Origin of the sequence: Psychrobacter immobilis, from assembly GCF_904846225.1 — a bacterium.
GTDB lineage: Bacteria > Pseudomonadota > Gammaproteobacteria > Pseudomonadales > Moraxellaceae > Psychrobacter > Psychrobacter immobilis_F.
This window is the reverse complement of sequence record NZ_CAJGZJ010000001.1, coordinates 173,015-399,907: the sequence shown is the minus strand read 5'-3', so window position 1 is coordinate 399,907 and position 226,893 is coordinate 173,015. Positions and strand designations below refer to the sequence as shown.

Below are 226,893 nucleotides of genomic sequence, written 5' to 3'. Positions count from 1 at the left end.
CCAATCGCTATGGACAAAGGTCTTCGCTTCGCTATTCGTGAAGGCGGCCGTACTGTAGGCGCTGGTGTTGTTGCTAACGTAAGCAACTAAGATTACCGATATCAGAGTATTCTGATAGACGTGATTGATCAGTGAAAAGCCATCCTCTATTTGAGGGTGGCTTTTTTTTGGATGATGGAAAAGATTGTTTTGATACTTATCACGTAATTATTTATTCAAATAAAAATATTAGTGACTATCCACCACTTGATAGCAAGCTATAGTCGATGAAAAGTTAAATCGATACATCAATCATCAGATACTACTGGTATAAATTTTTCTCGCTTGCTGTGCCGTTACAGACAGAGGCTTCGAAAAATTCATTCCAGTAGTACTGTAGTGATTTTATGGTTTTTTAACTATATGGTTTTTTAACTATATGGTTTTTTAAATATGTCATTGCTATAGATTTATTTTTTCATTCTATTGTAATCTACAGAATAGCTTGTTATATTAACCGTCCTTTTATTATTTGCTTATATCACCAGTATTATTAGAATACTAATTGATAAAAGAGCAATTATACACAATAGAAAGCACGGTAAAAGAAATTTTACCGCTAAAGGCTTGCATTTTATACTAAGTATTGTATAATGCTGTCCTTTACACCCATAGGCGATTGGCTCAATTGGTAGAGCATCGGTCTCCAAAACCGAGGGTTGTAGGTTCGAGTCCTACATCGCCTGCCATCTTTTTATCACATCTTTGTTGTATCCCACCATCTCCGAAGCGAGTTCTTTATGAGCAATAATCAAGATAACCTCGAGACTAAGTTATCTGATGCCAAGGCGGGTACTGGTGGAATGCTGTCTAAAGGTCAGCACATCTCAGCGGGCAATCAAACGACTGCTGTTGAAGTGGCCAAGACTGGCTCAATAAAAGATTTGATCTTGTGGCTACTTGCTGCAATATTTTTGATAGGGGCGACTTTAGTTAATCAGTACTTGCCCGGTTATTGGCAACCAGCCAATGATGTTTGGGTACGTATTAGTATTATTGTCGTCCTTATTATACTTGCTTTGGTATGCTTGGCATTAACGCATCAAGGCCGCGCTTTCAAAATATTATTAAAAGACGCTGCTGTTGAGCTTCGCCGAGTGACATGGCCAGGTAAAGACGAAACCTTTCAATATACATGGCAAGTTATTGTCATGATTATTATTGTTGGGTTTTTTGTTTGGTTGCTAGATAACTTTTTTGTTTGGTTTGTTGGCATATTTATTGGTTAGATATTTTAATGTGAAGCGTTATATCGTGTATTACGAGTCGCTTCGATTTAAATATTCTCACTTAAATTATTGAATAATAACGATTAGGAGCGTGATATGCGTTGGTATATTGTCCAAGCGTTTTCAGGATATGAAAAGCAAGTACAACGTTCATTAACTGATCGTATTAATCGTAGTGACTTTGCTGAGTCATTCGGTGATGTATTGGTTCCTACTGAAGAAGTCGTCGAAATGAAAGATGGCAAAAAGCGTAAAAGCGAGCGCAAGTTCTTTCCAGGATATGTATTGATCCAGATGGAAATGAATGACAATACTTGGCACATCGTCAAAGATTGTCCTCGTATTATGGGTTTCATTGGTGGTACGCCTGAAACGCCAGCACCTATTACGCAAGTAGAAGCTGATCGTATATTAAATCGTCTCAATCAGACTGAAGCTGACCCACGTCCTAAGACATTGTTTGAGCCAGGCGAAGAGTTGTTGGTTATCGATGGTCCATTTACTGACTTTAAAGGGTTGGTAGAAAAAGTAGATTATGAGAAGTCTAAGCTACATTTGACTGTAAACGTATTTAACCGACCGACTCAGGTCGAGCTTGAGTTTAGTAAAGTTGAGAAGCTAGACTAAACCAGAAAAAATTCATCAACCGGGGAGCCGTGAATCAACAACGTATATTATACGATATTGATTTGGCGTTATTACCCATTTAGGAGAAAATCATGGCTAAGAAGATTGATGGTTACATCAAACTGCAAGTGCCTGCAGGCAAAGCAAATCCTTCACCACCGATTGGTCCAGCATTGGGTCAAAAAGGCGTGAACATCATGGCGTTCTGTAAAGAATTTAACGCTGCGACCTCAAACCAAGAGCCGGGTCTACCGATTCCAACTGAGATCACTGTATATAGCGATAAATCTTTTACCTTCATCATGAAATCACCACCAGCTGCGTATTTACTACGTAAAGCTGCTGGTATTGCTAAAGGTTCTGGTACACCAAACACCGCTAAAGTCGGTAAAGTTGACCGTGCACAACTAGAAGACATCGTTAAGACTAAAGATGCAGACTTAACTGCTGCTGATCTTGATGCTGCTGTTCGTACCATCGCTGGTACTGCACGTTCAATGGGTATTACCGTGGAGGGTGTGTAAATGAGTAAACTTACTAAGCGTCAAAAATTAATCGCTGAGCGTGTAGAAAACGAAAAGTTATACACTCTTGAAGAAGCGGTTCAAATCCTAAACGATTTGCCAGCACTAAAATTCAAAGAATCAATTGATATTGCAGTAAACTTGGGCGTTGACCCACGTAAATCTGATCAAGTGGTTCGTGGCGCTACTAACTTACCTGCTGGTACTGGTAAGACTAAACGCGTTGCTGTATTTGCTCAAGGCGCTGCTGCTGAAGCCGCTAAAGAAGCTGGTGCAGATATCGTTGGTTTTGAAGACCTAGCAGAACAAATTAAAGCCGGCAACATGGACTTTGATATCGTTATTGCTGCTCCTGATGCAATGCGTGTCGTTGGTCAGTTAGGTACTATTCTAGGTCCACGTGGCCTGATGCCTAACCCAAAAGTTGGTACGGTAACGCCTAACGTAGCTGAAGCAGTTGCTAATGCTAAAGCTGGTCAAGCACAGTATCGCGTAGACAAAGCAGGTATCATCCACACGACTATCGGTCAAGTTGGTTTTACTGCTGAGCAAGTTATGCAAAACGCTCAAGCGCTATTAGCTGATCTAAAACGTGCGAAACCTGCTACTTCTAAAGGTACTTTCATTAAGAAAATTACCTTGTCTAGCACGATGGGCCCAGGTATCACGATTGATCCTGTTCCTTATCGCGTAGCTAAATAATCTATATAGTATAAAGAATCACTCATTATTCAACAATTTTGAATAAAGAGTATTTATTATCTCAAAGAATTAGGTCAGCGTAGCAACTGCTACGCTGTCTAAGACCGTAGGTAGAAAGCGGTTTAAGCTATCAGTAATAATCTTTAGATTATGATTGATAGCCATGAGCTGTTTTTGTTAATCGACGACAGATGAAAATCTTAGTTGTCCTACGCAGACGGTGACCCACCCAGTTGTTGATAAGAGCCGATAGGGCAACCTATCACTTGATGTCATTCTGATAACGGTGCCGTAATCAGTCGTTATGAGTGAGTTTTTTAAATTTGCTCGTGACGTGTCGTATCAAGTCAGTCTAGGCTAATCGTTTGAGTCATTAAAACTCAGTTTTAAATGTTCAAACAATCAGCTGATTGATAAGATTAAAGGAGTCAACTTATGGCATTAACGCTAGAGCAAAAACAACAAGTTGTGGCTGAAGTGTCTGAAGTTGCTGCTAATGCTTACTCAGCAGTAGCTGCCGAATATCATGGTATTGGTGTTGCAAAGCTTACTAAGCTACGCGAACAAGCCCGTGAGAAAGGCGTAATTTTGAAAGTGGTAAAAAATACCCTAGCAAAACGCGCTTTTGAAGGCACTAAGTTTGAGAGCATGTCAGACCGTATGACTGGCCCATTACTTTTGGCTTTCTCTATGGAAGATTTGGGATCTGCAGCTCGAGTCGTTTTCGACTTTAGCAAAGATAACAAAGCCTTAGAGACCAAATTGGTATCAGTCGGTGGTGAAGTTTATGGTCCTGAAGATTTAGAGCGCGTATCGAAGCTACCAACTCGCGACGAAGCAATCTCTATCTTGATGGCTACTATGAACGCACCAGTGACCAAGCTTGTCCAGACTATGAACGCAGTTCCTAGTAAGCTTGTTCGCACTGTTGCAGCAATCAAAGACGCACAAGAAGCTGCTTAATTGCTTGTTTTAACGTAAATTTTACATCGCTGGTTGCACTTAATTGTCATGCCTATTTTAAAATTTGGCAAGCAATCAAAGCGATTTTAAAATCAATTAATTTTTATCAGATAACGGAGAGTTCTCATGGCACTATCTAAAGATGATGTGTTAAACGCAATCGCTGAAATGTCAGTAATGGATATCGTTGAATTAATCAGCGCTATGGAAGAAAAATTCGGCGTAACAGCTGCTGTTGCTGCTGCACCTGTTGCTGCTGGTCCTGCTGGTCCTGCTGCTGAAGAAAAAGACGAGTTTGACGTAGTTCTTGCCAGCTTTGGCGAGAAGAAAGTTGGCGTAATTAAAGCCGTACGTGAAGCAACTGGTCTTGGCCTGAAAGAAGCGAAAGATTTGGTTGAAAGCGCTCCAGCTCCAATCAAAGAAGGCGTTAACAAAGCTGAAGCTGAAGAGTTGAAAAAGAAACTTGAAGAAGCTGGTGCAACTGTTGAACTAAAATAGTTTAACCGCTGTACGAAAAAAGCTGGTAATGCCTTGCATTATCAGCTTTTTTTTACTATAATTCGTAGCTTGACCTTTTGTGTCTGCCAACATACGTATGCAACATCACGGTGGATACCCATCAAAAGGACAGACGATATACATGCAAGCACACATACCAGTTTTTGAAATCAGTTAAAACAAGCTAAACGTCGGTAGATGTTTGGTATTTTTTCGTGTCTGCATGCTTTCCCATTAACACTATAGTTTATACTGATTCTAAAAGTTATAGTTACCCCAATTATTATTAATTCTGAAAAGCTGCTGATTTTAGGTTATCCATTTAGCATGGTTTGCTGTCAGTATGTAGTCTCGTAGACGGTATATATCAGCGATGATATTAGTTTTAATGACAAGTTATCTAAATATAAGGTGAGTTTTAAGGACAGATTGTCTAATAAATCTCAGTAGAAATTATTTTTTCGCAAATATATTTACATGTTATGCCTTAAGGGCAATAAATTATATGATATTGAATTTTTTGATATGAGTAGTCATATAGATTAACTTAGATACCGATTATAGATTGAATGAAGTGTGCTAAATACACACCGATTAGTAAAGTAGTAGTTGATAAAAAATATGAGTTGCATACGAACACCCGTTTTATATTATCGTTTACGTCGCTAAGCTTGCATCGTATTTATGCATGCTGGCCTCGCTTTTAATTTGTTTCCACGTTTACTGTAAGGACTCTCGATGGCATATTCTTATACTGAAAAAAAGCGTATTCGCAAAAGTTTTGCTGAATTGCCCACTGTGATGGACATTCCCTATCTACTGTCTATTCAAGTAGATTCTTACGAGCAATTTTTGCAAGAGCATAAAAAGCCAAAAGCTCGTGAGAATACTGGTTTGCAAGCTGCGTATTCCTCTATTTTCCCAATTGAGAGTCACTCTGGTAATGCTGAGTTACAATTTGTTGAGTACTATTTAGGTACGCCAGAATTTGACGAGCGTGAGTGTATCTTACGTGGTTCAACGTTTGCTGCACCTATGCGTGTCAAAATCCGTTTGATTATCAAAGACAAAGACAGCAAAGATAAAGACAGCAAAGCGGCTATCAAAGATATCCGTGAGCAAAGCGTTTATATGGGCGAGATGCCATTGATGACGGCTAACGGTACCTTTATTATTAACGGTACTGAGCGTGTTATCGTATCACAGCTACATCGCTCACCTGGTGTCTTCTTTGACCATGACAAAGGTAAGTCACACTCAAGTGGTAAAGTGCTTTATAACGCCCGTATTATCCCTTACCGTGGTTCTTGGTTAGACTTTGAATTTGATGCTAAAGACTTAGTTTTTGCTCGTATTGACCGTCGTCGCAAACTACTTGCTTCTATCATTTTACGTGCATTAGGACTTACTACTTCTGAAATCTTAGATCTTTTCTTTGATAAAGTAGCCGTCTATAAAGGTGAAGAGCAATTCGAAATTGATCTGGTTGCTGATCGCTTACGTGGTGAGATGGCTCAGTTTGATATCGTATCGCCTGAAGGTGATGTGATTGTTGAGCAAGGCAAGCGTATTAATGCACGCCGTATTCGCCAGCTTGAAGAAGCGGGTATGAAAAAGATTTCAGTACCTGATGAATACTTGTATGAGCGTATCTTAGCTGAAGACATCGTTGTTAATGATGAGATTATCGCTAAAGCCAACACGCCAATAGACCATGAATTATTGGTTAAATTGAGTGCGTTTGAAGCTAGTGAATCTATCAAAGAATTTAGTATTCTATTCACTAACGATATCGATCAAGGCAGTTATATTGCTGATACGCTACGTGCTGATAGCACATCAAGCCGCGAAGAAGCATTGATCGAAATCTATAAAGTTATGCGTCCAGGTGAGCCACCAACGGTTGAGACTGCTGAAAAACTGTTTGAAAGCATGTTCTTTAATGCAGACCGTTATGACTTATCAAACGTCGGTCGTATGAAATTCAACCGTCGTCTTGGTTTAGAATTTGATAACACTGACGATCCTGATATCCAACGCGAACGCAGTGTATTGACCAACGATGATATCGTCAACGTTCTAAAAGAGCTTATCGAAATTCGTAATGGTCGCGGTGATGTTGATGATATTGACCATCTAGGTAACCGCCGTATTCGTTCAGTGGGCGAGATGGCAGAAAACCAATTCCGTGTTGGTCTAGTACGTGTTGAGCGTGCGGTTAAGGAGCGTTTAAGCTCAGCGGAATCTGATAACTTGTCACCACAAGATTTGATTAACTCAAAGCCAGTAGCTGCTGCGGTTAAAGAATTCTTTGGTTCAAGCCAGTTGTCACAGTTTATGGATCAGAACAACCCATTATCTGAAGTTACGCATAAACGCCGTGTATCAGCATTGGGACCAGGTGGTCTGACCCGTGAACGTGCAGGCTTTGAAGTACGTGACGTACATGACACCCATTATGGCCGTGTATGCCCGATTGAAACTCCTGAAGGTCCAAACATTGGTCTGATCAACTCACTAGCAACCTTTGCTAAAACCAACAGCTTTGGTTTCTTAGAGACACCTTATCGCCGTGTGGTTGATGGTAAAGTAACAGACGTTATTGAGTATCTATCAGCAATTGAAGAAGTAGGTACGGTCATTGCACAGGCTGATTCACCAGTAACTGCAGAAGGCGCGTTGTCTGATGAAATGGTCAGTGTGCGTAGCTATGGTGAATTTGTTCGTATGCCGCCAGAAAAAGTGACGCATATGGATGTGTCGCCAAGTCAGGTAGTATCGGTCGCCGCAGGTCTAATTCCATTCCTAGAGCATGATGATGCTAACCGTGCCTTGATGGGTTCGAACATGCAGCGTCAGGCTGTTCCTACGCTACGTGCTGATAAGCCGCTAGTAGGTACTGGTATGGAGCGTCACGTTGCTCGTGACTCTGGTGTTTGTGTAATCGCTAAGCGTGGCGGTGTGATTGAAGATGTCGACGCATCACGTATCGTAGTTCGTGTCAACGAAGAAGAGATGATTGCTGGTGAAGCGGGTATTGATATCTATAACTTGATCAAATACACGCGCTCTAACCAAAACACTTGTATCAACCAACGTATCATTGTGAACCAAGGTGACGAGATCGCTTTGGGTGATATCTTGGCTGATGGTCCATCAACGGATCTTGGTGAGCTAGCACTTGGTCAGAACATTCGCATTGCATTTATGCCGTGGAATGGTTACAACTTCGAAGATTCAATCTTGCTATCTGAGAAAGTGGTTAAAGAAGATCGTTTCACCACGATTCATATCCAAGAATTGACGTGTGTGGCACGTGATACCAAGCTAGGTACAGAAGAGATCACTGCTGATATTCCAAACGTTGGTGAAGCAGCGCTATCAAGTCTTGATGAAGCGGGTATCGTTTATATCGGTGCTGAAGTGGATGCTGGTGATATTTTAGTTGGTAAAGTCACGCCAAAAGGTGAGACGCAACTAACGCCAGAAGAGAAGCTACTACGGGCAATCTTTGGTGAAAAAGCGGCTGATGTGAAAGACACCTCACTACGCGTACCGACTTCAAGTAAAGGTACGGTTATTGACGTACAGGTCTTTACTCGTGATGGCGTCGAAAAAGACGCGCGTGCAAGAGCGATTGAAAAATCACAGCTTGACAGCTACCGCAAAGATTTAAAAGAAGAGCTACGTATTTTTGAAGACGCAGCACGTGGCCGTATTGGTAATCTTTTAGATGGTCAAAAAGTCAGTGGTGGTTCTGGTCTAAAAGCTGGTACGGTTATGGCACTGGCTGATATGAAAGACATGAGTCTTGAGACCTTGCTTGATATCCAGCCAGTTGAAGAAGAAATCTCTGAGCGTCTCACGCAAATCGCTGAATATTTGGTTGATAAGCAAAAAGACATCGATGTTAAATTTGCTGAGAAAAAACGTAAGTTAACAGCAGGTGATGACTTACAACATGGCGTACAAAAAATCGTTAAGGTTTATCTTGCGGTTAAGCGTCGTATCCAGCCTGGTGATAAAATGGCGGGCCGCCATGGTAACAAAGGTGTCGTATCGCGCATTATGCCAGTTGAAGATATGCCTTATGATGAGCATGGCAATACCGTTGATATCGTATTGAACCCGCTTGGTGTACCATCGCGTATGAACATCGGTCAGGTTCTAGAGACGCATTTGGGTATGGCAGCGAAAGGCTTGGGCGAGAAGATCGATGGCATGCTCAAAGCGCAAGCAGCGATCAAAGATTTGCGTGATTTCTTGGACCAAATCTATAATAAAGTAGGTGGCGAACAAGTCGATCTTGATAGCTTGAGTGATGATGACATCATGGCGTTGTCAGATAACTTACGTGGTGGTGTGCCAATGGGTACGGCAGTATTTGACGGTGCGAAAGAAAGCCAAGTCAAAGATTTGCTAGAGCTTGCTGGTATGGCACGTGATGGTCAGCAGACATTATATGATGGCCGTACGGGTCAGAAATTTGACCGTCAAGTAACGGTTGGCTACATGTATATGCTCAAGCTTAACCATTTGGTCGATGACAAGATGCATGCGCGTTCTACTGGTTCTTACTCTCTAGTCACGCAGCAACCATTGGGCGGTAAAGCTCAATTTGGTGGTCAGCGCTTCGGTGAAATGGAAGTGTGGGCACTAGAAGCTTACGGTGCGACTTATACGCTGCAAGAGATGCTGACTGTGAAGTCGGATGATGTTGAAGGCCGTACACGTATGTACAAAAACATCGTTGATGGTGAGCAGTATATGGATCCAGGTATGCCTGAATCGTTCAACGTACTGACCAAAGAAATCAAATCATTGGGTATTAATATTGAGCTAAAACAAACCAACTAATCCCAGTGTTTAACTTAGTTGTCAACTAAAGGCAGTCTGCTTTATTGCTACTGCTTTTAGTGATTTGTCTCAACCCTATTCATTGCCTTCATTCATCTTATCTGCGTCAATGGTACGCTGTCAGATGATTATAAAGATAACGGAGAAGCAACTTGAAAGATTTACTCGATATCATGCAAAGCCCTACCGGCAACGGTAACCAAGAGTTTGATAGCATTCAAATTACTTTAGCCTCACCTGACGTCATCAAGTCATGGTCGCATGGCGAAGTAAAAAAGCCTGAAACTATTAACTATCGCACGTTTAAACCTGAGCGTGACGGTCTTTTCTGTGCCAAGATTTTTGGTCCAGTAAAAGATTTTGAATGTTTATGTGGTAAGTACAAGCGCCGTAAGTTCCAAGGCGTTATCTGTGAAAAATGTGGCGTAGAAGTGACTACTGCTAAAGTTCGTCGCGATCGCATGGGTCATATTGACCTAGCTAGCCCAGTTGCGCATATTTGGTTCTTAAAATCATTACCAAGCCGCATCGGTCTGTTATTAGACATGACGCTTCGTGATATTGAGCGTGTGCTATATTTTGAAAGCTACATCGTTACTGAGCCAGGCCTAACTAGCTTAGAAAAATATCAGTTGCTAGATGATGAAGACTATTATAAAGCCCTAGAAGAATTTGGCGACGAATTCACTGCTAAGATGGGTGCAGAAGCGATTCAAGACTTATTAAAAGATATTGATATCGATATCGAAGTTGATGAGCTACGTGAAGCCATTCCGCAAACTGGTTCTGAGACTAAGCTTAAAAAGATGTCTAAGCGTCTTAAATTATTAGAAGCATTCCGTGATTCTAATAATAAGCCTGAGTGGATGGTAATGAATATTTTGCCAGTACTACCGCCAGACTTGCGTCCGCTAGTACCACTAGAAGGCGGTCGTTTTGCGACATCAGATCTAAATGATTTATATCGTCGTGTCATTAACCGTAACAACCGTCTAAAGCGTCTGCTTGAGCTAAGCGCGCCTGATATCATCGTACGTAACGAAAAACGTATGTTGCAAGAATCAGTAGATGCGTTGTTAGATAACGGTCGTCGCGGTCGTGCAATCACTGGTAGTAACAAGCGTCCATTAAAATCTTTGGCTGATATGATCAAAGGTAAGCAAGGTCGTTTCCGTCAAAACTTACTTGGTAAGCGTGTTGATTACTCTGGTCGTTCGGTCATCGTTGTAGGTCCAACGCTGCGTCTACATCAGTGTGGTTTACCTAAGAAAATGGCCCTTGAATTATTCAAGCCATTTACTTATAACAAGCTATTGTCTCATGGTCTAGCGACAACGATTAAAGCTGCCAAAAAGATGGTAGAGCGTGAAGAGCCACAAGTTTGGGACATGCTGGCCATGGTTATCCGTGAGCATCCAGTATTACTTAACCGTGCACCAACGCTTCACCGTTTGGGTTTACAAGCATTTGAGCCAGTATTAATCGAAGGTAAAGCAATCCAATTGCATCCGCTCGTTTGTACTGCTTTCAACGCTGACTTTGATGGTGACCAAATGGCCGTTCACGTGCCATTGACGTTAGAAGCGCAGTTAGAGTCACGTGCGCTCATGATGTCTACCAACAACATCTTGTCACCTGCGAACGGTGAGCCAATCATCGTACCATCACAGGATGTGGTATTGGGCTTGTATTATATCAGTCGTTCATCAATCAATGCCAAAGGCGAAGGCATGATTTTTGCCACCGTTAATGAAGCATTGCGGGCGATTGGCTCAAACGATTTGCATGTAAATGCTAAGATTAAAGTGCGTGCCACAGAGACGCATATTGATGAAGATGGTAACGAGACCAAAGAAGTTAGCATGAAGGAAACGGTCGCTGGCCGTCTACTTATCTGGAACATCATGCCTAAAGGTATGGCGTTTGATGAGTGTAACCAAGAGATGACGAAGAAAAATATTTCACGTCTGATTAACTCTTGCTACCGTAAAGTGGGCGTGAAAGAAAGCGTTATGTTTGCTGATCAATTGATGTATCTTGGTTTTGCTCAAGCAACGTTATCTGGCGTGTCTATCGGTATTGACGACATGGTCATTCCACCACTGAAAAAACAAATTATCGAAGTGGCAGAAGGCGAAGTTCGCGAGATTGAAGATCAATTTGAGCAAGGTTTTGTCACGGCGGGTGAGCGCTATAACAAAGTAGTTGATATTTGGTCACGTACCAATGACAAAGTCGCTAAAGCGATGATGGACAACTTGGCTACCGACAAAGTGATTAATGCAAAAGGTGAAGAAGACGAGCAGAAATCGTTCAACTCTATCTTTATCATGTCAGACTCTGGTGCTCGTGGTAGTGCGGCTCAGATTCGTCAGTTGGCGGGTATGCGTGGTTTGATGGCGAAACCAGATGGTTCAATCATTGAAACTCCGATTAAAGCCAACTTCCGTGAAGGTTTGACAGTACTACAGTACTTTATCTCAACTCACGGTGCACGTAAAGGTCTAGCAGATACGGCACTTAAAACGGCTAACTCAGGTTACCTGACGCGTCGTTTGGTTGATGTGGCACAAGATTTAGTTATTACCACTGACGATTGTGGTACTGATCAAGGCTTGCTCATGAAACCACATATTCAAGGTGGCGAAATCATTGAGAAGTTGGGTGAACTCGTACTTGGTCGTGTAACTGCACGTGATGTCAATTACAACGATGATGCTGATAAAGTATTGATTCCAGCTGGTACATTGATCGATGAGTATTGGGTTGGTGTGCTTGATAACAACGCAATTGATGATATCTGGGTACGCTCAGTTATTACTTGTAATGTCGAACATGGTGTTTGTTCTCAGTGTTATGGTCGTGATCTTGCTCGTGGTCATAAAGTGAACATTGGTGAATCAGTTGGTGTCATGGCAGCACAGTCTATCGGTGAGCCTGGTACTCAGTTAACCATGCGTACTTTCCACGTGGGCGGGGCAGCAAGCTCAGCCTCTGTAGACAACAGCATCTCTGTACGTAATGCTGGTCAAGCGCATTTCGAAAATATGAAAACAGTTCAACATACTGATGGTCATCTAGTTATCGTATCGCGCTCAGCTGAAATTGCGTTGACCGATGAGCTTGGCCGTGAGCGTGAGCGTTATAAAGTGCCTTATGGTTCAAGCGTACTCGTGAAAAATGAAGATCAAGTTGAAGGCGGTCAGACTATCGCTAAATGGGATCCGCACACGCATCCTATCATCACAGAATTTGCTGGTACCGCACGCTTTAGTGACATCACTGATGGTATGACTGCAACTGTGAAAGTTGATGATGCAACTGGTATGAGCTCGTTTGAAATTCTAGCCACTCGTGACCGTTCAAGCTCAGCAAAAGACTTACGTCCTGCGATTATCTTGAACACTGACGAAGGCAAAGAAGTGGTTTACTTCTTACCAGCTGAAACCATCATTCGCGTCAGCGATGGTGAAAAAGTAGCAGCAGGTTCGATCTTAGGCCGCGTACCACAAGCCTCTTCTGGTACTAAAGATATCACCGGTGGTCTACCACGTGTTGCTGACTTGTTTGAAGCACGTCGTCCGAAAGATCACGCCATCATGGCAGAAATGACGGGTGTGGTCAGCTTTGGTAAAGAGACTAAAGGTAAAAACCGTTTCATTATTACCAACGAAGATGGTGAAGTGCACGAAGAGCTGATTCCAAAATGGCGTCAAATCAACGTCTTTGAAAACGAGACAGTAGCACGTGGTGAAGTGATCGCTGATGGTCCACAGAACCCACATGATATTTTACGTCTGAAAGGTCAGACTGCGCTTGCTGATTATATTGTTAACGAAGTGCAGGACGTATATCGCTTGCAGGGTGTAAAAATCAACGATAAGCACATCGAAGTTATTATTCGTCAGATGCTGCGTAAAGTTGAAATTACCGATGGTGGCGATTCAACTCACTTCAAAGGCGATCAGGTAGAATATGCAGATATCAAAGCATTGAATGCGAAGCTAGAAGCGGAAGATAAATTCCCAGTACAGTTTGAGCGTCAATTACTTGGTATCACCAAAGCAAGTTTGGCAACGGAAAGCTTTATCTCAGCCGCTTCTTTCCAGGAAACCACTCGTGTACTAACTGCTGCTGCCGTTACTGGTAAAGTGGATGAGCTACGTGGTTTGAAAGAAAACGTCGTAGTTGGTCGCTTGATTCCTGCAGGTACAGGTCTTGCTTATCACAAGGCACGTAAAGAAAAAGCAGAGCAGAAGCTACAAGACAAAGATCTCAATGCAGCGTTTGATATGACAGCAAGCACTGATAGCAAAGACTTTGCCAGCTTTGATGAAGCCTTCGCGCAAGAGCTGAATCAAGATAATTAATAGTCTGTGATTCACCGTTAATTTAATAAGAAAGCCAGCCTAAGTTGCTGGCTTTTTTATGTCTTGGTAAAAGTAAAGCCATGCAAAAGGTGAGTGTAGAGCCTATCCTCTAGGTTAAGTGATATCATTCTAGCAGCGATTTTTTTTAGCTGATATAATTTCTAACAGTATTTATTGAGTTAGTTCTTCACCAATAGTTATTTATTGCATGTAAATGTGATGGGTTATGATTGTCCCAACTGACGAGCCTTTATTATTAATACAAGGATAAGTAGCAAATGGCAGGTAAAACGCGCGTTGCCAAGTACCAAGCAGATCGCACCAATCAAAAGCTGTATTTTTGTCGTCTGTCCTGTCAAACGGCCGGAAGTACCAATGACAAGCAACTTTATCAAGCACATTGTGAGACAGCTATTTTTCATTTGCATGGTGCTTTTTTAGCCTTTATACAAGAGCTTAGTCATTTTTATAGTTTGAATATGACGGCACCAACTTTGTTGGAGATTGAGCAGACATTGAGTGAGCGTACACAAGTCTCTCCTGAAATTCAGCGTTTGCAGCAACTGCAACAACAAGGATTTATTGCCAATATAGAACGCGCTTACCAGCGTTGTTTATATGCTGTACCGCCAAATACGGTCGTAGATGAAACGCCAAGTAATGATTCTGCATCGCCAGACCTTATTGTTAACGTGGTTACTTTATCAAATCAATGGTTACCAGATGAAGCAACCATACGTGAATGGCGGCAACAGCTTTTAGAACTTATTGAACAATTACGTGCTGGTATGGTCGAGTTTTAGGATTGATAAAGTTTTTAAATAAAAAAAAGGCTTGTTCAGCAATCGCTAAACAAGCCTTTCCTTTATGTGATGTTTTATATTATCAACGATCTGATTTACTCTGGCATTGGTGGCATATCTTCAACAGGTGTCACCGATAGTGGATTTTGCGAGACGCTATCGTTGGTACGATTATTCCTAGGTTTTGCTGGTGATGAATCACTTGTCTCGCTAGTAGGCTCAGCAATTGGTGATTTGCGCTGCTGAGTTTGGGGCTTAACAGGCTTTTTGGACACGTTGACGTCCGTATCTTCATCATCTTTAGTAACAATGCCATCATCAGTCATCTCTATAATTCTTTGCTGTTGCTTTTTAGACTTGGCGCGGTTGTTGATAGATACCCATTGACGAGGTGTGTCTTTGAGCTGGGCTTTCATAAAGTCCATCCAGACGGGGAGAGCTGCCACACCACCATATTCGTGGCGACCCATGGTAGTTGGCTGATCGAAACCCATCCACACTATAGTAGCATTGGTAGGATGGAATCCTGCGAACCAAGCATCTTTAGCATCATTGGTTGTGCCTGTTTTCCCGCCGATATCATCACGTCCTAACGCCTTTGCTTTTACAGCTGTACCACGTTGAATCACATCACGTAAAATATCTGCCATCTCAAAAGCGACTCTAGGCTTTAATATTCGCGGCGCTTGTTTGGCTATTGAGTATTGTACTGCAGGCGCTTTCAAGCGATCTGATTGTGGACTTGCATCATAAACGCTTGTATCGATAGTTTTATCATTTTGTCCGCCATCTGTCTCATTTTTTAAACTTTTTTCTTTGTCAGCTGCTGTATCATTACTCGCACTATTTTCACTTTCAATTGACTGATTATAATCTTCGACCAGCTTTTTGTTACGGTCTTCTAGTTGTTCGTTGAAACATAAGGCACATGCTTGACGTGGATTGGCTTGAAATAGTAAGTCATTTTTATAATTATAAATTTGTTCAATAAAGTAAGGTTGTACGCGATGACCACCATTTGCAAAGGTTGAATAGGCAGTTGCCATCTGTAACGGCGTTGCTTGTCCTGCTCCGAGCGCTAATGATAATGTCGTCGGCAGTTTTTCTTTATCAAGACCGAATTCATCCAAAAGCTCACGCGTATCGGTGATACCAATAGCCTGTAGCAAGCGTATAGAGACCAAGTTGCGAGATAAATACAGACCACGACGTAAAGTGATATCGCCTAAAAAACGTTGATCAGAGTTTTTAGGTTTCCAGTCACCTACTTGGATAGGACGATCCGAGACAATACTATCTGGACGATAGCCTTTCTCTAGAGCAGCTGTATAGACAAGCGGCTTAATCGTTGAACCTGGTTGCCGCCAGCCTTGTAGGGCACGGTTAAACTTACTATAGTTGAAATCAAATCCGCCAACCAAGGCATTCACTGCACCATTCTCTGGGTTCAAGGATACTAGGCTCCCTTGTACTTTAGGTGTTTGTCCTAGCTGCCAATTGCCATTGGCAGTAGGTATCAGACGAACGATATCTTTATTTTTAACAATTTGGCTCGCGTTACTAGGGAAGTAGCCGATACGATTAGCAGAAATGTATTTGCGTGCCCAGCTCATGCCAGACCAGTTGACTGTGACGCTTTCACCAGATTGTAGAGTAGCCTCAAAACTTCTAGAGCCAACTTTGGTGACTTTGGCTGGGGACATATTACTGTAACGGCGGAAGTTTTCTAAAGGTTCATCATTTGCTTCTGCACCGCGCCAGCCATGGCGATGCTCGTAAGCAATCAAGCCTTTTAGGACTGCAGTTTCTGCATCGGTTTGTGCTTTACTATCAACCGTAAGACGCACACGCCAACCACTATGCATCACTTGCTCACCATAACGACCAACTAAGGAAGCACGTGTCATTTCTGCCAAATACGGCATATTAACGTCAAGCTTCTCTTTATAAAGATTGATACCCACTGGTGAAGCAATTGCTTCATCACGCTGCGCCTTACTGATATAACCCAGCTCATGCATACGCCCAATGATCCAGTTACGGCGAGTCAGCGCCCGACTAGGATTAGCCACAGGGTTGTATTTGGATGGGGCTTTTGGCAGGCCTGCTAGCATTGCCATTTCAGCAATGTTTAGGTTTTCTAGTGATTTACTATAGTATTTTTTGGCCGCGGCGCGAACACCATAAGCGCCTTCACCTAAGTAAATTTTATTGACATAAAGCGTCAGGATCTCATTTTTGCTGAGCTCGTCTTCCATTTTACGTGCTAAAAATAATTCTGTTAGTTTACGATTTAACGTACGGTCTGGACTCAAAAAATAGTTTTTGGCAACCTGCATAGTGATGGTAGAACCACCTGTCTGGCTGTCATCATCAGTCACTACCTCGGTAACGGCGCGTCCAAGACCTTTGATACTAATACCACTGTGCTGAAAGAAAGAGGAGTCTTCTGCAGCTAAAAAAGCATGAGTCAGGTCTTCAGGAATATCTTCAAATGTAATCGGTAGCGACAAACGATTGCCATACTGACCAATTAATTTGTCGTCACTGCTATAAATCTGTAATGGCATCTCAAGATTTGCCGTCTTAATCTCTTGAGTGCTAGGTAAAGTGGGTGACAAATACATGGCCATACCGTAGAAACCGATAGGCACAGCAAGGGCTAAAATAACTGCTAGCGCTAAGCAGGCGATAAATAATCCCACCAGAAAATGAATGAGACGAGCGGTAGCAGTTTTTTTGGTCATAGTAAGACTTATCAATTAAAATTTGCAACAGGTAAGGTATTATACCTTGAACCAAATAGGGAGGGCATACTAAATGTGTAAGTTACCCTTAATAGCCAATTTAAACGCTTGAATCTATCTATTAAGTAAAGTATTGTGTTCAAATATTACAAATAACTATCAGAGTGTACACTTAATATAAGGTATAGAGTTTGTGAGGCTATTTACTTCAAAAAGTCGACATTTAATCGGCGTAGATATTTGTGCTACTTCAGTAAAGCTGGTTGACATACAGCGCCAAAATGGCATGTTTCACTTAAAATCTTACGGTATTGAGAGATTGCCTGAAGGGGTCGTCGTCGATAAGCTTTTGGTAGATACTGAAGCCGTTGGTAATATTATTGCGAGCCTAGCTAGGCGTTGTCAAGTCGCTGGTAGTAATGGAGCAACTGCCGTTTCAGGATCAGCAGTGATCACCAAAATTATTGATATGGACTCAGCTTTGAGCGATGTTGAGCGCGAAGCTCAAATACGTTTGGATGCCGATCAATATGTGCCTTACCCATTAGAAGACGTTAATTTGGACTTTGAGGTGTTAGGCCCTTCTTTAGTCAGCGATAATATGGTGCAAGTACTCCTTGCCGCTTCGCGTTCAGAAAACGTCGATCAACGAGTTGATGCGTTAACTTTTGGCGGCTTGCAAACGAAGGTTATGGATATCGAGTCCCATGCGATTGAGCGTGCTTTTGGACTGATGGTAGATAGTCTGCCGAATATACCAGAATTGGTAGCGTTGGTGGATATTGGCCATACTCAAACGACTTTATATATCGCTAAAAATGGTGAGTTTATATATAGTCGCGAACAGTTATTTGGCGGTGCTCAATTGACAGAAGCCATACAGGACCGTTATGGATTATCGGCTGAAGAAGCTGCTATCAGTAAGCGTGAGCGTACCTTACCTGATGATTACTATACTGATATATTGACGCCCTTTATCGAAAGTACGATTCAACAAATTACTCGTTCATTACAATTTTATTTCTCTTCAAGCCAGTATAGTACGATTGATCATATCGTCTTGGCTGGTGGTAGCAGCTCTATTTCTGGTCTTGCAGGTATGGCACAACAAAAACTTGGGGTGACGGTCAGTGTTGCCAATCCGTTTACCAATATGACCATTGCGCCAAATATTGATAATGAGCAACTGATCATCGATGCACCCAGTTTAATGGCTGCATGTGGTCTTGCGTTAAGGAGCTTTGACTGATGGCTCGTATTAACCTCCTACCTTGGCGACAAGAAGAGCGTGAACGTCGCAATAAAGAATTTATGACGTTGGTGGTTGCGATCACTTTACTCGCTTTATTGGCCGCATTTGCTTCGTGGAGCTATTTTAACAACGAGCTTGCCGAACAACTCGATGCAAACGCATTGATTGAACAAGAAAATATTCGGCTAGATACAGCCTTGACTGAAATTGACAGTTTAGAGCAGCGCCGTGAAGACATCATCTCACGTATGCAAGTCATTCAAGACTTGCAGGGTCGGCGTCCTGTACCAGTACGTCTATGGGATGATATTGCCAAAGCCATTCCGCCAGCACTTTATTTGAACAATCTAAAACGTGAAGGCGATACGCTAACGTTGACGGGTCTCGCTGATAATCCAAATATTGTGTCCAGCTTGATTCGTAATCTTGATAATAGCAAATGGATGGACAATTCCGCAGTTAGCAATATTCAACAAAACATCACTGCTTATGAGACAGCACCAGCTTTGAATGAACCAGTAACGGCTGGTGAGCAACCACGCCCTGTTTATCCTGAAGACAGTTATGTTCAGTTTGTGGTGACAACCAAAGTTCAGTCGGAGACGGCCACGCCAGTTGATGCCAGTACTGAGCTTGGAGGTAAGCCATGAAGCTTAGCCGCAAAAAAAGCCTAATCAAAACCAAAAAGACTGCCTTGAAACCAAAGAAACAGTTTGATTTGCAGGAGTTTCGTCGCAGTTTTGAGTCGTTAGATTCTGAAAGTTATGGCAGCTGGCCACTACCGGTAAAAATAACCGTCATTGGATTTGTGATTGCTTTTATAGCAGCATTAGCATGGGCGCTACCGATTAGCAGCAAGATTGACGAGATCAGCGCTGCTGAAAGTCAGCAACAAACCTTATTGGATAGCTACCGTGAGAAGCAATCACGTGCGCGTCACTTAAAAGCCTATCAAGCCCAAGTTCTTCAAATGGAAACTGAGTTCAATACCTTACTTGATCAGCTACCGAAGGATACGCGTGTCTCAGAGCTGGTAGAAGGTATAAACATGACAGGCGTTGGTAGTAACATACGTTTCCAAGACATCTCAGTAGAACCTGAAATTGAAAACGAATTCTTTATTGAGCAGCCTATTCGTATTGCTGCTTTAGGTGACTATCATCAGTTCGGCACCTTTATCAGTGGTCTTGCCGCATTACCACGAATTATTACTATGCACGATTTTGAGGTCAGTAATCCTCAGCCAAGTCTTGATGTTTTACCAGAGCTTAATTTGGTACTACAGACCAAAACTTATCGCTCAAAAGAAGCCACTCCTGAGAGTGATGGAGCTGTTGCTGCTACTGATGCGGCTGCTACCGACGCAGCTACTACTGCAGGAGGCAACTAATGAGCATTCAAAAACTGCCCATGCTGCTGATTTTAAGCGTTGCTGTATTATCAATGGCGGGTTGTACTGACCGGATTGGTATGGCAGAGCAAGCAATGACTGACATACGTAATCAGCCAGCGCAGCCTATTAAGCCACCGCCCAAAGCTGAGCTGGTAGAGGACTTTGTCTATAGTGCGAGTGCGCTGCGTAGCCCATTTCTGCCACCAAGCTTAGTCAATGTTCAAGGTCCTGTAACCTCTATCGATGGTGTACGCCCTGATATCACAAGGGTAAAAGAGCCGCTCGAGCAGTATGAGCTATCACAATTGATCTTTCGTGGTGTAGTGATTTCACCTGAAGGTCAGCAATATGCGTTGATACAGCGTCCTGATGGTTCAGTCGCTAGTGTCAAAGTAGGTGATTATCTTGGATTAAATGACGGCCGTATTGTTGAAATCACGCCGACCCAGATTAATTTGATTGAAATTGTGCCAGACAGCCGTGCCGGGTTTGTTGAAAAACCCCAATCGTTGGTTTCCCCCATAAGTTAAGTCGGCAGATTTTTTGAGGAATAAATAATGACAGTACGCAATAACAAGGTAATGATGATGAGCAACCGCCTATCTTCTGCTTTTGCCATTTCAGCATTGGCAATCAGCATGGTAGCAGTGAATAACAGTGCCCATGCTGCACAGCGTATTAATAGTGTCTCCGTGGTACAGACGGCACCAGCGGTCACGCAAATGCGTTTGGGCTTTGCAGGCGTGCCCATATTACCTGCGGCTTACCAACTTGATGATCCTAGCCGCTTGGTACTAGATTTCGAACAAGTGCAAAATGGGCTTGCGAGTCGCTTTAATGAATATAATATTGGTATGGTCAATGATGTCACTACTTTGAGCAGCGACACTACCACGCGCCTTATTGTTGGACTCAAGCAATCAGGCAACTATACGACAGCCATTGATGGTAATGATTTATTGCTGACAATGACGGATTCTAATCGCCCAGTGATTACTAGTGATCCTATTCAAGACGTACTTAACAACAATGCCGTTATGACTACAGCCATTGTCACCCCTATTGTCGAGACCAGTAGCACCCCTGTTGCTTATGTGAGTAAAACCAGTAAGACCGTGGTCAAAAATCCAGTACCAGCTGATACGATGGTAGTAAGAGTCAATCCATTATTAAATCCACAACTTGCTGCTTCACAGGTGAGTAAGCAGTACAGCTATGATGGCCTGAGTGCGGTGAATTTTTCAGCAGGAAATGACGCTGGTGGCAGTGTCAGTATCGCCCTTGTTAATGAAGCAATTCCAGTTGACGTACAGCGCCAAGGAGATAAATTGGTGGTGCGTTTAACTGGCAGTACCATACCTAGGAATTTGTTACGCCGCTTGAATATTAATAGCGGTCTCGTTGGTAGTATTGATACCAAGAACCAAGGTCAAAATGGCGTGATCACCATCAATATGACGGATGATTACGAATATCAGGCTTATCAATCAGGCAACCAGTTAAATATTAGTATCAATAAACCTGCGCTGCTACGTGAGCCTACGCTTGAAGAAAAAGTGTATAGCGGTGAGCCTCTGTCTATGGAATTCCAAGATGTTGAGATTCGCAGCGTTTTAGATATCCTAGCGCAATTTACTGAAATGAATATTGTGGCAAATGATTCGGTCGCTGGCAATATCACGTTACGCCTTATCAATGTACCGTGGGATCAAGCGCTTGATATTATCTTAAAAAGTAAAAATCTAGGCAAGCGTGAAAATGGTAATGTGATTTTGGTCGCACCTGCTACTGAGCTTGCAGAACAAGAAGCACGTGAACTTGAGGCGCAGCAAGCGGTTGAATCTTTTGCGCCACTGCGTACTGAGTACATTCGCTTAAGTTATGCAAAAGCACAAGACGTACTGACTCTGATCTCTCAAGGTAGTGGCGCATCGAGTGGCAGTAGGAGTGGTCTCTCGAATACCGCTGATGACAATAATACTTTGTTATCCAATCGCGGAACGGTAACCGTTGATGAGCGTACCAATACCCTCATTATTAAAGATGTGGCCAAGAGCATTGAAAATATCCATGACTTGATTGGCAAAATTGACATTCCAGTCCGTCAAGTCATGATTGAAGCTCGCATCGTTAGTGCCACTGACAGTTTCAGTAAAGAAATTGGGGTTCGATGGGGTATCCTGTCGAATGGCGCGGCCACTAATCGAAGCTTACTGGTTGGTGGTAGCAATCAGACACTGGCAGATCTAAAAGACTTTGATATAGAAACGACGACAGTCAATGGTCAAACAGTTTCTTACCCATCATATGACATTAGCCGTCCTGACAACTTAAACGTTGATTTAGGGATTGCCAATCCAGCAGGCAGTATTGCCTTTGGCCTACTGAGCTTGTCTGATGTAATGCTTGATCTTGAATTGTCAGCATTGCAAGCTGACAACCGCGGTGAAGTTATCTCGACCCCGAAAGTTTTGACGGCTGACAAGCAAACGGCGAAAGTCTCTTCTGGTACCCAGATTCCTTATCAGGAAGCTTCGGCTAGCGGCGCAACCACGACCAGCTTTAAAGAAGCGGCATTGAGTCTAGAAGCCACGCCAAATATCACGCCTGATGGTAAGATTGGTTTGCAGTTGCTTATTACCAACGGCACGCCAGTATTTACCAACGGTATCGTTGCTATCAATGAAGACTCTATATCAACCAACGTTACCGTTGAAGATGGTCAAACCGTCGTATTGGGTGGCATCTTTAGGAACCGTACCAATAATGATGTAACCAAAGTACCTTTCTTAGGTGACTTGCCTTATATTGGTCGTGCCTTCCGTAAAGATGTGCGTAATAATAACAAAGAAGAGCTGTTGATATTTATCACACCAAAATTGATCAATGACGGTACTAGCCGTTTGAATTAATCAGCCAGTAATTGATTCGTGCATAAAAAGAGCAAGCATCAATGCTTGCTTTTTTTATGCACGAATTTAAATGCTGCTAACAATAATCACAGCTCATTACTAGCCAGAATATCAATGACGTTGTATCATACCTAATTTAGCTGAGTGAGTGTTATGGTAGAGGAATTACCGTCGGTGTTTTTAGTAGGACCAATGGGAGCAGGGAAGACGACGATCGGTAAATTGCTTGCTAAGCAATTAGGGCGCACCTTTGTAGACAGTGATTGGTATATTGAATCACAAACAGGGGCTGATATTGCTTGGATATTCGCCAAAGAAGGCGAGGCAGGTTTTCGGGAGCGTGAGACGCGAGCCATCGATGAGTTGACCCAAAAACCTCAAATCGTCTTAGCCACGGGTGGTGGTGCGGTCATTTGTGCTGAGAATCGCGCGTTTTTAAATCAGCGCGGCATTGTGGTGTATTTGAATGCACCCGTCGATGTACAGATGGCTCGTACGGCCAAAGACAAATCACGACCTCTATTGCAGCAGCCCAATCCCAAAAAAATCTTGCAAGAGTTATACAGCATACGCGACCCATTATATCGTCAAGTTGCCCATATCATCATGCCTACCGGTCATACGTACCCACGTCATATGGTTAATCAGCTCTTGCAGCAGTTAAGCGCACTTAGCACCTCTACAGAGCCAGAACCTAAAAAAGAGTCATAATAAAGAATGACAAAGCATACCATTATTTAAATTCAGCTACTTTTATATTATTAAAAACGCTTAGGGAGTGTCTAATGTCATTGTTTCAGGATGGCTTAACCGTTCATACGCAAAGTCATGATTATCCCATTGTCATTACTGAAAAGACGGCGACAGAAGATAATAGTATGGCGAAGCAAATCGCCCCCTATATTAGTGGTCGCCAAGTATTGATTGTGACCAATGATATCGTTGCGCCTTTATACTTAAAAGCTTTGGAAGATGAGCTGAAAGAGCAATTTACCGTCAAGGTTTGTGTGCTCCCAGATGGTGAGCAATATAAGAACCAGACCAGTATCAATCAGATTTATGATGCATTGATGGCTGAGCACTTCAATCGTGATGTCACGCTCATCGCTTTGGGTGGCGGGGTGGTTGGCGATATGACGGGCTTTGCTGCGGCAAGCTTTATGCGTGGGGTGAATTTCATTCAGATTCCAACAACGCTGCTCTCTCAGGTGGATTCAAGTGTTGGCGGCAAAACAGGTATCAATCACGCGCAAGGCAAAAACATGATTGGTGCTTTTTGGCAACCGCAGATGGTACTTGCTGATATGAGTACCCTAAAAACATTGCCCGCGCGCGAGCTATCGGCAGGACTTGCTGAAGTTATTAAGTACGCTCTGATTATGGATGAGGCTTTTTTGACATGGCTCGAAGAAAACTTGCCTGCGATGATGGCGCTCGATTTGGCCGTACTTGGCGAGGCGGTCAAACGCTGCTGTCAATACAAAGCCGATGTCGTTGCGCAAGACGAAAGAGAGTCAGGCGTACGTGCATTATTAAACTTTGGTCATACTTTTGGTCATGTGATTGAGACGCATCAAGGCTATGGCAATTGGCTACATGGTGAGGCCGTCGCTGCTGGCATGGTACAAGCCGCTGAATTATCACAAAAAATTGGCTGGTTAACCATCGAGGAAGTAGCTCGGATCAAACGTATTCTGACGTTGGCGAACTTGCCTATTATACCGCCATCTATTGATGTACAAACTGCTTTAAACTTGATGGGTCATGATAAGAAAGTGAAACACGGACAAATCCGTCTTATTTTGTTAAAATCATTAGGTGATGCCGTATTGACCAATGAGTTTGACACCCAACTTTTGGCTGATGTATTGTCGCAACATAGTGCATAGTGCATAGTGCATAGCGCATAGCGCATAGCGCATAGCGCATAGCGTATCAAGATTCGCATCACTGTATTTAAGTTACTGTATTTAAATTACTGTATTTAAATTACCATAAAGGTTCACTGAACTTAAGCATTCAAAGTATACTGGTTAGCCAGAATTTCAGCTAAATACGCATCTATTTTATGCGATTAAATATATTTTTACCAAGGATAATTCCATGGCAGCCTCAAGACCGATGCCTCGTAACGCTCGCCAATCGTATCGCCGTCAAGCGTTGATTTGGTTGATGACGACCTTGCTGTTAGGCGTGATCACGGCACTAGTATGGATGTTTAGTCAAACGCCAGCGATGGGTGCCAAAATCGAGAACGCACCAATATCAGCACCGCAAGCATTAAGCACCGAGCTTGAGCAACCTGTAAAAATTGAGTCGTTACACGAACTGGATACCGATGTGCAGCCGATTAAGTTTGACACCACGGTACGTGATTTGCGTAGTTATCCTGATGAGTTTAAAGACAAGCGTTATTTATTGGCAAATAAAGGTAAGTGGACAGTACAGGTAATGAATGTCGCTGAAAATGAGGTGATTGTCAGTTACCTAGAAGGCCGCGAGGATCGTGAGAAGTTTGCTTACTTCCGTTATCTCGATAATGAGAAGCAAGTGCGTTATATGCTGACTTATGGGATCATGAGCAGCCCACAAGAAGCCGTCGGGGCAGCAAAACTTATAGACTTTAAACTGCCTAGTAATGTGCGGGTGTTACCAGAAGAGATCAATCGCTATGCTGGCATCATTGATAACTATGAACGCCCTGATCCTATAAAAGATTTGAGCGCTAAACGCACACGTTCTGTGAGTTTGAAACCGACTAAGCGCGAAGTGCCAGTGCGTCAGCAAACGCAAGATACTGACAATGACCAAAATGCAAGTAACAATGCTAATGGTAGTGGTCAGGCAGCGGCAAATAATAATGGCGGCGAAAGCATTCGTCAATCGTCTGATACCTCCGCCACTTTCTCCGTGAATGAAGAACGTATCGTTGGTGACGAAAATCAATCGTCATCTGTAACACCGCCTAGAAGTGAAGACGGTACTAGCAAGTCGCAAGGTACATCAAATACTGATAATAGCGCTCCTAAAAAACCGCCAGTGGTGGCAACACCCAAACCACCAAGTAACAGTACAAACTCTGCCAATAACAACTCTTCTAAGAGTAATAGCGATAGCCTAAAAGCGTTGATAGAAGACAAGAGTAATTAATTTTTAGTGATTGCTATGATTGAGCGATCTATAGCATGAATCAATCATGATATTAAACAAGCATGGTGACTATCAAAAACCCGCTAACCAAAATGGTTGGCGGGTTTTTTTATGGGGCTTTATATAGTCAGTGAAAAAATATAGTCAGTGAAAAACATGCATACCAGCAGTACCGTAGCGTTTTAAGGTGTTTTTAGTATTCTATTGATGCTAACAGCAGTATTCTATCAATGCTAAAAACACTCAGTTGGATAGATTAAGAGTCAATGAATCTTAGGCATTAACCCTTATAACCATTACTTTAAGTTAGACTCAGCCTAAAGATTTTATTTGTCCTATAACCAATAGTAATAAATACTCTTACAAAATATGGCTAATGAATCAGTAGAAAAGACTAGATTTTTTGCCCATCATTAACTAATATAACTGTGGGCGACGTTCTGTACAGTTATCGTAATAAACTGTTTATTAACAATTATTTAGTAAGCTTCTATTATTTATAAGACACGTTAATAAAGTTTGTTGTCTCAAGCGCGGCTATTTGTTATTGATATTCAAGCTATTGCAAGTAGCGCAACCTCTCTTATTGTCACTCTTTTTAGAGTTCATAAAGCGCTTGAATACAGAGCGTCAGATATTCAAAATTAGTCAAATATAATGTTACTTAATGCCTATCCAATCAACTTTTAGCGTTAGGTATGACAAAGTAACGATCGACACTCAATTCAAAATAACGACAGCATGTTATTGGTGACTAATTAATTGATATACAGAATTGTATGGCATCCCGTTGTTAGGGACTAGGACTTACTATCTCTTAATACGCTACTTGTCTGTCAAAACATGAGCTCATGATTAGTAAGGTCAAGGATTGCTACTTACTCATAAAGCATAATGTCTCTGAGCGTCATACTATTTATTAATCCGGATATACGAATATTAATTATCAGCCCGTTCTACCTACGGATACCAGCTTATGCTCCGCATTGGATATATAGGCGACCCGTTTACTTAAAAGGACAAGCTATGTCAATGATTTCCTCACATACTCACCTGGCCACGCCGGATGATTTTTCTGATAATTGCGGTTTCGGTTTAATTGCTCATATTGAGGGACAAGCCAGCCATGATTTGGTAAAGACGGCCATTCATAGTCTAAGTTGTATGACCCATCGCGGCGGTGTTGCTGCTGATGGTAGAACGGGTGACGGTTGTGGCCTATTGCTGGCGACGCCTACTGAATTCTTTAAAAAAATCGCCGCTGAGCAACAGTTAGCCATTACCGATAACTTTGCAGTGGGTATGGTATTCGTCAATGTAGATGCTTCTAAAGCCAAGCATAGCCAGCAAGTACTGAGCGATGAGATTACCGCGCAAGGATTAGAGGTGGCTGGTTGGCGCGATGTACCGCTTGATCTGAGTATCGTGGGTGAGATTGGTCGTGAGACATTACCAGATTTTAAGCAAGTGTTTGTCAATGCACCCAATGAGCTGGCGGCGGATGATTTTAACCGTAAACTGTTTGTTGCCCGTAAAAAAGCAGAGCAACGTTTGGTGGATGATGAGCTGTTTTATGTTTGCTCATTAAGTTGCCAGACGATTATTTATAAAGGTTTGGTGATGCCATCAGACTTGCCAGCGTTCTTTTTGGACTTACAAGATGAGCGATTGGCGTCACATATTGTAGTGTTCCATCAACGTTTTTCAACCAATACCTTACCACGCTGGCCATTGGCTCAACCCTTTCGTTACCTTGCCCATAATGGTGAGTTGAATACCATTACCGGTAACCGCAACTGGTCTGAAGCACGTACGCCAAAATTAAAATCAGAAAAACTGCCCAATTTAAATGAATTGACACCGCTGGTGAATAGCACGGGTTCAGATTCATCAAGCTTAGATAATATGCTAGAAGTATTGATGTCAGGCGGTATGAATCTGTTTCATGCGATGTCGATTCTCGTGCCGCCAGCGTGGCAAAACGTCGATAGCATGGATATGGACTTGCGCGCGTTTTATGAGTTTTACTCGCAGCATATGGAAGCGTGGGACGGTCCAGCAGGTTTGGTGATTCAAGATGGACGCTATGCTGTTTGTATGCTTGATCGGAATGGTTTGCGTCCGTCGCGCTGGGTAACCACCAAAAATGGCTATATCACGGTTGCCTCTGAGGTTGGCGTTTGGGATTATTCGCCAAAAGATGTCTTGGCAAAAGGACGTGTTGGCCCTGGTCAGATGTTGGTCATTGATACTTTGAATGGTCAGATTTTAGATACCAATGCGATTGCGACCTTACTAAAAGAAGCCCATCCGTATCGCAAATGGTTACGTGAAGAGGCGACACGTATTCGTGATGATGAGCGTTTAGAAGAGACATTGGCAGCGCAGTCTTGCCGCGGTGATGCGCTAAAAGCACTACAAAAAATGTATCACATCACCAATGAAGAGCGCACAGAGATTATTCGTCCCAATGCTGAAAATGGCCAAGAGCCAGTCGGTTCAATGGGTGACGATACGCCAATGGCAGTGCTGTCGCAGCAAATTCGTCATGTCGGTGATTTTTTCCGTCAGCAGTTTGCACAGGTAACCAATCCACCAATCGATCCATTGCGTGAATCAATTGTGATGTCGCTACAAACTTGCTTGGGTGCTGAAACTAATGTGTTTGCGCCGTCAGCGAGAGACGCTCATCGTATTATTCTATCGTCACCAGTATTGTCAGCCAGCAAAATGCAGCAGCTTGAAACATTGGGTGATCCAGCGTTCAAGATAGCTCGTATTGATCTGAACTATGACCGTAACCTAACATTGTCTGAAGCCATTACCACCATTTGTGAGCAAGTGGCCAGCAGTATTCGTGCGGGTCACACGCTGATTGTATTGTCTGATAAAGCCATCGATGTAGATAAAGTACCTGCCAATGCCATCATGGTGACTGGTGCCGTGCATCATTATCTGATTGCACAAGGTATTCGCACCGATGCCAATTTGATCATTGAGACAGGTCTTGCTCGTGATTCTCATCAAGTGGCGGTATTAATTGGCTTTGGCGCGACCTGTATTTATCCATATTTGGCCTATGATGTGATTGATGATTTAGTCGCTACAGGTGAGTTGCTGGGCGATCCGATTCAAGCGCGAGTTAATTTCCGCAAAGGTTTGGATAAAGGTCTGCTAAAAATATTATCAAAAATGGGCATCTCTACTATTGTTTCTTATCGCGGCGCACAATTATTTGAAGCGGTTGGACTCTCTGAAGAAGTCGTCAGCTTGTGCTTTAAAGGCGTGCAAAGTCGTATCAAAGGCGCAACCTTTGCAGATTTGGCAGCGGATCAGGCACAATTGGCGGCGAATGCCTTCAAACGTCGCGCACCACTGGATCAAGGTGGTCTGCTCAAGTTTGTCTTCAACAAAGAATATCACGCCTTTAATCCAGATGTGATTAACAGCTTACATACGGCAGTACGAACGGGTGATTATGATAATTACCGTCAGTATGCGAATCTGGTTAATAGCCGTCCAGTGGCGACGTTGCGTGACTTATTACAGCTAAAGACTGACAACAGTATCGATGTCAATGACGTTGAAGATATCTCCAAGATTTTGACACGCTTTGACTCTGCTGGCATGTCATTAGGCGCGCTATCTCCTGAAGCCCATGAAGCCATCGCTATGGCGATGAACACGATTGGTGGGCGCTCAAACTCTGGTGAAGGCGGAGAAGATCCAGTACGTTATGGCACGTTACGTAACTCAAAAATTAAGCAAGTTGCCTCTGGTCGTTTTGGCGTGACGCCTGCGTATCTACGCTCAGCGGAAGTGATGCAGATTAAAGTCGCTCAAGGTGCTAAACCGGGTGAAGGCGGTCAGCTGCCGGGCGGTAAGGTTAATGCTCTGATTGCACGTTTGCGCTACTCTGTGCCGGGTGTGACGCTCATTTCTCCACCGCCGCACCATGATATCTACTCTATTGAGGACTTGGCGCAGCTAATTTTTGATTTAAAACAAGTCAATCCAGATGCCTTGGTTTCTGTTAAATTGGTATCACGTCCAGGCGTCGGCACCATCGCCACGGGTGTTGCGAAAGCCTATGCAGATTTAATTACCATCTCAGGCTATGATGGTGGTACAGCGGCATCTCCGCTATCCTCGATCCATCATGCAGGCTCGCCATGGGAGTTAGGTCTTGCTGAGACTCATCAGTCGCTACGCGTCAATGGTCTACGAGACAAAGTACGTATTCAAACCGATGGCGGTCTAAAGACGGGTCTCGATGTGGTAAAAGCGGCTATCCTTGGTGCAGAAAGCTTCGGTTTTGGTACGACGCCGATGATCGCAGTTGGCTGTAAATACTTACGTATTTGCCATTTAAATAACTGTCCCACAGGGGTTGCCACTCAAAAAGCCAAATTACGTGACGGGCATTTCATTGGCGAAGCTGAGATGTTGATTAACTTCTTTAAATTCGTTGCGACTGAAACACGTGAGTGGCTAGCAGCATTGGGTGTGCGGAGTATGGAAGAGCTGGTCGGACGTACTGATTTGCTCGAAGTATTAGAAGGTAATACCGACAAACAGCGTCACCTCGACTTAACGCCTTTGTTGTTTAGCCATCCAGCAAGTGCAGGTAAAGCGCAAACCTGTCAAGTAGAGCGAAATGCACCGTTTGATAAAGGCTTGCTCGCTGAGCGGATGATTAGTGATATGTTATTGAGTATTCGCCAAGGTACAGGTGGCGATTATAGCTATGATGTTGGTAACTGTGATCGCTCTATTGGTGCTCGTATTTCTGGTGAAATTGCGCAGCTGTGGGGCAATCTTGGTATGAGCGATATGCCTATTAGGTTGCGTCTAACGGGTACCGCGGGACAAAGCTTGGGCGTCTGGAATGCAGGCGGTTTAAATATTGAGCTTGAAGGCGATGCCAATGACTATGTGGGTAAAGGCATGGCAGGCGGTGAGATCGTCATTTATCCACCGAAAGATTCGAGCTTTATTGCTCAAGATACGGCCATTATCGGTAACACCTGCCTATATGGTGCAACAGGTGGTAAGTTGAATGCATCTGGTACGGCAGGCGAGCGCTTTGGTGTTCGTAATTCAGGTGCGCATGCTGTCATCGAAGGCACAGGCGATCATTGCTGTGAATATATGACAGGTGGAATGATCACGATTCTTGGACGTACTGGTCTCAACTTTGGCGCAGGTATGACAGGCGGTTTCGCGTATGTGCTCGATATGGAAGGCGACTTCTTTGATCGCTGCAACCACGAGCTCATCGATCTTAACCGTATTTCAAGTGAACAAACCGAAGAACATCGCATCCATTTGCAACAAGTGATTAAAACGCATGTAGATAAAACGGGTAGTGCATGGGGTCAAACGATATTGGATGACTTTGAACACTATGTTCGTAAGTTTTACTTAGTAAAACCAAAAGCGGCGAATATTGCAAGCCTGCTCAAAACCACCATGGCTGATCCACAATAGCTGATCGATAGCAGCTTTGATTGGACTATTCAGCAATAGGTTTTTAGATACGTTTTAACTCACAGGTTTTAAGCAGGTAAGTGACAGCAACGGCCTACCTATCTTAATGTAAGATTAATTGAGCATCGTTGGCTGTCACCGCCCACTATAAAAGAGATTGTTACCATGGCAAAACGCATAGAAAATAGTTTTCAGTTCTTAGATGTACCACGGCTTGAGCCGATCAAAAAAGACATCGCAACACGCTCAACGGAGTTTGTCGAAATTTACACACCGTTTGAGAGCGAGGCCGTTGCGAATCAGTCGCATCGCTGTCTTGAGTGTGGTAACCCGTATTGTGAATGGAAATGTCCTGTACATAATTACATTCCTAATTGGCTGAAATTGGCCACCGAAGGACAGATATTCCAAGCGGCTGAATTGTGCCATCGTACCAATACTTTGCCTGAGGTTTGTGGACGTGTCTGTCCACAAGATCGCTTATGTGAAGGCGCTTGTACGTTAAATGATGGCTTTGGTGCCGTAACGATTGGTAATGTCGAAAAATACATCAATGATACGGCCTTTGCCCTTGGTTGGCGTCCAGATATGTCTGATGTGGTTTGGACAGACAAAAAGGTCGCGATTATCGGTGCAGGGCCAGCAGGACTTGGCTGCGCGGACATCTTAGTCAGAAATGGTGTCAAGCCAGTCGTCTTTGATAAACGTCCTGAAATTGGCGGCTTACTGACTTTTGGTATTCCAGAATTTAAAATGGAAAAAGACGTCATGCGCAATCGCCGTGTCATCTTTGAAGGCATGGGTATGGAATTCCGCCTTGAAACAGAAATTGGCACCGATATTAGCATCGATGAGTTATTGACCGATTATGACGCTGTGTTTATGGGTATGGGCACGTATACTTATATGCGCGGTGGCTTTGCTGGTGAAGCGTTAGAAGGGGTTCATGACGCGCTAGATTACCTGATTGCCAATGTCAATCGCTGTAATGATTGGGAAAAAAATCCCGAAGAATATATCGATTTTAAAGGCAAAAAAATCGTGGTGCTAGGCGGGGGAGATACAGCGATGGACTGTAACCGTACCAGTATTCGTCAGGGCGCTGAAAAAGTGGTCTGTGCCTATCGCCGTGATGAAGAAAATATGCCAGGCTCACGCCGTGAAGTGGTTAATGCTCGTGAGGAGGGCGTTGAGTTCTTATTCAACCGTCAACCAACTGAAATTATTGGCTTGAATGGTAAAGTTAACGGGGTAAAAGTGGTGACTACTCAATTGGGTGCGCCTGATAATCGTGGTCGTCAACGCCCTGAGCCAATCCCCAATTCAGAAGAGATTATCCCTTGTGATGCCGTCATTATGGCGTTTGGCTTTAGACCAAGCCCTGCGGATTGGTTTGAATCTCAGCAAGTGGCGATGGACAGTTCTGGTCGCGTATTAGCGGCAGAGAAGCAAACCTTTAAATTCCAAACCCAAAATCCCAAAATATTTGCTGGTGGCGATATGGTGCGTGGGTCTGACTTGGTGGTGACGGCTATTTGGGAAGGTCGTGAAGCTGCGGAAGGCATACTGGACTTCTTGGAAGTATAGTCAATCCTATATAAATCAGATACGGTGTCAACCTCGCTAACCATACTAATGGTTAGCTTGCACTTGGTTTCCTTGTATCTAAATTATATTGAGTCGACTCTATAATTAAACCTCGTTGCTCTTAGATATTTATCGGTGATTTCAATCTAGAACGTCTTTTGTCTTTTAACAGGCGAACGGCGTTTTTTTTGATAATTGCTTTGTAAATGGAGGCACTACTGCTAGCATGTTAACGGTTAGACTCTAATCTCTATTATTTATTTTTACCATTAACCAAAAAGGGCAGTCTTGCGTGAAGTTAACTATATGGCAACGATTTACCGCACCGTTTGTTGAGCCTTATGTCCGCTACCAATATGCAGATATCTTGCATGCCATACGTTTGGGTATGGCTGTGATTATTGCTTTACTAGTCAATAAAGTCACAAGTCTCCCTCATGGAGAATGGACGACCATTACCGTTTTTATCATTTTGGGTTTATTGCAATATCAAGGCGCAATCTATACCAAAGCCAAAGAGCGTGTGCTTGGTACTTTATTTGGTATCGCTATTGCTCTAGCTGTTTTGTGGTTCAGTCAAAACGCGGGGGCATGGTTGTGGGTAGATTATGCGCTCATTGGACTGCTCAGTGGTATCATTGGCTATTTGGCAGTCAGACGACTTGGGTATACCGGTTTGCTTACGGGTATCACTATGTTGATGATTGTCTCAAATGTCGGTCATAGTACCATCGGTCAAGATGGGATTTACCGCGCTCTGAATATCTTACTCGGAACTGGCATTGCTGTCGCCGTGACACTGATTTTGCCACTGAAGTCGACCTTGATGTGGCGTTTTTTATTAGGCAGTAACCTTGAGGCCTGTAGCAGTCTCTATGCTAGCGTGGGCAATCATATTGATATGGCTGAAGGGACGATGGATGATTCTGTTCAACAGCACAATCCAGCTGCCTTTTCAGTGACTGGAGTGCCTGTTAACAAGCGATTAGTCACTGCCCTACAACAGATAAATAAACGGCTACTAGCGGTACGGCCACATATCGCTGCGACAGCGAGTGAGTCAGGAATCAAAAAAGAGACGTTAGAAACCATTCAGCGTACGCACCGTAATGTCATCGGTACGATTGATTTATTATTAAGTGCCGCACCGCGTTTAGCAAATATTGAAATCGATGATGACAACCATACTTTATTGATACATTATCAGCATGAGCTGACCCAAGCCATGCAGCATATGGCAGCGGTGCTTCGTAGTCCAAGCGACGAAATGTTTCGTCCCATTACTCGCATCGCCGTATCAGAATATCCAAGCGTACAACATTTGGCATTTGAGTGGCAGGGATATTTTTGGTTGACGCAAACCTTACAAACCCAGTTGCAGCAGTTAAGTGACTTATTGCAGACCACCAAGCCGCATTGGTATGCAGCATCTGGCTTAGGTTATCAACGTCGTGAGCAGCGTAAAATAAAGCAGCATGGCGGCGAGACAGATTTGCATTTATAAATAAAAAAACGCTGACTATCTAAAGTCAGCGTTTTATTTTTTGAGTTTTCTTTTCTCGTTACTGTCACGTTTTACATTAACGGCTAGAAATTAACAATTTGCGATTAACGGCCCGTTTTTAGCTTATCCCAATACTGCTGATACACTTGTAGCGCTTCATCGCCCACGTCTTCTTGAAATTCTGCTTTGGCGAGCACGTCTTTGCTAGGATAAATAGTGGGATTGTTACGGACGCTCTCGTCCATCAGCTCACGCGCTGCCAGATTCGGTGAGGCATAGCCAATCTCTTCACTGACAATCTTGGCGTTTTCGGGACGCATCAAGTAATTGATAAATTGATGGGCGGCATCCACATTTTTGGCATTTTTGGGAATAACAAAGTTATCCATCCACAATATGGCACCTTCGGTTGGGTATTTATAAACCAAGCTGGTCAGTCCTTCATCATTGGCCATGACCGCCTCACCGTTCCATGTCATACCCAAATTGGTTTCGCCTTCGATATAAGGCATGCGCGAGGCATCCGAATTAAAGGTTTTCACATTGGGCATGAGGGTAGTGAGCTTGTCATAAGCGGCCTTGATCTCCTCAGGGTTCTTACTGTTGCCAGAGTAACCCAGAGTGAGTAGCGCCATGCCAAATACTTCGCGCACATCATTCATCAGCATCACTTGACCCTTGTACTCAGGTTTCCACAGATCATTCCAACTATTGACGCCAGCAGGATCGACGGCATCGCCATTGATGGCAAGCCCTGTGCTACCCCACATATAAGGGATAGAGTATTTATTGTTGGGGTCAACTTTGGTATTGGTAAATGAGGTGTCTAGATTTTTGAAGTTGCTCAATTTTGACTTATCCAGCTCTTGCAATAGACCTTCTTTTGCCATCTTTTCGACATAATAAGTCGAAGGAATTGCAAGGTCATACTGACTTGAGTCATCTAGCAGTTTGAGCTTGGCGTACATGGCTTCGTTAGAGTCAAAGGTAGTGTAGTTGACATTAATACCAGTCTCTTCCTTAAAGCCATCCAAAATCTCTTGGGGCATATACTCTGACCAGTTATATAGATTAAGCGTCACATCACTCGCGGCAGTGCTACCGTCAGCAGCGGCATTGTCAGAGTTGCTACAGCTGGTAAGTGCTAAGCCCACAGTCATTGCCAATAATGCTTTTGGCAGCATACGACCAATATAAGCGGCAGTACTAGTGGGTAGATGGGACGATGATAATTGGGTCAAAATATCTCTCCTAGATAAAAATGATGCAATTAATAAAAAATAGCAGGTAATAAATGTCTGATACGGGCGATCATACTATTATGGTCATTGTGTCTAAGAATTTAAAGGGGCGTGCCTGATCGTGTTTGTTTGTAATATTTGCTTCGATTTATTGCTTAAAAATTGTGTAATGGTCACTCAAACGGGTATGTTTGGCTTGATCTATAATCGATACTGAATAAAATGGATACACAACACTATACTGCGTGACTAGGACAAATTTTTCTTGCTTGCTGTGCCTTCGCAGACAGAGGCGACAAAAATTCATCCCAGCCCTGTTATATCTTTTTTATATTGACCTGACTATATAGCGAGTCTAGGTAACGACGGTGACAGAGGGCAGTTATGCTATGATAAACGCAGATTTATGTTAAGCCGTACTCTTACCGTAGCATAATAATGGACGAGCTATCATGACTCAGGTCAACGCAGCTATACCAGCATTTTTGATGAATAAAGTGAAGCAACTATAAGTGTCCTATAATAAATGAGACAGTTAATTTTGGATAAGAGAGAGCAAATGAACAATCACAGAATTGCTGGACTTATTGTCACTGTGATCAGCGTAATTACCTTTATAATCCTGTTCAATTCTAGCTCACAGGCCTCTGTCATTGATTGGCCTGTCGAAACCTACATGGCTCTGGTATTTACGATTGGTTGGTTCAGCCATTCACCAATTTGGTTGGCTTATATACTCGCAGCATTATTACTTATCTTGATCATTGTAGGAATTTATAAAGCTGGTAGCTGGGTTTATAGTTTGGTTGAGAGAAGAGCATAAAATCGTTAACTAATTATGAAGACATGCCCTAAAATCACCAAAAAATTTGATAAAAGAGAGATGAAATGGATAATCGTAGACTTGCTGGCATGATCACTATCCTTATAGGTCTGTTCGGTATTATGGCCTATTTTAATGTTGGCACTGGGACTCCAGCAGACAGTTGGCCGTTAGAGGCTTATCTTAGCGTGGCCTCTAGTATTGAGACACTGACAAGCGTATCGAAAACATTTGTTTATGTTCTCACCGTTGGGTTGTTTGTTTTGATTATTATGAGACTTTATAAAACTGGTATGTGGGCTTATGATCAAATGACTGGGCGAGGGTGATTACTAGGGCATGTCATTAATTAGCACACTTAATCATTTAGTGGTCTTAAAATGGCTAAATTTTGCCAAACATCGTCAAACAACTGATTAATATCTCGATATTATCTGCGTTATTTTCCTTGTTTGACTGCAATTTATCTCATTTTAAGCCTCACAATCTAAATGATGACACGCCCTAGATTAAAGAGGTATACAACACCTATCGGGACAGATTTTGTGGAGTGACGCAGGCTGGATCTATAGTTGCGATTAAGACGTTATAGGCTGGGTAAAAACCCAGTCTACAACTGTTAAAAAAACAGTGCATGACATATACCCTACTTAACTATCTTAGGCTTAGACTACATGAAATTGATCAAGCACTGCCTGTATCCCAAACTCTTCAATCGTTCCAGTGACAAAGTCTGCCCGTGCTATTAGCGCTGGTTGCGCATCGCCCATCGCTACAGCAAACCCAACCAAATCAAACATTTCAAGATCATTCAAGCCATCACCAAATGCCATACATTCGCTGACATCTACCGCGTAATACTCGCACACATCTTTGATGCCTCGTGCTTTGGATGCATCTACTGGCAATATATCTGCGCCAATATGATGCCAATGTACCAACTTTAAATCATATTTCGCAAAATCAACGTCCTGCATTTTATCTTGTTGATTGTCAAAGAATACAGAGCACTGATAGACAGGGGTTGATTGATAATAGACTGGGTCAACGATAGAATTTGGCGTCCTCGCATTGTATTCACGCAATCGCTCGTTTTCGCTCGACCATGCGATATGGGTGGCGGAGTCAAACTTATGTATAAGCTCACTCTGTTGACAAAGATGTACAATTTTATCCGTCTGCTCAGCGGACAATGGATAATGACTGATAACACCACTGTGATTAAAACTATATTGTCCATTCATACAAATAATAGCATCCAAGATATCTGCATCAAGTAGCGCTAAAATATCATCGGGTAATATGGCTTTGGATCGCCCAGTTGAAATCACCAGCTTGATATTCGTTTCTGCCAGGCGTTCAAGGGTCGCTTTGTTGTGCTCGGCGATAATACCGTTACGGCTTAAAGTATCATCGATATCAAAGAATATAATTTTAGGCATGGCTATTTTATTAGTCACGTTTTCTTTATTTATATTTTCTTCACGAAGGGCGTCTTTATTAATAGTCTCTTTAGTCGCTTTATCTGTAATAAACATGATTGTCCTTTATGATTTACACCCTGCTAAAGAGGGTTATAGGCAGTTCTAAATAAAATTATTACCTTGATAGTTATAGGCTCAATGGCTTGTTATTATTCGTTTTATCCTACCGTCTAATCAGCCAAAAATGACGGAGTTTTTGACTAAGTTTTGTAACAAGTCGGTTGCTTTGTATTTTTTGTCCTATCTAAAGCATTGTTAAATACGCCGTTGATTTTTTGTTTTCTAACTCTATATATAGCCTACATATTCTATCGATATTTTTTAGTGCAGCTAATTAATTTTTTCTATCATTGTCAATTTTTATATGCTTGATAAAAAATATTTATGAAAATGGCACAAACGCTAATGAATGATAGTGAAGAAGCAATGCTAATTTATAAGGATGATACCATGACCGCCTCTACTCAAAATATGAACCATCAAAATGCCTTATCCCCACGTCACCCTGATAGCAGGCTTGAGGCAGACTGGCTGTTTTTATATGACAAGCTGCCGCCTGATAAATGGCTCGTTGCAGAGTATGTTTATAAAACGTCGGGTTGGCTAAATATCCACGCCGATATACGTAAACGTCAGCATATTATTATGCAAATAAGTGAGTCTTATCATTCTGACAGTATTGAATGGGTGGAGTATCGCTCACAAATACTACCACGGATTAATCAATATATTTTCAAATTGCATCAGCACCATAATATTGAAGATCAAGCCTACTTTCCAACCTTCATCCGTATGTATCCGCAGCTCAAATTAGGTTTTGAGATATTAGACCGAGATCATGCACGTTTGGACGGTCTACTAAATGAATTGCAAGCACTAAACGATAGGCTTGCGATAAGTGAGGTTGAAGATAACGCGCTGGGCGAGCAATTACATAAGATATTAATCAATGTCAGTGAGCTACTCTCACAACATTTGACTGATGAAGAGGATTTGGTGATTCCTATTTTGGGTTTGAACTAGGTTTGTAAAAATATAATCGCTTAGATTGAGGATATATCTTAGATGGAGCAAAATTTCATGATGTTATTTTACGGTCATCAAAATACAAGAAAGTCGTAAAATACAAAAAAATGTCATTGATTATATTTTGCATTAGAGAGTATCTTATAATGAAATCAATTCTTTTATGAATAGGGTTTTCTATGCAAACAGTCACAGATATTATTCCAGAAAATAACAATAGAGATGGTGAACATCTTCTCACAAGACTCACATATATTGGCAAAAATAGCGAAAAAAATACAGGAATGTACTTGGCTCGTACTTTTGAAACATCACGAAGAAATAATGAAAAAAATGATATAACTTCGGCGCTTGTAATTAATGATAATTATTTCATCAAAAGTGTTGAAGGCTCAAGACCTGCTATTAATGAGCTTTTATCAAGGGTGATTAATGAACGTCCACACCTATTACTTCAAGTTATCGATTTTGATGAAATAGAGGTGCGTAGCTGGGATAGTTTTTTAATCAAATATTTGACCATAAGCGCTCAAGATGAAGACTATGCCCTCAAAAGCTTTTCCGCAGGTTCTGACTTTAATCCCTATCTCATGAAAAAAGCTCAAATCACAAGTTTTTTAGAGGCAATATTTGAGGAAAAAGAATCGCAAGTTGATAGTGATGTTTAATTTTGATAGCTATTTTCGTCACGAAGCGCTGGTCTAGCTATGGTATAAGCGCTTTCTTGAAGTGAGTTAATCTCGCAACATATATTTGATAAAGAAGGTTTGAGTATTATATTTCAATTTGAACTACTTTTGAGGTAATGCTGCTGTAAAAAATATTTTAAATTAACTTTCTAATAATTGGATTTTTTATGCAAACAATCACAGAAAGTACTTCAGAAAACAATAATAAGGATGGCGAGCATATTCTTATGCGCCTGACCTATATTGCCAAAAACAACGAAGAAAATTCAGGAATAGAACTGGCTCGTACTCTTGAGCACTGGCGACGATATCTTTCGAAAATGGATATAAGCTCAGCGGTTGTCATTAATGAGGATTATTTCATCCAAAGTATTGAGGGGTCAAGACCTGCTATCAATGAAGTTTTAGTAAAGTTGATTAACGAGTATTCGTCTGTATTACCTAACATCGTTGAGGTTGAAGAGATAGAAGTACGTAAATGGAGTGGCTATTTAATCAAATATTTAACGTTAAGCGCCGAAGATGAAGATCATTCATTAAAAAGCTTCTCAGCAGGTGCTGACTTTAATCCCTATCTAATGAAACAAGCTCAAATTACAGACTTTATGCAATCGATCTTTGAGGAAAAAGAAAGTAATGCGTCCCAAAACGATGATAACAATGAACGTTGATCGTTATGGAAGTCAATAAAAATTATATGAGAGAGAAGTATGCACAGGCTGGTATGAAAACGCATTTCTCCCGTCAAATCAAACAGTCTAATAGTAACGTTATGAATTAATTTAGGGCGAAAAAAGAGAGTGGGGCATTTAGCTAATGATTAGGTCTGCTGACTGTGCGATTGATTAGTGCTTATTCGAAGAGTCAACAAAAATCTTTAAGAATATGATTCACATAACAGTGTTTATTTATTATAAGGTTAGGATTAACTCTCGATATCGGTTAACGAGATAATAGCATCTGTCTTCATCAAGGCATCAACCACCCAAAGGAAGAAGTATGAAAATCTTTACCTTAAACTCAGTCATTGCTTTGACGGCATTGGCAACATTGACACTCTCTGCCAATGCTTTTGCGATGGATGTTAAGTTTAATGATGCCGCTTGGAATGGTAAAAAAATACCAGAAGGGCAGCAGTGTATAAACTATGAGGGCAAAAATCCTGCGACGCCAAGTATGACCGTTTCAAACATTCCGGCAGATGCGGAGAGCTTGGTTTTCGTTTATAACGATGTGAGCAATAAACGTATGCAAGATGGTGGACATGGCATCGTGGAGTTTGCATTACCAAAAGGTGCTACGAGCACTGAGGTGCCACGAGTATTTGGTCATACTTATGAAGTGCCAGTCGGTATTGAAATGGTCGCCGAATACCGTAGCCGTGCAGGCGAGGTGGGAGGAGCGTATAAGCCGCCTTGCTCCGGTGGCAAAAACCATCTGTATACGGTAGACGTGCAGGCATGGCAAGGCGATAGTGTACTTGCTGAGACAACGGTTGAAATGGGTCGATATTGATGCTTTGGTCGTTTTAATTAGCGTAAAAAAGTCGTCTATACAGTGTGTATAGGCGGCTTTATAATGGTTCAGTAAGCTGAAAATTATGCACCAACTCAACGGAGTAAGATTGTTTTGATACGTGAAATACGAACTATATCTGCTAATGTTGGGAATAGTTAATGATACTAATTTCTTTATCTTATACACATGCGGTTATTAATATCTCTCAATACGATGTTTTCAGACCTGGTTATTACAATATGATGTATAACAGGTTACTCGTTTTATTATTAATTATACATCTTATTCTAATTGTGCATTTTCACAAAAAAGGCAAGTATCATTCTAAAAAATTTGCTATCAGACATACCAAATTTGCAATTATATTCCCTGTAATCGGCTTTTTTATAATGCCTTTTAGTTATGATTTCGTATGTTTGAAATACTTTGTAAACTGCTATTACTTTGAGGGGTTTTTGACAGTATTTTTGATTTACGGATTTTTGATATACGTTGCTACTTTGCCATACTGGGTCAATCGTTTTCAATAAGCGTAAGTTGGATTAAAAAACCCAGCTTACGGCTGCTTATCAAGCTTTAGAAGTCATTCATGAGACGTTTATACTGATAATAGATTACATTTACTACTTCTAGACTATCTTTATTAAGGAAAAATAAGTATCGCTGAATGGTCGTCGATGTCAGGAATAGAACACCACATCGCCTCTACTTTTTCAGAAATCGCATCTTCATCAGGTAAAATATATTTACGAACATTGACCCATTCGTTGGGATTCATAGTCAAAAACTGATGCAAATTTGTTTCAAGCTCTTTGAAAGAGACAAGATTTAGACATTGATCTAATTCTTCATCATAAGGTTCATTTATGGCCTCTTCAATCATGTAATGCCCCTATTAATTTATAATTGACTTAATCAAGTTTCTTAAATATTTTTTTGACAAAGTCGCTCATATAATCGTTTATCTACTGCATCCGTAAATTCAAGAGGGCGAGTAGAGCGATCATTTGCTCCCAACTTAAACATATCGAATATGTCAGCGAAAGACCCTGAAGGTTCGGTCTTTGCAAAAATTCTCTGAGAATGAGTAGTAATGGTTTGCGCTTTACAATCGATAATATATGAAGCAGTTACGTAAGGCTCATAAAGTGTAATTGGGTAATTAGAGAAATGACTCTGAGGCCAAGTACTTGTCTTCATGGGTACTTGGTACTTCGAATCACTTAAATGCTCAACTTGATGAAAATCAACATAGATTTCAGCAGGGTCAGTCGGATCATTTTCATTTACCAGTTGCCACTCTGCAAAACTTTCTTGTGATAGCACTAACATAACCAATAATAAAGCTGATTTTTTCATCATCACCCAACCTCAACACTCGTCACATTCTGAAAGCCTCTTGGCAATTGTCCGCCGCGATTACCACGCGTGCCCGTGTAGTTGGCTAAATCATTGGGCTTTAGCGTTACATGACGTTTGCCAGCCGTAATGACGAGGCTGTCTTTTTGATTGAGTGGCGTGATCACTACTACCTCTTCATTCTCTTTTAGTTTAATCAATTTGTTGCCTTTACCGCGAGCCTGCTCAGGCAAATCATCAAGAGCAAACATCAATAAGTATCCCGCATTGGTGACGACAGCGATATGGTCAGGCGCCATACTTGCGTTGCTGTTTTCGCCTTCCGTATTGTTATTAGTGGTCATATCTACTGGTGCATCGATACGTGCAACGGGGAGCAGACGACTATTAGGGGTTAGAGTAATGATGTTTTTTCCCGCTTTTTGATTGCTGTCTAGATTGCCAATCGTATTGATAAAACCATAGCCTGCTGAACTGGCAAGGATGATGCGTTGATCATCGTCACCGGTTAATAATTGCTCGAAGCTGGCACCTGCTGGTGGTTTTATTACACTGGTCAGCGGATCACCTTGACCACGTGCCGAGGCAAGGTTGTGCGCATCGATACTATAGCTGCGTCCGGTACTGTCGAGCACGTAGATTTTTTCATTGGACTTACCGCGCACGTGCGCTTGATAGCTGTCACCTGAGCGATAACTCATACCAGCCGCATCGACGTCATGGCCTTTGGCGGCGCGAATCCAGCCAGCTTTTGATAGGATGGCAGTGACAGGCTCACTCGGGACAAGGTCAGACTCTTTTAACGCTTGCGCTTCTTGACGCTCTGCTAGTAGTGATACGCGCTCGTTGCCGTGTTCTTTCATATCGGCAGTTAGCTCATCAATCATCAGATTGGTTAAGCTCTCTGGATTATCCAGGTATTCCTGAATGATGGCGCGTTCAGCTGCCAACTCATCTTGCTCACGTCTTAGTTCAATCTCTTCTAGTTTTGCTAGCTGACGCAGACGAATATCCAAGATGGCATTGGCTTGAATGTCAGTCAGATCATAACCTTGCATTAGCGCTAATTTTGGATCGTCTTCTTCACGAATGATACGAATGACTTCATCAATATTAAGATAAGCAATCAACAAACCTGCGAGGATGTGCAAGCGTTTATCGATTTTATCAAGGCGATATTGCAAGCGGCGGGTGACCACTGAGCGACGACACACTAGCCATTCCTCTAAGATTTCTTTGAGGTTTTTGACTTGCGGCTTACCGTTCAGCCCAATCATATTCATATTAACGCGGTAATTACTCTCAAGGTCAGTAGTGGCAAACAGATGACTCATGACACGATCGACATCGACCCGCGTTGAGCGCAGTTCAAGCACGATACGGCAGGCGTTTTCGTGGTCTGATTCATCATGGATATCGGTAATCCAAGGCAGTTTTTTATCGGTCATGAGGCGAGCGATTTGCTCTTGGATTTTGTTTCCAGATACTTGATAAGGGAGCGCGTCAATGATGACGAGGTTCTTTTCTTTGGCATCGATATGGAATGTCGCGCGCATCTTATAGCTGCCGCGTCCAGTCTCGTACATCGCTTGCAAGTCTTTTTTACTGGTGATGATTTCAGCTGGCGTTGGCAAGTCAGGCGCTGGGATCGATTGGGTTAATTGCTTAACAGAAAGCTCAGGGTTTTTGAGCAAGCGAATGGCCGCGCGTACCACTTCATTCAGATTGTGCGGCGGTATATCAGTTGCCATGCCGACAGCGATACCTGTCGTACCATTTAACAAGATATTGGGCAGGCGGGCAGGTAGGGTGGTTGGTTCCTGCATCGTACCATCGAAATTGTCTTGCCAATCGACGGTGCCTTGTCCGAGCTCAGCCAGCAGCGTATTGGCATAAGCAGACATTTTGGCTTCGGTATAACGCATCGCCGCAAACGATTTTGGATCATCGGGGCTGCCCCAGTTGCCTTGACCTGTAATGAGCGGATAGCGATAGCTAAACGGCTGCGCCATTAGCACCATCGCCTCATAACAAGCACTGTCGCCATGCGGATGGTATTTACCCAAAACGTCACCGACCGTACGTGCTGATTTTTTTGCTTTGGCTGTGGATTTTAACCCCAACTCGCTCATGGCATAGACGATGCGGCGCTGGACAGGTTTTAGACCGTCGGCGATATTGGGCAGTGCTCGATCCATGATGACGTACATGGCATAGTTGAGATAGGCTTGCTCAGTGAACTCCGCGACTGAGCGCGTATCCATTGGTTCATTGGGAATAATAGGGGCAATCGTATGATCAATAACATCGGACATAAAATAGGATTCACTTATGAGTTTTAATAGGTATTAATAATTGGTGCAATCGGGCAAATAGAGTAGTGCTATCGTAAAGGATATTGGCACAATTAAAAAGGTTTAAGTCAGAATAGACGACAGTACATGACGTGCCCACAGTGCTTTGAGCAATGCTTTCACTAATAGCTTTTATTAAATAAGTTAAGTATAGTTAATCTAAATATTTTTTATCATTTTACTTATAAAATTAAGATTCAATAAATATAAATATTTGATAATTATCAAGGCCTAAATGAGCCTATTTAAAACTGATTTAAAGGCAGGATATTTATCATAATTTAGCCGTACAATTATGATAAGTCGCTTAATACAGACCAGTTATCATCAATCTATTTACCCTATGGAGTACTCGCTATGTCATCCGCTTGTCTATCACGAAAACAAGCTCATTATCTCACTAGACATGCGTTATTAGCTGGTGCTGTCGTCAGTATGGGACTGAGCGCTTGTAGCTCATCACAAATGCGCCAGCCGATATCAGAACCAAGCAGCAGTACGATTAGCCAAGATGCTGTTAATCAAAGCAGCCCTAATCAAAGCAGCCCCAATCAAAGTACGGTTAACGTATCAGAATTGGTCATGGCAACGCCAAGTGCGCTATATTCTGAGAACAATAATATATTACTGACACGTTCCGCCCCTCAGATGAGTATTCGCCCATTATCTAAGATGAGTGTAGCGCCGCAAGTACTCGATAACTATCAAAAAAACGATGCCAATCCGGTACATCGCACGGCAGATATGGCAGTTTCTACCTTATCTATTGATACCGATACGGGCAGTTATGCCAATGTGCGCCGCTATCTAAATGAAGGTCGGCTGCCACCTGTCGATGCCGTGCGAGTGGAGGAGCTGATTAATTATTTTAATTATCAATTCGATGATGGCAAGCGCATCGATAATGCACCATTTGTTATCGCGACTGAAGTGGTCGATTCGCCGTGGGATAAGGCAGATCAGAATAATAAAATTGTCAAAGTCGGTATCAAAGCCGTTGATAATAATTGGTCTAAAAATAGTAGTAATCAGACCATGCCAGCTGCCAATTTAGTGTTCTTAGTCGATGTTTCAGGCTCTATGTCATCACGCGACAAGCTGCCATTGGCACAGTCTTCTCTTAAATTGTTAACTGAGCAGATGCGCCCTCAAGATAGCATTAGTATCGTGACGTATTCGGGCAGTACCAGCGTGGCATTACCTGCGACCAATGGTGATCAAAAGGCCAAAATACTTGCGGCGATCGAAACGCTAAGCGCGGCAGGCTCGACCAATGGCGAAGATGCCTTAAAACTGGCTTACAGCCAAGCTGAGCAAGCCATGAAAAAGAATGGTATCAATCGTATTATGATGCTGACTGATGGCGATTTCAATGTGGGGATTAGCGATGTCGATGACATGCTTGAGTTGGTTAAGGCCAATCGTGATCGCGGTATATCCTTGTCGACAGTCGGTTTTGGACGCGGCAACTTAAACGATTACATGATGGAGCAAATGGCGGACAACGGTAATGGCAACTACAGTTATATCGACAGTCTGAGTGAAGCCAAAAAAGTCTTTGGCGATGAGTTGGCCGCGACTTTCAATACCATCGCTAAAGATATAAAAGTACAAGTTGAGTTTAACCCAGAGGTGGTCAGCGAGTGGCGCTTGATTGGCTATGAAAATCGCGTCCTGAACGAACAAGATTTTAACAATGATAAAGTGGATGCAGGCGAATTAGGCGCAGGCAAAGCGGTCATCGCTTTATTTGAGGTGACGCCGAAAGGGCAAAAGGGTCTGTATAGCGATCGCCGTTACGATAATGGTGTTGCCAAATCTAGTACCAAAAAAAGTCAAAATTTAAATGAGTTGGCCTATCTAAAAATTCGCTACAAAGCACCAGCAGGTGGCAGCTCGAAGCTCATCAGTCAACCGATTAATAAAAACAGTCATGCGTTGAGTAGCGCCAATATCGACACCCAATTTGCCGTGGCAGTGGCAGGCTTTGGTCAACGCTTGGCGCAAAGTGACTACATCAATGACTGGCAGTATGCTGATAGTACTAAACTGGTGACAAACGTTCTTGCTCGTCAGCCCAACAGCGACAAAGACGGTACTCGTCGCAACTTTGTTACTTTGACTGAGCTTGCTAATGTCCTTGACAGTAAACGACAGTAAACGACAGTAAACGACAGTAAGTAGATATAAGATCAAAATAAGTGGTATTTATACATAAACATTTGTCTAAATAGCTCTGATATTCATTGAGTGATTAAAGGCAAATAACGGCTCTATATATAAGATTGTGAATCGTCAACTTAGTTTGCGAACTCAGGCAACAATCTTTTATATTGAGTAGTCTGTATAAAGTGTGTATGTTAATTAATAAAGGGCTATTTACCATTATATTGTTTGCTCATCACCATGCGATGACCTATCTATTTAGGTTTGTCATAGAATGGCAAACCTGAACGCTGAGTGATCGTATTTTTATCACACTGTTTTTTATCACACTGTGATTTGTATGAGTTGACAGCAGCAGACTATTACTAGGAGAAAAAAGATTATGGAAAATCAAGGTAAACAAACTCGTCGCAATGATAAGGTATGGCTCAAAACTTATGAAAAACTTGGCATTCAATATGATATTGACATGCCAGCTGCCGATACCTCTTTGATAGAAGTCCTTGAGCAAAATTTTATTAACCATGCGGGTAAAACAGCCTTTGTGTGCATGGATGCCAAACTTTCCTATGAAGAATTAGACCGCTATAGCAAACAAATCGCGGCGTATTTACAGTCACTTGGGCTAAAAAAGGGTGATAAAGTGGGCGTTATGATGCCCAATATTTTACAGCTGCCTATTGCCGTATTAGGCGTACTACGTGCTGGTATGACTTTGGTCAATGTTAATCCGCTGTATACTACAAAGGAGCTGGCGCATCAATTAGAAGATTCTGATGCCAAAGCGCTAATTTTGCTAGAGAATTTTGCCAAGACTTATGAAGATATTGGTAAAGAGTTGGTTGATCATGTGATAGTGACCTCAATGGGCGATCTAATGAGCCCACTAAAAGGCTTTATCGTGAATGCCGTTGTTCGTCATGTCAAAAAAATGGTACCTGATTATCATATTAGGGGCAGCGTTAATTTCAAAAAAGCACTGAACCGCTCCTCTGCCGAAAACTATAAGCGTCCCAACAACATCGGTCTCGATGATGTGGCTGTCCTTCAATATACTGGTGGTACAACAGGTGTGGCCAAAGGCGCAATGCTAACGCATGGTAACTTGGTTGCAAACCTTATCCAGTGTGATACGTATTTGGGCGATGCTTTTGATAAGTTTGATAATAGCCCTGAGCAGCCTGTCATTATGACCGCGCTGCCGTTGTATCATATTTTCTCATTTACCGTCTGTGGCATGTTTGGCTTGTACCGTGGTTGTATTGGCTTGCTTGTGCCCAACCCGCGTGATTTTGACAGCCTAATCAAAGCTTATAAAGCGTATCCACCCGCATTTTTCCCAGCGGTTAATACGCTATTCAACGCACTTGCTAATAGTGAGGTATTCCAAGCGTTGGATCATAGTAAGCTTGAGATGTCCATGGGCGGTGGTATGGCGGTACTTAAAGACACTGCCACCAAATGGGAAAAGCTGACTGGCAATGTGATCTCGCAAGGTTATGGTCTGTCAGAGACGTCTCCCGTTGCCTCGGCAAATCCACAAGGTGTGAGTGAGTTCTCAGGTAATATTGGTTTACCAATGCCTGCGACTGATATGGTTATTTTGGATGAAGAAAGCAATGAGGTGGCCATTGGGGAACGCGGCGAAATTTGTGTGCGTGGTCCACAGGTGATGAAAGGCTACTGGAAACGCGAAGATGCCACGGCTGAGGCCATGACGGATGACGGATATTTCCGAACGGGGGATATTGGCGTGATGGACGAAGACGGTTACTTTAAGATTGTCGATCGCAAAAAAGACATGATCTTGGTATCTGGTTTTAACGTTTATCCGAACGAAGTAGAAGATGCCATGTCAGGTCACCCAAAAATTTTGGAGTGCGGTGTCATTGGTATCGATGATGAAAAGAGTGGCGAAGTACCGAAAATTTACGTCGTGCGTAGTGATGACAGCTTGACGGCTGAAGAAGTCATCGCTTACGGTAAAGAAAATCTAACCGGTTATAAGCGTCCTCGTTATGTTGAGTTTATTGATGAGTTGCCAAAATCTAACGTTGGTAAAATCCTACGTAAAGATCTACGAGCGCTTGAAGAAAAAAACCACGGCTAATTAATCAGTGCTCACATTCAGGTGCTTTATGAGGTGCGCTTATAACTGATAGATATCTATAAAAATATCTTGAGACGACGTGCGATTATAATCATAAATGATAAGGCTACCGAAAGGTTGTCTTATCATTTTTATTACCATTTTTTAAGTGAGGATATGCCCTAGTATAGATAGAGAATTTTCAGCAAAACTGCTATAGTGCTCATCGATACCCATTTATATCTGTCTAAAAAAGGGCGTCATTTTTGCTTTATATGTTTGGTAAAAATAGGCTAGCGAAAATGATTTTTAATTCGGCTTTGCTGTATTATTGCATTACTTATCATTGACTTAATATTGTGCTTTGATTGACAAAGCTTATGAATAATAAATCCTATTGTGTTACCACGGTTCTTATTCACAAGCTTTTACTGTCACTGATCACTCATAAAGAACTGGTATTTTATTAAATTATTCTACGTTTTTAACGGTAACGTTTAGGGAAAGTTATGACTGACAATATCAATAAAGAGATAAAAAACGATAAAGCTGAGGCGAGTAATAAAGACACTACGTCTGACAATGCTCATCAAAATAGCACTCACCGAAATAGCGTTCATCAAAACAGTATTTATCAAGACAATGCCTTTCCTACCATGCCAACGATACCTAGCGATAGCCCATGGCTGAATGCTTACGAGCGCTATAACATTGCTGCTACGATTGACATGCCGGATGACAGTACCTCTTTACTGGATGTGTTTGAGCGTAATTTTAGCCGTTATGGACAAAAACCTGCTTATATCTGTATGGGGTCATCGATCAGCTTTAAGCAATTAGATCTATACAGCCGTCAAATTGCCAGCTATTTACAGTCGTTAGGATTGGTCAAAGGCGATAAAGTTGGGGTGATGATGCCCAATATTTTGCAATATCCAGTGGTTGCGTTGGGTATCATCCGCGCTGGTATGGTATTGGTCAACGTCAATCCTTTATACACCAGCCGAGAGTTGTCGCATCAGCTACATGACAGCGGCGCTAAAGCTTTATTCGTCGTAGAAAATTTTGCAAAAACGTATCAAGAAGCAGAAGATAAAGGTCAGGTCGAGCACGTCATTGTCTGTAATATCGGCGATATGTTAGGAATGGTCAAAGGGACAATAGTCAATCTCGTTGCTCGCCATATCAAAAAAATGATTCCTGCCTATAGCTTGCCAAATAGCGTGAGCTTTAAACATGCGTTAAGCGCAGTATCGGCCAGCCATTATAAACGTCCTGATTTGAATTTAAGCGATGTGGCTTTATTGCAATATACGGGTGGCACCACGGGTGTGGCCAAAGGCGCAATGCTGTCTCATGGCAACTTGGTCGCCAATATGCTGCAGATTAGTGCTCTTATGAATAGTGCATTTGAAGATGATGTGGATGCGAGTGATGTTATCTTGACCGCATTACCGCTATATCACGTATTCTCATTTATGGTTTGCGGTATGTACGGTATGTACCAAGGTTATGCTGGTTTGCTCATTCCAAACCCACGCGATCTTGATGGGCTGATTAAAGAAATGGGCAAATATAAACCGTCTTTTATCCCGGCGGTCAACACCTTGTTCAATGGTTTGGTCAATAAAAAAGGCTTTGCAGATTTAGATTTTTCTAACTTAAAAGCCTCTATTGGCGGTGGTATGTCAGTATTGCCTAGCGTGGCCAAAAAATGGCACAAAATCACAGGTTTGCCTATTGTAGAAGGGTATGGTTTATCTGAAACATCACCAGTCGTGGCTTTTAACCCAATGACCATCGCTGAATTCACCAACAAGATTGGTATTCCTGCGTCTAGTACGGACGTAATTTTGATCGATGACGACGAAAACCAAGTTGCTCTAGGCGATCGCGGTGAGATATGTGTCAAAGGCCCGCAGGTCATGATCGGTTATCAAAACCGTCCAGAAGAAACGGCTGAGACATTTACCGCCGAGGGTTATTTAAAAACGGGCGATATCGGTATTATGGACGAAAAAGGCTTTATCAAAATTGTCGACCGTAAAAAAGACATGATTTTGGTATCAGGTTTCAATGTGTATCCAAATGAGATCGAAGAAGCCATGAGTGAGCATCCGGCAGTGGCAGAGTGCGGTGCAATTGGTGTGCCAAATGATGAGCGCGGCGAAGAACCCAAACTGTTTGTGGTCAAAAACGGCGAGGTCACAGAACAAGAATTGCTCGATTTTGGCAAAAAGCAATTGACTGGTTATAAGCGTCCACGCCATATCCAGTTCGTCGATGAATTACCAAAATCAAACGTTGGTAAAATCCTCCGTAAAGAATTGCGTAAGATGGAAGGGTTAGAATAATTTTACAGCTATTCTTTTTTAAGCCAGCGTCTTGGCTAAGCAGCGGCGTGGTAGCTCGATCGAATCTTGCTATTGCGCCGCTGTCACGTTAGGATACCTCAATATTTAAGGTTGCTAAGGCGTGTGATTCTCATTTATTTTAGTTTGCACAATTATTTTGGTTTGCATAATCATTTTGGTTTGCACAATCAAAAAAAATAAAAGCGCTACAGTACTGCTGGAATAAATTTTTTAAAGCCTCTGTCTGCAACGGCACAGCAAGCGAGGAAAATTTATACCAGTAGTACATGACTATTGATGTATCTTTTTTATATTGACCTGACTATACATACTTTGCTAAATATAGATTGCTCAGCCCAACGGCAACAAACCTCTTATTTTTATGACATTGCTTTTAAAACATCGTACTAGGAATTTTTATGCGTATTGATAATCGTGAGCTTGACCAACTTCGCTCGATCAGCTTTGAGCGCCATTATACTAAGCATGCTGAAGGATCAGTATTGGTGAGCTTTGGCGATACCAAAGTACTATGTACTGCTAGTGTCGAGTCTGGCGTACCGCGCTGGCTAAAAGGTAAAGGCAAAGGTTGGATCACTGCCGAATATGGCATGCTGCCGCGGGCGACCAATACCCGTAATCAACGTGAAGCGGCACGTGGCAAGCAGTCAGGCCGTACACAAGAAATCCAGCGCTTAATTGGTCGTAGCTTACGTGCCATGATTGACTTGAGTAAGCTGGGTGAAAATACCATTTATCTTGATTGTGACGTGTTGCAAGCAGATGGTGGTACTCGTACCGCTAGTGTGACTGGTGCCGCGATTGCTCTTATTGATGCGCTAGAAAGCATCCAAAAAACCAAAAAATTGAAAGCCGATCCGTTGATTGGTTTGGTTGCTGCCGTTTCTGTCGGTATGAAAGATGGCGAAGCGTACCTCGATCTGAACTACGAAGAAGACGCTAGCTGTGATACTGATTTGAACGTCGTTATGACACAAAAAGGTGAGTTTATTGAGCTACAAGGTACGGCGGAAGAAAAGCCATTTACTCGTGCTCAAGCCGACGATATGCTGATTCTTGCCGAAAAAGGTATCGCTGAGCTTATTGCTATGCAAAAAACAGCACTGGGCTGGTAGTTGATTGATACCGTTTGCTCCTAGCTTCTTAACCTCCCTTTAACTGCTCTTTGATAGGTAATAATGCATGCTCAAACTGACCGATGATGGCGCCAAAATCACTTTACAAGGTCAGTCGCAAACGGCTGACAATGGGCTGTTTTGGTTTGGGTCTGCATTATTGATAGGAGCCGTTGCGGTCGCTTTGGCCATGAGTCTATTGTCTGAGCGTTTCGCTATCGGGGCGCTGGCCTTGCTTATCATTGGTAGTTTTATTTTTAATCGTCAACGCCAACAACGCAAAAAAACCATGACAGGTATGATTAATAGCGGCGTATTATGGGTGCGAGCTGGCGAGCTGGTACACGATAATCAAGGTAAGCGTGAGCGTATTCATCTGACTGATGGTGATAAAGTCAATCTTATCGATGAACAGCTACAGATTGTCGATTGTAACGATATCCATAAATACCGTATTAGTGGCTTTGATAGTATCCAAGAAGCAACGGCGGCTAAAGCTATTCTGCAAGGTCAGGCATTGACTAAACGTCATGTAAATATCAAGATGAGCGAAGAGCAAAACCATTCTTAGCGGTCAACCTATTAAATGACAACCTTTTAAAAATGCTTATTTTATCTCAAGGTAATTTAACGCAGTCTTTTTTATTCTATCCTTATCCTGCTTAAACTCTTTTTTGGCTTAATAATTTATCTGATTTTTTATACGGTCTATCAGCTATAATCGCTCCACTGTAAAACGAACACATTACTAGTGGGATAAGTTTTGCGTCGCCTCTGTCTGCGCAGGCACAGCAAGCCAGCAAGGCAAATTTATCCCAGTAGCGCGTCACAATATTTGACCTTATTTTATTGTCGATTGACTATATCTGAGTTGAATAGTGCTTGCAGACCCTTGTCTAAATAGTTTATAAGTAGGATTGAAAAATCCCCTTTGATGCTATTGTTCATTTTGTCATTTGTCTCTTATTGACAAGGAGTTAGTCATGTCGCGTTTGCCCGTGTCGTTGGTTACAGCGTCGTGCAGTTTGTTGTTATTTACTTTTGGTCCAATCACTCAAGCCAATGCAGATAGCATGAGTGCGCTGATCGCCCAAAAAGCGGCTCAGCCTGATTACAATAATCGCTATACACCGTCTTACTCAGCAGCACCTTCTGCCAAAATAAGTACTCGCTCTACCATTCAACGTGCTAGCCCATTTCGTGTCAGTTCTGCAAATATTCAACCATTTACTAATGCCAATTATTCAAACACCAACGCGTCAAATATCAACAGTTATGGCCGTCAGCCAGCGACTGTGGCGACTTATCGTTATCCTGCGGTAGCGTCTCAAACACCAGCAGTGCTCCCTGCGTTTTTATCCGGTAACTATGACAATGTTGATAGTGAATATTTACCGCTACTCAGTAGTGCTGAAACGCAAAGCAGTATGGCTGCGCGTGAAGTGGTCAGTATGGCTCGAAAAATGGCGCTAAATGAGCGTACGATTATTAAAGGCGGCTGCTGGGACTATCTGAATGCGGTGTTCAATCGAGCAGGGGTGACGCGCGATACCATTCATAAAGGCACTTATAGTCAAGGTCCTTATGCCCGTAGTGACGAGATTGAAGTCGGCGATTGGCTCTACTATATCAATCACGGTTACAATCGTGTCGAGCACAGTGGATTGTTTGTGGGCTGGGTTGATGAATCGGCTAAGCAAGCTTTGATACTGAGCTATGCGGGTGAAAACCGCCGTGAACCTGCTCGCTATAAAGTTTATGATTTGAGCAATGTTTATCAAATCATGCGTCCTAGCGTTTAAAGCTAATGTTTAGCAAACTCTAAAAACAAAAAGCGTCCGTTACTTCTTGAAGTAGCGGACGTTTTTTTTAGGGTTGTGGCTACTCTAATTTATATATAAAGGTTTTTTTACGAGTCATTGACCGAAGTTCTAAAAAGGTTTTACCACGACCAAAATCACGATAATGACCAAAGCAAAGACAGGTACTTCATTGAACCAACGCCAAAATTTATGCGACTTATAATGTGGATTGTCTATGAGCTTTTTACGATAAAAGCCGCAGGCACCATGATAACCAGATAGCAGCACGACTAATAATAGCTTGACGTGCAACCAGCCTTGGGTTTTATAAACCTCCCAGCCCATACTTACCATCCATAAACCAAAAACCCATGTCGCTATCATCGCTGGCGTCATTATACCTCGATACAGCTTGCGCTCCATAATGATAAAGCGCTCTTGACTAATGCTATCGTCACTCATCGCATGATAAACAAACAGGCGCGGCAAATAAAATATCGCCGCAAACCAGCAAACCATTGAGATAATGTGTGCCGCTTTAATCCAATTAAAATAATCTGGCATCGTAGCCTCTCTTATAGTTACCCTAGCGTATTTGGGGCGTAAATCGTGCTGGCAAGCTTAGCGCAGATTGTCCAATAATGGTAGCGTTATAGCAAGTCTGCCAATACGACTTGAGACTGATGACCATTCATCGCATCTAGAACGGGTAATATCTTAGGTGCTCGTGGTGCGGCAAATTGTTTGGTTAAACCCAGCTCGCGCATCAATCTGTCATCGCCTGATTGACTGGCATTACCAGTCGTCAGCAATTTATCACCATAAAAGAACGAATTAGCACCACCCATAAACGCCAATGCTTGCTCAGAATCAGACAAGCTTTCGCGACCAGCAGACAGACGTACATAGCTCGTTGGACAGCAAATACGCGTCACAGCAATGGTACGAATCCATTCAAGTACAGGCAATTGACCTTCTGCCAATACCTTGTCACCAATCGGTGTGCCTGCAATAGGAACCAATAAGTTAACGGGAATGGACTCTGGTGCTTTAGGCATTTTGAGTAGCTCATGTACCCAGTCGATGCGATCGTCGCGACTTTCGCCCATACCGACGATATTACCGCTACAGACATTGATGCCTGAGTTGCGCACGTTGGTGATTGTATCCAGACGTTCATCATAGCTGCGGGTACTGACCACTTGCTCATAGTAGCTGCGTGACGTATCCAAATTATGATTGTAATAGTCCAATCCTGCATCGGCTAACTGTGTTGCTTGGTTGGTATCGAGCATACCAAGAGTCATACAAGTTTCAAGCCCTAACGCTTTTACTTCTTTGACCAGCTCAACCACATAAGGCATGTCTTTTGCGCTGGGATGTTTCCAAGCCGCGCCCATACAGAATCGTGATGAACCACTGGCTTTGGCGCGTTTGGCAGCAGCAATCACTTTATCAACTTCTATGCGTTTTTCTGCTTGTAATTTCGTCGTGTCGCGATGATGACCTGATTGTGAGCAATAACCGCAATCTTCAGGGCAGTTACCAGTTTTGATGGAGAGCAACGTACTGATTTGTACTTCATTGGCAGTGAAATGCTGACGATGAATCGTTTGCGCTTGTAGCAATAAATCCATCAAAGGCAAATCGAACAGTTGGGCGATGTCTTCACGGTTGTACTTATTGGTGACTGATGAGCCAGATTCGGTCGCGTCTGTTGCTAGGCTAGCCAAAAAGTCATTGCTGGTACTGTTTGGATAATTAGATGAGTCAGTGGGGTTACTGGCGTTAGGTTCTGCGATGCTAAGTAATCCTGCCATAAGATAAATCCTTTTATAATAATATTAAATCAGTTCAGTCTAAACAGTTTTATAGGGGAATGACTATAGAGTCGTTTTTAAGACAATAAAAAAGGCTGCGGTATAGTATAACGCAACCTTTTTAGAAAATCAGAACACTGCCAAATAGAATGTATAATTAACACAGTGAAGTATAAAATTAGTAACTATTTTTAGTGGCTATTTTCTGTATATGTCAGCTATCTGATTACTTGCCTAACTTATGCTTTGCGACACCAATCCAATGAGTGGCAAGACTTTGCGCTTTATAGGCATAAGGTTTGGCTTTTTGGATGTAGGGTTTGTATTCTTCTGGAATGGTTGGCACGATATGTTTAGCAAGCTTATTGAACCACATCATTAGGCTGTAGTCGCCCTCAATGCTCAAATTGCCTTCTTGAACGGCAGTCATAAAGGCAGGAAGGTCGCCTTTGGTCAAAAGCTTAACGCCCGTCATCGAATCTTTAAAGTTGATCGTAAGGTCGGCTTTTTCTGCATGGCCACTACGTTGGCTAAACTGGCCATTATCAAATCTAAAATAACGCGCAACATCAGATTCATCACTGGCAAGCTCAATCGTTACCTGACGATCAGCAAATAACTTTTTAACTGCTTCATCATCGCTATCGGCAAGCATAGACAAACGGTAACCAATCACGGCCAATAACACGTCTAATGGATCCGACTTAATATCCAATACGGGAATAGTAAACATAAATAAACTCCTAAAGAATGAGACGCAAAATAATGCGTACTTTATAACAATTTTTGGGACAAATATATAAGTACATTATAAATGATTAGTAGGCTTCAATTCTTTAGGAGTTACGTAGAGAGCGTTAAGTATCTTGTAACATTCGATAAGGCGAGCAAAATCAGAAAACGTTTAATGAAAGCGCGGCTGGTAATCATCATCATAGACAGGCGTATGTTCGATATAGCGTGCCGCTTCCAATTCGCGCTGCTGCTGCACTGATTGACTCACGTCTTCATAACGTAGCGCCCGATATACGACCCAGCCAACTAAAGGTATCCAACTAATACCCATGGCTATCACGTAGCTGTGCCATTCCGATAGCTCTGAGAGCACAGGGCGACTTGATAGCCCGCTTTGGATGATCTCAACGACTAGCCAATATGCCATACCGCCGAACAAATACCACAGCAGCCAGCGTTGGGGCGATAAAGCGAGTGCCGTTACCGATCCTGCTAGGACGCTATAGCCAAGCACTTCACCACTGCTCCAGGTGTTTGTTCCAATAAAAGAAAATATAGTCAGTAACATCATTCATCTCGCTATTCATAAGGTGAATTCCAATAAAGCTATTATGAGAGTTTGGGGAACAAAGCTAAAGAGGGTAAAGGCGACTTTGCGACAACCGTTGACGTTTGGTTTTTTAGCGGATTTTGAGGGTTTTTTATTGCAGAATTCAAAAATAAGCGCCGCTAAAATGGGCGCTTATTTCTGAGAATATAAAGGGTTTGTTTGCTGGTTTTTTAACAAAAACGCTAGGGCGTGTCCTCAATCTGAAAATGGTGATAAAAATAAGATAAATGGCAGCCAAACAAGGAAAATAGTGCAGGTAATATCGAGATATTGACTAGCTATTTGACGTAGTTTGGCAAGATTTAGCTATTTTTAACCCATTTAATAGCTTTTGTTCAGATTGAGGACACGCCCTAGTCAAAGCGTGATTCTTTTATTTTGGGCTGACGGTATCTTTTAGACGTTATTGCGACGGTTGCCCCACCAAGATAGTAATGATACTAAAAATGCACCCAGTAACATGAGTCCCAATGTAGTGAGCCAATGTGGGCCAGTAGGGTAGTGCCACGGCATTACATTGTTAATGGCATCGCTGTTTAGTGTTCCTAAGACATCTGTTTTCCACGGCCATACTTTTACCAAAGAGCCTGCAATAAAGCCTGTGAGCAAAGCCAACGTTGCTTGATAGTATCGTGATAACAACCATTTAAGGGCACGAGTAAATAACAAAAGTCCTGTGACCATACCAGCCATAACGGTAAAAATAATAGCAAAATTAAGCGTGTGTACAGCTTCTAATACCGTGTCATAAGCACCCAACAACAATAAAATAAATGATCCTGATATACCCGGCAATATCATGGCACAAATAGCGATTGCGCCTGCAATAAAGAGATAAGGCAAACTTGGTGTCGCGGTGAGTAAGGGCAAACTACTGATGACCACAGCGGCGATAAGTCCAATTGCAAACAATGCCACCCGTCCTATGTTCCAGCGTTTAATTTCACTTAATAGTATAAATACCGTTGCAATGACCAGCCCAAAAAAGAATGACCAAATATATAGTGGCTGATTGTCTAATAAGTTCTTGATAATACCCGCTAACGTGGCAAAGCTGGTGGCGATACCAAGTATCAAAAACAACAAAAATGTCGCATCGACTTGTCGCCAAACCGCAAGCAATCCTTTGACGCCACCTTCCTGCTGAAATGTTTGCCAGAGATTGGGGCCAATACTACCAAGCGCATTAATCAAGCGCTCATAAATTCCAGCAATCAGTGCAATAGTACCGCCAGAAACACCCGGTACGATATCTGCCGCGCCCATGCACATGCCTCTGATATAAATCCCTAATAACTGCTTTGGGGTATCAGTGGCTGTAGGGATGGCATGCTTATCCAATGGTTGTGGGGCTGACGACTCGTTTGGCCGTGGTGATTGTGGTGCCGTCATGGACAATCCTTCATTATTTAACAAAAAGCGTTGAGAGTTAAGGGTTTTGCGTGCTCATGATCGCGCTAAAACGGCAACGCGAAAAATAACAGTATTAAAATGGCAACGTTATAGTTGATCCACTATAAAGCAGACACAGTGCTACTGGTATAAATTTTGCGCTGCCTCTGTCTGCGCAGGCATAGCAAGCAAGGAAAATTTATAAAAGTCACGCGTGATAATATTTGTATCTCTTTTATCTAGGACTGACTATAAAAGCCGTCACATTAGAAATGCACTACGGCATAAAAGCCAAATTAATGATAAAGACATTAATCTGGCTTAGTGTATCGTTTTGAGAATATAACCATTATTTAGTAGGAGCGAGCGCCGGATAACCAAGGGCATAAAGAACGCCTTCAAGCCCAGTCACATTGATAGCGGCATCGGCACGTGCTTGGACAATGGGTTTGGCACGGTAAGCGACACCCAAATCAGCAATCGCCATCATCGGCAAATCATTGGCACCATCACCAACGCAAACGACTTGTGACATATCAATACCCAACCGCTCAGCGGTATGCGCGACGATAGCGGCTTTTTTGTCACCATTTAGGATGGGCAGCTGCACATGACCCGTGACTTCACCTTCGTCGATGTCTAGCGCGTTGGCATGAACCTCGTCAATACCCAATTGCTCGGCGATATAGCGCGCAAAATAGGTAAAGCCGCCTGATACGAGTACGGTGTGATAGCCTAAAGCCTTTAACGCACTGATCGTGGTGCGAGCGCCTATTGATAGCGTTAGGCGACTGCATATTTCATCGAGTACATCAGTTGAGATGCCCTTTAGCAGCGCCACACGTTGGGCAAAAGAATCGTCAAACTCTATTTCGCCACGCATTGCGGATTCAGTGATAGCGGCAACTTGTTCGCCAATCCCTGCTGTTTTGGCCAGCTCGACGATAACTTCTTGATCAATTAAGGTCGAATCCATATCAAAGCAAGCAAGCTTGTGAGTACGCAGCATATGACCGACCGATAAAATATGGCAATCGACGATATCTAAATGATCCGTACTATTTTCACGAGACGTATTTTTATATTCTTCGGTCAAATCATGACGCAATCGTGTCGTAAGCTGGTCATCAATGATATGAGCGGCAGCGGTTTTTTTGGCTGGGTGCATGAGCGTATCGGTCACTGGCACCAGCAAATATCGGAATACTTGTGATTGTGTAAAGGGTAGACGTTGCGCGTTTCCTACTGTCGGTTCTGTATCAGCAACGCTGATATCGACAAAACTTGCGTCCTTATCTTCTGCTACGTTGACCAAATGCCAGCTCGGTTGCTCATCGACCCACGATTGCACGTATTGATGAATATCTAGCGTTGTTACTTTATTGGGAAGTACAACGATTAAAGCAAAAACGGGTAGAGATTGTAGCGCATCAAAATCTTGCAAATTGGTATCGTCAGGTAGTAATGACGCAATAGAATCGACGGCTTGTTGCCATGCTTTGCTGTCTTTTGGTAACGAATAAGATGTATTGTTTGGCATGGCTCAATTGTCCCTTGTATGCTCATATAAGATTAGGAATAATACCAGCTTTACTGAGCAGCGCCTATAGATGACACGCAAAGTATCAGGGTTGACCAAAAACGATTGTGGTTGCTTTAACCGCAGATAAAATTGAATCGCATTATTGTGATAAATTTATAAAGTTGCTAACGCCATAAGGTTTATTATGGTGATATAGTAGGCGGAATAAGCGGACGATATCAATAATATGATCAGTCGCTGCTCATCCAAAGTGTGATAGTTTACGTCAAGTACTTTGTTTTGAGTCATTGTTCTTTAAATAGCTGTTTTTTAAATAGCTATTTTTTAAGTAAGCGTTTATAAAAAACCACGTAATACGATTTTTTCAACTTAGCCAAAAAATGAGCAATAGCCTTGTTTTTTAATTTCTTTTATCCAAAAAAGTTTAACATATCATGACGTATTTAGCGCCGCGGCAAGGGTTGTTTGCCATTATTCTTCTGGTTAGTTTTTGTTTGCAAACTCTGTTATTGGTCATTAGTACGGACCAACAGCTGAGCAACAGTCGTGCGTTAAAAGGCGAGCAGATGGTCGCCCAGCTGATTGATGAAGCAAGGCTGTCTTTAGAAAACAAAGACCGTGTCAGTCTCAGTGTCATTGCCAATCGCTATACCAGCGAGCAAGATGTGACACGTATTCTGATTAAAGACAATAACGACGATATTTTGGTGCCTGTTGGTAATGCGCCTATGCAGCAAGGGGACACGATTAGTCAAATCGCCACCAAAGGTGATGCGGTGATTGGTAGCGTAGCATTGACCTTGAAGGATGTGAGTAAAGGCGAAATCATCACCATGCAGTGGCCATTTGTCATTGGTACCATGCTGCTGCATTTATTACTGTGGTTCATTTACGGTTATCTTGCCCGCCCAACCAAAGAACAAATCAACGCCCTCAGCCGTGATATTCAAGATTTGCATCGTGAACAGTATATGCAAATCGATTCGCGGAGCCATGATCGTGATTTCGAACGTCGCTCAACAGACAGAGAGGCAACAGGCAGTTCTGCTGAGATCTCAAAAGACGGCAATACAACCAAAGCGCACAAACTTGATGTGCATAGTGAAGTGAATCAATATCTAAGAACGCAGCAGAACCAAGGCGCCGCGAGTAATGTCGGTTCTATGGCCAGTACGCTCTCTAATGACGTTGAAGAACGCACAGGTCGTCAAGATAATGATACGCAAGAGAGTATAACCACCTCTGAGAGCAGCTCTCATAAGGCCAGTCAGACCTCTCGATTATCTGCCACTCGCTCGTTCGATAAAGTGAGAGTGCAGATTGCCTTTCATGACGAGTTTAATATGCTTGAGCGTCTTGCACCTGCCCAGCGTTTGCCTTATTTAGCATTATGTACGCAGTTACTGAATCAAGCGGTGACTGAGCTACTCAAGCAGCCGTTATTGCTGGGTGTGAGTCTAATGAATGAGCCACGTTTTGAGGACAATAGTGCTAGTGTGTTGCTAAAAGCAGATAACAGTCATGCAAAAGTCGCGCTAGCAGGGGTGATGCTTGGCAAATTATATTTAATGCTCAACAAGATTATCCATGACAAGCATATTGAGCTTAGCCGTTTTGCGTTATCGGCCAAAGCAGGCGTTAGTGATGATGCTCAATCAGAGGTAATGACTCAGTTACTGCATAGCGTTGGCAAAAAAGAGCAAATGTTGATCTTGTTACCTAATGCAGGTCTGAAACAAATCAGTCACCATATACAAGTACAAAGCATCATGCGCCCAACAACTGTTTATGAGCGTGAGTGTGCGATATTCGATGGTGGTAATGACGCGATGATTCAGCGCCTAGCAGATGTCCGTAATGCAGTATTAATGATTGAAAATGAAGATGAGTCACCGACTCAATTGTAATTAGCTTCATTATTTTATATACAAATGTTTATTATATCGTTGTCTTGGTACTGAATACAAAATACGCCATAGCGATAAAAAGGATTGACAACCTTCGATAGAGACTTTATAAGGCATATATATATTAATGTATTCTTAATAACCTTGCTTAAAATGATAGGAGTTTGTCATGAGTGACAATGATATTGACGACGATTTTGATGATGATTTTGTTGACGATGATGATGCAAAGATGGTGGAAGAAGCCGAAACGAGTGTGCGTACACGGTTAAGCAGTCTAGAGAAGCGTCGATTAATCGATAACTTGCTAGAAGAAAAGCGTTTGGCCAAAGAGTTAAAAGATGATCTAGACGACATAGATAATTTTGATGAAGATGGCGACGACTGGGATGATGAAGATCTGTAATTTATATGCCGATTAACTTTATACGGAAGCGGCGGCCTAAATTCAGAAAACCTTGTTGTTTAAGCCGACTAAAGCCTTCTAATGAACGATAACTATTCGGCGATACTGGGCTAATGATATCCTGTTTTTGCTCTTGTCGTTTTCGTTCTATTGCTTGTATTGTTCGCATAGGGTTACTAGCCATTCGCTCCATTCAACCATTCTTATTTTATAATGGTTGTTTGGTTTTTTTATCCAAGCGACCTTTTTCTCAGATTATTCGCTATTCTGCATTTAACCAATCATTTATTGCGACTGACGCAATCTATCTTTAAAGGACAATGACATCATGAGTAACCCACTAAGTTTCGATGAATTATTAGACTATTTGGACAATCAAGAGAGCCAATTTGTGCTGGATAGCGTTGCTGCGCATGGTTTCTTGACGGCGACCGTCATTGGACGTCCACTACCAAATTGGATAGATGCCTTGTTTGAAGGTCATACCAGTGAAATTCCAGAAAACGTCATCGACGGTATCCAGCGCTGGCGTGCCGCGATCATGGCTGAGCTAAAAAACGAGACACCTATTGAGCTGCCGTTTGGCGAAGATGCGGGTAACGAAGAAGTTGCCGTTGATTTTTCAGACGAGTCAGATATCGTTGCTTGGTCGATTGGTTTTGTAGATGCCATGTATGGTGATGAAGCAAGCGATTGGTTTGAGAATGAAGAAACCGCAGAAGATGTAGCAGTACTGACGTTGCCGATGATTGTATTAAGCGGTATCGATGATGAAGATCCAGAGCTTGCTGAGATGCGTAAAGATGAAGACAAATTGGCGCAAATGGCCAATAGCATCGAAGGCAACTTGACCGAGTTATTCTTATTGTTCCATACCAACGATTAACCATTGCTATCAGCAGCATTGATTGCTAGTTTCAATCGTTTCTAGTTTTTATAGTCAGTCCTAGATAAAAGAGATACAAATATTATCACGCGCTACTGGTATTAATTTTCCTTGCTTACTGTGCCTGCGCAGACAGAGGCAGCGCAAAATTTACACCAGTAGCACTGTGTTTGTTTTATAGTGGATCAACTATAGTTTCTAGCGCCAATAGGGTTTGTTATTAGCCATATTTTGTGCGATTGTCTATTGTCAATGCTGCTTAACGCTTTATGAAGACCCTCCATTAAGCCACCGATAAGGCCGTACTATGACTGTGCAACTCTCTAACCTCGAGCACTTGCCTAATTATCAAATCACCGAGCGCCTAGACGTGGTGTACGGCAGTACGGTACGCTCAAAGCATGTCGGCAAAGATTTGTTTGCTGGACTAAAAAACATCGTCGGTGGTGAGTTGACGGCTTATACCGAGTTACTAGAAGAGTCACGCCAAGAGGCGATAGATCGTATGATCGTCAAGGCAGAAGCCTTGGGCGCGGATGCGGTGGTCGGTCTGCGTTTTTCGACGTCTAGTATCGCGCAAGGAGCGTCTGAGCTATTCGTTTATGGCACCGCTGTCAAGGCCGTTCCGATGCAACAGCAGCCCCACCAAAATCCGCCCAGCGACTTTCATAATCAATCTCATAATCAGTCGGGTCAAACGCCCAATACATCAAACCCAGCGCCGACTGATGATTTGCCACGTTTCAATCCTTTTGGCTAGCTAGGGCGTGTCCTCAATTCAAGCGATTGTATCTAAATGGGCTAAAAATGGCTAAATTTTGCCAAACATCGTCAAATAGCTGATTAATATCCCGATATTATTTGCGTTATTTTCCTTGTTTGACGGCAATTTATCTCATTTTCGTGACCATTTTTAAAATGAGGACACGCCCTAATTAAGTTTTAGAACTTTTTTATGATAAGAGACGTGCCATGAATAACTCTATGACTCAATTCCTTATTAACTATGCACCGCTTATTGTATTATTCGTGGTGGGCTGGTTCTTTGGATCGCGTCACGAGCGCCAGCATTTGGCACAATTGAGCATTGCAGAACAATCGCTTAGTCATATTATTGTCTCAAGTGAGCGTTTTTATCGGCCTCAGCTTGCCGCTGGTAGTGAAGGCGCATTGGTACTTGGCAGCGTGGTCATCGCTCAAGATTACTTCAAAATGATTATCACTCGTGTCTTAAGTATATTTGGCAAAAACCTGACGACCTATGAGACGTTGCTAGATCGTGCGCGCCGTGAGGCCATCGTACGTATGCGTACGGAAGCAAAGGCCAAAGGCTATAACCATATTTATGGATTACGCCTTGAAGTCAGCAATATCAATCAATTGGGCAGCATGGTAGAAGCCATTGCCTATGGTACGGCAGTCATTAGTATCGATACTGCCAGTCGTGTGACTACTGCTCCTCAATCCTCTATATAAACAACACCTGTCACCCCATTGTTTATTCCATAATCTGCTTAAATACTCTCCAATTCGATAGTATTTGACAAAAGCTAAAATCGACGACCGTTTATTTTGGTTCTGGCATCTGCTCTGTCGTTGGCCGTTTGTTCTTTTACTTTTTCAATATCAAATAAAAACGTACGGTTTTTTAGTACCGCGACAAACACCACGCCACCGACTGTATTTCCTACTAATACCAGTGCCAAAAATAGCAAATAGCGCCATAAGCCGACGGTATTGCCATATAACAAGGCAGAAAATACTTCGATATTGCCAACGATACTGTGATGCAAACCCAAAAATCCGATACTACCCGTGATAATGGAGACCAAGACAATACGGCTAAGTGTGTCGCGTGCTGAGGTCACAAGCCATGCGGTCATTCCCATCATCCAGCCTGCCAATATCGCGCTACCAAATATCACCCACCAGTCAAAACCCAAAATATGCTCGGCATAAGCGTCGATATTACTCACGCTAAAAAGCTGCATATGAATGCCCAAACCAATCATCAAGGCGGCGAACAAACAACCGCCAACGACGTTGCCAGCGATAACAATCCCCCAAAGGCGTAGCAGTTTGGTTAAAGGTTGCATACCATTGAGGACAGGTAGGCTCAAAAGAGAGGTTTGCTCGGTAAACAACAGCGACTGACCAATGACCACGATAATAAAACCGATTGGGTAAAGCAGGGAAGCGAGCACGAGCGCATAGTGATTTGGTAATACTTCACTGAGCAGCGCGAAGGCGGATAAAATCATAAAAAAACTGATGCCAATTTCAAGCCCAGCGGTAAAAGCACTGGTAAATAACGAACCAAGTGAGCGCTCAAAAGTTTCTTTGGCATCCATTGCCTGCTCTACTAAAATACTGGCATGGCTTTTTGCCTGACTCAAGTTATCATCGTTGGCGACTTTTTTGATGGTTTCTTTGTCTTCTTTGCTAATTTCCTCAGAAAAATCCTCGTCTTCTAAATTCTCAGTGGTGTCGACAGCCTCACCATTACCATCGCTATCACTATTGTCATCGTCATTGTCTTGCTGGTTCTCAGCTTTATGATCATAGTCAGCAGTCTCACCGATGACTTTCTTATCATCGACGTTATTGGCTTGAGGATTGGTTTTATGCTCGGTATCTTGGGACACGGTCAGCTCGCTATTTAGCCAATATTAATTTTAATATGATGTCTATTCTATAGTAGAACGATAATTTATTATGTTCACTATTTAGCTAATTGCTGTTGTTTACTGTTATTAATGGGATAAAGTCATTCTTCAAGTCTGATAAATTACCTTACCATCTAACAAAATCTGCCTATCTGCGTTAAAATCACTCTATTACTTACTTTGCCTATTTTTCGACGACTTTGTTTGACCACTTTCATTTTTAATAAAAGAACATTCTATTATGAGCAATCCTAATACCGGCACCAACACTAAGACCAACCTAACCCAATCTATCCAAGCGGCGCTAAGCCAGTTAGAGAACGCGTACAATCCCGCGGAAGTCGAAGCAGGTATGTACCAAGGCTGGGAAGAAAGCGGTTATTTTAAGCCAAGCTTTGATAAAGACGAGTCGTTCTCTATCGCTCTGCCACCGCCAAATGTCACTGGCTCACTGCATATGGGACATGGTTTTAATAACGCCATTATGGATGCGCTCACCCGTTATCACCGCATGGATGGTGACAATACGCTTTGGCAACCAGGTACAGATCATGCCGGTATCGCGACCCAAATGGTCGTTGAGCGTCGTTTAGAAGCGCAAGGGTTGAAGCGCCGTGATATGACTCGCGAAGATTTCGTCGATAAAGTGTGGGAATGGAAAGAAGAGTCGGGCGGCAATATCACCAGTCAAATCCGTCGTTTGGGCAGCTCGGTGGATTGGTCGCGTGAGCGCTTTACGATGGATGATGGATTGTCCAATGCGGTCAAAGAAGTGTTTGTGCGTTTATTTGACGATGGACTTATTTATCGCGGTAAGCGTTTGGTCAATTGGGATCCAAAATTCCAAACCGCGCTATCGGATTTAGAAGTTGAAAACGTTGATGAAAAGGGCAGCTTGTGGCATTTTCGCTACCATTTCACTGACAAAGATTTGATGACTCAAGACGGCAAAAATTATCTGGTCGTGGCAACCACACGCCCTGAGACCTTGCTTGGTGACACGGCTGTCGCGGTCAATCCGAGCGATGAACGTTATACGCATTTAATCGGCAAAACCATTACCTTGCCGATTACTGGTCGTGTCGTGCCTATCGTTGCTGATGATTATGTCGAAAAAGACTTTGGTACAGGCTGCGTGAAAATCACGCCTGCTCATGATTTTAACGATTATGAATTAGGCCGCCGCCATGACTTGCCATTGATTAATATCCTTGATGAGCGCGCCAATATCTTGACCGCGATGGAAGTTTATCCTGACTTGCAAACCCGCGAGCCAATGTTGGAAACCACGCCTAGCGAGTATGCTGGACTTGAGCGTTTTGCCGCTCGTAAGCTCCTCGTTGAGCAAGCAGTCGAGCAGGGCTGGTTAGAAGACATCGAGGACTATGCCCTAAAAGCACCGCGTGCTGAGCGTGGCGGTACGATCGTTGAGCCGTGGTTGACCGATCAGTGGTATGTCGCGGTCAAAGAGCTGGCTAAGCCTGCGATTGATGCAGTAGAAGACGGCAGTATCGAGTTTGTCCCTGCTCAGTACAAAAACATGTATATGTCGTGGATGACTGATCTACAAGACTGGTGTATTAGCCGTCAGCTGTGGTGGGGTCATCGTATTCCCGCTTGGTATGACGATGCGACAGGTGAAATATATGTGGCACGTGACGAGACTGAAGTACGCACCAAGTATAATCTTAGCGACGATGTCATCTTGCGCCAAGATGATGACGTGCTCGATACGTGGTTCAGCTCGGGTCTATGGACGTTTAGTACGCTTGACTGGGCAGATGTGAATGCTGATCCGCGCGTGCTAGATACCTTCCATCCAACCAGCGTGTTGGTCACAGGCTTCGACATCATCTTCTTTTGGGTTGCCCGCATGATCATGATGACCATGCATTTCGTGAAAAACGAAGATGGCACGCCGCAAGTACCGTTTAAGACCGTCTATGTGCATGGTTTGGTACGTGATGGCAATGGTCAAAAAATGTCAAAATCGAAAGGTAACGTTTTAGATCCAATTGACTTGATCGATGGTATTGAGCTTGAAGCACTGGTAGAAAAACGCACCAGCAATATGATGAATCCCAAAGACGCCGCCAAAATTGAAAAACAAACGCGTAAAGAGTTCCCAGAAGGTATTCCAGCCTTTGGTACGGATGCGCTGCGCTTTACCTTTACATCCTTAGCTAGTACGGGTCGCGATATCAACTTTGACCTAAAGCGTGTCGAGGGCTACCGTAACTTCTGTAATAAAATCTGGAATGCTAGCCGTTTTGTCCTCATGAATTGCGTCGATAGCGAAGGCAGTGCTAAGCCTATCGATCAAGCGGCAAACCCTGATGTGTGGGAATTACCAGAAAAATGGATCATGAGTCGTTTGAACTCTAGTGTTAAAGACATTCACCAGCATTTTGCTCAGTATCGTCTCGATATGGTCAGCCAAGATATCTATGAGTTTATCTGGAATGAATATTGTGATTGGTACGTTGAGCTTGCTAAGGCCAGTCTCAATGATGACTCAGTGTCAGATGAGCGCAAAGCGCAAATCCGTTATGTATTGCTGCATGTGCTAGAGACGGCACTACGCTTTACCCATCCGATTATGCCGTATCTAACCGAGCAAATTTGGCAAACGATTGCCCCACTATTAGATCGCAAAAACACCGACAGTATCGTAATCGCTGACTATCCACAAACGGATGAGGCACAAATCAGTGAGCAAGTTGAGGCCGATATGGCGTGGCTACAACAGCTAATCGCTAGCGTCCGTAATATCCGTGGCGAGATGAAACTGGGCAATGCCGTACGTCTGCCTGTACTGCTACAGAATATCTCGCAAGCTGAAGATGCGCGATTATCTCGTATCTCCAATCAGTTCAAAGCGCTTGCCAAAGTCGAGAGTTTAGAGATCGTCAAAGAAGGTGACGAGGTGCCGCTATCGTCATCAAGTATGATCGGTCAGCTGCGGGTACTTGTACCGATGAAAGGTCTGATTGATCCAACAGCTGAGCTGGCGCGTTTAGATAAGTCATATGATAAGCTAAAAGGTCAAGCTGAAGGTATCGCTCGTAAGCTAGGTAATGAAGGCTTTGTCAGTAAAGCACCTGCGGAAGTGGTCGATGCTGAGAAGGCGAAACTGGCTGAGCTAGAAGGGCAGTTGACAGCGATGACCGCACAGATGGAAGAGTTAAAGGCGTTGTAACTTAGTAACTATAATGGCTATAACTTTAATACTTGCGTTTTTAATCATGGCGATTCTATATTTCTATTGGAATCGCCATGAGCCGTTAGATAGGCATGCTATTTTCGCCACTGTATTTATGGTGGTGTATGTGCTTGTTTATCTGTTTTTAGATCCTCCATACTTCTCACCGAATCGGCATATTGATACCCTGCTGATTATATTACCTCTAGTATCGTATGGCGCTATTCTGTTTCCTGAAATAAACACGACAATGCCTGTACAAGCGACCAAAGGCTTTGGCTGGCTGGGATTGGTTGTAACTGTGATGGTTTTAGTTGGGTTTAAATGGCTTTTCTAAGTAAGCCGAAGGCATCGCGCGCAAGCTGGGTAATGAAGGCTTTGTGAGTAAAGCACCTGCGGAAGTGGTCGATGCTGAGAAATTGAAACTGGCTGAGCTAGAAGGTCAGTTGACCGCGATGACGGCGCAGATGGAGGAGTTGAGGGCGTTGTAAGTTAATAGATATACTCGTATCTGTCATTATGTCTAAAAAGTATCATCATAAAACTAAGTATCATCATAAAATTATGGTGATACTTTTTTATTGTCGGTATGATTCTATGTTTATTACCCATTAATATTCAGATTTTGAGCACATTTAATACAGCCAAATTATTTGACATAACACTTTAAGGAACATTATGTTATCTGTTTATCGTCAGGATACTTTTTTTCTTAACCGCGCGTTGCCTGTACTAGCTGGTATGGCCGCTATTTATGGATTACTATGGTTGCTCGCTATCCCAATTAATGCGGTAGTACTGGCGATTGTGCTCATGGTTGTGTTTTGTCTTATCAAAATCCCTGTGGCTGTTTCTTTGGTTTCGGCCGCTTTGCTCGGTGGTCTGCATGCCAAAATGGCCTTTCCTGATATCTTGCAAGTATTGAATGATAACTTGCTCAGTGGCGCACAAGTGGGTATGACATACATTATGGTTGGCGCATTTGCCGTGGCGCTGGCGAGAAGTGGGATTCTGGATTGGGTCGCGCAAAAGATGGCGAATAGCCTCAATCGTGAGGGCGCTCATGTCCGTCAACAAGTCAAATGGATGCTGTTTGCGCTGTTTATAGTGGCATCATTACTCTCGCAAAACTTGATTCCTGTACACATCGCGTTTATTCCAGTACTCATTCCGCCATTGCTTGGGCTGATGAACCGTTTACGAATCGATCGTCGTGCTGTTGCTTGTATTCTTGCTTGTGGTATTAGCGCTTCTTATCTGCTGCTACCGTTTGGGTTCGGTGCGATTTATCTCAATGAGATTTTGTTAGAGAATTTTAATAGCGTTGGCGCAGCGTCAGGGTATGCGGCGACCGCTAGCATGGCACCGAAAGCGATGTTCTTTCCAGTGATGGGAATACTCGCAGGTATGCTGTTTGCGGTATTCATCACGTATCGTAAACCACGTGACTATGCGCAAACTGACTATGTGCAAACTGACCATGTACAAGGTGGTTCTTTGCAAACTGACATGGTTGCTACCGAACAAAAAATTAAGATTGGTTTGCAGCCGTTACTATTTACTGCGTTGGCAGTCGGCGCAGTTTTATTGTTTCAGCTCTATTTTGATTCGCTGTTTATTGGGGCGATGATTGGCTTTATGATTCTTGGATTTTCTGGTATTTACAGCTGGCAAGCGCAAGATGATGTGTTCACGCAGGGCGTGCGCTTAATGGCAGAAATTGCCGTTATCATTACTATTGCGTCGAGCTTTGGCGCGTTATTGACGGCCACTGGCGATATCGACCCACTCGTGGCGTCAGCGACTCAGTTCTTTGGCGATAATAAATTGTTTGGTGCTGCGGTCATGTTGATCGTCGGTTTGTTTATTACCATTGGGTTTGGTGATTCGTTTGCGTCTGTACCTATCTTAGCGCCAATTTATATCCCGCTTGCGTTTGCACTTGGGTTCTCTCCATTGGCAGCGTTAGCCATGCTTGGCGCAGCGGCGGCGTTAGGCGATGCGGGTTCGCCAGCGTCTACGATTACGCTTGGTGCCACTGCTGGTCTGAATGCTGATGGACAGCATGACCATATTAAAGACAGTGTGATTCCAACTTTTTTTCACGCCAATATTGGTATGTTGCTATTTACGTGGGTGGCAGTGGTGTGGTTGTTGGGGTAGGTTGTTAGTTGAGCTAGAAGGGCAGTTGACCGTGATGACGGCGCAGATGAAAGAGTTGAAGGTGTTGTAAATAAAACTTAGATATCTATATTAAAAATAACGCTTTCAGATTTATGATGGCGTTTTTCTTTCTCGATTAGTGTCTAATTTTTCTGTTTCTATGATATAACTAGTTACTAGGAAATTAGCTTGTAACTCATTGTACTATGCGCTCTTACATTAACTGAAAAATACTGATACACGTCTGATTTTCATAAATAATTTAAGTTTAGATTCAACTTTTTTGGAGATGTCTGCATGGAAAATATCAAAATTAGACCTAATACCAAAATAGGTCAGCTTGATGCAGAAAACGATGCCTCATTCTTAACGGAGTGTTTTATCGATAATGGGTTAGTTAATACTCTATGTGACAGTATGCAAAGTGAAGCTATAATTTTAGGCCGTACTGGTGCAGGAAAAACAGCTACCTTGATGCATATCAATGAAATTGTCGATAAAGACAATTCAAAGTTGATTGACTTAGAAGATATCTTTCTAAATTATCTTGATAACTCTAATGTAATAAAATTCTTGCGTGAAAGTGGAGTTAATTTGGAGATATTTTACAAATATTTGTGGAGACATATAATTACTGTAGAATTCATCAAGTTAAAATATCCACAATGGAACAGTAATAACAAACTATCTAATTTCATAAATGAGTTGGCAAATATAATCAAAAAACCTCAAGAGAGAGTAGCCTTTGATTACCTAAAGAAGTGGTCAGATAAGTATTGGATAGAAACAGATGAAAATATCAAAGAAATAGTTAGAACTTTAACTACAGACATTAAAGCAGGATTTGAGAGCGAGAATCCAATAGTCAATATTACATTAGAAGGCGCAAAGGAGCTGAGTGAGGAAAAGAAAATTGAAGTTCAAAATAGGGCACAGAAAATAATTAATAGTATTCAGTTATCTGACTTGTCTAATGTTATTAAGCTGATGAATGATTACATCTTTAGTGATAGTAAAAACATTTATTTTCTTCTTATCGATAAAATGGACGAAAATTGGGCATCTATAGATATAAAGTATGACTTAATTAAAGCATTAATCGAAGAAATAAGACATTTTAGAAATATCAATAATGTAAAGATAATCGTTTCACTAAGAGTAGATTTATATCAGTTAACTTTAGAAAAGACTAGATCTAACGGCTTTCAAGAAGATAAATTACAATCTTTAATCTATAAACTTCGATGGGAAGAAGATGATTTGAAAGAGATTGTCGATAAGAGAATACAGTTTTTGTACCAAAAAAAATATACTAAGGACAGTGTTGTATTTGAAGATATATTTCCAGCAAACAATAAAAAGGGAGATGCTTGGTCATACTTGATACAACGAACTTTCTTGCGTCCAAGAGATATTCTTCAGTTGGTGAACTATTGTTTATCTAATTCAGTAAATAAGGTTTCAGTAGATTGGGGTGCTATTGTGAATGCAGAAAAGGAATACTCTCGTGATAGGCTAAAAGCTTTATATGAAGAATGGTACGATATTTTTCCTTCACTTGAATACTTAGTGCCTATACTTCTAGATATACCAAATGAGCAGATGTCAGCTGATGAGTTAAGAGAACGCATTAATGATGAAGCGATCATAAAAACATATCAAGACTTAGAAAAAAATAACATCAAAGATTCTATATTTTCTTCTTTACAACAGTATTGGGAACAAGATAGTAGTGATATAACTGATTTTAGAAATGAGGTTATTAGTTGTTTCTATAGAACTGGTCTGATAGGGCTATCTGAGGATTATCCTGATAGTTTTGATTGGTCGTTTAAAGATGTCTCATACAAATCAAATATGGATTGTAGAAAAGCAAAGTGGGCTAAAGTACATAAGATGTTTCATCACGCTTTACATATAAAAGAATAGAGAATCACGCTTAGTATACTAACACGATATTTTGTATGAATAATTTTTTCTAATTGAGTATTCCATGAACCATCTCACCGTCGGACACCGCATACCTCTAAGCAATCTCAACATTGATTACACCGCAGCAATCACGCTGAAGTTCACTCGCCAAAGTCTAATAGAGCTGGACATCAGTTGCTTTGCCTTAGACGCAGCGGGCAAATTAAACCTACGCATTACGAGTTGCAGCCGACAGCAGATAAAAACCTAAATTATCAGGTCAATTTTTTTTGCGTTGTTTGTGTTGCAGCGGATATGTTAACTGCGCCACAAAGCCTTCTGGTATTTTTGTATTGGCTGTCGTACCGTATTTTTTGGGTAAATGGTCTGGCAGATGCGCGGTTTTAAATATCACATCATAAATGGGTAAAAAGGCGGCAAAGTTTTTGTCCCATGCTTCTTTTTCTGAGGAATGATGCCAATGATGAAACTCTGGCGTTGCGAGCAGCCAGCGAAAATACGGAAAACGGAAACGTACGTTGGCATGAATAAAGATGGCATGAAAAGAGATAAACACCAAGTAAGCATAAGTTGCCGCCGGAGAGAAGCCCATAAACAATAAGGGAATATACCCGACAAAACGATTCACAATCAGCTCAAAAACATGCACCCGACTTGCCGCCAGCCAGTCCATATGATGCGAAGAATGATGTACAGCATGTATGCGCCATAGAGACGGGACTTTGTGCATAGTGCGATGAATCCAGTAACTAAAAAAGTCCACCACGATCAAAATCTCTATAAATTGCAGCACTAAAGGCTGACCACTTACCATCTGATGCCATGTGGGATTGAGCAATTGGTTAAATAAAATCTGTGCAGGAATAATGGTAAAAAAGCTCAGTAACTGAATACCCAAATGGCTAAACATGAAGTATTTAATGTCGGTTACCCAGCCAGATCGCAACAGTTTTTGTTCTTTATATTTGGCATAAAACCGCTCCATAGGAATGAACACCAGCGCGGAAATTAACAGCGTTAAAATAAAATAATCCAAGCCTGCATACATACTACGGTCATAGTAATTGGGCTCGATCTGTCCGGATGCGAGCAGCGCTGCAAAGCCATTGAGTAACATACCCGCCATTCCCCACCGCTTAGACGGATTGCGTAGTAGGCTAATCACACCAGACACAAAGCCAATGACAATGCTGGCAAACAACACGCCTCGTAAGATATTTGCATTATATAAGGGTCTAAAATCTGGCGTGGTGAGCAGATTAGGGAATAAAAAACACAAAGCAGCAAGCGTGGTCAGTATGCCCAAAGATACCGCGATAAAGGCGGACACTTGCCCTAAGCCTTTTTTTATTTCACGGTCTTCTAAGTGTTTTCGGAGTAATTTGCTCATAGTTTTAATTTGTTAAAGCGATTTGAGTGTAATTTAGCATTGTTTAGCACAAATCACTATATTATTTACTCAACATTATTAGATAAATATTGTGGATTGTGATGAGATTATGAGTCGTCTTGAATATTAGGGTAGCACCTTCTATGAAATAGAGGCTGGTTCACAAATCAGTCTTAATATAGATAGTTAATTAATTATATTTTGGTTAAGGTTATTAAACTAATTTTAAAACCGCTCCATCTCTCGCTTTGAGCGGTTTTTTAATATCAAAAATTAGTCTATTATCCTTAAAGGAATAACACTTTAACGTGAGGAACACCATGAACCATCTCACCGTCGGACAACGCGCACCTTTGGGTAATCTTGCTATTGATGACACCGTACCAATCACGTTGAAATTCACTCGCCAAAGCTCGATAGAGATGGACATCAGCTGCTTTGCCTTAGATAACGCGGGCAAGCTTATTAACGATGATTACATGGTGTTTTATAATCAGCCAACCTCACCTTGCGGGCAAATCAAGCTCACACATTATGAGTCACAGCCAAGTACTAATGAAGGCGTCCAAGCCGAGTTTGAAATTAACTTATTCAAACTTTCTGCCAACGTCGATAGCTTGTTTTTTGTGTTATCAGCCGATACGCCGCTGAATCAAATTCAATCATTAGAGATTGGCATTTGGCAGCAATCGCAAAAAGTACAGGCAGAGTATCAAGCAGCAGACTTTGCCCAGCAGCAAGCCAGCATGCTGATGCAGCTTTACCGTAAAAGTGGCGTTTGGCGCTTAGCGAATGTTGCACAAGGATTTAATGGTGGTTTAGCAGCAATCGTGCAGCATTTTGGTGGCGATGTATCAGAGGATAATAGTGACGCTGCCTCTTCACAATCTGCTTCACCAGTCAAAATAAACACCTCAAAAGTTCCTTTAGAAAAGGTCATGTTAGAGAAAGCGCCCAAGCTCGTTAATCTAGCCAAAAAAGCTACCATTTCGCTTGAGAAACGTCAATTGCAGCAATTGACTGCAAAAGTGGCGCTAGTGCTCGATGCCTCAGGCTCGATGAATCGGCAATATAAAGAAGGTCGCGTACAAGAAGTGGTCAATCGCTTATTACCATTAGCGGTAAGCTTCGATGATGACCAAGCATTAGATTGTTGGGCATTTGGTGAGCATTGCGCTTATCTGGGTGAGGTCGGACTTAACAATTACGCCGACTTTATCGATACGGTACAAGGCGGCTGGCGTAAATGGGCGCTGGGCGCACGCACCAATAATGAAGCAGGCGTGATGAAAACGGTCACCGAATTTTATCAAAATGACGGTCTTGACGTTCCGGTTTATGTTTTATTCATCAGTGATGGCGGGGTGAGCAATAATCGTGGCATCACTAAAATCATGACAGAGGCAGCAAAGCTACCTATGTTTTGGCAGTTTGTCGGATTAGGCGGTCGTGGTTATGGCATCCTAAAAAAGTTAGACGATATGACAGGGCGCGTGATAGACAATTGCAGCTTTTTTGAGTTGGACGATTTAGATGATATCAGCGAAGAAGCGTTATATGAGAATATGCTAGAAGAGTTCCCAAGCTGGTTAAAGGAAGCAGGCGAGATAGGATTGATACAGAAATAAATGCCTCAAAGTGATAGTCTTTCAATACAAAAACCGCTCACAATTTAATGATGAGCGGTTTTTTATTACTCAAAAAATTCTGCTAGCTTTTGCTGCCAGTCTGCTTTACTAAATTGCCTTAAATCTATTGCTTTTTCTGCTTTAAACAAGCTTTTCATCCACTCTTTGAGCCAGTAGCTTATGATGAACTTTTCGTTGCTAACAGCTTTAAGGTATAGTTCGTATATCGTATTTTTTAGCGAAAGTACACCAAACAGTATACCTAGGTAATGCATATACGTATTAACACATTCTATTTCACCATCGTGGAAACGCTCAAAAAAATAAGGATAGCTGTCAAATTCTGTAGGTGTAAAATGAAAGTTATCATCATCAATTTTTTGCACCCATAGGCTAACGTTTTTATAGTTTTGGACATCACAATAGATAGGGTGAACCATTGCTGCATCTAGATTGTCTAGAACGACACGAAAGTATCCATACTCTATTCCAATGACTTCATAGCTTTGTTCAGGATTTAAAAACGCAACATTATAGTCTTCGTTGTCTAATTTTTCATTTACATTACTTCTAGCAATAATTAGCATCTTGACCTCTGTTGCGCCTATGATTTATTTACTATTAATTAATAATTAAAAAGTCGATTTGATACGAATAAGTAAAAACTGCTACAGCAAACGCGGTAGCAGTTTTTACTTATTCTTATATTATTGACTCTTAATTTCGATAGAAGCGTCCGTCTTGAGCTTTTTGAGCTGGTCAAGCAGTATACGTCGGTCATAACCACGAAACTCTTCATCGCCACTTTGGCGTACTTCAAAGCCTTTGATGGCACTGGTAGATACCATGTTGCTTGCGTATTTACCATTACTATCTAGCGCTACAATAAAGGGATAGTAATAAATATTTGCAGGATCAAAACCAGTCATTTCGATCGCTTCGTTACCATTAGCATATGAGTTATCGATATGTGTTATCACAAAGTTATTGGCAACATATTCATTTAGAAGTTTTGCATCTTTGATTTCATTTCGAGAGATTTGCTCACGCATCGCCCACGTTTGAATGTCACCATCATCATCGCGCCATTCATAATCAAAAGCTCTAAATTTACCTTTAAAATAATTATCTAAAACATGACACCAGATACACCACTCACCGCCATAGACAATCAGTACTTTTTTGTTCTCTGTACGTGCAGCACTGATAGCATCCTTTAGAATGCTGACTTGATCAGCGCATTCGTCATAGAGCTTTGCCGCGCCGTCATTACAGTCTTTGGGCAGTGAGGCAGGGAAGTGAGTAATAGGAAGTGTATGCGTAGTAGTTGGCTGGTTTTTAGTAGTCGCAACCAAATCTATGGCATTGTTTTTGATTGGTTTATCAAGACTCACGCAGCTCACTATCAATGGAGTAAGCGCACTTAGCGTTAGTAAAATTATAGATCTGGATTTCATGACATGCATCGCTATTGTCCCAATGTGATAGATTATTTAAGTAACTTATAAAGTATAAATACGAAATTATGTTAACTCTTTATATTAGCATATGGGATAAAAAAACTGCTTACAATCTGGACTGTAAGTGGGCTTTTTGTGTCGATAACTACTCTATATTATCTCTAAAAGAATTCTACTCTAACGTAAGGAATCCCATGAAGCATCTCACCATCGGATAATGCTTACCGTTAAGCAACCTTACTGTTGATGACATCGCGCGCATTACGCTTAAGTTCACTTACCAAAATCTAATCGAGATGGATATCAGCTGCTTTATATTCGCTTAATTTGACTCAAAGAAAACCGCCACAGTAAACACTATGGCGGTTTTTTATTATTCAAAACTGCTTAACCTCTATAACGCCCAAAGCGACTGATACTGTTTATCCGTTAAGGTTACGATATCAATCTCTGCCAGCATCTCACGTAACGCTTGCCACTTATCCGAACTCGGTTTGATTGGTGTGATCAATCTGCCCAGCGTATTATCAATAATGGCGTCCATCAGCGCATCCGCCTCGGTTTTGCTATAGTCATAATACATACGGTGGGCTGTGTTTGGATCATTTTTACACAGCTCCGTCATCTGGTTGGTCACTTGGATAAGGGTATCTATCGCGGCTTTCTTTTCAGTATAAATCTCATCAGTTGTGAGAATTTCTAACGCCGAAAAGTTAGGATAGGGCGATAAATGCTGATCGATAAAAATAAAGTCCAACCCTTCATGGGTCGCTTCAACGCCCTCAAAGTTATAAAAGCATAACCATGCGCCATCGAGACTGGGGTCTTGTTGCAGGTTTTTTATATGATAAAAGTCTTTTTGGACAAAGGTCACATTATCACGGCTGATACTAAAGCCGTTTTTCTTCGCATAACGCGCTAAAATCTCAAAGCCAATGCGATTGGTTTTTTCTTCGGCAGCAGGCGTACAAATGCGGATAGGTTGATTGTTTTTTAATTTATCCATACTGGCGCGTTGCATCAATATGCCGCCATCGGTCTCAAAAAAGCAGCCCAGCGCACGCAAGTTAGGCACGTAATGTTCAAACAAATGAATTGGCTCGTTCACATGGAGATCGATCGTTTGCTTTTGCAATTCGGCAAAGCCATCATAATGGTCATCAGGCTCAATAATAGTGATATCAAGTCCTGCTTTTGTATAAGCGCCCGTGGTCACACCAGCGATAAAAGGCAGGTGATCAGGGTTCAAAAACCATTCGAGGGTCAGCGTAAGCTGGTTGGTTGGCGGCATTGTTGTTTCCTTTTTGATTATGGGGAAACAATCAGACTGATACTGTTTAGATAAAACAAGAAAGGCAAAACCTCAAGGTCAGATGCATAACCACATGAACGCATCGCTTAGAGATTTATTAAAACATGTCACGCTTGTTTCCTACGTCAGTGCTAACTGCTTCAGGTTCACGGGTGTTTCTCAGCGATGATTTTGACTGTGTCAACAGTATAGAATCAAAGCACCCCGACAAGATTGAGTGGTAACGAGCTAACATCATAAATGACTTGTAAGCCGTGATGCAAATGTATTTCGAGTAGTTGTTAATTTGACAATACTATAGGCAAAAGAGGCACGTGAGATAAATGCGTCAGACTTATTGTGACTCAATCAAACTGGATATAAATTAGCGAGATTTATGTTTTAGTACTTACTCAATCCCCAACCAAAGATACCTAGCAATAGCAAAAAGCTTATAAAAATAGCCTTGTACCGCTTTCAACGATATTGCATGCTTATTTAACTATAATAGGCAGTCCACCCTTTTAAAGGTGCAGAACTGCCTCATTTCTATTATTCATATTGCTAACGACACCAATTTTATGAGCCAAAACAAAAAAGCCTTTTATTATCGACCAAAAACCAACCAACATAATAATCCGACAGTACGCTGGGCATTTTTAATACTTGGCTGGGTGTTCTTTGTATTAGGAATTATTGGCGCTGTGTTGCCTGTCATGCCGACCGCGCCATTCATACTATTAGCAGCAGGATGTTGGGCGCGTAGTTCACGGCGCTTCCATTTTTGGCTAATTAACCAAAAATATTTTGGCAAATTCGTCCGTGATTGGGAAAAAAATCATGCAGTACCGCTGTATGCCAAGTGGTTGGCCACAATAATGATGACCTTATCAACGAGTATGTTGTTTTATCGGTTGCCTGCCGACATGATGTGGATGGCATGGCTGGTAGCAGCCGTCTGTAGTGGGGTAGCGGTATATCTGTTCCGTTTGCCAAATGCCTAAAATCGTTGCAATTATGCCCAAAAACAGTGAAAAACTGACTTCAGTTACATGAAATATCAGATAAGACTTGCGATAAGCGGATGTTGCCCTTATAATACGCTCAAGCTTAAGAGCAGTTCTGCACCAAATCATTACCTCGTAGTATTAGTTATAATCCTTCGTTTTAATATTTATCGTTCAGTAGCTATTTGCAAGCGTTACCGGTCACTAGGCCATTAATAAATTAAAAAGTAGGATTATCAATATGTCAGATACTCAAAAAGGTACAGTTAAGTGGTTCAACGAAGCTAAAGGCTTTGGTTTTATCGCTCCAGAAACTGGCGCAGACGTTTTTGCTCATTACAGCGAAATCACTGGTTCAGGTTTCAAAACTTTGGCTGAAGGCCAAGAAGTTGAGTTCACTGTAACTCAAGGCCAAAAAGGCCCACAAGCACATAACATCGTTGCTATCTAATTCGTCTTTTTATAGATGAATGCTAGATAAATAGATGTTTAAAAAGCGAACCTTCGGGTTCGTTTTTTTTCGTCTGCGATTTAGTATCAGCTTTTGTATATCAGTAAAAATCTACTATTTTAATAATTGTGAAGACTTACAGTTTAAGCCAAGTATTACTGGTATCAGTTTCTAGAGCAGACATAACTACGAACTATATTCAAAATGGCCTAAAAACGCTACGCTACTGCTGATATCAATTTTTTGCAGCCTCTGTCTGCGCAGGCACAGCAAGCAAAAAAAATTGATATCAGCAGTACGTGATGTGTCGATATTACTTTTTATTGACTAATATGGTGATAGTTGTAGGTCTTTTTGATTATATATAATGTGAAGCAAGCTAAAGCGTGTCCTCATTTTTAACTCATTTAGATACACTCGCTTGAATTGAGGACACGCTCTAATGTGAAGTGGATTAGATAGGTTGATCTACTAAATCAAACCAATCCCAATATTAATTAACCCGCCGCCAACGATAAGCCAAGTAAACATAATCGCACCCAAAATGAGTGGTTTGACGCCAGCTTGTTTAATGGCACTCAGATGGGTGGTCAAGCCAAGCGCAAACATGGCCATCGTTAGCAATAGATCATCGAGCCTGACCATGCTACGCTCAAATCCTTCACTCATCGGTATCCAAGTGTGTAATATTACGATAGCAATAAAGATAAAAGCGAACCAAGGGACTTTGACCTGTTGAATGCGATTCATTAATGAGTGTTTTTTGCCATTGTCGTTATCGCCTTTGGTTAAAGCGAAAGACAATATCAGTAAAAAAGGGGCGAGCATCATGACCCGTATCATCTTGGTGACGACTGCCGTATCACCAACCTCGTTACCAATGGCATTACCAGCGACCACCACTTGTGCCACTTCATGAATGGTCGAGCCAGTATAAATGCCATACTGTTCGGCATTCAGCCAAGGTTGCAACCAGCCCAAATGATACAAAAAGGGATAGAGGAGCATGGCGATAGTACCAAAAACCACCACCGTCGCCACGGCGATAGTCACCTTATGCGCTTCCGCTTTGACGACTGGCTCTGCGGCAATCACCGCCGCTGCTCCGCAAATACTTGCGCCCGAACCAATCAACAGCGTCGTCTGTTTATCAACTTTTAGCCACCGTGTTCCTATCCAATACGTGAGTAAAAAGGTCGATGTCAATACGAGGGCATCGGTCATAACTGCAGGCATACCCACGCTGGATACTTGGGTCAATGTCAGCTTAAAGCCATAAAACATGATGGCAAGTCGTAAAATCTCACCTTTGGCAAAAGCCACGCCTGCATCTAAGCGGTCAGCAACATTGGGGTAAACGGTATTGCCCAGTACCATACCAAGCAAAATAGCCAACGTTAACGCAGACAGTCCAACAATACGTCCACCTGTCCAAGTATCGAGGCTCATATTAAGCCATAAACAAAACAAGCTGCCTATAAATACCACCATTAGTCCTACTAGATGGCGATTCTTCGGGCAGTAGTTGGTAACGGTTTGGGTCAAGGTATGCATGACTGGCTGTCCTATCATTTATAATCGAGATAAGCATAAGCTTATGATTAGACAGTATAAGACAGGTTGATCTATAATAAAAACAGATTGATAAGATAGAAACTATCAGTTTTTTAGGTTAATGATGTATATATGATTAAAATACATTAAGGCAGGATCAAAAAAATGAAGAAAGCTGTGCAGACACTACCGAAAATTACGCTTAAACAGTTATCTGTCTTTGTCAGTATTTACCAGACGGGTAGCACCAGTCGAGCCAGCGAGGCGTTGCACTTATCGCAATCGGCGGTTAGTAGCGCCTTGACTGAGTTGGAATCTAGACTACAAATGCCATTGTTTGAGCGCGTCGGGCGCAGGCTCAATCAACATCCCAATGCCCATCCTATCTATGTGCAGGCGCAAGCGATTTTGGGTCAAGCGTTGACGCTGGAGCATTATCACAAGCACCAAGCAGGGCAAATTACTATTGGTGCAAGCACCACTATTGGCAATTATGTACTGCCGCCGCTGCTCGCTAAGCTATATAAAGTATTACCAGATGCCAATGTGGATATGTATATTGCCAATACTCAAGAAGTGGTCAGTGAGGTTGAGCAGTTAAATATTGATATTGCGTTAGTAGAAGGGATGCCGCGTCCGACAGATATGAAAGCGATTGAGCAACGGGCTTGGCGAACCGATACTTTGATGATTTTTGCCAAGCGTGATAGTCAGTGGCTGACAAATATGGCAGCGTATAACGACGCTGATAACTGCTATGAGCTTAATGTTGAACAACTGGCGCAGCTGCCGCTATTGGTTCGTGAAGCGGGATCGGGTACTCGGCAGATTATCGACGAGCAATTGCTCAAGTATTTACCCAACGCAGAAGTGGTGATGGCGATTCAACAATCAGAGGCGATCAAGCACATGGTAATGGCAGATATCGGTCTTGGCTGCCTATCGCAGCATGTTATCGAGACAGAGCTGGCATCAGAAAAATTACTACAAGTAAAGGTGGTGGGTATCGATCTATCGCGGACATGGTGGTTGGTCTGGCATAAGGCTCGTCATCAAAATGCCATTTGGCAGACTTTCATTGATATTTTGACAGAAGAATAATGATTAAGGACATATAATAAAAAGCGTCCTATAGCAACTTGCTATAGGACGCTTTTTAAAGGTACCATTTTGATTAAATGACTAAGCTACTTTTCGACTGATTTATCGAGTCTAACCACTAAGCTATCACAAGGTACATTTGGCAGGATATTGTCTGCAGTAGCGCCGCTTAGCCATGCTGCAATGCCATGACGGTTATGACGACCGATGACCAATAAATCAACCTCATGCTTGTGGCAATAATTGACGATACCTTCGCTGCTAGAGATGGCAGTAGTCACTTCGGAGTTAACCGCTTGTAACTCGTTACGCTCCAAAAACTGCGCCAGCTTAGCACGTGCTTCTTGGCAACGTTCATCATCAATCTGATCGTACAAGCTCGAGGCTGGCACCAGCTCATAGCCGAAACCAACCATGGTATCTTTTACAATATGCAATACCGATAGTTTGGAGTTAGGACGGTTTTCGACGATACGTTTGGCTTTTTGGGCGACTATATCGGCATCGGACATTAGGTCGGTAACCAATAAAATATGTTGATAACTCATGAGCGGCTCCTTGTGACAGATGATTATAACTATAGCATTACTAATGCCTGCTGTTAAGTAACATATAGTCGAATCCGAATAATTTCGATACAAGGAAGCCACGCACAGATAGTATAAGTAGTACATCAAGCGGAGGTGACGATGTAGCGGATTTATAGGGGTTTGATTATAATTAGGGCGTGTTTGATCCTTCAACCATGGCACTGACAGAGACTATTTTTTGGGCGATTCGACGTTAAAAATCGTAAGTTTAGTCATTCTAAGCGTCTTTTTTTAACAATGAAGCGGCAAAAAAGAGTTCTGTCCTCACTGCGAGCATAGCTCTTGTCTTGCGGACGGGCAAAGCAGTACTTTGCTTACTCCGTCCTCAGGGCTGATGCTAAAATTGCCCCATACTACGTTACAAGTCTCGCTAAGGTATTAACATTATCGTCGACTTGCTCCTTGTCTGGCGCTATTTTAGCCATCAGCAGTGCCTATTTGTGAATACTCAAACATGCCCTAAACTAAGTTCATTGAGTGTAAGCACCTTGATTTAAAGGTGTGGCTAGTTTGGGATTGAGTCTTTATGTCTTATCTTTTATAGTGCATCTTGACTTATCGAACGCTTAGCCCCATCTAATATCGTTAGGCAAATTCCTATTGATTGATGAAGCACTGCCATAAAATAGGTAGCCATTGAATACGAATTCTACCCAAAATTACCCAAACCAAAAATTATCCAAAAGGTCTGTCTGCATCGATTGCTATCGATGACTGATAACACGGCTTATTTTATACTTACTATTTTTATTCATTATTGGTTTTGATCCAAGTAAGCCACACGACGTGCGATTTTTAATGCAGCGTCACACTAATATTTACTGGGTTAAAACGCTTTATAAGGAAGACTATGACTGACACGCTATTTACTGCTGACTTAACCTTGCATCCAGCGTTTGAGCTGATTGAGCATCGCCATATTGACGCGCTTTCGATGGATGTGTTGATCAGTCAGCATGTCAAAACGGGCGCGATGCATTACCATTTGGCACACCCAAGTGACGAAAATGCTTTTTTGGTGGGCTTTCGTACTCAGCCTATGGATTCAAAAGGCGAGGCGCATATTTTAGAGCACGTGGCCTTGTGTGGTTCTGAGAAGTTTCCAGTACGTGATCCGTTTTTTTCGATGATTAAGCGCTCGCTCAATACTTTTATGAATGCGATGACCGCCGCTGATTGGACGGCATATCCGTATGCGACACAAAACAAAAACGATTACTTTAATCTATTGGCGGTTTATCTTGACGCGTCATTTTTCCCCAATATTCATCCGCTTGATTTTGCCCAAGAAGGCATCCGTGTTGAGCTGGATAGCGACGACAAGCCACAGTTTAAAGGGATTGTATTTAATGAGATGAAAGGCGCGATGAGTGGCGAAATTGATCAGCTATATCATGCCGTTGCCCATCATTTATTTCCAACGACCACTTATCATTATAATTCAGGTGGCGATCCTGCTCAGATTCCAGACTTAACGCACACCGAGTTGGTTGACTTTCACCAAAGCCATTACCATCCGTCGAACAGCGTTATTATGAGTTTTGGTAATATCCCAGTTGCCCAAACGCAGGTGAAAATTCATGAAGATGCCTTAATCCAATTTGAAGCAGGTAAAAAGCACGTATCGCGTCCAGAGCAGCGCTTCTCTGCGCCGATTAGCGCAACTGACACTTATACCGCCGACGAAGCGGGTCCAGATCAAACGCACCATGTGGTTGCTTGGTTGTTGCCGTCTATCACCGATCCAAAACAGCGCTTGGCGTTGCGTTTGTTAGAAGGTGTACTGGTCGAACATGCCGGTTCGCCGCTGCGCGCTTATCTTGACAGTCATCCGTTAGGTAAAGCACCAAGCCCACTATTGGGGCTTGATGATAGCCATTATGAAATGGTGTTTTATACCGGCTTGCGTGGCTCAAACCCTGAGCATGCTGAAGCGGTCGAGCAGGGTATTATAGATTTGCTGACTGAAGTGGCGAGCAAACCTGTCGATGATGAGACCATCGAAACTATTTTGCATCAGATAGAAATTGATCAACGTCATATCGGTGGCGACAGCATGCCTTATGGTTTGAACTTGATGCTAGAGGGCTTTAGTACTGCTATTCATGATGGCAATCCTATCGATGTGTGGGAAGTTGATGAGCACTTGCAATGGTTACGTGAACAAGTTCAGGATAAGCAGTGGCTGCCCAATTTAATCAAAAAACACTTGATTGAAAATAACCACCGTGTACGCGTTACCTTGACACCAGACAGTGAAAAATCAGCGCTTCTTGCCGCAGCAGAGCAAATTCGTCTGGACACTATCGCGATGGATTTGACGGCTGATGATAAAGATATTTTACATAAGCAAGCGTTGGACTTGGCCGCGCGCCAAGCTGCACCTGATGATTTAAGCTTATTGCCAAAAGTTGGTTTAGAAGATGTACCAACGGACATTAGCTTTAAACAAGGCACGCAAAAAACGGTACGCTTAAGTGGACAAGACAGCACCTTATTTGAATATGAAGCAGGCACCAATGGTATCTATTATTATCAAGTAATCGTACCATTGACCGATGCGATTGGTGGAAACAAAAATGACCAGTTACCCGTTAACGACGTCATTAATCATCCATTACTGCCAATCTATCTGAGCCTGCTATCAGAGTTGGGTACCGATTCGCTGAGCGCTCACGAAATGCAAGCCAAGCAAGCGGCGCATTCATCAGGTGTGACGGCGCGTATCAGCCAACGTACCAATATCGATGATAGCCAGTCTATTAGCAGCTACTTTGTGGTGGCAACGCGCGCGCTTAACCGTAAGCCTGAAGCGATTGATTTGCTCAAAGAAGTCATGGAGCACAGTATCTTCACTGAGCATGACCGCATTAAAGAGATTTTGCAGCAGCGCCAAGCTGGCTGGCAATCAAACCTAGCGGGTTCTGGGCATTCATATGCGATGCAAACCGCCAGTCGCGGCATGAGTCGTCAAGCGCAGCTAGAATATGTACGTAGCGGTCTGCCTGCACTCAATGCACTAAAAGACTTTTTAACCTATGCTAGCACGGATGATACGCAATGGGATCAGCTGGCAACTGGCTTGATGGACTTACATCAACGTCTGGTTAGCTTGCCTAAACATGCCGTTATTATCTGTGAAGCTGAGCAAACTGAGCGTCTCAGCAACTTAATTGTGGACAACTGGAAAGACAGTCGTGCGCCAGCGCTTGCTGAAAAGCTAACTAACTCTAATAGTGATATTGATGCCAATATCCCGCGTGAGTTTGTAGATCTACAGCTTGATTTGGCTCTCAACGGCGAAAAAGAGGCTGCAAAAGCAGAAGAGAATGACACTGATATTAAAAATGTGACAATCGATGTTGAAGATTTAGCATGGCTGGTTCCGACCAACGTTTATCACAACGCCAGCGCTTATACCGTGCCTGCCGCTGACCATCCTGATACTGCTGCGTTGATGGTGCTAGCGCCCTATCTGCGTAATGGTTATTTACATAGTGCCATTCGTGAGCGCGGCGGTGCTTATGGCGGCGGTGCAGGTTATGATGCCAATGCTTGTGCGTTCAAGTTCTTTAGCTACCGTGATCCACAATGTACAGAAACCTTTGCTCACTTTGATGCCAGTATTGAGTGGCTATTAAATGAGCCGCAAACGGATGAGCAGCTAGAAGAAGCCATTCTAGGTATCGTTTCAGGTATGGATAAGCCAGGCTCTCCAGCGGGCGAGGCAATCAAAGCCTGCTTTGCTAACTTGCATCATCGCGGTGTTGATTGGCAGCGTAAAATGCGAGCGGCAATTTTAGCCGTGACGGTTGCAGACTTACAGCGTGTGGCGAAACAGTACTTGCAAGGTCAAAAACACGTGCGTGCGGTCTTAGCGCCGTATGATAAAGAAAGCAAGGTGAAAGAGCTTGGCTTTAAAGTTTGTAAAATTAAGAGCTAATCAATGAAAGTTTAATAACTTAACTGCGATATAAAAAACCGCCGCTTTCATTATTCGAAATGAAAGCGGCGGTTTTATTTTTGATAGTCATTCTTGATAGCTACAGTTATTGAAAAGTAAGATCGATACATCACGCACTGCTGATATCAATTTTTTGCAGCCTCTGTCTGCGCAGGCACAGCAAGCAAGAAAAATTGATATCAGCAGTGCCGTAGTGTTTTTAGGGTGTTTTGATAATAGTGTTGCAAAGCGTTTTTTTAGTCGTATTTAATCATTTTAGTAGCGTTTAATACTTTGGTCTTTGCCGATATAATCTTGATGAATCGGAAATTGATCATGACTGCCGAGATGCTGACGGTCTTCAAAATAGCTTTTTAAGGTACGACGCACCGCTTCAAAAGCAATTTTATCCCATGGAATATCCTCTTCAGCAAATAAAGCACAGTCAAGACTTTCAGAGCCAATACCATAAGCGCCGTCTTTTAACTCTGCTATGTAGATACTATAGATTTGACTGATATCAGGAATGTCATATAGGCAATATAACTGAGGATTGATCACGACAGCTTCTGCCTCTTCATAGCTCTCACGCGCCGCACCTTCAGCCATCGTTTCGCCATTTTCCATAAAACCGGCTGGCAGAGTCCATAGCCCGTACTGCGGTTCAATAGCACGGCGACAGAGCAGCACTCGGTTTTCATGAATGACGAGTGAACCACAAATCACCTTTGGGTTTTCATAGTGAATATAATGACAATTTGGGCACACCAAACGTGGCGCATTATCCGTGGGTGGTATTTTACGTTCTACTTCATGACCGCATTGTAGACAATAGCTCATATAAGCTGCCTTATGTAATGACAAATGAGAATGGGGTTATTTTGAGAATAATCGTTTTCGTTCTATAGTAATAGTATGACGACAGCCTATTGGTCTTTTATCTAACAATAGGTTTTAATCTTAAGATAACACAAATTCTGAGCGTACTGACATAGATGACAAAAACAGCACATTTTTGCGATATTAGTGATTTATGTTTTACAGTGCAATGGTGAGAGCAACTTATAGAGCAGCTCAGTCACATAAAGTGTAGGCAGTCGTCGCCAGTTTGCGCTAGGCTTGACTATCAACACATACTAAATAAAATTTGATAAATTTAGATATTTGACTCACGATACGTTTTATTTTTTGAGATTTTATTTATGCAAAGCCTATCGTGTTGAGATGGAACACTGATAAAAATACAGGGCAATTATAATGTTACTTCCCACACAGTCTATAATTTTTGATGAATTGTCAGTCGCTGTGCCAACGTTTATTCGTTATCCAACGCTCAGAAAATTGGCTGAGCGGATACAATGTGAGACGTTAAATGCAGTTACCAGTCCAGCGTTATATAACGCTTATGATACCTCTCATAGTGCGCGAATTTTAGATAGCCTATATCAGACACCGATTGCAGATGCATCAATACTGGTGGCTATCACTCATGAACGCCATCCTAAACTACTACTGACACGCCGCGCCGCACATATGAATAGCCATGCTGGTGAAGTGTCCTGTGCAGGTGGTAAGTATGAAGTAAGCGATGGTAATAATGTCGTTACTGCCTTACGCGAAGCTTGCGAGGAGACAGCGCTGCCACCTAATAAAGTCCAATTGCTCGGTCAACTGCCTATACAAACGTCAAAAAGTGGCATGAGTGTACGCCCAATTGTGGCGCTCATTGCACCAGATTTGGTACTTGTGCCCGAACCAGGAGAAATCTCACGCATATTTTGGGCAGATTTTGAGTCGTTACTTACTCAGCCTACGGTCGAGTATGCGGTAGAGTACACAATGCAAGATCAAACCGCGACCATGCTCACCCCCAGCTGGCAAGTTGATGGTGAGACAGTCTGGGGTCTGACTGGGCGAGTCATTGCCAGTTTGCTAGAAACAGGCTTTGATCGGCAGCTTGAATGGTATTACCGCATACAGAATACCCGTCTTTAGAGGGTCTTAACTAGGCGTGTCTTCATTTAAATACAATCGCTTGAATTGATTCTTTATTGCTTAATGGTCGCCTCTCGGAAGGTTTTGTTGGTAACTTTGATGGGCTATTTCTTAGGTTCTGTATCTATCTATATCGGTACTTATTTATACCGATAATTATTTATAGTAGTCATCATTTTTCTTTAGCCACCAGTTCATATTGTCTTGGCGTTTGGCACGGAATGCTTCTAATTTTTTATCAACAGTTTGATTGTGCTGGCGTGCTGTATCAAGTGCAAACAAGATGGGCACGGAGGACAGTACGCCAAAACGTATCTTTGATTTTGGTAAATCCAATCCATCGCCAATATCATCGCCGACTAAGGTACGCGTCACGCTGGCATTGACCATCTCCACAAAGCGACCTCGGCGATTGTCCTCACCCATAAGCTGACGCGGTAAGTCATGTAAGGCTTTTGCCAATGGTTGTCCCATTTTAAAATCAAGCTGCTGAATGGATAAATACGTATATAACCACTCCCAAGATGCCGCCTCATTCTTTGGTAGGCGCTGTAGATCAACTCCCATCCAATAGCTGGCAAGGTTCCATAGATGCAAAATACCTTCGGCTTCCTCCTTGCTAATGCGTGCGCCAAGCAGCCGTAGTCCGCGCATAATCAACAATGAAAACTGCAAATGGGTGGCAATCATATCGGTCTGATTAATCGGCACACCCCAATAGGCCGTATTCCAGCTACCATCAGGATTGTGATGCTGATCGATCTCCGCTATGACGCCTTTAGCAGCATTGCCTTTTCCGTTGAGTAGGTTTCGACGGACTAAGGTATGAATTTGACGTACCTTGATAGATTGCCGCCATCCTTCAGAGCCAATGGCCAATACTTGCTCAATAGGCTTGCGATCATGACGCGCACTCATATTCGATTGTGGGTGCTCAGAGACGGCTAGGATATAAGCATAGGTACGCATCAGGCGTGGTAGAGCATCGTGCATCAGTGCGCCAGTCTGAATCAGTGGCAGCGAGAGCGCAGGAATACTATAACCTGCCATCAGCGCGACATTACGCAAGAGCCAAATCAACATCAGTGGGTAGCGTCGATAGGCGACTGCACCAATTTGTGCAAGCTTGGGATCGAACCAGTCAGGGTGGCTACTAAACTGCTCGGTTAACGCGCTAAAAGACGAATTGTTTTTGAGATCGTCCTTGGTATTATTGCTGATATTGGTATTATTACTGATGCTAGTAATGATATGTTGCTGCAAAGGATTGGCAAAACGAATACCATCGGCAGCTAAAGCATCTGCTAATGGGTCGCCAATATCGTAACCGGCGACCATCTCATTGAGTGAATCTTGTGAGATAGCAAAGTCTTTTGGCAATAAATAACGCTTAATCCGCCTTAAAACTTGCAGATCACTATGGTCATCGACAGCAGTGGTACGTCCATGACGCTGATAAGAGTCTGCTAGCGGTTGTTTGTTTAACGTATTCGCAGACTCTTTATTCGTCATATTAATTGAATCCATATTTATCAATTGCTCTTATGATTAGGCCTTGCCTCAATGCGGACGAGTCAAATCTACCGATGTGCCGCTGACATTGTCTTTTAGGCTCACCTTGAGCATGATATAACCTGCGATACCAGAGACAATCGAGCCCATGATAATACCTAGGCGCTCATCGAACATTGGGGTGTCACCAGCAAATGCCAAGCCACCGATGAACAAGCTCATGGTAAAGCCCACGCCGCATAATAGAGCAGCACCGTAGATTTGCTTGTAATTCATACCTTTTGGCATGGTTGAGAGGCCAAGCTTAAATATCAACCAGCACATAATCATCACGCCTAGTTGCTTACCGATGAATAAACCAGCCGCAATACCAAGTGGCACAGAATGGAATAATTCAGCGAAGCCTGCGCCTTTGAGAGAGATACCCGCGTTGGCAAACGCGAACAATGGCAAGATACCGAAGGCCACCGTGTTGTGTAAATCATGCTCCAGCTCTTCAACTGGGGAATGCTCAGGATCGGTACGATCAAACATCGGAATAAATAAAGCTAAGACTACCCCTGCCAAGGTGGCATGGATACCAGATTTGAGCACTGCAATCCACATGATGACACCGATGAGTAGATACGGCGTGATATTGGTAACGTTGCGGCGATTAAGAAGATACAAGAACGGCAGACATAGGCCCGCCACTGCCAATGACCCTAACGACAAATCACTGGTATAAAATAAGGCAATAATTAAAATTGCACCAATATCATCAAAAATAGCGATGGATACCAAAAACACTTTTAGGGAGTTAGGGACGCGGTTACCGAGTAGGCTCAATATACCGAGGGCAAACGCAATATCAGTCGCTGCAGGAATGGCCCACCCTTTCCAAAACTCAGGCTCATTATAATTAAAGAGCAGGTAAACCACTGCTGGCATAATCATGCCGCCCAGTGCTGCACCCGCTGGCAAAATGATTTGTTTGACGTTAGAGAGTTCACCGATCAAAACTTCACGCTTGAGCTCAAGACCAACTAAGAAAAAGAAAATCGCCATCAGACCGTCATTGATCCAGTGATGAGCATCTTTGGCAATCGCGAATTCGCCGATTTGAATGGCGACAGGTGCGTGGATAAAGCTTTCGTACCATACATTGAGAGGGGAGTTGGCAACGATCATTGCAGCAACGGCGGCCAATGCTAAAACAATGCCGCCTGCTGCCTCAAATTGAAAAAACGCCTTAATCCTTCGTATTGCCATATCATCCTCATTTGCTAAATACAATTTATTAAAATAATTTCAAGTATCTATGCCACCGCTTATAACGAGGTGGCAGACAGATAGGAACAGTTTCTCATACTCTTATTCATATAGACAACAAAATACACTAACCAAAAGTTATCAGTACGTCAGAATATATTCGTGATAGCGATATTATAAAGGGGATATAACCGACAAAGTAGTTGCAAGTCGTTAAAATTTTTTAGGTCAACGCCGCCTAGGTCGAATATTGAACATGCCCTAAACAAATTTAGCAGAATTTGCTGGGTTTTTGGATTTTTTTACGGTTTTATCTTTATAATGAGCGACGTGACATAAAGCTCAGTGAGCGCTTTAATACAAGTTAGCAATGCTACTGCCCAACCAATAGCGACATTTCCGTTTGGCTTTTTAAAGCTTTTTCTTTTTTATTATAAATTTTGAAGGTCAGTGTCATGGACGTCTCGCTCTCTTTAGAGATTATTTTAATGCTCACCGCTGTGGCAGCGTTGGCAGGCTTTATCGACGCTATCGCTGGTGGTGGCGGTTTGTTGACCATACCCGCCTTGCTGCTTGCCAATGTGCCACCTGTCTTGACGCTAGGCACCAATAAATTACAAGCGGCTGCGGGTGCATTAGCAGCGTCCGTTACGATGATTAGAAAAGGCGTCATCAAACCTCAGCGCATCAAGGTTGCTATTATTGCCGCTTTTATTGGTTCGGTCATCGGGACGATTGCGGTGCAAATGTCACCGCCGGATCTGCTTGAAAAGCTGATTCCTTTTTTGATTGCGGCTATTGGTATTTATACGTTGTTTGCTCCTAAACTTGGCGAGGTAGAGGCGACACCGCGTATTTCAGAAAGTACATGGCAAAAAGTCGCTGCGCCATTAATTGGTTTTTATGATGGTTATATCGGCCCAGGAACCGGAATGTTCTTTGCGCTGGGTAATGTGGCTTTGCGTGGTCGTCAGATTATCGAAGCGACAGGCGCTGCAAAAGTGTTGAATCTCTCTACCAATATTGGCTCGCTGATATTTTTTATCTTGGGCGGCAACGTTTTGTGGAAAGTGGGACTGGCGATGATGGTTGGGCAAGCCGTAGGGGCATATTTCGGTTCTCATATGGTGGTCAAAGGCGGTAGTAAGCTGATTCGACCATTGATTGTACTGGTGTGTTTGGCGATGATAACCAAATACGTGATGGGGTGATAAGTCACTACATCAAACCTGAAAAGTATAATAAGCAGCGCCAAAATCGTTTAGCCGACATAGTCGTACATAAAAAAACCTCAGCCAATGTGACTGAGGTTTTTTCTTATTAATATTTATTCAATTTGAATCATTATCGACGATCCACATCATTGTACTCACTACCCATGATCCCATCATTAAAGACTTCAGAGAATTCACGCTCATTGTCCTCATCGATATGACCATCGAATACGTCTTTGGCACCAGCATCAGGATCATTATAAATAGCCAGATCCATTTTGTTTTCTGACTTTGCCACAATAGCCGTCACTGCTGCATCACCACCGACGTTCACTGCGGTACGCAACATATCAAGAATACGATCCACACCTAAAATAAGACCAATACCTTCAATAGGTAAGCCGACTTGAGCAAATACCATGGACAACATAATTAGACCAACACCTGGCACGCCAGCAGTACCAACAGATGCCAAGACGGACATAAGGATAACAATCAGATAGTCGGTCACGCCCAAATCAATACCATAAATATTGGCAATGAAAATGGTCGCCGTACCTTGCATGATGGCCGTACCATCCATATTGATGGTCGCGCCAAAAGGAACGGTAAATGACGCGACTGAGTTATCAACCCCCATACGTTTGGTGACGGTACGCAAGGTAATAGGGATCGTCGCATTCGAGCTTGACGTACTAAAGGCAAAAATTTGAACTTCACGCATTTTTGTCAAGAAAGTCTTGATCGATAAGCCTGAAAAAAGCTTGAGCACAATCATCATGGTGATAAAGAAGTGGAAAGCCAATGAGCCAATCAGTACGGCAACATAACCAAGTAACGACCAAATAAGGTCTAAACCAAGCTCAGCCATCGCTTTAGTCAATAGTGCAAATACACCGTATGGTGCAAGGTTCATAATGATTGTCACCATTTTTAGGATGACTTCATTGATAAGCTCCAAGCTTTGTACCAAGCCCTTAGCAGGCTTACCAACCATCAAAATACTGATACCGATTAGGATAGCAAAGAAAATAATCGATAGCATATCGCCATTCGCCATCGCACTGATGGGGTTTGATGGAATAATATTAGAAAATACATCTAATAATGGTGGTGCTGACTGAGCTTCAAACGCGGCGTCAGTACCGATGTCCATACCTTTACCGATACCGAACACAATACCAAGCCCAATCGCAGTGGCAATTGCTAATGCCGTTGTCGTCATATAAATGAAAAACGTCTTACCACCAATACGACCAAGTAAGCGAATATCACCAATGCCGCAAACACCGCAAATCAGTGAAATAAGTACTAAAGGTACGACCAACATTTTTAGTGAATTAACAAAGAGCTTGCCAACAATCGCGAGAAAACCGTTTGTAATATACGTATTAACGAAACTGCCTTCAGCGTTTAGTCCTGAATAGTTTATAAATAAACCCAGTATAATACCGAGTATCATTGCAACAATAATCTTACCTGTCAGCCCCAAATTTTTCCACATACCCTCGATCCTTGATGTTTATAGTGTTAAGTCGTGCAATATTTTATATACAACTGTGCTATCTCTTATCTTTCCATTGATTTGGCTTTTTATATATTAGTCTCTTACAATCATGTTTTTGTCAACGGAACGCAGCGCAACTCACTCCTATAAGTTTTTAAATATAAATTAAATTCAGTCAGTTTTATTCATCAAACATCAGAAATTGTGCTGTCTCATTGGTGTAGAAATAGTAATGAAAAGAGCAGGGCCAATAAGAGGTATTGAAACTATCAATACCTCTTTAGTTAGAGAATGCGTTTTTTGATGCGAACGGCTTTCATATCGTATAGAAAAATGACAAGACGATTAGTTCATAAATTTTTTTCATTATTTCTAAATAAGGTAGCATCATCGTAACCGAGAATATCATGTAAGAAAAACGTAAATATTCTGTGCTCAGCCCCAAAAATTTTGGTGCTCAACAAGAAACTATAGATAAGATAACCCTGTTAAAGAGAGGTGGGGATTTTTGAGAGAGGCTTTCTAAAGGGAAATTTACTTGATAAGGACAAATTTTATAAACAAAAAAGACTGCCCAAGCTGGACAGTCTTTTTAAGAATAAAGGATTAAAAGATATTATTTAAGAGTTTAAGCAGGCTAATGGTCTTAACCCTTTTAAACCTCTCTAAACCTTGTCACTAAAATTTGTCACTAAACCTTGTCACTTTCATCGCGACGTAGGCCGTCTTGCAATTTCTTGTTATTAGCATCAATGGTAGAAGGATTCTCTACCTTGTCTTTTGCGACTTCTACATTTTCAGGCTTTTCAGCATTGTCTACCTGTTCGGGATGACCCGTACTGTATCTATTCTGACTGTGGTTGTTACTCATGCGCTCACTCAAATGTGACTCTGCGTCACGGTAGCGATGGTCAAGCGCTTCGGCATCAGGATTAGAATCACTAAAGTTAGTCTGAGTCCGCACTTCTTGAGCCGTGTCTTGCTCTGCCACCATTTCCACATCACCATCACTCTCATAACCATGATTTGGATTGGCATCACCAGTCTTATCATCAGTACTCGTAGGTGCTGTCAAGTTATCAGACGCGACATCACTGTCAGTCACAATACCATTTCTGGCCTGCGCCTCATTTTTTAATTGGGCATAGTCAGTTAGCTGCTGTACCGCATTATCAAGACTGTGTGGATTGCCACGTTGTAGTGCTTGCGCGAGATGCTCGTCAAATACATCAGTCAATAACGAATCAAAGCGTAAGGCATTATACTGAATGAGGACTTCCGCTTCTTCTTGAGTAATATCCTCGTTTTGACTGGCGTAAACCACATGATCTTCAAAGGTCAGTCCTTCATAGCTGTCTTTATGCTCTGCTTTTTTGAATTTCTGCCATAAAGGTTCTATGGCGATCAGCGTTTGATAAGCATGTTCCATGCGCCCAGTGACATCGTCTGCATCAGTATTATAGTAAACCATCGTTTTGAGATAATCACGAAATGGATTGGCCTCAAAATCGTCCATAAAGACATCACCCAACTGACGCTTTAGCTCATCGCTTGGTGGCGTAAAGATACGACCACTCGGGAACGTCACAAAACTAACCACACTGGCTGCCATGCGATTTGGGAAATTGGCAAAGAGTGATAAAAAGGCTTCTTGAATTGTATAAAAGCTGTTTTGAAGCGCCACTTCGGCATGCAAGCGTTCAGACTCTGATTTGGTACCATGCTCATAAAATTGCAAAATAGCTGTGGTGATAAATAAATGACCATGAATATCAGCTAAGCGCCCCGAGAGCATCTCTTTACGTTTTAAATCGCCAGCGAGTATTCCCAACGCCATATCAGCCGTCAAAGCAAAACTCGCACTCAAGCGATTGATATGCTTATAGTAAGGGCGAGTGAAGTTGTCAGCGAAACTTGGTGCATTATTACTACCACCGACGTAGCCTGCGATAAATGCTTTTGCTCCGCGATTAAAAGTGTAGCCCAAATGGCGGAAGAAAAGGGTGTCGAATTTTTTAATTGCGCCTTCTTTATCATCGCTTTGAAGCAATTGTAGCTCATCAAATAAGTAAGGATGGCAACGCATGGCACCTTGACCAAAGATCATCAGTGAGCGCGTCAAAATATTGGCACCCTCAACCGTGATGGATACGGGAATCGCTTGATAAGGCGTCGCCAAAAAGTTACGTGGCCCCATTTGTACAGCACGACCACCAACGACATCCATCCCGTCATTGACGACATTACGCATGGTTTCAGTCGCATAGTACTTTGCCATTGCCGTCATCACTGATGGCGTGCCACCTTGATTCAGTCCGCAAGTGACTAAATGACGAAACGCTTCTAGCATATAGGTATTGCTTGCCATGCGGCTAGTTGCGTCCTGTACACCTTCAAATTTACCGACTGAGATTTTAAACTGTTCGCGAACTTTAGCAAACGCGCCGACAGATAAATAAGTCATTTCACTCGCTGAAGTTGATAGAGCAGGCAAAGAGATGCCACGGCCAACACCCAAGCACTCCATCAGCATGCGCCAACCGCGACCAGCATTTTCAACACCACCGATGATGTAATCTAATGGGATAAAGACGTCTTTACCATCAACCGTACCATTCATAAATGGCGAGCCGATTGGGTTGTGACGTGGGCCCGTTACTACCCCTTTATGGCTAGCAGGAATCAGCGCACAAGTAATGCCGTAATCAGTTTTTTGCGGGTCACCAAGCAGGCCTTCAGGATCGTGCATCTTAAATGCTAAGCCCACGACAGTAGCGATAGGCGCTAGCGTAATCCAACGCTTCGAGAAGTTCATACGCAGACCGAGCACTTGCTCGCCCTCATGCATGCCATAACAAACCACGCCGGTATCAGGAATAGCGCCTGCGTCGGAACCTGCCTCGGGGCCCGTCAAACCAAAGCAAGGCACTTCATCACCTTTTGCAAGGCCGGGTAGCCAACGCTGCTTTTGTTCATCCGTACCATAATGCATCAACAGCTCACCAGGGCCGAGCGAGTTTGGTACCATACAAGTCACCGCAGCAGTCGGTGAGCGAGAAGCAATCTTACTCATTATACGGCTTTGCGCATAAGAGCTGAATGCTAGACCACCAAATTCTTTTGGAATAATCAAGCCTAAAAAGCCATTGCTTTTGATAAATTGCCACGCTTCCGGTGATAGATCTTTATCTTCATGCTGAATTTTCCATTCATCAAGCATGGCACAGAGCGTTTCTACTTCGTTATCAATAAAGCTTTGCTCTGCCTCTGACAACTCTGGGTAAGGGTAATTGGCAAAAGTATCCCAGTTAGGCGCACCCATAAACAGCTCTTTTTCCCACCAGCTAGTACCCGCATCGAGCGCTTCACGCTCCGTATCGCTCATACTAGGCATCGCGCCGCTCAATGCTTTATAGGCGGGCTTGGTCATTAAAGACTGGCGAAGCGGGGCAATGAGTAAAACCAAGCAAAGTAGCGCTATCGGTATGCCTAGTATGAGCGACCAAGGACTGATGATGGCGGTTATAATGACGGTAATAAGAGCGACAACGCTACCAGTGACACGTGATAGGGACAACAAAAAGATGGCCAAAACCATGGCTAATTGAATGATGACTGCCAAAATAAATAAGCCAATTGCCATGACTATCTCCTTTATAACGCTGAACTAAAAGCGTAAAAAATATGTGAATAAGAAAATTTTGAATAAATATAATTGTTATTTTTTCTGATGTTTGCTTGTTCTATGATTAACTCAAAGTAGATATCGATAATTGATTTTATAGCGAATTACCACACTTATTTAAAAAGTGAATTTCTTCTTGGTAGTTACATCAATTAAAACTCACTGAGTAAAAGATAAAGTTATCTAACAATATGAAACAGTCGTGAATCACTATCAATAGTTAAAATGCTACGCTGTGTCTATAATATGTATCGGGATTCGATAGTTTATGGACTCAAATGTCTCCTAAAGTTAGAAACTAATCAAATAAAAATTAGTCAAATAAAAACTAGTCAAATAGAAACTAGTCAAATAGAAACTAGTCAAAGGGCGTAAGACAGCTTTCGGCATAAGACAATGTGTCATTACGACCGACGATAATATGATCCACAAGCGATATGTCCAATAAATCACAGGCTTTTTTTAGCTCATAGGTGAGCAAGTTGTCTGCAATTGATGGCTGAGCATCGGTATGAGGATGATTGTGCGCAACAATTAGCTGGCTGGCTGCATGATTTAAAGCATGGCGTAATACGTGCTTAATACAGACTGAGCACGATGAAATGCCGCCCGTAAATAAGATCTCAAAGTTTAAAAGATTGAGTGCGTTGTCCAAACAAAGTACCGCAAAAACCTCTCGATGCTCCCCGCGCAGCTGCGTACTGATATAATCTTTGACCACTTGTGAGCGCCCGAGTGCTTGGCCTGTTTTGAGCTGACTGTCCAAATACCGTGTACCCATCTCAAGCGATGCCAATATCTGTGAGTATTTAGCAGGGCCGATACCGTGACAAGCAAGAACGGTTTCTTGAGGGGCCGCCAAAAGTTCTGCCAAGCTACCGAAATGCGCAATGAGATGACGAGCCAGCTCAAGTGCCGATTGCGACTTGGTTCCAGTACGTAAAAATATCGCCAAAATTTCTGCATCGGTAAGATGGGCTGCGCCAAATTTCAGCATTTTTTCGCGTGGTCTGTCTTCTTCATGCCAATCTTTGATTGCCATTATTTCTCCTTAAATATCAGTTAGTCGCAAATAGCTCAGTTAAATATAGAAAATCTTACCTAACTTATCTCATAATTGTTACTATAAGCGCAATTTTAACTTTCCACTTTTTATATCGATGCCATGCTTATGTCAAATATCGTGCTTGCTATCACTGGCGGTATCGCCGCTTATAAATCTGCTATATTTGCCCGCTTATTGATTAAGGCGGGCTTTGATGTGCGTGTCATTATGACCACAGGTGCACAGGCATTTATCACGCCTTTAACGCTGCAAGCCTTGACGGGTAATGAGGTGCATGTCTCACTACTTGACGAGAAAGCAGAAGCAGGAATGGGGCATATTGAGCTGGCTAAATGGGCTGATTTAATCGTCATTGCCCCAGCATCTGCCAATACACTCGCGCGCCTCGCAATGGGTATGGCAGATGATTTGTTGACGACCGTATGTCTTGCAACGACGGCGCCAGTCATGATTGCGCCAGCGATGAACCAGCAAATGTGGGCGCATCCGGCTGTGCATCTTAACGTACAAACACTGCGCGATATGAATTATTACATTATTCAGCCTGCAAGTGGTGAGCAAGCGTGTGGCGATGTGGGCGCAGGTCGACTGCCTGAGCCTGAACAGCTATTGGCTGAAGTGCTGTTATTCACTGCAATGCAAACAACGCCGCAGTTGTTGACAGGTAAAAGGGTCGTGATTACCGCAGGCCCAACGGTTGAAGCCATTGATCCAGTACGCTATTTGTCCAATCATTCTACTGGCAAAATGGGCTTCGCTTTAGCACGCGCTTGTGTGGCTGCTGGAGCCGAGGTGGTTTTAATTGCTGGTGGTAAAGTGGCGTTACCGACACCGCTTAATGTCACGCGTATTGATGTGTTGTCCGCTAAAGAGATGTTGCTTGCGGCCCAGCAATGTGTGGCGGGTACGCATAGCGAGTTAGCGTTTTTATCTGAAGAAGAGCACGATCATTCTCATGAACATGAACATGAACACGACCATCATGACGGCTGTGATTGCGATGACGCACATAGCGAAGAGCATATGCATGCGACTTCTGTCGATGAGGATTTTGTCGATGAAAGTAATGTGAGAGTCGCTGATATCTTTATTGCGACGGCAGCTGTGGCCGATTATCGCACCGAGCAGGCGGCTCCGCAAAAAATTAAAAAAACACAAGATACGATGGCGCTCAGTTTGGTCAAAAACCCTGATATTTTAGCGACTATTTCGCTTGCCCATCCAGCGCTATTCGTAGTGGGTTTTGCGGCAGAAACGCAGGATGTTGAGCATTATGCTCGCGGTAAGCTTGTGTCTAAAAACTTAGATTTGATCGCTTGTAATGATGTCTCACGCGCCGATATTGGTTTTGCCAGTGATGACAATGCGATGCAGGTTTTTTTCTCTGAGCGCTATGAGCGTGATGCACTGATACTTGAGAAAGCAAGCAAAGATGAGATTGCTGAGCAGTTAGCGGGTATTATTGGTGAGACAATCTGGCAGCGTCAGAATGGTTCGTTATGTGGTCATAATTAGAGATATGAAACTTTGAGTGATATGACGAGTATGGCTGGTGACGATAACATGCAGATGTTATTGCTGATAGCAATCTTTGCGCTGGCATCCTTGCTGCATGGTATTAGTGGGCTGGGTGCAACCTTGGTTACCACCACTGCGCTTGCTAGTATTTATCCGCTGCCACATGCCATTGTCTTGGTAATTTTTCCATCCTTAGTTGTCAATGCGATGACGTGGCTGGCTGGTGGCGGTCGCACGATTTGGCAAAACTTTATTTATTACGGCAGACGCTATTGGTTGCTTGCTTTAACCAGCTTGATTGGCAGTATCTTAGGCGCAAAATTACTACTGTGGGTAGACAGCGCTTATATCCTATTAGTACTGGCAGCTGTCATTGGGTTCTACGTAATAAGTAGCCTACTTGGTAAGCAATTTCGGTTACCTGATACCAAACCCGTACTCATCATTGTTGGGTTTAGCGCAGGCGTCATTGGCGGGGCAACCAATGCCATGTCTACCGTGCTAATGATGTATTTACTGTCTGCAAGTGACGATAAAAACACCATCGCCAAAGTCGGTAACATGTGCTATTTCTTGGGTAAAATAGCCCAAATCATTGTCCTACGTGAGCCTATCATGGCACTGAGTAATGGAGAGTGGCAGCTTATTACGCTGCTGAGTGTCATGTCGATTGTCGCACTTTTAGTCGGTATTCGCTTGCGTCGGTATTTACCACAAGCTCGCTTTCGCCAGCTTATTTTATTGATTTTAACGGTGCTTGGTATTCGAGTAGCATGGCAAGGTATTGCAGCATTTCTCTAAAGTTATATCGAGATTGGTTGTGGTGTAAAGGACAATTTGCATTTTATAAGTGATCTAATATTATTCGATTCGTCAGCTTTACTTTGTAGCAACCAATCAAACCAAGCCACACATTCGCTCTTTAGATAGCCTCACCAAAATAAATCTGTTGTGCCAAACGAAAGGTATTACAGTGTGCTTCCACCACATCTTCGATATCTTCTGAATAGCCGCCGCCCATCACGATCGCGACGGGAATATTGGCATTTTTTGCTTGACGTAATACATATTCATCACGCGCTTTGCAGCCCTCTATGGTCAGTCCCAGTTTTCCTAATTTATCCGTCGCAAGCACATCGACAGCAGATTGGTAAAACATCATGTCTGGCGCAAAATCATTTATTAAACCTGGTAACGTTGCTTCTAAAATCTGCAAATATTCTTCATCACCAGTCTCGTTATCTAGTTCAATATCCAAATCGGATTGTTGCTTACGAAATGGGTAGTTTTTGGCGCCATGCATACTAAAAACAAAAACGCGAGACTCATCGGCCATGATACTGGCGTTGCCGTTGCCTTGATGCACATCCAAATCAACAATCAAAATCTTTTGCACTTGACCACGATTGAGTAATAAGTTACTGGCAATACACACATCATTTAGGACACAAAACCCCTCACCATGATCGGCAAACGCATGATGTGTGCCGCCTGCAACATTCATCGCCACGCCATATTGCTGAGCATATAACGCACATTCATAAGTTGCATGAGCAATATAACGACCACGCTCTACCAGCGCTGGCGTCATCTCAAAACCGATGGCTCGTGCCTCCTTTCTTGGTAGCGTTTGGGCTTTCAGGTTATCCCAATACTCTTGCGTATGAGTGGTCAAGATCTCTTCTTCACTCAATTGTGTCGGTGCAAAAAAGTTGTCGGTACTAATCGTTCCTTCAGCCAATAGACGTTCAGGAATCATAGTATATTTTTGCATTGGAAAGCGATGTTTTTCAGGCACCGAATAACGAAAAATATCAGAGTAAGCGATTTTTAGCATAATGTTAAATGAGTTCTTTTTAAAGTGAATTAATTATATTTAAATCAGGGATTTATTGAACAAACTGCGTAGGCAAAAAGAACGTACGCGCGTCTGCTTGTTGCCGTAGATTCAGCATCAGTGTTTGTAAATCTTCGGTAGGATTTGGATTGTTGACCAAATCAAAAAACAACTCATGAGCGACCGTGGTCATGGCGATCACGCTTTGCAGTAAATGTTCAATAGTATCGTCATTAATACCAACCACTTCGACATCGATAGCGTTTTTGTAGCGTATCTCGCCATCATTGACATCCATTTCTAGATTGCCAATCAGCATGTCATAATTGAGCTGAGTGATTAATAGCATTGCTGCATTTTGATGATTCTCTGGTATCAAAAATGGCAAGATTCCATAGACGGCGAGCAGCTTGGTTTTTTCTTGAACTCGGAATAGGTAACCACAGTTTAGTTGCTTATGGCGCATTCTTAGCGACAAATGATGCGATAAGTGGCTGTCATTGGTTTTGGGCTGATAGTGAGTATAGTGCCATTGTTTGCTATCAAAGTATTGTTTCAGCACATCGATAATAGGGGTGTTATTAGACGCTTGTTGTTCTGAGTTCAGGTTAGCGGAAACCGTTTGCCCATACTTATGATCATTTTTAGCATCAGATTCAGAGCCAAGATCAGTACTATCAATATCAATATCAATATCAATATTGGCATTGGCATTGGCGTCGCTGTTAGGATGACTCCGACGTTCACTACCGATATCACTGTTCAGTGCATGATGGGTTTCTGAGTAGAGCGTATTAGCGTCATCTGGCGACAACGGCGATGGCTTTTTTGTACCATTGACAATAGACGGCGGTGCAGAAGCCGTCAGGAATCGTCTAATTTTTTGCCATAAGCTGAGTTTGTTACGTTGGCTCATAATCTTTTTCTGACAAATAGGTTCTGACAAATAGGTTCTGATAAATAAATAGTCTCAAAGACTGATAAATACCCTTAAACGCCAAATTACCCGTTATTAAGTGTCAAGTTGTCTTTGATCGTTGGCTGATTATAAAACGCCTGTAGCATTTCACGAATATGTGCCGTGAACCAAGGACTTTCAAGGGCATCGTTTACAACAGGCAATAGCGCCGTGCTAAATTGTGTCATGGCCTGCTCATCGATGTACAAGCTTGCGGCGACGGTAGCAATAGTATCTGCTTGATGATTACCATACCAAGTATCGATGCTGGCTGCCACGAGGCTATGCAAGTAAGGCGACAGTCGAAGGCGGTTATAGCTTTGCTGGATACTGGCTTCAATATGATCGATACTACTATTGTCAGGCTCATCTCGCAAATAAGTTTGTAGATGGCTGACAGGTTGGTCTTTGATCCGCGCCCAACCTGTGACTAATAATCGCGCGACTTCTTCATTTGATAGATGCTCTTGCGCATTGGTTTCTGCTCGGCGTGCCAAATCTTTAATGTTACGATGCAAATATGCTTGCAACTTTTCGTCAAGATTTCTGTTGGTCGCCTTTTCAAAAGAGCTGCGCCCAAGCTTCATCAGTTTACCGACACCACCTGCTTTATCTAGCGTGGTTTCCATAAAGTCATTGATCGCGTGATATAGCGTTTGCGTCAGCAAATCTGCAAAGGTGTCATTGCCGATCAGCGTATGAATTAGGCCATTGCGCTGTTGTTCATGACTACCGACATAATTGGCAAGTGTCTCAACCTGCGTGTCATCTACCAATTCAGACAAAGGCACATTGTCATTGACCGGATGATAAATAACGGTATGCAAGATATCGCGAATATCAGTACGCATTGCCTCGCTTATTGGTTGATTGAGCAGCCAGTCATTCACTAAATGTTGTAAATGGTCGCGGCTGAGATATTTATTTAAGGGTTGCTCACCAAACCACTGCCAAGCTTCTATACTCAGAGGCTCAGCTTGTTTGCGTAACCACTGCTGCATAAAATCAACTTGGGCATCGATTAAGCTGTCTATGGTTAGGCTGGTGCTACTTAAGCTTGCCTGAGAGTGGCTATTTTCAGTATCTACCGTATATTCAGTATCTACTTGAGGCGTCTGGTTTAGGCTATCTTTTGAAGTCTGCATAGGTTTTGAGGTCATAGTAATCGACAATTTGTTATACTGTGTATTTGTAGTAAGCATAAAGTATTATGCCATGAACAGCGTATTTGTTTGTGATGAATATTGACTGCCGCTTGATAAATAATGAGAGGTTTTGATGACGGCTTTGGATACACACTTACTTGTGCTTGATGAGCTGACCGTTCAGCGTGGTGAAATTCCGTTATGTGAAGCGGTGACACTTCATCTATCTGCTGGTAGTATTTGTCATCTCATTGGTGCGAATGGTACCGGTAAGACGACGCTACTGATGCAGCTGGCTGGATTATTGCCGGTGCTTACTGGTGAGATTATCTATCAAGGAACAGTAAGATTGCCCATTCAGCCCTTGTATGTGTCGCACCAATTGGGTATCCATCCAAATCTCACCGTCGCACAAAATTTGACGTTTTTGCTCAATTTATATGGTATTACACCAAGTGCAACAGACATTGATGATGCGCTTACTTGGGTGGGGCTGCAAGGGTTTGAAACCATCAGCTCAAGCCATTTATCCGCTGGGCAAACACGCCGTATCACCCTTGCACGGCTCTATTTATTGACGCCTAATGTGACCCCTTTGTGGTTGCTTGACGAGCCCTTCACGGCCCTTGATACTGATATGGTGGCACGGATGGAAGACAGGTTACGCGATTTTGCTAATGCGGGCGGCGCGATATTAACGACCAGTCACCAAGCAGTCGGTGTGGCCAATCAAGTGCTCGACTTGTCAGACTATATGGTTTAGGTAGCGCGCTGATACTAACGTATCGATCTTATGTCGTGCCGACTATAGTATAAGTACGATAAATAGTATAAGTACAATCGAAAGAGCAAATAAATGTCACAAACAGACAGTACGACACAAGCGATGAATAACAGCTCAATGACTATCGTGCCGACTTTGCGTGGTATTAGCTTTAGGCAATTATGGGCGCGCGAATGGCAAGTAAAACAGCAAGGGGCAGTGCAGTGGCTATATCCTTTGGTCTTGTTTTTGGTAATTATTACTTTGTTTCCATTAGCCGTTGGTAGTGAGCCTGCGCTATTACAGCGATTGGGGGTGTCGGCTGTGTGGATTGCTGCTTTGCTATCGCTTGTGATGGGAGTGGATGGTTTGTTTAAACCGGCCCTTGATAATGGCACGCTGGCACAATTGGTCGTCGCCAACGCTTCATTACCATTATGGGTGCTGATCCGCTTAGCGATTCATTGGGTATTTAGCAGTGGCATCGTGGCAGCATTGAGTTTACTCGCTGTGCCTTTATTTCAGCTTAGCTGGTTCGAGGCGTGGATACTGATGGCGTCTATTGTCGCTGGTAGCCCAATGCTATTAATGCTATCAGCGATTGCTAGTAGTTTGACATTGTCATTGAAGAATGGCGCGGTGCTCGTGCCTTTGATTGCACTGCCTATGCAATTGCCTGTATTGATTTTTGCGACAGGCGCGGTCGATTTATATGCGACTGGTCTTAATGGGTTGCCTATCTTAGCCTTATTATTGGCAGGTAGTATTATTTCAGTCTTAGTCATGCCATGGGTGATTGCGCTAACCTTAAAAATGGCTTGGTTGAATTAAATAATAGACCATTTATCTTGTAGTCTGTTCAATATAAAGTTGATACGTTAATAGTGACACGCCCTAGTATAAATTTTTCTTGCTTGCTGTTATCACAGAGGCTACGAAAAATTGATCTTAGTCGCACTGTATCGGTTTTAAAATGAATTCACTATATCAAAACCCTTTTTACTAACATCATGATGAAAACGGGCAACTTTGCTATAATAGCCAATTAAGTAGGTAAACCGTTCTTTGTAGATTCTATCCAGTGTTTAACGCCAGCAGGCTAGCAGATCGTAGCGCCCATAATGGGCAATATCTGTCCCACCCAGTAAGCTGAGTAATAGGTTTATTCCCATGCCCAACCTGAATAACGTCTCATCTCCCAGCCTGTGGCAACGCATTTGGCAAGGTTTCTTGACGACTGTGGGTACCAAGCAGTTTTTTCATACTTTTACACCTTGGGTTAAATGGTTGGCGATATTAGCCAGTATCTGTCTACTCATCGGTAGTATTTGGGGACTTGCTTTTGCACCACCTGATTATTTGCAAGGCAATAGTTACCGTATTATTTTTATCCACGTACCAGCAGCCAGTCTCGCCATTTCTATCTATTTTTCCCTTGCCGTGCTGGGTGTAATTTATTTGGTGTGGAAAATTAAGACGGCCAGTTTAGTCGCGCAAGCAATTGCGCCGATAGGGTTTTTGCTATGTGTGATTAGTTTGCTAACCGGTTCTATTTGGGCAAAACCCACGTGGGGAACTTACTGGGTATGGGATGCGCGTTTGACGTCTATGCTGATTCTGGCGTTTTTATATGCAGGCGTTATGGCATTGTTTGCCGCTTTTGAACACACAGCCAATCGTGGTAAGGCTGCGGCTATTTTATCTATTGTCGGCGCGGTAAACTTACCCATTATCAAATACTCAGTACAATGGTGGAATACCCTGCATCAAGGCTCGACCTTTACCTTAACCGCCGCACCAAAAATGTCGGCAGATATGTGGATGCCATTGTTACTCATGATTATCGGCAGTTATTTATTGGTCGCAACATTGGCAATTTATCGTACCAATACCTTGATTTTATCTCGTGACCAAGGTAAAGCTTGGGTGAAAGAATACATCCGTGGTCAACACAAATAACGGCTAGGAAAATATTATGCAGCCCTATTTTTATAGCATGTCTGAGTTTTTCGCCATGGGTAAACATGGCGTTTTTGTGTGGTCATGCTGGGCTATCGCGGTTGGCGTGATGCTGGTTTTCATTATTTATAGTCGCCGGCAACGACAAGCACTGATCAAGCAATTGACTATTCAACAAGCACGTCAAGCGCAGCGCACTGCCAAGATACCAATGCCTGTAACCAAGCAATCTAGTTAAGAAAATTGTCATAATATTATGGCGTTAACACATAACATTGGTATGTCTCATTTATAAATATATGACATTATGAGTAACGATACCGCTTGTTGATGCGGCTTATTGATTTGTCCGAAAAATGCTATTATATAGCCATTAGAAAAGTACGATTAGAAAGACATTCCTAAAATTTTTTCTAATGGTAGTTTCTTTAATGTTTTTTGTTTTATAGGTTGATCGTTTGTAAAACAGCAAGTCATCAATGAGGTAGTGGTATGAACGCAGTTCGTCGCAAAAAACTGATGTGGGTTATGTTTACACTTGCAGGAACAGCGATAGCTGTGGTGCTGATTCTCTATGCCATTGGGCAACAAACCGACTACTACTTTGATGCTACCGCCATTGCTCAAGGTGAAGCGCCACAAGATAAGCGTATTCGTGCTGGCGGTATGGTCGTTGCAGGTAGCGTGAAGCGGGCATCAGACAATCCACTGAACGTTGAGTTTGCTATTACCGACTTTAAATCTACAGTTCCAGTCACTTATCAAGGTATCTTGCCTGATTTGTTTGCTGAAAATTCAGGCGTCGTCGCCACAGGTAAGATGCAGGGTGATACCTTTGTCGCTGGGGAAGTATTGGCCAAGCATGACGAAAACTATATGCCACCTGAAGTCGCCAAATCGATGAAAGAAAATAACCGTAGTGGGGCGGCTCCTTCTTCTGAACAATACAATCCTGCCGAAAAAGTTCACGAGACAAAGACGCTGCAACAATAGTATGAGATTATTGACTTTCTAATCTTCATAAGAAAAGGCCACCGATATTATCGGTGGCCTTTTTGATGGCTAATTTTTAATAGCAATTAGCAATTAGTCATCCCATACAGGGCTATAATCAGGATGTTCAATTTTTCGGCCGCCAGAGCTGGCCAATCCACCAATTTTTTCTAATTCTTCTGTACTCAACTCTATACGGGTTGCGTCTAGATTTCCTTGTAAGTGATCAGGATTAGAGGTTTTTGGAATGGCAACACGGTGTTTGTCTGATAAAATCCAAGCCAACGATATCTGTGCTGGCGTCACATTATGCTTATCAGCAATTTCCTTAATAATGTCATTATCGAACACATCGCCACGTGCTAGTGGTGAATAGGCTTCGAGTAAAATATGATGATTATTCAAGAACGTTTGCAATGTATCTTGCTTGATAAATGGATGAAACTCTACTTGGTTTACGACAATCGGTACGTCAGCGTATTTTTTTGCTTCAATGATATCCGCGATATTGAAGTTAGAAACACCAATATGTCGCGTTAATCCTTGTTTTTGTAGCTCACACAATGCAGGAATCGTTTCAGATAGTGGCACGCGATCGTCTGGCCAATGTAAAAGCAGCAGATCAACATAATCAGTATCTAAATCCTCTAACGAACGCTTAGCAGCTTCAACAAGCTTTTCTGGCTGAAATTTCATGTCATCAGGAAAGATTTTCGTGGTCAAAAAGAACTTATCACGAGCCACGCCTGATTGTTTAATACCTTGACCCACTTCTTTTTCATTGCCATAAGCTTGAGCGGTGTCAATGTGTTCATAGCCCATCTCCAACGCTTTTTTGACGACGTCTACGCAGTCCTGACCGGTGGACTGCCAAGTGCCTAGTCCTAATACGGGAATATTTGCTTGTCCAGCAGTACGGATATTATAATTTTTAGAAGTCATATGATTAGCCTTATATTTTATAATTTGTTTTGAACTAAAAACTTAGTGTCAGCGATAGCAGAAATCAGTTTGATTGAGCAACTGTTTAGCCGGACTACTATATTAGCTCGCTTACTATAGAAAAAATTCACAAAAATTGGAAGGGTAAGTGACGGTTTCCTACAAAGGACAAACAAGTTGTAACGTCATTTTTAGGAATGGTTAGGCTATGCAAGGGTCGTTTAAAAGGGTCACAGTCATAAAAACCACGCCATAAAAGCCACGCCATAAAAAACGCCCAAAGCAGTTAAGCATTGAGCGTCTATAACCAGCATTGAGCGTTTATGACTATCATGATACCCATGTTTCAGGGCATTTTGGACATTTACTCTTACTGAGCAGGTGCTTCTACAGGTGCTGTTTTTGCAGCAGTATCTGTGTTTGTACTTTGGGCAGTGCCCCAGATTTTTGGATATTTATAACCTGGGAAAGTTTCATGCGCATACTTTTTAAAGGCTTCTGAGTTATAGGCGTTAGTCACGTCTTCAACCCATTTTTTGCCAGCATCGGCAGACTTAATGGCTGACCAGTTAACGTAAGCAAAACTTGGCTCCTGGAATAGAGCATCCGTTAAATTGATACCAGCGTCCGTTGCATAGTTACCATTGATAACCGCGAAGTCCACTTCATCACGAGCACGTGGTAGCTGAGCCGCTTCTAATTCAACGATTTTGATGTCATATTTGCTGTTATCAGCGATATCTGTTTTTGATGCAGTCAATGGATCAATATTGTCTTTTAGGGTAATCCAACCAAGATCACTCATCATCACCAATGCACGGGCAAAGTTACTTGGATCGTTTGGTGCAGAGACGCTCATACCTTTATAAGCTTCTGTTAATTTGGTCTTTTTGCCTGAATATATGCCAAGTGGCGCGGTCGGTACTTGGAACGCTTCAACCAAATCAAGGTTATTTTCTTTCTTGAAGTTATCAAGGTAAGGCTTATGCTGGAAGATATTAATATCCAAATCACCTTCCGCCAATGCAAGGTTCGGACGAACATAATCAGTGAAGGCAACCAGCTCTACTTCATAACCTTGAGCTTCAAGTGAGCTTTTAACTTGATTACGTACCATATCAGCAAAATCGCCTTCGGTAGTACCAATGACGATTTTTGTATGATCAGGATCGATATCACTAGCAGCGGTCTCTGCCGTTGCGCCTTCAGTAACGGGTTCTTTCGTCGCTTCTGGTGCTGATGAATTGTTGCAACCAACCAATACCAAGCTTGATACACCAACAGCCGCAAATGCAGTCGCTAATTGACGACTGATATCTGTTAATTTCATGGAACTTCCTTAATAATAGAGATTGAATATAGGGCAAAGTGGGATCGCTAAAAAAGCAACATTGGGGATAACAATGCTGCTAGGGTGTTAATTTAGTAACAAAACTAAAGGGTCTCAGTAACAAAGTCAAGTATTTTGCTTAGGATGAATCGGCATTAGACCTTGAGCGTTATGACTATTAGCGCTCACTGATTTTGTTTTGACATTATCTCCAATCAGCTCTTAGCGTTTATCCAAACGAGTAGCTAACCAATTACCAGTGGCTTGAATCGAAATCACCATGATTGATAGTACAATCACGATAAAAATCATCACTTCAGTTTGATAACGATAATAGCCGTAACGAATGGCCAAATCACCCAAACCACCACCGCCAATCATACCAGCCGCCGCTGAATAAGATAACAGACTGATACACAGAATCGTCACTGACAATATCAGACCTGAGCGTGCTTCATTAAGTAACACTTTGATAATTGTCAAAGGACGCGCGCCCATCGATTCGGTTGCTTCGATAATACCGCGCGGTACTTCACGTAAGTTTTGTTCGACCAAGCGGGCAAAATAAAATGAACCTGCGATTGCCAATACTAGTGAGGCAGCAATAGGGCCAATACCGGTACCAACAATGGCTTTGGTAAAAGGACTCATGGCAATCATTAGAATGACAAAAGGAAAGGCACGCATAAAGTTGGTGATGCTGCCAAGCACGCCATACAGTGTCTTGTTTTGCAAAAACTGGCGATCACTGGATAAAAATAAGAATATGCCAAACAGCCCGCCGATCACAATGGCGACTGTCGTTGAAATACCAAGCATGATGAACGTATCAATAAACGCATTCACAATCTCTTTGCGCAGTACAAATAGCTTGTCTATTGAGGCGGATAATTCAGTACCAGTTAACATATGTATTTCTCCTGCCTCATTAATCTTCGTGTACTAAGCCTTTGCCAATCGGGGTAGTTGCTTGAATCAGACCGTCTCTTACTTCTGCAACTTCTAGTAGTTTTCCTTGATGCAGTAATGCCGCACGATCACAGAGTCTACGAATGACGCTCATCTCATGTGTCACAATCACAATGGTCACGCCCAGTTGTTCATTAATATCACGTAAACAGGTTAGCAAGCTGCGAGTCGTCGCAGGATCAAGGGCACTAGTCGGCTCATCGGCCAATAGGACTTTTGGACTTGGAGCGATTGCTCGAGCAATCCCCACGCGCTGTTTCTGTCCACCTGATAGCTGAGCAGGATAATGGCCAGCACGATCAATCAGATCTACGATTTCAAGACAGTCCATGACTCGTTTATGAATATCGCGGCTAGGGTAGCCTGAAACCGTTAAGTTAAAAGCCACATTGTCAAAGACGGTACGATTGGACATCAAGTTAAACTGCTGAAAAATCATACCAATATTATGACGAGCAATACGCAGCTCGCTCGCAGACAGCGTGGTTAAGTCAGTGCCATCGATAATGACGTTGCCAGAATCTGGGCGCTCAAGCATATTAATCAGACGTAATAACGTCGATTTACCCGCACCTGAATAGCCCATTAAACCAAAAATTTCGCCTTGCTGGACAGAGAGAGATGTTGGCTCAACGGCCGTAAACCAATGCGGTTTGCCATCTTCGTTTTTGATTGATCGGTCGCTCAAAAAACTTTTGGTCACATCGTTTAAGACAATCATGTCATTCATGGAGGGCTCAAAATTCAATAATTTTTAATAGTTATGAACGCGTTGTCATGCCTCTACTATAATGTGAGAAGCCAATGCAAAAACAACCGTCAATAACCTTATGAGAAGGGGCGCTAATATAGCATATTATCAAGCACTTTGGATATGCAGATCCGTGACCCGCTTATGACTAATAGCTATTAGAGAAAATGATTATATTGAATGGAAATTGCGAGGATAACTAAAAGGATACGCCTTAGAACATAGCTTTTTAATCGTACTGATTATAATGAGGGTCGTGTTTGATGGGTATAACGACTAAAAATCTAGTATGACCATTTATAGTATCGGTGCTGATGCGGCCTTGATGAGCGGTGACAATTTGTGAAACCAAAGATAAACCCAAACCAGAGCCTTTGTTCTTTTGCTGCAAACGTACAAATGGGCTAAAGACTTCTTCGCGTTTGTCTTCAGGAATTCCTGTGCCTTCATCGATCACTGCTAACACTGCATATTTTGGCAGTGGGCGTACGGGTTCGGCTTTGGATTTTTTTAGATGTTTGGAAAATAAGCTTTCTTTGCGCGGTGTACCAGTCGTCTCACTGTCATTTTGAACACCGTTTTTACTATCCTTTTTGATGACAGTTGAACCAACATCTGCTTTATCAGCAGTGTGCGTCTCGTTATCGATACTGCTACTCTTTTCTACATCTTTGGAAGTCGCATTCGCCTTGCTATCAGTCGCCTTGCTGTTAGCAGCGACCTTATTAGGGTCAATGGCTTCAGAAACCGATTTAGACTCAGGGACGGCCTTCCAAATGACCTTTTTAATTCTGTCAGTCAAATCATTGGTAAAGCTATAATAGTTAGCAAGCAATGATGAGTCAGTAGTGGTTTTAGGTATGTCGCTACTGTTTGTTGAGCTTGTCACAGTGCCTAAATTGATTTGAGCGGTAGATTCTGTCGCAGGCACACTGGTTTCAATGCTATCGACATCAGTATCTATATTTGTATCGGGATTGGCATCGCTATCGACAGTAATATTTTCGCCGTTTTGATAGATATCGGGGGCTGGCAATATGACCATCGTATCAACTGTTTCAGATTTAACCTTATCAGTAGTGATGGATGAATCGTTTAGATTTGAGGTGCTCTGCATTGTTTCTTCGTTGACATCAATCAGCTCATCATAAGACTCAAAATCAGAACTATTATAATCAATAAAGCTGCTACAGAGCACCGTTTGTAACAGATAGTCAGGTACGGCATCTGCTTCCTCAACAGTCTGAACGCCATACAACAATACGGTCACTGGGGGTTTACCGTGCAGCATAGCATTGGTCAATAAGTTACGAATTAAATGGGTCAGCATCGCTGACTGCCCATCAATCACGAGGTGCTCACCAATCAATGTGGCTTCAGGATAATGTTGACGTTCTTGATTGACTAGATCATACAAGTCTAAGCTCTCAATTTGCTGTAAAGCATGACCCGCATCTAGACGGCTGACCAATAAGATGCTCTCTACCAAATCATTGAGCCCTGATAAGTCGCGATTAATGGCGTGCGCGCGTTTATCAAATTTTGCTTTGGTATCAGATGGCAGAGCGCCAGTTAGCATATCCATCATCTCAATCTGTAAGCGAATACGAGTGATGGGCGTGCGTAGCTCATGAGACGCATGTGCCAGTAATAAATTATTGGCATCAATCAGGTGTTCGATTTTTTGTGCTGCTTGGTTAAAGCCACGGGCTAATGAGGCAATCTCATCATTACCATGAGCATTCACGCGTACCGTAAAGTCGCCATCACCCAATTGCGTCATTTGCTGGCTCATCTGATTGATACGCCAAGTAATGGTACGAGCAATCCACCACAGTACACCCGCCATAATAAGTAGGAGTAGTAGCGTACCTGTAAATAAATTGAGTGCGGCAGAGAGTACAGGTTTTTTGGGAGGCAAGCGCGACTCATACAAGAGTGTGTAGCCAGTGCTACTATATACTTGGGCTTGCTTGGTAGGGGAGGTGTCTGCAAATGAAGGAAAAACGCGTGAAAATAGAGAAGGAGGTGCTGGTAGTACTAAGGGTAAGTCACTATTGTCAGTTTGCATGAGTAAATGACCTTCGCTGTCATATAATCCCATTTTTGCCTGTAATGATTCATCAAAGATATCAAAACTTTTCTTGACCACTGCTAGCATAAAGCGTGACTGTAAACGACTGTCTTTACTAATAGAGATATTAAGCTCATGCAAAAATGGGTCTATTTGACCCAAAATCTGTGTGGCTAATACTTCTGAGCGAATACCCGCATCTTTATCATGCACAAGTTGCGTCAGTAGTACCATAGCGACGGCAAATAAGATAAGTGCCAGCATGACGCTGGCAAATAGCTTGGCAAAGACGGAACGAAATCCTAACTGCTGCATTAAACCATCTCTATTATCAGACGCTTATACCTGATCGGTTGCAAATTGATAGCCAACGCCGCGCACGGTAATAATACGTTTTGGCTGGCGTGGATTGTCTTCGATCAAAGCACGTAAACGTGAAATATGAACGTCAATCGCGCGATCGATGTTGTCGGAGCTGTCGTCGTTTGGCATGGCTTGCCAAAGTTGCTCGCGGTTCAGTACTTTACCAGAATGAGTGGCAAAATAATGCAATAGTTGAAACTGATGCGTCGTCAAACGTACTGCTTCATCATCGATAGTCACTTCATGGCTATCAGGGAATACGCTCAAACGACCGAAAGTCAAGCTGTCTGATTGGCTGTCCGCTTGATTGGGTTGCTCGTGTCGACGAATAACCGCACGGATGCGAGCGAGAAGCTCACGTGGCTCAAAAGGTTTAGAGATATAGTCATCAGCACCCATCTCAAGACCCAATACGCGATCCGTTGTGTCGCCTTTCGCGGTTAGCATGATGATCGGCACTTTATTGGTCATGTTATTTTTGTTGCCGCGAATTTTTTGACATACTTGCATACCGTCCATGTCAGGCAGCATCAAATCAAGCACGACCAAATCAATATCACGCTCTTTGGTGTCCAATAAGTCAAGCCCTTCCTGACCAAGTCCTGCATGATGTACATCATAATAATTCATCGTCAGGTAGTCGCTGATTAACTCAGCTAAATCTGGATCATCTTCAATCAATAGAATTTGCTTGCTCATGGTTTTGTCCTTTAGTTGTTGTTATGGTTTAAAAAAAATCTCATGTGTGTTGATATTTCAATCATGATAACTACATTAATGACCTTAGCTTCTCAAATATTTAAGATATCAAGCCTCTGAGCCTTAAAGTGCTCGCTAAAAGTTTTTAAGCTATTTAGCGATTTAAGGTCAAATGATACAAGTACTCGGTTACCGCTATATATGATATAGACATATTGCCTAATTAGGCTGTTACAAAGCAAGATAACCTTTGTTAATGTTTCTACGCAATGTAACTGTCATCGCTGATTACTATGAAACAATAACTTTTTTGCCTTTAGAATCAACAGGTAAATCAGCCAAACAAATCAAGGTATCATTACTGATACCCGCAATTAAATATTGCTGCGTCGTTGGATTGTATTCAACTACCTCAATCGGTCGCTCTTTCAAACGCTGATCTTGCCCAATAATCCATACATTGGCGGTCAAAGGTCTGAGCGGCTTATATGGTGGCATTCTTAATTCTGTTAAGTCAACATCATGGAGCGCGCGCTCGGGCACAATAGTACCCACATCTATTTGACCGTAGTTGACGCGTCCCGTCACCTTCGTATCTGACAATAATTTGCCGCGATTTACCTTATTGTCAATCACCTCTACATAGACTAAGAGTTTTTTAGGCTGACGGGTTACGGTGAGTTTACTGACCTGACCCGTAAAGTTGTCTGATATACCTTGAGCCGTAAAATTAACCGTTTGGCCAATCGAAAGCTGAGGTTTCGCTTGAATAGGCAGCGTGGCGATAAAGTACAGTTTAGACTCATCGCTAAGATGTAATAACCGCGTCTGAGCCGCTAGCTTTTGTCCTGCTGCTACTTCTATATTTTCTACTCGCCCTGAAAAACTGGCCCGCACTGTCGCCAAGTTATATAGTGGTTTTGAGTCTGCTGCGCTATCGGTACTAGTTGCCACATTACTGTTAGTTGCCACATTACTGCTAGGATCGACGTTAGCATTTTCTACAGATGGCTTTGCTTTTGATAGCTCTTTGCTATCCGATGTGGATTGAGCGGAGTTTGGGCTGGTGTCTGGTTGATCTTTCTGTTTGGCATCAACCGTCAACTCACTCTCTTGGGTAGAACTTCCTGATTGTGGAGATACGCTGTCTTCTGTATCCAAACGTCGAACAATGAGTAAAGGCATCCCTTTTTCTACCCATTGACCCTCACTGACCAGTATTTTTTCGACAGTAATAGGATGTGCTGAAATGAGCTCAGTTTTTTTAACAGGTTCGATACTACCCTGCAAGCCAAGGCTTGGCTGATAACGTGAAGGCTTTATGCTCAATATATGATCAGGTGCCATGGTTACACTATCATTAGTAATGATAAGTGGCGTCTCTGCGGCTGCGCTGTTTTCAGCCTCTATGGGCTCATCGGTAGGCGGGGATGGCTGACAGGCAACAAGTAGCAAAGCACTTAGCAAATAGGTGCTGTTTTTTAAAAATTTAGAAAGAGTCATAGCAGGCACCATAGTAATCGTTGTTTTATTATATAGTGAATTATAACGAGGTGGAACGACTGCCTATTACTTACTATTCCTACCTATTCCTACAAAAATAAAGTTTTAATAGGAATGATTGGTAGCAAACATAGCCAAGCGTGATTAGTAATATTACTAGACAGTACAAATATTGATAGGTTAATCGCTGGAAAAGAATCGATAACTGTGCTAAAACACACATAATTATACACTTTTATTACAAAGTAGAATTATTCAGTAATGTGCGCTTTGTTTCTATATAATGCAGAAATATCATAAATTTAATGACATTTCTGAGTTGAGTTTTTGGCGGATACTTTCATGATCCATGGCAGAACGTACTAAAACAAATAATATTACCGTTAGCGGTAATAAAAACGTAAGCGTTCGTCCAAAAAGCCCTAAAAATCAGGTTCAATTTAGTAAGCTTATGAATAATAAAGTGCGTATAGTAACTTATGTTGACGCCGTGTTTGATAGGTAGATACTGACAGATGATCCGTTCGCTGTCATCACTTATGGCAATGCAAGCTTAGCCGTTGGTATCAATCACATAATAAGTGATATGACAGGTTGAAGTGACAGTTAAAATTTTGTATTGATGGATAGTATTACGAACAAATAGTCGTTTATAGGACAATATAATGGAAAATAATTTTGATGGCTTAAAAGTGATGGTGATTGACGACTCAAAAACCATCCGCCGTACTGCAGAAACTTTGTTGCAAAAAGCAGGTTGTGAAGTAGTAACTGCGATTGACGGTTTTGATGCGTTAGCAAAAATCGTCGATAACAACCCAGATATTATTTTTGTTGACGTCATGATGCCACGTTTAGATGGCTATCAGACTTGTGCGCTGATAAAAAACAACCCTGATTATGCCAATAAGCCAGTGATTATGCTGTCGTCTAAAGATGGTTTGTTTGACAAAGCAAGAGGTCGCATTGTTGGTTCTGATGAGTATTTGACAAAACCGTTCAGTAAAGATGAGCTATTTGATGCCATTAATCAGTATCGCTAGCAGGAATATCTGTAAAAGTATGGCTAAACTCAAACTTGCAAGCTTAGGTAGTTGATGCGTATTTATACAGATTAGCGTACAAGGTAAATGTCATCATTCGGTAAGATTGCTAATTTCAGTAACATTACTGACAATGGCCTAGTATTTAAGCATAACTGTGAATAAAGTCACGCTACCATTGCTTTTGGACGTGTCGTTTTCATACGGTTTTTCTCAACTATCTATCAATATGCTCTCATTGATATTTTCAAAATAAAGGAAATTCTTATGACTACTGTCTTAGTCATTGATGATTCGCCATCTGAAATGGCAAAGTTTCGCGACATGCTTGCTCGACATAACTTTAAAGTATTAGAGGCGATGAATGGCGAGCAAGGCTGTCAGATGGCAGCTGATCACTTACCCGATGTTATCCTAATGGATATAGTCATGCCTGAAATGAATGGCTTTCAAGCCACTCGAAAAATAACGCGCGGCAAAACCACCGCCCATATTCCTGTGATCATGATCAGTACCAAGAACCAAGAAACAGATAAAGTATGGGGTAAGCGTCAAGGTGCTAAAGAATATATGACTAAGCCAATTAATGAAAATGAATTGGTCAACATTATTCAAAAAGTAATGGGGTAGCTTGTGGCTTCTAAAGGGTTCATTGAGCTGCTGCGTTTGGCAGATTTGGCACGCGCGCGCAAAAGTGGCCGCCGCGGTGGAAAAGAGTACGATTGGCAAGGTGTGGTATTTGAGATTGGTGGCCAACGATTGGTTGCGCCTATGGGTCAGGTATCAGAAGTGCTCGCCATGCCAGAATATACAAGCTTACCTTTAGTAAAGCCTTGGATGTTAGGTATCGCCAATATCCGTGGACGCTTATTGCCCATTACAGATTTGTCTCAGTTTTTACAGGTTCCTAGCCGCTTAGCACAACTGAGTCAGCGTAAAGTTATGGTCATTGATCATGGCAATTTCTTTTCAGGATTGCTAGTCGATCAAGTGATTGGTATTGAACAATTCACTCACGATCAATACCGCGCAGAAGCTATCGAGCCTAATTCGCCTTTTGCCCCTTATAATCACGGTAAGTTTTTAAAAAATGAGCAGGAGTGGTATGTTTTTATGCCAAGCTTACTCACGCAAGATCTACAGTATATAGATGCTGCGATATAGTTTTTGGTAATAAATACTGGTTTGTGAAGTAACGACAGACTAGTAACGACAGCATAATAGCGACTGACACAGTACGGTTGGATGTCAGCATTCATACAGGCTTTGCTAATCATTGTTTCGATAACAATAAGATTGTCAAAGTCAGTCACGAGAAGACTTTGATGATTGTTTGGAAGGAATACGCAAGATGAGTGATGTTATAAAAAAACCGGTAGCTGCTATGACAAAAAAAACAGATGACAAAAATCTTAACAAAACATGGAATTTGTTATTAGGATTTTTTGTTTTATTAAGTGTGGCGTGTGCGGTTTGGCTGATTAACTCAGTATCATCGGTGAGCCAAGACTTCGCCAACTTCAATGAATCGATTGTTCTACCAGCAGTTATATTTGTAGTCGCTACACTCGGTATTATTTTTGCTTTGTACCAGCTACTGAAACAGAAGGGTGGCTCAGAGCGATTCATTATTGAGAAAGAAACCCTACGTCGTCGCCAAGAAGCAGAAACAGAATCTGAGCGTGCGCGTCAAATTCAAGAAGAAAACGAGCGTAACCAGATTGCTATTCTACGTTTGCTTGATGAGTTAGGGGATTTGGCAGAAGGTGATTTGACGGTGAATGCAACTGTATCAGAAGATTTTACTGGGGCGATTGCTGACTCAGTGAACTTTGCAATTGACCAACTGCGTCAGTTGGTATTGGTTATTAACAACACGGCCGACCGCGTTTCGCAATCATCAGAGCAAACACAGATGAATGCTATTGAACTTGCTGAAGCATCTGAGCATCAAGCGCAGGAAATCGCTGGTGTGTCAGCAGCTATCAATGAGATGACGATGTCGATCGACCAAGTTTCAAACAACGCTTCAGAGTCGGCGACAGTTGCCCAGCGTTCAGTGGCTATTTCTTACAATGGAGCAGAGGTTGTACAGCGCTCTATTGAGGGCATGAACGTTATTCGTGATCAAATTCAAGAGACCTCCAAGCGTATCAAACGCCTTGGCGAGTCATCGCAAGAAATTGGAGATATCGTTGGTTTGATTAATGATATTGCTGATCAGACTAACGTGTTGGCATTGAACGCTGCTATTCAAGCATCGATGGCTGGTGAAGCGGGGCGAGGTTTTGCGGTTGTTGCCGATGAGGTTCAACGCCTTGCTGAGCGCTCTGCTAATGCGACCAAACAGATTGAAACATTGGTAAAAACGATTCAGGCAGATACCAACGAAGCGGTCATGTCGATGGAGTCTACAACCTCGGAAGTTATACGTGGTGCGCGTTTGGCGAAAGATGCTGGTGAAGCACTAGAAGAGGTACAGAATGTTTCTAATACGTTGGCTGATTTGATTCAAAACATCTCAAACGCAGCAATGCAGCAGGCTGAATCTGCTGGACACATCTCTCATACCATGAATATTATTCAAGACATTACTTCACAAACATCATCCGGTACGATGGCCACAGCACGCTCTATTGGCGAGCTAAGCGAAATGGCCGCAGCACTACAAGAATCAGTGACTGGTTTTAAAGTAACGGATGATGAGCTATTAGATAATGGCATGCTAAATAATGATAAATTATTGTCAGAAAGCGCTTATTAATAAATCTCAGCGCTCCTTAAATAATGAATCGCTTATAACCTCTCATTAATACGCGAATAAAAATACGGTACGAGTAGTGATGATGTGCTGCAATCATAATAGCAGGTGACGTGAATAATTTTACTCAACTAGGGCATGTCATCAATTAGCACACTTAATCATTTAGTGGTCTTGAAATGGCTAAATTTTGCTAAACATCGTCAAATAACTGGTGAATATCTCGATATTACCTGCATTATTTTCCTTGTTTAACTGCCATTTATCTCATTTTAAGCCTCACAATCTAAATGATGACACGCCCTAGATGGCAATCCAGTTAAGACAATCAAAACTCCTTTGGTTACAGATTTTATGCAAGAAGACAATATTGATGTGCAGCACTGGCAACGGTATATAGAGCAAGAGACTGGTTTTGTTCTACCAAATATCCAGCTGCAGTGGTTGAGAAATGCAATTTATCATACAGCCTTATCGCATGGGATAACCGCTAAAAGTTTATGGCATCAGCTACCAAGTAATGAGGATTTACGTCAGCAATTGTTAGATAACATACTCATTCATGAAAGTCGTTTCTTTCGCCACATGCCGTCTGTAGATTTTGTCACAAAGTACGCGCAGCAGCATCAGCTAACAGCCAATACTGACATGAGTAATGACAATATTGCTAATAACAGTATTGCTAATGACATTAGTAACGATGGCGTTAATGACGATGGTGCTAATAAGTTATTTCGTATTTGGAGCGTTGGTTGCGCAAGTGGGCAGGAGCCTTGGTCACTGGCGATGAGCTTGTCATCGGAGCAACTGACAAATTATACGATATTGGCTACAGATGTCAGCCAACAAGCCATTTTAAAAGCACGACTAGGACAGTATGATAAGCGCCAGCAGCTATTCATGCCACAACGTTATCAGCAGTTTGTTCGGCCACTAAAAGCTGAAAGTGTGATCGATAAATCGAATCTTTATGATTCATATACGGCAAAAGAAGCGGTCACTGGTACTCAGGTTCATTGGCAAATTGCGCCAATCTTGCGGCCATATGTTCGCTTCGCTTTACATAATATTATTGAAAAAAGACCACCCACTTCGCATCTTCAGCATGTGATTATCTGTCAAAATATGCTGCTATATTTTCGTAAGTTTGATCAACGCGATATTTTAGCGCGGCTATCAGAACAGTGCATGTTGGGTGGGTATATTATATTGGCTCCAGGTGAGGCGTTATTTTGGCGTCCTTCGAATATGCGCCGTATTGCGCACCCACAGGTTAATGTGTGGCAAAAAATAAATGCCTAAATTAGTGCCTAGACGAGTTAGGATAAATCTATGAAAAACCAGCCCAATGACATAGTGCCGCTTGAGTGGTTATTACCACTGTTTAATCAGCAATTATCACAGGTATCTGATGGCTGGCAATTAGATGCTGATAGCACTAATTATGAGCAGATGATGCAGAGTTACCATCAAGTTAGCGGCGCACTCACCATGATCCGCCTTCCGTTGCTAGCAAGCCTTACCAATAATCTGAGCTTGCTGGCAGAAGCAGGTAGCCGTGATGGCGTTTCTACTTATCACCGCCGTATCGGGCAGTTTTCTCATCGTTTGCTACAACGTGAGCTAAATCAATACGCGCTTACAAATAGCTGTCATACTTCTTTGATTCGTAAAGCGACTGACGAGCTTACTCACCTATTGTCAAGACTGGGTGCAGCGGCACAATTATCTGCAAGTTCTATCGGTAGTCAGCATGAGCACTCATACAGTAACGATATCGATGACGGTACTATCAGCGACAGTATTATCGATAATATCGAGGTAATAATACCAACAAATAGAGTTGCCACTCATTTGACGGATCATCACTATCGACAGTTATTACTGGTTTGGCGACAGAAAGTACAAGAGCTACTGATTGCCAATACTAATCAATCTTCTTTACTGAAAGTATTAGATAGGGTCAGCCAATACTTGTGGCAAACCACTCAGGATGATGATTTACAACGCCTTTGGTACTTAACCGAATTGTGGCTAAAAGACATCCCTCATAACGACACACCCCTTCCTGAACATTATGCAGCACTTTTGAGTCAGCTTGAGCAAGTAATAGAGTCTTGTGTTCAACAATCTGGGCTGCCATCAAATTTTATTAGATACTTAACTATAAGGGTCTACATCGATTTAGAGGGTCTGGCAAAACATAGCGAACGCACTCAATCTATACTGCATGATTTATCGCCCACGATGACAGCTCGTTTCTTGCCGCGCATGCTGAGTGAGCTCGAAACAGTTATTTTTAATCTAGATAAGCCCGATACACTTTTAAACCCTTTACAGAAAATAAAACGTCAACTTGAAGGGCGAGGCTGGACATATTATGTGTCGCAAGTCGAGTCAATCGTGACGGATATAGAATATGCTTTATCATCAAGCGAAGGCTTTATACCAGAGCAGAGGCAGATTGAGCACAAACTGCAAGAGCTATATAGCGCTATTTATAATACCGAGCAGGCAATATCTCTTAAGATAGGAGAGTCCGGATTTTTTGCTACATTGTCTGAAGCGCTCGATAATGTTGGTGCGCCACTGGATGACAATCATGCGACTGCCTCTACGGTTAAAGATTGGCGTGAGTTGCGTATTGCGGTAGAAGAAGTAAAGCAAAGTTTCAACGATTATATACAGCGCCAAGACATTCATCTGTTACCAACGGCTGCAGATTTTACCAAAATTAGTAATAATTTTGCGGATATGGGTTTGTCAGAAGTTAGTCAAACCATAAACGATATGGCCAGCGTATTTACGCAATTGGTAACTCATAAGGTTGAAGCACTCAGCTGGAATATCACTCAAGCAGTGGCTGAAGCATTAACCTCTCTTGAGTTGTTATTAGATTGTCTTGCGCAGCAGGTTTTTGATCAAAAATTATTAACACAGGCAAATGAATACACTGCTAAAGCCGCACAGCTTCTTACTACTTATATCGAAGCACCAGAGACGATTAACGATACTTTTTTGGCGCAAAAGCCAGCAGCAAATGTAGTTCGTTACGATGATAGTGGTGAAATTGCACCTGCTAGTGACCAGCCTTTTAACGCTCAAGTTTCAACCGATGCAAATGTAGATAATGAGACGACGTCGGAGCAAAATATTGCTGACATGAGTAGCCACACTATTGATAATGTTACAGAAAGTGCGGTGTTAACACGCGCTCGTGAACAAGTTAAGCCTGATAGTTTTGAGATGGATGCAGATATTCGTGAGATCTTTATTGACGAGGTGACGGATGTAATCGGTGATCTAGAAGACTTCTTGCCTATTTGGCAGCAGGATTCTCAGGATTTAACCCCGCTAACAGAAGTGCGCCGAAATTTTCATACCCTAAAAGGCTCAGGCCGTATGGTCAGTGCTTTTAGCATTAGCGAGATGGCGTGGGCAATCGAAAACTTACTGAATCGTCTCTTAGATAAGACCTTACCTGTTACAGATGATGTGGTAAATTTAGTAATAGAAACAACCAAACGTTTACCAGTAATGATTACGGATTTTGAAGCGCAACGACCCCCAAGTTTGGATCCTGCGATAACCATTGTACAAAGTCAGAACTTAATGACGAATCAGCCTATCAATGCTGGGCTAACCCAACCTGAGCCTACAACAACCAAAACTGCAACAGTGTTTGAGATAGATGGTTTTGACGTAGAAAGCAGCACAGAATTAGAAACAACAAACGCAATGCTTGACGACGCTGAGTCATTAGACGGTCTCGACACTATTAATTATGAGTCCAACGAGACAAGTGATAATAGTGAAAAGAAAGAGATATCGGTATTGTCATTTAGTTTAGAGATTCCAGCGGTACTTATTCCTTTTATGGCGGAGACCGAGCAACTACCTGCTGATGCAGACGATGCAGACCCTGATATTAAAGAGATATTTATAGAAGAGGCCAATGAGGTATTGGCTGAAATCGTCCCTTTATATGAGGTTTGGCGACTGTCATCAACCGATTTAAGTGAACTGAAGGATATTCGTCGTGGGTTTCATACCTTAAAAGGCTCAGGTCGTATGGTAGGCGCTCATTATACGGCTGAGTTGGCGTGGTCTATAGAAGACATGCTGAATCGCATTTTGGATCATAGTATTACTGCCTCAGCAGATATCTGTCGGCTCATTACCGATGTATTGGCTGCTTATCCTGCGATGCTAACGGTATTTGAAAATAACCGTCAAAATTATCCAGCTATGGTGCCATTATGGATTACCTGTGCTAAGGGATATAGTAAGCAGCAAGGTGATAAATTTAGCTACATCGCCTTGTATACGCAAGCAGTAAATAGGTCTGAGTATGAGTCAAATCATGGTTTAGTAACGTCTTCCGATTCAAGTGAGACGACTAATTTTGATGATAGTCACGAAGAGGTCGACATTACGCTGCAGCTCATTAACTCTGTCAATGACATGATAGCAGAAGCTCCGATTCTCTTAGCGCCTCAAACCGAACAAGAAAAAGAATTTTTTGAGATTTTTATCGAAGAAGCAGAAGGCTTGTTACAAGATATTGATCAGTTTGTTGATGAGCATCAAGACCAGCTTCATGTTGAAGTAACCGATGAGATTGTGCGGGCTTTTCATACGTTGAGAGGGGCATCTGGTTCTAGTGCTTTGGTTGCTATCAGCGAAGTCAGCGCAACCATAGAGCATAGCTTGGAGGTGCTACAACAACAAGACACTACCATGAATGCTCAACATTTAGAGGCATTAGCCACGTCTGCTACGCTGATAGATGGTTATCTGAATAATTACAAACAAAACATTCAGCCACAAGACCTATCAATGGAAGAGACGCAAAGCCAACAAGATGTAGCATCGTTGCAAGCCATGCTGGGTGAGCAATCTATTACTAGTGATGGTCATATAATAGCTGATAGCAAACCGACGATAGAACAGTTATTAGATAATAATATTGATGAATTACTGGATGCCGAATGGGAATTGGATGATGCGCTTAATAGCACTGAGGCAGGGCGTGTTAAGAGCTATATAGCGCAGCAAATTTTACAAATACAATATTTGGCCAATAAAGCACAAAAATTTCCGAAATTCACTGCCATTCTCAATGAGTTGGGCAATGCTTATAAGTACTTGCAGGGCAATCCTAGTAAGGCGAGGGATACAGATGTTCAAGCCGTATTGCATGCTGGCCATGCTCAACTCGTTGGTTTGTTTGATGCATTGGCTGGTAGTACCTCATTAAAAATAGACAAACAAGTTCTCGAAGATTTGCAAAGTATTTATCAAGAGGATGATGGTCGCAATGAGAAAGGCTTTATCGTTCGAGCTGTGCCAGCCGCTAAGCTGCAATTTGAGTCTATCGACACGGATGCTGAGCTATTAGAAATATTTTTAGAAGAAGCTCAAGAGCTTGATGCTGCGTTAGACGAGAGTTTTAATAAATGGCGTGCTGATATAACCAATATTAATGCGTTGAAAGTCTTGCAGCGTCATCTGCATACTATTAAAGGTGGCGCGCGGATGGCTGGTATTCGTAGTATTGGCGATCTGACTCACGAAGCCGAAAGCGTCTATGAAGCATTTGTAGATAACAAAAGAGTGCCGACAGCGCAGTGGTTAGAGATTATGCAGATGGTGCAAGACACAATGTCATTGCAAATCATGCATATCGTGAATTATAAAAAATCGTTTTTTACCTCAGAGCTTATTGAGCAGCTACAACAGCTTGAAAAGGCAAAATCGTTACCAGAAACGGTAGAGCTGGTCATACCAGTGCCGAGCAAATATTTCGAACCTGATACTCAAAGCATTGCGACTGAAAACAGGTCTAATGAAAATACTGATAGTAGCGATGAAGTAACAGATTCCTTAAGCTTAAGCACGATGATTAAACAATCATGGGCGGATAGTTTACCTGACTCTGATATCTTAGCCGTGTTTTTAGAAGAAGCAGAAGAGCTTACCCATCGTAATAAATATCTGCCTGTATTCTTAAAAGACACGAGTAATATCACCGTGCTACAAGCGCTTCAGCATGATTTGCATACCATCAAAGGTGGTGCGCGAATGGTTGCGGCCACGGGTGTCGCCGATCTGGCTCATGAGATGGAGTCCGTTTATGGTGACTTTGTGGCTGGCCGCCGTCCTGTTACCAAAAAAGTCTTAGAGCTACTAGTAGTAAGTCATGACTGGCTTGCTGACGCAGTATCTATCCTTAGACAGAATATCAATCCGCCCACACCTACATTATTAATTGAGGCGTTACAACAATTTGGCAAAAATCCTGAGAGCTTAAAACACGTACCCAAAGAGTCGCTACAAGCCGAGCGTGAGGCGATCCTTGTTGCAAAAGAACAGCAAGACTCACAATATCTGGCAAAAGATATTAGTGAAATGCCTTCTATGCTTAGCAGTATGGCTGAAGAAGATCAGAGTGCCAGTAACAATGAGATGATTCGTATTTCAGGGGGTGTGATTGAACATATGATCAACTTATCTGGCGAATCAGCCATTAACCGTGCTCGCATAGATATGGGTATCAGTAGCTTGACTAGTAGTATCGAAGATATGGGAACGACGGTACAGCGATTGGCCGATCAGTTACGCCGTATGGAAATCGAGCTTGAAGCGCAGATTTTATCGCAAATAGATGATGAGTTGATTACTAATGAAGATTTTGACCCTCTAGAAATGGATCAATACTCTTCTTTAAATCAGCTATCAAAATCTTTGACAGAATCGGCATCAGATTTGGTAGATATTAACCATACATTGTTAGAAAAAACACGTGATAGTGAAAGTCTTTTATTGCAGCTATCGCGAACGCAAACAGAATTGCAAGACGGTCTGATGAATTCGCGTATGGTACCATTTACGCGTTTGACCCCGCGTCTTGAGCGTATCGTGCGTCAGACTGCCAATGAACTTAACAAGTCTGTTGAACTAAAGATTATCAACGCTGATGATGAGATGGATAGAACCATCCTAGAGCGCATTACGTCACCACTTGAGCATATGCTTCGTAACGCGGTCGATCACGGTATCGAAAACACGTCAACACGTCTAAAAGCAGGCAAGGAGCGTAGTGGCCATATTACTCTCGAAGTAAACCGTGAGGGTAGTGAGATTGTCATTGAGCTGATAGATGATGGACGCGGAATCGATGTAGAGGCAGTACGTCACAAAGCCATCTCACAAGGTCTTATTGACGCAGATGATACGAGTCTAACCGATCTAGATATCATGCAATACATCTTTAATGCTGGATTAAGTACCAGTAAACAAGTGACGCAGATTTCTGGACGCGGCGTGGGCATGGACGTGGTTATTAGCGAGATTCGTCAATTAGGTGGCGTTGTATCGGTTGTCTCAGAGCTAGGTAAGGGATCGCACTTTACAATGCGCCTGCCACTGACTGTGGCGGTATCTGATGCGTTGGTTGTGCGTGCAGCAGATCGTTATTATGCTATACCATTGGTACAAATCGAGCGTGTGGTTCGTGTTAATCCAGAAAAGCTGTATGACTATTATCAGTCAGATGAGGCAACATTAAGCTTTGAAGACGTTGATTATCGGGTGCGTTATTTAAATGAGATTCTATCAGGCAATAAACTGAACGAGCTTGTCGTCAACACCAATACCAGCTTACCGCTCATTCTTATTAAGAATCGTACTGGACACAATATTGCTTTACAGGTAGATCAAATTGCAGGATCGCGCATCGAAGTGGTTGTAAAACCCTTAGGTCAACAGCTATCACATATTCCTGGTATTTCTGCAGCGACTATCATGGGTGATGGTTCGGTCATGCTTATCCTAGATTTGATTGCTTTAATGCGTAATGCACAGCTAGGCAAAAATTTATCCAAGTCGGTTGATGTTAAACGAGGACGTATAGAGTCGAAAGCCACTATATTGGTCGTCGATGACTCAGTCACTGTACGTAAAGTGACGTCACGTTTCTTGGAGCGCCAAGGGTTTAAGGTGGCTGTTGCAAAAGATGGGATCGATGCGATTGAGGTATTACAAGACATGACACCAGACATGATCTTGTTAGATATTGAAATGCCACGTATGGATGGTTTTGAGGTAGCTACTCAAGTTAGGTACAATAAGCGCTTGAAGCATATTCCAATCATCATGATTACGTCACGTACTGGAGAGAAGCATCGTGAGCGTGCGCTAGAGATTGGCGTGAACGACTATATGGGTAAGCCATTCCAAGAACAAGAGTTGCTGAACAAAATCCAGAGCATACTGGGTAAAGAGGTCAGCCTCACTCATGAAGGATAATGCACGCATTTTAGCATTGAAAGCAAAAAACAAAGACGATATTAAGGTGATGGTCATTGCAGAAGATCATCATCAGCGTATGGCTTTTTCGGATACGGTACGTAGTTGTGGGTTTACCCTTGTTGGCTGTATGTCACGAGCACAATTGCAAAGAAAAACTGATTTGGCTGATGCAGTGATTGATATCTGGCTGATAGACAGTGACTATGATGATGACATGATTGCCGCGACGACTACTTCTAAACCAGCCGCCGTGTTGATAGGTTTTAGTCAAGCACCTTATCTCAATGAAGCATGGCAATACGCCAAATGGCAGCGTAAATTGACACGTAAATTTGCGGACATATTTGCGTTGCCGATCTTAATAGATACTCCCGCTCAAAACAATGATAAAAATGAGACGAATTGGCGCTACGTGGTATTTTTAGGCGCTTCTATGGGTGGACCTAGCGCCATAAAAGAATTTTTGGATAACTTATCGCCCACGCTACCAGTTTGTATCTTATTGGCTCATCATTTTAACCAAACCATGATTGGCACGTTGCCGCGCATACTTAACCGTCATAATGATTGGCATTGTCAGGTTATTACCTATTCGCAGCGATTACGTGTCGGTCAGTGTCTCATAGCACCCATCGATAAACAGATTGTCTGTGATTCGACAGGTCGGATAATATTATTAGAGCAAGCTTGGAGTGGTGAATATAAGCCCTCTATTGGTCAGATCCTCAAAAATACCAGCGATGTTTATGGTAATGAGTTGATCAATATTATATTTTCAGGTATGGGTCATGATGGTTCACAACACTTGGACCTCATTCAAGGTAATAACAGTCAACTGTGGGCGCAAGATCCAAGCTTGAGTGCTTGCTCGAGCCAGCCTCAGGCTATCATTGATTCAGGCTATTGCAGTTTTATCGGTAGTCCAGTGGATCTAGCAAAAAAACTGACGGATTATATTGGTGAAAGGGCAAAGGCAGCCTCTTCACATTAACTTATTGTGAGCAATGTATGAAACAAATTTTGAAACATTCGTTTGAGGCAGTAAGCTTACTGACTACGAACAAAGGTATGCTTGATGTGACTATTGTTCCAGCATTTAATCAACCCGATTGGATCATTCCAAGCAGCCTGATTTTGAGTGTGGATAACTACGAGGAGCGTACGTCCACTTATCATTGGCAGCAACATGAGGTGGTGGTATTCCATCTACTGCAAGAGGATGAGCTGCCTGATAAGATAATTGTGTTAGAAGGTAATACCTCAGATCACCGTTTGGCATTGCAAACGGCAGGCGAGCTAAGGCAATTACAAGTTCGTATTTCTGAGGTCAAAGATATTGAACTTACTGAGCAAGTAAATAATACAGAAATCGATGAAACAGTAATACCTATTAACGAAAACGTTATGCTATCCTATCTTTTTCAGACAGTTATGATCAATAATACCGCTTATTTAGTGCCGGATTTAGATAAAATCGCGCATCAGTTAATTGACTTGGACAGCTAGATTCTCGCCTACGTTTGGGTTTTTCTATAAAGATGTTGGCCCGTAAATTCGATTATTTTTAATCGCTGAATGAGTCGCCGTTTTGTTCATAACATTGATTATATATGACTAATATTGATATTTAATAAGGCAGCGAATGAGTAATATAGATTCAAACATATCAAAGTGGCCCGTCAGTAGCCGCATATTTCACTGGATTAGCGCGCTTTTATTACTGATCACGTGGATAATGATGTTGTTGCATGAAAATCTTGATAGCAACCTTTATATCGGACTGCATAAATCGTTTGGTATCAGCTTGCTGTGCTGGATGATAGCACGGGTGATTAACCGCGTAGTGACTAAAGCGCCGCCATCGGTAACCATGCCGAAGTGGCAACAGTTATTATCACAATTGTCGCATTTTGGGCTATATGCTCTATTAATTGCAATGCCAATGGCGGGCTTGTTGATGTCGGTCTACGGCGGTCGACCTGTTGATATTTTTGGCTTGTTCCAAATTCCTGTTTTTGTCACGCCAGATCGGGGTTTGGCACGCTTTTATAATAATTTGCATACCAATATTATTTGGCCAACCATTATTGCGTTTACGCTTATTCATATTGGCGCGGCTTTATACCATCAGTTTGTCAAAAAAGACAATTTAATAGCACGGATGAAATAATTAGTTTTACTTGCTTGCTGTGCCGTTGCTGTTTGATGCGGCGCAAAACTTATTTCAGTAGCACTTTTTTATAGTGAATCGATTATATCCGATAAGAAAAGTGTGACGACTTCAATAATGGCAGGCTAGAGCAAACCACAAAAAAGCCTTAAGTAGGATACTTAAGGCTTTTTAGATGAGCGACAAAAGAGTTAATCGATAGAATGGCTTTTATCACATTACTTTTTGTGCTCAGGTAAACTGATATTCATCTCTAATACATCTAGGCTATCCTCAGAACGATGATTGATATTGACATCATCTATCTGCACACCATTGACGTATTTATTGACCACTTCTAATATTTCACGTTTCATCTTTTCGATACGGTCAGCAGTTAAGCGATTGTTTAAGCGATTTTCGCTAGCCACAATTACTTTAAGCCGTTCAGTAGCCAAATTGGCGCTACCTGAACTACTACTGTCATCAGTACCAAATAGGCTACTCCAAAATCCTTTTTTCTTAGTCATCATTAACCCCCAAACCAGCGCTGTAATAAACTCTTTTTCTTCACGTCAATATGACGTAGCGGACGCTCTTCGCCTAAGAAACGGGCGACGATGTCATCGTAACATTGACCAGCAACAGAGTCGGTATAGTGAATGACTGGCTCGCCATGGTTAGATGCTTCAAGAACCGAATGGCTTTCAGGAACAACACCAAGTAGTGGAACTTTCAAGATATCGTTAGAGATCGTATCGATATCCATCATCTCATTAGCCGCAGCACGTTCAGCATTATAACGAGTAATAATCAAATGCTCGCGAACAGAGCCTTGACCTTCTTCGACCTTCTTAGTTTGGCTCTGTAAAATACCAATAATACGATCAGAGTCACGTACTGAAGAAATCTCAGGATTGGTGACGATAATCGCCTCATCAGCGTGATACATGGCCAACTGTGCGCCGCGCTCGATACCTGCTGGTGAGTCACAGATAATATAATCGAACTGCTTGGACAGCTCATCCATTACCTCTGCCACACCGTCATCCGTCAATGCGTCTTTATCGCGTGTTTGACTGGCAGGTAAGATGTACAAGTTTTCAAGCTGTTTGTCTTTGACAAGTGCTTGCGACAAGCGTGCATTACCGGTGATGACATCAACAAAATCATAAACGATTCGGTTCTCACAGCCCATGATTAAGTCTAGATTACGTAGACCCACATCAAAATCGATAACGACTGTCTTATAGCCACGCAACGCCAAACCAGCAGCAAAAGAGGCACTTGTCGTGGTTTTACCCACACCGCCTTTACCTGAAGTGATCACAACTATCTTCGCCACAATGGCACACTCCTATGAATCAATGGGATATCTTTTAATATGAATAATGAATAGCGCAAACGTATATTATCCACCTACTGTACATGCACTACCTGCGAAGGTAGCCTAGCATAAATAAATAAAAATTTATAGCAAGTCTATACTAGGGCGTGTCCTCATTTTAAAAATGGTCATAAAAATGAGATAAATTGCCGTCAAACGAGGAAAGTAGCGCAAATAATATCGAGATATTAATCAGCTATTTGACAATGTTTGGCAAAATTTAACCATTTTTAGCCCATTTAGATACAATCGCTTGAATTGAGGATACATCCTAAAGCAGAAAAACAGCCTATATATGGGTGATAAGGCTTTACGATATAAAATTTATTTACTAATACTGCCTTTTTGAATAATAAAATAGACGCTAATGCATAAGGTGAATAGTGGCAGAGCCATGGATTCATCATAGAGCATTTTTGTTAAATAAACTTACTATAGTAATGAATGAAGTCATTTAATCAGCCTTCAGCGCAGTCTTTCTATTTTTCTAAAAACCACTTGAACGTTTATGGCTGTTAATACGATAGCAGTCTATGCGTTATCCATCACAGTAAATACCAAGCCTTCGCCTTCTATAAATCTTACTTGTACCGATTTATCAATCACATGCTCGGGTAAGTTATCTCGCAAGCAATAAGTGCCAGCGACTGAAACCAATGAAGGATTGAAAACCTGACAAAAAATACGGGCGTCTTTGTCACCCGTTGCACCAGCAACCAAGCGACCTTGGGCACGACCATAAACATGCAAGCTATTGTCAGTAATAGCTTCGGCTCCGCTATTGACACTGTTGGTCAGGATTAAGTCGCCACCTACGTGGTTAAGGCTTTGTCCTGAGCGTAACATTTGATCATAAAATAGGCTAGTAATATGCTCAGCGCTTATCAATGTCTCTGCAGTGACCGTAGATATCGTCGTTTCAGTCGCTGTCTCGCTGATAGCAGTGGCATTATTATGGTCATCATTGCTGGCAGAGTCTGTGCCATTAGTATTTACTGCTTTGCTGACTTGAGCCGCCGTTTTTTTGCTGGGTAAAATACGCTCGATACGTTTGCCGTCAGCAGGAAATATAGCCAAGCGCTGTGCACGTGCTTGCACATCTAGTGTCCCTGTTACCACGCCGATAGGCTGTAAACCCCATGACCATAACAATTCTATCAGGGCTGGTAGGTCTTGCTCCACTTCGCTATCGATGAGGATAGGAATGTTGCTCGATTTGTTACTCAGCGTTTCAGCAAGCTGGGCTTCAATAGCACCCAAATCATCTGTGCTGAACTGTACTCGTGAAAAGGTCAGCATTTTGCCATAAAATGCTAACGCTGGTGCGGCGCTTGCAGTCTGGTTGTCTTTATCTGAAACTGTCATATATAAATCCTCAAAAGATAATCTTGTCGCTGTATAGGCTGTTCTAAATAAAGTCGATATATTAATAGTCACGTGCGACTGGTATAAATTTTCCTTGCTTGCTGCTAATACAGAGGCTGCGAAAAATTCATACCAGTCTCACTGTATCGCTTCCAGAGTGAATTGACTGTATTAACGGTGCCGCTTTTATTATTGAGTTCTATAATTTGTTCTATTTTTAATTATTATTAGAAATATAGGTTATAAATTAAGCATGTCTTGATGTTTCCAATGCTGTACTTTTACTTGGGCTTCAAATTCAGTCAAACTGTCCTCAATGATACTGGAAATCAAAATATCCAGCGCTGTATTGTCAGTATTGATGGTTGCAACGCCACTGGCAATAGCAACCATCAATACATCGAGACGCTCAGGATCAAGAAGACGTTTATTCAATGCGTTGACAACGTTCTCGCCTATATTATGACCGACATGTTGCAGTTGCGACTCAATCAAGCTGCCAGCGATAGGTATCATGCGTAGATATCGGCGTAACTCAGGGGTATTGGCCAAACCTTCTTCAATAGCGTTGCCCATCTCACTCGCTAATATACTACCGCCACCTGATGATGCCGTCAGCTCTTGTAATTTGGGCGCAAGCTCGGTGCGTAGTACAGACAATAATGCTGCCTCAATCTCATTACGATTGCGAGCTATAGTGGACTCAATAAATGATTTGTGGGTCTCAGGATCAGTCAGTTGCTGCCGAAAATTTTGGATAGTGGTTAGTATGACACGGTCGGATAATTCTTCTAACAGTAAATTGATATAGAATTTAATTCGATTGATCCATAGCTCGGGAAGCACTTGGTAGCCGAGTTGATAGAGGCGTCTGCCAATGACCACCACGCGAAACAAACGCAAGGCTCGCAGCTGCGGAAAACATCCTAATACTTCGTACCAATGTACAAAAGGAAAAAAGAACCAGCGATAATAGGATTTTTGTTTGATTGCAACGGCCCAACGTAGCAGGAGCTCAAGGATTAAAAATAGAGTAAAAAACCCGCCAACCGTACGTAGAGGGTCATGCAAGGTATTTTGATACCAGCTGAGCGTATCACTAACAGCCAGCCATTCTGCGGCACTATGAATGAAATCACTCATCAAAATCGCGTCAATACTAATTACTAATAGATCAATACTGATGGCGATAATCATCACAATATCATAAGTCAGCTTCAAGCGACTGGGCTTCGGACGATCTGCTCGTGGTGGCTTATCATCTGATAGGCGAGATGACTGATTCGGCATTGGCGCTGAGTTTAGATGCGAGCTAGAAGAAGAGGCGGTCACAGACAAACCTTATAAATGATAAAGGACAAAAAATAGCGGCGTAGATAGAATGCATGACTATTGAGTAATTGATGGTCAAAAAGCTAGGTAATTATGGTCAAATCAGTAATTGACCGTCAAAAAGTAACAGCCATATAACTACTCACATTATCAATGAATAGGGCTAAAAAACAACCCATCTTTCATTATAATTGTGCATGACCACTTATCATTTAAAATTAACGTTCTAAACAATCCCTGCAAACTTGTAGGCTAAATATCTTCAAGTTGAGGGTTTGCTGCAAAGTCTGCCAGCATATCGGTAATCAGTTGGTCTTTTTCGCGCCATATTTGCTCAATCCACTCAAACATTTGTGCTTTGACGACCGCATCGTTTTCGTAGCCACCATTTTGAATGCCCGCGAATAATGATTCAGGTATGTTGATATGTCTAACGTTAACGCCTAAGCGTGCAATGTTTCCTTTCCACAGGTCACTATAAGTTGGTACACCATCAGGATAAACAATGGTCATGTCTAATATGCCATCGATATCTGCACCGAGCGCATTAATGGCTAGTGACAGACCGCCAGCGCGTGGCTGTAGCAAGTGCGTATAAGGTGACTGTTGTTGATCGCGCTTGGTTTTGGTGAAGCGTGTGCCTTCTAAGTAATTTAGCAACGTAAACGGCTTATCTTTTAATAGCGCGCAGGCACGCTTCGCCTCATTGATATCTTTGCCCTTTAAGGCAGGATTTTTCGCAATGGCTTCTTTTGAGTATCGCCGCATCATTGGGAAATCTAAAAAGTAAAAAGCTTGACCAACAATAGGAATATAAATCAGCTCAAATTTGGTAAAAAAACGTGTTAACGGTAGGCGTTTTTCACTAATGTACTGGACGATACTGGTGTCTACCCAAGATTGATGGTTGCTGACGAGCAAGTATTTACCATCAATGTGAACGTCGTCCGGTAAGCTGATGCGCCAATCTTTACGCGGTAGTATGTTGTCGATCAAAGCATTGTTACTACCGATCCAGTGATTGGTGATTTTGATGACTGTTTTATCAGCAATAGCCGCACCTGTAAAAATTTTACCAACGCCCATCAGCCATAAAGGAATGCTACAACTGAAGCTGTTAGCCGCGATGACTCCAGTTGCCGCCGCTAATGAAACAGCTTTTCCTAACTTGGGCGCGCGTTTATGTATTTTTTGAATAGTGGGCGCTAATAGCATGCTAAATCCTTGTCAGTCAATCATACTAGTTTATGAGTTATCCATCGCTGGAGGCGTTTTTTTGAATATATTAATGCTGTCATATAATGTTGGGATTTTAGCAGAAACGCGCTCTCGTGTACGAGGGTAAACGTGACTTGCAATAACAAATGCTAAGTTTAATACGTCAAATTGGTGGCAAGCTATCTGCACTTTTTATACATAGATGTGACAAAATATTACACACGATTGAATCGTAGTTGCCATAATAATCACGAATACATATATACATCTAGAAACAATTAACAGTAATTATTTATAAAAAGCACAATTTATTTATAACTTTTTTAGTTTAAGAGGAATCATCATGCGTAATAAATTAATAGTTGCAGCAGTAGTATCAGGCTTGGCTCTTAGCGGTTGTGCTACTGATCCAAACACTGGACAACAACGCTTGAACAAAACGGCTATCGGTACCTTGGCAGGCGCTTTAGGTGGCGGTGCGATCTCAAAAGCAACAGGTGGCGATAACACAGGCCGTGATGCTGCTATCGGTGCCGCTTTAGGTGCTGGTGTTGGTTATTACATGGAGCGTCAAGCCAAGCAGCTTGAGCAACAAATGGCTGGTACTGGTGTGTCAGTTGAACAGAATCCAACCACTGGTAATATTGATTTGGTTATGCCAGGTAGCATCACTTTCTCATTCGATGATGCAACGCTGAACTCATCGTTCAAGCCAACGCTTGATAAATTGGCTTCAACCATGAACCAATATAACAAAACCACGGTAAACATCGCAGGTCATACTGATAGCCAAGGTTCTGCCTCTTATAACATGGGCTTGTCACGTGATCGCGCTTACTCAGTTGCCAATTATCTAACCGCTCGCGGTGTTTCTTCTAACCGTGTTAACGTTGTTGCTTATGGCGAATCGCGTCCAATCGCTAATAACAACACAGATGCGGGTCGTCAGCAAAACCGCCGTGTTGAGTTGACTATCAACTCACCACAGAGCGTTAACTAATCAGTCGTTTTAAACGAATCAATCGTTTTAAATAGCCACTGTTACGATACGTTTTAGTCATACTTATAAAAAAGATCAGCTGATTGCTGGTCTTTTTTTATGGTTTAAATTTAGCCGTTTGAATATTTAGCCATTTTAAGACCACTAAATGATTAAGTGTGCTAATTGATGACCTGCCCTAGTTCGATACATCATGCACTGCTGATATCAATTTTTCTTGCTTACTGTGCCTGCGCAGACAGAGGCTGCAAAAAATTGATATCAGCAGTACTGTGGCGTTTTTTAGGGTGCTTTGACTATAGGTTGAATTAAATACAGCCGTTGTAAGGATAACTCAATCAGTTGTAGCGGCAATGGAATGAAAAGTATGAGGAATACCTAAAGAATAACAGCAAGATGAAATTATATATTGATAATGATTATCAATAACCTTATAATTTATAGGGATTTTCTATTACTCCAATAATAAACATTATTTCATGTATGATAAATAATCAAGACGCTTAGCTAAGATATATTGCTGTCATGTGGTCTAAGTGATTAATATAATGGATGCTATTCAATCAAAACCAATTTTCTTTTGCTATCTTTTTTGAGGATGTGTATGACGATGACCACAGTAACGCGCCGTAAGATTTTGCCAACTACTTTAGCTGCTGCGCTTGCAGGGTTATTAATGGTGTCGGGTTGTACCAAGCAAACCACAGAAGACACGTCCACTAATACTGACACGCAAACAGAGGTACAAAATACAGAGTCGGCTGATAGCACAAAGTTGTCAGCTGCGGATAAAGCCCATATTGATAGACTCATAATCAGCTATGCAAATATGGCGCACGCCGCTTATAAAGACTCACTAGATACCGCAAAAACGTTGCAGACAGCGGTGAATACATACGTCGATGCACCAACTGATAAAAATCTTGAAGCGGCAAAAGCTGCCTATAAAATAGCGCGTCAGCCTTACTCGCAAACGGAAGTTTTTCGTTTTGATGAAGCGTTTGTGACCGCTGATGACAAGCGTGTGATTGGCAGTGTTGATGGCTGGGAAGGACAGATTAATGCATGGCCGCTTGATGAGGCGCTCATCGATTACGTCAGCGACGAGTATGAGGGCGAATACAACAGTCAAGATAATATCATCAATAGTGATAGCATCGCCGTCGGTAGTACCAAGCAAGATACCAGCAAAATTACGCCGCAACTGTTAGCAGACATGAATGAAATCGGGGGCAGCGAAGCCAACGTGACGACCGGCTATCATGCGATTGAGTTTATGCTATGGGGACAAGATACCAATGGCGTCGGCGAGGGCGCAGGCGACCGTCCGGTTACCGACTATAATACGACTGATGGTAAATGTACCAGTGGTGAGAATACCAATGCAGATGCGAGCATTTGTGAGCGTCGCGGCGAGTACTTAAAAGCGGCTACGCAATTACTGGTTGATGACTTGACGGCAATGGAAGCGCAGTGGCAGCCTAACAGTGAACATACCTTGCGCAGTGATATGGTGGCACGCAAAGACAATAACGGTCTGCGCCAAATTATGTATCAAATGGGCAGCTTGGCACTTGGTGAGCTGGCTTCTCAGCGTATGCAGGTCGCCTTTGTCACTGGTTCTACCGAAGATGAACATGAGTGCTTTAGTGATTTGACTCACTTAAGCTATGCCAATAATGCTCGCGGTATTCAGAACGTCTTTAATGGTAGCTACCAGACCGTTGCTGGTAAAAACATTGGTGGCTATGGCCTTAAAAACTACCTGATTGATACTGGTCATCAGGACGTTGCTGATAAGCTGACTACTGACTTTAGCAAGGTAGAAAGTGACTTCAATATCATCGTAGAGAAAGGCGAAAAAGAAGGTATAAAGATTGATCAAATGATTGCGACCGTTGGTCAAGCCAGCAAACAAGGCGTCTCTGCTGAAGAGCAAAATACGCGTCGTGGTTGGATTGAGAGTGCCATTACCAGCTTACAGGAGTTGACAACTGGTATCGAAGGCGCGGCAAAAGCGGTTGGTATTGACAATCTGGATGCAGATGCAGGCTCACAGTTTTAAATCAGCCTTATACGCTTATTCGCAGCAGTTGTATTTATTTATAGTACCTGATAAGTTGCTATAAGCTAATGAGAATTATTTTTATAGAAAAATAATCTAGGTATAATACACACGTTGTCGACCGCTGTTGGCAACGTGTTTTTTATACCGTATTAAAATAGCACGCGATTTTAATGGTTCTATGCTAGAGCTAAGGTACTTTTTATGAACGCCTCGAATGTCTTAAAATTCAAAAAATCTGCCTCGTTTTTTTATTCTTGCACCCCCAAACATACGCCATTAAAACTGACGCTTGGCATTCTGTGTGCACTGTCATTGACGGCTTGTCAGCCAAATGATGGCTCAGCCGCTAGTAAGGATGACGCCAATTCTGATAAGCAAGATAAGGCATTGTCTGCTAAACGCAGTCAAGATATCGAAGCGCTGGCTGGGGTGCCAATGCAGCAGCTTGTCTCCTTTGACCCACAAGAAATCAAACAAGGCGGTGACACGGGTATTAGTATTACCAGTGCGGAGAGTTACTCAAAACCCTCATCAAATCTCCCCGCCTCCCGCAAAGGCTCTTTTTTTATTGGTAATGCATTCTTTCAGCAGCCGTGGGTGGTTGCGCCTGCTAGCACGGATAGCCGTGATGGTCTTGGCGCGTTATTCAATGTTGCTGCCTGCCAATCATGCCACATAAAAGATGGTCGTGGTCATGCACCGATGAGCAGCGAGGATGATGCCGACAGCTTGCTCATTCGCCTTGCTATGCCAGCGACGAGCGATGAGCAGCGTCAGCAATTGCAAAATTCTCTGATCGAAAAGGTTGTGCATCCCATGTATGGTGGTCAGCTACAAGATCGTGGTATTCAAGGCGTTCCTGCCGAAGCGCGAATTGCAGTGCAGTGGACAGCCAAACCAGTGACGTTTGCTGACGGTCATGTCGAGACATTGCGTGCGCCCACTTTTACATTAACCAATCCAGGTTATGGTGCGTTTGATAATGAGCTCATGGTGTCACCGCGTATTGCTTTGCCCATGATTGGGCTTGGGCTGCTAGAGCAGATTCCAGATGAGGATATTAAGAAACAAGCCGTTCGCAATAATAAAAACAGTACAAGCAAAGAAAATAGCGGTATCAGTGGTAAGTTTAATTGGGTGATGGATCCACAAACGGGCAAGCATGCACTCGGTCGTTTTGGCTGGAAAGCAGGTCAAACCAAACTGATCACCCAAAACCAAAGCGCTTTTAATGAAGACATGGGATTGACCTCAAATATCCGTCCCCATGAATCCTGTATGCCGAGCCAAACTGCTTGTATTAAAGCGACTACAGGCGCTGACGAGCAAGGTAACGGTAAGCCGCCCGTCGAAGTAAATGATGACGTGGTTAAGTTCGTAGAGTTTTATACCCGCAATTTAGCCGTGCCACATCGCCGCAATGCTGATGATAAACTGGTGCTGGCTGGTAAAAAACGTTTTTATGATATGGGTTGCCAAAGTTGTCATACGCCAAGATATCAGTTGCCAAAAACCGATGACGATCATCTTGAGCAGCATGGACAAGTGATTTATCCTTATACGGATTTGCTGCTGCATGATATGGGCAATGATCTTGCTGATCGCACGATAGCGGGCAAGCTACCGTCAAAAGACGCGCAAGTCGAGTTTTTGGCCAACTCATATGAGTGGCGAACTCCGGCATTGTGGGGTATTGGTCTGGCTCAAACTGTCGATCCCCAAGCGACTTTTTTACATGATGGTCGCGCGCGCACACTGATGGAAGCGGTGCTATGGCATGGCGGTGAAGCAGAAAAACAACGGCAAAAAGTATTGATGTTAGACAAGCAAGGACGCGCTGAATTAAACGCTTTCTTAAAATCATTGTAAGGATGAGATGATGGATTGATTCCCAGTGACTTATATTGGAAATGATTTATATTAAAAGTGACTGATATTGGAAATGACTGATATTAAAAGTGATTCGTATTGAAAATGACTTGTATTAGAAATGACTGATATTATGAGTTACAAAGTAGCGGTTTAAGCAAGAGATGTTGATAAGTTTATCCACCTTATCAAGTGATAAGCAATCAAGTGCCAGATAGAATAATTTAAAAATTACTTAGCCCATTACCGAGAAATTTATGAAAATAAACCATGCATTAGCGATGGCCTTATCGGCACTCAGTGCTGGATTGCTCATCAGTTGTGTCAAGCCTGCCGACGAAAATAAAGCCGCAGAGGTGGACAGCCAAGCCATCGCGCCAGATAGCGCTGCCTCAAACAGTACAGCCGCTACCGATAGTGCTAGTGCCGAACAGATTGTCGCCATAGATATCAGCGCTGATACCGAAAAAACGTATCTGACTCATGTGGCAAAAGACATTGTCATTCCCGCGTATGCCGATGCCGTAAAGCAAAGTGATTTGTTACATGATTTGGCGCAGAAGCATTGTCAGCAAGCGCCTGTCAGTGGTGATGAGTTACAAGCGTTGCGTGCTCAGTGGCTGGTATTGGCGCAAGCGTGGGCAAGTGCTGAGATGATCAACTTCGGTCCCGCGACTGCTAGTATGAGTAATTTATATATTAATTATTATCCTGATGAGCGTGGACTGGTGCACAGTGGCGTCGCAGAGTTAATCGCTGCCAATCCCTCATTGACCGCAGAGCAGTTGGCTGATGAAAGTGCCATTGTACAAGGCGTACCAGGGCTGGAAGAGGCGTTATTTGTCAATGACAGCTTGAATGCTGCTCAATGTGCTTACATGGTTAGCGCTAGCGCCGCACTAAGCACGCGCTTAAAAGCTATCGAAAGTAACTGGCAGGAGAACGCCACGACTTTATTAGCCATTGATAAAACAGCTGATAGCGATCAAGGGTTAAATCAGTGGTTTAATTCTCTACTCTCATTGCTTGAGACGATGAAGACTAACGCCATTGCTGAACCATTAGGGCTCGTAGGCAAAGCCAAAGGTCATCTGCCAGCCGCTACCGCTGGACAAAGCCGCGCTATTATCAATGCTAAGCTGGCGACCCTCAATAAAACGCTGACTGACCCTGTATTGATTGCCATTCTTGGTAGCAATAACGAAAACGCCATCGCTGATAGCCTATCAAGCGAGCTTGCGGATACCACCACGCTATTGGCGCAAATGCCAGAAGATTTAGCGACCGCTGATAAAGCCAAACAGCAAGAATTGTTTGATCATTTTACGACCATTACTCGCCTGATGAAACGCCAGTTGATTCCGACACTTGGTGTCCGTGTTGGCTTTAACAGCAACGATGGCGATTAAGTCATGCAAACCACAGACGCCCGTACAGCCGCCACAATAGCTAAAAATAATAGCGCATCGTCTACACCAGCAGACAAGCACTCAAATCATGAGCTTCTGGTGGCGTCGGCTTTGACCCTGTTTGGTAGCGTTTTGGGTACGGCGACACTGATCGGTTTGCATCATCACCATCGCAAACGACATCAGCCTGAGGCAAGGTTGCAAGATTATGTGATGGGTGTGCGTTCTCAGCTACAGGTATTGCAATCGTCGCCCAAACCGCAGCTAGCGCGTTTTTGCTATGCTTATCAGCAAGCGTCTGCGGCGTGGCAACAGGCTTATCATGATCCTATCGAGAATAAAAACGATTATAGTAAAAATACCGCAGCGGATTTTACGGCAATGCATAGCACCACTATGCTGGCGCGCTCAGTATGCTGGGTCAGTGGCGTAGCGTCGATGCCAAAAGACATCTCGTTGACCAATGACCATGATAGTCATAATGAAAATGGTTTTGGAGTGGTCGGCATTGACACAGACCGACAGATCGTTTGGCAAACGACCATGCCTGAGCGTGTCCACGATATCGTTGTTCAGCCAATAGCCGATACTAAAAACCCAATAGCCAAAACTGACAATGCACTTAATAATAACGGTTATCGCCATGTCGTGGTAATGGGTCGTCGCCCCAGTGAAAGTTTTTGGGTATTAGATACGGCGACAGGACAAGTACAATTTGCTATTACAGCAGCCGATAATCGCCATTTTTATGGGCATGCTTGCTACAGCCTCGATGGCTCAAAGCTATACGTCACTGAGAATGATACGATAAACTTAACGGGTAAAATTGGTATTTATGATGCTCTTCATAATTATCAAAAAATAACCGAGTTTGACTCACAAGGTATTGGGCCGCATGAGCTAATTATGCATCCAGATGGCGAGACGTTGATCATCGCTAACGGCGGTATCAAAACCGAACAAGCCTCTCGCGAGGAGCTGAATCTAGATACCATGCGCCCATCGTTAGCTTATCTTAACCGTCATGACGGGACGCTGCTTGAGCAAATCATCCCTGAACACAATCAGATGAGTGTGCGTCATTTGGCCATACATGACGATGGTACTGTCATGATTGGCATTCAATTCCAAGGCGAAAAGCATATCAATGTGCCGTTAGTATTGACCCATAATCGCGGTGATTTTGACTTTAAACCATTGATTATGCCCGGCAATCAATGGCAACGCTTCCACCAATACATTGCGAGTGTCGCGGTTGATAGTGAGCATAATCTATTGTGTGTAGCCACACCGATTGGCGACTGTGCGGCTATTTATGATTTGAATACGCGTATGCTGATTGATGAGGTGCGTTTGCCAGATTGTGCGGGCGTTTCTTTATCACTATCCAGTCAGGTCTCTAGTCAGGTAGCTTCTTGTACTGCACGCAAGGATAGAATATCAGGTTTTATCGTCAGCGATGGACTGGGGCAGCTAACGAGATTGCAAGTCAATCATATATCAGTAGAAAAAATGGGTTTGAAAGGGATTGGCTCAGAAACGACAGATTTAGCGGAGTTAGATTCAAGGGAGTTAGATTCCAGGGAGCTAGATTCCAGGGAGCTAGATTTGAAGGACAAAAGCTACGCCATTGTGCAAGACAGTCAATTACATAACATGTCCTTTGACAACCATTTACAGGCAGTTTTAGCATAAGCGGTATAAGGGAGAAGTCATGATGCCGCAACAGAGTAAGTCGTTAGTATCAGATATGGCAAGACATCAGCTGGCACAAGCGGGTATTGAACTACATGTGACCAAAAAGCGCGTCAAAAATATCAATTTTCGCCTAAAGCCTTATGCGCTCATGGTTTCTGTACCGATGTCTATCAGCGCTAGCCAAATTGCCCAAGCTGTCGATAAGCGCGTGTCATGGGCGATAGATAACCATCCGCAAGTGTTGGCGCGTCACCACCGCAAACAAACCCCAAAACCTGAAGATTCAACCGCAGACCGTTCCGTTAGCTTGTGGGGTATCACTCAATCGTTTACTTTAAATTTTGATGAAAAAATAACTTATTATCGGCAGCAACTTGATGAGGTAACGCCCTCATTATTTGCAAAGTGGCAGCCAGTGGTTGGGGCGACAGCCAATGAGATACGCCTAAAAAAAATGCACACGCGCTGGGGCAGTTGCAATACTCGTGCACGCCGAATTTGGTTGTCTGTTTATCTGCCCGCTTATCCGATTGAATGCACCGAATACGTCATTGTCCATGAGCTGTGTCATTTGCATCATGCCAATCACAGTCCTGCTTTTTGGCAAACGGTAGCGACAGCGATGCCAGACTATCAGCGCTGGCATAATATGCTGGCGGGCAAAACAGGTCAGCTTGATTAGAATTCTCACGTAAACAATATAAAAAATTTCAGTAAGCCTGATAAGATACGTCGTGACAATACACACGATGTTATTTCGATAATACAGTTAGATAGACAAGGATGTCATATGGAACAAGTCAATCAAGCCGAATTTTGGCAGCAGCGTTATGAACAAGACAGTATCGGTTGGGATATGGGTGCGGTGTCGCCACCACTCAAAGCCTATATCGACCAACTACCTGAGTCGGCTAAAGATCAGGCCATTTTAGTACCGGGTGCTGGTAATGCTTATGAAGTCGGCTACTTACATGAGCAAGGGTTTACCAATGTGACGTTGGTTGATTTTGCACTTGCGCCGATTGAGGCTTTTACTGAGCGTTATCCAGATTTTCCCTCTACGCATTTAATTTGCGCTGATTTTTTTAGTTTATCACTTGAGCAATACCAGTTTGATTGGGTACTTGAACAGACGTTTTTTTGTGCGATAAATCCGTCACGCCGTGATGAGTATGTTAAGCAGATGGCGGCGTTGATTAAGCCTAAAGGCAAACTCATTGGCTTGCTATTTGATAAAGATTTTGGTCGAGATGAACCACCGTTTGGTGGGACAAAAGATGAATATCAGCAGCGTTTTGAGACCAATTTTGATATCGAAATCATGGAGCCTAGTTATAACTCACATCCAGCACGGCAGGGCAGTGAGTTGTTTATTAAGATGCGCGTAAAAGAGTAATCTCATGCGCCATATTTTCTCGAGCCTGTCGTTCTAACCGTTTATAGTAGTATTGAGTCAGATATATTTTTGGGTGCGTTAGTAGCTTTTTTAATACAGCTATTCGTCCGACTCGGTAATCTATGTCTGAAACATGGGCATACTCTTGGCGCACGGCTTGTGCATAGCGTTCATACTGAGGCCAAGGCGTACCTAAAATACTTAAGTCCATATCCAATAAATACGCCGCATCGCTGCATTTATCGCTGTCTGTCAACCCATCAAGTTGATGAGTGGCTGTCATTATGATAAGCGCGTAGACAGTGTGACGTTGGTCATCGCTCAGATAGCACTTTAATTTATCCACCATATACTCTGCGCTTTTTAGCTCATTGTCTGAGCGCATCGGATCATATATGACATCATGATAATATAGCGCTAAAGCGATAAGATGTGGCTCGTAAAGATATGCCATAATCTGGTCGAACTGGGCAAATAACTGCTGAATGTGATCTAAGCTATGATAAGCGCGCTGAGTGTCGTTGTAACGAGCAGCGACATCCAGCCAAAGCGTTTTTGCTTTTGCTGGCGTGACATCAGAGTTAATAGCAAATAAATACCGTGCAAAACGATTGCCTAGCTCAGTATTTATTTGCGAAAGCTCGTCCATATTTATCCTGCCTTTTTAAAAACACTTACCGCTCATCATAATTTTTAACTTTCAAATGAACCTTCAAATCAGCTGTTGTCAGCCGCCTCTTCAAAAGCTTGTTTAAATACCTTACCGAGTAAATTGACATCATCGACACGGGCATAATTTAGACGGGTGACAAAGGCGATATGACGATGTGGCCCTTGTTCCGCCAGTGGTACCGCGACCGCATTTTGATTTTGCAAATGTAATTGATTCAACGCCATCTCAGGCACTAATGTCGTACCCATGTTGGCAAGTGCCATCTGGATAAGCGTGTTCAAGCTGGCATCAGAAAAACTGGATTTCATTTGTGCACGGTCAAAATGACAGACAGACAGCGTTTGGTCAGTCAAGCAATGGCCTTCACCCAATAACATGAGATTGGCAGTGGCCAACTCATCAGCGTTAATGGTTTCAAGATTGGCATGTACATCGTTTTTTGGAAAAACGGCAAAGAAATCCTCACTCCAAAACTCAAAACTATGCAATCCATCTACTGGATAAGGTAGCGCAATGATAGCCGTGTCAATATGACCGTAACGAACTTGTTCGAGCAAGCGCTCCGTTTGCTGCTCAACGATGCTCATACGAAACTCCGGATAGTGCTCTCGTAGGGCAGGCAATACTTTAGGCAGTAAGTACGGGGCAATCGTGGGAATAATGCCAACCGTCATCGGATAAGCAAGTGGTGATTGATGGCTGTGCGCGCGCGTGGTCAAATCGTTCACTTCAGAAAATACCCGCTGCGCCCGCGTTAAAATGTCCTCACCAATAGGGGTGATCAAAACTTGCTTGTTGTTACGTTCAAAAATCTGAGTATCCAGTTGCTTTTCTAGCTCTGCGATACCCAAGCTCAGCGCAGACTGAGAGATATTACAATCTTCTGCCGCACGTTTAAAATGACGGTGTTTGGCAACGGCTAAGGCAAACTCAAGCTGACGTAAAGTAATCATAAGATCTCTCTGTTAATGGGCTTTTAACGCAAATTTTTATGCTGCTTCGTTTGATGTAATTATTCAATACGACTTAATAGCGAGGTTTCTAATAGATAGTCACTGACGCATCGGTTATTGATGATAAAAAGTAGAGATAATAGTTTAACAAGTTTAATAAAACAAAACATCACATTAAAAACTTTTAACTGGATTAACCATAGAATTCGCGTATAGTTTGTCGAGTAGGCCAAAGTACTAAAGGTCTAATTAAGGCTAAAGGCATAATTAATGCTAAAGGTCATAATTAAGATAAATATATAAATAAAGTTTCAATCAACTTAACTATAAAGGAGCCAATCATGGCGTCTATTATCAATCAAGAAATCCCAGAATTTTCAGCAGATGCGTATGTAAACGGTGAGTTCAAAACCATCACATCAGAAGACGTAAAAGGCAACTGGGCGATTTTCTTATTCTATCCAGCTGATTTTACTTTTGTTTGCCCAACTGAGCTTGAAGACATGGCAAACCATTATGAAGAGCTACAAGGTTTGGGCGTAGAAGTTTACTCAGTATCAACTGACACACATTTCACGCACAAAGCATGGCATGACTCTTCAGACGCTATCGGCAAAGTAAACTACCCAATGATCGGCGATCCTACTGGTAAACTTACTCGTGGCTTCAACGTCATGATTGAAGAAGCTGGTTTGGCTGAGCGCGGTACATTCTTAGTAGATCCAGATGGCTTGATTCAAGTTGCTGAGATTCATGCTGGCGGTATTGGCCGTAGTGCGAAAGACATGCTACGTAAAGTAAAAGCAGCCCAATACGTTCGTGAAAACGATGGTGAAGTTTGCCCAGCAGCTTGGGAACAAGGCGGCGATACATTAAAGCCAAGTCTTGACCTTGTTGGCAAAATCTAAGCCGTTGATTCATGAATCTGCTTAGCAATCTAACGACTTATAGGTTATTTGTAATACAGTAAGTTAGATTGTCGCTAAAAATAAAGACCCCATCAGCCTAAGTTGATGGGGTCTTTTTATATCATTTTTTAATCAGTGCTGTTAGTTATGTCTATTAGGGCATATCCTCAATTCAAACGATAATATCTAAATGGGCTAAAAATGGCTAAATTTTGCCAAACATCGTTAAATAGCTGATTAATATCCCGATATTATTTGCGCTATTTTCCTCGTTTGACGGCAATTTATCTCATTTTTATGACCATTTTTAAAATGAGGACACGCCCTAGTAATAAATGAAGCATTAAGCGTGAGATTGAATTTTGTTTTTATCAATTATCTTATAAATCTCATCTTTAAGATGCAGTTTTCGACGCTTCATTTGTTCTATTTCATCATCACGGCTAGCATGTTTAATCAAATCTTTTTCAAGATAATTGATTTTTTCATCGAGCTGAGTATGTTCATCAAAAATACTCGCAAAATGACTGTCTTTTTGCTTAAGTTCGGCAATAATCTCTTTGTTATCTAGCCTTGTATCAGTCTTTCTCATCTGGTCATCCTTGTTATGAAGCGCAAGCTTGCGATCAGCATCGGCGCATTGTCGTTAAGATTTATGATTGTGAGACTTGATTATTATTGAACCAAACCGCTATTACGCTCAATAGTGATAAGGCTTACTATAAGCAGAGATTGGCTTTGATAATGACGCATAAAAGCCAATCTTCTGCTAGGCAAACAGGAATTATTCCTATTGGTCTTATTTGATTGTAGCGAAAAAATCATCTCGATACTATGATAATAATCTTCTTATAAGTTTAAATTTAATAATAAAAATCAATTAATGATTTATTTTATAAAACATAAGGTTTGAGTTTCTCAGCTTGCTCAAATCTATCAAACCTATGATAATAGGGACATCAAAAGGCATAAGCCTTATTCAAATAACATTTTAAACAATATTACTGACTCCAAATTTTCCATCTTTAAACGTGCAATCGCTTAGTTGCCGTTACATATTGAATAATAATGAGGAACAAACATGATAGATCAAAGTTTATTAGATGCGGTAAAAACCTATAGCGAAAATATGACCCGTCCTATTACCTTTGTATTGGGTAGTGGTGAACATAGCAAGCGCGCCGAATTGATCGATTTTTTGAGTAAAATCGCGGGTACGACTGATAAAATTAATTTTGATAGCACAGCCACTGAAAACAGCTTGCCAAGCCCGATCAGCTTTGCGGTTCGCAGTCATATTGATGGTGCTTTGACCGATACTGGTATCGTTTTTAGTGGTATTCCAGGTGGGCACGAGTTTACCTCATTGATTTTGGCAATTTTGCAAGCGGGTGGCCACACCTTGAAGCTGGACGAAGGCGTTCAAAAGCTGGTGAAGCGTTTTAATAAGCCGCTACAGTTTCAGACTTATGTGTCACTGTCTTGCCACAGCTGCCCTGAAGTAGTACAAGCGTTGAACCAATTTGCGCTGCTAAATGACGGCGTCAGTAATGAGATGATCGATGGTGCCTTGTTCCAAGAACAAGTTGATGCCAATAATATCCAAGGTGTCCCAGCGGTATTTTTGAACGGGAAACCTTTTGCGAATGGTAAAATTGACACAGCCAAGTTGATCGAAAAGCTACAAGATCAATATCCTGACTTGTTAAATGATGCCAGCGAAGAAGATACTGAGCAGTTAGAGCAACAAGATGTGACCATCATTGGTGCTGGCCCTGCAGGAGTCGCGGCGGCTATTTATACCGCTCGTAAAGGTCTAAAAGTGACCATGGTCGCTGATCGTATCGGTGGTCAAGTCAAAGACACACAGGATATCGAGAATTTAATCTCTGTGCCTTTAACCAATGGTAGCGACTTATCGACCAATTTTATCAAGCACTTAGAAGAGTACAACATCACGCTAAAAGAGCATGTGAGTGTCAAAGAAATCGGCGAGACGTCAGAAGAAAATTACAGTATTCATTTAAATACAGGTGAGGTTTTTGAAAGTCGCAGTATTATCCTAGCGACTGGTGCGCAGTGGCGTAAGCTGGGTGTGCCGGGTGAAGAAGAGAATATCGGCAAAGGCGTGGCTTACTGCGCGCACTGTGATGGTCCGTTCTTTAAAGGCAAAGAAGTGGCTGTCGTGGGTGGTGGTAACTCGGGTATCGAAGCCGCGTTAGATCTAGCAGGTATTGTCAAACACGTCACCGTGCTTGAGTTCGCTGATGACCTAAAAGCCGATCAGGTATTGATTAATAAAGCCAAAGAAAAGGCCAATATTGCGTTCATCACGGGTGCTGCGACTCAAGAAATCAAAGCGACTGACGGCAAAGTCAGCTCAATTTCCTATCAAGATCGTAGTACGAGCGAAACTAAAGAGATTGATTTGGCAGGCGTATTTGTTCAAATCGGTCTCGTGCCTAATACTGGATTTATCAAAGGCTTTGTCGATTTGAATCGTTTTGGCGAGATTGAGATTGATGAGCGTTGCCGTACAGATCGCAAAGGTATCTTTGCTTGTGGTGACGTAACGACCGTTCCATTCAAGCAGATTAATATCGCGATGGGTGAAGGTTCAAAAGCAGCATTATCAGCGTTTGAATATTTGGTTATGCAGTAAATCCTATACCCAGACAGTTTTAACGTTTCATCCAAAAAACATCTCATTATTGAGATGTTTTTTTATGGAAGATATTATCCACTTTTATTTCTAATGAGAGCAATAACAGGTAGTGCAACCACGTACATCAACACACCATACACGGCAGCAGGTAGGGCGATGGCAGGCAGACCAGCTGCCGTGCCCATAATGATGGGCGCTAAAGTAATGGCCGTTGTACTGTTCTGAATACTGGTCTCTATTGAAATCGTTTTGGTATCAAACCAGCTCAGCTTTACAGCCTTAGATGTCAAAATGCTGACTACAAATAAGGACATAATAATCAGGACAAGCTCTAAGCCAATATTGGCTAATTGCGACTTTAATAACTGAAAATTGGACGCAATAGCGGCAAAAACGATTAGGACAAAGAAAATACTGGCGAGGCTGTTTAGAATACCGCTTCTACGTACCATAAAGTCAGTGAATTTATAACGCGCGAGCATACCGAGCGTTACAGGTAAAGTCGTCAATAAGAACATCACAACGCCAATTTTTATGGCACTGATAGAGCCTGCTTGGTCTTGCATAAAGTGATTAAACGCTAAGGTAATCAAGATCGGCAAGGTGATGACTGATAACAGACTGACCACGCCAGTGAGCGCGACTGACAGCGCCACATTGCCCTTAGCATAATAGGTCAGCATATTACTAGTAACGCCGCCGGGGCAAAAACTAATTAACATGATACCAAATGCCATGGCTGGCGGCGGTGCCATCACTAAGACCACCGCTAAAGCCACTAAAGGGACAAAAATAACTTGATTTATTAACCCCACAAAAAACGCTTTGGGGTGACTGGCGATTACCTTAAAGTCGCTAAGTTTTAGACCTGTGCCTAAAGTAAACATAATGTAGGCAAGCGCCAATGGAAGTAGGGCCAGCGCAGTATTGTCCATAAAACGTTCCTTGTAAAATGACAGTCATATTAAAATAGGTCTGTAAATCGCTCACATTCCTTGTGGCGTTATTTTTTGAAGAGTATTGAAGACGATAACATAAGATGAAGCGGTTCTTCTAATGCAAAGAGTAGCGCGTGAGTCTATTTTGCCACCCCATACACTGCTGCATGATATCGCTAACCAGCCAGTATGCCAGCGACTGAAATAATCTCACCCGACTCATCTTCTTTAATAATCCGCGTCTCTTTCAAGGCGGCTTTAACCCAAGCCTCCATATGCAGGTTGTTTCTCATTGTCTGACAATACTGCTGAGTGGTTGGTTGTAAAATCAAACCAGAGGCATCGGCATAGGTATGTAGCCGCATGACCACGGGTGCAAAAAAAGCATCGGCAACGGTAAATGGTCCGAATAAGTAACTGTCCGCTGGGCGGCCTTTTAAACAATCCGCGAAGATCGCTTCAATACGGGCAATATCTGCTAAGCAAGCGCTACTTGGTTGTATCTTAGCCGCCGCTCTAATATTCATTGGCATGTCACTGCGAATACCCATCAGCCCCGAGTGCATTTCTGCCACGATACTTTGACAGTAGGCGCTGTTTTTTTTATGGCTATCATCGTTATCTTTCACATCAGATTTACGCTTTCCTGTCCAAATATCTTTGTCTGTCAGAAAACTATTGGCATAAATAGCAATCGCCAACGTATCCCAAACCGTTACTTTCTGCTCACCTTTGCCGCACACAAGCACAGGGACTTTACCCGTTGGTGCATGCTCGTTAAGTATTGGTAATGCCGACGCATCAAGCAGCTCAATAAGCTGCTCATCGAAATCGATGTCAAATGCTTTTAAGAGTAACCAAGCTCGCAATGACCAAGATGAGTAATTCTTATTGCCGATGATAAGTAAAGGTTTTGGCATGATAATGACCTGTTAAAAAAAATGATGAATAGAGGTTTAGTATGTCGATAGTTTTGATTAATCACCAATGTAAGAGTTTAATAACACCTATGTGATATTCAATGATTTACGCTTATTTGTAAAGCAAACATTGTTTTAATCTTAATAAGTAGACTTACAAGGTATCGTTTGCAAAATTAGGATAAATATTTGAGATAACAAAAGATATTAGGTTTTTGGTTAGATAGACGTAGCACATTATTACTTTATCCAAAAAAGCCATCTCAATTTTTAGGTAATTTTTTTAGATAAAAGGAATTTGTAGCTTGTTAAATTTTATAAATTAACTTATGTTTATTAATAGATATTACGAGAAAATTAAAAGAATGGAAAATGAAGAGGGGTGCCTTAATATCAAAAAAAATAACTTGATCAAATATTTAGTTTTTATATTTCTAACACTCAGTGTAACGAGTGTTTATGCGGCGCAAACTGTTGATGAGATTCTAGATAAATACTATCCTGTTTATAATGAGGCTCAGCAGTGCCAAGGTATTATTGCTAATAATGGCTCTACAATTGATGAAGGCGTCTACCTAAAAAGCGGCTACTGCATTGAAGTGGATAGGCAATTACAAGTTCAAACGAAGCAAGGCAAACGTTTGTATATATTGGTTATTGGAGATGTATCGTTTGATAAAGAAGGCGGAAACGATTCTGGCTCTCATGCCGATACTGGACTGGTCGGCATGTTTGTTCTAAAGCCACAAGGTTCAGGTTGGGAGGTGGAATACGCCAATCCAGCGATGAATGCAGGCAGCTTTGGTAAAGGACTAAAAGACTGGAAGCTGATACAAGTTGCGCCTGATAAATGGGGGTTTGTTAATATTCATAGTGACTCACACTACAATCAATCTTTTTCTGAATACGTATTACTAGCGCCAGACTCTAAATCAAGAAAAATTATAGATAGTCACATAGGAGCGGAAGTTGAGTACTATAATGAATCGACCGCACCATCAGGATGTAGTAAAGATAGAGGCATAAAATATTGCACATTATTGAAAGCCAAACTCAACATCGATAAGACGACGCTGATAAATGGTTATTACCCGCTAGAGATTACAGTTAATGGTCATGAGTATAGCTATGATGCCTCAAAAAAGAATACCTATAACAATCAGATCTATAAAATAAAATACGAGCCAAAAAAAGGCTACCAAAAGCCTAAAGATTATCCACTGTAGTGATGTCATTTAATTAGTCAGTTGAGGTAGGTATGATGTACGCCAAATTACATGGATCAATAACCACTTTAAGATTGTTTTTTAGTTTTGGATTATTAGGATTTGCCACAAACGTTTCTGCTGCTGATAGCGTGATGGATATCCTCAAGCCATACTATCCGCTTTATAATGAATCGTTACAGTGTCATGGTGCGATTGCGCCTTCTGGGTCAGTCAATGGTTTAACCAATGAGCCATATATGGCGGGCTATTGCATCGATATCGATAGGCAGAAAGTTATAGATACCAATAACGGAAAGCGCTTATATATATTGATTAAAGGTGATGTCAGCTTTGATGAGAGTGGTGAAAAAGTCTTACACGGTCATGCTAGTAGTGGCTTAGTCGGTATGTTTGTTCTAAAGCCTAAAGGTGAAGGTTGGCAAGTAGAGTCGGCCAATCCTTATATGAATGCAGGAAGTTCTGGTTATGGGTTAGGTGGCTGGGATTTAGAGCAGTTCGCCCCTAATACGTGGGGCTTTATGAATGAGCATGGTGATACGCATCAAGGTTATACCAACACAAGCTTTGTCATATTAACGCCAAAAGGTCGCGGTATAATGGAGAACTGGATTGGCGCAGGTTTTAATAGCGATGGCTCAGACAGTTGCGGCGGTCAAGGGCAGCGTCGTTGTAATGATAGGAGTGCAGACTTAGCAATTGATACCAGTAAAACAGTTAACGGGTTTTACCCTCTAAGGCTAACTGTTAGCGGTTATAATCAAGGTAAAACCTATAAAAATAGTATCTTTTACCTCAACTATCAAAAAGATAAGGGCTATGTAGAGCCCAATAACTATCCATTAAAAGATAATTATTGATAGAAGAATATACTACTATTTCAAATATAACAAAAAACGCCCATCCAAAATCTGGACGGGCGTTTTTTTAAGCGTTCGTAATTTTCTTAGATCAGTATTAGTCGTCCAACAAATCCATACGTTTTGCTGCTTCATAGATACCTGTTGAGCGATTGCCTGTACGGCAAAAAATCAACATTGGCTGCTCAGCTTGATTAAAAAAGTCAGCAAATTCTTCGACATGGTTTTGATTGAGCTCACTACCTGCAAAAGACACTTCTTTATAGGCAAGACCTGCTTTTTCAGCAGCAGCAGCAATATCAGCGCTGGTTGGCTGATTGGGTTCTTCGCCATCTGGACGGTTATTGATAATGGTTTTAAACCCATTTTCTGCAATCATCGGTACTTGGTCAGGAGTGATTTGTCCAGTAATGCTCACTTGATGGCTCATAAGAGCTCCTTTTTATTTTATCTATCAAAAAATGAAATATTGCTGTGGAAACATAGCGTCTAAGCGTAAGCTGAATGAGCGACTTTCTAAAGATGAGGTATGTAAACGTTGCCACTGTCTTTGTAGTCGGCTTTACAGCAATCCCTGCATCAATGCGCTTTGATACAGCAGTTTGGCGCGCGCGCCTGTACCACAAAACATGAGGATGGGTTTTGGCATCGTACGATAAAAGTCAGCAAACTGCTCGACAGTCACCATGCTCAAACGCTCATCATCGAAGGGCAGATGCTGATAGGCCAAATTGGCTTTTGCAGTGGCACTCGCCAAATCGCAGCTATTGGGCTGCGTCTCTGTCTCAGCGTCTGGACGTATATTGAGGACAGAACGATAGCCCAGCTCAGCGATTTTGACACATTGGCTTGGATAAATTTGCTTGTAAATCGTTAAATTATCGGTCATAAGTAAATTCAGTCGCGTATATTAAAAGGCGTTTGGATGTAGAGTATTATAACTAAGTGCTGTTGTCTAAAGCCTACGCTTAGGTATTATTCTCTAAAGTCTATACTTTCTTAAGGTTATAACAATTTAGCATAACACAGCTTTTATCATATCTGTATTTTGTCACAGACGATAATTATTATTCACTGAACAATAGAGAGTATTAGACATCTTTCAAGGCATTTACCGCGTCCATCGTGCTTAAATATACGTGCCCTGAGAGGTCAGTGATGATGGGTGTGTATTCAATGATGTCCATCACTGGGCCTTTGATAAAGCTAAAGTTTAAGTGTTTAGTTTGGCTCAAAAGCTCTTTATTGAGATTAATGAGCATCTCTTGTCCTGTCAAATCGATGTGATTAACCGCTGACATTATAAGGACAATCTCATGAGCGTCTGGATATTGGCGAGTGGCTTGTACGACACGGTGATGGACGGATTCGCTATTACCAAAAAATATGCTCTCATCGATACGTAACATCAATAAATTGGTAAAGGTCACCACGTCGTGACGATTGATATTTCGAAAGTGTCCGGTACCGCCCATTTGCCCAACGATCGCCACATGCGGCTTACTCGATTGCCAAATCAAACTGGCAAATGACACCATCAGGCCGATGACCAATCCTGTATTCAGTCCAAATATTAGCACGCCTATAAATGCTGCCATAAAGCTGGCCGCATCAAGGCGGTCACGCTGCCACGCTGCCTGTAAGGTCGCTATGTCAATCAGGCTGATGATGGATGCCATGATAGTCGCGCCCAATAATGCATAGGGCAGTGGCGACAGCGTATTGCCAAAGGCTATTAGCGCTGCAATCATGACCAGCACTGTCATCAGACTGGCGACAGGCGTTTTGGCACCTGAGTCTGAATTGATGGCGGTGCGCGAAAATCCACCCGCGATGGTGAAGCTTTGAAAGAAGCCGCCCGCCATATTGGCAAGCCCCAATCCCGTCAGCTCGCGATTAGCGTCAAAAGTTTCACCGCGAAGACGTGAATAATTGCTCGCGACTGAGCTGCTTGAGACAAAGATAATCAGCGCCATTAACCCAGCACTTGGTAACAAGTCTAGGGCTTCATCGAAGTCTGGCACATAAGGTAAGGTAAAGCTTGGTAGCCCTTGCGGAATACTACCGATCGTTGCCACGCCATTCGCGGTCCAATGCAAACTGGCGCTCAGAATAATGGCGACAACAAGCAAAATAAGTGGAAACAAGCGCTCAGCCCATTTAGCATAAGAAGCGGATAGCCAAGATTGCCATACCCATTTATTACCATAACGATTGGCAACCAACAGCGCAAAGGCGATCACGCCGATAAGTAATGTCAGCGGATGCAGCTGCCAGGCATACATTTGCATGCTGGATAAATAACCGATCAAGCCATTTCCTGCGATGGGAATACCCGTCAGATACTTAAGCTGACTGATAAAAATCAGCACTGCCGCACCACTGATAAACCCTGCTGATACGCCGCGACTGATAAATTGCATAATCCAGCCAAGCTTGAGCCGACCAGCCGACCATAATAGAATGCCGACCATCAATGACAGTAAGCTTGCCATTAGGACGTACTGCTGAATACCTTGCGAGGCATAAGGATGTAGGCTACTGGCCGTCATAATAGCAGTGATAGCGACAGGGCCTACTGCTTGAACATTGCTTGAGCCTATCCACGCATAAACCATAACTGGGACGATTGCTGCATAAAGTCCATAGACGGGCGGCAAACCTGCCAGTACCGCGTAACCTAAGCTTTGTGGAATAACCAACACGCCAACGACTAGACCCGCGATAACGTCAGTCGGCAAGGCAGATAGCTGGTATTGACGCAACCAAGCAGGAATCAGACGAGTAGAGATAGAGGGCATAATACTATGTCATCACAATAAAGAAAGTTAATTACGGCCAAGCATCAAGCTCGTGAGCTATCTATCCGTTTTGGCACAAAAGCGTTCATACAATAACTGTAGCATCGCTAAAGCATCATCACTTGCGATGCGATAGTAAATTTGCTTGCCTTCGCGGCGAGTCTTGACCAGCGCATCTTTGCGTAAAATACCCAGTTGCTGCGACAAACTTGGTTGACCAATACCGACCAAGTCCTCAAGTTCACTCACGCAGTACTCACCTTGAGTCAGCTGACATAGCAATAATAGGCGATCAGGGTGCGACAGCGACTTCAATAATTGGCTGGCTTGCCTCGATGCTTGTTGCATTTTTTCGGCAAGGTCTTTGGGCGCAAAATCGGTCATGCTAGATGACATATTATCACTAGTGCTATCCGTGGATGTGCTCAATGCTGAAATAGAAGTAGCCAGAGCAAGCTCCTTATATAAAATATAAATAAAAAGTATAGTGTTGATAGATAAGCTGTCATTAATTATCAATGATATCATCAGTAACAGCAAATTATTATTATTTACATTATATAAATTGATAAAACGTTTGTCACTGATTATATTGGTACGCATCTTTTATGAGTGGGTACATGAAATCGTAATAAAAACCCCCATACTGTAGTCAGGTCAATACAAAAAAGAGACAACGGGGCTGGGATAAATTTTTTGTCGCCTCTGTCTGCGTAGGCACAGCAAGCAAGAAAAATTTGTCCCAGTCACGCAGGATATTGTCATGTATACATCTTATTCAGTATCGACTATACACTTAACAATCTACTGAATCTTAGCAATCTATTGAAAGTTAAAACATTCGTTTAAAAGCAAAGAGGGTCCCATGCAAGTTCATTCATTCTTACATAGCGACACGCAAACCTACACTCACGTACTCGTGGACGTTCAACAGCAAGTCTGTGCCATCATCGATCCAGTATTGGACTTCGATGCAAAATCAGGCCGTGCTAGTACCACGAGCGTCGACGAGGTTATTGAGTTCGTGCGTGAGCATGATTGGGCGTTGGTCTACATTATCGAGACTCATGCACATGCAGACCATATATCAGCGGCTATACATACAAAAGAAAATCTTGGTGGACAGTTGGTAATTGGTCGACATATTACCGAGGTACAGAAGGTATTTAAGCAAATTTTTAATTTCGATACCAGTTTTCGCACCGATGCCAGCCAGTTTGATGTGTTGACGGATGATGGCGATACATTGGCACTCGGCGATATTGTTATTACGGTCATGTATGTGCCAGGTCATACGCAAGCTGACATGGCTTATGTGGCGATTGACAAAGAAAAAGCCGCAGTATTCGTGGGCGATACGATATTTGCGCCTGACGTGGGAACGGCTCGCTGTGATTTTCCAGGAGGCGATGCCAAAACCCTCTATCAGTCAATCCAAAAGCTGTTGGCGCTGCCAGAAGACACCATAATTTACCTGTGTCACGATTATCCAAGCAAAGGCCGTCAGCATTGTCCAACGACCACAGTGTCTGCGCAAAAGCTGGGCAATATTCATGTGAAAGATGGTATTAGTGAAGCAGAGTTTGTGCAAATGCGTGAGCGCCGTGATGCGACTTTAGAGATGCCACGCCTGATAATTCCAGCGGTACAAGTCAATATCGATGCGGGTCACTTTCCAAAGCCAGAGGACAATGGTGTTCGTTATTTAAAAGTGCCGATCAATGCCCTTGGTTAAAACGTTTGGAAGATATCCCTATTATATTTGCAAAGGAGTCCTGTAATGAGTGAACAAAGCGCGCATCTAGTATGCCCACATTGCCAAGCCACCAATCGCTTACCCGCGGCAAAGCTCAACGCTGCGCCAAATTGTGGCAAATGTGGCCAGCCGTTATTGACGGGTAGTCCTCATGAGTTGAATGCGCAGACGGTCCGTAAAGTCATTCAAAAAAATGAGGTGTTGACCATCGTTGATTTTTGGGCGAGCTGGTGTCAACCGTGTCTTATGATGGCGCCGCAGTTTAAAGCAGCTGCCAGTCAGCTACCGCAAGTGGTTTTTGCAAAAATACAAACAGATAAATATGAGCAAGCAGCTGCACCTTATAACATTCGCAGTTTGCCAACCATGGTTGCTTTTAAAAATGGTAGAGAAGTCGCGCGGCAGTCAGGCGCTTTGCCTAGTGATCAGATTGTCCAGTGGGTACAACGCTTAAAATGACATTTGAGTTTTTATATTTAATAAACACAATAAGCCATTAAAAAGCCAATACGCGATCAGCGTATTGGCTTTTTTTAATGACTATGTTCAAAAACAATACTGTCATTTATTGAAACGTTAGATGCTTAAAACTCTAAATCATCGAACAGGATTTATTGCGTGTTATTCGCCATAAATCTTGACACCATTGACGAAGCTACAACGCTGAATACGGGCAGATTGGACAATGGCATCACGCTCGCCATAAAGCCGTGATAATTTGGCATCACGCGCTTTGGTGTCGTTGCTTTTACCAACGCCAAAGCTGATGTTAGGTGAGATGCCCCAGCGTCCTGCAGAAACCCCCAAACCCACACCTGATGAGGACAACGTCGACTGTTCATTACGAGCGGCATCGACATAACGGTTCACACGAACATACTCTTGATTAAGGGCTTGGCAGTCATACTGTTGATACGTACTGGGTGCAACATATTGCGGCGTGATATTGCCCATAGAGGCGCAGCCTGAGAGACCAAAAACGCCAGCTGTTGCCAGTAGTGTCGCTGCTGTAAGGGTTTTCATAGTGGCTCCATTAGGCTAAATTGTTTTATGGGACTGATGTAAGATAGTAAATTTAAGATAGCAAAAATAACGTCATTAAGATATTGATAATATATCAATTATTCACTATTTTTCTATCCTATTATATAACTATTTGTACCGACCTAATATCAATCAACGATTAAAACAGATTGGCGGGCTTAGCAAAGGCAAGTATCACGATACCAATATACGCTACAGCAGCAATAAGAATGCCTGTTTTTCTTTGTACGGGTGTCGCATGCGGGTTAAAGGCTTTGATACTCGAACTAATGGCAGCGATGAGTAAAATGATTTTGGCAAATACCCATTGTATGGGAGCGTTGGCATTCATCAGTTGCATGAGCATGACCGCCCCTGACACGATAATGAGAGCATAGATAATATGATTGGCTATTTTAATCGCACGTGGCGCTTGTCTATTGGCGCTTAGAGCCAAATAACTTTGGTATAAAAACAACACAATGACCAGTACCGCCATTAGCATATGGAAATGTTTCATTAAAGATTACTTCCTCTAAAAGTACAGTTTGCAAGCTTGTTTATAGTATTTCATTATCGTATGAAAAAAGAATATTCAAATAATAATGATCTAAATTTTGCTCTCTAAGCTTTATTTTGTCCGGCACATAATGGGCTATCAGGGCTTTGACCTTGCCATTCTATTGGGGTGTAAGCATGAATGGCTAAGGCGTGCACTTGACCGCCTTGTGAGGTCAATAAGGCATTGACCAGTCCATAAACTAACTGATGGCGAGCGACCAATCGTTTGCCTTCGAAAGCGTCACTGACAATAACCAGCTTAAAATGGCTTTCTTTGCCTTCAAAATAACCAGCATGATTCATCGACTCATTTGTGAGCGCCAAGTGTTGTGGTTGCAACGCTTGTAGTTCAGCCTCAAGGGCATCGGCGGTAGGTGTGATACTCATAGCAATCCTTCAATAAAATATTTTGCTTCAATGTATTCTGTTCAATAGCATAATCAACGAACAGTTAAATCGATACATCCATAGTCAGATACTACTGGTATAAATTTTTCTCGCTTGCTGTGTCGTTACTGACAGAGGCTTCGAAAATTCATTCCAGTAGTACTGTAGTGATTTTATTATTCTCTATCTATACCTAGAAATCACAGCACCTAGAAATCACAGTACTTAGGCACATATTGCTTAAAGATATGGCACTTAGCAATGATATATGATGTTTATTATAGCAGACACGATTGGCTTTAACTCGTGCTGTAAAATCTGGCATATTTCTCAGCAATCACATAAAAACCAAAAAAGCAGAGCGCAACATGTCATTTGCACTCTGCTCTTATAATTTATCAAAATTTATTTAAAAGTTAATAACCAAAAACACACTATTAACGACGCGATTTTTGATACAGCGGGGTCACCTTAGGCATCAACGATTGTAGCTGGGTAATTCGATTGCTACTGCTTGGGTGAGTGCTTAAGAACTGTGGTGGCTCGCCTTGGCTGGCGCGTTGCATTTTTTGCCACAAGGTAATCGCGGCTTGTGGATTGTAGCCTGCGCGTGCCATCAGCTCTAGACCAATTTGATCGGCTTCTGCTTCTTGTGTACGACTGTGAGGACGGCTCAAGCCTAGATCACCAGCCACGTTTGCTAGATCAGCCTGACCTTGTGATAGACCAAAAATGCTAGCAGCAACACCGATACCAGTTTGCGTGGCATACTCGCGTGAGAGGCGCTCACGTGAATGTTCGCGTAACGCATGCGACATCTCATGACCCATGATCGCTGCAATTTCATCATCCGTTAAATTCAAGCGATCAATAATGCCTGAGTAAAACATGATTTTGCCACCGGGCAAGACGAAAGCATTCAGCTCATTAGATTTGATCGTATGCACTTCCCAGTTCCATTTCGCTGCATCTGGGCGATAGACACCAACTTGACCGACCAAACGGTTAGCAATATTTTTTAGGCGATTAAGCTGAGCAGCATTGGTGTCAAGCACGCGATTTGCTTTGGCGTCCTGTATGGTCTTAGCATAACTTTGTGCTGATAATTGCAAAACTTGCTCGCTAGAGACTAATAGCAGCTGCTGACGGTCAACGCCAATAGCGCCAGCACCAGTGGTACTCGTACAACCGGTCAGGGTCAATACCGACAATGACGCGGTCATCATAGTGGTGGTCAGTAACTTTTTCATAATAAATATCCTCGCTATAAATAATAAAAAGTAAAGTTGAACAAAATGGTTCTCTATACGATCGGTAAAAAGGCAGGATCTTATTGCTGTTCTATCAATGCTTGCTGATCTGCCTAGACAATGAAATTTTACCCGAACTGTGATTAGACATAAGTATCATAATGTTAACAAGTCAAAACCAATACAGGAATAGTAGCAATACAAGGTTTCACTATGAGCGAAGAAGAGAGAGACAAAAAGTAGGTGAGTATTTTACTTTCAACGGCTACAAGAACGATGCATAAAGTAGACAGCAGGCGAGGAATGTATACCGAGACCAGATAAAAGAGATATTTCTATTATTTTAATAAAATAAATAAAAGAGGGGTAGAAGATAATAGATATCGTTAAATCAATAACTTATACTGGATTATTATATAAATGCAGATTTAAAGAGAGCTTATTGGAAATAAACTTTAAAAAATACATTGACACGCGCAAAATATTTGCTAAAATAGCCAGCCTATCGAGACGTAGTAGTTATTAACTAATATTACAATTTGATTTATGCGGGAATAGCTCAGTGGTAGAGCATAACCTTGCCAAGGTTGGGGTCGAGAGTTCGAATCTCTTTTCCCGCTCCAAATATGGCTTGCAAAAGCACTAAAGCCTCACTTCTTTTATCAAGAAGTGAGGCTTTTTTTATGCCTAAAATTTAAGGAAACGGTCTTATCGTTAGTTGTAGATAAAAGAGATACAACTATTATCATGCGCTACTGAGATGAATTTCCCTTGCTTGCTGTGCCGTTACTGACAGAGGCTACACAAAATTTACCCCAGTAGCACTGTATCTACTTTACGGCAAATCGACTATATATCAGTGTTACAAAATATGGATGATTTGACACATTCATCTGATTTTAACCATGCATACTTATCAATTATTTAAATATAATGAGCAGCACTTTATATCATAAATACAAAATGCTTATCACTGATGCATTAATGACTGCCACATTAATAAACTTATAAGCTGCTAAATTAATAATTATAAGGATTCGATATGCAAACCTTTCAACATAAATCATTTAACGAATTGTTCGACCTCTCGGGTAAAACAGCCATTGTCACGGGCGGCGCGAACGGAATTGGTAAAGCAACGGCACTAAGATTGGCGCAAGCAGGTGCCAATATTGTGATTGCTGATCTCAAATTAGAAGATGCTAATGCAGCGGCTCGAGAAATCGAAAGTTATGGTGTCAAAGCATTGGCGGTTGAGTGTAATATTTTAAAAGACGATGATTTGGTCGCTATGGTAGATAAAGTCGTTGCTGCATTTGGGACTATAAATATATTAATTAATAATGCTGGCGGTGGTGGCGGTGGTCGTGAAAACCCTTCTAAAATATCGGTTGATGATATCCGTCGTGATTTTGAATTGAACGTTTTTAGCGGCTGGCGCTTATGTCAATTATGTGTACCGCACATGAAAAAGTCTGGCTATGGTTCGATTGTATTTACCACCTCGATGTCGAGTCTCAATAAAGATCCCAACATGAGCGGCTATGCGGGTTCAAAAGCAGCGGTCAATCATATGGTTGCTAATTTAGCGCATGATTTCGGTCCTGAAGTGCGTATTAATGCAGTTGGTCCGGGCGCTACTCGTACTGATGCACTAAAAACAGTATTGACACCTGACATCGAGAAAAAAATGCTCGCGCATACGCCTATTAAGCGTCTGGGCGAAGCTGATGACATTGCTGGTGCGATGTTATATTTTGCCTCACCAATCTCAACATGGGTTAGTGGTCAAACTATCTTTGTTAATGGCGGTGGCGTACAAACCTTAGAGTAATGCTGCTTATATAAGCCATTCACTAAAATAAGCCATTCACTAAAATAAGCCATTCAATAAGAAAGTAAGAAAGTTATGATAAAAAAGCGTCCACTTATTTACAATTAGTGGACGCTAGAATTCGCTATTAAATAACGATAGAGGAGCGGTTTTTCATGAAACGCTCCTTTTATTTATTGCTCTAAAAAACAAATACGCGCGGATTTGTTGATAAAGGTTTGCTTACCACTTTTGAAACTAGCCAACGCTTGTGAATTGGTGCGTATAGCTTCTATAGCATTTTTAGCTTCTAACACAACGAACGTAGCTGGCGCGCCCACGGTAATCTCTGCCTGATGAGACAATAATCTAGCAGCGTTCTTCGTAATCATATCAAAGACGTCTGAGATATCCTCATCCTTTGCTAATTGAGTAATGTTGGCATACATATTTGCCATTCTAATCAGTGAGGCATCACCATAAGGGGTAAATGCGTTTAAAATGTTGTTACTAGCAATAGTTGTATTGATACCTATGGCTAGCAGCTCATTGGCATTGACCATACCTCTAGGAATCAGCGCATCATAATCGCGCCCATTCAAAAAAATATCGGTGGCTGGCAAGACTGTCAATGTGATATTAGCGAGCTTTAATAATGCCGCCATCTCTATGCGTTTGGCTTTGTCCATCGCAGACAATTTGGTCACATGTCCAATGGAGACGCGACCTTGATAATCGCGTTTGATGGTTTCTTCAACCAGTTTGGGAATACTCGATCCTGCTGGATCCAAGTCGAAATCTAGATGAAAATCAACATCGACATCAAATTGTTCAGCCAAATCAAATATCATCTCAATGTGTCGGTTAGGATTGTCATCTTTATAAGGACATCCACCAACCAAATCCGCACCTTGTGATAAGGCTAATTTTAATAGTTCATGAGTATGTGGATCATTGGTTAGCCCTGATTGTGCAAAGGCGCAAATCTCTATATCAATGGCAAATGCATATGTATCCCGCGCTTTTTTTATGGCCTCAAAACTACGCAACTCTGTTTTTTGATCCGTTTCTACAAAGGTACGCATGCCTACTGTACCTTTTTTTATGGCCATCTCAATCACTTTCGAGGCACGTTCAAACACGTCGGCTTCGCTAAAGTCTGTTTTGGCTTTACCCGTCTCTTCAACGGCTTCATCTAAGTCGCCTTGCTCGATAGTACAGCGCTCAAGAATGCAGGCTTTATCAAGGTGAATATGGCTCTCGAAAAATCCTGAGCAAACAAAATTACCTTTCGCATCGTAAATATTGGTGTCATAAATATTGGAATCGTGAATGTTTTTCGAATGATCGGCATCCTCTTTAGCGCTTGCTACAATGTCATCGATACCCTCAATATAAGCACCATTTATAATAATATTAACCAAGTTTTCGCGATCAGTCAGTTGAGCATTTTTAATGATTAGAGTTGTCATCGCTATATATTCCGTTCGTGTGTATATCTAATCAAATATCGCGCGTCAAATATCACTTGATTTTTGAAGTGATTATTCGATGTGCTTAAAGATATGATTAGATTAATGTGCTCAAAATATTAAGTTATCTGCACCATAATCTTTATAGATTCTTGTGTTTTTTCAGTGCGTTTTATGTAGACACACGCTAGTCTGTTTTACTGTGTATTAGCGTTGGAGCTTTTCAAAAAAGCGTAAGTAATATGTATAGCTTTCTTTTTACGAGTAATTTATAAATCGCTTTTTCCTAGGGCGTGTCATCATTTAGATTGTGAGGCTTAAAATGAGATAAATTGCAGTCAAACAAGGAAAATAACGCAGATAATATCAAGATATTAACCAGTCATTTGACGATGTTTGGCAAAATTTAGCCATTTTAAGACCACTAAATGATTAAGTGTGCTAATTGATGACATGCCCTACATCATCAAAAGTTATCCCAGTATGGATCGTCACCAAACCGCTTGGCGATAGAGTCAATTAAATGACGACAACGCTGTGATAAGAAACGATTCTTCGGATAAACAGCGTAGGCATTGAGTGTTGGCAGTTGATACTGTTTTAAAACAGGCACAAGCTCGCCACGTGCCAATCTTTGATAAGCAATAAAAGTTGGTACAAAAGTGATGCCATGTCCCTTTACGGCCAAATCCACTAAAAACTCACCATTGGTCGCTTTAATTTTGGCATCGATGGCATGATAATGTTTTTTCCCTTGGGCATCTATTAGCTGTATATTGTTCGTCTGAACCAGACTGTATTGTAGAAACTCATGGCCTTCTAAATCGTCTACTGTTTCAGGCACACCCATTTTATCTAGATAGTCGGGACTTGCACAAATGATGCAACGAATTGGTGCCAGCCGCTTTGCCTGATAGCTAGAATCACTCAGCTCTCCAATTCGAATAGCCAACTCGTATCCTTCCTCTAGTAAATCGATATACCGATCAGAAAAGTCCAGCTCAAACTTCAGATTAGGATGCTGACTGGCGTATTCACCAATCACATCGTTCAGATGCATGAGGCCAAATGATAACGGGGCGGTTATCTTGAGCGTCCCCTCAATACGCGTAGGTGCACCACTGGTCTGCTCGTTCAGAGCGTCAACGGCGCTCAAGATATTGTTCACTTGTTGATAATATTGCTCACCCGCTTGGGTCAAGTGTGATTGGCGCGTGGTTCTGCTGATCAATTGACTACCCAAACGTGTTTCTAACTCTTTGAGACGGCGACTGATGGCGGATTTGGCAATATTCAACTGCTCAGCGGCTTTTGTAATACTGCCTGCTTCAACGATGCGTACAAACATCGCCATATCTTCTAGTTGTCCCATCTTTATTACCTCATGATTGTTCTGAAATTAAGAACTTACATTTGTAATTATTACTATTTATCCTTTTTTAGTCAACGCCTATACTGACATTATCCTTTGTAAACAAATCCTGTCACACGTATTTTAGAGAATGATGATGAATAAGTTACAACAGTTTAGTGCTCCAATAGGTCGTCTATTGCTATCGATGACTTTTATCATATCAGGCTCTAATATGATTATGGGTTATGCGGCAACTCAAGAGCACATGGAGTCAGCGGGTGTACCGGGTATACTGCTACCGTTCGTAATTGCGCTTGAATTATTGGGAAGTATTGCCATTGTGCTTGGTTTTAAAGCTCGTTTGATTGCTTTACTATTCGTTGGCTTTAGCATCTTATCAGGGCTCCTATTCCATCAATTTTGGATTGATGCCTCACAGATGAATACTTTTATGAAAAATGTTGCGATAGCGGGGGGCTTTTTACTTATTTTCGCTCATGGTCCAGGTGCTTACTCGATCGATAATGGTCATGCTCAAAAAAGTCTAATATAGTAAATAAAGAGGGTATCGTTACTGAACGCATCCAGAAATACTTACAAAAATTCGTTGATGAGTTGGTAGTATTTGCAGGTAGTATTGGTATCTAAACAAATTAAAGCATGTCATCCTACAATCAATAATTATAATAGATCCATCTTTCAGGTAAACTTATTAATAAGCAGCTCTATATAAAATTAAATGGCTTATAAGTAAGGATATATAATGAAAACGATTTATCATGCAGCAAACTCTCGAGGCGATGCCAACCATGGCTGGCTCAAAAGTAAGCATACCTTCAGTTTTGCTAGTTATCACAATCCTGAGCGTATGGGTTTCGGTGCCTTACGTGTCATCAACGATGATTTTGTGATTGGCGGTCAAGGCTTTGGCAAACACTCGCACCGTAATATGGAAATTATCAGTATTCCATTGTCTGGTAAACTCGCTCATGGCGATAATATTGGTAATGAAGGGATTATCGAAACAGGTGAAATTCAAGTCATGTCGGCGGGAACTGGTATCACTCATAGCGAAATGAATGGCGATGCGAATGAGCCTGCTAAGTTTTTACAAATTTGGATCATTCCGAATAAAATGAACGTCGATCCTCGTTATCAGCAAGTACGCATGGATGACATCATGCAAGCGAACACGTTTAATCAAGTACTGTCACCAAATGCTGACGATGTTGGCGTGTGGATTCATCAAAACGCTTGGTTTAGCATGGGTGATTTTGACAAAGGTTTGACGCAGACTTATCAGTTAAAAGATGCTCATAACGGGGTCTATATTTTCGTTCTCAGCGGTAAGGTAATCGTAAACGATAATACTTTGAATACTCGTGATGGTCTTGGCATTTGGGATACTAACGATTTCACTGTAGAGATAGAAGAAGAGGCAAGGGTATTGGTCATGGAAGTGCCTGTGTAGTGACTTGTTAATTAAACTTTTCCAATTTCGTATTCGGTTAAGTTTTTATTACAAAACTAAAATATGGATTTAATTTAATTACTACCATAATGAAGCCAATTAAATGTAAAGCGTTAAAATAATTTGTTAATCGTGTTGATTAATAATTGATCGTCACAACTTTAAATAATTCTTATCAATAATACGGAGACACACTATGTCGGATTTGAAAGCACTACAGCAGCTAGCAGAGAAACGCCGTTCTATCTATGCGTTAAACGCTCAATTGCCAGTCGCTAATGATGAAATAATTAAGTTAGTTGAGCATGCTATCTTGCATACGCCATCATCGTTTAACTCACAATCAACGCGTATCGTTGTGTTGTTCGGTGAAGACCATCAAAAACTTTGGGACATAACCGAAGCTGCCCTACGTGATATCGTGAGTGATGAGCAAGATTTTGAACCAACCAAGCAAAAAATTGGTGGTTTTAAAGCCGGCGCCGGTACGATTTTGTTCTTTGAAGATCAAACGTCGGTAAGAAATTTGCAAGAAGCAGCACCATTGTATGCTGATAAATTCCCTGTGTGGGCCGAGCATACCAATGCCATGCATCAATATGTCATCTGGACAGCACTTGCTAGCATCGACGTTGGTGCTAACTTGCAGCATTATAATCCAGTGATCGATAATAAAGTAGCGAGTACTTGGAACATTAATGACCATTGGGATTTGACCGCACAGATGGTATTCGGTGGCATTGAGCAACCAGCAGGCGACAAAGAATTTAAGCCACTTGAAGAGCGCATGAAAGTGTTTGGCGCATAATCAAAAAGATTGAATGAGAAAGATAAAAGCGCCACTCAGCTATCTGTTGAGTGGCGCTTTTTTATTATGTCCAAAAGTGCGTGTTTAGCATTTTTGACTATAGCCTTAATGCTTACGTCGCATCAGACTATTGGCGACCCATGCTGGACCAATCAATAAGAATTGTAAATCTTCAAAAAATGAAGGCTTTTTCCCTTCAATTTTATGACCAATGAATTGTCCAATCCAAGCAACAATAAAGACAGCCGCCCAGATTTTAAAGCCCAATGGCAATGCTGCCATCACTGATAGACAGATTAAAATGAACAGTCCCATCGCCAAAAACAACGGTGTAGATAGACGTACATAAAACAATAATACTAAGGCGCTAAGTACGAGGGTAAACCAAACAGACAATGACATGCCCATGCCAAGCAAACTAACAAAGATAGTCGGGACACAGAGCCAATGGATTTTTTTATTAATTAGGTTTTGATGACTGACCGCATATTCACTGAGCCATTGCTCAAGTGTGCGTTTAGACATCCGTTTTTGACGAGTACGAGACATGCTAACCTCCTTATTAGTCATTGAAATGATGAACTGATATTCGTGACCTATTTGGATAAGAATATCGTTCTTAATATCAGTTGTAGCACTAATTGAGTCAATCTGCCATTTTATCTAATAGACGGTACAGTCAAATCCTACTATTTTGCTAAATTTATCGCAGCCCATTGTCTCTTTTTTATGTTGACCTGACTATATCAGTCCAGTTTGCCTCTCAGGCCTAACCTTGTTCACTGCGCTGCCATTCATAAAGCCCAATAAAGGCGTTTATCTGATAAATCATGGTTTGAATGGCAAAGATATAATTGCCTGACATCAGATTGACAATGAGCCAAACGAAATTGACGACAATCCATAACCACCAGTTAAATGAGTAGCGCAAAATCATGGCAGCTTGTGCGGTGATTGAGAGTACAAAGGCGATTACATTGATCCAAAAGAAAGAGATAAATCCTAAGAATTTACTATTATCATCCTCTACCACGGCGTAACCGTAACTCGCTAATAAATTATTTACCGTTGGGAAGAGCGCAAGACCGATAATAATAAACACGGCAGTAATCAACCAAACCGCTTTATTTGCAGCCTTCGGTATCATGTCACCATCAGAATCAGTATGCTTTGACCAATAAAAAATGCCATAAACGTGGGTAAAAAAGTTAAAGAGTGGTGCGAGCATCAAACCGACTGCACCCGAGGTGGCTTGTACGACGACTTCGCCAGCAGTCGCTGCCATTCCAAGACCATTGCCCATAACGTTTTTGCGAAATGATAGCGACACCACGCAGACCAGACCGACGAAAGAGACGCCCAAATAAAACATATCGAGTGTTGTGTGTTCTGTGGTGAGCCAAAAAACCGTGGACAAGGCGGCTACCCCGCAAATGAACCAAATGACAATCCATTGCATCGCCCACTTTCCGGTTATATTGTCTAATAGCTGAATACGCATAGCTTTTTTCCCTAAAATAAATACTGATTCCGACAAGATAGTGACTGTAACGCGCTGGCTCAATGAATTATTGTAAATATAATTTGGCGCATCTTATTGTTTTTTGCCATAGATATATTGATCGATAAATAGCACTGCTTGCTGATAGCGAGCTTCATAGTCTGGCTTGTCAATCAAGTAAGGCTGGATATCATGACGGGCAAAAATATCTACTAGCCGCTGCTCAAAACGTCCCCTTGCTTCAGGCGTGCCCAAAGAACGCATGCCATCATCAATCCATGGCGTATTATTGTCCAGCATAATCGTATGATCTAAGCGAAACTCATCGATACAAGCTGCTACAAAAGGATGCGTACGGCCTTCGTACTCTTCACAGAATGCCTGTGTGGTCACAAAGTCGGTATCAACGATGGTGATAGGTGCAGTCGCCTTGGCTTTTGCCTCTCGCATCGCTTGCGCATGATTGAGCACAATGGGGCCATAATCACTATATTGTAGCCCAACCTCGCTACCGCCCAAGTCTGTGCCAACATATAAACGTCCCATCTCAAGTGCAAAGCTGGCCCCATAATAATTGGCAAGCTTATGTACCAATGTGGTTTTGCCTGAGCTTTCACCGCCGACGATGGCGACGGTCTTGGTATAGTTAACGCGCGCTTGTGGATGAATCGCTGACCAATGCGCTATTGGATTTTGGGCAATGGCATAAGAGTCAAATTCAGACTGTAGTGGGGTAGTCACCACGGGCAGAAATAGATGCTCTTGAACCTGATTCTGTGCCAGCGGATGGTTGTCAGCCATAAACAATACCGTCTCTGATGATAGTGATAAGGCCTCTACCAAACGTCGCAATTTAGCATTACTGGCAGCCACATCAATACTGACGTTATCGAAATGCTCGTGTAGCGGTAGCTCGATCTCGTGGGTGGTGTGAATATGAATGAACGGCAAATCCGCACATGCCATCTGTAGCCAGCGCGCCTTGTCTTGTAAGGTGATCGTAAAATTTGGATGCGGAGATGGGTGTGCCATAATCACGATGTGTAAGGCTTTCGCTTGTCCTGCTGCCGCTAATATACTGCGCATTTGTCCCAAATGTAGCGGTTCGAAATGGCCAATCATCAATCCTGTCTCATACATATTTTTTCTCACTTTTGAGTTATTTGCGCTCAGTCATATTTGTGGATGACTTAGTTTATGAATGACTGAATAGGTGAGTCATTTATCAGCATGGTATAAAGGTTTGAGATGATTTACAGGTAGGTTATTGTAAATAGGATATTTATTTTAAATTTTTTAAATTTGGTCTTTATTATGAGATAAGTGCTTCTTATAGTCAGTCCTAGATAAAAGAGATACAAATATTATCACGCGCTACTGGTATAAATTTTCCTTGCTTGCTGTGCTTGCGTAGACAGAGGCAGCGCAAAATTTATACCAGTAGCACTGTGTCTGTTTTATAGAAGATCAACTATATCTGTTTGACTAAATTCATAAATAATAGAATCTGCATAATAGCACTGTAATATTGTAGCAATAAAGTCAGCTCTGAAACATCTTGAAATAATTATTTAAAATCAGGGGTTTATCGTACCTTATGATAGGTTAGGGCAAGCTTAAGTAGCATAAACTCACAAAGCACTTCTACATTTTCAACAGATATAGAGTTAATAGTTGCTATAATTATTCGTAAGTCAAGAAGACTAAATATCTTTAAGACTTATTATAAAAATAAGTAGGCAAAAGCAAAAAAAGAAACAAATAAAATAATAGATAGAGAGGTATTTGGTTTGGCTAAGTTAGCAAAGTTACATCGCTCACAGAACAGTCGGATGATAGCAGGCGTGATGGGCGGCATTGCAGAATATGCAGGTTGGTCACCCACTTGGGTCAGAGTATTGTTCGTCATTATTTCATCGTTAAGTGCAGCCGTACCCGGTATTTTAATCTATATTATCTTATGGATAGTTATGCCAAAAGCTACTGGCCAGTCTTATCAGTAAGATAGATTTGATAGTAAAAACCATAAAAGAAGCGTAGTAAGAAAAAGCTTAGATTCTACGAGTTCCATCAAAAACAAAAAGCCTGACTAATCAGGATACCCAAGACATACTTTTCCTCCTGCCCAAATGTTAACGCATTTGGGTATTTTTTTATCTGTTGCTTTGGCTTTATCAATGTAATCGATTGGTGAGAAATAAGAGACATAACGGGCTATTTACGACCATAATGCAAATTTAGTTAAGGTAAACATAGATAAAATAGCCAATTTTTAGTAAGGTGAGCAGTCAATAGAGTCGTTGCCAATTAGGCACAACGACTGCTATTAGAATTCTATTTAATCACATTCATTCCACAGTGGCTTTATTATGATGCCCAAACTATGACAATCCAAACTATGACATCAGAAGCGAACAATCCCCAACCGATGACTTTTCAAGATTTAATTTTAACCCTACAGAATTATTGGGCCGATAAGGGCTGCGTTATCTTGCAGCCTTATGATATGGAAGTTGGCGCTGGCACCTTTCATACCGCAACGTTTTTGCGTTCGTTAGGTCCTGAGCGTTGGAATGCGGCGTATGTGCAGCCTTCACGTCGTCCAACCGATGGGCGCTATGGTGACAACCCGAATCGCTTGCAACACTACTATCAGTTTCAAGTCGTGCTAAAGCCGAATCCACCCAATATCCAAGAGCTGTATTTAGACTCGCTAAGAGCCATTGGTATTGATCCATTGGTGCATGATGTGCGTTTCGTTGAAGACAACTGGGAGTCGCCCACGCTTGGCGCATGGGGATTGGGCTGGGAGATTTGGCTCAACGGTATGGAAGTGACGCAGTTTACGTATTTCCAGCAAGTAGGCGGTATTGAGTGCTTTCCAGTGACTGGCGAGATTACTTACGGTCTTGAGCGTTTGGCTATGTATGTACAAGGCGTCGATAGCGTTTATGACTTGGTCTGGGCAGATGGTGAATTTGGCCGTGTCACTTATGGCGATGTTTTTCATCAAAACGAGGTGGAGCAGTCGACTTATAATTTCGAACACGCTGATGTGCCGATGATGGGTCAGATGTTTGATTTTTATGAGCAGCAAGCGGATAAATTGGTCGAAGCAGGATTGCCGTTGCCAGCGTATGAGATGGTACTAAAAGCTTCTCATGCTTTCAACTTACTCGATGCTCGCGGTGCAATTTCGGTTACTGAACGCCAGCGTTTTATCCTACGTGTGCGTACACTGGCTCGTAAGGTCGCTTTCGGTTACGTTGAGGCACGTGCCAAACTGGGCTTCCCATTAGCAGATGAGGCACATCGTCAAGCAGCGCTCGATAAGTATTTACCAAAAGAAGATGCTGTTGAAAATACAGACAACAATCAAACCATTGACGACAATAAATAGGAGCATCCCATGAGTACTATTCTATTTGAACTGGGGTGTGAAGAATTACCGCCAAAGAGTTTAAAATCATTGCGTGATGCACTGCAAGCGAGTGTCACTGAACAGTTGAATGAAGCAGAAATCAGTTTTGAGAGTATCAAAGCTTATGCAGCACCGCGCCGTTTAGCGATTCAAATTCAAGGTATCAGCAACAAGCAGCCTGATCGCACTGAGCAAAAACGTGGACCCGCGATTAAAGCGGCGTTCGATAGCGATGGCAACCCAACACGTGCTGCAATGGGTTTTGCCAAAGGTTTGGGTATTGAAGCCAGCGAGCTTATGACCATTAAAACCGATAAAGGTGATTATGTGGGCTTTGAGCAAACCATTCATGGTCAAGCGACCACTGAGCTACTGCCTACAATTTTCCAAACCGCGCTTGATAATCTGCCAATTGCCAAACGTATGCGTTCAGGCGCGAGCCGCAATGAATTCGTCCGTCCCGTACAATGGGCGGTATTGATGCAGGATGATGTGGTCATTAACGCCATTATCCAAGGACATCAAACAGGCACGCAAACTCGTGGTCATCGCTTTCATAGCCCTGACTATCATGAGATTGCACATGCCAACGATTATGAGCAGTTGCTAGATGGCTTAAAAGTCGTGGTAGATTTTGATAAGCGTCAAATGCTGATTAAAAACCAAGTCAAAGCCTTGGCCGATGAGGTTAATGCTGATCCAATCGTCCCGCAGGATTTGCTCGACGAAGTGACCGCATTGGTTGATTTCCCCATTGCACTACGGGCAAGCTTTGAGGTACGTTTTTTACAAGTGCCGCAAGAAGCGCTGATCTCAACCATGCAGGCGGATCAAAAGTATTTTTGTTTAACGGACAAAGCAGGCAAGTTGCAGCCGTACTTTATCTTTATCACCAATATCGAATCCAAAGACCCGAATCAGATTATTGAAGGCAACGAAAAGGTCGTGCGTCCGCGTTTGGCAGATGCAGAGTTTTTCTTTTTACAAGATCAAAAACAGCCCTTATTTGCGCTCACAGAAAGTCTAAAAACACGCGTATTCCAAGATAAGCTGGGTACGATTTGGGAAAAATCTGAGCGTATTGCCAAGCTTGCGGCATTTATTGCCACTTTAATGCAGCAGCAAGGTCAAGACATTAGTGTTGATGAGACAGCGCGTGCGGGTATTTTGTCCAAGGCTGATTTGGCAAGCTCGCTCGTGGGTGAATATCCTGAATTACAAGGGATCGCTGGTACCTATTATGCTCGTCTAGATGGTGAGACTGAGGCTGTGGCGGCAAGTTTAGAAGAGCAATATCTGCCCAAATTTAGCGGCGATGTCTTACCGCAGACGCCGATTGGTATTTGCTTAGCATTGGCCGACCGTTTGGACACGCTCGTTGGTATTTTTGCGATTGACCAAGCGCCAACGGGTTCAAAAGATCCGTTTAGTTTGCGTCGTTCGGCCATTGGTATTTTGCGTATTTTAATCGAAAAGCAATTACCGATTAACCTCGTCGCGTTAGTCGAACAAGCGATTAAAGGCTATAGCACTGCCGACGGTAGCAAGATTACCAAAATGGGCGACACTTTTACCCAAGTAATGGCGTTCCTAAACTCGCGTTATCGAGCGATGTATACGGAGCAAGGCGTCAGCGTTGATACCATTCAAGCGGTGCAAGCGATTAATCCGCATATGCCACTTGATTTCGATCAGCGTATTCGTGCGGTGCAAGCGTTTAGCGCATTGCCACAAGCGTCGATGTTGGCGGATTCAAACAAACGCGTTGCCAATATATTGGCCAAGTCAGAAGCGGTTGTCGCTGATACGGTTGATGAATCGCTATTATCTGAGCCTGCTGAACAAAACTTACATAGTAACGTTCGTCAAGCGCAAACAGCAGTGAAACCATTACTTGAACAAGCCGATTATACTCAAGTATTGCAAACGCTTGCTAGCTTGGATGAGCCGTTGACTCAGTTCTTTGATGGTGTCATGGTCAATAGTGAAGATGACGCACTCAAAAACAATCGCTTAGCATTGCTCAAGCAGGTTCGTGCCTTATTCTTGACCGTGGCTGATATCAGCGAATTACAGTTATAGTAATACTCATTTATAGTAATACTCATTTTGGAATCTAAATTTTAATATGAAGAACTGGCTCGATGTAGCCAGTTTTTTAGATTATGGCATTGCACAATTCGTTGTCACAGAAGCTGCGCAAAATCCATTCCAGTAGCGCTGTGTTCTTTTATAGTCGATCGACTCTATATGAGTCATTAAACGGTAAAAACATTGTGCAATCGCTATTATTGACGGTAAAATTTATGCTATAAAAATGTGTTGGATAATACTTGGCTGCGAGCTTCGGATTATTCATCGCGTTTACTTATAATCGAAGGAGCACTGCCGTGTTTGCCGTTATTATTATAATCATCATTATCTGGGTGTCGATGTGGGGATTTTACAAGTTTATGTACCCGCGTGCGCCCAAAAGCATGATGCCAAAAAAAGGTGATGTGATCACACCGCGTCAGTGCAACTTTTGCGGAAACAGTTTGGCTGAATATCGCGGCGTCCTCGAAACCAGTCCTGACCTGATGACAGACAATCAAAACACCAGCAACCCTGATATTAATAAAGCGTTATTTTTTTGCAATTATGAGCATCAAGCAGACTTTCATGCCGGTAAAATTTATAAAGTTGACGTATAAATAAATGAGATTTAGGCACAAAAAAAGCGCTTAGCTCTGATTAGCTAGGCGCTTATGTGTTTGATGAAACTCAATCGGCTTACAGGATAGATTGGGCATCCTTCATGATTTTATTGAGCAAAAGGTCAGATTTTTGATCTTGCTGTTGACGATCTTCATCACTTCTTTGATTGGCATGAATCTTTTCGTACAAGTTTAAGCAGCATAATACCAACAGGCTTTCTTGACTGAGACTTGGCGCGTCTTTCTTAAGATCTAGTGCATAGTTATTGATATAAGAAACCGCTGAGAGCAGCTCTTCTTGCTCATGTACGGGACAATAAATGGGATAAGTGACGCCAGCAATCGCAACATCGACTTTTTTGATTTGTGGCTCAGCCGCTTTATTAACTTTGCTGCTAGGCTGAGATGATACGCTTGACGTTATTGAACCAGCTGGCGCGGTTTTCTGCGACTTTAGTCCAATGGGCTGTGCTTGGTTACTGGTGAGCTGTTTTTCCGGAGATTTAGTGTGGTTATCGGTCATGATAAATCCTACAATGTTTGTTCAATAAATTAAGTAATATAAGATATTACCAATATGAGTTGAGCGCTGTAATAGGCAATGTATTGTGTAAAATAAGCTATTGAATAAAGACGCTGTTCAATTAAAACGCTACGCTTAGATTACTGTCCATTGCAGCTTAACCTTCTGCTTGATCGATACGAGTTAAGCGTTTTAATACAACCTGTGTACGCTCAGCTGCCAGTTGATTCTTCTTTTGTAATTCATTATTTTGCTGTTTGATATCGAGGTATTGCTGCTTTAATTCATTATTATGCTGCTGAATATCGCTATTTTGTTGTTGTAATTGTCCGATCTGTTTTTGCAGTTTGTCTTGTTCTTCACCAATCATATGATGCGCTTCTGCAAGATTTTGATAGCGTTTATCGAGGTCGCTTAATTGTTTTCTGGCACCGTCACGTTCTGTATAGCTGCTATCAAGCTTGGTCTGGAGTGCAGTAATCTCTTTTGGATCGGTAACGGGATGTTGTTTGAGGCTGCTAAGTTCAGCACTGACAAGCTGATACTGCTTTTTGATGTCGAGTATCATTTTTTCTAATATTCTAAGTTGGTCATACATAGTCAGTTTTTATCCTTAACAAGTAAGCGTGAATGAATTTTGTTCTCTACGTTTAATAATGCCATAGGTGACCGCATAATATCTATATCAACAAAGTAATTACACGTATTAGGCGTGGCCTTTTTATTTCTATTAGCGGCGGCGTTGTCAATGATAACAAGCTGCTTCTGTTTTTATTCAATACTACCAATCAATCACTAGGACATCTATTATGAATGATAATATCTCAGGCTGGAATACTTGGCTGACCGCTTTTGACGACTGGACGGACGTGTCTATCAGCGAGGTACATGGCTTGATGACAGGGCTGATGACAGCTTGTAATGCTCCTGATGAAACAGTATGGGCTAAGGTATTTGAGGAGTTGAGTTTTGCGTCATTGCCAGAGCCTGCCTTGACATTATTGACTGAAGAAGCCGAAGATACGGTCTTTCAGCTCAAAGATAAAGACGATGCTTATTCTTATACGCCGCTAATACCTGATGATGAACACGATTTATACGAGCGCGTGATGGCATTGAAACAGTGGGCAAATGGCTTTATGACAGGCTTTGGGATTACCGATTGCCGTCTCACTAGCGAAGAAAATGAGATGCTCACAGACTTGGCAAAGATTGGGGCGATTCGCCTCGAAGATGACGAGGACTTCGAAGGTGGCGAAGAGTCTTATCTTCATATTTATGAGTTTGCGCGTATGGTGCCAGTGAGTTTTGCCACCCGTAAACGTAAAGCAGTCAAAGACATCGCGCTCATCTCTGGACTTGCTATCGATGCCAAAACGACTAAAGAGCTACAAACTGAAGGGAAGCGACCAAAACCAATGCCACCAGTCGTTGATATTATGAACCAAAATAATCCGTCGTAAATGATGCGATGTCGTCATTAATACGATATACCATTAATAGGGCGATTTGCGATATAGTCGATCTACTATAAAATGGATATAGTATTACTGGGATAAATTTTGCGTCGCCTCTGTCAGCAACGTCACAGCAAGCAAAATTTGTCCCAGTAACACGTAATAATATTAGGAACTTTTTTATTTGGGACTGGCTATAGAACAATAATAAGGAGCATAAGATGACAACTGATAATGAGATGATTTATTTGCGTCGCTGCGTGGAGCTGGCAACTGAAGCGTTAGAGGCGGGCGATGAGCCATTTGGTAGTGTGCTGGTTGCTGCCGATGGACAAGTGCTACGAGAAGATCGTAACCGTGTCAATTCAGTCGATGCCACTTATCATCCTGAGATTGCCGTTGCAAAATGGGCCGCAGAAAATATGACAGCGGATGCACGCGCCAAAGCCGTGGTTTATACCTCAGGCGAACATTGTGCCATGTGTTCAGCGGCGCATGCGTGGGCGGGTCTTGATCGCATTGTTTATATCAGCTCATCGAAACAGCTTAGCGAATGGATGGATGAGATGGGCGTGACATCAACATCGCCCATTAATTCATTAAGTATTCAAGAAGTTGCGCCAAACGTACCAGTAAAAGGTCCAATTGCTGGATTAGATGAAGAAGTCAAAGCGTTACAGCGCCGCTCATTTAAAAAAGGATAAGTTTTTTATCTTATATATTGATAAGGATGTTTTATGACTATAAATAATAGTAATGATGATAACCGCCAAGCGTTGGCTACTGCTGCTTATCCTACCCAAAGTCTCGATTGGCTAACGCGCTTGATTGGCTTTGATACCGTTAGTCGGCACTCAAATTTGGCGCTTATTGAAGACGTAAAAGCGTACTGTGAGCAATTAGGCCTTACGGTCGATTTAACCTTTAATGAGATCAAAAATAAAGCCAATCTATTCGTAACGGTAGCAGCAGGCGAAAATGCTGATAAAGTAAATAATGGTCTTGTGCTATCTGGTCATACGGACGTGGTGCCAGTCGACGGTCAAGAGTGGACGTCTGAGCCTTTTACAGCGACCATTCGTGGTGACAAGCTATACGGACGCGGTGCTTGTGATATGAAAGGCTTTATCGCTTGTGCATTGACGTTATTGCCGAAGGCTGTACAGCTATCTAATGCAGGTCAGCTGCATCGTCCATTGCATTTGGCATTGTCATTTGATGAAGAGGTTGGCTGTTTGGGCGCGCCATTGATATTGGCAGACCTAAAAGCTCGCGGCATTACGCCTGATTATTGTATCGTTGGTGAGCCGACGAATATGGCAATGGTGGTGGCGCATAAAGGCATTGCTGTGTATCGTTGCCGCGTCCATGGCAAATCTGCGCACTCGTCATTGACAGCGCAAGGGGTTAACGCCATTAGCTATGCCAGCCGTTTAATTGGTTATGTCGATACGTTAGCTGAAGAATTAAGCCATCGTGATGATGTGGATGAAGTATTCACTGTACCTTATTCAACCTTGTCTGTTGGCACCATACAAGGCGGCACAGCAACCAATATTGTGCCAAATCTATGCGAGTTTACCTTTGACTATCGTAACTTGCCGCATATGACGCAAGAGGATATTGTCGTGCCGATTCAAGCAAAAGTTGCAGAATTGAGCGCTCAGATGCAAGCACGCGCTGCCGATACCGGCATTGAGCTGATGCAAGAAGAAAGCGTACCGGCCATGACCGACGATGATAGTGCCGAGCTACAAGCATTAATAGCCGCGCTGACAGGAGACGATGAACGTCATAAAGTGGCTTATGCAACTGAGGGCGGTCAATTTACCAATAGCGGTATTCCTACGATCATCTGCGGTCCTGGCAGCATTGAGCAGGCGCATAAGGCCGATGAATATGTTGAGCTTAAAGAAATTGAACGCTGTGATGGATTTTTACAGAAATTGCTGACGAGCTGTACGGTCAATTGATCTATAAAAAACCAGACATCTGTGTATAATATGAGTGAGTATAAATGAGTATAAATGAGTATAAATGAGTATAAAGGATACCGTCTTAATGGCGGTATTCATTTTTTTGTATTTTAATTTGATTCTAAATAAACAATAAGGGATTAGTTGATGTCTTGGAATCTGTTCGCCGTGTTTTTTGCCAGTACGTTTTTGATCTCGGCAACGCCTGGTCCCAATATGCTGCTAGCGTTTCAATATGGTATGAACTATGGCGTCAAGCGAACTCTCTGGACGCTGGCAGGTTTGAGCCTTGGGCTGGGTATTTTGCTGCTATCAGCGTTGCTCGGTCTGGATGCGATCAGTCGCCAGTCTCCTTGGCTGCTCACTATTATCAAAGCACTTGGCGCGTTTTATTTAATCTATTTGGGTATCAGCTCATGGCGCGATGCCGGTGACGGTAGCTTGATGCGCGATGCTCGTGAGATGAGCGAGGAGGTGGCTGTTGACTATCCTGCCACGCTGCAAACCACACCGGATACGCCGATGCCATCAAGTGCGAGTGCGGCACTCAAAGCTTCTCCTAGTGACATGACATTGTTCCGTACTGGCGTTTGGGTGTCGCTATCCAATCCAAAAGCCATCTTGTTTTTTGCGGCTTTTTTCCCCAAGTTTATTAGTTTCAGTGCGCCGTTATGGCCACAATATTTAGTACTGACGTTGGGATTCTTTTTAAGTGAGACTATTTGGCAAATAATTTATACGGTGGGCGGCAAAAAGCTTGCAAGCTGGCTGGATGTTGGTCACCGCTTAATGTGGTTGAATCGCAGTTGCGGCGTCATCTTTATAATCATTGCTGCGGCTTTATTGGCTGATGTTATAAATAGTTTTATCGCATAAAAATTTCTTAGTTGTTATTCAAAAGAATTGTTTTGTGCGATGACGATATTTATAAAATATATTATTTTGGATGTATTTTAAATAAGTAGTTGACATTAATTTTTAAATCATTATTATAAGCTCATTGATTTATAGCTTTTAACTAAAAATAAATCATTTCAATTAACTTGCTATTGTCTCCCTGACATTGGCCACAACCTATGGAGGAATCATCATGTCCTATATAAATATCAAGACGTTTTTAAAGTTTGAATGTGTGAGAAGTATGACAGCAATGACGACTTCGAAAAGGTTTGGCTGAATTTATATGTCAGCTATTTATTGACACTTGGTTTATGACTGTCAACGAATAGCCTTCTGTATTGACTCACTTTATCCTTCTCTTAAGTCTCTTATATCCAAAAGCGTTATACACTTTTTTATAGTTAAACTCCTATAAATACGTTACATTGTTACCCACTTGATGTACTACTCGTACTATCTGTGCGCGACTTCCTTGTATCGCAATTATTTGGCTTCAACTATAAGACGATTGTGCTAAACAATTTTGTGCTTGCTGCTATCAATTTTTCTAACATTTGATTTTACTGTATTTATCAAATCATATGGCTCAAGCTGTTATTTAGCTATGGTTATTCTATGCGTATAATTTTATGCGTTAGTTTTTGGTAGCGTAAAACCTTTCTTTAAAACGTCCATAATAAATGAGCCGTCATTTCTATTAATTTATAATTTAATAGAAGCGCGTATTTTATTGCCTAAAATTTTTGATTCAAATATTTATTCCCTTATTAAACGCTTCGTTTAATTGAGTGGGATAAGTGATATCTGAAAATTATAAAAAGGTTATTTAAAAATACTCTGTATGGTTTAAAAATAAAAAAATGGAAGTAATAAATAATGAGCATTCAATTAGTATTAAACCAAAATGGTAAACATGGCGTACCTGTCAAGATTTATACCACCGATATCGAGCAAGGCGCAGTGCAGCAATTACGTAATATGGCTCAGCTAGAGTTTGTACACTCGCATATTGCTGTCATGCCAGATGTGCACGTCGGCAAAGGTGCTACTGTCGGCAGTGTCATTCCGACCAAATCAGCGATCATTCCTGCGGCAGTCGGTGTGGATATTGGTTGTGGTATGAATGCGGTGCGTCTGTCTCTGACGGCAAACGATCTGCCTAATAGCTTAAAAGTATTGCGCTCAGTAGTAGAGCAGCAAGTGCCTGTTGGTTTCAACATGCACAAGCAAATCCAAGCCAAAAACTCAACGCTTGACCCATTGGGAAAACGCCTCAAACCCATTACCGACAAGCATCCGGGTTTACTCAAAATGCTTAAAGGCTTTGAGCGTACTTGGGCAAAACAATTAGGCACACTTGGCGGTGGCAATCATTTCATTGAGCTGTGCTTGGATGAAAATAATGATGTGTGGGTCATGCTACATTCTGGTAGTCGCGGTATTGGTAATTGTATCGGCCAGTATTTTATTAGCCTTGCCAAAAAAGAACGCCAGTCACGCTTCGGTCATGTGCCAGATCGAGACTTATCTTACTTCGCTGAAGGATCTAATAGTTTTGCCGATTACGTCGAAGCCGTCAGCTGGGCACAGGATTATGCGTTAGAGAACCGACGAGAGATGATGCGCTTAGTGATTAAATCACTACAATCGCCACAAGCAGGATTGCCACGATTTCAGCTGACTAAAGAAGCCATTAATTGTCATCATAATTATGTCAATGAAGAGGTGCATTTTGGCGAGCAAGTTTATGTGACGCGTAAAGGCGCGATCAGTGCCTATGCAGGTGAGCTTGGTATTATTCCGGGTTCTATGGGCGCAAAGTCTTTTATCGTGCGTGGTTTGGGCGAGGCTGAGTCATTTTGTTCCTGCTCACATGGCGCAGGGCGACAGATGAGCCGAGGTAAAGCCATGCGCGCCTTCACAATTGACGAGCTAAAAGCGCAGACTGACGGTGTTGAATGTCGCAAAGACAAAGGCGTCATCGACGAGATACCCGGCGCGTACAAAGACATTGATGAAGTGATGGCCAATCAAATGGATTTGGTTGAAGTGGTGCATACGCTGAAGCAAGTCATGTGTATTAAAGGTTAATACCAAACCTGCAAATAACATTAGCTATGTCAGACTCGCTAAATGTACTAGACGTACAATTTGCACTCGTCTTCCTTGCCAAGGTAATTTTCGCAATTGGTATTATCATAAATTGATTAAAAAATTAAAAGATAGGTAAAATATGAGCTTAAAAGAAACCTTAAAAAAGGCCAAACAGATTGAGCGGCAGTTAGAACAGCAAGAGGCGACAGGTGCTCAGCAAACGCTCGGCGCAGTGAAGCCACGTAACTATTTGGCGCTTGACCCATTATTAAGAAAGGGTGGTATTCATGAAAAAGAAGACATCGATATCGTTCGCAAAAAACGTCGCCGTGAGACCAAACAGCAGCTAAGAAAGACGGATTGGCTCTCAGAATAATGATGATTCATTCTTAGTTTAATACGATCAAGATTTAACAGACATAAAGGAGTGTTTTATGAGATTACTTAATAAAGTTGCATTGATCACGGGTTCGGCACAAGGCATTGGTAAAGCGATTGCTGAGCTTTTTGTAAAAGAAGGAGCAACCGTCATATTCAGTGATATCAATGATGTAAAAGGGCGGGGTGCTTGTCATGATATTAATATAAAGCGCCAACAATGGAGCGAGTCAAACCCAGCAGAATATATGCATTTGGATGTCTCAAGCGAGAGCGATTGGCAAAAAGCTGAGCAGTATATTCAACAGTGTTATCACGGGTTAGATATTATCGTAAACAATGCCGGTATTACTGGATTTTTAGAGACGACAGGCGCTCATGACCCTGAATACCTAGATATGGCAAGTTGGCACAAGGTACATCAAGTCAACCTAGATGGCGTGGCTTTGGGTTGTAAAACTGCGATAGCGTTGATGAAAAATCGTCCAACAGATGAAAATCGCAAGTCAAGTATCATTAATATATCCTCTCGCTCTGGTCTCGTTGGTATTCCTTTAGCAGCCGCTTACGCCTCAAGTAAGGCTGGCGTCAGAAATCATAGTAAATCCGTTGCCTTATATTGTGCGCAAAATGGCTATGATATTCGCTGTAATTCCATTCATCCCGCCGCTATCTATACACCTATGTGGGATGCGATGTTAGGAGAAGGTAATGAGCGAGAAGACGCTATTAAGGCAATTAGCAAAGACATCCCGCTAGGTTACATGGGTGATGTCATGGATGTGGCTTATGCAGCACTCTATTTGGCAAGCGATGAGTCAAAATATGTTACTGGCACTGAGCTGACGATAGATGGTGGCATTTTAGCAGGGAGCACGGCTACCCCTAATAGCTAAGATTAATGAAACTCTAAAAGTGATTCCGTGCTATTGGACGGTTATGGAAGAGCTTCTTAGAAATAACCATTAAGTAATGAGCTATCTTCTTATGACCTGTCATCCTCAAACTTTCACAAAAAAAGCCGTTCCCTATTGATAGAGAACGGCTTTTTTACTTACGCTAAATCATGTTCTAATAAATCATGTTCTAAAAAATCATGTTCTAAAGATTTAAGCCAAAACCTCAACCAACTCACCTTTGACCATATGCGGGCTGACAAAGTCAGTGATACGGACACTAACGATTTTACCTAACATCTCGTCCATTGTGTCAACATCATAAGGGAACATGACCGTACGCGTATTGTCTGCTGTACCGATTAAGCAGTCAGGATGACGATTGGCGATTTGCTCAACCAATACACGAGTCGTCGTGCCGACCATCTCATGGGTTTTCGCGAGTGTTGAATCGATAATGACTTTTTGGAATTCAGCTAATCGCTCTTTTTTAGTCTTGAAACTGACGTCATCAGGCAATTCTGCCGCTGGCGTACCCGGACGCTTAGAGTAGATAAAGCTGTAAGAGTGATCGAAGTTCAACTCTTTGGCCAAGTTCAACGTATCTTGGAAGTCTTGATCGGTCTCACCGGGGAAGCCAATGATAAAGTCACTAGACAAGTGAATATCAGGACGAATGACTTTAAGCTTATTGATCTGATTGATATAAACATCGATGGTATGATTGCGTTTCATCGCCGCCAAGATCGCGTTCGAGCCACTTTGTACTGGTAGATGCAAATGCGACACCAGCTCTGGTAATTGCGCATAGGCGTCAATGATATCATCAGTAAATTCTAGTGGATGGCTGGTTGTATAACGGATACGCTCAACGCCATCGACGTGTGAGACATAATGCAATAGCTCTGCAAAGCGGCAAATGCTGCCATCGTCTTTTTCGCCGCGATAGCCGTTTACGTTCTGACCCAACAAGTTGATTTCACGAATACCTTGCGCGGCGAGGCTGTCAATCTCAGCCAACACGTCATCCAGTGGACGCGATAATTCTTCACCGCGAGTATAAGGCACGACGCAGAATGAGCAATACTTTGAGCAACCTTCCATAATGGAAACAAAGGCTTTATAACCTTCGACTCTTGGTTCTGGTAAAAAATCAAACTTTTCAATACTGGGAAATGAGACGTCAACTGTGCCAATACGGTTCTTCGGAGCAATTTCACGTTGCTCGTTTGATTGGTCATACAATTCTGGTAGACGGTGCAAGGTTTGCGGGCCAAATACCATGTCCACGTAAGGCGCACGCTTTTGAATATTATCGCCTTCTTGTGACGCCACGCAGCCACCAACGCCGATGACGAGATCAGGACGCTTTTCTTTTAATTTGCGCCAGCGGCCCAATTCCGAGAATACTTTTTCTTGAGCTTTTTCACGGATTGAGCAAGTATTCATTAGTAGCACATCGGCTTCATCGATATCGTGCGTCACTTCCATGCCGTGTGAGTCGCCTAGCACATCAAGCATTTTGCCAGAGTCATAGACATTCATCTGACAGCCTTGGGTGGTGACAAAGACTTTTTTGGGCGCTGTTCTAGTGACTGGTGATTGTGCTGAACTTGGTTCTTTGAGTGCAGTGACAGCAGGCGCAGTAGCCGTTGTTTCAGCAACAGCAGCGTCATTTATGCGGGGATTAAATACAGTAACACTCATAAGGGAAAGTCCATGATTGACCAAAATATAGCGGGGTAGCCGATTAACAAGTGGCGTATTTTATCACAACCCTTTGCCAATGTGAAAAATTAGCGCTGGCAATTGATGGTAATTATTATACATTATTTATAACAGTATCAATTGTTTACTGGTGTCGTCAGCGCTTTCAAAAAAATAGCTAGCCAATATCACTTCTATGTTACACCGCGCTATCCTATTATTAACGAAAGGTAAAGGTGATGGGCGAAAGTGCAACGAGTATAGTATGATAAGTGCTATAACCTTGGCGGTACTTGGCAAATCGCTGTTCAAACATTGGTAGAGATATAATAAAGAGAGACAGTATGACAAAGTTGCGCATTGTTCATAGCATCAAGGATAGAGAATTGGCCAATCAAAACGATTATTCAAAGCGCCTCAACGCAAGAACGCTACGAGTCAGTGCGTTGAGCTTGGCGACGGCAATGAGTGCGCTCGGATTGTCGCAAGTTGCTTGTGCGGAGCTTACGTGGGGCGAGGATAAAGAGAGCTATCCGCAAGAAAGCAGCTATCAATCAGAAAGCTATCAGCAAAACAGCGGCTATCAGCAAGATAGCAGTTATCAACAAAATAACGGTTATCAACAAGACAGTGGTGCAAGCTCATTTACGGCGGCGGCAATTGCAGCAGATCGCGGAGATGTCAATGCCCTTTATAATTATGAACAAGCGATGAGTGGCGGTTTGTTTGCCATGTATCCGACTTATTGGCGGATGAATTTAGACCTTAATTCGCAAAGCTCGGCGGCTGTCTCACAGTTTGTGCGCCAATATCCAGATACGGTTATGGCTGAGAAATTGGTTGCTGATTTTGCTGAGACTAAAGCGGGCGCCAATGACTACGCCTCAGTACGCCAAGTAGCCAATTTAATTACCAATGCAGATGCTAGTGAGCGCTGTGCAGTGGGCCTTGGGTTTAATAATGGTGGTGATACCATGCGTGCCATGGCAGCGAAATCCGATGTTTGGCTAACGACAGATAAGCAGCCAGCTCTGTGTGATCAATTGGCTTTGGAGATGAATAATAATCCACTCATCACCAATCAAGATCGGGCAGCGCGTCTAAAACGTATGCTACGTAAAGGCAAAACGGGTGACATTATGGCATTGTCATCACGCCTTGGTACACCGATTGATTATTCAGCGTTAAGTGAGATTCAACTCAATCCATCCGCGTACTTTAGTCGTTTTGGTCGGGAGCCTGCCAGCCAAGCCAATCAATATCTGTATCTATATGCGATGGGGCGTGTGGCTGACAAGTCTTATCGTGAAGCCGCATTACAGTTAGATTTTGATATCAAACAAGACAACCAGCGTTCAGTCAAACTGTTGAACGATGAGACCCGCCGCTATGCGTATCGCACCATTGGTGTGAAGCGTATGAACCACAACACCGATGATGGCTTTAATGCTGAGGCAGTTGATTGGTTCCGTAACAGCTTAGACGAAGATTTCAACTTTGAAGAAGCGGAAGACTATGCGATGGCGGCGATTCGTTTTGGTCGCTGGAATGATGTGGTGGAAGCCATCTCAAAAATGGACAGTGAAATCCAAAAAGGCAATCAATGGCAGTATTGGCTGGCACGCGCTTACGAGCAATCAAGCGATAGCAATAAGCGCAATACATCTAAAAAAATGTATCAGAATCTTGCAAAAATTAATGATTACTACGGTCTAATGGCAAAAGATAAAATTGGTCAGCGTTTTGATGCCAGTCGTTTGGGTGGTAGTAACTTGCCGAATGTCAGCACTGCGGATCGTGCTCGTGTCATGCAAGATGGAAGCTTTGCTCGTGCGTTTGCCTTATATAATGCCGACGCCAGCCGTGCCTATGCCAATCGTGAATGGAACTGGGCTGTAAAAAAGGCGCGTGACAATAACGATGACAAATTACTGATTGCAGCCGCTCGTCAAGCGTATGATATGGGCTGGCTCGACCGTGCGATTTATGCGATCGATAATACAGATAGTGTCAATAGCTTAGCGCTGTCGCATCCAATGCCGCATCAAGATGCCGTGGTACGTTATAGTGGATCTGCGGGTATTGATCCAGCATGGGCATATGGCATTATGCGCCAAGAGAGTCGCTTTGTAACCTCCGCGCGCTCGAACGTTGGCGCTAGTGGCCTCATGCAAGTGATGCCCGACACAGCAAAATACATTGCGCGTAATTTGGGTGAGACTTATAGCGCGAGCCGTGCCAACAGTGGTGATACCAATATCCGTTATGGTACTTGGTATATGGGTGATATTTTGGGTAAGCTGAATTATCAACCAGTACTAGCAACCGCAGGCTACAATGCAGGGCCTAACAATGCCAAGCGTTGGCAGCCGGTCAATGGTTCACTCGCTGCTGACCAATATGTTGAGTCCATTGCTTTTCCTGAAACGCGCAATTACGTCAAGCATGTCATGGAAAATGCCACTATCTATAGTAGTTTGCTAGGTCGTAATCAACCGATTAGTGAGCGCATGGGAAGTGTACCTGCCTCATTTTAATCTGCGCAGCGCTACACTCGATAGCCCACTAACAATCACTCGTTAGTGGGCTGTTTTTTATGTGATATGGTCAGGTAAATATGAAAAATATACAACGGGGATGAATCAATATTACGCTAATATTGCTAGTGCTTTTTGATGATAATGATAATGCTTACGTTTTTGCTATAGATTAAAAAAAACGGTTTGCTACCATTGCATTAATTAGTGCCTTTAAATGGGTCGCCATATTTTTTGTTAGCGCTATGCTTAGCTTGATGCGTGTTTATCATTTAAATGCGACGACCTAAGCCATAGTCCATGTTTTATCATTGCTAGATGCCTTCAGCCCTTATGATCAAAAAATATTTTACTCTGTTCACGTTATCGAAAGTTGAAAGTCAGTCATCTACTCAGGTGCAGATGCGCTCGTTAGTAAACCTGACGCCAAACGTAAGCCAATCACACAAAAAATCAAAAAGTAACCGCTTAGGTCGGTGTCGCGTACGTTTGATAGATAAGACCTCTATTAGCAAAATTAATACGACGATGAGTATTGGTGCTTTATTGATGTTACAAGGCGTTATGTTGATGCCAGCACAGGCCGCCAATGCGGTCAAAACAGGGCAGCGCGTGTTAATGATAGAGATGACGCCTGCTTTGTGTAGTATCCAGCCAACACGAGCGCGTATGCGCCAATGCCTAGAAGGCTATTCATTAACCGTATCAGGGCTAGATTTGGGGTATGGAGAGCGTTGTGGACGTGGCAGTGAGCCAAGTTTGACGCCATTACAATTAAAAGTCGTCAATCGTGTCATGCCAGATACCACCGTCAGGAGCCAAGCATGGCAGCGTTATGGTATTTGTAGTCCACTTAGTGCCACCAGTTATTTTCGTCAGATCACCAATTATGCGGGTTCGTTGAAATTACCAGCTGAGTTGAATAGTGGTAATAGCTATACGGTGTCTAAATCCCGTTTTATCAATCAAATGACACGGTTAAATAGTGGCATGTCGCCTGCCAGTATCAACCTAATTTGCCAAGCAGGCAGTCGGCGTCAGCAAACACTAACGGATATACATGTTTGCTATGATGGTAATGACTTTGGTACTTGTAGTGACGCTGTAGATAACTGTGGCAGTAAGTTTGTCATTTCTGGCGGTAAATAACCCTTCCTTTATGAATGGGTTTTAAATATTTATCTAAATAAGTTTTTTTTGATGTAGTCGGTTTTAGATAAAAGAGATGCCAATATTATCGCGCGCTACTGATGGCTTTTCTGATAGTTCTAACCAAAAGCTTAATATATATAATGCATCTTTGACGCTTCATAGCTATAAGTCTCTGATTGGTCTAAAATTTCCTTCGTATAAAATGTAACAATATAATCAGTAGCAGTCATCTCATTGTCTCTAGACGATTTACCAAACGAAGTGCTACACTACCTCTCGGTTTATGGCTGCGACCATGCAGCAAACAAGTCGATATCTGAAACGATAATCGTGAATTATATAATCATAATTAGGGAGTATTCAATGTCAATGAAACAGCCTTTACGTGTTGCCGTTACTGGTGCCGCTGGCAATATCAGCTACGCGATGCTATTTCGTATTGCCTCTGGTGAGATGCTAGGTAAAGATCAGCCAGTTATTTTGCAATTGCTTGAAATCGCCCCAGCGCTTGACGCTTTAAAGGGTGTGGTCATGGAACTAGAAGACTGTGCATTCCCTTTATTAGCAGGTATTGTGCAGACTGATGATGCGACTGTTGCATTTAAAGATGTCGATTATGCTTTGTTAGTAGGCTCACGTCCTCGTGGCCCAGGTATGGAACGTAAAGATTTGCTAGAAGCCAACGCGGCGATTTTCTCAGCGCAAGGTAAAGCATTGAACGATGTTGCTAGCCGTGATGTAAAAGTATTGGTTGTGGGTAACCCTGCCAACACTAACGCGGTTATTGCTCAGCGTAATGCACCAGATCTAGATCCACGCAACTTTACGGCCATGACTCGTTTAGACCATAACCGCGCAATGGCGCAGTTGGCTGGCAAAACAGACAGCACCGTTAATGACGTGAAAAAAATGATCATCTGGGGCAATCACTCATCAACTCAGTATCCAGATCTAACTGCTTGCACCGTTAATGGCAAGCCAGCTTTGGACTTGGTTGATCGTGACTGGTATGAAGGTACTTACATCCCAGAAGTACAACAACGCGGTGCCGCCATTATTAAAGCTCGTGGCGCTTCATCTGCTGCTTCTGCCGCCAATGCCGCTATTGCACATGTGCGTACATGGGTACTTGGCACTGATGAGAACGATTGGGTATCAATGGGCGTTTACTCAAACGGCGAATATGGTATCGCTAAAGGCTTGATCTACTCATTCCCTTGCACTTGTAGCAATGGCGACTGGTCTATCGTAGAAGGCGTTGATGTATCATCAGATTTCTCAAAAGAGAAAATAAAAGCGACTGAGCAAGAGCTTAGCGAAGAGCGTGAAGCGGTATCTCACCTATTACCGTAAGTAAATAATTTGCCAAAGCTCTGTTAGTATAAAGAGCAATGTCAAAAAAGCCCTCATACTAGCTATTACTAGTGTGAGGGCTTTTTTATGTCTGTGAGATGCTTTCTGTAAATCAGCATCTTTTTTAACCAAGATGATAGTCTATAATCAACGAAAAGTTAAATCGATACATCCCTAGTCAAATACTACTGGTATAAATTTTTCTCGCTTGCTGTGTCGTTGCTGACAGAGGCTTCGAAAATTCATTCCAGTAGTAATGTAGTGATTTTATTGTTCTCTACCTATATTAGCCGTTAACACAATTGATAACCTTAAGTGAACGTTGGTTAACAGCTTTTAAAATAAAGCTTGCTACAATCAATAGGGTAATTTAAATAATAAGTACAATTAAACCTGTACCATCTAAGGAGAAACAGCATGTTGGGTGAACCTGAATATAGTATGACTGAATTATTCGCACAGTTGGGACTGGACAGCTCTGACGAAGCGATTGACAGTTTTATCGAAAAAAACCCATTAGCAAAAGAAGAAAAATTAACCGAATCTGATATTTGGAATGACAATCAACGGGCTTTCTTGCAAGAAGAATGGGACAAAGATGCGGCATGGGTAGAGACGATTGATGAGTTAAATGTACGCATGCATCCAGACGCTTAAATACAAAATTAGTATTCATTAAAAAACCCACAAACATGACTGTTTGTGGGTTTTTTCGCTAACAATGATATGTGTTCACTCGCTCGTTTTTTGTGTTGATCGCCATTCAATCAAATCTGCGACATCTTGATGGATGCCTGCTTTTAGGGCTTCTAAGCCGTCATAATGTCGTTCGCCATGCAAATAATGTAAAAAGCGTACCTGTAAAGTCAATCCATATAAATCTGCGTGTAACGCTGGAAAGTGTACTTCTAAGCGCCAGTTATGCCCTTTGTCAACAGAGGGTCTAGTACCGATATTGGCCGTACCAAATAAGCTATCGGCACGTAACCCTGCAATGCCTGTTTTGCCAGTGGTTGCATTTACCAATAAGCCATTAGGAATTACTTGACCTTGGTCATCAAGGCTGACGACATCTACTGCAAAGATACCGTGGAGGGTAGGCTTTATGCGGTCCAAGTCTATATTGGCAGTAGGGAAGTCCAGCGTACGACCAATTTTATCCCCATCAACGACCAATCCTGTCATCGTATAATCGCGCCCAAGTAGCGTCCTGGCAGCCTCAATATCACCCGCTAACAATAAATCACGAATGCGCGTTGAGCTAATACGGGCGGCTTTGTCGCTGGTATCTGTGACGGTATGCAGATTGGTCACATCTAAGCCATAATTACGTAAAAACTGACTATCGCCTGTCCGATCATGACCGAAGCGAAAATCATCACCCAGCACCAATGCTTTAACGTTCAAACGCATGGCCAAAATATCTGCAAATGCTTGGGCGGATAGCGAGCGAAATTCAGTATCAAATCCCGCTACAATCAATGTCTCCACGCCAAATTCTGCTAGCAATGCTTGCTTTTCTGCGAGATTGGTGAGGCGAGCAGGCGCTGTTTCTGGCGCAAAAAACTCACGAGGTTGCGGCTCAAATATCATGACTGCTGAGCCAAGATTTTGTGCGTGCGCAATATCACGGACTTGAGTTAACATTGCTTGATGGCCAAGATGGACGCCATCGAAATTGCCAATAGTGAGCACGCAGGGCGCTAACTCTACTGGGCTGATATTTGCAGGCAAAGCACTTGGCGACGCCATCAGTTGCTCAAGAAAATAGGTGTTCATAAATTTTCAGCTATGATAGATAAGACCAGATAAAAAAGAAAAAACACGCCCTAAAAATCGATGTGTCTAAAAGCAGCCATTATAAAGTAAAATGACCATACTAACATCCTATAGTCTGCTTATCAGACAAGTATGATGCTGTCCGTCTCGTTGTCTTAAAGTCTCGCTTTCTCAAAATGATGCGGATACTTGTGCTCATTTTGTTTTAGTGATGATGAAAAGCTGACAGCACAGATTATATTTTTATTAATTATGCCACTCCCACTATTGTCACAATCACAATCACCATCGCCTCTGGAGGTTCTATGTCCGATGTTGCCACAAATGCCTCATCACTCCGATTGTCAGTAGACATGCTAAACGACCAATTTATGGTTCAGCGTGCAGATAAAGATGATTTGCCAGAAATCTTGGCCATTTACAACCAAAGCATTGCAGGTAAGCAAGCAACTGCCAACCTCGTTCCAGTCACTTGTGAAGAACGGGCAGATTGGTTTGATGAGCATTTAAACAGTCCAACGCGTCCTATTTATATTGTTAAAGCAGTGATAAAAGATATTAAAAATATAGAATCCGCGCCCATAGTAGCATGGGGCAGTTTTAGTGATCTTTATGCACGTATGGCGTATCACATCAGCACTGAGATCAGTATTTACCTGCATAAAGATTACCATGGTCAAGGGCTGGGTAGCTTATTGACACGCTGGATGCTCACGCAAGCGCCAAGTCTGGGGATTTATAATGTGGTTGCGCTTATCTTCGCTCACAATCAGCCAAGCTTAGGGTTATTTCGTAAGCTTGGTTTTGAGCAATGGGGATATATGCCAAAGGTTTGTGATATGCAAGGTTTTATCGCCGATGTGGTCATGCTTGGTAAGGCGGTCACGTCTGATAATGTGACATTAAACAACGTGCTAGTAGATAAATCGATTTCACAGAATAACAATGAGCGGTCTTAACCTAAAATTTTCCATTGGCCTGCTATCTTTTGAAGCTCGTAAGTCAAAGGTGCAGGCTTACTTTGTCCTTTTAACATCAGCTCGCCTGTGATAGTCGCATGGGTTTTATCCTCATTATATTTGGTATCAGTGATAGTGACACCATCCACGGTTTGCGCAAATGCTGATTGGGTCTTGGCAAGCTCTTGCTCAAAGTTTGCCATATCTACTTTGTAGTATCCGGCTGATTTTTTTACGTCACCTTGATATAAGCTATCTAATGCTTGCTTGACCGTATCTTCTGGCGTACCAGATTGAGTTGGATTAGTGACGAGGCTTTTTTGCTTGCTAGAGTCTTGTTTATCAGGGTTCGCCATTGGACTGACACCATCAGTCGCCATCGCATTGTCATCTTGAGCGCCATCTACTATTGGTGCATCCGCAGCAGAGTTATTGGTATCAACCGCTGCCGTCTCTTCAGTATCGCTGGCTGTGTTGGCGCTATCTGCTTCTACCTTATCATTATTGCTACAACCACTTAAAAGTAATCCTGTGCTTAAAAGACCAGTGGCAAATATCATTGGTAAGCGCTGTAATGTGAGCGGCTTGATTGTCATATAGAACCTCAAAATGTCGTTATTTATTAATCAACAATTATGACAATGATTGGCGTCATAAGTTGTCAATTCTCATACCAAGCTTGTTTTGGTTTCGTAAGCCAAGCCTTCTCTAACGGTTTTACCCATGCTTGAGCTGGCGTGGACGAAAGCCAGTTGCTAGTAATACGACGCCATAAACCAATGCGCCTACCGCACACATGATAAGCAGAGCGGCTATACGTCGCCACTGAGCATCGTCAGCTGGGAAGTAGGGCAGCATGATATAAAGCACACCAATCATAGCACTCGTCGCAATCGCAAATTGGGTAAATAACTTTTTCCAATGGCTACCAAAGCGGAAGATGTCACGTTTGTGCAAGAAATAATATAACAAGCCTGCGTTCACAAAGGCCGCCCCTGTGGTCGCCAACGCCAAGCCGCCATGCAGTGGTATTTTTAAAAAGTAAAATATACCGATAAAAATGACACTAAAAATCATATTGGCAAAGACGGAAGCAATACCAATTTTTACAGGGGTTCTGGTGTCTTGACGCGCAAAAAACGCTGGTGCAAAGATTTTAATGAGCATAAACCCCAAGATGCCACCAGCCATACTGCGTAACGCCAGCGAGCTCATTTGCGCATCGCGTAGGGTAAATTCACCGCGCAAAAATAGCGCTTGCATCAGCACGTCTGCCAGTATAAATAATGCAGCTGATGAAGGAACACCCACTAAGATAATTAAGCGCGCGGCCCAATCAATGGTCTTTTTAAAGTTGACATCGTCTTTTTGCGCTTCGCTTTTCGATAAGCTTGGCAAAATAACGGTGCCGATTGCCACGCCAATCAATCCTAATGGTAACTCGCTCATACGCTCTGCGGCATATAGCCAAGACACCGAGCCACCAATCATCAATGAGGCAAAAATCGTGTTTAATAATAAATTAATCTGAGTGACAGAGACGCCAAAAATAGCAGGAAGCATGAGTTTTAAAATGCGGCGAACGCCTTCGTGCTGAAAGTCGAGTTTTGGCGCGACCAGCAGTTTTTGTTGCCATAGCTGCGGCAGTTGTAATAAGAGCTGCAGCACGCCTGCAATGGCAACCGCATAACCGAGCGCCATGATTGGTGTATCAAACATCGGCGCAAAAATCAGCGCGCCACCAATCATACATAAGTTTAACAACACGGGAGCAAAGGCTGGAGCGGCAAAACGTCCGTAGCTTTGCAAGATACCGCTAGCAAAAGCGGTCATGGAAATAAATAATAAGTATGGAAAGGTCAGACGTAGTAATTCAGCGGTAATCGCGAATTTACCAGGTTGGTCCGCAAACCCTGGCGCAAACAACGTCACCACCCACGGTGCCATCAAAATGACAACCACGGTGAGCATGGACAAAATCAGTAATAATGCGCCTGAGGTGCGACTGACTAAAATCTGAACCTGCTGTAAGCTATATTTTTCTTTATATTCAGACAGTACTGGCACGAAAGCTTGGCTAAAGGCGCCTTCTGCAAACAAACGCCGTAAAAAGTTGGGTATCTTAAAGGCCACCAAAAAGGCATCCATCAGACCACCAGCACCAAAAACACCTAACAATACGACATCGCGTACCAAACCCAAAATACGAGACAGCATGGTCATACTGCTGACCACCATGGTTGAACGAAATAACCGACTTTTTGCCATGAGAACCTATTATGCTAAATTGTTGACTGATGGTTGTGTGCTTATTTGCTGGTGAAAAAAAACTGGCAAATTATAGCACTTTCATAGCGGAGATAAATGGATTGGATGTGGAAATGATAGGTATGGTTAGTCAGCGTTAATTCTCAAGGTTTTTGGCGACCATTTCACGCAACGTGACCCATTCAAAATAATCACCGGGGTCCGTTTTGCGTCCCGGCGCGATATCACTATGTCCAGTCAGATGCCGCCGCGTTTTAGGATAAGCTTCATATATAGCGGTAATAACTTGCGCAAGCGTCTCATATTGTACAGCGGTAAAGGACAAAAAATCTGACCCTTCAAGCTCAATGCCAATGCTATAATCATTACATTCAGGTCGGCCAAGATAGCTTGATCTACCTGCGTGCCACGCGCGTTCGTCGAAGTTTACAAACTGAGTGATTGCTCCATCACGTTCGATAAAAAGGTGCGCTGATACTTCTGCCCCTTTAATAGTCTCAAAGTAAGGATGGGCACTCCAGTCCAATTGATTGGTAAATAATGCCTTTACATAGTGAACACCATCGGTATCGCACGCGCCGAATTCATTGGGTGGTAAGCTGATATTATGAATAACAATAGTGTCAATGCTGGTGTCTGCCGGTCGCATATTGCTGTTCGGTGACGTAAGCCATGTCGCCGTTGATAATCGGCCAGCGCTAATGGTCATTGGTGATGTTGTAGCCATAATATTCTCTTTTAACCAGTTAGGGCGTGTTTGATATTAACAAAGATGCAGCTAACGCCTGTATTTGATAGCTTTTTATAAAGCAATAATAAATATTTTTTAGAGTATGTAAGTTGACGATCCAGCAGACACTATTCATCAGCCCATCATAGCGCAATCAGCGTATGAACCATAACGTGCGAGGTGTAACCGCCATGTCTATAAAGTCTATTTCTCCGTCTGACGATTGTACCCTAACCACCATTAGTCAGCGAGCCTGTTTGCCACTCGCTATTGCAGGCTTGCTACTCTCTAGCCAAGCGCAGGCTTTGTTACCAACACCGCTATCAGTAGTGGCAACAGGGGAGTTAGCATCGTCGCCACAAAATACTGAGATAGATGAGGCTGCTAGTACCGCGCCATACAATAATAGTGTCAAAACAGATATTAATAGTGTCAAAACAGATATTCAAGGGTCAGAAAACGTTCAATCCATACAAAACAGTAAGTCGGAGGCATTATTAGCCAACTGGCGCGAACAGGTCAAAACAAAAAATCTCGCCCAGCATACAACATGGCGACGTCTATTGTATTTTTTGGATGATAAAAAAGGTTTATTGGGTAAAAATAAAAACGTCAGCGTCGTTGAGGATCCCAGCTTTTTTTTGAGTAAGAATGGTCAGCGAGATTCAGGCGCAGAGCTTGATATGACATTGGTCGCACTCGTTAACGAAATGACTATGACGGTTAAAGATAATACGGCGAAAACGCGTGATAGCACCTCGGTACTGTGCCGCTTTCCCGCGCGCGTTCGATGGTTGAGTGAGACTTTAAATATTGATGCGACAGATCTGCAAGCTGACTGTCCTGAGCTTGATGAGTGGATTGAGAAGATTGCACCAGAGCAGCTATCGATTATGTTTGCGCAAGAGTATTTAGACAATCCTACCTCTGCCTTTGCTCATACTTTATTGCGTATTGACTCAAAAGCAAGCGTAGCCGATCCAAGCCAAATTCATCATGCTTATGCGCTCAATTATACGGTGGACGGTAATCCAGCGGATAGCTTCCCAGTATATGCGGTAAAATCTATGATTGGCAGCTATGATAATGCGATAGAGATTGATCCTTATCCAGAAAAGCTCGCTACCTATCTACAAGACGACGAACGTGATGCATGGACATATCAGCTGGATTTGACACCCAGTGAGGTGCAACAAATCATGCTGCACGTTTGGGAAACCAAAGATTTAAAAATGCCCTATTATTTTGCCACTGATAATTGTGCCTCCGAGATTTTACGTTTGATTGATGTGGTACGCCCGCAGCAACATCTATTGAGTCAGCTGCCTTATGTCGTTATTCCATCAGACGTCGTAAGGTTACTCAATAGTGAGAATCTACTCGCCAGTACCAATTATACGCCTGCTGATAGTACCTTACGCCAAGCCCAGCTCAATAAGGTTAAACAGCAGCGTGAGCAACTCGGTTATCACAATAGTACAAAACAGACTTTTAATGACATTAAGTCTGCACAGCTCAATCCTGTGTCGAGTATGTCAAGTGATAGTCAGACCTTACTTCAGCGTCGTATTGCGGTGTCGGACAATAATCCGATAGATAGACATCCATTACAAATGGCTCAAATTGGTATTGGACAACGCGGCGATGATAATTATGTCGACCTCGGGCTACGTGCAGGCTTTCATGATACGCTTGATCGCCCATCAGGTTTTGCGCAGTTCTTTAACTTAGAAGGTGCCGCTGCAACCTTGCGTCTATATGACAAAGAGGACAACAACGGCAGTGGTAACCGTAATCACCAGCCAAAAAGTGTGGTCTTGCAGAATCTTACTTTGGTGCGTGGACGCTCTTTTAATCCCGTCAATTCTGCCAAAAAAGGCAAAACGTGGGGCGCGACGATAGAGGCAACGCGCGTTAATGATGGCTCGCAACGAGATGGGACTGATCATCTAGTGGGCAGTCTGGGTTACGAGAGTGGCTGGTCGTGGGCATTTGGCACACCGAAAGCTAACGCAGGTGAGATGCCGCCCCAGCTATGCTACACATTACTATCAGGAACGACGCAAGGTGGACGAGGTCTTAATAATGGCTTTCGCGTAGGTGCTGGGGTAAATGTAGGCTGTCGTTACCAGATTAACAATCAGTTACGCGCGCAGGCTGAATTGCAACTGCCATATTGGTATCATGGCAGCAGCGATGAGCCTGATGTACGTGGTCATTATTGGCAACCGATATCGACTGTAGGCTTGCAGTACGATATTGACAAAAAACAAGCATTGCGGATTAATGCCAATTATGACTGGCAAGAACGCGTTGATGCCAATGACGATGTACAGCTATCTTATAGACGATACTTCTAACAATTTAGCTTTCAGATATTTAGCTTTTCGGCATTTAGCTTTTGGACGTTTGGTAAAGATAAGGATAGATGATGAGTACTCAAAATTTCCTGATTATTGGACAAGGTGATATCGGTTTACCAGTGACGAATAAGCTGGCACAGGATGGTTGGAACGTCACAGGGCTGGCACGTGGCGCGCGCCATGATTATGCTTTGGATGATCAAGCGACTTTTATGCAAGCCGATGCGTTGACACTGACCGCTGCTCAACTGCAAGACTTTACGCATATTGCGATTATTGTGACTCCTGATGAGTATTCGACCAGCGGTTATAACCATAGTTATTTGGCCATTAATCAGCATTTTGCAGCATTTGCCGCTAAATTAACCAATCTTGAGCGCGTTGTTTTTATTTCCTCAACAGGGGTTTATGGGCAAGATAATGGCGAATGGATTGATGAAAATACCGTGCCTATGACACCTGAGCGCGACGCGTCAAAAGTCATACTACAAGCAGAACAAGCATTGCAACATGGTCTTGGTGACAGAGCCGTTATTATTCGTCCCAGCGGAATTTATGGACGCGAGCGCCTCATGCGTCTGCGTAAAGTCCAAGAGCCAGACAAAGAGCCAGTAGCAGCCGAGCATTGGAGTAATCGTATTATGGATCGTGATTTGGTCAATATTATTGCCAACGTACTGACCTGCGATGCACCAAAACCTATGTATCTGGCTACTGATTATCTGCCAGTAACGACGTTTGAGCTGACTACATGGCTCAGTAAGCAGGTTGGTGAAAATCCTCCTGCTATTGATAACGAAAAAACAGAAGTGACAGGAAAGCGCTTACACAGCAACATTCCATTAGCTTGGCTGGATTATCCTGATTGGCAATTAGGTTACACTGATATTTTGCGCCATCAAGCCTAAATTGTAACTAGTATAATTGCTCGATTTAATTTTTTATATCTGATAGCTTACGGAGATTTCATGACCCAGCCTTCTACTTCTGACAATCGCTTACCCAGTGCTGGCTTTACAGAAGTAGGCGGTAAGCTTATAGAAGGCAACAGTAAGCAGTCGTCTATTTCACCCGATAATAATCAACCTGCGATTGTACATCCTAATTTCGATCCCAATCAGTCGCTAATAGACCCAGCTAGGCCTTTGACGGATATTCCAGAACCAAAGCGACCGCCAAATAGCCAATTGCGTCGGCTTTATGGTCAGTCGGTGCGGTTTTATCAGCCCATTGAGGCCAGCTTGTCAAAATGGGCGCTGATTGCTTCAGAGCCTTTGGCCGAGCATTTGTCATTATTAAAAGCGGCACAGCTCATCGATTTGCCAGACAGTTTTTATCAAAATCACAGCGAGCAATTATTAATATCGTCGTTGAGTGACCTGAATTTGTTGGATATGTCGGACATACAACGGGCGATTCGTGCTTATCCCAAACTGCATCGTTATGGCTTTACCTTTATTGATAGTCCGGTAGAGGCGGTCAACAGTGCTAGCAAGTTTACTAAAAAGACCAATGCCTCTTTGCACGCGTTGACCAAACGCTATAATCCGGATGAGCTGCTTAATAGTCTGTATGCTGAGGACTGGCAAGTGGTTTTACAGCCGCAGCAGTTTGAGACAGGCGAGGGCAGTTTGGCTACGGATATTATGGCGTGTAGCGTCGCAGTTCATGCTTTAAAACATTGTCATACGCGTAAAAGTATCAATCAACGCTATAGCGCAGTGCAAATTTGTCAGCATGTACGCAGCTATTTACTCAGTCAGATTGGTCTTGAACCATCACAGCGTCATGCGTATCGTCAAATGCGGGTTTTTGCAGGACATATTATTGTTGCCGCTTATCATTTGGGCTGGGACATACAAGTGGCTGCTGATGGGCAATGTTATTTTAATGTGTCATCACGCAGCGGATTATTGACTCGTTATCCCAATATGCAAGATTATGACATCAATGGTTGGTCAAGCTGACTCGTAATGCGTACAATAATGCAAATTTTTTGCCCTTCTTTTTGCCAATAGGAATGCCATAATGTCCAACGTTCAAAACACTTCTTTCTCATCTCATGAATTTATTCAGCTAGCTTTAGACAATCAAGTCCTTAAATTTGGCGCGTTTGTGCTCAAATCTGGCCGTATCAGTCCGTACTTTTTTAATGCAGGTTTGCTTGCGACTGGTGAGATGTTATCGTTATTAGCACGTGGTTATGCCGATGCCTTAGCTGAGCAAATGAATGCTTCAAATGATGGTATAACAGAGCAAGAGCTGGTGATCTTTGGGGCAGCCTATAAAGGCATTCCATTTGTAGCAGCAACCGCGCAGGCACTATGGACTCATCATGGCATCAATGCCAAATGGGGTTATAACCGCAAAGAAGCCAAAACCCATGGTGAAGGTGGGAATCTGGTGGGTGCTGATGTCAGTGGTAAAGCGGTCTGGGTGCTTGATGATGTCATTACGGCGGGTACCGCCATGCGCGAAGTGGTTGAGATTTTAGAGCAAGCGGGTGCGAGCGTTGCGGGTATTATCGTGGCCCTTGACCGCAAAGAAAAAGGTCAAGCTGAGCATTCTGCGATTCAAGAGCTTGCCGCGACGCTACAAGTACCGGTGCGAGCGCTTATCGATATCGATGATTTAATTGGTTATTTGGCAGATGACCATGGCGGACAAAGCGGCCAGTACAAAGATGCGACCCAACTTGCAAAAATGCAGCATTATCGCGAGCAGTACGGCGTATAGTGCGTTGTAGAATGTCGTTATAAGCGATTTTTTATGCTGAATAAACTATAAATTTGACTGAGTCGTCTATATCTGTTTATTTATAATAAAACATAAGTGAGCCCTGCTATGAGCCAAGAAAATATTATGAGCCAAGAAAATCAAAAAAAATCCTTAAAAATTCTCATCATTATGGACCCAATTGAGCGGGTCAATTATAAGAAAGACACCAGCTTAGCAATGATGTGGGCAGCCCAAGATCGTGGACACAGTCTAGGCTATTGTCAGATTCACGACTTGTGGTTGGATCGTGGTCAATTGATGGTCGATACGCAGCCAGTTACGGTCAAACGTGATCCTAAAGATTTTTATACATTAGGCGATAAGACCACGAGTCCGGTCAGCGATTATAATGTCATTTTAATGCGTAAAGACCCGCCGTTCGACATGCGTTTTATTTATGCCACTTATATGCTGGACCATGCCAAAGCGGCAGGTGTATTGGTCGTCAATGACCCGCAAGCGATTCGCGACTGTAATGAGAAACTATTTGCTACTTGGTTTAGCGATTATATGAGCCCAACGATAGTGACCAGTAAGCAGGCACACATTCGAAAATTTATCGCTGAGCAGCAAGATGTCATCGTAAAGCCATTAGATGGTATGGGCGGAACTGGTATCTTCCGTTTGACGGCTGATAGCCCAAATATCGGTGTGACACTTGAGATTTTAACTGAGCTTGAGACTTTGCCGATTATGGCGCAGCGTTATTTACCAGAGATTAAAGAAGGCGATAAACGTGTATTAATCGTCGATGGCGTAGTAATCGATTATAGCTTGGCTCGTATTCCAAGCAAAGGCGAGACACGTGGCAATCTTGCCGCTGGCGGTAGTGGTGTAGCTATGCCGCTGACCGATATCGAACGCCAAGTGGCAGAAGTGGTGGCACCCATTGTCAAAGAAAAAGGTCTGATGTTCGTTGGTTTAGATTTAATCGGTGGGCGAATTACTGAGATTAATGTCACGAGTCCTACTTGCGTACGTGAGATCGATGATCAGTGTGGTACAGACATTGCGACAGACTTTATTGTCGCTATTGAAAATAAACTGACACTTTGAGCCAAGCAGCAATGATAGCGTAATTTATCATTAAAAGTTGTGCACAATGATCAAAAATAGCTGTGCTAAGATATTTTGATAACACATGGTTAAAGATGCCTTTTCTATAGTTTTTTAGCAGTGTTTATTAAAGCGAAGCCAAAATTGCTCACGGCTTGGATTTTTGTTGTTTACGATGCATAAAGTGCTGTATATCAGCCAACGATTTACACTATACTATGCGGGCTTTTATAGGGTCCTGATTTGTCGATGGCTGGAATGGCCGTGGGATAATAAGTCCTTCATATAAATAAAGAAAAGATAGGCAGGCGTTCATGAAAACACCGCATATACTAATGATGGCTGCTGGTACAGGCGGGCACGTGTTTCCAGCGTTGGCCGTTAGCGATGAATTGACGCAGCGCGGTGCTGTCATTCACTGGCTCGGAACGCCAAATGGCATGGAAAACGGCTTGGTCGAACCGACTGGTTATCAGTTTCATGCGATCGATATGCAAGGTCTGCGCGGTAAAGGGGTAAAACGCTTGCTAAAGTTGCCGGTGACATTGTTGTCATCGACGATGGCGGCTATGAAAATTATCCGTAGCAATCAGATTGATGTTGTCGTCGGCTTTGGTGGTTATGTGACAGCACCGGGTGGCATTGCTGCTCGTCTGACGAAAACGCCACTTATTATTCATGAGCAAAATGCCATTGCGGGTATGAGTAATCGCTATCTGTCCAAGATTGCGACCAAGGTATTGCAAGCATTTGAGCATACCTTTAATAATAGTGAGCTTGATGCAAAGCTCGAGACCGTGGGCAACCCAGTACGTAACGCTATTACGGGCGTTGCTGAACCCACTATGCGCTACGATATTCAAGATGACTCACCTCTTAAATTGCTGGTGGTTGGTGGGTCACTTGGTGCGCAAGTATTAAATGAGACTGTACCAAAGGCGTTGGCATTGATAGCGTGTCCTTTTGAAGTCCGTCATCAGTGTGGACGCAATAACGAAACCGCGACGCAAGCCGCCTATGACGAGCAAGATTTGAGCATTCACCAGTATGTGGTACAGCCTTTTATCGACGATATGGCGGCTGCTTATAATTGGGCGGATATCATTGTTTGCCGAGCAGGGGCACTGACGGTTACCGAAATTCAAAACGTCGGCATTGCCGCTATTTTTGTACCACTACCGCACGCAGTGGATGACCATCAAACCGCTAATGCGCGCACTTTGACGATGCACGATGCGGCCATTTTATTACCACAGTCTGAGCTAACACCGCAGCGTTTGAGTGATGAGCTTGATACTCTTGACCGCCGTACTTGTTTAGAGATGGCCAAAAAAGGTCACGCCCTTGCCAATCGTAGTGCGAGTAAGCAAGTTGCCGAACTTATTTGGCAAACCTTGTAGGTCATGTTCTCTATAGCCGATTTTTATAGCTGATGGACTTTACGACCCAATTATTTTGATTCACTACATTTTATTTGCCTTTAATAAAGAGAAATACTTATGCCTACTTCTGCGAAAGCCTTACCCAAGCGTTTGATTGAAATACCAGAAATGCGCCGTATTCAGCATTTGCATTTTATTGGTATTGGTGGCTCGGGGATGTGCGGTATCGCGGAAGTAATGAATAATCAAGGCTATCAAGTAAGCGGTTCTGATATCGCTGATAGCTTGGTTACTCAACGTCTAGAGCAGATTGGTATTAAGATATCGATTGGTCATGACTCTAAGAACATCGCCAATGCGGATGTCATCGTCGTATCGTCAGCGATTGATCGTAGCAATCCAGAAGTGAAAGCGGCACTTGAAGCACGCCTGCCAGTGGTGCGTCGTGCTGATATGCTGGGTGAATTGATGCGTTATCGTCATGGTATTGCTGTTGCTGGCGCGCATGGTAAGACCACAACGACCAGTTTATTGACCACGATGATGGCAGAAGGGCAGCTTGATCCGACGTACGTGATTGGTGGGAAGTTAAATGCTTCTGGCAAAAATGCGGCACTTGGTAGTAGTCGTTTTTTGGTGGCAGAAGCCGATGAATCTGATGCATCCTTTTTATCATTGCGTCCGATGGCAGCGATTGTGACCAACATCGATCAAGACCACATGGAAACTTATGGCAACAGCTTTGAGAAATTAAAAGCGGCTTATATTCAGTTTTTACACAATATGCCATTCTATGGTTTGGCCGTGGTGTGCGGTGATGATCCAGAATTATATGCGATGATTGATGACATTGGCCGCCCAGTACTTACTTTTGGTCTTGAGCCATTCAACGATGTACAGGCAGTCGATTTGGTCACTGAAGGCACCAAAACTCATTTTACCGTATTGCGCCGTGACCGTGAGCCATTACGCCTGACACTAAATATTCCGGGTACTCATAATATCTATAATGCCTTGGCTGCTATCACTATGGCGACCGATGAAGGCGTAGACGATGAAGCGATTAAACGGGCCCTGCAGAAATTTGAAGGAGTAGGCCGCCGCTTTGAACAACACGCGTCCGTAGATATCGGTGATGGCAATGTTTTATTAATTGATGATTATGGCCATCATCCAAAAGAAGTTGACGCCACCATCAAAGCCGCTCGCCAGAGTTTCCCTGATCGTCGTTTAGTGATGTTATTTCAGCCACATCGTTACAGCCGTACACGTGACTGCTATGATGATTTTGTCGAAGTCCTCTCTAGTGTTGATGAGCTATTACTATTAGAGGTCTATTCAGCAGGCGAGAGCCCGATTGTAGGCGCTGATACCAAGTCATTGGCACGTAGTATTCGATTGCGCGGTGAGGTTGAGCCGACGATTATTGATAAAAATAATCTAGAATCTGTAATGCAGCGCTTGTTGCAAGCCAATGACATGCTTATTACTCAAGGTGCTGGTAATGTGGGGCAGATAGCTGTCGATTTGGCCGCTAACAATCTTTATATTCAGTAAGCTAAAAGACTTTTAGGAGCTATCTTTATGACGATAAATAATAATCAAGAAACCACTAATACCTTTAATAAAAGCATTAATGATACTGAAGCTAATACAGGTCATGATGCCGCTTTAGATATTGCAACCAGTAAGGTAAAGGATGCTGGTCAATTTGGCAAAGTAGCTGTCGTCTATGGCGGCAGTAGCAATGAGCGCAGCGTGTCATTAGACAGTGGTGCTGCTGTATTGCAGGCGTTACAAAACAATGGCGTTGATGCCGCACATTTCGATCCTAAGCATCAAGACATTACTGAGCTACGTGAATATGATCGCGTGTTCAATGTATTGCATGGTCGTGGCGGCGAAGATGGCCTATTGCAAGGCGTACTGCAATGGTTTGATATCCCGCAGACAGGCTCAGGTATTTTGGCATCAGCACTCGGCATGGACAAAGTTCGTACCAAGCAGTTGTGGCAAGGTTGTGGCTTATCAACAGCACCATTTTCATTACTAACGGCTAATACTGACTGGCAACAAATAGTCAATACGCTTGGGCTACCGCTGATTATTAAACCTGTTCATGAAGGTTCAAGTATTGGCATGACGAAGGTCAATCATCTAGACGAGCTTCCTGCTGCCTATGCGACTGCGGTACAGTGTGGAGATGTCGTGATGGCGGAGCGCTGGATAACGGGTCGTGAGTTTACGATTGTTATCATCGACGATGAAGCTTATCCAGTCATTCGTCTTGAACCTGCTGATATCACGAATTTCTATGATTTTGATGCTAAATACAATCGTAATGATACTAGCTACTATATTCCGTGTGGCTTGAGTCAAGCTGATGAAACGCATTTACAGGCGCTGAGTCTTGCAGCCTTCCGTGCTGTTGATGCAAAAGGCTGGGGACGTATTGATGCCATGCAAGATGAAGCGGGTAATTTCTGGTTACTTGAGATTAATACCGTACCAGGTATGACCAGTCATAGCTTGGTGCCTATGGCAGCTAAAGCGCGTGGTATGGACTTTGATACGCTGTGCTGGCACATTTTATCGCAGACATTATAGGTATAGTTAGGTCAATATAAAAAATAGACAACGGGGCTGGGATAAATTTTTTGCCGCCTCTGTCGGGGCAGGCACAGCAAGCAAGAAAAATTTGTCCCAGTCACGCAGTATAGTACCGTGTACCCATTTTACTCAGTATCGACTATATTTATAGCCAGCCAATAAAATGAATAACATTAAGTAAATGTATCACTAGAGCTGCTCTACCACAACTTCATGTAAACTTGTGTAAATTCGCTGTCACTATGTGGGGTTAGGCTATTGTTTGATCATAAAATACGTTAATATTGTAATCATAGGTCTGTTTTAGTGATATTTATGTCTTTTATGAATACCATTGATAGGTTATTTATGAGTTGAGAAAAATGTTACGTTTAAATGACCGTAAAAGCATCATATAAACCGATTTAGCCAAAGACTTTGATAACATATCCATTAGATAGCTCTCTGCAAAACATACGCAGATTTACATTAACACATAGCATGATCCGTTTTATGCAAATACAGAGACAAAGGTCATTATGGCTCAAACTGTCAACGAGGTAACTGACTTAATGAGTGATAAAGCCCGTCGCCCACATTCCAAATTCCAGCTACCGACTTCGGTCAAATATTGTTTTATGGTATTGGTTTTGGGATTGCTAGTGCTGATATTGATAATGGGTGTCAAAGCATTACGTGATGCGCCTCCAGCTGCCATTTATGTCAGCAATCAAGGTTTAACTGTCACTCAATATCACTCATTACAGCAGGTTATGAATCAGCAAAAGGTCAGCAGTTTTTTTACCTCTGATCTACAAGCATTGAGAGACATTACTACTAGTTTGGCTTGGGTTGATCAAGTTAGCGTCTCGCGCGATTGGCAACGCGGTATCGTCATTACTGCTCTGCCAAAGCAGGCAGTGGCTAATTTTGGTACAGAGCGTTTGGTCGATGCAAAAGGGGTTGTTTTTATCCCTGCTGATAGTAAAGATCTAACGCAAGAAAAATTTGCTACTTTACAAGGCGAGTTAACACAAGCGCCTGTCATTATGCAGCAAATGCAGCAAGTCAATGATTGGTATGCGCCGCTTGGTCTGCAAGTAGCAGATATTATTTTATCGCCAAGAATGACTTGGCTGATTCGTTTTGATAATGGGCTACGTGTTATTGTTGATAATGAAAATACCGCGCAAAAGCTGCTGAATTTGAGCCAACTGCTCGGTAATCAGTTAAGTAAACGCCGAGATGAGATACAGTCTGTAGATTTGCGCTACAAGAACGGCTTTACGATTGCTTGGAATATACCAGAACCAGCTAGTGATGAATCCCCATAGTTACCGATCATCGTGCAAAAAAATTAATGAACAGTGAGCATTTTAGTTTGAACGGTTTTAATTAAACGTAGCAATAAATATACAACATCATAGCGTAGTGATAGCGCTTTTTTTAATGATCTAATGGGAACGTCATTTGTTTTCCTGTTTAGCAATAATTTGTCTGGTACCATGAAAAATACTGAAAATCTAGTTGTTGTCCATTTGAGTGCCACGGCAGTTTATGTCGTTATTGGTAACGTTGTGTCTGTAAAAGACATTCGTATTTTGGGTGTAGGGCAAGTTAAAAACAGCGATTTTTATCAAGGTCAAATAAAGCATCGTGAGCGTTTGCAAGGCGCTATCAAGCAAGCGATTCAAGAAGCAGAAGATACCGCCAATTGCCGCGTCCATAGTGTATGGCTGACGCTAGCAGCGCCTGAGCTGTCTAGTAAAAATAGTGCAGGTGAGGTACGAGTAGAAGATGAAGTCGTACGTGCCAAAGATATGGTACAGGCATTGTCCAATGCTAAATCTCGTGACCTCTCATCAGATTATTATTTGATGCATTGTTGTCAGCAAGGTATCTACGTTGATGATCAAGACTTCATGGTTGATGATGCGATCGAAATGATGGCGCATAATATTACGGTGATGTATCACCTGATGATGATGCCAGTCTCTAGCCGCCAGAATATTCAAAAATTACTGCAAAGTTGTGATGTTGGTATTGACCATATCGTATTTGATGCAGTGACTAGTGCTGAATACAGTTTAATGAGTGATGAGCGACAACAAGGTGTTTGCTTAGTAGATATTGGTGCTAGTACGACCAGTATGTGTGTTTATAAAGAAAACAAGCTGATTTTTACCCATTGTATTGCGACGGGTAGCCATGAAGTAACGATGGATATCTCAGCTGACTTTGGTATCTCAATGATTGAAGCAGAAAAGCTCAAAAAGACCCATGGTACGGTTGATGTCAATAGTGTTGATCCAAGCTCATTTTTTATCTTTAAGCCGCAAGGATCAAATGATGAGATTAATATTGGCGTTTATAACCTAGCACGTATCATCGAAGCTCGTTACGTTCAGATATTTACGGAAGTTGCTCGTCAATTACATGAGGCGGGCCTCATAGGCTATATTGATAAAGGTATTGTACTTACTGGTGGTGGCAGTGCGATTAAAGGAATGATTCCTTTTGCCAAAAAACTGCTGAAAATGCCAGTGGTATTGACCAATACTCACCCTGCGATCAGTGCTTATAATCATTTTGATAATGATGAATCATTTAAGCAGCTTAATACTCAAGTGAATGATCGGGCTTATCAAACGGCATTTGGCACACTACTATATAGTCAAAGTGAGCAGTTCCGCCGTAGTGAAAAAAGTGAATCTAACGCGATTCAAAAAAATCGAGTAACCGGGGTTTTTCAAAGTGCAGGACAACGTTTTGCGAGCGTACTAAAAAAAATCTTATAGCGTTATGTTAAAAGATGCTTATTTATTCAAAAAGTATCTATTTATAAAGCACCTATTTATAAGATTTAAAAATTATAAGATTTAAAGAAGACCTAAATTTTTAAAAGGTCAACACTTTATAAAATGCACCAAATAATTTGATTTAAAAATGATGTAGTATTAAAAGTAATACCCTGATCGGCGATGACATATTTTGTCCAAACTGAACGGTTTAATCCATAGCCCTATTTTATTTAAATACATTTATATATAGTGTGTCGATAGCGCGTTCCATGAGTGCGCTACCACGTATCGAACACTACGCTATCTGCAACTGGAGAATCTTTTTTATGTCAAAATACACCATGCCAGATGATAATCAGCCTCAAAATAACGGCCAAGCAAGCTTCACTGTATTCGGTGTGGGTGGTGGTGGCGGTAATGCGGTTGAACATATGGTACAACAAGGAATTAGGGGTGTAACGTTCGTCTGTGCTAACACGGATAAACAAGCGCTTGACCGTTTAACTGCTCCGCATAAGTTACAACTTGGCGCAAAAACAAATCGTGGTCTAGGCGCAGGTGCGAATCCAGAAGTTGGACGTGAAGCAGCAGAAAGCGAAGAAGATGCAATCCGTGCATTACTTGAACATGCAGATATGGTATTCATCACTGCTGGCATGGGCGGCGGTACTGGTACAGGTGCAGCGCCAGTGATTGCCCGTATTGCTAAAGAAATGGAAGTGTTGACAGTCGCTGTTGTGACCACGCCATTCAAGTTTGAAGGTGGTAAACGTGTCAAAGCCGCCAAAGCTGGTATCGAGCAGCTGACTAACTTCGTCGACTCTATCATTACTATTCCAAATGATAAATTAATGAGTGTCTACGGCAACATCTCTATGCAAGATGCTTTCAAAAAAGCGGATGATGTTTTATTGCATGCGGTTCAAGGTATTGCTGAGACCATCGCTAGCGAAGGTATAATCAATATTGACTTTAACGATATCCGTACAGCGATGACTGCTAAAGGTCATGCAATGATGGGTATTGGCCGCGCAAGTGGCGATGATCGTGCACGTCAAGCGACAGAAAAAGCCATCAGATCGCCATTACTTGATGACCTACGCCTAGAAAATGCAAAAGGTCTACTGGTCAACGTGATTTCTTCTGAGTCATTATCATTGGATGAGCTGAGCAAAATCAGTGTAATCGTTGAAGAAATTACAGATATCGACGATGCTCACATTTTCTATGGTTCTGTGATTGATGAAAAAATGGGTGATGACTTGCATGTAACGGTTATCGCCACTGGTTTGACGCTAGATGAGAATGCAGGTCAAGAGCCTGAAGCAGTGGAGCAGCCAGTTCCTTCTGTAAACAGCACACAGCCTGTTGATCCTAACGTGCATACCAGTGCTCTAAACAGCCAAAAGCAATCGCAAGCTCAGATGTATCAAGACAGTACGGCACGCTCAAACGCACCTCAAGAGCAGCCTAAAACCAAAACCAACAGCATTCAAGACTATCTAAAGCGCCAACAAAACAAATAGTCTTTATAGTGATTACGAATGAGAAAAAGCCAGCGTCGAATCGCTGGCTTTTTTGTGCCGATAGATATTTTTTGCTTATATATCGTCAGTGAAAAGTAATATTGATACATCATGCACTGTTGCTATTAATTTTGCTTGCTTGCTTGCGTAGACAAAGGCTATAAAAAATTGATAGCAGCAGTACCGTCGCGTGCTTAGAGTGTTTTGGCTATCGCTTTTTAATTTTATGCGCTATTCGTTTGTGTTAGGGCAGTCATTAATAAATAGCAGTAGATCACAATCCTCAATTGTAAGAATTTATTTGGCTTCTATCATTTACTTCAAGAAATTTAGATCAATAAAGTACCAAAATACTCATAATTTAATGACGATAAGTGTTATCAATCAAGGACATAAACAAAATAGCAGATTTTAACTCTAGCGAACTAGGGGCGGGTAATGATACACTATGGCAATTGTAACAAAATATGTGAGAAAGCAGCCATGAACCAAAGAACCCTAAAAACTGCGATAGCTGTTACAGGTATTGGTCTCCATAGTGGTCAGCCTGTTGACTTAGAGTTTCATCCGCAGCCAGTTGATACTGGTATTGTTTTCGAGCGCTCTGATATCGAAGGCAGCCAACCCATTCCTGCCAGTGCCTTTTTAGTACAAGATACGATGATGTCATCAAATCTAGTATTTGGTGGTACCCGTGTTGGTACGGTTGAGCACTTGCTAAGTGCCATTGCTGGACTTGGAGTGGACAACCTGTTAGTTCGTGTCTCTGCCTCAGAGATACCGATTATGGATGGAAGCGCTGCACCTTTCGTTAGAATGTTACTTGACGCAGGGTTTTGTGAACAAGATGCTTTAAAGAAGTTTATTAAAATTATACGACCAGTCCGTGTAAAAGTAGAGGACAAGTGGGCAGAATTGCGTCCTTACGAAGGGTTCGAGCTAAATTTCGAAATTGACTTTGATCACCCTGCTTTTGATAAAAACTTTCAGCATGCACAGTTGCAGTTTTCTACGAAAAACTTCGTGGAGCAATTAAGTTCAGCACGTACTTTCGGTTTTTTACGCGATATCGAAGCTTTGCGTCAGAACAATTTAGCGCTGGGTGGCAGTATGGAAAATGCTATCGTCATTGATGAGGCCAATATCCTTAATGCAGAAGGTTTGCGTTTTCATGATGAGTTCGTACGCCATAAGATTTTAGATGCTTTGGGAGACTTATATCTGATTGGTTATCCAATTTTGGGTCGCTTTAATGCGTATAAATCTGGTCATGCCCTAAATAATTTATTGGTGCGCGAAATACTATCTGACCGTGATAACTTTGAAATTGTAACTTTTGATGACAATGTAACATGCCCTATCGAGTATTTACCTCTAACAGATTTAGCCGTTGAAGGATGAATACACGAACATACACGAAGTATCGAAACATTTACGCAATATTACAAGATCAGCCTATAATTACATTCTTATAATATTCTAATTTTTGAATATAAGCATTAGATTGCTTTTATAATTATGCGTTAAGGTAGATAGTATAAAAGGTGTGGATGATTTAAAAATCATCTGTTGGTGACATTCATGATATGGATGGAGCTGACAGATGATTTTTTTTATTTAAGTCATTACAAAAACCCAGCGCGGAAAGCCAAATTTCACGTTTTTATTTACATAACTTTACATAGTAACGGTGAGCTTTTCAATGATTTGCGAGGCGCAAAAGTGCTTTTTTGAGATTTTCATCAGTGGTGACATGCTCTGCGGCCTGTGATATAGTCCGCTTTGTGTTCTGGCTAAGCACCTGATTTCCATCGATTTCAAGAGATTTTGATAAAGTTCCTGATAATGATGAAGATCGTTTGGCTAGATGATTATTAGCAGATGTATTGGCTACTACGACGCGAATTTGCTTGAGTTGTTTAAATGTAATCGACTGCTCCGTCAAAATTCGCAAGTAAGCACTCTGTAAATAGCGGATATGGTTAGCAGCAGTTACGGATCCTACACTGAGTGTCAATTGCTCAGAGGTAAAGCCTACGACCCAACAGGTACTAAGGATTTCCTCAGGTAGACAATCTATCAATAACTCTTTTACTTCATTGGTTGTTTTTATATATAACCGCATGTTGCCAGCAAGAGTTTGAGGTAGCGCACTACCAGCAAAAGCTTGATGATCGATAAGTTTGGCGAGCCGATTGGGCTGTTTTTTTGACATCGTAATGACTCATCTAGTAGTAGGTGACAAAGCCGATATTGATAACAGACATGCTAAAAGCGATGCATAGCAAACGATCTAAGAGATATTTGACTACTCTAATAATGATATGAGTATTAGTCACTTTAGAAAAAAGAGTGGGCTGTTGTAATAAGGATTTTATCATGTTTGTTTCATGATTATATCTTCTAAATTAATTGATGCTTTGTCACGGATGACGAGCGGTCTTGTATTAACAATAGGTAGTAAATTTATGAAACAAGCTTTATTGATTTTGTCAGTAATGGGAATGGGTATAGCACAGGCGAGTGGTGCTGTCGAAACGACCTTTCAACCAAATAATACCTTGAGTCATACCATCACAAATATTTCTACTTCTGCGAACTACGGTTCTAGTCGCAATATCTATAGCACTAACAGTGGTGCTCATGTATATAGCAACGATGAGATCAGTCAAGCAATCGATAACTTAAGTGCTCATGCCAAGCAGAAAGAATATAAGCTTGCTTCACTGACCAGTCGTTTGTCTTACGAACAACGTCAGCAGCAAGCCAGTAAAATCCCAGATCGTTATTCTGCTCCGGCTATTGCAGCGGCTCGTGCTTCAAGCGTGGCTCTATCAAGAAGCTCTGGCTACTGTGCCCGCTACGTGCGTAAAGCGCTACAATTAGCTGGATATGAATTTACGCCCAATCCTTCAGCGTATCAGTATGCCTCTCGTGGCACACTCAGCAATGCAGGCTTTAGTAAAATCAGTAATGATATGCCGCCACAAGTCGGTGATGTTGTAGTATATGACGGTAGCTCAAAGCATCCGCATGGTCATATTCAGATTTTTGATGGTAATGATTGGATATCTGATTTCCGCCAAAACAGCATCAGCCCATATAGCGGCGTCTATAACTATACAACGTGGCGTGATTCACAATATGTTGACGATGCCTCAGATCGTGGTATCTACCTTGCTATGGCTGACAAATAACAGGCTACCAAGCACTTTTAGTCATTGTTAAGTTGTAATGATTGTTATGTTGACCGTTTTCTTTAAACTCAGTAATGTCCTTTTTGACGTACTGAGTTTTTTTGTGTTTAAGATATTTGTGCTTAAGATAATAGTGATTATTATTAAACGTAATTAAAACTGATTCTATTCCGCAGATTATTGGACGCGGGTGTTTTCTCAATTCAAGCAATTATATCTAAATGGGCTAAAGATTAAATTTTAACCAATAATCTTGATTGTGAAAGTCAGGCGGGGAGGCGTGGCTCGGTGCAAAATACAAGGCAGTCTTGCCTAACTGTAGGATCACGCAAGGATGTATGTGCTCAATAGTCATACCGTTGATGGCATATCGCTCATTGGGTAATTGCAGTAAAGGCACACCGAAGCGCCGCTCGTATTTATAAATTTTGGATGCTGTCGAGTCATCATTAAATGATTTCTGCGCCAAGTTGTCCGTCCAATTGATATGAGCACGAGTGTGTCCATCCGCTTGATACAGAGGCATGGGCGGCAAAGTAGCAGGATGACGATAATGCTCAAACTGATAGAGCGCGTAACGCCCATCCGGACTAGCGTTAACTTCAATATAGGACTCTGTAGCATCAGCGTTAGCAATATATTTGTCATTCGCCAGACGTCCCGTGATAAAGCATTCAAGACAAGTTTCTTCCCACAGGTAATCAGAAAAACTGACTTGCGCTGATTGCCACGTCGGCCAGTTAAGTTGCGTTGTCAAAGATTCGGTTGGTAAGGTAACTTGATAGGTTAGCTGTAAATGCAACGCTGGCTTTTGAACAATGCTGGCACTGACACGAACGCAAATACGAGTTAAGTCTTCTACGGTCACGCCAATTTGGAGTGCATCATTCGCTATCGTGTCAGTGGCTAGGTATAGGCTAAAAGTTTGGCTCATAATCTGATAGCACTCGAAATAATAATAAGAAAAAATGACATCTGCTTTTTGGTATATAGTAGATGCACTATAAAACAAACACAGTACTACTGGGATAAGTTTTGCGTCGCCTCTGTCTGCGCAGACACAGTAAGCAAAGAAAATTTATAACAGCAGCGTGTGATAATATTTGACCTTATTTTATTTAGAATTAACCATATAAAAGACGGTCAAACTTATAATAAGCAGATAATGTAAAAGCCGCGAGCAATTTGCGCGCGGCTTTTAGGTTTCATTGTCACTACATCGCATTGTCACTACATCGCATCGTCACTATATTGTAATGACGAATCAGCGATATAAGCTATGACAGTATGTTATTTAAACTAAGCGCACCATTACGAGCTACTGTGCGTGACGTGCTAGGTTAGATAGTTTCGGATTGGCATTTGGGTTTTGACGTAGTAATAGTGCCATACGACCAATTGAATGAATCAAAGAAGCCTTAGCAGCAGTAGCAATCTCAGCACCAATCACATCACGCTCTTCTTTGGTGCCTGCCGGTAGTTTGATCTTGATAAGTTCATGATCGGATAAGGCACGATCAATCTCTTCTGTGATAGTCGGAGTAATGCCTTTGTTGCCAATCATGACAATAGGTTTAAGCTCGTGACCAATGCCTTTCAGACGTTTAATTGTAGCGTTATCGAGTTGCATAAAATTCCTAGATGTTGGTAAAAATAAAAGAGTGTGCTAATAAGCGCAGTTAATGGCTATTATAGATAACCTATGGTCATCTTGCATGAGATGAGTAGGATTTTGCACGATTTTACGTGATGAAAATGTTAAACTGAATATTTGGTCACATTATAAACGCTACTGTCTTATAAATCAGTGTTTTAACCAATAGAATTTGGCTTTCTAAGGTTATAAAATAAAAGAACAGACTGATAGATGAGATATTTAGCGTAATTAAACCCATATTTAAAGTGTTTTATAAAGAAAACCGCTATTTGACAAGTATGTAATAGTCTTTGCAAAGTAATAGGAGCAGGTATTTTGGCCACGCGTATTGAAAATAAAAAATTGTCAAAAAGTAGCAGTGCTTGGATGAAAGAGCATATTGACGATCATTATGTGCAAAAGGCTCAAAAAGATGGCTACCGTGCTCGTGCGGCCTATAAGTTACTAGAAATCAATGAAAAGACCAATCTGATCAAAAAGGGCATGACAGTAGTAGACTTGGGCAGCGCACCTGGCAGCTGGTCGCAAGTCGCCAGTCAGCTGGTGGGCGAAAAAGGCGTATTGATTGCTTCTGATATTTTACCAATGGATGCGCTTGCTGACGTGACCTTTATCAAAGGTGACTTTCGCGAAGCAGACGTGTTTGATTCCATTATGGCAGAGGTTGGTGATAGACAAGTCGATGTGGTATTGTCGGATATGGCGCCCAATACCGCTGGCAATAGTGCGATAGATCAGCCGCGTATGATGTACTTATGTGAGCTTGCCGTGGAATTTGCATTAGCAACCTTACCACAAGGTGGCGCACTTATTATGAAAGTGTTTCAGGGCGAAGGTATACAAGAATTACGCAAGCAGATGCAGAATGATTTTAGTAAAATTCGTAGTATCAAACCGGGCGCTTCTCGACCACGTTCAAAAGAGATGTTTTGGATAGCTATCAAATAAATGGTTTTGATTTCAATACGTTGTTTTGATCAAACACGGTTTAACTGGTAAAAATGTCGCTTGATTGTCTACCGTATTAAAATAGCTACAATCGTTAACTGAATAAAAGTGAAACCTGCTTGAATTATGCAGGAAAATACCACATATCATGATATATTAACTTTGCCTTCAGCAAAGTCGTCTAATAATAACTGCTTTATAAGTTTATTTATTGCCAATAAAGATATGAATCATATCTATGACTTGTTGAAAATCTAATTGTACTGGGTGTAGATAGAACAAACTGGTGCAATACGTTTAAGATACTGGGCAAATAATAAGTAATACGTTTATAGACGTCACGTGTTTAGTAAACACACCAATAAGTAAGGGATGGGAATAACTAGTGAGCGACATGGTAAAAAATACCTTATTGTGGCTGGTGGTAATCGGCGTTTTAGTACTGGTGTTTAGCGGCTTTGACAAATCGTCTGAGCCTGATAACCTCAACTACTCTGAATTTGTGACCGCTGTGTCAGAAAATCAGGTGGCCAGTGTTGAAATTGATGGCGAACAGATCACCGGCGAAAAGAAAAACGGCTCATCATTTGAGACCGTGAGACCAGCGGTGGCTGACGAGCAGTTAATGCCAATATTACGCGAGAACAAAGTTGAGGTTCAGGGAACTGCACCGAAACGTCAAAGTGTGTTGATGCAATTGCTGATAGCCAGTTTCCCAATTTTGCTAATTATTGGTCTATTCTTATTCTTTATGCGTAATATGCAGGGCGGTGCTGGCGGTAAAGGCGGCGGTCCAATGAGCTTTGGTAAGTCAAAAGCCAAAATGCTGACCGAAGACCAAATTAAGGTCAATTTTGATGACGTTGCTGGTTGTGAAGAAGCCAAAGAAGAAGTCGTTGAAGTTGTCGAGTTCCTACGTGATCCTGATAAATTTACCAAACTTGGTGCGACGATTCCTCGTGGTATTTTGATGGTAGGTCCACCTGGTACTGGTAAAACGCTATTAGCGAGAGCCATTGCTGGCGAAGCTAAGGTGCCATTCTTCTCAATTTCAGGTTCTGATTTTGTTGAGATGTTCGTTGGTGTTGGTGCGTCGCGTGTCCGTGACATGTTTGAACAAGCCAAAAAAAGCGCGCCTTGTATCATCTTTATTGATGAGATTGATGCGGTCGGCCGTCATCGTGGTTCCGGCATGGGCGGCGGTAATGATGAGCGTGAGCAAACCCTTAACCAATTGCTAGTTGAAATGGACGGTTTTGAAGGTAATGAAGGCGTTATCGTCATCGCTGCTACTAACCGTGCTGATGTTTTGGATAAAGCACTGTTGCGTCCAGGCCGTTTTGACCGTCAAGTGCAGGTTGGCTTGCCAGATATCAAAGGTCGTGAGCAAATACTAAAAGTGCATTTGAAAAAACTGCCAAATACGACCAGTGTCAATGCCAACTCATTGGCTCGTGGTACACCCGGATTTACGGGCGCGCAGCTTGCAAACCTTGTAAACGAGGCAGCGTTATTTGCTGCCCGTCGTAGCAAGAGAAGCGTCGATATGAATGACTTCGAAGACGCTAAAGACAAGCTATACATGGGTCCTGAACGTAAATCTATGGTGATACGTGAAGAAGAACGCCGTGCGACTGCTTATCATGAGTCGGGTCATGCTTTAGTGGCTGAATTGCTTCCGGGTACAGACCCTGTGCATAAAGTCACTATTATGCCACGTGGTTTTGCACTTGGTGTCACTTGGCAGTTGCCTGAACATGACCAAACCAGTATGTATAAATCAAAAATGCTGAGTGATATTGCTATTTTATTTGGTGGTCGTATCGCAGAAGAGGTTTTCATCAATCAGATGTCAACCGGTGCTTCTAATGACTTTGAACGTGCGACTAAGATGGCACGAGCGATGGTGACTAAATACGGTATGTCAGACGCGCTGGGCATCATGGTCTATGAAGATGATGACAACTCACAAGGTTACTTTGGTGGTGGCGGTCGTACAATTTCTGAGGCCACGCAGCAAAAAGTGGATGACGAAGTTCGTCGTATGTTAGAGGAGCAGTATGATATCGCTCGCGAACTGATCGAAGGCAATCAAGAAAAAATGCATGCAATGGTTGATGCTTTGATGAAATGGGAAACCATTGATCGTGATCAGTTGCAAGACATCCTAGCAGGTGAAGACCCACGTCCGCCTAGAGTGTATCAGCATAGCGAAGTAAATTTAGCAAAAAGCGATGTAAAAACAACGGGAGCAACACCGCCTCCGCTACCAGCGATGTAGTCTTTCGCTCATTGTTAGTTACCAGAAAAAGCCCTTTTTTATAAAGGGCTTTTTTGTTGGCGTCATTTCAGGAAGGATTTAGGACAGAATAAGATTTACTGTTATCATAAGCATAGAAAATAATAACTAAAATGTTTTTGTAACACTTACTTATGATGGATTGATTATGTCACTATTTCAGCCTTTACCCAGTTACAAGATATCAAGTCGGGGTAAAACTTTAGATTTATCCCAACCACATATCATGGGAATTCTGAATGTCACGCCAGATTCGTTTTCAGATGGGGGACAGTTCAATGCTGTGGACAAAGCCGTGGCACATTGTCAGGAGATGATAGAGGATGGAGCGACCATCATCGATATTGGTGGTGAATCTACTCGTCCAAATGCAGATATTGTGGCCACTAGCGATGAGATACAGCGTGTTGTGCCAGTGGTTCGAGCAATCAGGCAGCATTGTGGAGATGATATTTGGTTGTCTATTGATACCAGTAATCCAAACGTTATGCAGGCCGCTTTTGAGGCGGGGGCTGATATCTGGAATGATGTTCGAGCGCTTAAACGAGAGGGCGCAATAGCGTTAGCGGCTGAACTTGATATACCAGTTATGCTCATGCATATGCGAGGTGAGCCGACCACGATGAATAATCTCGCACATTATGACGATGTGGTTAGTGAAGTAAGTGCAGAGCTGGTAGCGCGCATTCAGGAAGTCACAAGTCTTGGAGTCAAGCACGAGAAAATAATTATTGACCCCGGATTTGGCTTCGCTAAAAATTATCAACATCATTGCGCTCTGTTGAGCCAACTTGAAAAGTTACAGTCGCTTGGATTACCAATGATGTTTGGTATTTCGCGTAAGCGTTTTTTAGCGGAAGTACTCACCAATAGTGGCGTTGCGTCGATGGCTACGACCCAAGCGATAGAGCGTGATCCAGCAGGAACGATTGCTGGTATTTTTGCGCTACAGCAAGGAGCAAGTATCATTCGAACTCATAATGTGGCTATGATGCAGCAAGCAGTGACGTTATGGAGCCAATTGTCTGAGTATACGTATAGTCAATCCTAAATAAAATCAGTACAAATACTATCACGCGCTATTGGTATAAATTTTCCTTGTTTGCTGCGCCTTTGCAGACAGAAGCGGCGCAAAATTTAGCCATTTTAAGACCATTAAATGATTAAGTGTGCTAATTGATGACATGCTTTAGTATTATTTGATACATTTGACGCTATTGTTTAACGTTATAAATGTTTTTATCTGCTATTTAATCACGAAAGATAAATTCTCAAACCCATTGTAAACACATTATCAAAAACTATTTAAATAAATGAGATCATCACTATGACAATGACAGCTCAACCAGAACCAACCAATGAACAGCGCCGTATTATCTATCAGGCACGCCGTGGACTAAAAGAATTGGATTTTTATATCGACCTTTATGTTAAAGAGCGGTATCTAATAGCAGACCCTGCTGAGCAAGTAACCTTTGCCCAAATGCTGACTCATGAAGACCCTGATTTATTAGATTATTTTACCAATCAAAATCGTCCCGAAGACGATGACATATGGGCGTTAGTTAATAAAATTAAGACATGGCGTCATACTAGAGATTTGACTTAATTATTATCTCCTAGTTCAAGATAAGGGCTTTGAGCTTCTGATTGCCTATCAGTTTAATATTCTCTTTGGCGCTTACATATGATCTCAGTAACCTCCTTGCGTATTGACACTGCTATTCAGCCTACCAGCCATTTACGCTTGTTACTGTATATTGGGTTGACCTCTGCTATGGTTTTATTGACATGGCTTGCTTCCTTGGCGTTATGGCAGTATGTTTTTATTTTGATCATTGCGGCCGCTATTACCGCTTATTTAGCATTATCACGGCCAATACTGCTGCATCTTAGCCAGCCACCGATTAGCCAGCGTATCGATAAACAATGGCAACTATTGATTCGTACAGGTCGCGGTGATGAATTATGGCAGGCGAAATTAATCGCTGTCCATGGCTATCAGTGGGTAATGAACATTGAATTCTATATTTTAGAACCTTATCAGCGCTCTTTATCAGTGACCATATTTCGTGATCAAGTAAACGCGAAGCAATGGCGAGAGTTGAGTATTCTAACCAATGTGTGTTCTGAAAAAATCTAACAATTAATTTAACGGTTCTTTACTACTCTACATTTGAGTCTTTCCTCTACGTGCTTACGAACGCCTACATGTCATAACAAAACACCTATCTCGATGGTAAAAAATATTTGTTATATTCTAGGGCAACAATAGAATATATAAGCCAGCGATTCTCTTCAAGAATGTTCTAATTGCTAAAGGTTAACACTTATCAAATATTATGGCGTTCAAAATATTTGGAACGAAGTCTTGGCTTATTGATAATAAATAATGGAAAAGGAGCAAATCATGAGTTTATTAGGAAGTTTGGTTAGTCAAGTGGCACGTAGTGCGATGAATCCAGAAGATTCGCAATGTAATCCAGTCAACCAGCGTACCACCCCGCGTCGTACTGGTGGTCTTGGTGACATATTGGGTAGTGTATTAGGTGGTGGCAGTCAAGCAGAGGGTTACAATCCAAAGCAGTACGATCGTCAGTCAGATAATGGTTTTGGTTTGGACGATATCATAGGTGGGCTTACTGGTGGCAATCAGCGGAGTGGCACCAGTTCAGGTACTGGCGGCTTAGGCGACATTTTAGGAAGCGTTTTGGGTGGTCAAAGCAATAAAGGCGGCTTCGGCGGTAAAGGTATGCTCGTTGCTATGTTGATGCCAATGGTACTAAGCTGGATCAAAAATAATGGCGGTGTAAGCGGTGCATTATCCAAAATTACTGGTATGGGCTATGAAAACCAAGCGCGCTCTTGGATGAGTAATCAAGAAGACAACGACAATCTTGATCCAAATGAAATCCGTCGTTTATTTGATGAAAATGAGATTCAACAAGTTGCTGCTCACACAGGTGCCAATGACGCAGAAGTACGTCAAGGTCTCTCAGAGCTATTGCCAGAAGTTATGAACCAGTTAACACCGAATGGCAACTTGGATAATGAAACGGAAGCTAATACAGAGATTGATGAGATTATGGGTCGATTGTCTAGCCGACTGAGTAATTTAAAATAAGCTTTCAATTTACAATAAAATTCTATTTTAAAATAGTTATATAGTTCAAAAATTAATCAAAAAAGAGTGCATCTAGTGATGCAATCTTTTTTTGTGTTTAGTACATGATTTCTGTTTGAAGCAACGTTAATTTTACCTATCGATACTATAATCTAAAGAGATATGTTAAAAATGGTAAACAATAGTAAAATGATTACATAAACCTTATAAGATGGTTATTAGATTGATTCAAATTCTCTTGCAGTATTTATTATTTTAGGGATGCTTTGTAAGAGACAGCTTTCTGATGGTAAAAGCACTTTACAAGGATACTTCTTCATGCCCTTTAAACCAGTCCAAGCGGCTATAGCCATCTCAGTTGGTTTAATAATTTGGTTTGTCATTCCCGTCCCTGATGGCGTTACAGTGGATGCGTGGCACATGTTGGCACTGTTCATTGCCACTATTGTCGCGATCATTGGTAAAGTATTACCCATTGGCGCGATTGCTATCATTGCCATTACTTTGGTAGCGCTGACAGGCGTGACAAGCAATAGCCCGAAACAAGCCATTAGCGATGCATTATCAAGCTATTCAAGCCCTTTGATTTGGCTAATTGGTATCGCAGTAATGATATCGCGTGGATTGATAAAAACTGGCTTGGGTCGGCGTATTGCTTATTACTTTATCTCTATTTTTGGTAAAAAAACCATTGGCGTGGCTTACTCTTTAGCAGCGGCAGAGCTGATGATAGCACCTATTACGCCCTCCAATACCGCACGTGGTGGGGGAATTATTCATCCTATTATGAACTCAATTGCCCATAGCTTTCATTCAACGCCAGAAGATGGTACTCAAAATAAGATGGGTCGCTATTTGGCGATGGTCAACTACCACGCAAATCCCATCACTTCTGGTATGTTTATTACTGCCACTGCTCCAAACCCTTTAGTCGTAGACCTCGTAAATAAAGCGACAGGTGGTGACATTCAGTTGTCATGGACGACGTGGGCAGTAGCGATGTTTTTGCCAGGTATGCTTTGTTTGTTAATCATGCCATTGGTCATTTATATGATTTATCCACCTGAGGTTAAAGTAACACCTGATGCAAAGGGCTTTGCAAAGGATAATCTGGCAGAAATGGGGCAAATCAGTAATCAAGAAAAAATCATGCTCGGTGTATTTGGCATTATGCTGTTATTGTGGGCGAATATTCCTGCACTAATTTTAGGTAAACAGTATAGCGTTGATGCTACTACGACCGCTTTTATTGGCTTGACGACATTGATATTAACTGGGGTGCTGACTTGGGATGACATTTTAAAAGAGAAGTCTGCATGGGATACCATTATTTGGTTCGGTGCTCTGATTATGATGGCAGGTTACCTTAATGAGCTTGGTTTGATTGCCTGGTTTTCAGGCAGTATCGAATCTCTAATTGGTACAACTGGAGTAGGCTGGGTAGGCGCAGTGACTATTTTGACTTTAGTATACTTATATATACATTATTTCTTCGCCAGTACTACGGCTCATATTACAGCGTTATTTGCAGCATTTTATGCGGTAGGGCTAACATTAGGAGCACCGCCAATGCTATATGCCTTAATTTTGGCAGCAGCGG

At 42.4% G+C, this 226,893-nt stretch carries 184 protein-coding genes, 2 tRNA genes, 4 pseudogenes and 1 riboswitch (1 of these 191 running past the window's edge); of the genes and pseudogenes, 122 read left to right on the top strand and 68 right to left on the bottom strand.

The genetic code is table 11. From position 1 onward, the window contains the following. From JMX48_RS01700 to JMX48_RS01650, 11 genes and pseudogenes are all read left to right on the top strand, one after another. Positions 1–90, top strand: a pseudogene (locus JMX48_RS01700) (elongation factor Tu); the annotation flags it as partial. 562 nt (positions 91–652) lie between these two features. After that, a tRNA-Trp gene (locus JMX48_RS01695) sits at positions 653–728 on the top strand. Between the two features lie 51 nt (positions 729–779). Beyond that, positions 780–1,268, top strand: coding sequence for a preprotein translocase subunit SecE (secE, locus tag JMX48_RS01690; protein WP_201533544.1), 489 nt, complete (start codon positions 780–782; stop codon positions 1,266–1,268). A gap of 96 nt (positions 1,269–1,364) precedes the next feature. After that, entirely contained in the window at positions 1,365–1,895 is a 531-nt protein-coding gene (gene nusG, locus JMX48_RS01685) for a transcription termination/antitermination protein NusG (protein WP_021813160.1), read from the top strand. Positions 1,896–1,987: 92 nt separating this feature from the next. Then, positions 1,988–2,419, top strand: a complete 432-nt coding sequence (gene rplK / locus JMX48_RS01680; RefSeq protein WP_010201717.1) for a 50S ribosomal protein L11 — start codon at positions 1,988–1,990, stop codon at positions 2,417–2,419. Then, complete coding sequence (gene rplA, locus JMX48_RS01675; RefSeq protein ID WP_201533542.1) at positions 2,420–3,121, top strand: 50S ribosomal protein L1; 702 nt, start codon at positions 2,420–2,422, stop codon at positions 3,119–3,121. A 435-nt stretch (positions 3,122–3,556) separates the two neighbouring features. Further along, on the top strand, positions 3,557–4,084 hold the full coding sequence (rplJ, locus tag JMX48_RS01670) for a 50S ribosomal protein L10 (protein ID WP_201533540.1): 528 nt from the start codon (positions 3,557–3,559) through the stop codon (positions 4,082–4,084). A gap of 126 nt (positions 4,085–4,210) precedes the next feature. Continuing rightward, complete coding sequence (gene rplL / locus JMX48_RS01665) at positions 4,211–4,582, top strand: 50S ribosomal protein L7/L12 (RefSeq protein ID WP_201533538.1); 372 nt, start codon at positions 4,211–4,213, stop codon at positions 4,580–4,582. A gap of 738 nt (positions 4,583–5,320) precedes the next feature. After that, positions 5,321–9,439, top strand: coding sequence for a DNA-directed RNA polymerase subunit beta (rpoB, locus tag JMX48_RS01660; RefSeq protein ID WP_201533536.1), 4,119 nt, complete (start codon positions 5,321–5,323; stop codon positions 9,437–9,439). 152 nt (positions 9,440–9,591) lie between these two features. Next, positions 9,592–13,690, top strand: a pseudogene (gene rpoC / locus JMX48_RS01655) (DNA-directed RNA polymerase subunit beta'); the annotation flags it as partial. Positions 13,691–14,087: 397 nt separating this feature from the next. After that, complete coding sequence (locus JMX48_RS01650; RefSeq protein ID WP_201533532.1) at positions 14,088–14,612, top strand: DUF6586 family protein; 525 nt, start codon at positions 14,088–14,090, stop codon at positions 14,610–14,612. Between the two features lie 95 nt (positions 14,613–14,707). Here the strand turns inward: JMX48_RS01650 and JMX48_RS01645 are convergent, their stop codons facing one another. Continuing rightward, the gene (locus JMX48_RS01645) at positions 14,708–17,359 is read right to left on the bottom strand and encodes a penicillin-binding protein 1A (protein ID WP_201533530.1); all 2,652 of its coding nucleotides are present in this window, start codon (positions 17,357–17,359) and stop codon (positions 14,708–14,710) included. A gap of 193 nt (positions 17,360–17,552) precedes the next feature. Between JMX48_RS01645 and JMX48_RS01640 the strand changes: the two genes are divergently transcribed. The 11 genes from JMX48_RS01640 to JMX48_RS01590 all read left to right on the top strand — a co-directional run bounded on the left by JMX48_RS01640 (position 17,553) and on the right by JMX48_RS01590 (position 34,647). Next, positions 17,553–18,608 carry a pilus assembly protein PilM gene (locus JMX48_RS01640; protein ID WP_201533528.1) on the top strand — a complete coding sequence of 352 codons (1,056 nt, stop codon included), beginning with the start codon at positions 17,553–17,555 and terminating at the stop codon, positions 18,606–18,608. Continuing rightward, positions 18,608–19,261, top strand: coding sequence for a PilN domain-containing protein (locus tag JMX48_RS01635; RefSeq protein WP_201533526.1), 654 nt, complete (start codon positions 18,608–18,610; stop codon positions 19,259–19,261). The genes JMX48_RS01640 and JMX48_RS01635 overlap by 1 nt, the downstream gene beginning before the upstream one ends. After that, a complete protein-coding gene (locus JMX48_RS01630) occupies positions 19,258–20,001 on the top strand; it encodes a type 4a pilus biogenesis protein PilO (RefSeq protein ID WP_201533524.1) in 744 nt (247 codons plus the stop codon). The genes JMX48_RS01635 and JMX48_RS01630 overlap by 4 nt, the downstream gene beginning before the upstream one ends. After that, positions 20,001–20,534, top strand: a complete 534-nt coding sequence (locus JMX48_RS01625) for a pilus assembly protein PilP (protein ID WP_201533522.1) — start codon at positions 20,001–20,003, stop codon at positions 20,532–20,534. Before JMX48_RS01630 ends, JMX48_RS01625 begins: the two co-directional genes overlap by 1 nt. Before the next feature lie 27 nt (positions 20,535–20,561). After that, positions 20,562–22,916 (top strand): type IV pilus secretin PilQ family protein, encoded by a 2,355-nt coding sequence (pilQ, locus tag JMX48_RS01620; RefSeq protein WP_201533520.1) that lies wholly within the window; start codon positions 20,562–20,564, stop codon positions 22,914–22,916. Between the two features lie 153 nt (positions 22,917–23,069). After that, entirely contained in the window at positions 23,070–23,627 is a 558-nt protein-coding gene (gene aroK / locus JMX48_RS01615; RefSeq protein WP_201533518.1) for a shikimate kinase AroK, read from the top strand. A gap of 74 nt (positions 23,628–23,701) precedes the next feature. After that, on the top strand, positions 23,702–24,805 hold the full coding sequence (gene aroB / locus JMX48_RS01610; RefSeq protein WP_201533516.1) for a 3-dehydroquinate synthase: 1,104 nt from the start codon (positions 23,702–23,704) through the stop codon (positions 24,803–24,805). A 214-nt stretch (positions 24,806–25,019) separates the two neighbouring features. Then, positions 25,020–26,066, top strand: a complete 1,047-nt coding sequence (locus JMX48_RS01605; RefSeq protein WP_201533514.1) for a hypothetical protein — start codon at positions 25,020–25,022, stop codon at positions 26,064–26,066. Positions 26,067–27,092: 1,026 nt separating this feature from the next. Beyond that, complete coding sequence (gene gltB / locus JMX48_RS01600) at positions 27,093–31,556, top strand: glutamate synthase large subunit (RefSeq protein ID WP_201533512.1); 4,464 nt, start codon at positions 27,093–27,095, stop codon at positions 31,554–31,556. A gap of 165 nt (positions 31,557–31,721) precedes the next feature. After that, on the top strand, positions 31,722–33,143 hold the full coding sequence (locus tag JMX48_RS01595; RefSeq protein ID WP_201533510.1) for an FAD-dependent oxidoreductase: 1,422 nt from the start codon (positions 31,722–31,724) through the stop codon (positions 33,141–33,143). A 292-nt stretch (positions 33,144–33,435) separates the two neighbouring features. Continuing rightward, positions 33,436–34,647 (top strand): FUSC family protein, encoded by a 1,212-nt coding sequence (locus tag JMX48_RS01590; protein WP_201533508.1) that lies wholly within the window; start codon positions 33,436–33,438, stop codon positions 34,645–34,647. Between the two features lie 104 nt (positions 34,648–34,751). Here the strand turns inward: JMX48_RS01590 and JMX48_RS01585 are convergent, their stop codons facing one another. After that, positions 34,752–35,888: an ABC transporter substrate-binding protein gene (locus tag JMX48_RS01585; RefSeq protein WP_201533507.1), complete on the bottom strand. Its 1,137-nt coding sequence runs from the start codon at positions 35,886–35,888 to the stop codon at positions 34,752–34,754. A gap of 559 nt (positions 35,889–36,447) precedes the next feature. On the opposite strand from JMX48_RS01585, the gene JMX48_RS01580 reads away from it, so the two are divergent. After that, positions 36,448–36,711 (top strand): hypothetical protein, encoded by a 264-nt coding sequence (locus tag JMX48_RS01580; protein ID WP_201533506.1) that lies wholly within the window; start codon positions 36,448–36,450, stop codon positions 36,709–36,711. Positions 36,712–36,776: 65 nt separating this feature from the next. Then, positions 36,777–37,040 carry a hypothetical protein gene (locus JMX48_RS01575; protein WP_201533505.1) on the top strand — a complete coding sequence of 88 codons (264 nt, stop codon included), beginning with the start codon at positions 36,777–36,779 and terminating at the stop codon, positions 37,038–37,040. A 336-nt stretch (positions 37,041–37,376) separates the two neighbouring features. Here the strand turns inward: JMX48_RS01575 and JMX48_RS01570 are convergent, their stop codons facing one another. Further along, the gene (locus JMX48_RS01570; protein WP_201533592.1) at positions 37,377–38,153 is read right to left on the bottom strand and encodes a Cof-type HAD-IIB family hydrolase; all 777 of its coding nucleotides are present in this window, start codon (positions 38,151–38,153) and stop codon (positions 37,377–37,379) included. A 492-nt stretch (positions 38,154–38,645) separates the two neighbouring features. On the opposite strand from JMX48_RS01570, the gene JMX48_RS01565 reads away from it, so the two are divergent. The 4 genes from JMX48_RS01565 to JMX48_RS01550 all read left to right on the top strand — a co-directional run bounded on the left by JMX48_RS01565 (position 38,646) and on the right by JMX48_RS01550 (position 41,425). After that, positions 38,646–39,218, top strand: coding sequence for a hemerythrin domain-containing protein (locus JMX48_RS01565; protein ID WP_227687842.1), 573 nt, complete (start codon positions 38,646–38,648; stop codon positions 39,216–39,218). A 182-nt stretch (positions 39,219–39,400) separates the two neighbouring features. Further along, positions 39,401–39,889: a BLUF domain-containing protein gene (locus JMX48_RS01560; RefSeq protein WP_201533504.1), complete on the top strand. Its 489-nt coding sequence runs from the start codon at positions 39,401–39,403 to the stop codon at positions 39,887–39,889. Positions 39,890–40,077: 188 nt separating this feature from the next. Further along, entirely contained in the window at positions 40,078–40,581 is a 504-nt protein-coding gene (locus JMX48_RS01555) for a BLUF domain-containing protein (protein WP_201533503.1), read from the top strand. A 328-nt stretch (positions 40,582–40,909) separates the two neighbouring features. After that, on the top strand, positions 40,910–41,425 hold the full coding sequence (locus JMX48_RS01550; protein WP_201533502.1) for a hypothetical protein: 516 nt from the start codon (positions 40,910–40,912) through the stop codon (positions 41,423–41,425). A 646-nt stretch (positions 41,426–42,071) separates the two neighbouring features. Here JMX48_RS01550 and JMX48_RS01545 read toward each other — a convergent pair. Genes JMX48_RS01545 through parC form a run of 3 tightly spaced genes read right to left on the bottom strand, consistent with a single transcriptional unit; the run spans position 42,072 to position 45,102 of the window. Further along, complete coding sequence (locus JMX48_RS01545; RefSeq protein WP_201533500.1) at positions 42,072–42,311, bottom strand: hypothetical protein; 240 nt, start codon at positions 42,309–42,311, stop codon at positions 42,072–42,074. Positions 42,312–42,352: 41 nt separating this feature from the next. Next, complete coding sequence (locus JMX48_RS01540) at positions 42,353–42,787, bottom strand: hypothetical protein (protein WP_227687841.1); 435 nt, start codon at positions 42,785–42,787, stop codon at positions 42,353–42,355. Positions 42,788–42,789: 2 nt separating this feature from the next. Next, on the bottom strand, positions 42,790–45,102 hold the full coding sequence (gene parC / locus JMX48_RS01535; protein ID WP_201533496.1) for a DNA topoisomerase IV subunit A: 2,313 nt from the start codon (positions 45,100–45,102) through the stop codon (positions 42,790–42,792). 396 nt (positions 45,103–45,498) lie between these two features. On the opposite strand from parC, the gene JMX48_RS01530 reads away from it, so the two are divergent. The 6 genes from JMX48_RS01530 to JMX48_RS01505 all read left to right on the top strand — a co-directional run bounded on the left by JMX48_RS01530 (position 45,499) and on the right by JMX48_RS01505 (position 54,688). After that, positions 45,499–47,301, top strand: a complete 1,803-nt coding sequence (locus JMX48_RS01530) for a vWA domain-containing protein (RefSeq protein ID WP_227687840.1) — start codon at positions 45,499–45,501, stop codon at positions 47,299–47,301. A 388-nt stretch (positions 47,302–47,689) separates the two neighbouring features. Next, a complete protein-coding gene (locus JMX48_RS01525) occupies positions 47,690–49,417 on the top strand; it encodes an AMP-binding protein (RefSeq protein WP_201533494.1) in 1,728 nt (575 codons plus the stop codon). Between the two features lie 488 nt (positions 49,418–49,905). Further along, the gene (locus JMX48_RS01520) at positions 49,906–51,750 is read left to right on the top strand and encodes an AMP-binding protein (protein ID WP_201533492.1); all 1,845 of its coding nucleotides are present in this window, start codon (positions 49,906–49,908) and stop codon (positions 51,748–51,750) included. A 419-nt stretch (positions 51,751–52,169) separates the two neighbouring features. After that, complete coding sequence (gene rph, locus JMX48_RS01515) at positions 52,170–52,886, top strand: ribonuclease PH (RefSeq protein WP_201533490.1); 717 nt, start codon at positions 52,170–52,172, stop codon at positions 52,884–52,886. Between the two features lie 67 nt (positions 52,887–52,953). Next, a complete protein-coding gene (locus tag JMX48_RS01510) occupies positions 52,954–53,457 on the top strand; it encodes a hypothetical protein (protein ID WP_201533488.1) in 504 nt (167 codons plus the stop codon). A 412-nt stretch (positions 53,458–53,869) separates the two neighbouring features. Beyond that, positions 53,870–54,688 carry a hypothetical protein gene (locus JMX48_RS01505; protein WP_201533486.1) on the top strand — a complete coding sequence of 273 codons (819 nt, stop codon included), beginning with the start codon at positions 53,870–53,872 and terminating at the stop codon, positions 54,686–54,688. 129 nt (positions 54,689–54,817) lie between these two features. On the opposite strand, the gene hemJ is transcribed toward JMX48_RS01505, so the two are convergent. From hemJ to serB, 6 genes are all read right to left on the bottom strand, one after another. Further along, positions 54,818–55,252 (bottom strand): protoporphyrinogen oxidase HemJ, encoded by a 435-nt coding sequence (hemJ, locus tag JMX48_RS01500; RefSeq protein WP_201533484.1) that lies wholly within the window; start codon positions 55,250–55,252, stop codon positions 54,818–54,820. An 86-nt stretch (positions 55,253–55,338) separates the two neighbouring features. Beyond that, the gene (bioB, locus tag JMX48_RS01495; RefSeq protein WP_201533482.1) at positions 55,339–56,508 is read right to left on the bottom strand and encodes a biotin synthase BioB; all 1,170 of its coding nucleotides are present in this window, start codon (positions 56,506–56,508) and stop codon (positions 55,339–55,341) included. 226 nt (positions 56,509–56,734) lie between these two features. Continuing rightward, entirely contained in the window at positions 56,735–57,241 is a 507-nt protein-coding gene (locus JMX48_RS01490) for an SCP2 sterol-binding domain-containing protein (protein WP_201533480.1), read from the bottom strand. A 171-nt stretch (positions 57,242–57,412) separates the two neighbouring features. Further along, complete coding sequence (gene aciT, locus JMX48_RS01485) at positions 57,413–57,814, bottom strand: AciT family ciprofloxacin tolerance protein (RefSeq protein WP_227687839.1); 402 nt, start codon at positions 57,812–57,814, stop codon at positions 57,413–57,415. Positions 57,815–58,249: 435 nt separating this feature from the next. Continuing rightward, positions 58,250–59,245, bottom strand: a complete 996-nt coding sequence (locus JMX48_RS01480; protein WP_201533478.1) for a DUF368 domain-containing protein — start codon at positions 59,243–59,245, stop codon at positions 58,250–58,252. A 349-nt stretch (positions 59,246–59,594) separates the two neighbouring features. Next, positions 59,595–60,785, bottom strand: a complete 1,191-nt coding sequence (serB, locus tag JMX48_RS01475; protein ID WP_201533476.1) for a phosphoserine phosphatase SerB — start codon at positions 60,783–60,785, stop codon at positions 59,595–59,597. Positions 60,786–61,222: 437 nt separating this feature from the next. On the opposite strand from serB, the gene JMX48_RS01470 reads away from it, so the two are divergent. The 5 genes from JMX48_RS01470 (at position 61,223) to JMX48_RS01450 (ending at position 65,463) form a co-directional block, all read left to right on the top strand. Beyond that, a complete protein-coding gene (locus JMX48_RS01470; protein ID WP_201533474.1) occupies positions 61,223–62,695 on the top strand; it encodes a hypothetical protein in 1,473 nt (490 codons plus the stop codon). 169 nt (positions 62,696–62,864) lie between these two features. Next, positions 62,865–63,101 (top strand): PA3496 family putative envelope integrity protein, encoded by a 237-nt coding sequence (locus JMX48_RS01465; protein WP_201533472.1) that lies wholly within the window; start codon positions 62,865–62,867, stop codon positions 63,099–63,101. Between the two features lie 328 nt (positions 63,102–63,429). Beyond that, positions 63,430–63,987, top strand: a complete 558-nt coding sequence (locus JMX48_RS01460; RefSeq protein ID WP_201533470.1) for a YecA family protein — start codon at positions 63,430–63,432, stop codon at positions 63,985–63,987. A 307-nt stretch (positions 63,988–64,294) separates the two neighbouring features. Beyond that, positions 64,295–64,747: a YbjQ family protein gene (locus JMX48_RS01455; protein WP_201533468.1), complete on the top strand. Its 453-nt coding sequence runs from the start codon at positions 64,295–64,297 to the stop codon at positions 64,745–64,747. Positions 64,748–64,959: 212 nt separating this feature from the next. Continuing rightward, the gene (locus JMX48_RS01450) at positions 64,960–65,463 is read left to right on the top strand and encodes a YbjQ family protein (RefSeq protein ID WP_201533466.1); all 504 of its coding nucleotides are present in this window, start codon (positions 64,960–64,962) and stop codon (positions 65,461–65,463) included. A 74-nt stretch (positions 65,464–65,537) separates the two neighbouring features. Here the strand turns inward: JMX48_RS01450 and JMX48_RS01445 are convergent, their stop codons facing one another. After that, on the bottom strand, positions 65,538–66,632 hold the full coding sequence (locus JMX48_RS01445; RefSeq protein WP_201533464.1) for a formate/nitrite transporter family protein: 1,095 nt from the start codon (positions 66,630–66,632) through the stop codon (positions 65,538–65,540). A gap of 262 nt (positions 66,633–66,894) precedes the next feature. Here JMX48_RS01445 and JMX48_RS01440 point away from each other — a divergent pair, with 262 nt between their 5' ends. The 5 genes from JMX48_RS01440 (at position 66,895) to JMX48_RS01420 (ending at position 73,947) form a co-directional block, all read left to right on the top strand. Beyond that, a complete protein-coding gene (locus tag JMX48_RS01440; protein WP_201533462.1) occupies positions 66,895–69,852 on the top strand; it encodes a valine--tRNA ligase in 2,958 nt (985 codons plus the stop codon). Between the two features lie 13 nt (positions 69,853–69,865). After that, on the top strand, positions 69,866–70,192 hold the full coding sequence (locus JMX48_RS01435; protein WP_201533460.1) for a hypothetical protein: 327 nt from the start codon (positions 69,866–69,868) through the stop codon (positions 70,190–70,192). A 13-nt stretch (positions 70,193–70,205) separates the two neighbouring features. Continuing rightward, positions 70,206–70,346: a hypothetical protein gene (locus JMX48_RS01430; RefSeq protein ID WP_227687849.1), complete on the top strand. Its 141-nt coding sequence runs from the start codon at positions 70,206–70,208 to the stop codon at positions 70,344–70,346. Positions 70,347–70,533: 187 nt separating this feature from the next. Beyond that, positions 70,534–72,018: a Na+/H+ antiporter NhaC family protein gene (locus JMX48_RS01425; RefSeq protein WP_227687838.1), complete on the top strand. Its 1,485-nt coding sequence runs from the start codon at positions 70,534–70,536 to the stop codon at positions 72,016–72,018. A 297-nt stretch (positions 72,019–72,315) separates the two neighbouring features. Continuing rightward, a complete protein-coding gene (locus JMX48_RS01420; RefSeq protein ID WP_201533456.1) occupies positions 72,316–73,947 on the top strand; it encodes a P-loop ATPase, Sll1717 family in 1,632 nt (543 codons plus the stop codon). Positions 73,948–74,209: 262 nt separating this feature from the next. Here JMX48_RS01420 and JMX48_RS01415 read toward each other — a convergent pair whose 3' ends face one another. Further along, complete coding sequence (locus JMX48_RS01415) at positions 74,210–75,340, bottom strand: sterol desaturase family protein (protein WP_201533453.1); 1,131 nt, start codon at positions 75,338–75,340, stop codon at positions 74,210–74,212. A 320-nt stretch (positions 75,341–75,660) separates the two neighbouring features. On the opposite strand from JMX48_RS01415, the gene JMX48_RS01410 reads away from it, so the two are divergent. Further along, a complete protein-coding gene (locus tag JMX48_RS01410) occupies positions 75,661–76,968 on the top strand; it encodes a VWA domain-containing protein (RefSeq protein ID WP_201533451.1) in 1,308 nt (435 codons plus the stop codon). Positions 76,969–77,033: 65 nt separating this feature from the next. Here the strand turns inward: JMX48_RS01410 and JMX48_RS01405 are convergent, their stop codons facing one another. From JMX48_RS01405 to JMX48_RS01395, 3 genes are all read right to left on the bottom strand, one after another. After that, the gene (locus JMX48_RS01405; protein ID WP_201533449.1) at positions 77,034–77,555 is read right to left on the bottom strand and encodes a hypothetical protein; all 522 of its coding nucleotides are present in this window, start codon (positions 77,553–77,555) and stop codon (positions 77,034–77,036) included. Positions 77,556–77,675: 120 nt separating this feature from the next. Next, positions 77,676–78,362: a DUF255 domain-containing protein gene (locus JMX48_RS01400; protein WP_201533447.1), complete on the bottom strand. Its 687-nt coding sequence runs from the start codon at positions 78,360–78,362 to the stop codon at positions 77,676–77,678. A gap of 460 nt (positions 78,363–78,822) precedes the next feature. After that, a complete protein-coding gene (locus JMX48_RS01395; RefSeq protein ID WP_201533445.1) occupies positions 78,823–79,719 on the bottom strand; it encodes an ABC transporter substrate-binding protein in 897 nt (298 codons plus the stop codon). 121 nt (positions 79,720–79,840) lie between these two features. Next, a riboswitch (TPP riboswitch) is annotated at positions 79,841–79,957 on the bottom strand. A 343-nt stretch (positions 79,958–80,300) separates the two neighbouring features. Here JMX48_RS01395 and JMX48_RS01390 point away from each other — a divergent pair. Further along, positions 80,301–80,723, top strand: a complete 423-nt coding sequence (locus JMX48_RS01390) for a YbaN family protein (protein WP_201533444.1) — start codon at positions 80,301–80,303, stop codon at positions 80,721–80,723. A 244-nt stretch (positions 80,724–80,967) separates the two neighbouring features. Then, positions 80,968–81,177 carry a cold-shock protein gene (locus JMX48_RS01385; RefSeq protein ID WP_010201661.1) on the top strand — a complete coding sequence of 70 codons (210 nt, stop codon included), beginning with the start codon at positions 80,968–80,970 and terminating at the stop codon, positions 81,175–81,177. Between the two features lie 471 nt (positions 81,178–81,648). Here the strand turns inward: JMX48_RS01385 and JMX48_RS01380 are convergent, their stop codons facing one another. Further along, complete coding sequence (locus tag JMX48_RS01380; RefSeq protein WP_201533443.1) at positions 81,649–82,731, bottom strand: YeiH family protein; 1,083 nt, start codon at positions 82,729–82,731, stop codon at positions 81,649–81,651. Positions 82,732–82,896: 165 nt separating this feature from the next. Here JMX48_RS01380 and JMX48_RS01375 point away from each other — a divergent pair, with 165 nt between their 5' ends. After that, positions 82,897–83,832, top strand: coding sequence for a LysR substrate-binding domain-containing protein (locus tag JMX48_RS01375; RefSeq protein WP_201533442.1), 936 nt, complete (start codon positions 82,897–82,899; stop codon positions 83,830–83,832). An 86-nt stretch (positions 83,833–83,918) separates the two neighbouring features. Here JMX48_RS01375 and JMX48_RS01370 read toward each other — a convergent pair whose 3' ends face one another. Next, positions 83,919–84,380, bottom strand: a complete 462-nt coding sequence (locus JMX48_RS01370; protein WP_201533441.1) for a universal stress protein — start codon at positions 84,378–84,380, stop codon at positions 83,919–83,921. A gap of 892 nt (positions 84,381–85,272) precedes the next feature. Between JMX48_RS01370 and JMX48_RS01365 the strand changes: the two genes are divergently transcribed. Continuing rightward, the gene (locus JMX48_RS01365; protein ID WP_201533440.1) at positions 85,273–88,365 is read left to right on the top strand and encodes an insulinase family protein; all 3,093 of its coding nucleotides are present in this window, start codon (positions 85,273–85,275) and stop codon (positions 88,363–88,365) included. A 276-nt stretch (positions 88,366–88,641) separates the two neighbouring features. On the opposite strand, the gene JMX48_RS01360 is transcribed toward JMX48_RS01365, so the two are convergent. Continuing rightward, positions 88,642–89,205 carry an NUDIX hydrolase gene (locus tag JMX48_RS01360; protein ID WP_201533439.1) on the bottom strand — a complete coding sequence of 188 codons (564 nt, stop codon included), beginning with the start codon at positions 89,203–89,205 and terminating at the stop codon, positions 88,642–88,644. 417 nt (positions 89,206–89,622) lie between these two features. Between JMX48_RS01360 and JMX48_RS01355 the strand changes: the two genes are divergently transcribed. Next, on the top strand, positions 89,623–90,360 hold the full coding sequence (locus JMX48_RS01355; protein WP_201533437.1) for an NUDIX hydrolase: 738 nt from the start codon (positions 89,623–89,625) through the stop codon (positions 90,358–90,360). Positions 90,361–90,516: 156 nt separating this feature from the next. On the opposite strand, the gene JMX48_RS01350 is transcribed toward JMX48_RS01355, so the two are convergent. Continuing rightward, positions 90,517–91,872, bottom strand: coding sequence for an oxygenase MpaB family protein (locus JMX48_RS01350; RefSeq protein WP_265088755.1), 1,356 nt, complete (start codon positions 91,870–91,872; stop codon positions 90,517–90,519). 48 nt (positions 91,873–91,920) lie between these two features. Continuing rightward, positions 91,921–93,123, bottom strand: a complete 1,203-nt coding sequence (gene nhaA, locus JMX48_RS01345; protein ID WP_201533433.1) for a Na+/H+ antiporter NhaA — start codon at positions 93,121–93,123, stop codon at positions 91,921–91,923. Positions 93,124–93,578: 455 nt separating this feature from the next. Here nhaA and JMX48_RS01340 point away from each other — a divergent pair, with 455 nt between their 5' ends. Next, the gene (locus JMX48_RS01340; protein ID WP_201533431.1) at positions 93,579–94,334 is read left to right on the top strand and encodes a TSUP family transporter; all 756 of its coding nucleotides are present in this window, start codon (positions 93,579–93,581) and stop codon (positions 94,332–94,334) included. 133 nt (positions 94,335–94,467) lie between these two features. Here the strand turns inward: JMX48_RS01340 and JMX48_RS01335 are convergent, their stop codons facing one another. The 3 genes from JMX48_RS01335 to radC all read right to left on the bottom strand — a co-directional run bounded on the left by JMX48_RS01335 (position 94,468) and on the right by radC (position 100,571). After that, positions 94,468–95,841 (bottom strand): dicarboxylate/amino acid:cation symporter, encoded by a 1,374-nt coding sequence (locus JMX48_RS01335; protein ID WP_201533429.1) that lies wholly within the window; start codon positions 95,839–95,841, stop codon positions 94,468–94,470. 694 nt (positions 95,842–96,535) lie between these two features. Further along, a complete protein-coding gene (locus JMX48_RS01330; protein WP_201533427.1) occupies positions 96,536–99,487 on the bottom strand; it encodes an acyl-CoA dehydrogenase in 2,952 nt (983 codons plus the stop codon). Between the two features lie 400 nt (positions 99,488–99,887). Next, positions 99,888–100,571, bottom strand: coding sequence for a RadC family protein (gene radC / locus JMX48_RS01325; RefSeq protein WP_201533424.1), 684 nt, complete (start codon positions 100,569–100,571; stop codon positions 99,888–99,890). A gap of 129 nt (positions 100,572–100,700) precedes the next feature. On the opposite strand from radC, the gene coaBC reads away from it, so the two are divergent. Next, positions 100,701–102,110: a bifunctional phosphopantothenoylcysteine decarboxylase/phosphopantothenate--cysteine ligase CoaBC gene (gene coaBC / locus JMX48_RS01320; protein ID WP_201533422.1), complete on the top strand. Its 1,410-nt coding sequence runs from the start codon at positions 100,701–100,703 to the stop codon at positions 102,108–102,110. A gap of 21 nt (positions 102,111–102,131) precedes the next feature. Next, on the top strand, positions 102,132–102,914 hold the full coding sequence (locus tag JMX48_RS01315; RefSeq protein WP_227687848.1) for a sulfite exporter TauE/SafE family protein: 783 nt from the start codon (positions 102,132–102,134) through the stop codon (positions 102,912–102,914). Between the two features lie 121 nt (positions 102,915–103,035). Here JMX48_RS01315 and JMX48_RS01310 read toward each other — a convergent pair whose 3' ends face one another. The 3 genes from JMX48_RS01310 to JMX48_RS01300 form a co-directional block, all read right to left on the bottom strand. Next, the gene (locus tag JMX48_RS01310) at positions 103,036–103,950 is read right to left on the bottom strand and encodes a histone deacetylase (RefSeq protein ID WP_201533420.1); all 915 of its coding nucleotides are present in this window, start codon (positions 103,948–103,950) and stop codon (positions 103,036–103,038) included. 52 nt (positions 103,951–104,002) lie between these two features. Further along, positions 104,003–104,866, bottom strand: coding sequence for a YbjN domain-containing protein (locus JMX48_RS01305; RefSeq protein WP_201533418.1), 864 nt, complete (start codon positions 104,864–104,866; stop codon positions 104,003–104,005). A gap of 86 nt (positions 104,867–104,952) precedes the next feature. Further along, positions 104,953–106,053 (bottom strand): hypothetical protein, encoded by a 1,101-nt coding sequence (locus JMX48_RS01300; RefSeq protein ID WP_227687837.1) that lies wholly within the window; start codon positions 106,051–106,053, stop codon positions 104,953–104,955. Positions 106,054–106,186: 133 nt separating this feature from the next. Between JMX48_RS01300 and ccmA the strand changes: the two genes are divergently transcribed. From ccmA to ccmE, 5 genes are all read left to right on the top strand, one after another. Next, positions 106,187–106,816: a heme ABC exporter ATP-binding protein CcmA gene (gene ccmA / locus JMX48_RS01295; RefSeq protein ID WP_201533414.1), complete on the top strand. Its 630-nt coding sequence runs from the start codon at positions 106,187–106,189 to the stop codon at positions 106,814–106,816. A 138-nt stretch (positions 106,817–106,954) separates the two neighbouring features. After that, a complete protein-coding gene (locus JMX48_RS01290) occupies positions 106,955–107,647 on the top strand; it encodes a heme exporter protein CcmB (protein WP_201533586.1) in 693 nt (230 codons plus the stop codon). A 339-nt stretch (positions 107,648–107,986) separates the two neighbouring features. Further along, complete coding sequence (ccmC, locus tag JMX48_RS01285) at positions 107,987–108,775, top strand: heme ABC transporter permease CcmC (RefSeq protein ID WP_201533412.1); 789 nt, start codon at positions 107,987–107,989, stop codon at positions 108,773–108,775. 16 nt (positions 108,776–108,791) lie between these two features. Further along, positions 108,792–109,013, top strand: a complete 222-nt coding sequence (ccmD, locus tag JMX48_RS01280) for a heme exporter protein CcmD (protein WP_201533410.1) — start codon at positions 108,792–108,794, stop codon at positions 109,011–109,013. A 254-nt stretch (positions 109,014–109,267) separates the two neighbouring features. Further along, positions 109,268–109,768 carry a cytochrome c maturation protein CcmE gene (gene ccmE, locus JMX48_RS01275; RefSeq protein WP_201533408.1) on the top strand — a complete coding sequence of 167 codons (501 nt, stop codon included), beginning with the start codon at positions 109,268–109,270 and terminating at the stop codon, positions 109,766–109,768. Between the two features lie 93 nt (positions 109,769–109,861). Here ccmE and JMX48_RS01270 read toward each other — a convergent pair whose 3' ends face one another. The 7 genes from JMX48_RS01270 to JMX48_RS01240 all read right to left on the bottom strand — a co-directional run bounded on the left by JMX48_RS01270 (position 109,862) and on the right by JMX48_RS01240 (position 118,399). Continuing rightward, a complete protein-coding gene (locus tag JMX48_RS01270) occupies positions 109,862–110,710 on the bottom strand; it encodes an aldo/keto reductase (protein WP_201533406.1) in 849 nt (282 codons plus the stop codon). 370 nt (positions 110,711–111,080) lie between these two features. Next, complete coding sequence (locus JMX48_RS01265) at positions 111,081–112,040, bottom strand: MetQ/NlpA family ABC transporter substrate-binding protein (protein WP_201533404.1); 960 nt, start codon at positions 112,038–112,040, stop codon at positions 111,081–111,083. 222 nt (positions 112,041–112,262) lie between these two features. Further along, a complete protein-coding gene (locus JMX48_RS01260; RefSeq protein ID WP_201533402.1) occupies positions 112,263–112,949 on the bottom strand; it encodes a methionine ABC transporter permease in 687 nt (228 codons plus the stop codon). Between the two features lie 19 nt (positions 112,950–112,968). Continuing rightward, on the bottom strand, positions 112,969–113,739 hold the full coding sequence (locus tag JMX48_RS01255) for a methionine ABC transporter ATP-binding protein (protein ID WP_201533400.1): 771 nt from the start codon (positions 113,737–113,739) through the stop codon (positions 112,969–112,971). A 250-nt stretch (positions 113,740–113,989) separates the two neighbouring features. After that, positions 113,990–116,149 carry a sensor histidine kinase gene (locus tag JMX48_RS01250; RefSeq protein ID WP_201533398.1) on the bottom strand — a complete coding sequence of 720 codons (2,160 nt, stop codon included), beginning with the start codon at positions 116,147–116,149 and terminating at the stop codon, positions 113,990–113,992. A gap of 24 nt (positions 116,150–116,173) precedes the next feature. Beyond that, a complete protein-coding gene (locus tag JMX48_RS01245; RefSeq protein ID WP_201533396.1) occupies positions 116,174–116,896 on the bottom strand; it encodes a response regulator transcription factor in 723 nt (240 codons plus the stop codon). A 291-nt stretch (positions 116,897–117,187) separates the two neighbouring features. Next, a complete protein-coding gene (locus tag JMX48_RS01240; RefSeq protein ID WP_201533394.1) occupies positions 117,188–118,399 on the bottom strand; it encodes an efflux RND transporter periplasmic adaptor subunit in 1,212 nt (403 codons plus the stop codon). Between the two features lie 665 nt (positions 118,400–119,064). Here JMX48_RS01240 and pilG point away from each other — a divergent pair. From pilG to JMX48_RS01195, 9 genes and pseudogenes are all read left to right on the top strand, one after another. Continuing rightward, positions 119,065–119,442, top strand: a complete 378-nt coding sequence (gene pilG / locus JMX48_RS01235; protein WP_201533392.1) for a twitching motility response regulator PilG — start codon at positions 119,065–119,067, stop codon at positions 119,440–119,442. A gap of 267 nt (positions 119,443–119,709) precedes the next feature. After that, the gene (locus JMX48_RS01230; protein ID WP_201533391.1) at positions 119,710–120,072 is read left to right on the top strand and encodes a response regulator; all 363 of its coding nucleotides are present in this window, start codon (positions 119,710–119,712) and stop codon (positions 120,070–120,072) included. Positions 120,073–120,075: 3 nt separating this feature from the next. Next, positions 120,076–120,606 (top strand): chemotaxis protein CheW, encoded by a 531-nt coding sequence (locus tag JMX48_RS01225; RefSeq protein WP_201533390.1) that lies wholly within the window; start codon positions 120,076–120,078, stop codon positions 120,604–120,606. Positions 120,607–121,132: 526 nt separating this feature from the next. Beyond that, positions 121,133–122,206: pseudogene (locus JMX48_RS01220) on the top strand (methyl-accepting chemotaxis protein); the annotation flags it as partial. Between the two features lie 351 nt (positions 122,207–122,557). Next, positions 122,558–123,505 (top strand): CheR family methyltransferase, encoded by a 948-nt coding sequence (locus JMX48_RS01215; RefSeq protein ID WP_201533388.1) that lies wholly within the window; start codon positions 122,558–122,560, stop codon positions 123,503–123,505. 30 nt (positions 123,506–123,535) lie between these two features. Next, the gene (locus JMX48_RS01210; RefSeq protein WP_201533387.1) at positions 123,536–130,513 is read left to right on the top strand and encodes an Hpt domain-containing protein; all 6,978 of its coding nucleotides are present in this window, start codon (positions 123,536–123,538) and stop codon (positions 130,511–130,513) included. Next, positions 130,503–131,507: a chemotaxis protein CheB gene (locus tag JMX48_RS01205; protein WP_201533386.1), complete on the top strand. Its 1,005-nt coding sequence runs from the start codon at positions 130,503–130,505 to the stop codon at positions 131,505–131,507. Before JMX48_RS01210 ends, JMX48_RS01205 begins: the two co-directional genes overlap by 11 nt. Positions 131,508–131,524: 17 nt before the next feature. Continuing rightward, positions 131,525–132,022: a hypothetical protein gene (locus JMX48_RS01200; protein WP_201533384.1), complete on the top strand. Its 498-nt coding sequence runs from the start codon at positions 131,525–131,527 to the stop codon at positions 132,020–132,022. Between the two features lie 136 nt (positions 132,023–132,158). Next, complete coding sequence (locus tag JMX48_RS01195) at positions 132,159–132,686, top strand: cytochrome b (protein WP_201533382.1); 528 nt, start codon at positions 132,159–132,161, stop codon at positions 132,684–132,686. A gap of 218 nt (positions 132,687–132,904) precedes the next feature. On the opposite strand, the gene minE is transcribed toward JMX48_RS01195, so the two are convergent. The 5 genes from minE to JMX48_RS01170 form a co-directional block, all read right to left on the bottom strand. Continuing rightward, on the bottom strand, positions 132,905–133,195 hold the full coding sequence (gene minE / locus JMX48_RS01190) for a cell division topological specificity factor MinE (RefSeq protein ID WP_201533380.1): 291 nt from the start codon (positions 133,193–133,195) through the stop codon (positions 132,905–132,907). A gap of 2 nt (positions 133,196–133,197) precedes the next feature. Further along, positions 133,198–134,010, bottom strand: a complete 813-nt coding sequence (gene minD / locus JMX48_RS01185; RefSeq protein ID WP_201533378.1) for a septum site-determining protein MinD — start codon at positions 134,008–134,010, stop codon at positions 133,198–133,200. Between the two features lie 573 nt (positions 134,011–134,583). Next, positions 134,584–135,417 (bottom strand): septum site-determining protein MinC, encoded by an 834-nt coding sequence (minC, locus tag JMX48_RS01180; RefSeq protein ID WP_201533376.1) that lies wholly within the window; start codon positions 135,415–135,417, stop codon positions 134,584–134,586. Between the two features lie 240 nt (positions 135,418–135,657). Further along, positions 135,658–136,749, bottom strand: coding sequence for a hypothetical protein (locus tag JMX48_RS01175; RefSeq protein ID WP_227687836.1), 1,092 nt, complete (start codon positions 136,747–136,749; stop codon positions 135,658–135,660). Positions 136,750–137,001: 252 nt separating this feature from the next. After that, positions 137,002–137,964, bottom strand: a complete 963-nt coding sequence (locus JMX48_RS01170; RefSeq protein WP_201533374.1) for an acyltransferase — start codon at positions 137,962–137,964, stop codon at positions 137,002–137,004. Between the two features lie 346 nt (positions 137,965–138,310). Between JMX48_RS01170 and JMX48_RS01165 the strand changes: the two genes are divergently transcribed. From JMX48_RS01165 to JMX48_RS01135, 8 genes and pseudogenes are all read left to right on the top strand, one after another. Beyond that, on the top strand, positions 138,311–138,967 hold the full coding sequence (locus tag JMX48_RS01165) for an OmpA family protein (protein ID WP_201533372.1): 657 nt from the start codon (positions 138,311–138,313) through the stop codon (positions 138,965–138,967). Between the two features lie 604 nt (positions 138,968–139,571). Then, positions 139,572–141,032 carry an imelysin family protein gene (locus tag JMX48_RS01160; protein WP_201533370.1) on the top strand — a complete coding sequence of 487 codons (1,461 nt, stop codon included), beginning with the start codon at positions 139,572–139,574 and terminating at the stop codon, positions 141,030–141,032. Positions 141,033–141,236: 204 nt separating this feature from the next. Beyond that, positions 141,237–142,904: a di-heme oxidoredictase family protein gene (locus JMX48_RS01155; RefSeq protein WP_201533368.1), complete on the top strand. Its 1,668-nt coding sequence runs from the start codon at positions 141,237–141,239 to the stop codon at positions 142,902–142,904. 257 nt (positions 142,905–143,161) lie between these two features. Next, a complete protein-coding gene (locus JMX48_RS01150) occupies positions 143,162–144,313 on the top strand; it encodes an imelysin family protein (RefSeq protein WP_201533366.1) in 1,152 nt (383 codons plus the stop codon). Between the two features lie 3 nt (positions 144,314–144,316). Continuing rightward, positions 144,317–145,708: pseudogene (locus JMX48_RS14150) on the top strand (DUF1513 domain-containing protein); the annotation flags it as partial. A gap of 44 nt (positions 145,709–145,752) precedes the next feature. After that, positions 145,753–145,968, top strand: coding sequence for a pentapeptide repeat-containing protein (locus JMX48_RS14215; protein WP_413786331.1), 216 nt, complete (start codon positions 145,753–145,755; stop codon positions 145,966–145,968). A gap of 59 nt (positions 145,969–146,027) precedes the next feature. Further along, positions 146,028–146,693, top strand: coding sequence for a M48 family metallopeptidase (locus tag JMX48_RS01140; protein ID WP_227687835.1), 666 nt, complete (start codon positions 146,028–146,030; stop codon positions 146,691–146,693). A gap of 108 nt (positions 146,694–146,801) precedes the next feature. Then, positions 146,802–147,407: a methyltransferase domain-containing protein gene (locus tag JMX48_RS01135; RefSeq protein ID WP_201533362.1), complete on the top strand. Its 606-nt coding sequence runs from the start codon at positions 146,802–146,804 to the stop codon at positions 147,405–147,407. Here the strand turns inward: JMX48_RS01135 and JMX48_RS01130 are convergent. Together JMX48_RS01130 and JMX48_RS01125 are read right to left on the bottom strand one after the other, a co-directional pair. Further along, positions 147,385–148,056 carry a hypothetical protein gene (locus JMX48_RS01130; protein WP_201533360.1) on the bottom strand — a complete coding sequence of 224 codons (672 nt, stop codon included), beginning with the start codon at positions 148,054–148,056 and terminating at the stop codon, positions 147,385–147,387. The two genes, JMX48_RS01135 and JMX48_RS01130, sit on opposite strands and share 23 nt — an antisense overlap. 68 nt (positions 148,057–148,124) lie before the next feature. Further along, the gene (locus JMX48_RS01125) at positions 148,125–149,033 is read right to left on the bottom strand and encodes a hydrogen peroxide-inducible genes activator (RefSeq protein ID WP_201533358.1); all 909 of its coding nucleotides are present in this window, start codon (positions 149,031–149,033) and stop codon (positions 148,125–148,127) included. A 341-nt stretch (positions 149,034–149,374) separates the two neighbouring features. Here JMX48_RS01125 and ahpC point away from each other — a divergent pair, with 341 nt between their 5' ends. After that, complete coding sequence (gene ahpC, locus JMX48_RS01120) at positions 149,375–149,941, top strand: alkyl hydroperoxide reductase subunit C (protein ID WP_201533356.1); 567 nt, start codon at positions 149,375–149,377, stop codon at positions 149,939–149,941. Positions 149,942–150,284: 343 nt separating this feature from the next. Here the strand turns inward: ahpC and JMX48_RS01115 are convergent, their stop codons facing one another. Then, positions 150,285–150,533, bottom strand: a complete 249-nt coding sequence (locus JMX48_RS01115) for a YdcH family protein (RefSeq protein WP_201533354.1) — start codon at positions 150,531–150,533, stop codon at positions 150,285–150,287. Positions 150,534–151,022: 489 nt separating this feature from the next. Between JMX48_RS01115 and ahpF the strand changes: the two genes are divergently transcribed. Further along, complete coding sequence (gene ahpF, locus JMX48_RS01110; protein ID WP_201533352.1) at positions 151,023–152,603, top strand: alkyl hydroperoxide reductase subunit F; 1,581 nt, start codon at positions 151,023–151,025, stop codon at positions 152,601–152,603. 74 nt (positions 152,604–152,677) lie between these two features. Here ahpF and JMX48_RS01105 read toward each other — a convergent pair whose 3' ends face one another. Both JMX48_RS01105 and JMX48_RS01100 read right to left on the bottom strand, forming a co-directional pair. Further along, entirely contained in the window at positions 152,678–153,541 is an 864-nt protein-coding gene (locus tag JMX48_RS01105) for a bile acid:sodium symporter family protein (RefSeq protein ID WP_201533350.1), read from the bottom strand. A 179-nt stretch (positions 153,542–153,720) separates the two neighbouring features. Beyond that, positions 153,721–154,464 (bottom strand): glutathione S-transferase family protein, encoded by a 744-nt coding sequence (locus tag JMX48_RS01100; RefSeq protein WP_201533348.1) that lies wholly within the window; start codon positions 154,462–154,464, stop codon positions 153,721–153,723. Between the two features lie 329 nt (positions 154,465–154,793). Here JMX48_RS01100 and JMX48_RS01095 point away from each other — a divergent pair, with 329 nt between their 5' ends. Further along, positions 154,794–155,690, top strand: coding sequence for a hypothetical protein (locus JMX48_RS01095; protein WP_201533346.1), 897 nt, complete (start codon positions 154,794–154,796; stop codon positions 155,688–155,690). Positions 155,691–155,722: 32 nt separating this feature from the next. After that, positions 155,723–156,550, top strand: coding sequence for a hypothetical protein (locus tag JMX48_RS01090; RefSeq protein WP_201533344.1), 828 nt, complete (start codon positions 155,723–155,725; stop codon positions 156,548–156,550). Between the two features lie 97 nt (positions 156,551–156,647). On the opposite strand, the gene JMX48_RS01085 is transcribed toward JMX48_RS01090, so the two are convergent. From JMX48_RS01085 to JMX48_RS01070, 4 genes are all read right to left on the bottom strand, one after another. Then, entirely contained in the window at positions 156,648–156,980 is a 333-nt protein-coding gene (locus JMX48_RS01085; protein ID WP_201533342.1) for a TIGR01244 family sulfur transferase, read from the bottom strand. Between the two features lie 132 nt (positions 156,981–157,112). Continuing rightward, entirely contained in the window at positions 157,113–157,439 is a 327-nt protein-coding gene (locus tag JMX48_RS01080; RefSeq protein WP_201533340.1) for a beta-lactamase hydrolase domain-containing protein, read from the bottom strand. 202 nt (positions 157,440–157,641) lie between these two features. Continuing rightward, positions 157,642–159,351: a SulP family inorganic anion transporter gene (locus tag JMX48_RS01075; RefSeq protein ID WP_201533338.1), complete on the bottom strand. Its 1,710-nt coding sequence runs from the start codon at positions 159,349–159,351 to the stop codon at positions 157,642–157,644. A 57-nt stretch (positions 159,352–159,408) separates the two neighbouring features. Continuing rightward, positions 159,409–159,735 (bottom strand): ArsR/SmtB family transcription factor, encoded by a 327-nt coding sequence (locus JMX48_RS01070; protein ID WP_413786328.1) that lies wholly within the window; start codon positions 159,733–159,735, stop codon positions 159,409–159,411. Positions 159,736–160,216: 481 nt separating this feature from the next. Between JMX48_RS01070 and JMX48_RS01065 the strand changes: the two genes are divergently transcribed. Together JMX48_RS01065 and trxC are read left to right on the top strand one after the other, a co-directional pair. Then, complete coding sequence (locus JMX48_RS01065; RefSeq protein ID WP_201533336.1) at positions 160,217–161,086, top strand: MBL fold metallo-hydrolase; 870 nt, start codon at positions 160,217–160,219, stop codon at positions 161,084–161,086. A gap of 45 nt (positions 161,087–161,131) precedes the next feature. Next, positions 161,132–161,566 carry a thioredoxin TrxC gene (gene trxC, locus JMX48_RS01060; protein WP_201533334.1) on the top strand — a complete coding sequence of 145 codons (435 nt, stop codon included), beginning with the start codon at positions 161,132–161,134 and terminating at the stop codon, positions 161,564–161,566. Between the two features lie 162 nt (positions 161,567–161,728). On the opposite strand, the gene JMX48_RS01055 is transcribed toward trxC, so the two are convergent. From JMX48_RS01055 to JMX48_RS01040, 4 genes are all read right to left on the bottom strand, one after another. Further along, the gene (locus JMX48_RS01055; protein ID WP_201533332.1) at positions 161,729–162,130 is read right to left on the bottom strand and encodes a hypothetical protein; all 402 of its coding nucleotides are present in this window, start codon (positions 162,128–162,130) and stop codon (positions 161,729–161,731) included. 160 nt (positions 162,131–162,290) lie between these two features. Beyond that, positions 162,291–162,650, bottom strand: a complete 360-nt coding sequence (locus tag JMX48_RS01050; RefSeq protein WP_201533330.1) for a SirB2 family protein — start codon at positions 162,648–162,650, stop codon at positions 162,291–162,293. Between the two features lie 104 nt (positions 162,651–162,754). Next, positions 162,755–163,078, bottom strand: coding sequence for a BolA family protein (locus JMX48_RS01045; RefSeq protein WP_201533328.1), 324 nt, complete (start codon positions 163,076–163,078; stop codon positions 162,755–162,757). A gap of 437 nt (positions 163,079–163,515) precedes the next feature. After that, positions 163,516–164,328, bottom strand: coding sequence for a M48 family metallopeptidase (locus JMX48_RS01040; RefSeq protein WP_201533326.1), 813 nt, complete (start codon positions 164,326–164,328; stop codon positions 163,516–163,518). A gap of 548 nt (positions 164,329–164,876) precedes the next feature. Between JMX48_RS01040 and JMX48_RS01035 the strand changes: the two genes are divergently transcribed. Both JMX48_RS01035 and JMX48_RS01030 read left to right on the top strand, forming a co-directional pair. After that, a tRNA-Gly gene (locus tag JMX48_RS01035) sits at positions 164,877–164,951 on the top strand. Positions 164,952–165,370: 419 nt separating this feature from the next. Further along, the gene (locus tag JMX48_RS01030; RefSeq protein ID WP_201533324.1) at positions 165,371–166,162 is read left to right on the top strand and encodes a glucose 1-dehydrogenase; all 792 of its coding nucleotides are present in this window, start codon (positions 165,371–165,373) and stop codon (positions 166,160–166,162) included. Positions 166,163–166,335: 173 nt separating this feature from the next. On the opposite strand, the gene JMX48_RS01025 is transcribed toward JMX48_RS01030, so the two are convergent. Together JMX48_RS01025 and JMX48_RS01020 are read right to left on the bottom strand one after the other, a co-directional pair. Continuing rightward, entirely contained in the window at positions 166,336–167,613 is a 1,278-nt protein-coding gene (locus JMX48_RS01025; protein ID WP_201533322.1) for an amidohydrolase family protein, read from the bottom strand. Between the two features lie 466 nt (positions 167,614–168,079). Beyond that, a complete protein-coding gene (locus tag JMX48_RS01020; protein WP_201533320.1) occupies positions 168,080–168,985 on the bottom strand; it encodes a LysR family transcriptional regulator in 906 nt (301 codons plus the stop codon). 136 nt (positions 168,986–169,121) lie between these two features. Between JMX48_RS01020 and JMX48_RS01015 the strand changes: the two genes are divergently transcribed. The 3 genes from JMX48_RS01015 (at position 169,122) to JMX48_RS01005 (ending at position 171,246) form a co-directional block, all read left to right on the top strand. Beyond that, positions 169,122–169,520 carry a DoxX family protein gene (locus JMX48_RS01015; RefSeq protein WP_201533318.1) on the top strand — a complete coding sequence of 133 codons (399 nt, stop codon included), beginning with the start codon at positions 169,122–169,124 and terminating at the stop codon, positions 169,518–169,520. 210 nt (positions 169,521–169,730) lie between these two features. Beyond that, the gene (locus tag JMX48_RS01010; protein ID WP_201533316.1) at positions 169,731–170,438 is read left to right on the top strand and encodes a pirin family protein; all 708 of its coding nucleotides are present in this window, start codon (positions 169,731–169,733) and stop codon (positions 170,436–170,438) included. A 196-nt stretch (positions 170,439–170,634) separates the two neighbouring features. After that, the gene (locus tag JMX48_RS01005) at positions 170,635–171,246 is read left to right on the top strand and encodes a nitroreductase family protein (protein ID WP_201533314.1); all 612 of its coding nucleotides are present in this window, start codon (positions 170,635–170,637) and stop codon (positions 171,244–171,246) included. A gap of 105 nt (positions 171,247–171,351) precedes the next feature. Here JMX48_RS01005 and JMX48_RS01000 read toward each other — a convergent pair whose 3' ends face one another. The 3 genes from JMX48_RS01000 to nadR form a co-directional block, all read right to left on the bottom strand. Then, on the bottom strand, positions 171,352–171,795 hold the full coding sequence (locus JMX48_RS01000; protein WP_201533312.1) for a DUF962 domain-containing protein: 444 nt from the start codon (positions 171,793–171,795) through the stop codon (positions 171,352–171,354). A gap of 220 nt (positions 171,796–172,015) precedes the next feature. After that, positions 172,016–172,747 carry a nicotinamide riboside transporter PnuC gene (gene pnuC / locus JMX48_RS00995; protein ID WP_201533310.1) on the bottom strand — a complete coding sequence of 244 codons (732 nt, stop codon included), beginning with the start codon at positions 172,745–172,747 and terminating at the stop codon, positions 172,016–172,018. A 93-nt stretch (positions 172,748–172,840) separates the two neighbouring features. Next, positions 172,841–173,887: a multifunctional transcriptional regulator/nicotinamide-nucleotide adenylyltransferase/ribosylnicotinamide kinase NadR gene (gene nadR, locus JMX48_RS00990; protein WP_201533308.1), complete on the bottom strand. Its 1,047-nt coding sequence runs from the start codon at positions 173,885–173,887 to the stop codon at positions 172,841–172,843. Between the two features lie 650 nt (positions 173,888–174,537). Here nadR and JMX48_RS00985 point away from each other — a divergent pair. From JMX48_RS00985 to JMX48_RS00970, 4 genes are all read left to right on the top strand, one after another. Further along, the gene (locus tag JMX48_RS00985) at positions 174,538–174,750 is read left to right on the top strand and encodes a PspC domain-containing protein (RefSeq protein WP_201533306.1); all 213 of its coding nucleotides are present in this window, start codon (positions 174,538–174,540) and stop codon (positions 174,748–174,750) included. A 380-nt stretch (positions 174,751–175,130) separates the two neighbouring features. Next, the gene (gene glyQ, locus JMX48_RS00980) at positions 175,131–176,147 is read left to right on the top strand and encodes a glycine--tRNA ligase subunit alpha (RefSeq protein WP_265088754.1); all 1,017 of its coding nucleotides are present in this window, start codon (positions 175,131–175,133) and stop codon (positions 176,145–176,147) included. Positions 176,148–176,156: 9 nt separating this feature from the next. Next, positions 176,157–178,250 (top strand): glycine--tRNA ligase subunit beta, encoded by a 2,094-nt coding sequence (gene glyS / locus JMX48_RS00975; protein ID WP_201533304.1) that lies wholly within the window; start codon positions 176,157–176,159, stop codon positions 178,248–178,250. Between the two features lie 350 nt (positions 178,251–178,600). Then, complete coding sequence (locus JMX48_RS00970; RefSeq protein ID WP_201533579.1) at positions 178,601–178,861, top strand: hypothetical protein; 261 nt, start codon at positions 178,601–178,603, stop codon at positions 178,859–178,861. A 79-nt stretch (positions 178,862–178,940) separates the two neighbouring features. On the opposite strand, the gene JMX48_RS00965 is transcribed toward JMX48_RS00970, so the two are convergent. Further along, on the bottom strand, positions 178,941–179,387 hold the full coding sequence (locus JMX48_RS00965; protein ID WP_201533302.1) for a cell division protein ZapA: 447 nt from the start codon (positions 179,385–179,387) through the stop codon (positions 178,941–178,943). A 157-nt stretch (positions 179,388–179,544) separates the two neighbouring features. Continuing rightward, positions 179,545–179,985, bottom strand: a complete 441-nt coding sequence (locus JMX48_RS00960) for a hypothetical protein (protein ID WP_201533300.1) — start codon at positions 179,983–179,985, stop codon at positions 179,545–179,547. A 211-nt stretch (positions 179,986–180,196) separates the two neighbouring features. On the opposite strand from JMX48_RS00960, the gene JMX48_RS00955 reads away from it, so the two are divergent. The 7 genes from JMX48_RS00955 to JMX48_RS00925 all read left to right on the top strand — a co-directional run bounded on the left by JMX48_RS00955 (position 180,197) and on the right by JMX48_RS00925 (position 187,088). Then, a complete protein-coding gene (locus JMX48_RS00955) occupies positions 180,197–180,850 on the top strand; it encodes a UPF0149 family protein (RefSeq protein ID WP_201533298.1) in 654 nt (217 codons plus the stop codon). Between the two features lie 215 nt (positions 180,851–181,065). After that, on the top strand, positions 181,066–181,548 hold the full coding sequence (locus JMX48_RS00950; protein ID WP_201533296.1) for a nucleoside deaminase: 483 nt from the start codon (positions 181,066–181,068) through the stop codon (positions 181,546–181,548). A 33-nt stretch (positions 181,549–181,581) separates the two neighbouring features. After that, positions 181,582–182,817, top strand: coding sequence for an acetylornithine deacetylase (gene argE, locus JMX48_RS00945; RefSeq protein ID WP_201533294.1), 1,236 nt, complete (start codon positions 181,582–181,584; stop codon positions 182,815–182,817). Positions 182,818–182,967: 150 nt separating this feature from the next. After that, entirely contained in the window at positions 182,968–183,696 is a 729-nt protein-coding gene (locus JMX48_RS00940; protein WP_201533292.1) for a LysE family translocator, read from the top strand. Between the two features lie 900 nt (positions 183,697–184,596). Continuing rightward, on the top strand, positions 184,597–185,811 hold the full coding sequence (locus JMX48_RS00935) for an RtcB family protein (RefSeq protein ID WP_201533290.1): 1,215 nt from the start codon (positions 184,597–184,599) through the stop codon (positions 185,809–185,811). A 142-nt stretch (positions 185,812–185,953) separates the two neighbouring features. Then, positions 185,954–186,190, top strand: coding sequence for a hypothetical protein (locus JMX48_RS00930; protein ID WP_201533594.1), 237 nt, complete (start codon positions 185,954–185,956; stop codon positions 186,188–186,190). A 58-nt stretch (positions 186,191–186,248) separates the two neighbouring features. Continuing rightward, entirely contained in the window at positions 186,249–187,088 is an 840-nt protein-coding gene (locus tag JMX48_RS00925) for an SDR family oxidoreductase (RefSeq protein WP_201533288.1), read from the top strand. Between the two features lie 213 nt (positions 187,089–187,301). Here JMX48_RS00925 and miaB read toward each other — a convergent pair whose 3' ends face one another. Further along, positions 187,302–188,795, bottom strand: coding sequence for a tRNA (N6-isopentenyl adenosine(37)-C2)-methylthiotransferase MiaB (gene miaB, locus JMX48_RS00920; RefSeq protein ID WP_201533286.1), 1,494 nt, complete (start codon positions 188,793–188,795; stop codon positions 187,302–187,304). 344 nt (positions 188,796–189,139) lie between these two features. Here miaB and JMX48_RS00915 point away from each other — a divergent pair, with 344 nt between their 5' ends. The 4 genes from JMX48_RS00915 to JMX48_RS00900 all read left to right on the top strand — a co-directional run bounded on the left by JMX48_RS00915 (position 189,140) and on the right by JMX48_RS00900 (position 194,494). Next, positions 189,140–191,332: a lytic transglycosylase domain-containing protein gene (locus JMX48_RS00915; RefSeq protein ID WP_201533284.1), complete on the top strand. Its 2,193-nt coding sequence runs from the start codon at positions 189,140–189,142 to the stop codon at positions 191,330–191,332. Positions 191,333–191,665: 333 nt separating this feature from the next. After that, positions 191,666–192,481, top strand: coding sequence for a hypothetical protein (locus JMX48_RS00910; RefSeq protein ID WP_227687833.1), 816 nt, complete (start codon positions 191,666–191,668; stop codon positions 192,479–192,481). A gap of 372 nt (positions 192,482–192,853) precedes the next feature. After that, a complete protein-coding gene (locus JMX48_RS00905; protein ID WP_265088756.1) occupies positions 192,854–193,837 on the top strand; it encodes a malate dehydrogenase in 984 nt (327 codons plus the stop codon). 417 nt (positions 193,838–194,254) lie between these two features. Continuing rightward, entirely contained in the window at positions 194,255–194,494 is a 240-nt protein-coding gene (locus JMX48_RS00900; protein ID WP_201533280.1) for a DUF2789 domain-containing protein, read from the top strand. 75 nt (positions 194,495–194,569) lie between these two features. Here the strand turns inward: JMX48_RS00900 and ribF are convergent, their stop codons facing one another. Next, positions 194,570–195,589 (bottom strand): riboflavin biosynthesis protein RibF, encoded by a 1,020-nt coding sequence (ribF, locus tag JMX48_RS00895; protein ID WP_413786330.1) that lies wholly within the window; start codon positions 195,587–195,589, stop codon positions 194,570–194,572. A 332-nt stretch (positions 195,590–195,921) separates the two neighbouring features. Here ribF and JMX48_RS00890 point away from each other — a divergent pair, with 332 nt between their 5' ends. Further along, positions 195,922–196,575, top strand: coding sequence for a GNAT family N-acetyltransferase (locus tag JMX48_RS00890; RefSeq protein ID WP_201533276.1), 654 nt, complete (start codon positions 195,922–195,924; stop codon positions 196,573–196,575). On the opposite strand, the gene JMX48_RS00885 is transcribed toward JMX48_RS00890, so the two are convergent. From JMX48_RS00885 to ampD, 3 genes are all read right to left on the bottom strand, one after another. Further along, on the bottom strand, positions 196,572–197,171 hold the full coding sequence (locus tag JMX48_RS00885) for a hypothetical protein (RefSeq protein ID WP_201533274.1): 600 nt from the start codon (positions 197,169–197,171) through the stop codon (positions 196,572–196,574). The two genes, JMX48_RS00890 and JMX48_RS00885, sit on opposite strands and share 4 nt — an antisense overlap. A gap of 121 nt (positions 197,172–197,292) precedes the next feature. Continuing rightward, positions 197,293–198,843 (bottom strand): murein biosynthesis integral membrane protein MurJ, encoded by a 1,551-nt coding sequence (gene murJ, locus JMX48_RS00880; RefSeq protein ID WP_201533272.1) that lies wholly within the window; start codon positions 198,841–198,843, stop codon positions 197,293–197,295. A 136-nt stretch (positions 198,844–198,979) separates the two neighbouring features. After that, positions 198,980–199,570 carry a 1,6-anhydro-N-acetylmuramyl-L-alanine amidase AmpD gene (ampD, locus tag JMX48_RS00875; RefSeq protein ID WP_201533270.1) on the bottom strand — a complete coding sequence of 197 codons (591 nt, stop codon included), beginning with the start codon at positions 199,568–199,570 and terminating at the stop codon, positions 198,980–198,982. 194 nt (positions 199,571–199,764) lie between these two features. On the opposite strand from ampD, the gene JMX48_RS00870 reads away from it, so the two are divergent. From JMX48_RS00870 to lpxC, 12 genes are all read left to right on the top strand, one after another. After that, a complete protein-coding gene (locus JMX48_RS00870; protein ID WP_201533268.1) occupies positions 199,765–201,933 on the top strand; it encodes a DUF4105 domain-containing protein in 2,169 nt (722 codons plus the stop codon). A 71-nt stretch (positions 201,934–202,004) separates the two neighbouring features. Then, entirely contained in the window at positions 202,005–202,844 is an 840-nt protein-coding gene (locus JMX48_RS00865; RefSeq protein ID WP_201533266.1) for an SDR family oxidoreductase, read from the top strand. Positions 202,845–202,904: 60 nt separating this feature from the next. After that, on the top strand, positions 202,905–203,903 hold the full coding sequence (locus tag JMX48_RS00860) for a hypothetical protein (RefSeq protein WP_201533264.1): 999 nt from the start codon (positions 202,905–202,907) through the stop codon (positions 203,901–203,903). A gap of 61 nt (positions 203,904–203,964) precedes the next feature. Continuing rightward, positions 203,965–204,672: an orotate phosphoribosyltransferase gene (gene pyrE, locus JMX48_RS00855; RefSeq protein ID WP_201533262.1), complete on the top strand. Its 708-nt coding sequence runs from the start codon at positions 203,965–203,967 to the stop codon at positions 204,670–204,672. Positions 204,673–204,798: 126 nt separating this feature from the next. After that, a complete protein-coding gene (gene gshB / locus JMX48_RS00850) occupies positions 204,799–205,770 on the top strand; it encodes a glutathione synthase (protein WP_201533575.1) in 972 nt (323 codons plus the stop codon). A gap of 314 nt (positions 205,771–206,084) precedes the next feature. Beyond that, on the top strand, positions 206,085–207,170 hold the full coding sequence (gene murG, locus JMX48_RS00845) for an undecaprenyldiphospho-muramoylpentapeptide beta-N-acetylglucosaminyltransferase (protein WP_201533260.1): 1,086 nt from the start codon (positions 206,085–206,087) through the stop codon (positions 207,168–207,170). A gap of 99 nt (positions 207,171–207,269) precedes the next feature. Beyond that, complete coding sequence (gene murC / locus JMX48_RS00840; RefSeq protein WP_201533259.1) at positions 207,270–208,709, top strand: UDP-N-acetylmuramate--L-alanine ligase; 1,440 nt, start codon at positions 207,270–207,272, stop codon at positions 208,707–208,709. Between the two features lie 27 nt (positions 208,710–208,736). Further along, a complete protein-coding gene (locus tag JMX48_RS00835; RefSeq protein WP_227687832.1) occupies positions 208,737–209,759 on the top strand; it encodes a D-alanine--D-alanine ligase in 1,023 nt (340 codons plus the stop codon). A 521-nt stretch (positions 209,760–210,280) separates the two neighbouring features. After that, on the top strand, positions 210,281–211,075 hold the full coding sequence (locus JMX48_RS00830; RefSeq protein ID WP_201533257.1) for a cell division protein FtsQ/DivIB: 795 nt from the start codon (positions 210,281–210,283) through the stop codon (positions 211,073–211,075). 171 nt (positions 211,076–211,246) lie between these two features. Continuing rightward, entirely contained in the window at positions 211,247–212,539 is a 1,293-nt protein-coding gene (gene ftsA / locus JMX48_RS00825) for a cell division protein FtsA (protein WP_201533255.1), read from the top strand. Positions 212,540–212,868: 329 nt separating this feature from the next. Continuing rightward, positions 212,869–214,068 carry a cell division protein FtsZ gene (gene ftsZ / locus JMX48_RS00820; protein ID WP_201533253.1) on the top strand — a complete coding sequence of 400 codons (1,200 nt, stop codon included), beginning with the start codon at positions 212,869–212,871 and terminating at the stop codon, positions 214,066–214,068. Between the two features lie 483 nt (positions 214,069–214,551). After that, the gene (lpxC, locus tag JMX48_RS00815) at positions 214,552–215,469 is read left to right on the top strand and encodes a UDP-3-O-acyl-N-acetylglucosamine deacetylase (RefSeq protein WP_201533251.1); all 918 of its coding nucleotides are present in this window, start codon (positions 214,552–214,554) and stop codon (positions 215,467–215,469) included. 298 nt (positions 215,470–215,767) lie between these two features. Here lpxC and JMX48_RS00810 read toward each other — a convergent pair whose 3' ends face one another. Beyond that, positions 215,768–216,283 (bottom strand): hypothetical protein, encoded by a 516-nt coding sequence (locus tag JMX48_RS00810; protein ID WP_201533249.1) that lies wholly within the window; start codon positions 216,281–216,283, stop codon positions 215,768–215,770. Between the two features lie 253 nt (positions 216,284–216,536). On the opposite strand from JMX48_RS00810, the gene JMX48_RS00805 reads away from it, so the two are divergent. Then, complete coding sequence (locus JMX48_RS00805) at positions 216,537–217,265, top strand: CHAP domain-containing protein (RefSeq protein WP_201533247.1); 729 nt, start codon at positions 216,537–216,539, stop codon at positions 217,263–217,265. A 226-nt stretch (positions 217,266–217,491) separates the two neighbouring features. On the opposite strand, the gene JMX48_RS00800 is transcribed toward JMX48_RS00805, so the two are convergent. Both JMX48_RS00800 and JMX48_RS00795 read right to left on the bottom strand, forming a co-directional pair. After that, positions 217,492–218,199: a hypothetical protein gene (locus tag JMX48_RS00800; protein ID WP_201533245.1), complete on the bottom strand. Its 708-nt coding sequence runs from the start codon at positions 218,197–218,199 to the stop codon at positions 217,492–217,494. Between the two features lie 384 nt (positions 218,200–218,583). Next, positions 218,584–218,895, bottom strand: coding sequence for a YhbY family RNA-binding protein (locus tag JMX48_RS00795; protein WP_201533243.1), 312 nt, complete (start codon positions 218,893–218,895; stop codon positions 218,584–218,586). A gap of 342 nt (positions 218,896–219,237) precedes the next feature. On the opposite strand from JMX48_RS00795, the gene JMX48_RS00790 reads away from it, so the two are divergent. From JMX48_RS00790 to JMX48_RS00760, 7 genes are all read left to right on the top strand, one after another. After that, positions 219,238–219,870, top strand: a complete 633-nt coding sequence (locus tag JMX48_RS00790; protein ID WP_201533241.1) for an RlmE family RNA methyltransferase — start codon at positions 219,238–219,240, stop codon at positions 219,868–219,870. Between the two features lie 385 nt (positions 219,871–220,255). Continuing rightward, positions 220,256–222,151, top strand: a complete 1,896-nt coding sequence (gene ftsH, locus JMX48_RS00785; RefSeq protein WP_320158137.1) for an ATP-dependent zinc metalloprotease FtsH — start codon at positions 220,256–220,258, stop codon at positions 222,149–222,151. Positions 222,152–222,317: 166 nt separating this feature from the next. Beyond that, positions 222,318–223,220 carry a dihydropteroate synthase gene (gene folP, locus JMX48_RS00780; RefSeq protein WP_201533239.1) on the top strand — a complete coding sequence of 301 codons (903 nt, stop codon included), beginning with the start codon at positions 222,318–222,320 and terminating at the stop codon, positions 223,218–223,220. A 276-nt stretch (positions 223,221–223,496) separates the two neighbouring features. Then, positions 223,497–223,778, top strand: coding sequence for a succinate dehydrogenase assembly factor 2 (locus JMX48_RS00775; RefSeq protein ID WP_201533237.1), 282 nt, complete (start codon positions 223,497–223,499; stop codon positions 223,776–223,778). Between the two features lie 78 nt (positions 223,779–223,856). Then, the gene (locus tag JMX48_RS00770; RefSeq protein ID WP_201533235.1) at positions 223,857–224,312 is read left to right on the top strand and encodes a hypothetical protein; all 456 of its coding nucleotides are present in this window, start codon (positions 223,857–223,859) and stop codon (positions 224,310–224,312) included. Between the two features lie 267 nt (positions 224,313–224,579). Continuing rightward, positions 224,580–225,293 carry a YidB family protein gene (locus JMX48_RS00765; protein WP_201533233.1) on the top strand — a complete coding sequence of 238 codons (714 nt, stop codon included), beginning with the start codon at positions 224,580–224,582 and terminating at the stop codon, positions 225,291–225,293. 318 nt (positions 225,294–225,611) lie between these two features. After that, positions 225,612–226,893, top strand: the 5' portion of a protein-coding gene (locus JMX48_RS00760) for an anion permease (RefSeq protein WP_201533231.1). Its footprint extends 176 nt past the window's final position; 1,282 of the gene's 1,458 nt are visible here — the first part of the coding sequence; the start codon lies at positions 225,612–225,614; the stop codon falls past the right edge of the window.

Coding starts and splice junctions, on each gene's coding strand:
- secE (WP_201533544.1), top strand. CDS start 780: ATGAGCAATAATCAAGATAACCTCGAGACTAAGTTATCTGATGCCAAG.
- nusG (WP_021813160.1), top strand. CDS start 1,365: ATGCGTTGGTATATTGTCCAAGCGTTTTCAGGATATGAAAAGCAAGTA.
- rplK (WP_010201717.1), top strand. CDS start 1,988: ATGGCTAAGAAGATTGATGGTTACATCAAACTGCAAGTGCCTGCAGGC.
- rplA (WP_201533542.1), top strand. CDS start 2,420: ATGAGTAAACTTACTAAGCGTCAAAAATTAATCGCTGAGCGTGTAGAA.
- rplJ (WP_201533540.1), top strand. CDS start 3,557: ATGGCATTAACGCTAGAGCAAAAACAACAAGTTGTGGCTGAAGTGTCT.
- rplL (WP_201533538.1), top strand. CDS start 4,211: ATGGCACTATCTAAAGATGATGTGTTAAACGCAATCGCTGAAATGTCA.
- rpoB (WP_201533536.1), top strand. CDS start 5,321: ATGGCATATTCTTATACTGAAAAAAAGCGTATTCGCAAAAGTTTTGCT.
- JMX48_RS01650 (WP_201533532.1), top strand. CDS start 14,088: ATGGCAGGTAAAACGCGCGTTGCCAAGTACCAAGCAGATCGCACCAAT.
- JMX48_RS01645 (WP_201533530.1), bottom strand. CDS start 17,359: ATGACCAAAAAAACTGCTACCGCTCGTCTCATTCATTTTCTGGTGGGA.
- JMX48_RS01635 (WP_201533526.1), top strand. CDS start 18,608: ATGGCTCGTATTAACCTCCTACCTTGGCGACAAGAAGAGCGTGAACGT.
- JMX48_RS01630 (WP_201533524.1), top strand. CDS start 19,258: ATGAAGCTTAGCCGCAAAAAAAGCCTAATCAAAACCAAAAAGACTGCC.
- JMX48_RS01625 (WP_201533522.1), top strand. CDS start 20,001: ATGAGCATTCAAAAACTGCCCATGCTGCTGATTTTAAGCGTTGCTGTA.
- pilQ (WP_201533520.1), top strand. CDS start 20,562: ATGACAGTACGCAATAACAAGGTAATGATGATGAGCAACCGCCTATCT.
- aroK (WP_201533518.1), top strand. CDS start 23,070: ATGGTAGAGGAATTACCGTCGGTGTTTTTAGTAGGACCAATGGGAGCA.
- aroB (WP_201533516.1), top strand. CDS start 23,702: ATGTCATTGTTTCAGGATGGCTTAACCGTTCATACGCAAAGTCATGAT.
- JMX48_RS01605 (WP_201533514.1), top strand. CDS start 25,020: ATGGCAGCCTCAAGACCGATGCCTCGTAACGCTCGCCAATCGTATCGC.
- gltB (WP_201533512.1), top strand. CDS start 27,093: ATGTCAATGATTTCCTCACATACTCACCTGGCCACGCCGGATGATTTT.
- JMX48_RS01595 (WP_201533510.1), top strand. CDS start 31,722: ATGGCAAAACGCATAGAAAATAGTTTTCAGTTCTTAGATGTACCACGG.
- JMX48_RS01580 (WP_201533506.1), top strand. CDS start 36,448: ATGAACAATCACAGAATTGCTGGACTTATTGTCACTGTGATCAGCGTA.
- JMX48_RS01575 (WP_201533505.1), top strand. CDS start 36,777: ATGGATAATCGTAGACTTGCTGGCATGATCACTATCCTTATAGGTCTG.
- JMX48_RS01570 (WP_201533592.1), bottom strand. CDS start 38,153: ATGCCTAAAATTATATTCTTTGATATCGATGATACTTTAAGCCGTAAC.
- JMX48_RS01565 (WP_227687842.1), top strand. CDS start 38,646: ATGACCGCCTCTACTCAAAATATGAACCATCAAAATGCCTTATCCCCA.
- JMX48_RS01560 (WP_201533504.1), top strand. CDS start 39,401: ATGCAAACAGTCACAGATATTATTCCAGAAAATAACAATAGAGATGGT.
- JMX48_RS01555 (WP_201533503.1), top strand. CDS start 40,078: ATGCAAACAATCACAGAAAGTACTTCAGAAAACAATAATAAGGATGGC.
- JMX48_RS01550 (WP_201533502.1), top strand. CDS start 40,910: ATGAAAATCTTTACCTTAAACTCAGTCATTGCTTTGACGGCATTGGCA.
- JMX48_RS01545 (WP_201533500.1), bottom strand. CDS start 42,311: ATGATTGAAGAGGCCATAAATGAACCTTATGATGAAGAATTAGATCAA.
- JMX48_RS01540 (WP_227687841.1), bottom strand. CDS start 42,787: ATGAAAAAATCAGCTTTATTATTGGTTATGTTAGTGCTATCACAAGAA.
- parC (WP_201533496.1), bottom strand. CDS start 45,102: ATGTCCGATGTTATTGATCATACGATTGCCCCTATTATTCCCAATGAA.
- JMX48_RS01530 (WP_227687840.1), top strand. CDS start 45,499: ATGTCATCCGCTTGTCTATCACGAAAACAAGCTCATTATCTCACTAGA.
- JMX48_RS01525 (WP_201533494.1), top strand. CDS start 47,690: ATGGAAAATCAAGGTAAACAAACTCGTCGCAATGATAAGGTATGGCTC.
- JMX48_RS01520 (WP_201533492.1), top strand. CDS start 49,906: ATGACTGACAATATCAATAAAGAGATAAAAAACGATAAAGCTGAGGCG.
- rph (WP_201533490.1), top strand. CDS start 52,170: ATGCGTATTGATAATCGTGAGCTTGACCAACTTCGCTCGATCAGCTTT.
- JMX48_RS01510 (WP_201533488.1), top strand. CDS start 52,954: ATGCTCAAACTGACCGATGATGGCGCCAAAATCACTTTACAAGGTCAG.
- JMX48_RS01505 (WP_201533486.1), top strand. CDS start 53,870: ATGTCGCGTTTGCCCGTGTCGTTGGTTACAGCGTCGTGCAGTTTGTTG.
- hemJ (WP_201533484.1), bottom strand. CDS start 55,252: ATGCCAGATTATTTTAATTGGATTAAAGCGGCACACATTATCTCAATG.
- bioB (WP_201533482.1), bottom strand. CDS start 56,508: ATGGCAGGATTACTTAGCATCGCAGAACCTAACGCCAGTAACCCCACT.
- JMX48_RS01490 (WP_201533480.1), bottom strand. CDS start 57,241: ATGTTTACTATTCCCGTATTGGATATTAAGTCGGATCCATTAGACGTG.
- aciT (WP_227687839.1), bottom strand. CDS start 57,814: ATGATGTTACTGACTATATTTTCTTTTATTGGAACAAACACCTGGAGC.
- JMX48_RS01480 (WP_201533478.1), bottom strand. CDS start 59,245: ATGACGGCACCACAATCACCACGGCCAAACGAGTCGTCAGCCCCACAA.
- serB (WP_201533476.1), bottom strand. CDS start 60,785: ATGCCAAACAATACATCTTATTCGTTACCAAAAGACAGCAAAGCATGG.
- JMX48_RS01470 (WP_201533474.1), top strand. CDS start 61,223: ATGACGTATTTAGCGCCGCGGCAAGGGTTGTTTGCCATTATTCTTCTG.
- JMX48_RS01465 (WP_201533472.1), top strand. CDS start 62,865: ATGAGTGACAATGATATTGACGACGATTTTGATGATGATTTTGTTGAC.
- JMX48_RS01460 (WP_201533470.1), top strand. CDS start 63,430: ATGAGTAACCCACTAAGTTTCGATGAATTATTAGACTATTTGGACAAT.
- JMX48_RS01455 (WP_201533468.1), top strand. CDS start 64,295: ATGACTGTGCAACTCTCTAACCTCGAGCACTTGCCTAATTATCAAATC.
- JMX48_RS01450 (WP_201533466.1), top strand. CDS start 64,960: ATGAATAACTCTATGACTCAATTCCTTATTAACTATGCACCGCTTATT.
- JMX48_RS01440 (WP_201533462.1), top strand. CDS start 66,895: ATGAGCAATCCTAATACCGGCACCAACACTAAGACCAACCTAACCCAA.
- JMX48_RS01435 (WP_201533460.1), top strand. CDS start 69,866: ATGGCTATAACTTTAATACTTGCGTTTTTAATCATGGCGATTCTATAT.
- JMX48_RS01425 (WP_227687838.1), top strand. CDS start 70,534: ATGTTATCTGTTTATCGTCAGGATACTTTTTTTCTTAACCGCGCGTTG.
- JMX48_RS01420 (WP_201533456.1), top strand. CDS start 72,316: ATGGAAAATATCAAAATTAGACCTAATACCAAAATAGGTCAGCTTGAT.
- JMX48_RS01415 (WP_201533453.1), bottom strand. CDS start 75,340: ATGAGCAAATTACTCCGAAAACACTTAGAAGACCGTGAAATAAAAAAA.
- JMX48_RS01410 (WP_201533451.1), top strand. CDS start 75,661: ATGAACCATCTCACCGTCGGACAACGCGCACCTTTGGGTAATCTTGCT.
- JMX48_RS01405 (WP_201533449.1), bottom strand. CDS start 77,555: ATGCTAATTATTGCTAGAAGTAATGTAAATGAAAAATTAGACAACGAA.
- JMX48_RS01395 (WP_201533445.1), bottom strand. CDS start 79,719: ATGCCGCCAACCAACCAGCTTACGCTGACCCTCGAATGGTTTTTGAAC.
- JMX48_RS01390 (WP_201533444.1), top strand. CDS start 80,301: ATGAGCCAAAACAAAAAAGCCTTTTATTATCGACCAAAAACCAACCAA.
- JMX48_RS01385 (WP_010201661.1), top strand. CDS start 80,968: ATGTCAGATACTCAAAAAGGTACAGTTAAGTGGTTCAACGAAGCTAAA.
- JMX48_RS01380 (WP_201533443.1), bottom strand. CDS start 82,731: ATGCATACCTTGACCCAAACCGTTACCAACTACTGCCCGAAGAATCGC.
- JMX48_RS01375 (WP_201533442.1), top strand. CDS start 82,897: ATGAAGAAAGCTGTGCAGACACTACCGAAAATTACGCTTAAACAGTTA.
- JMX48_RS01370 (WP_201533441.1), bottom strand. CDS start 84,380: ATGAGTTATCAACATATTTTATTGGTTACCGACCTAATGTCCGATGCC.
- JMX48_RS01365 (WP_201533440.1), top strand. CDS start 85,273: ATGACTGACACGCTATTTACTGCTGACTTAACCTTGCATCCAGCGTTT.
- JMX48_RS01360 (WP_201533439.1), bottom strand. CDS start 89,205: ATGAGCTATTGTCTACAATGCGGTCATGAAGTAGAACGTAAAATACCA.
- JMX48_RS01355 (WP_201533437.1), top strand. CDS start 89,623: ATGTTACTTCCCACACAGTCTATAATTTTTGATGAATTGTCAGTCGCT.
- JMX48_RS01350 (WP_265088755.1), bottom strand. CDS start 91,872: ATGACGAATAAAGAGTCTGCGAATACGTTAAACAAACAACCGCTAGCA.
- nhaA (WP_201533433.1), bottom strand. CDS start 93,123: ATGGCAATACGAAGGATTAAGGCGTTTTTTCAATTTGAGGCAGCAGGC.
- JMX48_RS01340 (WP_201533431.1), top strand. CDS start 93,579: ATGGACGTCTCGCTCTCTTTAGAGATTATTTTAATGCTCACCGCTGTG.
- JMX48_RS01335 (WP_201533429.1), bottom strand. CDS start 95,841: ATGTGGAAAAATTTGGGGCTGACAGGTAAGATTATTGTTGCAATGATA.
- JMX48_RS01330 (WP_201533427.1), bottom strand. CDS start 99,487: ATGGCAATTGGCTTATTTATTTTGGCAGTCATCATTCAATTAGCCATG.
- radC (WP_201533424.1), bottom strand. CDS start 100,571: ATGGCAATCAAAGATTGGCATGAAGAAGACAGACCACGCGAAAAAATG.
- coaBC (WP_201533422.1), top strand. CDS start 100,701: ATGTCAAATATCGTGCTTGCTATCACTGGCGGTATCGCCGCTTATAAA.
- JMX48_RS01315 (WP_227687848.1), top strand. CDS start 102,132: ATGACGAGTATGGCTGGTGACGATAACATGCAGATGTTATTGCTGATA.
- JMX48_RS01310 (WP_201533420.1), bottom strand. CDS start 103,950: ATGCTAAAAATCGCTTACTCTGATATTTTTCGTTATTCGGTGCCTGAA.
- JMX48_RS01305 (WP_201533418.1), bottom strand. CDS start 104,866: ATGAGCCAACGTAACAAACTCAGCTTATGGCAAAAAATTAGACGATTC.
- JMX48_RS01300 (WP_227687837.1), bottom strand. CDS start 106,053: ATGCAGACTTCAAAAGATAGCCTAAACCAGACGCCTCAAGTAGATACT.
- ccmA (WP_201533414.1), top strand. CDS start 106,187: ATGACGGCTTTGGATACACACTTACTTGTGCTTGATGAGCTGACCGTT.
- JMX48_RS01290 (WP_201533586.1), top strand. CDS start 106,955: ATGACTATCGTGCCGACTTTGCGTGGTATTAGCTTTAGGCAATTATGG.
- ccmC (WP_201533412.1), top strand. CDS start 107,987: ATGCCCAACCTGAATAACGTCTCATCTCCCAGCCTGTGGCAACGCATT.
- ccmD (WP_201533410.1), top strand. CDS start 108,792: ATGCAGCCCTATTTTTATAGCATGTCTGAGTTTTTCGCCATGGGTAAA.
- ccmE (WP_201533408.1), top strand. CDS start 109,268: ATGAACGCAGTTCGTCGCAAAAAACTGATGTGGGTTATGTTTACACTT.
- JMX48_RS01270 (WP_201533406.1), bottom strand. CDS start 110,710: ATGACTTCTAAAAATTATAATATCCGTACTGCTGGACAAGCAAATATT.
- JMX48_RS01265 (WP_201533404.1), bottom strand. CDS start 112,040: ATGAAATTAACAGATATCAGTCGTCAATTAGCGACTGCATTTGCGGCT.
- JMX48_RS01260 (WP_201533402.1), bottom strand. CDS start 112,949: ATGTTAACTGGTACTGAATTATCCGCCTCAATAGACAAGCTATTTGTA.
- JMX48_RS01255 (WP_201533400.1), bottom strand. CDS start 113,739: ATGAATGACATGATTGTCTTAAACGATGTGACCAAAAGTTTTTTGAGC.
- JMX48_RS01250 (WP_201533398.1), bottom strand. CDS start 116,149: ATGCAGCAGTTAGGATTTCGTTCCGTCTTTGCCAAGCTATTTGCCAGC.
- JMX48_RS01245 (WP_201533396.1), bottom strand. CDS start 116,896: ATGAGCAAGCAAATTCTATTGATTGAAGATGATCCAGATTTAGCTGAG.
- JMX48_RS01240 (WP_201533394.1), bottom strand. CDS start 118,399: ATGACTCTTTCTAAATTTTTAAAAAACAGCACCTATTTGCTAAGTGCT.
- pilG (WP_201533392.1), top strand. CDS start 119,065: ATGGAAAATAATTTTGATGGCTTAAAAGTGATGGTGATTGACGACTCA.
- JMX48_RS01230 (WP_201533391.1), top strand. CDS start 119,710: ATGACTACTGTCTTAGTCATTGATGATTCGCCATCTGAAATGGCAAAG.
- JMX48_RS01215 (WP_201533388.1), top strand. CDS start 122,558: ATGCAAGAAGACAATATTGATGTGCAGCACTGGCAACGGTATATAGAG.
- JMX48_RS01210 (WP_201533387.1), top strand. CDS start 123,536: ATGAAAAACCAGCCCAATGACATAGTGCCGCTTGAGTGGTTATTACCA.
- JMX48_RS01205 (WP_201533386.1), top strand. CDS start 130,503: ATGAAGGATAATGCACGCATTTTAGCATTGAAAGCAAAAAACAAAGAC.
- JMX48_RS01200 (WP_201533384.1), top strand. CDS start 131,525: ATGAAACAAATTTTGAAACATTCGTTTGAGGCAGTAAGCTTACTGACT.
- JMX48_RS01195 (WP_201533382.1), top strand. CDS start 132,159: ATGAGTAATATAGATTCAAACATATCAAAGTGGCCCGTCAGTAGCCGC.
- minE (WP_201533380.1), bottom strand. CDS start 133,195: ATGACTAAGAAAAAAGGATTTTGGAGTAGCCTATTTGGTACTGATGAC.
- minC (WP_201533376.1), bottom strand. CDS start 135,417: ATGACAGTTTCAGATAAAGACAACCAGACTGCAAGCGCCGCACCAGCG.
- JMX48_RS01170 (WP_201533374.1), bottom strand. CDS start 137,964: ATGCTATTAGCGCCCACTATTCAAAAAATACATAAACGCGCGCCCAAG.
- JMX48_RS01165 (WP_201533372.1), top strand. CDS start 138,311: ATGCGTAATAAATTAATAGTTGCAGCAGTAGTATCAGGCTTGGCTCTT.
- JMX48_RS01160 (WP_201533370.1), top strand. CDS start 139,572: ATGACGATGACCACAGTAACGCGCCGTAAGATTTTGCCAACTACTTTA.
- JMX48_RS01155 (WP_201533368.1), top strand. CDS start 141,237: ATGAACGCCTCGAATGTCTTAAAATTCAAAAAATCTGCCTCGTTTTTT.
- JMX48_RS01150 (WP_201533366.1), top strand. CDS start 143,162: ATGAAAATAAACCATGCATTAGCGATGGCCTTATCGGCACTCAGTGCT.
- JMX48_RS01140 (WP_227687835.1), top strand. CDS start 146,028: ATGATGCCGCAACAGAGTAAGTCGTTAGTATCAGATATGGCAAGACAT.
- JMX48_RS01135 (WP_201533362.1), top strand. CDS start 146,802: ATGGAACAAGTCAATCAAGCCGAATTTTGGCAGCAGCGTTATGAACAA.
- JMX48_RS01130 (WP_201533360.1), bottom strand. CDS start 148,056: ATGGACGAGCTTTCGCAAATAAATACTGAGCTAGGCAATCGTTTTGCA.
- JMX48_RS01125 (WP_201533358.1), bottom strand. CDS start 149,033: ATGATTACTTTACGTCAGCTTGAGTTTGCCTTAGCCGTTGCCAAACAC.
- ahpC (WP_201533356.1), top strand. CDS start 149,375: ATGGCGTCTATTATCAATCAAGAAATCCCAGAATTTTCAGCAGATGCG.
- JMX48_RS01115 (WP_201533354.1), bottom strand. CDS start 150,533: ATGAGAAAGACTGATACAAGGCTAGATAACAAAGAGATTATTGCCGAA.
- ahpF (WP_201533352.1), top strand. CDS start 151,023: ATGATAGATCAAAGTTTATTAGATGCGGTAAAAACCTATAGCGAAAAT.
- JMX48_RS01105 (WP_201533350.1), bottom strand. CDS start 153,541: ATGGACAATACTGCGCTGGCCCTACTTCCATTGGCGCTTGCCTACATT.
- JMX48_RS01100 (WP_201533348.1), bottom strand. CDS start 154,464: ATGCCAAAACCTTTACTTATCATCGGCAATAAGAATTACTCATCTTGG.
- JMX48_RS01095 (WP_201533346.1), top strand. CDS start 154,794: ATGTTTATTAATAGATATTACGAGAAAATTAAAAGAATGGAAAATGAA.
- JMX48_RS01090 (WP_201533344.1), top strand. CDS start 155,723: ATGATGTACGCCAAATTACATGGATCAATAACCACTTTAAGATTGTTT.
- JMX48_RS01085 (WP_201533342.1), bottom strand. CDS start 156,980: ATGAGCCATCAAGTGAGCATTACTGGACAAATCACTCCTGACCAAGTA.
- JMX48_RS01080 (WP_201533340.1), bottom strand. CDS start 157,439: ATGACCGATAATTTAACGATTTACAAGCAAATTTATCCAAGCCAATGT.
- JMX48_RS01075 (WP_201533338.1), bottom strand. CDS start 159,351: ATGCCCTCTATCTCTACTCGTCTGATTCCTGCTTGGTTGCGTCAATAC.
- JMX48_RS01070 (WP_413786328.1), bottom strand. CDS start 159,735: ATGACCGATTTTGCGCCCAAAGACCTTGCCGAAAAAATGCAACAAGCA.
- JMX48_RS01065 (WP_201533336.1), top strand. CDS start 160,217: ATGCAAGTTCATTCATTCTTACATAGCGACACGCAAACCTACACTCAC.
- trxC (WP_201533334.1), top strand. CDS start 161,132: ATGAGTGAACAAAGCGCGCATCTAGTATGCCCACATTGCCAAGCCACC.
- JMX48_RS01055 (WP_201533332.1), bottom strand. CDS start 162,130: ATGAAAACCCTTACAGCAGCGACACTACTGGCAACAGCTGGCGTTTTT.
- JMX48_RS01050 (WP_201533330.1), bottom strand. CDS start 162,650: ATGAAACATTTCCATATGCTAATGGCGGTACTGGTCATTGTGTTGTTT.
- JMX48_RS01045 (WP_201533328.1), bottom strand. CDS start 163,078: ATGAGTATCACACCTACCGCCGATGCCCTTGAGGCTGAACTACAAGCG.
- JMX48_RS01040 (WP_201533326.1), bottom strand. CDS start 164,328: ATGAAAAAGTTACTGACCACCACTATGATGACCGCGTCATTGTCGGTA.
- JMX48_RS01030 (WP_201533324.1), top strand. CDS start 165,371: ATGCAAACCTTTCAACATAAATCATTTAACGAATTGTTCGACCTCTCG.
- JMX48_RS01025 (WP_201533322.1), bottom strand. CDS start 167,613: ATGACAACTCTAATCATTAAAAATGCTCAACTGACTGATCGCGAAAAC.
- JMX48_RS01020 (WP_201533320.1), bottom strand. CDS start 168,985: ATGGGACAACTAGAAGATATGGCGATGTTTGTACGCATCGTTGAAGCA.
- JMX48_RS01015 (WP_201533318.1), top strand. CDS start 169,122: ATGAATAAGTTACAACAGTTTAGTGCTCCAATAGGTCGTCTATTGCTA.
- JMX48_RS01010 (WP_201533316.1), top strand. CDS start 169,731: ATGAAAACGATTTATCATGCAGCAAACTCTCGAGGCGATGCCAACCAT.
- JMX48_RS01005 (WP_201533314.1), top strand. CDS start 170,635: ATGTCGGATTTGAAAGCACTACAGCAGCTAGCAGAGAAACGCCGTTCT.
- JMX48_RS01000 (WP_201533312.1), bottom strand. CDS start 171,795: ATGTCTCGTACTCGTCAAAAACGGATGTCTAAACGCACACTTGAGCAA.
- pnuC (WP_201533310.1), bottom strand. CDS start 172,747: ATGCGTATTCAGCTATTAGACAATATAACCGGAAAGTGGGCGATGCAA.
- nadR (WP_201533308.1), bottom strand. CDS start 173,887: ATGTATGAGACAGGATTGATGATTGGCCATTTCGAACCGCTACATTTG.
- glyQ (WP_265088754.1), top strand. CDS start 175,131: ATGACAATCCAAACTATGACATCAGAAGCGAACAATCCCCAACCGATG.
- glyS (WP_201533304.1), top strand. CDS start 176,157: ATGAGTACTATTCTATTTGAACTGGGGTGTGAAGAATTACCGCCAAAG.
- JMX48_RS00970 (WP_201533579.1), top strand. CDS start 178,601: ATGTGGGGATTTTACAAGTTTATGTACCCGCGTGCGCCCAAAAGCATG.
- JMX48_RS00965 (WP_201533302.1), bottom strand. CDS start 179,387: ATGACCGATAACCACACTAAATCTCCGGAAAAACAGCTCACCAGTAAC.
- JMX48_RS00960 (WP_201533300.1), bottom strand. CDS start 179,985: ATGTATGACCAACTTAGAATATTAGAAAAAATGATACTCGACATCAAA.
- JMX48_RS00955 (WP_201533298.1), top strand. CDS start 180,197: ATGAATGATAATATCTCAGGCTGGAATACTTGGCTGACCGCTTTTGAC.
- JMX48_RS00950 (WP_201533296.1), top strand. CDS start 181,066: ATGACAACTGATAATGAGATGATTTATTTGCGTCGCTGCGTGGAGCTG.
- argE (WP_201533294.1), top strand. CDS start 181,582: ATGACTATAAATAATAGTAATGATGATAACCGCCAAGCGTTGGCTACT.
- JMX48_RS00940 (WP_201533292.1), top strand. CDS start 182,968: ATGTCTTGGAATCTGTTCGCCGTGTTTTTTGCCAGTACGTTTTTGATC.
- JMX48_RS00935 (WP_201533290.1), top strand. CDS start 184,597: ATGAGCATTCAATTAGTATTAAACCAAAATGGTAAACATGGCGTACCT.
- JMX48_RS00930 (WP_201533594.1), top strand. CDS start 185,954: ATGAGCTTAAAAGAAACCTTAAAAAAGGCCAAACAGATTGAGCGGCAG.
- JMX48_RS00925 (WP_201533288.1), top strand. CDS start 186,249: ATGAGATTACTTAATAAAGTTGCATTGATCACGGGTTCGGCACAAGGC.
- miaB (WP_201533286.1), bottom strand. CDS start 188,795: ATGAGTGTTACTGTATTTAATCCCCGCATAAATGACGCTGCTGTTGCT.
- JMX48_RS00915 (WP_201533284.1), top strand. CDS start 189,140: ATGACAAAGTTGCGCATTGTTCATAGCATCAAGGATAGAGAATTGGCC.
- JMX48_RS00910 (WP_227687833.1), top strand. CDS start 191,666: ATGATCAAAAAATATTTTACTCTGTTCACGTTATCGAAAGTTGAAAGT.
- JMX48_RS00905 (WP_265088756.1), top strand. CDS start 192,854: ATGAAACAGCCTTTACGTGTTGCCGTTACTGGTGCCGCTGGCAATATC.
- JMX48_RS00900 (WP_201533280.1), top strand. CDS start 194,255: ATGTTGGGTGAACCTGAATATAGTATGACTGAATTATTCGCACAGTTG.
- ribF (WP_413786330.1), bottom strand. CDS start 195,589: ATGGCGTCGCCAAGTGCTTTGCCTGCAAATATCAGCCCAGTAGAGTTA.
- JMX48_RS00890 (WP_201533276.1), top strand. CDS start 195,922: ATGTCCGATGTTGCCACAAATGCCTCATCACTCCGATTGTCAGTAGAC.
- JMX48_RS00885 (WP_201533274.1), bottom strand. CDS start 197,171: ATGACAATCAAGCCGCTCACATTACAGCGCTTACCAATGATATTTGCC.
- murJ (WP_201533272.1), bottom strand. CDS start 198,843: ATGGCAAAAAGTCGGTTATTTCGTTCAACCATGGTGGTCAGCAGTATG.
- ampD (WP_201533270.1), bottom strand. CDS start 199,570: ATGGCTACAACATCACCAATGACCATTAGCGCTGGCCGATTATCAACG.
- JMX48_RS00870 (WP_201533268.1), top strand. CDS start 199,765: ATGTCTATAAAGTCTATTTCTCCGTCTGACGATTGTACCCTAACCACC.
- JMX48_RS00865 (WP_201533266.1), top strand. CDS start 202,005: ATGAGTACTCAAAATTTCCTGATTATTGGACAAGGTGATATCGGTTTA.
- JMX48_RS00860 (WP_201533264.1), top strand. CDS start 202,905: ATGACCCAGCCTTCTACTTCTGACAATCGCTTACCCAGTGCTGGCTTT.
- pyrE (WP_201533262.1), top strand. CDS start 203,965: ATGTCCAACGTTCAAAACACTTCTTTCTCATCTCATGAATTTATTCAG.
- gshB (WP_201533575.1), top strand. CDS start 204,799: ATGAGCCAAGAAAATCAAAAAAAATCCTTAAAAATTCTCATCATTATG.
- murG (WP_201533260.1), top strand. CDS start 206,085: ATGAAAACACCGCATATACTAATGATGGCTGCTGGTACAGGCGGGCAC.
- murC (WP_201533259.1), top strand. CDS start 207,270: ATGCCTACTTCTGCGAAAGCCTTACCCAAGCGTTTGATTGAAATACCA.
- JMX48_RS00835 (WP_227687832.1), top strand. CDS start 208,737: ATGACGATAAATAATAATCAAGAAACCACTAATACCTTTAATAAAAGC.
- JMX48_RS00830 (WP_201533257.1), top strand. CDS start 210,281: ATGGCTCAAACTGTCAACGAGGTAACTGACTTAATGAGTGATAAAGCC.
- ftsA (WP_201533255.1), top strand. CDS start 211,247: ATGAAAAATACTGAAAATCTAGTTGTTGTCCATTTGAGTGCCACGGCA.
- ftsZ (WP_201533253.1), top strand. CDS start 212,869: ATGTCAAAATACACCATGCCAGATGATAATCAGCCTCAAAATAACGGC.
- lpxC (WP_201533251.1), top strand. CDS start 214,552: ATGAACCAAAGAACCCTAAAAACTGCGATAGCTGTTACAGGTATTGGT.
- JMX48_RS00810 (WP_201533249.1), bottom strand. CDS start 216,283: ATGTCAAAAAAACAGCCCAATCGGCTCGCCAAACTTATCGATCATCAA.
- JMX48_RS00805 (WP_201533247.1), top strand. CDS start 216,537: ATGAAACAAGCTTTATTGATTTTGTCAGTAATGGGAATGGGTATAGCA.
- JMX48_RS00800 (WP_201533245.1), bottom strand. CDS start 218,199: ATGAGCCAAACTTTTAGCCTATACCTAGCCACTGACACGATAGCGAAT.
- JMX48_RS00795 (WP_201533243.1), bottom strand. CDS start 218,895: ATGCAACTCGATAACGCTACAATTAAACGTCTGAAAGGCATTGGTCAC.
- folP (WP_201533239.1), top strand. CDS start 222,318: ATGTCACTATTTCAGCCTTTACCCAGTTACAAGATATCAAGTCGGGGT.
- JMX48_RS00775 (WP_201533237.1), top strand. CDS start 223,497: ATGACAATGACAGCTCAACCAGAACCAACCAATGAACAGCGCCGTATT.
- JMX48_RS00770 (WP_201533235.1), top strand. CDS start 223,857: ATGATCTCAGTAACCTCCTTGCGTATTGACACTGCTATTCAGCCTACC.
- JMX48_RS00765 (WP_201533233.1), top strand. CDS start 224,580: ATGAGTTTATTAGGAAGTTTGGTTAGTCAAGTGGCACGTAGTGCGATG.